The organism is Paraburkholderia sp., from assembly GCF_050742655.1.
GTDB lineage: Bacteria > Pseudomonadota > Gammaproteobacteria > Burkholderiales > Burkholderiaceae > Paraburkholderia.
Genome location: NZ_JBOIGG010000012.1, coordinates 1 through 209823, shown reverse-complemented (window position 1 = coordinate 209823; position 209823 = coordinate 1). Strand labels below are relative to the sequence as shown.

The following is a 209823-nucleotide window of genomic DNA, read 5'->3' as shown; positions in this document are numbered from 1 at the left end:
TCGACGGAGCTTGAAACTCGCAGGAGACACAAGCTGCGCCACGGCTGCCAACCGGCTTGGTGGCAAACCATTAATGGCTTGCTACCCACTGAATTCTGAATCAAAAGCAAGATATAAGGAGACAGCTTTGAATCCCGCCCCGCATCGAGGCACTGCACCGGCCCCAACCAGCCGCCCGGCCATCGACGCCGCCGCGCTGCTCGCCGGACTGCCGTCACGCATCGCCGCCATTCCGGCGCGTGCCGCAGCACAGCGGCCGCATCATCCGGCGCTGATCGAGGACGCACGCAGCCTCACCTACGCGCAACTCGTCGAAGCGATCGACGCCGCGGCCGACGTGCTGCGCGAGCAAGGCGTGCGCGGCGGCGACCGCGTGATGATCGTCGCGGAAAACAGCATCGTGCAGATCGTCCTGCTGTTCGCCGCCGCGACACTCGATGCGTGGGCGCTGGTATCGAACGCCCGGCTGTCCGCCGCCGAACTCGACGCGATCCGCGCGCACGCGCAGCCGCGCGTCGTCGCGTATGCGATCGAAGCGTCGCCCGATGCGCGGCAACATGCGGAACGCCATCGCGCGCAGCCGGCCCCGACGCTCGCGATCGATATCGGCGCGTGGGCGTACTCGGTCGATCCGAGCGTCGCCGTCGAGCCGGTCGAAGCCGCGAACGAGCGCCAGTGCGCCGCGCTGATCTACACGACCGGCACCACCGGCGCGCCGAAAGGCGTGATGCTGTCGCACCGCAACCTGCTGTTCATCGCGGCGATGTCGAACTCGCTGCGGCGGATCGGGCCGGACGACGTCGTCTACGCGGTGCTGCCAATCTCGCACGTGTACGGTCTCGCGTCGGTATGTCTCGCTAGCCTGTACGGCGGCATCACGCTGCGGCTCGCGCCACGCTTTTCGCCCGAGGCGGTGCGCCGCGCGCTCGCCGAAGAGCGGATCTCGATCTTTCAGGGTGTGCCCGCGATGCACGCGAAACTGCTCGACCATCTGCAGGCGCAGGGTCACGCGTGGTCGGCACCGCATCTGCGCTTCGCGTACTCGGGCGGCTCCCCACTCGACGCCGCGTTGAAGGCGCGTGTCGAGCGCGCGTACGGCGTACCGCTGCACAACGGCTACGGCATGACCGAAAGCAGCCCGACCGTCGCAGGGACGACACTCGACGCGCCGCGCAGCGACTGCTCGGTCGGCCAGCCGATTCCCGGCATCGAATTGCGCTTCGTGACGCTCGACGGCGTCGAGGCCGCGTCTGGCGAAATCGGCGAACTGTGGGTGCGCGGCCCGAACATCATGCTCGGCTACTACCGGGGCCTCGACCAGACGCGCGCCACCGTCACCGACGACGGCTGGCTGAAGACCGGCGACCTCGCACGCCAGGATCCGGACGGCGCGCTGCATATCGTCGGGCGCAGCAAGGAGCTGATCATCCGCTCGGGCTTCAACGTGTACCCGGCCGAAGTGGAGCACGTGCTGAACGCGCACCCGGACATCGTGCAGTCGGCGGTAATCGGGCGCGCGGTGGAAGGCAACGAGGAAGTGGTCGCGTTCGTCGAGATCGCGGCGGGCGCCAAGGTCGAAACCGATGCGCTCGACGCCTGGTGCGCCGAACGGCTCGCGCCGTACAAACGGCCTGCGGAAATCCGCGTGCTCGCGGCACTGCCGGCCGCATCGACCGGCAAGATCCTCAAGCACAAGCTGCGCGATTTTATTTGACTCGGGTTTAATTCACCCACGCGGATGATGCGTGGCGTGCAGCGATTTCAGCCGCTCGCGTGCGACGTGCGTGTAGATCTGCGTCGTCGAGATGTCGGTGTGGCCGAGCAGCAGCTGCACGACGCGCAGGTCGGCGCCGTGATTCAGTAGATGCGTCGCGAACGCGTGCCGCAGCGTATGCGGCGATAGCGGCGCGTGCACGTCGGCGGCCTTCGCGTGCCGCCTGATGATGTTCCAGAACTGCTGGCGCGTCATCCCTTCCGCGCGCGACGTGACGAACAGCGCGTCGGTCGCGCGTGCGCCGAGCAGCGCCGGCCGCGCGTCGCGCAGATAGCGCTCGATCCAGCCGTGCGCCTCTTCGCCGAACGGAATCAGCCGCTCCTTCGATCCCTTACCCATCACGCGCACCACGCCTTCGTTGAGGCCGACCTCGACAGTCTTCAGCGTGACGAGCTCCGTGACACGCAGCCCGCTCGCGTACATCAGCTCGAGCATCGTGCGGTCGCGCAGACCGAGCGGCGTCTCGACGTCGGGTGCGCCGAGCAGCGCTTCGACCTGTGCTTCGCTCAACGTCGACGGAAACCGTGGCGGCTGCTTCGCGGAACGGATACGCAGCGTCGGGTCCGCGGCCGCGCGATGCTCGCGCACCGCCCACGCGTAGTAACGGCGAAACACCGACAGACGCCGGTTCGCCGACGTCGACTTGTCCTTCTGCCGCACCGCGCTGTACGCGTTCAGGTCGGCTTCGTTCGCGGTATCGAGCGACGTATCGCGGCCCGCGAGCCATTGCGCGAACAGCTTCAGATCGCGCCGGTAAGCGTCGAGCGTGTTGCGCGACAGACCGTGCTCGAGCCACAGCGCGTCGCAGAACGCGTCGATCGACGCGGTGCTCGTAGCGAAGAGCGGTGACTCGGGGGTGGCGTCGAGGGTGGAAGCAGTCTCGCTCATGAGTCGTGCGGGTAGCCCGGGTCTGTTTATGTGTTGGCCTGACCCTGCCACAGCGGCAGCGTCTCCATGCTCTCGTGCGCGAGCAGCCAGCGCTTCACATCGCGCAGGAAGCCCTCTTCGTTGTGATGCGCGAAGCCGCCGATCCAGTTCGAGCCCACGACGCGATGGCACGGAATCACGATAGGAAAATAGTTCGAGCCGCACGCCTGACCGACTGCGCGCGGCACGCTGCTCACCTCTTTCGCCAGTTGTCCGTAGGTCAGCACGGTGCCCAGCGGAATCCTGACGAGCGCGTCCCACACGCGGCGCTGGAACGGCGTGCCGATCGGTGCGAGCGGCAGATCGAAGGTCGCCGAAGCGTGCTCGAAATAATGCTCGATCTGTTCGGCCGCGCGCTTCGCCATCGGCGTATCGGGTGCAATGCTCGCAACCGACGCGGGCAGATAGACGATTTCGCGCACCGCGTCCGCTTCGGTGCGGATGCCGACCTTGCCGAACGGTGCGTCGATCACTGCGTTGTACATCGCTTTCTCCTGCTGGCCCTGAAAATTCCGCCGCGGCTACCTGTCGCTGCTTACCGCTCCTTACCGACACCTACTTTACGCCGCTTCGAGCGCCCATTGAACATGCTCGCGCACGAGCGGCGATGCATCGTCCAGGCGCCGGCGCAATGCATCGACGATCGCCGCGCGCGCATCGGCGGGCAGCACCGCCGCGTCGCCGCGCAGCGCATTGCCCATCCCGACCGCGAGATTGCGCAGCCAGCGTTCATAGCCGATGCGGCGAATCGCGCTGCCCTGCATCCGCACGTCGAAATCGTCAGCGCTCCAGTCGAACAGATCAGTCAGCGACGCGCGGTCGAGCCCGTGCCGCACGTCGAAATCGGCGACCGGCGCGGCCTGCGCGAACTTGTTCCATGGACACACAAGCTGACAATCGTCGCAGCCGTATACGCGATTGCCGATCAGCGGACGCAGCTCGCGCGGAATGCTGCCCTTCAGTTCGATCGTCAGATACGAAATACAGCGCCGCGCATCGACCTTGTACGGCTCGACGATCGCGCCGGTCGGACATGCATCGAGACAGCGCGTGCAACTGCCGCAATGTGCGCCGGCGGTTTCGGGCGCGATTTCAGGCGTCACTGACGCATCGGTCGGCAGCGGCACGTCGACGTAAATCTCGCCGAGAAAGAACAGCGAGCCGGCGTCGCGCTGCAGCAGCAGCGTGTGTTTGCCGCGCCAGCCGATACCCGCATTCTGCGCGAAAGCGACCTCGAGCACCGGCGCCGAATCGGTGAACACGCGATAACCATACGCGCCGATTTCCGCTTCGATTCTTTCCGCCAGCTGCTGCAGCCGCTGGCGCATCACCTTGTGATAGTCGCGGCCACGTGCGTAGATCGACACGACAGCCGCGGCTGGATCGGCGAGTCGTGCGGCCTCGTGCGCGCGCCAGTCGCGCGTGTTGGCTTCGCTGCCTGCCTCTGTCGCAAGCACGTCGGCATCGAGCGTCGAGGGGGTCGATGCAGGTTGCGCGCTGCCCCTCTCATCCCCCGGCGACACGGATTGCGCAACGCTTTCGGCCGGCTTTCCGCCAAGCGTCGCAGCGGGCAAATACGCGATCCGCGCGGTGATCACGCGTCGCGTGCCGGCCACAAGCTCGGCCGGCCGCACGCGTTTCGTCCCATGTTTCGCCATATAATCCATCTCGCCGTGGTAGCCCGCTTCGAGCCACGCAGCGAGTCCCGACTCGGCATCGGGCAGGTCGGTATCGCTGATACCCACCGCACCGAAACCCAGTTCGCGGCCCCATGTCTTGATGCGCTGCGCGAGCGCGTCCAGCGCCGCTTCATCGAAACGACGCGCAGTGCGTGCGTCGTCATCGGACGCAGGCGCGGATGCAAGAGGGGACTCCGGGCTTCGGTTCATCACGCCATTTTACGAGAATGCCCGACCACCCCGACCGTCTTGTCGAACCACCCGCCTCCGTCATGCTGGAGCGTCGCTTCACGCTCGCGGACGAGGCCGCCACCACCGCGTTCGGCGCGCGTTTCGCCGAGGCGGTCGAAGCGGTACGCAACGCAGGTCGCGACCCGCACGGCGACCACGCATTCGAAGGCCTGCAGGTGCAGCTCACCGGCGATCTCGGCGCGGGCAAAACGACGCTCGTACGCGCGACCTTGCGCGCCCTCGGCCATACCGGGCGCGTACGCAGCCCGACCTACACCCTCGTCGAACCCTACGCGGTCGAACGGCCCGATGGGGAACTTGAGGTCTATCACTTCGATCTGTATCGATTCACCGATCCGGCCGAATGGGCCGATGCCGGCTTTCGCGAGTATTTCGATTCCGGGGCGATCTGCCTCGTCGAATGGCCGCAACGGGCGGGCGGCCTGCTCGGCATACCGGATCTCGTTTTCTCGCTCGACGTCGAGGGCGACGGGCGGTTGCTCGTTGCACGCGCCTACAGCGAATCAGGAAAAGCATGTCTCGAAAGATGTTGATCAAACCGTTCCGATCGATCGAATCGGCCGCCACTGCGACACATAACTGGCGGCGCCGGCAGATTCTCTGCGCGGGCGCGTCGACGCTGATACTCGGCCTCGTCGCACCGCGCCTCGCGCATGCGAGTTCCGTGCTCGGCGTGCGCGTGTGGCCCGCGCGCGACTATACGCGCGTGACGATCGAGTCGGACCAGCCGCTGCAGACCTCGCAGCAGATGCTGCAGGGACCAGACCGGCTGGTCGTCGATCTGAACGGCCTCGACCTCGATCAGGCATTGAAAGACCTTGTCTCAAAAATCACGCCGAACGATCCGCAGATCCAGGCGGTGCGCATCGGTCAGTATCAGCCGCATGTCGTGCGGATGGTGTTCGACCTGAAGGGTTCGGTGAAACCGCAGGTGTTCACGCTGCAGCCGGTGGGGACGTACAAATATCGGCTGGTGTTCGACCTGTACCCGGCCGTCGCACCCGATCCGCTGATGGATCTGCTCGCGCAGACCGAACGCAAGGAACAGCAGCTGAACGAGAACAGCGCGCCGCCCGCGACGTTGAGCGGCCCCGCCACGCCGCCGCCCGGGACGGACAACAGCGATGCGTTCTTCCAGCACTACGCGCAGAACACCGGCCCCAACGACGCGACGCAGCCGCCCATTCTCGGTACGCCGGCACCCGTGCCGCGCCCTCATTCGAAGCCGCCTGTCACCACACCGCCCACCGCAATCGCCCGCAACGACACCAGCGGCGACACGACCGACGACACCTACAAATTCACCACGCCAAAGTCCGGCAAGGGCAACACGGTGCGCCTGCTCACGGTCGCGATCGACCCGGGCCACGGCGGCGAAGATCCGGGCGCGATCGGCAGCGCAGGGACGTATGAGAAGCACATCGCACTCGACGTCGCGAAGAAGCTGCGCGCGAAGATCGATGCGCAGCCGAACATGCGCTCGATGATGACGCGCGATTCCGACTTCTTCGTGCCGCTGAACGTGCGCGTGCAGAAGGCGCGGCGCGTCGGTGCCGACCTGTTCGTGTCGATCCACGCGGACGCGTTCACGACACCTGAGGCGAGCGGCTCGTCGGTGTTCGCGCTGTCGCAACACGGTGCATCGAGCGCCGCGGCGCGCTGGATGGCGAACAAGGAGAACTCGTCGGACCAGGTCGGCGGGATCAACGTGAAGACCGCCGACGCGAGCGTGAACCGCGCGCTGTTCGACATGTCGACGACCGCGCAGATCCGCGATTCGATGCGTTACGGCGACTTCGTGCTGAACGAAATCGGCGACATCAACAAGCTGCACAAGGGCTCGGTCGAACAGGCCGGCTTCGCGGTGCTGAAAGCGCCGGACATTCCGTCGATCCTCGTCGAGACCGCGTTCATCAGCAACCCGGAAGAAGAGCGCCGCCTGAACGACGACGCGTACCGCGACAAGATGGCCAACGCGATCCTGAAGGGTATCAAGCGTTATTTCGCGGCGAATCCGCCGCTCTCGAAGAACCGGATGACGTGACGCGGCTGGCCCCGCGCACGAAGAAACGGCCGCTCGGCATGCGGCCGTTTTTCGTCTGCGCACCGTCGCTGCTGTCCGCGCGAACGCCGCGCTCGCAGATCAACGCGTCGGCACGAGCCGCTGCACGACCCATCCGCCGAACACGTTCACCACCAGCCCGAACATCACCAGCGCCGCGCCGACGATCTGCGCGCCCGTCAGATGCTCATCGAGCAGCACCGCCGCAGACGCGAGCCCGACGATCGGCACGAGCAGCGAGAACGGCGCCACCTGGCTCGCCGGATAGCGCGACAGCAGCCGGCTCCACAGACCGTAGCCGAGCAGCGTCGCGATGAACGCCAGATAGACCACCGCGAAGATCGACATCGCGCCGATCCCCGCAAGCGCCGCGGCAATCCGCTGCGGCCCCTCGAGCGCATACGACAGGGCAAGAAACGGCAGCGGCGGAATCAGACTCGCCCACACGACGAGCCCCACCAGATTCACTTTGCCGACCTTCTTCGTGACGATGTTGCCGAGCGCCCACGACACCGCCGCGCACAGCGTCAGCGCGAAGCCGGCCGCGGTCATCTCGTGGCCGCCCTGCAGCGCGATCACCGCGAGTCCCCCGGCAGCGATCAGCAGCCCCAACGCGTTCTGCGCCCGAAAGCGCTCGTGCAGGAAGAACATGGCGAAGATCAGCGTGAAGAACGCCTGCGCCTGCAACACGAGCGACGCGAGCCCTGCCGGCATGCCGACGTACATCGCGGAAAAAAGAAACGCGAACTGGCCGAACGAGATCGTCGCGCCATACGCGAACAGCCAGCGCCACGGCAACTGCGGCCGCTTGACGAAGAACACCGCCGGGAATGCGGCGAGCAGGAAGCGCAGCGCGCCGAGCAGCATCGGCGGCACGCCATGCAGGCCCACCTTGATCACGACAAAATTGATACCCCACGCAACCACGACGACCAGCGCCAGCAACAGATCCTTCGGTGACATCCGTGTCTCCACCCGTCAATTTTAGTTTGAACGCCAGAGTGTAGCGGAGCGCGCGGCGCGAAAGACCGTCTGTCGAACGCGAAGATTCGTAGTGCGCCGGGCAGTAGAATGACCGGATCTTCTTCTTTCGCGAGACCTCGATGTCCTCCTCGATCAAAGCGGTGCTCAAGCCTCATCTCCGCGATATCGGCAATCTCACCGTGCGCCGCGTGCTGCCCGCGATGGCGGCCCGTCTGATCGGCCCGTTCATCTTCTTCGATCACATGGGGCCGGCCACGCTCGCCCCCGGCATCGGCCTCGATGTGCGGCCGCATCCGCACATCGGGCTCGCCACGGTCACCTATCTGTTCGACGGTGCGATCATGCATCGCGACAGCCTCGGCTCCGAGCAGAAGATCGTCCCCGGCGACGTGAACTGGATGACCGCGGGTCGCGGCATCGTCCACTCGGAGCGCACGCCGCCCGAGGAACGCGCAACCGGCATAGCGATGCACGGCATCCAGACCTGGGTCGCACTGCCGCTCGCCGACGAGGAAACCGAACCGTCGTTCGAGCACTACGCGGGCAACACACTGCCGCAGATCGAGCGCAACGGCGTCACGCTGCGGGTGATCGCCGGCGACGCGTTCGATCTGGTGTCGCCGGTCCGGACGTTCTCCCGCACGCTGTACGTCGCCGCGCACTTCACGGCGGGCGGCGCGTTCGCGCTCGGCCCCGAGCATGACGAGCGCGGTGTGTACCTGGCGGAAGGCGATCTCGAGATCGACGATACGCCGCTCGAAGTCGGCCAGATGGCTGTGCTGACGTCCGGCGAAACGGTTACGCTCGCGAGCCGGAACGGCGCGACGGCGATGGTGCTGGGCGGCGAGAAACTCGAAGGCGAGCGGTTCATCGAATGGAATTTCGTCGCGAGCTCGCGCGAGAAGATCGAGCGCGCGAAAGCCGCGTGGACGGATCAGCAGATGGGCAAGGTGCCCGGCGAAACGGAATGGATTCCGCTGCCCGAACCGCGGCCGCAGTCGAACTGACATTGATGCATTGAATCCGCCGGCGCCGCCCCCATTTGAACGCTGACTGTTTTACTTCGACGAGGACGCAATGGAAACCACTCTGGCCACTTTCGAAAAGGACGTGATCACCGCGTCGACCCTTGCGCCCGTGCTGGTCGACTTCTGGGCGCCGTGGTGCGGCCCGTGCAAGACGCTCGGACCGATGCTGGAAAAGCTCGAAGCCGAATACGACGGCAAGTGGCGGCTCGTGAAGGTCAACGTCGACGAGAACCAGGAACTCGCCGCGCACTTCGGCGTGCGCAGCATCCCGCACGTGGTCGCGTTCGCAGACGGCCAGGCGGTCGACCAGTTTGTCGGCGTGCTGCCCGAAGGGCAACTGCGTGAGTTCCTCGACCGGCTCGTCCCGGACGGCGCGGAGGCCGCGCGTCAGCATGCGCAGGCGGCGCTCGCCGAAGGCCGGCGCGAAGATGCCTACGATGCGCTGCAGGCCGCGCTTGCGTACGATCCCGGCTACGACGACGCACGGCTCGACCTGATCGAACTGCTGCTCGAAGATAACCGGCTCGACGAAGCGCGCAACGAAGTCGATCTGCTGTCGCCGAAAACGACGCAGGGTATCGACGCGCGCTACAACGCGATCAAGACGCGTCTCGACGCGGTCGACGCGGCAGCCGACCTGCCGCCCACCGACGCGCTGGAAGCACGCGTCGCCGCCGATCCGGCTGACCTCGAAGCACGTTTCGATCTGGCAAGCGCGCTGATCGCGCGCCGCAAGTACGAAGGCGCGCTCGACCATCTGCTGGTGATCGTCCAGCGCGACCGTACGTTCCGCGACGACATCGGGCGCAAGACCATGTTGTCCGTCTTCGATCTGGCCGCGCATCAGCCGGAACTCGTGTCGCAATGGCGCCGCAAGCTGAGCGCAGCGCTGTTCTAAACCCGCGCTAACGGTGAGCCGTTAGCGCGTCACCCCTCACGCGGTGTCAGCGCGCGCAACACGTGCGCGACCGCCGCGAAACCGAAGCTCGCGGTCACGCACACGCTCGACCCGAACCCCGCGCAGTTGAGTCCTACTGGCCCGGTCTGCCCTGACTGCTCCGCAGCGTCGTCAACGTCGTATACCGCCGCGTCCGGATAGATCAGCGGCTCGTCGGAATACACGGCACTCACCTTGAACTTCGCTTTCGGTCCGCGCGGAAAGCCGTGCTGCTTGCGCAGTTGCGCGCGCACCTTCGACAACAGCGGATCCTGGATCGTCAGCGCGAGATCGTCGATGCGGATGCGCGTCGGGTCAAGCTGACCGCCCGCGCCACCCACGGTGATGAGCGGCTGTCCCTGCTGCACGCACCACGCGATCAGCGCGGTCTTCGTGCGCACGCTGTCGATCGCATCGATCACGTAGTCGAAGCCGCCGCCCAGCACCGTGGCGAAATTGTCCGGCTCGATGAAATCTTCGACGACTCTCACATCGCATGCCGGATCGATCAGCGCGATCCGCTCGGCCATCGCATCGACCTTCGGTTTGCCGTAGTTGCCGTCGAGCGCGTGGATCTGCCGGTTCGTGTTGCTCTCCGCGACGTTGTCGAGATCGATCAGCGTCAGCCGGCCGATCGCGCTGCGCGCGAGCGCTTCCGCCGCCCACGACCCCACCCCGCCGATACCGATCACCGCGACGTGCGCACGCTCGAATGCAGCAAGCGCCGCCGTACCATAAAGCCGCGCGATGCCGCCGAAGCGGCGCGCGCGGTCGGCGGATTCAGCAGTTCCAACAGGCGTGGAGCTGGTAGTAAGATCGGCAGGAGTACCGGGAATAGCGTTCGCGTGAGGCGTGGACATGATCGAAGACTCGTTGCTGGGCGGACCGGAATACCCGCTCGCCAAAGGGGGTATTGTGCCCGATCGCGCGGCCGCGGGTGTCCGCGCGGCGGACGTCGCAGCGTTGAGCGACCGCACGCAGAAAATTCGTTCCTTCGCTATACTGACCCCACTGTAGTGTTCGCATAAGAAGATGACCTCACTCGCCGAACTTCGCAAAAACTACTCGCTCGGTTCGCTCGACGAAGCCGACGTGGATCGCGATCCGATCCGGCAATTCAACGCGTGGTTTGCTCAAGCTCTGGACGCCGAACTTCCCGAACCGAACGCGATGACCCTCGCCACCGTCGACGCCGACGGCCGGCCTTCCGCGCGCATCGTGCTGATCAAGGGGGTGGACGAACGCGGCTTCGTGTTCTTCACCAACTACGAGAGCCGCAAAGGCCGCGAACTCGCGCACAACGACTACGCAAGCCTGCTGTTCCACTGGATCGAACTCGAGCGCCAGGTGCGCATCGAGGGCCGTGTCGTTAAAACGACCGTCGAAGAAAGCGATGCGTACTATGCGTCGCGTCCGCTGGGTTCGCGGATTGGCGCATGGGCCTCCGATCAAAGTCAGGTAATTGAAAGTCGCGAGCAGCTCGAAGTGAAAGAGCGCGACGTGCGCGCGCGCTATGGCGACAGCCCACCGCGGCCGCCGCACTGGGGCGGCTACCGCATCGTTCCCGACACGATCGAGTTCTGGCAGGGCCGGCCGTCGCGGCTACACGACCGGCTCCGCTATACGCGGGAAACTGCTGGTGGCGCGGGTGGCGACTGGCGAATTGCGCGTCTCGCGCCTTGATTTAATAGCGCCGGCGACGGCCGCGAAGCCCCGCACGGCGAGTCAGCAAGCTCTGGTTTGTATTTCATCGGACACGGAGAAATAACATGTTCTGGGAGAAGAAACTCGCGCAGTGGGTGGAAGAAGTCAGAAGCCAATCCAACCTGCCCGCACGTCTCGTGCTGTGGGATGGCCAGCAACACGACTTCGGCACGTTCGCCGCGCCACGGGTCACACTGAAGGTCAACAGCGCGTCGGCGCTGCCGCTCCTGCTCGAACCGAGCCTCGACAATCTCGGCGAGGCGTACGTGAAGGGCAAGATCGACATCGAAGGCAAGCTGTCGGACATCATCAACATCAGTTACTCGCTCGCGCGCAGTACCGTCACGCATGCAGGCAAGCTCGCGCGCGTGCGCCGCTACTTCAATCACTCGAAGTCGTCGGACAAGAAGGCAATCCAGTATCACTACGATGTCTCGAACGAGTTCTACAAGCTCTGGCTCGACGAGAACATGGTGTATTCGTGTGCGTACTTCGAGAACGGCGATGAAGATCTCGCCACCGCGCAGATCAAGAAGATCGATCACATCCTGACGAAGATCCAGCTGCAACCCGGCCAGCGTCTGCTCGACATCGGCTGCGGCTGGGGCGCGCTCGTGTTGCGCGCGGCGCAGAAGTTCGGCGCGCAGTGTGTCGGCGTGACGCTGTCGCAGAACCAGTTCGATCTCGCCACCGCGCGCGTGAAGGCCGCTGGTCTCGAGAACCAGATCGAGATCCGTCTGCAGGACTACCGCGACGTCGCGGGCCAGTTCGATCGCATCACGAGCGTCGGGATGTTCGAGCACGTCGGCCGCAAGAACCTGCATGGCTATTTTCAGAAGATTCGCGACCTGCTCGTCGACGACGGCATCGCGATGAATCACGGCATCACGTCGTCCGATTCGGACAGTGGCGAAACGGCGCTCGGCGGCGGCGAGTTCATCGACCGCTACGTGTTCCCGGACGGCGAACTGCCGCACATCAGCCTCGCGCTCGAAGCGATGCAGCGCGGCGGCCTCGAAGCGGTTGACGTCGAAAGTCTGCGCCGTCACTATGCGCAGACGCTCGACATCTGGGCGGAGAATTTCGAAACGCACGCGGACGTAGCAAAGACGCTCGTCGACGACGAGAAATTCCGTATCTGGCGCGTGTACCTCGCCGGCTGCGCGTACGCGTTCGAAAACGACGACGTATCGATCTACCAGGTGGTGTGTCGCAAGTCGGGCCGCAGCGCGAAAACGCTGCCATGGTCGCGACGCTATATGTACGAAAAGCCGCTGTGATGTCTTGATGTCGTGGCGCCGAAGCCTCGCGCGACGGCTCCGGCGCCCTTACCCGCTTCAGTAGAACCGATGGACGAACGCGCCCTCGCGCAAACCATGAATGCACCGTCCGACGCGAACGCCGCGCCGGACGGCAGCGTCGACGAACTGGATCAGGTCGATCTGTTCGGCATGCTGGTCGCGCCGGCTTCTCCCTCTTCTATTTCTTCCGCACAGAACGCGCCCGCGCCGCGCAACGTCGCATCGCGGCCGCCTGCTGACACCGCTTCGCTATGGGCCGACGATGACGACGCCGACGCCGATTCCGAAGAAGCAGACGCATCGACCGAACCCGACGACCCCGCCTCGTCGCGCACCGAACCACCCGCACGCAAGCGCCGCGCACGCGACGTGCTCGCCGTCGAACCGTCCGCGGACGTGACCGCCATCGCCGCCACGCTGCCGCCGAACGTGCACCTCGGCACGTCGACGTGGTCGTTTCCCGGCTGGAACGGCATCGTCTACGGCGACGACTACAGCAACAGCAAGCTGTCGCGTGACGGCCTTACCGCGTACGGCGCGCATCCGCTGCTGCGCACGGTCAGCATCGACCGGTCGTTCTACGCGGCGCTGCCGGTCACCGACTATCTGCGCTATGCGCAGCAGGTGCCGGACCATTTCCGCTTCATCGTGAAAGCGCCGGCGCTCGTCACCGACGCAACCGTGCGCGCCGAGCGCGGTGAACCCGTATCGGCAAATCCGTGTTTCCTGAATGCGCAGCTCGCGACCGACGAATTCGTGCGACCGTGCCTCGACGGCCTCGGCACGAAAGCCGGTGCACTGGTGTTTCAGTTCTCGCCGCTGCCCGACGAAATGCTTGCGGACCCGGCCGCGTTCATCGAACGCCTCGCCGCGTTTCTCGGCGCGCTGCCGCCGCTGCCTGCGGAACCAGGCGGCCCGTGCTACGCAGTCGAGATTCGCGACGGCTGTCTGCTGACGCCGCGCTTCATCCGTACGTTGAAGACAGCCGGCGTGCGCTATTGCGTCGGCGTGCATGCGCGCATGCCCGATCCGCTGCGGCAAGCCGCAGCGCTGGCACTGCTCGATGCGGATGGCGATGGTCCCGCGGGTCCGCTGATCGTGCGCTGGAGTCTGCACGGCGGCTTCCGCTACGAACAGGCGAAGGCGAAATACGAGCCGTTCGACCGGCTCGTCGACGAAGATCCGCCGACCCGCCGCGCGCTCGCCGAACTGGCCGCGCGCTATGCGATCGCGGGTCAGCCGGTGCTGATCGCGGTGAACAACAAGGCGGAGGGATCGGCGCCGCTCACGTGCATCGAACTCGCCCGGCTCATCGCCGAAGCGATCGAGCGGATGAAGAACGACGGCGCGTAATGCACGCGCCGTCGCAGTACACAGCGCTCAGGCGCCAGCCTTGATCCGGTGCGCGAACTTCTGACGGAATTTCGCGACCTTCGGCGCGACGACGAACGAGCAATAGCCCTGGTTCGGGTGCTGCACGAAATAGTTCTGATGATAGGCCTCGGCCGGCCAGTAATTGCCGTCGAGCGGCAGCACCTGCGTGACGATCTGGCCGTCGTAGATGCGGTCGGCCGTCACTTCGCGGATCGCCTGCAGCGCCGTTTCGCGCTGTGCATCCGAATGTGTGAAGATCACCGACCGGTACTGCGTGCCGACGTCGTTGCCCTGCCGGTTCAGCTGCGTCGGATCGTGGATCGCGAAGAAGATATCGAGCACCTCGCGATAGCTGATCTTTCCCGGATCGAACCCGACCTTCACGACTTCCGCGTGCCCGGTCTCGCCGTCGCAAACCTGCTCGTAGGTCGGACGCTGCGTTTGACCGCCGGCGTAGCCCGACTCTACCGAGCTCACGCCGTCGACACTCAGAAATACCGCCTCGAGACACCAGAAACACCCGCCGCCCAGGGTGGCGGTTTCGACTGACTGGCTCATGCTGCGACCTCCTCGTTGAATGCGGCACCGTGGCCGGTGAACGCGCGCGGGCTTGCAGGAGCCTCGCCGCGCGGCCGGTCTGTCCGCGATTCCGTTAAAATTGGGACAAATCGCCGGTTTTCACCACCATGACTTTCGAATCGATCCTTGCTACTGCGCGCGATTACACCGCCGCGTCGCCGACCCGGCGAACGAAGCGGACACTCCGCCGATGAAACACGCCACACCGCCTGATTTCGATGCCGCCGCGTTCAAGCGCGCGCTCGCGCAGTTCGCCACCGGCGTCACCGTCATCACGACGCGCGCACCGTCCGGCCAGCTGATCGGCATCACCGCGAGTTCATTCAATTCGGTGTCGCTCGCGCCGCCGCTCGTGCTGTGGAGTCTCGCCACACGCTCGGCGTCGATGCCGGTCTTCAGGTCGAACAGCCATTATGTCGTGAATGTGCTCGCCGCGTCGCAACTCGATCTGTGTACGCGTTTCGCGACCGTGAAGGGCAATCGCTTCGAGGGCGTATCGCATGAGGAAGGGGATAGCGGAATGCCGGTACTGAACGGCGCGCTCGCGTGGTTCGAGTGCCATAACCGTAGCCGGTACGACGAAGGCGATCACGTGATTTTCGTCGGCGAAGTGGAGCGCTGCGGCGTGCATGAAAACGCCGGCGACACGTCGCCGCTCGTGTTCCAGAACGGCGGCTTTCATGGGTTGAAGCCGGTAGATTGAGATCTGCCCTGCAGCAAAGCCACACCCGGCTGAGTTCGACCTACCCCCCCGAGCTCGCCGCCCGCCCCGCCGTCTCCACCAGCCCGACCGGCACGCCCGTATCTTCCTTGAGCGTCTGCAGCACGATGTTCGACCGGATGTCGAGCACGCCGGGCGCCTTGTACAGCCGCTCCAGCACGAAGTCCGAATAGTGTTTGAGGTTGTGCGCGAGCACGCGCAGCAGGTAATGCGTCTCGCCGGTGACGACGAACGCGCCGACCACCTCGGGCCAGTCGCGCACCGCTTCCGCGAACCGCTCATGCCAGTTCGGCTGCTCGTTGCGCATCGACACCTGCACGAACGCCTCCAGCTCGAAGCCCAGCACCTGCCGGTTCAGGCTCGCGCGGTAGCGCTCGATCACGCCCTGCTCCTCCAGCAACCGCAGCCGTCGCAGACATGCCGACGGCGACAGCGAAATACGTTCCGCCAGATCGAGGTTGCTGATGCGGCCTTCCTGCTGCAGCACCGCCAGAATGCGGCAATCGGTGGCGTCGAGCGAGATCGCGTTCATTTTCGGTCTCCCTTTCCGGTTTGGCTCAAATTATGTTCCAAGAGACCCGAAAAAACGAGATTTATTCGCAAGCATATTTTGTCGCGTCTTGCCTATCATTCGAGACATCACACCGACAAGGCATCGGAGACATGGACACACTCTGGGACATCACCCCCGCCGTCGACACCGCGACGCCCGTCTGGCCGGGCGATACGCCGGTTGGCATCGACCGCGTATGGCGCATCGAAGCCGGTTCGCCGGTCAATGTCGCGCGGCTCACGCTGTCGCCGCACACCGGCGCACACACGGATGCGCCGTTGCACTACGACGACGACGGCCTGGCGATCGGCGAAGTGCCGCTCGACGCGTACCTCGGACGCTGCCGCGTGATTCATTGCATCGGCGCCGCGCCGCGGGTCGAACCGCACCACGTCGCCGCCGCGCTCGACGACCTGCCGCCGCGCGTGCTGCTGCGCACCTACGAACGCGCGCCCACGGCTACATGGGACAGTGCGTTCTGCGCGGTCGCGCCGGACACCATCGACCTGCTGGCCGCCCACGGCGTGAAGCTGATCGGCATCGATACGCCGTCGCTGGACCCGCAGGAATCGAAGACGATGGACGCGCACCACCGCGTGCGCGCACACCGCATGGCGATCCTCGAAGGCATCGTGCTCGACGCAGTCGCACCGGGCGACTACGAACTGATCGCGCTGCCGCTCAAACTGACCACCCTCGACGCCAGCCCCGTGCGCGCCGTGCTGCGCGCGCTGCGCTGACCTTTCCCGACCTTACCGAAACCTCATGAAAAACCGTGACGAAGCACTGGCGCTCGACCGCGCCGACCCGCTCGGTGCATTGCGCGGTCAGTTCGCGCTCGCGCCGGATACGATCTACCTCGACGGCAATTCGCTCGGCGTCCCGCCAACCGCCGCCGCGCAACGCGCGCAGACCGTGATCGCCGAAGAATGGCAGCAGGGGCTGATCCGCAGCTGGAACACCGCGGGCTGGTTCGCGCTGCCGCGCCGCCTCGGTAACAAGCTCGCGCCGCTGATCGGCGCCGTCGACGACGAAGTGGTCGTCACCGACACGATCTCGATCAACCTGTTCAAGGTGCTGTCCGCCGCGCTGCGCGTGCAGAACGAACGCGACCCGCGACGTCGCGTGATCGTCTCCGAGCGGTCGAACTTCCCGACCGACCTCTACATCGCGCAAGGGCTGATCGAACAGCTGGACCGCGGCTACGAACTGCGCCTCGTCGACGATCCGGCCGAGCTGCCGGATGCGATCGGCGACGACACCGCGGTCGCGATGATCACGCACGTCAACTACCGCACCGGCCATATGCACGACATGGCCACGCTCACGCAGCTGATCCATCGCAACGGCGCGCTCGCGCTGTGGGATCTCGCGCATTCGGCAGGCGCGGTGCCGGTCGATCTGAACGGCGTCGACGCCGATTACGCGGTCGGCTGCACGTACAAGTATCTGAACGGCGGCCCGGGTTCGCCGGCGTTCGTGTGGGTGCCGAAGCGGCATCAGAATGCGTTCACGCAACCGCTGTCCGGCTGGTGGGGACATCGCGCGCCGTTCGAGATGAATCCGCAGTATCGACCCGACGACGGCGTCGGACGCTTTCTGTGCGGCACGCAGCCGATGGTGTCGATGGCACTCGTCGAATGTGGGCTCGACGTGTTCCTGCAAACCGACATGCAGGCGATTCGCCGCAAGTCGCTCGCGCTGACGGACTTGTTCATCGAACTCGTCGAGTCGCGCTGCGGAGAGTTTCCGCTACGGCTCGTCACGCCGCGCGCGCATGCGCAGCGTGGCTCGCATGCAAGCTTCGAACATCCGCACGGTTACGAGGTGATGCAGGCGCTGATCGCGCGCGGCGTGATCGGCGACTACCGCGAACCTGCGGTGCTGCGCTTCGGCTTCACGCCGCTCTATACGCGCTATGTCGACGTGTGGGACGCCGTCGAGATCCTGCGCGACGTGCTCGCCACCGAACACTGGCGGGCGACCGAATTCGCGACGCGCGGCGCGGTGACCTGAGGAGCGCACGATGACCGATCCGAAGCAGCCAGCCGCAAGCCCCGCACAGGGATGTCCGTTCGGGCACGGCGATTCGCCCTCGCCGCAAGCCATGAACGCCGCAGAAAGCCCCGGCTGGCACGACGCGCAGCTCGATTTCTCGCAGTCGATGAGCTACGGCGACTACCTGTCGCTCGATGCGATTCTCAACGCGCAGCATCCGAAGTCGCCGGACCACAACGAGATGCTGTTCATCGTCCAGCATCAGACGAGCGAGCTATGGATGAAGCTCGCGCTGTACGAACTGCGCGCCGCGCTCGGTGCCGTGCATCGCGACGAACTGCCGCCCGCGTTCAAGATGCTCGCGCGCATCTCGCGGATTCTCGAACAGCTGGTGCAGGCGTGGAGCGTGATGGCGACGATGACGCCGTCCGAGTACACCGCGATGCGGCCGTACCTCGGCCAGTCGTCCGGTTTTCAGTCGCACCAGTACCGGCAGATCGAATTCCTGCTCGGCAACAAGAACGTGCAGATGCTGAAGCCGCATGCGCATCGGCCGGAGGTACTGGCCGACGTGCGCGCGACGCTCGAAGCGCCGTCGTTCTACGACGAAGTGGTGTTCATGCTCGCACGCAAGGGCTTCGCGATCTCGCCCGAGCGGCTCGCACGCGACTGGACCCTGGCGACTGAACATGATCCGTCCGTCGAAGCCGCGTGGCTCGAGGTGTACCGCAATCCATCGCAGCACTGGGAGCTCTACGAGATGGCCGAAGAGCTCGTCGATCTCGAGGACGCGTTCCGTCAGTGGCGCTTCCGCCACGTGACGACCGTCGAGCGGATCATCGGCTTCAAGCAGGGCACCGGCGGCACGAGCGGCGCGCCGTATCTGCGCAAGATGCTTGACGTCGTGCTGTTTCCGGAGCTGTGGCACGTGCGGACGGTGCTGTAACTCAACCGTCGCTTCGTGCTTCGTAAGCGATCGACGAACGACCTCTCTCCGAGAGGATCACACTTCGCTCCATACCAACCAGCGCCTACGTACCGGGTGAAAAGGCGCTTGTATGTGGCTTGATCGCCGTCGATGACGTAGATGCCTCCATCATCGGCAATGCCGCTGGAGCTTGCCAGCCGGCCGAACAACCCGCTCGACAAAGGATCGGTCGCGAGAAGGACGACTGCGGGATTACCTGTGCTTGAACGGAATGCTGCGACACTGGCGTAGCGGGTCTGGGGCGAGGTTGTCATTGTGTTCGTCCCAAGTTTGCGTTTTGATGTTGCAGGGTGGGCGCGTCGGTCTTGAGAATTGTGCGCCTACCAGTCGTGGTTATTGACGAACCCGAACACGCACTGCGCGACGATGCGGTATCCGTCCGCTGTCAGATGGAGTCGATCGACCCTGAGCGAACGCGGGACAATGTCCGCTGTGCGGTCCGCCAGATCAGCGGCGGACGCGTTCGCATGAGCGATCAGCGCGGCACGTATATCGATGAAGTGATCGGGGAAACGCGTGGCAAGCTTCTGGTTGAGCGCTACGATCGTGCGATATCGCTGGGTACCACGGCCTTCGTCCGCCCCGTTCACGATTGACAGAACGATAAAGCGACCACGGTCCACGCGCGCGGCCATGCGCGCGATATTTTCGACGGTGTGAGCGGTCCCGTCTTCGTTGACATCGTTGCGTCCGGCCCAGATTACATTGATGTCGTCGCGATAGTCGTCGACGATGAACGGACTGTCGGCGGGAATCGCGATCTTCGCATCGACTGTCGCGTCGCGAATGAAGACATGCCGATCGTTCGCGGCGTAGGCGAGTTCTCCGGGGATGCCGTTCAGCGTGCCGTGCACGGCGCCGATTCCGGCACCCGGGATGTTCAGACGGTTGGTCACGGTGACGGGGATTACGTTGCCATCCGTCCCGCCGTCATCTGCCGTGCCGGAACGCGCGACGCTGAGCCGTGCGACGAGTGCCCCTTGCCGTGCGGCGATCGATTCGGAAGTCTGTCCGGAAACCCCGAAGTTGCGCACCGTCCGTCCACCGAGCAAGCGGGATAACTGGTAGGGCCACGTGCCGCTCAATCCGCCGATGCCTGGCGTACCGGTCGTCAGCGAGTCGCCCCATGCGTCAATGGCGAGGCCGGCCGCCGCGGATGGGGGCGACGCGAACAGCAGCAGCGACCCCGTGCATATCACCATGCCGGCGAGCCGCCGGACGAGATCAGTTCCGGGCCGCCGCATCGGTCAGTACGCGACGGACGGAACGACTTCCCGCGAGGCGGCTGCCGAGGCGGATCGCGGGACGCTCGACGAGCAGGTAGGCGAGATGGCTCACGGGAATCGTGAGTACCGCGGCGATCAACAGCGGCATCGTCGCACCGAACCGGTCACCAGCAATATGAACGACGGCAAAGAGCACGATAGCGTTGTACAGATACAGGCTGTACGAGATCCGGCCGAGGAACGGCAGCGGCACGATGGCGAAGAGCCGTTCGACGATCGGGACGGCCACAGCGCATGCAATGATCCCGCACACCGCAACGAGCACGATCCAGTCGAACAGATAGTCGCTCGCGATGATGTCCGGCATCAGCATCGACAGGGGCCGGGCCACGACGTACAGCGCGAGCGATGCCGAGAAGATCGACATTGCAGTGCCTCGGGTGCGGTAGCTGAACCATGTGCCGATTGCTCCGCGATGTTTCGCGAGCGCCGCACCAGCGACGAACATCAGCAGATAGTGAAGGGTGGGCAGCCACTCGGCTGCGATGCTGGCCTGGATGATCGCGTGACGGGTGTGAACGGCATAGGCGCAGACCGCGGCTGAAAGCAGCGCGCTTATCGTGAGCGTCTGCCAGACCGGTACACGGAACACGAGCAGCACGACCGGCATGAAGATCAACGAGATACGCATTTCGTAGACGAGCGACCAGACCACCGGGTCTAACTGGCCGGTGTCGAACGGCAGGATGAACAGCAGATGCCGTATGAGATCGCCAGCCGCAGGCGCCTGGTTCCAGTAACTGTTGAACCACGGACCTGCCCAGTCGATGGGACCGCCTGCACAGTATGCAACGCACGCGTACGCAACAGTGAGCGCGCCCGCGTATGGCAGATAGATCCGGCAGACCCGCCGCACGACGTACTCGCCGTAACGCAGGCCGCGTGAGCCTTTGACCTGCAGGGTCAGCACGAATCCGCTCAATGCGAAGAACAGGATGACCGCTTCGTGACCGCCCGAAACCAGACGCACGGGGGAGTGACGCAGGCCGAGCAGCGGGGCCAGCAGCGTGAAATGCGACAACACAACGGTCAGTGCGGCAAGTCCGCGCAACGCGTCGAGTTGCTGGTAGCGGCCGTCACGGTCCATTGTCCCTCCGTCTTCGCTCTGCCCTCCGTTCGGGCAGAACCGGTTATGACTGAGGTCGGATTATTTCTCATGCCTGCCGGGCTGCTCTGTGCTATTCCCAACCATCGCGGCTATATAACAGCGGCGAACTGGTTCACGGCGATGTCTCCTTCCCGCGCATTCGCGATCGAACGAAACACTGTTGCATCGCACATCGTTTGTGAATGCGCGGAGACTAAACCGCCCGCGATGCAAAACGCAAACTATGGGCATGGGGATCACATGCCGGAACTATGCAAAGTGCGAAGCGTCAGCGCGCCGTATACCCCCCGTCGATCGGCAACGCCACCCCGCTGATCATCGACGCCGCATCGCTCAGCAAAAAGAGAATCGGCTGCGCGACCTCGTCGGGTTCAGCGAACCGATGCAGCGGAATGCCCTGCAACGCAGGCTCGCGCTTCACAGGATCGCTCCACGCGAGCACCGCCATCGGCGTTAGCGTAACGGTCGGGTTCACGCTGTTCACGCGGATGCCGTGTGGACCCAGCTCGACGCACAGAACACGCGTGATCGCATCCATCGCAGCCTTCGACGCGCAATACCCGAGGTGATCGTCGAGCGCGACGAGTGACGCCTGGCTCGACACGTTGACGATGCTGCCCGCGATCCCCGCATCGATCATCCCGCGCGCGACGTAGCGCGCGACCAGTGCCGCGCCGCGCGCGTTGACGGCCATCACGCCGTCGAAGCTTGCGGCGGTCGTATCGAGCGCGCGTTCGAGCAACGCGACGCCCGCGCAATTCACAAGACCATCGAACGCTCCGAGCGACGCGAACGCGCAGTCGATCGAGCCAGGATCACCAACGTCAAGCACCAAAGGCTCGCAGCCGGTCTGCTGGGCGAGCCGCGCGAGTTCAGCCGCGTTGCGCGCAGCAGCCACGACACGTGCGCCGCTCGCGCACAGCCGTTCGACGGTAGTTCGACCGATACCGCTCGATGCGCCCGTCACGAGGATCGAGCGTCCGGAGAAATCGAAGTGCGCGTTCATGCGGGCTGCAACCGATGCATGATCGGCTTCAATGCCGGGTACAGATCGGCATAGACGCCGAAACGCTCCGCGTAGAGTTGTTGCCGCTGCGCATCGGGTCGCGCGCGCTCGACGAGTGTGATCCAGCCGCGCTCCGCTTCTTCGCGATCGATCAGCTGCGCGCCGACCGCAGCGAGCAGCGCGGCGCCCATCGCAGCCTCGACGTCCTGCTCGATCGTCAGCACCGGATAGCCGGTAATGTCCGCGATGATCTGCATCCACAGGTCCGAATGCGCGGCGCCGCCGACGACGATCAACCGTTCGTCGAGCGATTGTGCGCCGCGCCGGCCCGCTTCGATGTTGTGCTTCAGAGCAAACGTCACGCCTTCGAGCACCGCGCGGTACAGATGCGCGCGCGTGTGGAACAGGCTCAATCCGATGAACGCGCCGCTCGCCTTCGCGTCCCATACCGGGCTACGCTCGCCCATCAGGTACGGCAGGAACATCACGCCGTCGGCGCCGGCCGGCACCTGCGCGGCCGCTTCTTCGAGCACGCGGTGCGGATCGCCGTGCGGCGTCCCTCGCGCGGCTTCGATTTCCGCATGACAGAACTGGTCGCGAAACCACGTGACCGACGCGCCAGCCGTGATCGCGCCGCCGAACACATAGAGATCGCGCTGTCCGTTGAATACGTGCGGCATGCTGACGAGCCCATGCCGCGCATCGACACTCTGGTTCAGGTAGCCCCAGCACATGCTCGTGCCGATCATCGCGACGTGCTGGCCCGGACGCGTGACGCCCGCCGCGAACGTTGCGACCGCCGCATCGACACCGCCCGCGACGATCTTCGTGCCCGCATCGAGCCCAAGCTGTTCGCTCCATTGCGACAGCAACCCGCCCACCACCTCCGACGATTCGACAAGCCGCTCAGGCATCATCGTCGCGGGAATACCGAGCATGTCGAGCGCTTCGTCGGACCAGTCGCGTTGCGCGACGTCGTACACGCCGCCGATGTTGCCCGCCGAGCTGTGATCGACCGCGACCTCGCCGGTCAGCAGATAGATCAGGTACGCGTTCGGCGGCAGGAAGTAACGCGTCTTCGCCCACACGTTCGGTTCGTGCTCGCGCAGCCACAGTATTTTCGTGTAACCGTAGTAGCTGTCGACGCCGTTACCGGTGATCGTCTGCAAACGCTCGACGTCGACGTGCGCGCGCACCCAGTCGACCTGATCGGTTGCGCGGCGGTCCATCCAGATCAGGCACGGGTATAGCGGCCGCATCTCGTTGTCGACCGGAATGCCCGAGCCGCCGTACAGACTGCTCACGCAGACCGCCTTGATCGACGAACGATCGACACCCGCCGCCACGCCTTTCTCGACGCAGCGCGCGATGCACTCGGCGACCGCCTTCAACCAGACCGCGGGCCACTGTTCTGCCCACAGCGGCTTCGGCGTGTCGGGCTGGTAGCTGCTCGCATGCTGCGCGACGATCGCGCCGTGCCGGTCGACGAGCAGCGCCTTCGTGCTCTGCGTGCCGATGTCGACACCGATGACGTAGTCCATAGTGTCTCCGTATATACCGTGCCCGCCGCGCTAGCCGCGCGGCTTCATCAGCACCTTGATCGAATCGAGCGAGTTCGCGACGCGGATCGCTTCGTCCCATTCTTCGAGCGAGAAGTCGTGCGTGACGATGCCCTTCGACGTGACGAGACCGCGCGCGAGCAGATCGATCGCGATCGGGTAGCAGTACGGGCCGAGGTGCGCACCACGCACGTCGAGCTCCTTGCGATCGCCGATCACGGACCAGTCCATTGTAGTCTCGGCGCCGAACACCGAAAACTCGACGAAGCGTCCGAGTTTGCGGATCAGGTCCATCCCTTGCGTGACGCCTGCCGGCACGCCGGTGGTCTCGATGTACACGTCGCAGCCGTAGCCGCCGGTGAGCGACTGCACGATCGCGAGCGCATCGTCTTCCTTCGGATTGATCGTCACGTCGGCACCGTATTCACGCGCGAGTGCGAGCCGTTCCTCGACGAGATCGATCACGACGAGCTTCTTCGGTGTCTTCAGATGCGCGACCTGCGTCATCATCAGACCGAGCGGTCCTGCGCCGGCGATCACGACGACGTCGTCGAGCTGCAGGTCGCCGCGGTTCACCGTGTGGATCGCGCACGCGAGCGGCTCGATGATCGCAGCATCTTCGAGCGAGATGCCCAGCGGAATCTTGTGGACGATCGCGGTCGGCGGAATGCGCATGTACTCGGCCATGCCGCCGTCCGCGACTTCGCGCTGGAAACCGAAGATGTTGTGCACTTCGCACATCCAGTACTGACCCGAGCGGCAATAGCGGCACTTGCCGCACGGCACGATCTGCTCGGCGATCACGCGGTCTCCAGCCTGCACGCCGAAGTGTTCCGCCGCGCCTTCGCCCAGTTCCTCGACGTAGCCGAAGAACTCGTGGCCCGGAATCACCGGCGCCTTTACCCACGGGTTCGAGCCGCCCCAGAACATCTTCGCGCCGGAGTGGCACTTGCAGTCGCTCGCGCAGATGCCGCACGCGGCGATACGGATCACGAGTTCGTTCGCGCGGGCGAGTGGGCGCGTCACCTGTTCGACGCGATAGTCTTTCGGCGCGTGACAGACGATCGCCGTCATCTGTTGAGTAGGGTCCTGGGTGCTCATTGCATGGCCTTGCTTCGAGAGTGGAGAGAGAAAGGAAACCGAAGAGAAAAACGCGGCGCTCACTTCCTGCGTTCGCGGCTGATGTAAATGGCGAGCAGGATGATGCCGCCTTTGATAACGTTCTGGACGTACGGATTCACGCCGATCATGTTCAGTCCGTTGTTCAGCACGCCGAGCAGCAACGCGCCGATCAACGTCCCGATGATCGAGCCGCGACCGCCGGAAATCGACGTGCCGCCCATCACGACGGCTGCGATTGCATCGAGCTCAAAGCCGACGCCGGCGTTCGGCTGACCGCTCATCAGACGCGCGGTCAGCACGATCGCAGCGAACGCCGACGTGAGGCCCGCGATCGAATAGACGAGCAGCTTCACGCGCGCAACGCGCACACCGGACAGGCGCGTCGCCTGCTCGTTGCCGCCGATTGCATAGACGTAACGGCCGAACGGCATCCGTTCGAGCAACAGCCAGGCGAGCGCGTAGATCACCAGCATGATCAGCACCGGCGCCTGAATGCCGAGCACCTTGCCGCTGCCGAAGAAGCTGACCCAGTCGGGCAGCCCGTCGATCGGATAGCCGCCGGTGTAGATCAGTGCGAGGCCGCGCGCGATACCCATCGTCGCGAGCGTGACGATGATCGGCGGCATGCCGGCGAACGCGACGAAGAAGCCGTTCGCGACGCCGAAGCCGAGGCCGACGGCGATGCCGATCGCGAGCGCGGCCACCGCGTTCATCCCGGCCACCATCAACCCGGCGGCGAGCGTGCCGGACAGCGCCATCACCGAGCCAACCGACAGATCGATGCCGCCCGTCAGGATCACGCAGGTCATGCCGACCGCGATGATCGCGTTGATCGACACCTGACGCAGCACGTTCTCAAGATTCGCGGCCGACAGAAAACTGTCGCTCGCGAACATCATCGCGATGCACACGGCAACCAGACCAACGAACGGATAGAACAGCGTCGAGCGTCTAAGCGACGCCCAGTTAAAGCGCAGCGGCATGCCCGGTGTATCGGATGGCGCACGCGAAGTCTTGGGAGAAGAGGAATCAGGCGTGTTCATGGTGGGCTCCCTGGTTGCCTGCGGTCGCGCAGGTCATGACGGCGTTCGCGTCGATCGCGTCGCCTTCGAGCGTCGCTTCGATGCGTCCCTGACGGAACACCGCGACGCGATCGCACATGCCGACGATCTCCGGCAATTCCGACGAAATCATGATGATCGAGTAGCCGCGCGCGGTGAGTTCGCGCATCAGTAGATAGATTTCGGCTTTTGCGCCGACGTCGATGCCGCGTGTCGGTTCATCGAAGATCAGGATGTTCGCGTGATGGTTCAGCCAGCGCGCGATCACGACCTTCTGCTGATTGCCGCCGGACAGCGTGCCGACCTCTGTGTTCATCGTCGGGGCCTTCACGCCGACGCGCTTCATGATGTCGGTGGTCGCGCGCGCCTCGCTGCGCCGGTCGATGAAAAATCGCGCCGCGCGGTACTTGCCGAAGTTGTTGATCGAGATGTTCTGCTTGATCGAGAAGTCGGTGATGAGCCCCTCGGTCTTGCGGTTTTCCGGCAGGATGCCGACGCCAGCGCGTAACGCATCGGCCGGGTCCGACAGCTTCGCCGCCGCGCCGCGGATGCGGATCTCCTTCACGTGCGCGGCGTCCGCGCCGATCACCGCGAGCGCGGTCTCGGTACGCCCCGAGCCGACGAGCCCCGCGAAGCCGAGAATCTCGCCTTCGCGCAACACGAAGTGGTTCACCGGACCGTCCTTGTGCAGCTGCAACGCGTCCACTTCGAGCACGGGCTTCGCGTCGGCACGCAGCGGCGGCTTCGGCGGAAAGCTGCTTTCGATCCTGCGCCCGACCATCATCTCGACGAGCCGCCCAACGTCCGTGCTCGCAACGTCCGCCATACCGACGTAGTGACCATCGCGCAGCACGGTGATCCGGTCGCAGACTTCGAAGATCTCTTCGAGGTGATGCGAGATGAAGATCATCGCGACGCCCTGCTGCTTCAGTTCGCGCATGATCGCGAACAGATGCTCCGCTTCGGCGGGCGTGAGCGTCGCGGTCGGTTCATCGAGGATCAGGATGCGCGCGTCGAGCGACAGCGCCTTGCCGATTTCGACGAACTGCTGCTGCGCGACCGACAGCTCGCGGATCGGCACCGCGAGATCGATCGCGACGCCGAGCCGCGCGAAGATATCGGTCGCGGCACGACGCATCGCCGTGCGGTCGAGCATGCCGAAACGGCCGCGCCGCTCGCGGCCGAGAAACATGTTCTCGACGGCGTTCAGATACGGAATCAGGCTGAATTCCTGAAACACGATGCCGACGCCGGCCGAGACCGCATCGTGATAGTTCGCGAAGCGGCGCGTCTCGCCGTCGATCACGATGGTCCCCTCGTCCGGCGCGTAGATGCCGCACAGGATCTTCATCAGCGTCGACTTGCCCGCGCCGTTCTCGCCGAGCAGCGCGTGAATCTCGCCGCGCGCGATCTCGAGGTGGATGTCCTGCAGCGCCTTCACGCCGGGAAATCCCTTCGAGATGTGTTCGAGCCTGAGTATCGTGTCCATCGCTGCCCTCCAGCTCGCCGCGCACGGGTTACACCGTACGCGGCGGCGCATGCATTACCAGCTGAAACCCTTCGCGTTGTCCTTGTCGATCAGCTTCACGTCGACCGGAATCGCCTTCGGCACATTGGCACCCCACTTCTTCGCGAGTGCAATGCCGAGCGCGATGCGCACCTGGTCGCGCGGGAATTGCGCGGACGTCTCGATGAACTTCGAGTTCGGCTTCTGCAGCGCGGTAATCGCTTCGGGCGCACCGTCGACGCTCGTCAGCTTGATATCCTTACCCGACGACTCGATCGCCGACAGTGCGCCCATCGAACCGCCGTCGTTCACGCTGAACACGCCCTTCAGATTCGGATGCGCCTGAATCATGTTCTCGGTGACAGTCAGAGCGGTCGCGCGTTCCTGTTTGCCGTTCTGCGTATCGACGATCTTCACGTTGGGAAACTTCGCGAGCGCCGCCTTGCAGCCGCGCACGCGCTCGAGAATCGGAACGACCGGAATGCCGTCGAGAATCGCCACTTCGCCGCTGCTGCCGATTGCTTTCGCAAGGTACTCGCACGACATCGAGCCCGCATCGAAATTCTTCGACCCAACGAACGAATCGACCGGACCGTTCGCGTTCGCATCGACCGCGACGACGACCACGCCCGCCTTCTTGGCCGAGTTCACCGCCGACACGATGCCGGTCGAGTCGGTCGGGTTCACGAGCAGGATGTCGATCTTCTTCTGCAGCATGTCCTCGACGTCGCTCACCTGTTTGCTGACGTCGTGATGCGCATCGGTGACGAAGACCTGCGCACCGATCGACGCTGCGGCTTCGTCGAGCGCCTTCTGCATCGTCACGAAGTACGGATTGTTCAGTTCCTGGAACGTCATGCCGATCTTCAGCGGCGCGGCCTGCGCAGCGGATGCGGCAAAGAGCGAGACGCAGCATGCGAGGGTTGCGACTGTTGCAATCGCGAGCGTCGAGCGCCGCACCGGTTTTCTGACAGTGATCGAAGCGATGTGCGTCATGGTTGTCTCCGTTATTGAGTGTGAGCGTGTCCCTCGCGCCGGTCGGCACGATGAGCGTTGGAACAAGGTGAGAAGCGGGTGACCTCGGGTGACCTCTACTCGATAACAGCGGTCATTCCGCTGGTGCGGGCCGCGTCAGCTGGGCGGCCACGCGGACGGCGCCGCGCGCGCCCGTCCAGCTGTTGAAGGCACGGCGGGCACGATCGGCGGCGCGCCCGCGATGCCCTCGCCGCGGGCTGCCGCTTCTTCGGAGGCAACGCGGCTCGCGTCGTTGAGTTGCTGGTAGCGGCGGAACTGCGAAGGCGCCATGCTCTTCGCCGCGAGGAACTGCCGGTTGAAGTTCGACAGGTTGTTGAAGCCAGCCTTGAAGCAGATGTCGGTGACGCTCAGCTCGTAGTCCATCAGCAGCTGGCATACGAGGTTGATGCGCATGCGGTTCACGTACTGCACGAACGGCAGCCCTGTGTGGCGACGAAAGTAACGCGAGAACGCGCTCACGCTTTGCCCCGCGAGTTGCGCGAGATCGCCTTCGCGCAGTTCACCCGCGAGGTTCTTGCCGATGTACGCGAGCGCGTGATTGATCCGCGTCGACGCGAAACTCGACGGATCGACGCTATACGCGGGACTCGCGAGAAATTCGCGATCGGTTGCGTCGAGCAGATGCTCGAGCATCGATATGAACAGCACGATGCGCCGCAGTCCGCGCGCATCGAGCAGCTCCTTGAAAAGTGGCTGGATCGCGGCGCTTGTCTGCGCGCCGAACGACACGCCGCGCTGCGCGTCGGCGAGCAGCGCTTCGACCGAACGCCACTCCGGAAAACTCTCCGTGCAATGCGTAACGAAGTCCTGGCCAAACTGCACGACGAGATTGCGCTGCGCGATCGTCTCGCCTTCCGGCACGTCGCTGACCCAGTTGTGCGGCAGGTTCGGGCCCATCAACACGAGATTGCCCGGCGCGAAACTGCTGATGTGATCGCCGACGAACATCTTGCCGGTCGTCGCTACGATCAGATGAATTTCGAATTCCGGATGAAAGTGCCAGCGCACGGTGCGGTACGGATAGCCGTGCGACCACACCTTGAACGATTCGTCGCGCCGGACCGCCACCAGTTCGAGATCGGGTTGCGCGCTAGCCTCCGGACGACGCGCGCGTTTCATGCCGCGCACCGCGACGGGTGAGTGGGCTGATTCGCAGAGATCGGTTGGGTCATCGTGTCTTCCTCCATGGACGGTGTGAAGCGCCGTCCGTCTTTTGGCCTGTCCAGCATGTCCGGCCTGTATAGCGAAAGTTAGTCGCCGGTCGCGTTCGATACCACTAAAAATGAAACGCCCAGCCGATACTTTTTTGCATTCGGGTTAGCCCGAACGCGATCGGTGTCAAATTTGACGCAATGCAGCAGCTCGCCGCAGTGCGCCAACGAAAGCGCCGCGCCGACCTTGACTTTCGATTCGGCGGATACGATCATTCGTTCACATATAGAGCAAATGCTCGATCCTGCATCGTCATCGAATTCATTCCGGATTCAACCCATTAAAGACGCACGCGGCGACCGTGCGCGCAAGACTCTCAGGAGACGCAACATGAACAGCGTGCAAGGCAGCGGCGCGGCCGCGAACGTGATCCTGCACATCGGCGTGGGATCGTTTCACCGCGCGCATCAGGCCTGGTATCTGCATCGGCTGAACGAAGCCCGTCAGGACGGCGAGCCGCACTGGTCGCTGACGGTCGGCAATATCCGCGACGACATGCGTGCCACGCTCGACGCGCTCGCCGCGCAGCACGGCGTCTACACGCTAGAAACGGTCACGCCGCATGGCGAGCGCGCATACGAAACGATCCGTTCGATCGAGCGCGTGCTGCCGTGGTCCGCGAATCTCGACGCGCTGGTCGAAGCCGGCGCCGATCCGGCCTGCAAGATCGTGTCGTTCACAGTCACCGAAGGCGGCTATTACCTCGACGAGCACGACCGGCTCGACACCGCGAACCCCGATCTCGCCGCCGACCTCGCCGGCGCGCGCACGACCATCTACGGGGCACTCGCCGCGATCCTCGAAGCGCGGATGCAGCGCAGCAACGCCGGCCCGGTCACGCTGCAGAGCTGCGACAACCTGCGCAGCAACGGCGAGCGCTTTCACGCAGGCATGAGCGAATTCCTCGAGCGGCGCGGCGCGACCGCGCTGCGCCAGTGGTTCGACGCGCACACCACCAGCCCGAACTCGATGGTCGACCGCATCACGCCGCGTCCCACCGACGACGTCCGCGAGCGCGTGCTCGCGGCCACCGGCGTCGACGATGCGAGCCCGGTGATGGGCGAGTCGTTCATCCAGTGGGTGATCGAAGACCGCTTCTGCGCGGGCCGTCCCGCGTGGGAGCGCGTCGGCGCGGAGCTGGTCGAATCGGTGCTGCCGTACGAGGAAGCGAAGATCCGCATTCTCAACGCGAGCCACAGCTGTATCGCGTGGGCGGGCACGCTGGTCGGGCTGCAGTACATCCACGAAGGCACGCTCGACGACGACATCCGCCAGTTCGCCTTCGACTACGTGACGCAGGACGTGATCCCGTGTCTCACGCCGAGCCCGCTCGATCTCGCGCGCTATCGCGACGTCGTGCTCGAGCGCTTCAGCAATCCCCATATCCAGGACACCAATCAGCGGGTCGCTGCGGACGGTTTCTCGAAGATGCCCGGCTTCATCGCGCCGACCCTCGCCGAATGCTTCGCGCGCGGCGTCGAGCCCGCCGCGACCGCGATGCTGCCCGCGCTGTTCTTCCGCTTCCTCGACCGCTGGCAACGCGGCGTGTTGCCGTATGCGTATCAGGACGGCGTGATGGACGAGCGGACCGCGCGCGGCTTCTTCGCGAGCGCCGATCCGCTGCATGCGTTCTGCACCGACCGTCTGCTGTGGGGCGGGCTGGCGCAGAACCCCGCGCTCGAGGCCGTGGTGCGTAGCGCGCTCGCGCGCGTCGATGCATGGGTTGCCGCGCGCGGCGCGACCGCCTGAACGCCGGTCCCCGTCTCGCACACTTCCCACCACGCCGCGCGCCCGTTCGCGCGGCGCGTCAGCACGCGCCAGGTTAAAACGCCCATAGCAACCCACGCCGTGGGCGGCTAAAGTAGCGCATCCCCAACGACGACCCCTCGCGCCCATGTATCTCGGCATCGACCTCGGCACGTCCGAAGTAAAAGTCCTGCTGCTCGCATCAGACGGTCGCGTGATCGGCACGGCGGGCTCACCGTTCACCGTGTCGCGGCCGCATCAGCGCTGGTCCGAACAGAATCCCGCCGACTGGTGGGACGGCACCCGCGCGGCGCTGTTCGCGTTGCGGGCCAGGTATCCCGACGAATTCGCGCAGATTCGCGGCATCGGGCTGTCCGGTCAGATGCACGGCGCGGTACTGCTCGACGCAGAAGACCGCGTGCTGCGTCCGGCGATCCTGTGGAACGACATGCGCAGCGTCGACGAATGCGCGGAACTCACCGCGCGCGCGCCGGACCTGCATCGGATCGCCGGCAATCTGGCGATGCCGGGCTTCACCGCACCGAAGCTGCTGTGGGTCGCGCGGCACGAGCCCGAGATTTTCCGGCGCACCGCGTGCGTACTGCTGCCGAAGGATTATCTGCGGCTGATGCTGACGGGCGGCAAGGTGTCCGATCCATCCGATGCCGCGGGCACGCTGTGGCTCGACGTCGCGAAGCGCGACTGGTCCGACGCGCTGCTCGCAGCCTGCGATATGCGCCGCTCGCAGATGCCCACGCTCGCCGAAGGCAGCGCACCGTCGGGCACATTGCGCCCGGAACTCGCACGCGAACTCGGCCTGCGCGACGGCGTGATCGTCGCGGCCGGCGGCGGCGACAACGCGACGAGCGCCATCGGCATCGGCGCGACGCAGCCAGGCGACGGCTTCGTGTCGCTCGGCACGTCGGGGGTTCTGTGCGTGATCGGCGACCGCTTCCGGCCGAACCCGGCATCGGCGGTACATGCGTTCTGCCACGCGATTCCGGATCGCTGGCATCAGATGAGCGTCGTGTTGTCCGCGGCGAGCTGTCTGCGCTGGGTCTGCAAGCTCACGTCCACCGACGAGCCCACGCTGCTCGGCGAAATCGGCGCGCTCGCGCCCGATGCGCTCGCCACCGCGCCGTTGTTTCTGCCGTACCTGTCCGGCGAGCGCACGCCGCACAACGACCCCTACGCGCAGGGCGTATTCTTCGGCATGACTCACGCGACCGACCGCGCGCTGCTCGGCTATGCGGCGATCGAAGGCGTGACGCTCGCGCTGACCGACGGCCTCGACGCGCTGCGCGCGGCGGGCACCGAAGCGAACGCGCTGTCGCTGCTGGGCGGCGGCGCGCGCAGCGACTACTGGGCGCAACTGCTCGCCGACGCACTCGGCACGAGCACGCGCAAGCACGGCGGCGGCGAAACCGGCGCGGCGCTCGGTGCGGCCCGGCTCGGCTGGCTCGCGACCGGGGGCAATCCGGCGGAGGTGCTGACCAAGGCACCCGTCGAACGCGAATTCACGCCGGACCCGCAGCGGCACGCGATGCTGCGTGCGCGCCTCGATGGCTTCCGTGCGCTGTATCGTCATGTGCGGCCGCTGTTCGATCCGTCGCGAGAGCGGCTCGTGTAGCGGCTTGGCGCGGACCGCATGCTACCCGCACGCAGTCCGCAGGTGACCCGCGCAGCCCATCGGATGGCGCGGGCCGCAATCCCGAAAGCGCCGCACAGGCGCCACGCAACCCAGACGGAATCCATCGTGCCCAAGTCCACCGAAAAACTCGATCTCGCGACCCGCGCGGCATGGCTCTACTACGTCGCCGGCAACACACAGAACGAGATCGCCGAAAAGCTCCAGGTGTCGCGGCCCGTCGCGCAACGGCTCGTCGCGTTCGCGGTCGAGAAGAACCTGATCCGCGTGCGCGTCGATCATCAACTGGCCGATTGCCTGACGCTCGCCGAGCGTCTGTCGAAACGCTACGGCCTGTCGATGTGCGAGGTCGTGCCGGTCGACAGCGACACGCCCGAGGAGATCGACCGCAAGCTCGCGGTCGCCGGCGCGCAGGTCATGGAGCGCTACCTCGGCGAAGAAAAACCGATGGTGATTGCAGTGGGCAGCGGCCGGACGCTGAAGGCCGCAGTCGACCAGATCGCGCAGATCGAGCGGCCGCATCATCGACTCGTGTCGATCGTCGGCGCGATCGCGCAGGACGGGTCGTCGAACCGCTACGACGTCGCGCTGCACATCTCGGAGAAGACGGGCGGCAAGCACTTCCTGCTGCCCGCCCCGCTGATCGCCGACAACGAAGCCGAACGCGCGCAGTGGTGCAATCACCGGCTGTACCGGATCGTCGAATCGCTGTCTGCGGAGGCGGATGTCGCGTTCGTCGGCATCGGCAATCTTGGGCCGCATTGTCCGCTGCACGAGGACGGCTTCATCACGTCCGATGAAGTGGACGAGCTCACGCAGCTAGGCGCGATCGCCGAGATGCTCGGCCTGCCGATCGACGCGGCGGGCGAGCGGGTCGAATCGCCGACCGGTCGTCGCGTGACCAGCATTCACCTGATGTCGCCGCCGAAGCGGCCGACCATCGGCTTTGCCGGTGGCGAGCGCAAACGCGACGCGTTGATCGCAGTGCTCAAGGGTGGCTGGCTGTCGGGGCTCGTCACCGACGAGCGGTCCGCACGCGCGGCGCTCGACGCGTGATCTTGCGCGGAACGGGCCGCGAATAAAAAAGCGGCGCACGCGGATCGCTCCGCGTGCGCCGCCTTCACTTCGTGCTACGTGCTCAGGCCGCGAGCACTTCGACGATCTTGCGCTGGAACGCCAGGCCGTCGCTGCCGAACAGATGGCAATGCTCCGGCGTCGCGCCAAGCTTTTGCGTCTCGCCCTTCGTGTGACGGTCGAGTGGCGGAATGCGCGCGATCAGTCCGTCCGGCGCGACGCTCGACTCCGCGTACAGATACGCGGAATCGCCGAGCGATTCGATCGCCATCGTGCGCGCCGACACGCCGTACTCCGCTGCGCCGCCGACATGCAGATGTTCCGGCCGGATGCCGACGGTGACCTTGTCGCCTTCCTTCGCGCTACCCGGTTCGACCGCGACGCGCTGCGTCTCGCCGGTCTCGTAGCGGACCACGACGCCGTCGCGCGATACCGACTGCACGATGCCTTCCATGAAGTTCATCTTCGGCGAGCCGATAAAGCCCGCGACAAAGCGGTTGGCCGGCGCGTGGTAGAGCTGCGTCGGGCTGCCGACCTGCTCGACGTTGCCCGCCGACAGCACGACGATCTTGTCGGCGAGCGTCATCGCCTCGACCTGATCGTGCGTCACGTAGATCATCGTGGTCTTCAGTTCGTCGTGCAGACGTGCGAACTCGAGCCGCATCTTCACGCGCAGCGCGGCGTCGAGATTCGACAGCGGTTCGTCGAACAGGAACACCTTCGGCTTGCGCGTAATTGCGCGGCCGATCGCGACGCGTTGCCGCTGGCCGCCCGACAGCTGCTTCGGCTTGCGGTCGAGCAGGTGGTCGATGTGCAGGATCTTCGCCGCGTTGCGCACGGCCACGTCGATCTCGGGCTTCTTCGTGCCCGCGAGCTTCAGACCGAACGCCATGTTGTCGTACAGCGTCATGTGCGGATAGAGCGCATACGACTGGAACACCATCGCGATGCCGCGCTTCGCGGGCGGGACGTCGTTCATCCGCGTGCCGTCGATGTTCAGGTCGCCGCCGCTGATGTCCTCGAGGCCGGCGATCATCCGCATCAACGTGGATTTACCGCAACCGCTCGGCCCCACGAAGACGACGAACTCGCCGTCCGCGATGTCGAGGTTGATGTCGCGCATCACTTCGTTGTCTTCGTAGCGCTTGCTGATACCGCGCAGGGTCAGGCTTGCCATGATGTGTCTCCACTGTTGCCAGTACTGCGTTTAACCGGTTGTCTCAATGCGAACCCACTGCCACGCGCGACGTCCACTGCGCCGCGAGCGCCGGCAGTTGCCGCATGTCGTCGAACACGTGCTGCGCACCCGCGGCGCGCAGCGCTTCGATCTGTGTAGCACTCGCGTGCCCACCGCCGATGAAGCCGAGCACCGTCATGCCCGCCGCGGTCGCGGCCGTCGCGCCGGTCACGCTGTCCTCGACGACGAGGCAGCGCTCCGGCGTCGTGCCAAGACCGCTGGCCGCCGCGAGATAAACGTCGGGCGCGGGCTTCGGCTTCGCGACCGCGTCGGCACAGAACAGCCGCTCGCCGAAGAAGCGGTCGAGGCCCGTGCGAGCGAGCACGCTCTCGACGTAAGGCCGGTAGCTATTGCTCGCGCAGGCCTTGGTCAACGCGATCTGCGCCAGCGCGTCCTCGATGCCGGCGACGGTGGGTGCCTGCATCGCGGCCTGCTCGACCGCACCGCGGATCGCCGCGATATCGGCCGGTGCCAACGTGCGGCCGAGCTGCGAAGCGGTGCCGTCGAGCACGCGCTCGATGCGCAGTCCGAGCAGCGGCATCACGACCGGCTCGACGTCCGCGTCGGGCCAGCGCGCTTCGAGTTCGCGCACGAGCATTGCCGCGGCCACTGCCTCGCTGTCGATGAGCACGCCGTCGCAGTCGCAGATCAACGCGAGGCCGGCTGCTGTCATGCGATCGCTCATTATTTGACCGCCCCGAACGTGAGACCGCGCACCAGCTGCTTCTGCGACAGCCAGCCGACGATCAGGATCGGCGCGACCGCGAGCAGCGACGCCGCCGACAGCTTCGCCCAGAACAGTCCCTCGGGGCTCGAGTACGACGCGATGAACACCGTCAGCGGCGCCGCGTTCGAGCTCGACAGGTTGATGCTCCAGAACGCCTCGTTCCACGACAGGATCACCAGCAGCAGCGCGGTGGACGCGAGGCCCGGCAGCGCCATCGGCATCAGCAGGTATACGATTTCCTGCCAGGTCGCCGCGCCGTCGATGCGGCCCGCTTCGAGGATGTCCTTCGGAATTTCATTGAAGTAGGTGAATGCCATCCACACCGCGATCGGCAGGTTGATCAACGTGTAGACGATCACGAGCCCCCACACCGTGTCGAGCAGCCCGGCGTTTTTCCACAGCAGATAGATCGGCACGAGCACGCCGACGGACGGCATCATCTTCGTCGACAGCATCCACAGCAGCACGCTCTGCGTGCGGCGGTTCGGGAAGAACGCCATCGCATATGCGGCCGGCACGGCGAGCGCGAGGCACAGCACCGTCACGCCCACCGAGATCAGCACCGAGTTCCACGCGAACGAGAAGTAATTGCTGCGCGCGAACACCTCGCGGAAGCTGTCGAGCGTCGGCATGAAAATCAGCGACGACGAGTACGCCTGCTGCTCGGTCTTGAACGCGGTGATCGTCATCCAGAAGATCGGGAAGAACAGCAGCAGCGCGATCAGCCATGCGAGGATGCCCGGGATGCTGCGCCTCACGATAGCGAACGGCGATTTGGCGGATGAAGCCGACCGCGCCGGCGTCGTTGTTGCGGCAAGCTGGCTCATTTTTCGTACTCCCCTTTCAGGTTCTTCGCGAGCATTCTCACGAGGAAGAACGACACGATGTTCGCGAGCACCACGGCGAGAATCCCGCCGGCGGATGCGAGGCCGACGTCGAACTGCTGCAGGCCGAGCGAGTAGATCAGGTACGACAGGTTGGTGGTCGCGGTGCCGGGGCCGCCGCCGGTCGTCGTGTAGATCTCGGCGAAGATCGACAGCAGGAAGATGGTTTCCATCATCACGACGACGGCGATCGCGCGCTTCAGGTGCGGCAGCGTGATGAAGAAGAACATCGAGAACGGCCCGGCGCCGTCGATCTTCGCCGCTTCCTTCTGCTCCTGATCGAGCGACTGGATCGCGGTGAACAGGATCAGGAACGCGAACGGCAACCACTGCCACGCGACGATCATGATCACCGCGGTCAGCGGATACTGGGCAAACCAGTCGATCGGCGTGAGCCCCATCGCCCGCATACCGTCGGCGACGAGTCCGTACACCGGATGCAGGATCATGTTCTTCCAGATCAGCGCACTGACCGTCGGCATCACGAAGAACGGTGCGATCGCGAGTAGCCGCGCGATGCCCTGGCCGTAGAACTTGCGGTCGAACAGCACGGACATCAGGATGCCGCCGACCACGGTGATCACCAGCACCGCGATGATCAGCTGGAGCGTGTGCACGATCGACGGGATAAACGACGGATCAGTCGCGAGATAGCGGTAGTTGTCGAGCCCAGCAAAGCCCTTCTCGTCAGGGTTCAGCAGGTTGTAGCGCGTGAACGAGAACCAGATCGTCATCGCGAGCGGGATCGCCATCCATAGCAGCAATACGGCAACGGACGGCGAAACCAGCCAGCGTGCGGAAGACGCCTTGCGCGCTTCACGGTCCTGCTCGGTTTTGGGGCGAACTTGCATGAGAGGAAGGTGTAAATGACGCATGATCGTGACCACCTTTGGGTAGTGCGCAGGTCACCGCGAGACGGTCACCCGCTGTGCTGCCGGACCCGGCCGACGGGCGTCGGCCGGGGGTCCTTCACGTTACCGCGAGGTCCCGGACGGCGTTACTTCTGATAGCCGGCCTGACGTACCGCACGGTTCGCGGCGGCATTGCCCGCTTCGAGCGCCTGATCGACCGTCATCTGGCCGGCTACTGCGCCGGAGATGCTCTGACCGACCACCGTTCCGAACGACTGGAACTCCGGAATGCCGACGAACTGCACGCCGGTGTACGGCACCGGTTTAGCGGTCGGGTGGTTCGGATCGGCCGTTTCGATCGCCTTCAGCACGAAGCTGCCGAACGGTGCGGCCTGCTGGTACTCGGGACGCGCGTAGGTCGACTGACGCGTGCCCGGCGGCACCGATGCCCAGCCTTCGTCCTTGCCGACCATTTCAATGTACTGCTTCGACGTCGCCCACGAAATGAACTTCTTCGCAGCATCCTGCGACTTCGACGACTTCGGAATGGCCAGTGCCCACGTCCACAGCCAGTGCGAGCCGTTCGGCGTGACAGCCGTCGGTGCCGCTGCGAAGCCGATCTTGTCCGCGACCTGCGACTGCTGCTTGTTATAGAGCATGCCGGCCGCGACCGTCGCGTCGATCCACATCGCGCACTTGCCCGACGACATCAGCGTGAGGTTTTCGTTGAAGCCGTTCGAGCTCGCTCCCGGAGGGCCGTCCTTCTTCAGCAGGTCGACATAGAAAGCGACCGCCTTCTTCCATTCCGGCGACGTGAGCTGCGCCTGCCATTTTTCGTCGAACCAGCGACCGCCGTAGGTGTTCACGAGCGTCGTCACGTACGCCATGTTCTCGCCCCAGCCAGCCTTGCCGCGCAGGCAGATGCCGTAGGTGCCGCTGGCCTTGTCGGTGAGCTTGTCGGCGAACTCCTTGATCTGATCGTAGGTGGGCTGGTCGGGCATCTTCAGACCCTTCGCGGCGAACAGATCCTTGCGGTAGTACGTCATCGAGCTTTCGACGTAGAACGGCAAGCCATACAGCTGGCCGTTCACCGACAGGCCGTCGCGCGCGGTTTTCACGACGTCGTTCAGATCGTAGTCGGCGGGCAGGCCCGTGAGCGGCGACAGCCAGCCGCGCTTGCCCCACTGCGGCGTTTCGTACGCGCCGATCATCACGACGTCGAACTGGCCGCTATTGGTGGTGATGTCGGTCGTCGCGCGCTGACGCAGTACGTTTTCTTCGAGAATCACCCAGTTCAGCTTGATGTCCGGATTCGCCTTTTCGAAAGCGGGCGACAGCTTCTTCAGCTCGATCATGTCCGGGTTGTTCAACATCGCGATCGTCACGGTCGCGGCGGACGCGCCGAGCGTCGCGCATGCCAGCGCACCGGCACTGATCGCCTTGAGCGCAAATCGGTGAGTTCGTTTCATTGCTTGTCTCCTTTATCGTTAGTGACTGGCTGCGTGATCTGCTTGCGGCTACGTGATGCGGATGAGTCTACGTGGTGCGGGTGGGAAGCGGCTTTGAAGCGACTTTGAATCAGCTCATCCAGTTGCCGCCGTCGACGTTCAGCGTCTGGGCGGTGATGTAATCGGCGTCGGCGGAAGCGAGAAACAGCGCGGCGCCGGTGAGATCGTCGGGTACACCCATGCGGCCGAGCGGTACCGCTTCGCCGACGAGGCGTTTCTTCTCGCCCAGCGGCCGGTTTTCATAGCGCGCGAAGAGCGCGTCGACCTGCTCCCACATCGGCGTGTCGACGACGCCAGGCGCGATGCCATTGACGTTGATCCTGTGCGGCGCGAGCGCGAGCGCCGCCGATTGCGTGTAGCTCAGGACCGCCGCCTTCGTCGCGCAGTAGTGGGACACGAGCGCTTCGCCGCGGCGGCCGGCCTGCGACGACATATTGATGATCTTGCCGCCGTGTCCCTGCTCGACCATCTTGCGGGCCACGGCTTGCATCAGGAAGAACATGCCTTTGACGTTGACCGAGAAGAGTCTGTCGAAGATGTCCCAGGATTCGTCGAGAAGCGGGCGCATGTCGAACAGCGCGGCGTTGTTGAACAGGATATCGATCTGGCTGAAGCGGGACATGGTCTGCTCGACGATACGCTCGATGTCGTCGCGACGGGTGACGTCCGCCGACAATGCGAGCACGCGCTCGCCGGCGATGTCCTGCAGATGCTGCGCGAAACTGTCGGCGGGCTTCAGGTCGACGAGCACGCAGCGCGCACCTTCATCCAGATAACGCTTCGCGACCGCCTCGCCGATCCCGCTTGCCGCTCCTGTCAGAATCGCCACCTTGTCTTGCAGTCGTGCCGCCACCGCGTGTCTCCAAGTTTCGTTCCGGTTGTCCGACGCTGAGCGAACGCTCTGTGCGCGAACAATTGCTCTGTTTGTGATCGAATGATCGGATACGTGTCCGGTCATGTCAAGGCACGCGGCAAGATTTCGATGGTGCAGCGCGTCAGTCATCGCGAGCCTGGTTATCGGGCGTATGCAGCATCGCTCCCATCCGCTTGCGATACGTTATATCATTCCGCACTCGCGTCATTCGACGCTCACGGAATGTCCGTATGTCTGCTTCATCCGCTTCATCCGCTTCATCCACCGATCGACTCGCTGCCCAGCTAGCCGCCGCCGACGCCGTCGCAGCCCGCGAAGGGCTCTCGCTGACGCCGCTGCGCCGCCAGGTCTATGCGCTCGTCGCCGCGAGCGAACGGCCCGTCGGTGCATACGACCTGCTCCACGCACTCGCGCCACAGCGCGGCCGCGTACCGCCGACCACCGTCTACCGCGCGCTCGATTTTCTCGTCGCGCATGGCTTCGTCCACCGGATCGAATCGAAGAACGCGTTCTTCGCCTGCTGCGAGATCGGCCGGCCGCATCACGGCCAGTTCCTGATCTGCGAAGCGTGCGGCGCGACCGTCGAGATCCCCGGCGACGAACTCGCCGCGCAGCTGTCGCACAGCGCGCCGGCTCACGGTTTCGAAGTGCATCGCCAGGTCGTGGAGCTGAGCGGCCTGTGCGCCGCCTGCCAGGCCCAGCCGCATGCTCAGCGATCCGCCGGCGCATCCGTATAGCAATCCACCGACACACCGCTCTCACTCTTCACAACAGGAATCAGGACAAGCCGATGAACACCCTCACCGCTCCGTTGACCCGCCGCATGCTGGGCCTGTCGAAGTACCTCGTGGCCGGCGCCGCCGCTTTGACGCTCGCTCATACCGCGTTCGCGCAAAACGCAAAGATCCGCGTCGTAGCGGCTGAGAATTTTTACGGCGACGTCGTGCATCAACTCGGCGGCGAGCATGTCGACGTGACGAGCATCCTGAGCAATCCCGACCAGGATCCGCATCTGTTCGAAGCCAGCCCGAAGACGGCGCGCGCGCTGCAGCAGGCGAGCCTTGTCGTCTACAACGGTGCCGATTACGATCCGTGGATGACGAAGCTGCTGAACGCATCGAAGAACCCGCAGCGCACGACGATCGTCGCAGCGGATCTCGTCGGCAAGAAGAGCGGCGACAATCCGCACCTGTGGTACGACCCGGCGACGATGCCGGCCGTCGCGCGCGCGGTCACCGCGGCGCTCGACGCTGCTGACCCCGCGCACAAAGCGGCGTACGATGCGAACCTCGCAGGCTTCCTCGATTCGATGAAGCCGATCGTCGACAAGGCCGCCGCGCTGCGCGCCCGCTACGCCGGCGTGCCGGTGACAGCGACGGAGCCGGTGTTCGGCTACATGTCGGATGCGATCGGCCTCGACATGCGCAACCAGCGCTTCCAGCTGGCCGCGATGAACGATACCGAAGCGAGCGCATCGGACATCGCAGCGTTCGAGAAAGACCTGCGCGACAAGCGCGTCCATGTCCTGATCTATAACAGCCAGGCGACCGAAGCCCTGACCAAACGCATGTTGAAACTGGCCCAGCAATCGCATGTCCCGACGGTGAGCGTCACCGAGACGGAGCCCGCCGGCAAGAACTTCCAGCAATGGATGCTCGCGCAGCTGAACGCGCTCGAAACCGCGCTCGCCGTGGGCGGCCCCGGCAAAGGAACCGCGCAATGACAGCGACAGGCCGCCCGGCGAACCTGGCGAATGTGGCGAGCACGCCGGCCACCGGCGCCACGCCCGTTCTCGAACTCGAGCATGTGACGCTCGATCTCGGCGGCCGCACGATCTTGCGCGACGCGAGCTTCGTCGTGAACCAGGGTGAATTCATCGGCGTGCTCGGGCCGAACGGCGCGGGCAAGACGACGCTGATGCGCGCGGTGCTCGGCCTCGTGCCGGCCGCGCATGGCGCGATCCGCGTGCTCGGCGCAAGCGTCGAGCGCGGCAATCCGTCGATCGGCTACATGCCGCAGACGCGCAGCGCGCTCGCCGGCCGACGCGTGCGCGGCCGCGATTTCGTCGCGATGGCCGCGGACGGTCATCGCTGGGGCTGGCCGCATGCCGATGCGAAAACCCGCGCGGACGTCGAGCGCGTGCTCGAACTGGTCGACGGCACGGCGCTCGCAGGACGGCCGCTGTCCGAGTTGTCCGGCGGCGAGCGGCAGCGTCTGCTGCTCGCGCAATGCCTGCTCGGCAACCCGCGGCTGCTGCTGCTCGACGAGCCGCTGATCAGCCTCGATCCGCATCATCAGAAAGGCGTCGTCGAGCTGGTGCGGCGCGTGCAGCAGGAACTGGGCATCGCCGTGCTGTTCTCCGCGCACGAACTCAATCCGCTGCTGCACGCGCTCGATCGCGTGCTGTACCTCGGCAGCGGCGTCGCGGCGCTCGGTACCGTCGACGAAGTCATCACGAAGCCGGTGCTGTCGCGCCTCTACGGCTCGACGATCGACGTGATGCGCGTGAACGGTCGCATCTTCGTGATGTCGGGCGACGTCGAAGTCGAAAAGCACGACCACGCGCACGAGGACGACGGCCACGATCACGGCGGCCACGCTCATTCCCACGCTCACTCGAGCACACCGCGCGACGGACACACGCACGATGTTTGAATACGACTTCATGATCAACGCATTCGCGGCGTCCGGGATCGTCGCGGTGCTGGCCGGCATCGTCGGCTACTTCCTCGTGATGCGCGGACAGACCTTCGCAGGCCACGCGCTGTCGCACGTCGGCTTCACCGGCGCGACGGGTGCGGTGCTGATCGGCATCTCGCCGATCTGGGGGATGGTCGGCTTCACACTGGCCGCGGGTGTCGGGATGGGTGCGCTCGGCGAACGTCTCGCGGGACGCGACGTCGCGATCGGCATGGTCCTGTCGCTGTCGCTTGGCTTCGGGCTGCTGTTCCTGCACTTCTTCACGGCCTACGCGACGCAGGTCACCGCGCTGCTGTTCGGCAACGTGCTCGGCGTGAGCGCGCCGACGCTCGTGATCCTCGGCGCGCTCGCCGCATTGAGTCTTGTCGCGCTCGCGGCAATCATGCGGCCGCTGCTGTTCGCGTCGCTGCAGCCCGAACTCGCGGAAGCGAAGGGCGTCTCGCTGCGTGCCGTGTCGATCCTGTTCCTCGCGATCGCGGCGATCGCCGTCGCCGCGTGCACGCAGATCGTCGGCGTGCTGCTCGTGTTCACGTTGATGGTGGGACCGGCCGCGGCCGCGCAGAACCTGACCACGCGACTCTCCGCCGGCCTCGCGCTCGCCGCGCTGCTCGCGCTCGCGCAAGCGTGGATCGGCCTGACGCTTGCGTACTACACCGACTGGCCGACGAGCTTCTGGATCACCGCGCTCGCGGCACTCTTGTACAGCGGCAGTCTGCTCGGACGCCGCTGAAGTACGCGAGGCTCGAACGCAAAACAGAACGGGGCGCCGGATATTGTCCGGCGCCCCGTTTCGTTTTCACCGCCACCGCTAAAGCTTCAGCCGAGCAACACCTTCGCATGATGCGCGACGTGATCCTCGATGAAGCTCTGGATGAAGTAATACCCGTGGTCGTAGCCCGCGTGACGACGCAGCACCAGCGGCTGCCTCGCCGCACGACACGCCGCTTCGAACACGTCGGGGTTTAGCTGGGTCGCGAGAAACTGGTCGGCGAGACCCTGATCGACCAGGATCCCCTCATCGAAACGGCGCGACGCGTGCGCGACCAGTTCGCTCGCGTCGTACTGCTTCCACGCTTCGCGATCGTCACCGAGGTAACCCGAGAACGCTTTCTCGCCCCACGGGCAACGCGTCGGCGCCGCGATCGGCGCGAACGCCGACACCGAGCGGTAAATCTCCGGGTTGCGTAGCGCCAGCATCAGCGCGCCGTGTCCGCCCATCGAATGCCCAAAGATGCCGAGCCGTTCGCCGTCGACCGGCAGGTTTGCAAGCACGGTCTCGCGCAGTTCGTCGCGCACGTACGAGTACATCCGGTAGTGCCTGGACCACGGCTCACGCGTCGCGTCGACGTAGAAGCCCGCTCCGACGCCGAAGTCCCACATATCGCTTTCGCCCGCGATGCCCGCGCCACGCGGACTCGTATCGGGCGCGATCAGCGCGATGCCGTGCTGCGCAGCAAAGCGCTGCGCGCCGCCCTTGATCGGAAACGTCTCTTCAGTGCAGGTCAGCCCCGCGAGATAGAACAGCGCAGGCACGCGTCCCCGCGCGGCCTGCGGCGGCAGGTACGCGGCGAAGCGCATCGGCAGACCAATCGTCTTCGCATCGTGCCGATAGAAGCGCTGCTCGCCGCCGTAGCAGGCTTGCGATGAAACAAGTTCGAGCATCGTCATCCCCTTGCGATCAGTACAGCACGACCGAGCGGATCGACTCGCCCTTCTTCATCAGGTCGAAGCCTTCGTTGATCCGGTCGAGCGGCAGACGGTGGGTGATCAGATCGTCGATATTGATCTTGCCTTCCATGTACCAGTCGACGATCTTCGGCACATCGGTGCGGCCGCGCGCGCCGCCGAACGCCGAGCCCTTCCACTGCCGGCCGGTGACGAGCTGGAACGGCCGCGTGCTGATTTCCTCGCCGGCCGCCGCCACGCCGATGATGAACGACTGGCCCCAGCCCTTGTGCGTGCATTCGAGCGCCTGACGCATCACCTTCGTGTTGCCGATGCATTCGAACGAGTAGTCGGCACCGCCGTCGGTCAGTTGCACGATATGGTCGACGACGTTCTCGACCTCGTTCGGGTTGATGAAGTGCGTCATGCCGAACTTCTTCGCGAGTTCGACGCGACCGGGGTTGAGGTCCACACCGATGATCTTGTCAGCCCCTACCATTTTGGCGCCCTGGATCACGTTCAGCCCGATGCCGCCGAGCCCGAACACGACGACGTTCGCGCCCGCCTCGACCTTCGCCGAGTACACCACCGCGCCGACGCCCGTCGTCACGCCGCAGCCGATGTAGCAGACCTTGTCGAACGGCGCGTCCTCGCGGATCTTCGCGACCGCGATCTCCGGCACCACGATGTAGTTCGAGAACGTCGACGTGCCCATGTAGTGAAACAGCGGCTTGCCGTCGATCGAAAAGCGCGAGCTCGCATCCGGCATCAGGCCGCGGCCCTGGGTCGTGCGGATCGCCTGGCACAGGTTGGTCTTGCGCGACAGGCAGAACTTGCACTGCCGGCATTCGGGCGTATACAGCGGGATCACGTGATCGCCCTTCTTCAGCGATCCGACACCCGCACCGACGTCGACCACGATGCCCGCGCCCTCATGGCCGAGAATCGCCGGGAAGATGCCTTCCGGATCCGCGCCCGACAGCGTGTAGTAGTCGGTATGGCAGATGCCCGTCGCCTTCACCTCGATCAGCACTTCGCCCGCGCGCGGTCCTTCGAGATCGACTTCCTCGATCGTCAGCGGCGCGCCGGCCTTCCATGCGATGGCTGCTTTGGTCTTCATCGTGAATGCTCCTGGATCGGTTGATTCGAAAACTGGGTTGCGCAATACATGACCTCTGCCACTCGCGCGGCGACCGGCGTCATGATCGCAAAAAAATGTGTGTATTGCGTTGGCACGCACGCCGCCGCATTGATCGTGCGCGACATCCTCATGTGCCTGGCTTCGGCGTGTCGAACCATGTCTCGACACGCCCATACAACTCGATGAAACGCGCGTGACGCTGGGCGAGCGCCCCATCGGCGCGCGGTGCGGCGACCAGCGTCGACGCTGGTGCGAGCGCGGCGAGATCGCCCGCATGCCAGTGCCCGCACGCGAGCCCCCCGAGGATCGCTGCCCCGCGCCCGGCCGCATTCGGGCAATCGAGCGCGTGCAGTTCGACGTCGAGTGCATCGGCGAGCAGTTGGCGCCAGCGCGCATCGACGGAGCCACCGCCCGCGAGCCGCAGCGTCGACACCGGCGCGCCACTCGCGCGGATCGCATCGAGCCCCGCGCGCAATGCGAACGCGACGCCTTCGAACGCGGCGCGCATCAACGTGCCGCGCGTGTGACCGAGCGCGAGTCCGAGCCAGCCGCCGCGTGCCGACGGATTGAGCCACGGCGAACGCTCGCCGGTCAGATACGGCAGGAACGCGAGGCCGTCGTCCGGTTCGATAGCGAACGCGTCGCGATAGGCATCCGTCCATTCATACGACAGCCAGCCGCGCACCGCTTCGAGCGCCACGCCGACGTTCTGCATCGCGGCCATCCGGTACCAGTCGTCGGTGGCCGCGCGATAGCGATGCAGGCCGCGCGCGGCCGCGGGCTCGGTGGTCGAAAGCACGACGATCTGGCCGCCGGTGCCGGTCGTCAGCAGCGCATCGCCGTCGCGCGCGAGACCGCTGCCGAGCATCGCGCACGGTGTATCGGCCGCGCCGGTCGCGAGCACGATGCCCGCGCGCAGACCAAGCGCGCGCGCCGCGTCGGCGGACAGCGCGCCGCCCGCCGCATACGCGGGCTGCAACGGTGCGAAGAGATCGTGCGGCAAACCGAGCCGGTCGATCAGCGCGCGGTCCCACATGCCGGCCGGATCGGCGAGCGCGGTCGCGCATGCATCGGACGGATCGGTGACAGCCACGCCGCCGAGCGCGACGCGCAGCCAGTCCTTGGGCTGCAGCGCCCAGCGCGCGGCTTCCAGCGCGTGCGGTTCGTGTTGTGCGACCCAGCGCAGCAGCGGACCAGCCATACCCGGCGCGACAGGATTCGGCTGCGGCTCGGGCCACGCGTCGAGCAATGCGAGCGCGCGCGTGTCGGGCCACAGCATCGCAGGACGCACCGCCTGGCCGTCGGCATCGGTCAGCACGACGCCGTGCATCTGCCCCGACAGACCGATCGCCGAGACGGCCGCACGTTCGTCCGCGGGCAGACGCGCGGACGCTTCGCATAGCGCGCGCCACCACGTCGATACGGCCGTCTCGGCCCAACCCGGATGAGGCGTATCAAGCGCATACGCGACGCTCGCCGACGCGCATTCGCGACCGGCTTCGTCGACGATCGCGAGCTTCAGTGAACCGGTACCGAGATCGATGCCGAGAAAGCGCATGAGAAAGCCGAGAAAAAGAGAACAACGAGAGAAGAACGTGAAGCTTACGACAGCCGCATCGCGACAGCGTGTCACCACCGTTCGAGGGTTAACCCCGCCGCCCGCGCCACCACGTCGAAACGCCATCATGCGCAGCGCGGAATACACCTCATAGATTTTCACACATATGCTCGCGCACGGCGCCGCGGGGAACCTGCGCGCAGGCTGCCGCGTCACGGGGCCTGCGGTGTTTGCCAGCCGTGCGGGCCATTCTGCGTGCCCGCAAAACACGCGAACCCATATCGTCGCCGGGAGGTCCGGAATAGCGCGCCCTGGTCTTGTTCGCTTTTTTCATCCCGCATACCTTGGAGTGCATTCCGAAAAACAGAAGCGGAGACAGACAAGATGCAAGCGACCCAGGTTCATCCGTGCGACGAGCGACTGCCCGCAGGCCAGTTGCTGACGCTCGGCATCCAGCACGTGCTCGTGATGTACGCGGGCGCCGTGGCAGTACCGCTGATCATCGGTAGCGCGCTGAAGCTGCCGAAAGAGCAGATCGCGTTTCTGATCAGCGCCGACCTGTTCTCCTGCGGCATCGCGACGCTGATCCAGACGCTCGGCCTGTGGATCTTCGGCATCCGTCTGCCGGTCATCATGGGCTGCACCTTCGCCGCGGTCGGGCCGATGGTCGCAATCGGCACGAATCCGGGCCTGGGCATCCTCGACATCTTCGGCTCGACGATCGCCGCGGGCGTCGTCGGCATCGTGCTCGCGCCGGCGATCGGCAAGCTGCTGCGGTTCTTTCCACCGGTCGTGGTCGGCGTCGTAATCTCGGTGATCGGTCTGTCGCTGATGGAAGTCGGCATCAACTGGGCAGCGGGCGGCGTTGGCAATCCGGACTACGGCAATCCGGTCTATCTCGGACTGTCGCTCGTCGTGCTGACACTGATCCTGCTGATCAACAAGTTCGGCCGTGGCTTCGTCGCGAACATCTCGGTGCTGCTCGGCATCGTCGCCGGCTTCGTGATCGCCGCGCTGCTCGGCCGCGTGAACATGGACGGCGTGACGAGCGCGCCGTGGGTCGGCTTCGTGATGCCGTTTCACTTCGGCCTCCCGCACTTCGATCCGCTGTCGATCGCGACGATGGTCACCGTGATGTTCGTCACGTTCATCGAATCGACTGGCATGTTCCTCGCGGTCGGCGACATGGTGGACCGCCCGGTCGACCAGAAGACACTCGTGCGCGGCCTGCGCGTCGACGGGCTCGGTACGCTGATCGGCGGTATCTTCAACTCGTTCCCGCACACGTCGTTCTCGCAGAACGTCGGGCTGATCGGCGTGACGGGCGTGAAGAGCCGCTACGTCTGCGCGATGGGCGGCGTGCTTCTCGCGCTGCTCGGACTGTTTCCGAAGATGGCGCAGGTGGTCGCGTCGGTGCCCCCGTTCGTGCTCGGCGGCGCCGGCATCGTGATGTTCGGGATGGTCGCGGCGAACGGCATCAAGGTGCTGTCGAAAGTCGACTTCACGACGAGCCACCACAACCTGTTCATCGTCGCGGTGAGCATCGGCCTCGGGCTCGTGCCGGTTGTGTCGCCGCACTTCTTCGCGAAGCTGCCGCCTGCGCTGTCGCCGCTGCTGCACAGCGGGATTCTGCTCGCGTCGGTGTCGGCGGTGCTGCTGAATATCGTGTTCAACGGCGTGAAGGACGAGCGTGCCGCGCGTCGCGATATCCATCGTGCGGGGCATGACTTCGATGGTCGCGGGGCGGGCGATGAGCCTGCCACTGCGGGTGACGATCTGCTGCGCGCCGCCGACGTGCACTGACGCGCGAATCCATTGACGATCGCGTAGTGCCGGGTGCGGCAAACGAATCGGGCGCTGCCGCACCTCCAGAACACGCAAGGCCCCGCTGAATCGACGCGCCGCAAAAAAATCGACGGCCCAGGCCTCGCGTTTCTTTCATCCCCTCCCAGCCTCTCCGCCCGACAAAGCGCCCGGCGCCTATCCGTAAAAAAATTCGAACCGCCTGTAAGAACAGCGAACTTCAAACGACCAAGCCAGATTGCTGGAGCCTGGCGGCAGCCGTACAGGGCCGAACACCCTGATGTGCCTGCCGGCGATGAAGCTGTCTACAGGAGCGCGACGGTTCGACATGGATATCGATTTCGAATGCACGATGTGCGGCAAGTGCTGCCACGATCTGCGTTTGCCGTTGACGGTAACGGAGGCGCTTACGTGGCTGGAGCGCGGCAACGACGTGCAGATCATTTGCGAGGCGCTACCCTGGCCCGAAGAGCCTCCCGCGGACAATCTCCCGGTTGCGCACAAACGTCGCCGTTCGTTTGCGGCGATGAGCGGAACGTTGCCCACACGGATCATCGTCACGCTGGCGGCGACCCATGCGGGCCGATGCCCGAATCTCCAGTCCGACATGCGCTGCGGGATCTATGAGCAAAGGCCGCTGGTGTGCCGCATCTATCCGGCGGAAATCAACCCTTTCATCGCGCTAACGCCGACGCATAAGGCGTGTCCGCCGGAAGCATGGACACCCGGATTGCAACCGCTCCTGCGCGCGGGCAAACTCGTCGATGCCGACACGCAGGCGTTGATCCAGCGCTCACGCGATGCCGATGCGAACGATCTTCCCATCAGGCAGCAGGTGTGTGCCTTGCTCGGTATCGATCAGGCTGCGGTGTCGAACGAGGGCTTTGTCGCGTATGCCCCTGCTCGCGGCGATTTGCTGACCGCCCTACGCAGGGCTCGCGATGAACCTGTCGCGCCCGCGCTGCCGCCGACGTGGCATTTCGTATCGAATCGCCAGGCGACTGTCGATGTGCTTGTATCGGTGGGCGCGCTCAGTTCGCTCGTCGACGCGGGCCATAGCCGGACTGCGACGTTCGAATATCTGGGACTGCTGCCGGCCTCCCATTGAAAGCCCGCTCCCGAAGTCAGTTTTGGTCTCATCGTCAACCATTCCGTTCGTTCAAAGGCTATCTCATGATCAAGCTCTACTACCACCCTTCCCCCAACCCCGCCAAGGTCGCGTTGTTTCTCGAAGAAAGCGGATTGCCGTATGAGCTGATACCTGTCGACACCCGCAGGGGCGAGCAGCACGATCCGGCCTTCACGGCGATCAATCCGAATGCGAAAACGCCGGCACTGGTCGATGGCGACGTGACGGTCTTCGATAGCAACGCGATCCTGCTGTATCTCGCGGAGAAGACTGGCCAGTTCATTCCGGCGAACACACCCGACGCGCATGCGCAGATGTATTCATGGCTGATGTTCGTGGCCACCGGTATCGGCCCCTACTCGGGCCAGGCCGTGCATTTCAAGCACTACGCGCCGGAGCCAAAGGACTACGCCGTGAATCGCTACGACTTCGAGGCGTGGCGCCACTGGCGCATCGTCGACGCGCGGCTGGCCCAGCACCGGTACATGCTGGGCGACGAATACACGCTGGTCGATATGGCGGTATGGGGATGGGCACGCGTCGCGCCCTTCTTCCTCGGGCCCGACGCATGGGAAAAGCTGCCGCACGTCAAGCGTCTGCTTGACGAAATCAACGCCCGGCCGGCGGCGCAACGCGCCGAGGCGCTCAAGGCCCGTCACACCTACAAGACCGAGATGGACGAGGACACGCGCAAGGTGCTGTTTCCGCAGAACGCACGTCTGGGCACCTGAGCAGACGGGAGATCGGGCCGCGCAGCGCGAGCCGCGGAATAAAAAAACGCCACGGCATAACCGTGGCGTTCTGCTTTGCACGCACCTTCGCGTGCAGCGTAACGTGAGCGCTTATCCGGCCGAGGCCGCCGACGCCGCAACCGGTGCACTGGCCGCGCCGTAGTCGACCGGCGCATCGGCCGGACGCGGCTGTTCGCCGGCCCGTTCGATCCACCCGCCGCCGAGCGCCTGATACAGATCGACGAGATTCGTCAGCCGGTTCACCCGGGCGCTAACGAGCGACTGCTGCGCCGAGTACAGGGCCGTCTGCGCGGTGAGCACCGACAGATAGCTGTCCACGCCGTTCCTGTAGCGCAGGTCCGACAGGTCGAGCGCGCGCTGTTCGGCGAACGCGTTGCGCTCGAGCGCCTGGATCTCCTGGTCGTAGGTGCCGCGTGCAGCGAGACCGTCGGCCACTTCGCGGAACGCCGTCTGGATCGCCTTTTCGTACTGCGCGATCTGGATGTTCTTCTGCACGTTCGCGAGGTCGAGATTCGCCTTGTTCGCACCGCCTTCGAAGATCGGCAGCGAGATCTGCGGCGCGAACGCCCACGCGGCGGAACCCGGCTTGAACAGCCCGCCGAGCGTCGGGCTCAGCGTGCCGAAGTTGCCGGTCAGCGAGATCTTCGGGAAAAACGCCGCGCGCGCCGCACCGATGTTCGCGTTCGCGGCGAGCAGGTTCTCCTCCGCTTCGACGATGTCCGGACGACGCGTCAGCAGATCGGACGGCAGACCGGCGGGAATGTCGGTGAGCAGGTTCTGGTCGCCGAGCGCCATGCCCGCCGGCAGATCGTCCGGCATCGGCTCGCCGAGCAGCAGCACCAGCGCGTTGACCGCCTGCGCACGCAGACGCGCCTGCGCCTGCTGGTTCGCCAGTGCGGTTTCGACCACTGATTGCGCCTGACGCAGAGCGAGTTCGGTGCCGGTGCCGGTATCGAACTGCAGCTTTGTGATCCGGTACGACTCCTGCGCGCTCTTCAGCGTGTCCTCGGTGACCTTCAGCAGATCGTCTGCACCAAGCACCTGCAGATAGCCATCGGCCACCGACGCCACCAGCGAGATCTCGGCGGCCTTGCGGGCCTGCGCGGTCGACAGGTATTGCGCGAGCGCCTGATCCTTCAGGCTCTGGATCCGGCCGAAGAAGTCGAGTTCCCACGACCCGCTCAGGCCGACCGAGTACGAGTTCGAGATATTCAGGCCACTGGACGACAGGTTGGTCGGCGTGCGCGACTTGGACTGCGAACCGATCGCATCGATCGTCGGGAACAGCTGCGCCCGGGTGATCTGATACTGCGCGCGCGACGCCTCGATGTTCAGCACCGACACGCGCAGGTCGCGGTTGTTCTTCAGCGCGATCGCGATCAGCTGCTGCAGACGCGGATCGGTGAAGAAATCGCGCCAGCCGATATCGGTCGCCACCTGGCCGTTCGCGCCACGTCCGCCCGGAGCGGCGCCCGGCTGCGTGTCGTAGACGCCGCCCGTCGGAAAGCTGCCCGACACCGGCTCCGCCGGGCGCTGGTAATGCGGCGCCAGCGTGCAGCCCGCGGCGAACAGCGCCACCGCCATTGCAATCAACGAATGTTTTTGCATCTCAATGTCCTTAGCTGGCCGAGCCCTTGCCGCCCTGATCGCCGCCTGACGGATCGTGCGGGTGGTGCTCGTTATAGTGCTCGAGCGCGGCATCCGGATCTTCCTTGTCGCCGGCAAACTTCGCGCGGATCACGACGAAGAACATCGGGATCATGAAGATCGCGAGGAAGGTCGCCGTCAACATCCCGCCGATGACGCCGGTACCGATCGCGTGCTGGCTCGCCGAACCCGCACCGTTGCTGATCGCGAGCGGCAGCACGCCGAGAATGAATGCGAGCGACGTCATCAGGATCGGACGCAGCCGCAGACGCGCGGCTTCGAGCGCGGCTTCGACCGGGCCCATGCCCTGGCCCTCCTGCAGTTCGCGCGCGAACTCGACGATCAGAATCGCGTTCTTCGCCGATAGCCCCACCGTGGTCAACAGACCGACCTGGAAGAACACGTCATTCTCCAGGCCGCGCAGCGTCACGGCGAGCAGCGCGCCCAGCACACCGAGCGGCACCACCATGATCACCGCGAACGGAATCGACCAGCTCTCATACAGCGCCGCGAGACACAGGAACACGACGAGGATCGAGATGCCGTACAGGATCGGCGCCTGCGAACCGGACTGGCGTTCCTGGAACGACAGACCCGTCCATTCGTAGCCGATGCCCGCGGGCAGCTTCTTCGCGATCGATTCAATCGCCGTCATCGCCTGGCCGGTACTCTTGCCCGCGCCCGCCGCCCCCTGGATTTCCACTGCGGAAATACCGTTGTAGCGTTCGAGCTTCGGCGAGCCGTAGGTCCAGTGACCGGTCGCGAACGCGCTGAACGGCACCATCCCGCCCGCCCCGTTGCGCACGTACCAGATGTCCAGGTCGGTCGGCGTCATCCGGAACGGCGCGTCGGCCTGCACGTAAACCTTCTTGATCCGGTTGTCGACGTCGAGGAAGTTGTTCACGTACTGTGACGCCCAGCCGATCGAGAACGTCTGGTCGATCGCCGATGCCGACACGCCGAGCGCCAGCGCCTTTTCGCGGTCGATGTCGACCTTGAACTGCGGCGTGTCGTTCAGGCCGTTCGGACGCACGAGCGCGAGCGTCGGATCTTTCGCAGCCATCCCGAGCAGCTGGTTACGCGCGGCCATCAGCGCCTCGTGGCCGACACCGGCGCGGTCCTGCAGCTCGAAGTCGAAGCCCGACGCGGTACCGAGTTCCGGGATCGACGGCGGGTTGACCGGGAAGATCATCGCGTCCTTGTACGACGCGAAGTGCATGAACATCCGGCCGACCAGCGCCTGAACCTTCTGGTTCGCGTGCTGACGTTCGGCGTAGTCCTTCATCCGCACGAACACGAGCCCCGAGTTCTGGCCACGACCCGCGAAGCTGAAGCCGTTCACCGTGAACACCGACTCGACGATGCCCTTCTCGTCCTTCAGCAGATAATCCGAGACCGCCTCGAGCGAGCGAGCGGTGGTTTCCTGCGTCGAACCGGCCGGCGTCTGCACGAGCACGAACATCGTGCCCTGGTCTTCATCCGGCAGGAACGACTTCGGCAGCCGCACGAACAGCATCCCCACCGCGACGATCACCACCAGATAGATGACGAGCCAGCGGCCCGAGCGCTTGATCACGTGGTGCACGCCACTGTGGTACTTGTCGCGGCTCCTGTCGAACACCCGGTTGAACCAGCCGAAGAAACCCTTCTTCTCTTCGTGATGGCCCGCCGGAATCGGCTTCAGGATCGTCGCGCACAGCGCCGGCGTCAGAATCAACGCGACCAGCACGGACAGCACCATCGCCGCGACGATCGTCAGCGAGAACTGCCGGTAGATCGCGCCCACCGAACCACCCGAGAACGCGACCGGCACGAACACCGCCGACAGCACCAGCGCCACGCCGATCAGCGCGCCGGTGATCTGGTCCATTGCCTTGCGGGTCGCCTCCTTGGGAGATAACCCCTCTTCGGCCATCACCCGCTCGACGTTCTCGACCACCACGATCGCATCGTCCACCAGCAGGCCGATCGCGAGCACGAGACCGAACATCGACAGCACGTTGATCGAGAAGCCGACCGCCGACATGATCGCGAACGTGCCGAGCAGCACGACCGGCACCGCGATGGTCGGGATCAGCGTGGCACGCAGGTTCTGCAGGAACAGGTACATCACGAGGAACACGAGGACGATACCTTCCAGCAGCGTCTTCACCACTTCCTCGATCGACAGCCTCACGAACGGCGTCGTGTCGTACGGATACTTCACGACGAGACCGTGCGGGAAGTACTTTGACAGATCGTCGATCTTCGCGCGCACGGCCTTCGCCGTCGCGAGCGCGTTCGCGCCGGTCGCAAGCTGGATACCGAAGCCTGCCGTCGGCGCGCCGTTGTACTTCGTGTCGACGTTGTAGTTTTCGCCGCCGAGTTCGATGCGCGCCACGTCGCGGATGCGCACGCGCGAGCCGTCCTGGTTCACCTTCAGCAGCACGTTGCCGAACTGCTCGGGGGTTTGCAGCAGCGTCGCTTCGGTGATCGTCGCCTGCAGCGCCTGACCACTGACCGCCGGCGTGCCGCCCAGCTGGCCGCCCGCGACCTGAACGTTCTGCGCCTGCAGCGCGTTCACGACGTCGACCGGCGTCAGACTGTAGTTATTCAGCTTGTTCGCGTCGAGCCAGACCCGCATCGCGTACTGCGTGCCGAACAGCGTCACCGTCCCCACACCGTCGATCCGGCTGACCGGGTCTTCGACGTTCGACGCGACGTAGTTCGCCAGGTCGTACTTGCTCATGCTGCCGTCTTCGGACACGAACGCCATCACCAGCAGGAAGCTGGCGCTCGACTTCGTGACCTTCGTGCCGAGCTGCTGCACGACCTGCGGCAACAGCGGCGTCGCGAGCTGCAGCTTGTTCTGCACCTGCACCTGCGCGATGTCGGGGTTGGTGCCGGCCGCGAACGTCAGCGTGATGGTTGCCGTACCGGAGTCGTCAGAAGTCGACGACAGGTACAGCAAGTGATCGAGACCGCTCATCTGCTGCTCGATCACCTGCGTGACGGTGTTTTCCACCGTCTTCGCCGATGCGCCCGGGTACGTCGCGCTGATCTGCACCGACGGCGGCGCAATGGTCGGGTATTGCGCGATCGGCAACGTGAAGATCGACGCGATACCCGCCAGCATCAGAATAATGGCGATCACCCACGCAAAAATCGGGCGATCGATAAAGAACTTTGCCATGAAACAGGCTCCCTGTTATTACGCGCCCGATGCGGCCGAGGCGGCTTGCGCCGGTTGCGCGCCCGATGCAGCCGGCGCAGCCTGCGCGCCGCTCGCTGCTGGGACGCCCGCGGCCGCCGTGCCGGAAGCAGACGCGGCGGGCAACTGGGCAGGCACGGCCTTCGCCGGCGCGCCCGGATGGACTTTCTCGGTGCCTTGAACGATCACGCGGTCGCCCGGATTCAGGCCGCTCTCGACGATCCAGTTGGTCCCTTGCGTTGCCGACGTCACCAGCGGACGCAACTCGACCTTGTTGTCCGCGTTCACGACGAGCGCCGTCGCCTGACCCTTCTGGTCGTGCGTGACGCCGATCTGCGGAACGATGTATGCGTTGTCGTTGACGCCTTCCTCGATGCGCGCGCGCACGAACATGCCCGGCAGCAGCACGCGGTCCGGGTTCGGGAAAATCGCCCGCACCGTCACCGAGCCGGTGGTCTGGTCGACGGTCACGTCGGAGAACTGCAGCTTGCCGGGCAGCGGATACGCACGGCCGTCCTCGAGGATCAGCGTGACCTTCGCAGCGTTGGGACCGCTCGTCTTCAGACGGCCTTCCTGCACGTCGCGACGGAACTTGAGACCTTCGAGGCTCGACTGCGTGAGGTCGACGTAGACCGGATCGAGCTGCTGCACCGTCGACATCAGCGTCGCGGCACTCGCCTGCACGTACGCACCCGGCGTGACCTGCGAAATGCCGACCTGGCCGCTGATCGGCGAAATCACGTCGGTGTAGCCGAGATTGATCTGCGCGGTATCGACCGCGGCCTTGCCGGCCTGCACGTTCGCAGCGGCCTGGTCACGCGATGCGACCGCGTTGTCGTAGTCCTGCTTGCTGACCGCGTTCCCCGCGACCAGTACCTTGAAGCGGGCGGCCTGCGCGGTGGTCGTCTTGAGGTTGGCGTCTGCGTTCGCAAGCGTCGCCTTCGCGTTATTCAGCGCGGCGATGTACGGCGCCGGATCGATCTTGTACAGACGCTGGCCGGCCTTGACCTGCGAGCCTTCGGTGAATTCCCGGCGCAGCACGATGCCGTCGACCCGCGCGCGCACCTGCGCGACGAGGAATGCGTTGGTGCGGCCCGGCAGCTCGGTCGTGACCGGCACGGAGGTGGGTTGCACGGTGACGACGCCGACTTCCGGCGTTTGTTGCGGCGGTGCCGATTGTTTTGGTCCGCATGCCGCCAGCAGGATGGCAGCCGTCGCGGCAGTAATTAAGCGGAATGGAACCCGTTCGACGCGCATGGAGCGACCTCTGTCAATGACTGGGAATGAAAAAGTGCGCACGTCCCGACACCCGGGGACGACGGCGCACGCACACGTCTCGCGACGCCTGACCGGATAACCCGGATGCCCACGGGTACCGGGGACACCCGTCACGACGCGTGCTAAACCGGGGAATGCCGTACTGCGCAGCCTTGCGGACCACGAGTGTAAGCATTTTTAAAGGTAACAGTGACGCATATTAACTGCTCGTCACTGCTTGGGCTATCCGATCGATCAGGTGCTATTATAGATACATTCACGAATGCATGTAAAAGATGGTGGCTTCCCCCCATCAGGCTGTCGCAGCACGATCGTTCGTTATTCGCTTTAGAAGCGAGCGGATTGTCACGGGCCGCGCTTAAAAGCATCAGGGAAATCCCGTAGCCATCGCAGGTCAAACGACATGGTCCGACGAACCAAGGAAGAGGCACTGGAGACCCGCGCCAGCATCCTCGATGCCGCGGAACAGGTCTTCTTCGAGAAGGGCGTATCGCGCACGTCGCTCGCCGACATCGCGCAGGCGGCCGGCGTTACGCGCGGGGCGATCTACTGGCATTTCGCCAACAAGGGTGAGCTGTTCACCGAAATGTTCGACCGTGTGCTGCTGCCGCTCGACGAACTGCAAGCCGCGTCGCTCGATCCGCAGGAAGCCGATCCGCTCGGACGGCTGGTCGAAATCTGCACGATGTGTCTGCGCGACACCGCGAACGATCCGCGGCGCCGGCGCGTATTCGACATCCTGTTTCTGAAGTGCGAGTTCGTCGAGGAAATGGGCCCGGTGATGGCGCGCTATCAGAACAACATGCGCGATGCGCTCGTCAGTATCTCGGGCGGCCTGCGCAATGCGATCTCGAAGGGCCAGTTGCCGTCCGATCTGGACACGACACGCGCGGCGACGCTGCTGCATGCGTTCGTCGGCGGTTCGCTGCGCGACATGCTGATGCTGCCCGAAGCCACCGACTACGGCCGGCACGCGCAGCAACTCGTCGATGCGATGTTCGACGCGTTGCGCCTCAGCCCCGCGTTACGCACGGGTGGCGCAGCGGCGAATGAAGCGCCGCCACCACCCGCCCCGCTCCCCCGATAACGCGACGCTTTGTCGCAGGCTCATTTCGCGGCGAGTGTCGCGCGCGCCTTCTGGTTCGACGCGAAGATCGAACCGCGTTCGAGCGGCACGCCGGCCCGCAGCGCGGCGATCCATTCGTCCGTCGTCGCAACCGCCGCGAAGCGCGACTGCAGGACGACGCTGAACACGCGGTGAATATCTTCCGCGCTCGCGAACCCCGCGCTGTTTTCGTACGGCACGCTGCCGGTCGCGTCCTTCAGGAACTCGACGGTCAGGCCCGCATGCAGCGCATGGTTGATCGTCGACGCGTCGCAGTTGTGCGTCATGTAGCCAACCACGGTCAGCGTGTCGACGTGGCGTGCGGCCAGCCAGTCGGCCAGATCGGTTTCGGTCCAGGCGCTCGGCACCGTCTTCGTCACGAGGTGGTCATGCTCGCGCGACGCGACGACCGGATGCAGTTCAGCGCCGACGCTACCGCGCGCGAACAGCGGCGACGTCTCAGGCGCGAGGTTCTGCACGAGCACGACCGGCACGCCGACTGCGCGCGCCGCATCGATCGCCCGACCGATATTCGCGAGCGACGTCTGCACGTCGGGGTATTCGATCAGCAGGTTGCCGGTCACGTATTCGTTCTGCACGTCGATCACGATCAACGCGCGCTGGGGGCTGGCCATCGCAGGGATTCCTCATCGGCAGGGGTAAAGGGCGCAACGCGGCGCCACGGAATAATGAACGAATTGTTCGCGTTCCGCCCGCGCGGTAACCATAGCCGATTTGATATTCGCGGCGCGTTCGCCGCTCAGCCCTGCGCGAACCAGTGCGCCCCATACAGCAGCAGCGCGACGAAGAAGATCATCGCGGCCCACGCCCACATCGGCACGCTGTGCGGATCGTCGCGATGCGAGACGCTCTGCGACGCACGCGTGCCGAGCAGCGTGCCCGCCGCGCGCGGGCCGTGCGGCGCACCCGGTTCGCGCGACCGCGCGCGGCGCACGGCGCTGCCGAAACCGATCGGCCGCAGGAACACGTGCTGGCGACGATTCCCCGTGCCGCGCGCGCGGTTCGGCCCCTGGCCGTGCTTCGCCTGCACGACCGCGCAGAACTCGGTGAAAAAATCGTCGGCCAGTTCGTGCAGCGCGTTTTCAATCTGCCGGGGCGGCAGTTCGGCAAGCGGCCCCGTCAACGCCGCCCATACCGAGTAGTCGATCCGTGTGCCGGGCTGCTGACCGTTCGTCGCGGTCGTCCCGGTCGTCGCCTCGCCGTCCGCGCGCAGCGTCACGCCGATCTGCCCGCGCAGCGCACCGATGGCATCGGTGCGCGCCTTGAAGTTCAGCGTGCGCTGGGACACCCCGGACGACGCGGTATCGGTGCCGGCAACATGGGCGCGCACCGCGTAGCGCGCGCGCAGCGGGCCGAGCGGCACGGTCAGCGTAAGCGCGTATTCGCCGTGCGCGAGGCGCTCGAACGACTCGCAGTTGTCGAGACTCGCGCGCAGCAGCGCGAGGTCTTGCAGCGCATCGCGGACGTCGGCCAGCGCGAGTGGAATCCTCAACGCGTCGTTCAGTTCCATGACCAGCTCCCCGATGAACGCACGCCGCCGAATCAGGATGTCTGATCGATGCGGTCGACGCGCGATGCGTAAAACGCCAGATACCCCTTGATCTGCTGGACCGCCTCGAACGGGGTCTCGTAGCTCCAGACGGCGTTTTCGACGATGCCGTTCTCGGTGCGCAGATGGAAGTAGGAGGCGTCGCCTTTGTGCGGACAGTGCGACGTGTGAGCCGAACGCTCGAGCCGTGCCATGTTGACGTCGGCGCGCGGGAAATAGACCACGTCGGGCAGGCCGGTTTCGCTCACCGTCAGCGCGACCTGCGTGTCGGCGACCGTGACGCCGAAGTGGATCACGCGCACGCGCCGCCGGTTCGGCGCGATCTCGATGCGATGCCCGGCGCCCGTGCCGGCGTCGGCCCCGCACGGGCTGCCGGCGGGCGTCCCGCAGGACCGGTCGTCGGAGGTCGGGGCGTCGCTCATGAGGGTGCTCCGGGAAGCGGTTGAAAACCGGCGCCGGCCGCCGCCGCGAACGCCTCGCCGCAACAGCCTGGATAAAAAAAGCCACGGGGGTCACCCGTGGCTTCATTATCGGCGAAAGTCCTGTCGATTGCGCAGCTTTGCGCAGCCCGCCAGGACCGGTCAAACCCTCACTGTGTATGCCAGGAGAAGTCCGCCCTCGCGGTGCCCTTGGCCGGCACCGTCACCGCTCTCGTCTGGTCGTGGCCCTCGTACGCCGCATGCACCGTGTAGCGTCCCGGGCTCAGCCGGACCAGCATGTACGGCCCACGCGACGTCGCGGCGAGCACCTGGTCGTCGTGCGCATCGACGACCCGCACGCGCACGTCGGCGAGGAAATCGGAGCCGGGACCGGTGAAGCGCAGCGACAGCGGCCAGTGGCTCTGCGCACGCTGCAGCGCCTTCGATTCGTCTTGCCCGACGCCGCCGGACGTGTACGCCACGTCCCCCTGATGCTGCACCTGCGGCAGACCGCCGCCGTTCGTATTGCCGGCGCTGGTCTGATCGGAGGTCGTGCCGCCGGCGACGTCACTCGCCTGCGCATACGCGCCGCCCGCCACGCCCATACCAAGCGTCAGCAGCGCTGCCATCGCGCCTGCGGCGAGCTTGCCGCGCGTCCTGCCCCGTTGAGTGTTCTGCTGGTTCATCGCTTCGCTCCTTCTTCAGGTCGATGGGTCCGGCTTGCGTGTGAAACCCGTAAAGCCCATGAAGCCGGATCAAGGTCCGTTCGAAAACAACTGGAAACCGATGGATTGCAACCGCCGTGCCCGACGCGATGCTGCACTGCGCTTTCCGCATCCGCCGCGGCATTACCGGAAGAAACCGGTGGGCGGACCGGGCGGCACGACAGACCGTACCCATCCGGTAAGAACCGCCGCGGCCGCAGAAAATTTACCTGCCGGGCCGCGGCCTTCGTGCGTCCGGTCAGCCGAGATCGACCGGCACGAAGATCTGGGCGTCGTCGCGCTGGATCAGCAGCGCGATGCTGTTGCCCGCCTGCGAGATCATCTGCTTCAACTGATCGACGCTCGTCACCGGACGGCCGTTGACCGCGAGAATCACGTCGCCCGGCTGGATGCCGGCGTTCGCGGCCGGACCGCCGGCCTGCTGCACCAGCAGACCGTGGGACAGCGACGCGCTGCTCTTTTCCTGCGGCGTCAGCGCCCGCACCGCGACGCCGAGACGGCCTTGCATCTGCGCGGTCGGGTCGCTATCAGCCGATGCGGTCTTCTCATCCGACAGTGAACCGATCGTCACTTTCATGTCCTTCGTCGCCTTGTCGCGCCACACCTGCACGGTCGCCGTGCTACCCGGCTTCAGCCCCGCGACCTGCGACGGCAGATCCGACGAGTCGGTCACCGGCGTGCCGTTCACCGACAGGATCACGTCGCCCGGTTGCAGACCCGCCTTCGCGGCCGGACCGGATGCATCGACGGAGCTGACGAGCGCACCTTGCGGCGTCTTCATGCCGAACGAGTTCGCGAGCGTCTGGTTCATCGACTGCACGGCGACGCCAAGACGGCCGCGGCTCACGTGGCCCGTCTTCACGAGTTCGTCCTTGACCTTGATCGCCTCGTTGATCGGAATCGCGAACGACAGACCCTGGAAGCCACCCGTCTGCGAGTAGATCATCGAGTTGATGCCGATCACTTCGCCTTGCAGGTTGAACAGCGGACCGCCCGAGTTACCCGGATTCACCGGCACGTCGGTCTGGATGAACGGCGTGTAGTTCTCGTTCGGCAGCGAGCGCGATTTCGCGCTGATGATGCCCGACGTCACCGTGTTGTCGAAACCGTACGGCGAACCGATCGCGACGACCCACTGGCCGACCTTGCTCAGGCGCGGATCGCCGATCTTCACGATGGGCAGATTGGTCGCATCGATCTTCAGCACCGCGACGTCCGACTGCTTGTCGGCGCCGACCACTTTCGCGCGGTACTCGCGCTTGTCGGTGAGCTTCACGGTGACGACGTTCGCGCCGTCGACGACGTGCGCGTTGGTCAGGATGTAGCCGTCGCTGCTGACGATGAAGCCGGAGCCGAGGCTCGCGCTCGGTTGATCGGATTGATCGCCGCTGTCGCCGCCCTGCATGCCCGGCATGCTGCCGAAGAAGTGGCGGTAGAACTGATAGAACGGATCGCTCGGATCGATCGGCAATTGCTGTGCGCCGCTGCGCTGCGACACCTGCTTCACGACGTGCTTCGCGCTGATGTTGACCACTGCCGGACCATACGTTTCGACGAGGCCGGAGAAATCGGGAATGCCGGTTTTCGCCGCGGCTTCGGCGGGCATCATCGCGGCCTGCGCCGGCGAGATGACCTGCGGCGCGGGCACGTTGCGGTGGCCGGCGACATAGCCGGCGGAGAGCGCCACGGCGACCGCCACGGCAACAGCGCCACGGGACAGGGATTTCGCTTTTATCGCATTCATCGTTTGCTCCTGCAAAGGATTGCTTTTTCGATGAAGCGAAGACTACGTGGTGTCGCTTAAAGGAGTCTTAAACAGGTTACGAAGCGGAAATGAGCCTGCTTTCGAGCGTTTTCGCGTAGCTGTCGATAGGCTTGCGATGGGCGTTTGACGCGCGCTCTCTCGTTCAGAAACGCACCGCCACGAGCAGACCACCCGCAGGCGATTCGCCGAGCGTCACCGACGCGCGCTGCTGCATCGCGATGCGTCGCACGATCGCGAGGCCGAGGCCGCTGCCCGCAACGTCCGTGCGCTCCCTCGTTGCACCGGACCCGACGCGATAGAAGCGGTCGAACACGCGCTCGCGCTCGTCGACCGGAATGCCCGGTCCGCTGTCCGCGATGCGCACCACCGGATGCCCTTCCTCGACCTTCAGACTCACATCGACACGTCCGCCCCGCGGCGTGTACTTGGTTGCGTTGTCGAGCAGATTGTTGAGCATCACGCGCAGCGTCTGCGCATCGGCGATCACCGTCGCGGGCTCACTGCCTTCGATGCCGAGATCGACGTTGCGCTGCTGCGCGAGCGGCACATACGTCGTCACGCATTCGTCGAGCAGCGCATGCAGATCGACCGCTTTCGCGTTGACCGGCCCGTCCGGTTCCGCGCGCGCGAGTGCGAGCAGTTGCTCGGCGAGACGTGTCGCACGCGTGATGCCGGACTGCAGATCGACGAGCGCTTCGCTGCGCGTCACGTCGTCGCGTGCACGCGCGACCAGTTGCGACTGGATCTGCACGGCTGCGAGCGGCGTGCGCAGTTCGTGCGCGGCATCGGCGACGAAGGCCTTCTGCGTGTCGAGTGCCGTGGCGAGCCGCTCAAGCAACGCATTGAGCGCGCGCACGAGCGGTTGCACTTCGAGCGGCAGCCGCGCATCGGGCAACGGATCGAGCGCTTCGGGATGCCGCGTATCGAGCGCGCCTGCGACGCGACGCAATGGCGCAAGCCCGCGTCCGACGACACCCCACACCGCGACGCCGAGCAACGGCAGCAGCACGATCAGCGGCCACAGCGTACGCAGCGCGACGTTCGCCGCGAGCCGGTTGCGCACCGACACGGGCTGCGCGAGCTGCACGACGTTGTCGCCAACGATCGCGCCGTACACGCGCCAGTCGCCGCGCTCAGTGCGCTCGGTCGAGAAACCCAGTTCCGCGCGCGGCGCGAGCGGCGCACGCGGATGCGAGTAGTACATCAACACGCCGTTGCGATTCCAGATCTGCAGCACGATGCCCTCGTCGCCGGTATCGCGCGAACTGAGAATCTGCGAGAACGGTTCCGCGGGCAGCGCAGCTGCGATCTCCTGCAACTGGTAGTCGAACAGTTCGTTGGCTTCGGCGAGCGCCTGACGGTAGATGAGCCACCCCGCGACACCCAGACCGAACATCACAATGGCAAGCAGCCAGAACAGCAATTGACGACGAATCGAACGCATCGGCTCAGGTTTCCTTCGCGATCATGTAGCCGAGGCCGCGCACGTTGCGGATCAGATCGGCGCCGAGCTTCTTGCGCAGCGCATGGATGTAGACCTCGACGGTATTACTGCCGATCTCTTCGCCCCAGCCATACATTTTTTCTTCGAGCTGGCTCTTCGACAGCACCGCGCCCGGCCGCGCGAGCAGCGCTTCGAGCAGTGCGAATTCGCGGGCGGACAGCGCAACGGGCGCCCCGTCGAGCGTCACCTGATGGCCGGCCGGATCGAGCGTCAGCGCGCCGTAGCGGACGATCGACTCGCTGCGGCCCGACTGCCGGCGGATCAGCGCACGCATCCGCGCGCCGAGTTCGTCGAGATCAAACGGCTTGACGAGGTAGTCGTCGGCGCCGGCGTCGAGGCCCTTCACGCGATCGGCGACCGCATCGCGCGCGGTGACGATCAGCACCGGCAACGCATGGCCGCGTGCGCGCAACGTGCGCAGCACGTCGAGGCCGTCGCGCTTCGGCAGGCCGAGATCGAGCAGCAGCAGATCGTAAGGTTCGCCGGACGCGGCGCTCAACGCGGCTTCGCCGTCCTGCACCCAGTCGACCGCGAAGCCCTCGCCGCGCAGCGCCTTGCGCACGCCCTCGGCAATCATCCGGTCGTCTTCGACAAGCAGTATGCGCATGGCACGCAGGTTCCATATCGTTGCGGATGTCCGCATTCTAGCGCCCGCGCTTCGTCGTGCACGCCGCTGCGCTTTTTCAACGCAGCGCCGCGGCATGTCTCTACAATGTGCGCTTTCGCTCAATACGGGCATCGGGAAGCCGCGCACAGCACCGCTTCCCGCTTTCGGCAGCCGCCCCGCACGTCCAGGTTTTTATGACTCACGCTTTCGCTTCGCTGTCGCGCCGCTTCGGCCGGCTTCGCTCCCGCTTCCCGTTCGCCGGTGCGCCCATTCCTGCACCGCTTCACGCTGTTCGCCCCTCCGGCGTCATTCGTGCCGCCGTGCTCGCGCTGGCCTGCGCAGCGCTCGCTGCCGCCCCGCCCGCCGATGCGCGGATCAAGGCGAGGCATCCGGCCGTCAACGTCACGACGGTTCTGCCGCCTTCGGTGATGGCCGGACTGCAGCGCGCGCACGTGCCGCTGTCGGCGATCAGCGTGGTCGTCGAGAAAGTGGGTGACCCGACGCCGATCGTCGCGCTGAACGCCGGCAAGCCGATGTTGCCCGCGTCGACGATGAAGCTCGTCACGACATGGTCGGGCCTGTCGCTGCTCGGCCCCGACTATCGCTGGCGCACGAGCGCGTATGCGGACGGCACGCTCGACGCGAACGGCGTGCTGCACGGCAATCTGTACATCCAGGGCACCGGCGATCCGAAGCTCGTCCCCGAAGAGCTGATCGACCTCGTGCAGAAAATCCATCAGGCGGGCATCAAGGGAATCGACGGCGCATTGGTGCTCGACAAGCGCTACTTCGACGCGTCGACGCGCGACCTGCCGCCGTTCGACGACGACATCACCGCGCCGTACAACGTCGGCCCCGACCCGCTGCTGTACGCGTTCAAGTCGCTGTCGTTCACGCTGACGCCGGCGCCGGACGGCACCGTCGCGATCGACGTGCTGCCCGCGCTCGCGCAGTTGCAGATCGAGAACCAGCTGCGCGCGAGCGGCGGTCCGTGCCGCGGCGAAGGCCCGGCGCTCGCGCCGAGCGTGACGCCGACACAGGACGGCACGGTCGTCGCGTCGTTCGCCGGCGACTATCCGCTGCGCTGCGGCCCACGCACGATCAACGTCGCGGTGCTCGATCATTCGGCGTTCTTCGCGGGCGGCTTCCTCGCACTGTGGCAACAGACGGGCGGCACGTTCAGCGGCGCGACGCGCGAAGGCCCGGTGCCCGCCGACGCGAAGCTCGTCGCGACCCACCAGGGGCCGCCGCTCGGCGACATCGTTCGCGACATCAACAAGTTCAGCAACAACACGATGGCGCGCAACCTGTTCCTGACGATCGGCGCGGTGTCGGCGAAACCGCCCGCGACGCCCGAGAAGTCGGCTCATGCGATTGAATCGTTCCTGTCGCGCAGCGCGCTGCCGACCGACGACCTGTCGCTCGACAACGGCTCGGGCCTGTCGCGCGACGAGCACGTCACTGCGCTGCTGCTCGCCGATCTGCTGCAGGCCGCGAACGCGAGTCCGGTCGCGCAGATATTCGTCGATTCGCTGCCGGTCGTCGGCGTGGACGGCACGATGCGCAACCGGCTCACCACGCAACCGGTGGTCGGCAACGCGCACATCAAGACCGGCACGCTACGCGACGTGCGCGCGATCGCGGGCTACGTCGCGGCCGCGGACGGCGTCAGCTATGTGGTGGTGAGTCTGATCAACAGCCCGCATGCGGAAGCGGCGCGAGCCGCGCACGACTCGCTGCTCGAATGGGTCTATCAGGGCGCCTCGATGGAACTCGCGCCCGACCCCGCCGACGAGCCGCGCAGGAAGACCGGCAAGCCCAGGAAAAACCCGCATCGCCGCGGCGCGCATTGAGGCTTTCTTCTAGCGAAGCCAGGCTCGTCGCCGTGACGGAGCGTGTACGCTGTCGGGCAGTGTTCGACGGGCGGTCCGGTCTTATCTTATAAAACGCGTATCAACCGTATCAAGCGCCGCGCCACCGATCCCATCGAACGATAACGACAACGTCTGCCCATTCACCCATTGTCTGCGGCAGCCCGGGATCACGGAGGGAGACGCCCATGCGGTTCGACGCCGAATTGCTTCTGCTCGCGATGGCGCCGGTCTTTCTCGCATGCATCGGCTGGGAAGCGTGGCACCTGCATCGCACGCGACCCGACGCCAGCATGTATAGCTGGCGCGACGTGCTGTGCAACGGGACGCTCGCGCTGATGCACCAGGGCGCCGACAAGATCGCGTGGTTCTTCGTTATCCCGGTGTACGCCTATGTCTACGCGCACTGGCGCCTCTATACGTGGCACGCGGGCTGGCTGTCGTTCGCGGTGCTGTTCGTCGCGCAGGACCTGCTCTATTACGTGTTTCATCGCTGCAGCCACCGCGTGCGCTGGCTGTGGGCCGCGCACGTCGTGCATCACTCGTCGGAGCGGATGAATTTCTCCACCGCTTTCCGTCAGAGCCTGATGTATCCGATCGCGGGCATGTGGGCGTTCTGGCTGCCGCTTGCATTACTCGGCTTTCCGCCGCAGCAGATCGTCGCGATCGTGCTGATCAATCTCGGTTTCCAGTTCTTCGTGCACACGCAGGCGATCGGCAAGCTCGGCTGGCTCGAATACGTGTTCAACACGCCGTCGATCCATCGCATCCATCACGCGCGCAACGACCGCTACCTCGATCGCAACTATGCGGGCGTTCTGGTGATCTGGGATCGGATGTTCGGCAGCTACGTCGACGAGGATCCGCACGACGCACCCGTGTACGGCATCGTCGAGCCGCTCGCTTCGTACAACCCACTGAAGGCGACTTTCCACGAATGGGCGTCGATGTTCACCGACGTCGCGCGGGTGCGCGGCTGGCGCAACAAGCTGCGCGCGCTGTTCGCGCCGCCTGCGTGGGCGGTGCGCTATCACCGCGAGCGGGCCGAGGCCGTTTCGGGCGCCGGTGCCGGAACTGGAAATGAGAACCCGCAGCGTTCGGTCGGGGCCTGAAAGCACTGGAACTAGAGGGAAACGACGACACGAAGGTGTTTCAAACATCGCGCGCATCGGGGAAGATTCTGTAAGCTGTCGTCACGCCATCAAAACGGCGGACACGGCCAGCACAGATGGCCTTGGCCATACGGACATACGAGGAGATGAAGTCGACATGAAACAGAAGAAATCACACAACCGGGGTCTTGCGCGCACTGCACAAATCGCGATGGCGGTCGCCGCGCTTGGACTGCTCGCCGCATGCGGCGGCGGCGACGACAACAATTCGAACAGCAGCGCGACACCGGCGGGCGGCGTCAAGCTGCAGGTCGTGTCGTTCGGCGACAGCCTGTCCGACGTCGGCACCTATTCGCCGGTCGTGCTCGCCAATTTCGGCGGCGGCCGCTTCACGACGAACCCGGGCGAAATCTGGACGCAGAAAGTCGCCGAATATTACGGTGGCACACTGACGCCCGCGTATCTCGGCGGTTTCGGTCAACCGCTGCAGGCCTCGACGGGTCTCGGCTACGGACAGGGCGGCTCGCGCGTGACGGACCCGAACGGCATCGGTCACGCAGCGGCACCGCTGCCCGATTACGCACAGGCCACCACGGTGCCGATCGTCACGCAGATGCAGAACTATCTGTCGGCACACAGCAGCTTCAACTCGAACCAGCTGGTGCTGATCAACGGCGGCGCGAACGACATCTTCTACCAGGCAGCAGTCGTCCAGGCGACCATCGCGGCCGCTGTCGCCGCTGGCGCCGATCCGGCCACTGCACAGGCCACCGCGGTCAACACGGCCGTGCAGGCCCTCGGCCTCGCGGCGACACAGCTCGTGCAGAATGTGATCGCACCGGCCCTCACGAACGGCGCGACGCACGTGGTCGTATCGAACGTGCCGGACATCGCGCAGACGCCGCAGGGTCTGTCGGGCGGCGCCGCTGGACAGCAACTGTTTGCTGGCCTCGTGTCGGCGTTCAACCAGACGCTGATCGGCACGTTGAACGCAGCGGGTCTCGCGAGCAAGGTGATCTACGTGCAGGCCGATCAATGGCAGGACGGCGTGATGGCGAACTACCAGGCGAACGGCTTCACCGTGTCGAACACGGGCACCGCGTGCAACCTCACCGCGATGGCTGCGGCGGCACAGAAGTTCGGCATCGCGAATCCGTCGTCGTTTGCCTCGTCGCTGTTCTGCTCGCCGGATACGTACACGATCGCGAACGCGGACCAGACCTACATGTTCGCGGACACAGTGCACCCGACAACGCACCTGCATTTGCTGTTCGCGCAGCAGGTCGAAAAGCAGATCGCTGCGTCGGGTCTTGGCAAGTGATGTGATGTGTGTGCGTATGGCGTGTGCGTACTTCGCGCGCCGTACGGTTCAGACTAAAAAGCCCGGTCATTCATGGCCGGGTTTTTGTTTGCGGGTCGCGTCGCGAACCACGCGTTAGGACAACGCCTCGAACGCCGCCGCCGCTCTCCCGAGCCGGTCGTTGACCGCGATCCATTCGATCGTATCGGGCAGCTTCTCGATCAGGATCCGCGTCACGTTCGCGCGATCGAGCACGCGCAGCAGCCCGTACAGTTCACGGGCGTACGCATGCGGATCTTCCGGCGCGGCGACAAAATGCACGCCGTCCACGCTCGCCCACGCACCCGCACGCGACGCACGCGCAACGAGCGCCACGCGCTCGCCTTCAGCACGTGCAGCGAGCAGCGGCTCTAGCGCGTCGAACGGCAGCAGCGCGAGCGGCGTCTGCGGCGCGTAGTGCGCCTTCAGCGTGCCCGATGCGCGCGGCGCGGTCGCATCCGAACCATCCGGCAGACGCGGCGCTTCGCCGAGCACGTTCGCGATGTCTTGCGGCGTCACATGGCCGGGGCGCAGTAACGCGGGAAATCCGCGCGACAGATCGACGATCGTCGATTCGATCCCGACGTCGGACGGTCCGCCATCGAGCACATGAAGCGCACCGCCGAATTCGTCGCGCACATGCTGCGCCGTGGTCGGGCTCACATGGCCGAAGCGATTCGCCGACGGCGCCGCGACGCCGCCATGACCGCCGCGGCGCGCGGCAAACGCGGCGAGCAACGCCTGCGCAACCGGATGCGACGGACAGCGCAGTCCAACCGAATCCTGCCCGCCACTCACCGCCGACGGAATATGCGCCGCGCGCTTCAGGATCAGCGTCAGCGGCCCGGGCCAGAACGCGTCGATCAGCTTCAGCGCATCGGGCGGTAACTGCTCGACCCAGTAGCTCGGATCGCCGTGCGGCGCGAGATGCACGATCACCGGATGATTCGCCGGCCGCCCCTTCGCCTGATAGATCCGCGCGACCGCCTGCGGACTCTCGGCATCGCCGCCGAGGCCGTACACGGTCTCAGTCGGAAACGCGACGAGCTCGCCCGCATCGAGCAGCGCGGCCGCGTGCTCGATGTCCGCGGTACTTACGGACGGAACATCGGGCGTGTGTTTGGGATCGATCGGCATGAAGGAGCGAGTAAAAATCCGCGTGTTAGCCGACTGCAATATGCAACAGCCGCGCACAGTCGCGCGCAGCCGTGCGCGCTTCGTCGAGCGTCGCCGCGGTGAAGTTCACGTGACCCATCTTGCGACCGGGACGCGCTTCCTCCTTGCCGTACAGATGCAGCCGCGCGGCGGGCATCGCCGCGACTTCGTGCCACGGCGGCGTGACGGGCGCGCTGCCCTTTGCGCCTTTCGCAGCCTGTGCACCATTCGCCGTGTCGGGAAACCAGACGTCGCCGAGGATGTTCAGCATCACCGCCGGCGAATGCTGGCGCGTGTCGCCGAGCGGCATGCCGGTCATCGCGCGTACCTGCTGCTCGAACTGGCTCGTCGCACACGCGTCGACCGTGTAGTGACCGGAGTTGTGCGGGCGCGGCGCCATCTCGTTCGCGACCAGCGAACCGTCGTCGAGAATGAAGAACTCGACGCACAGCACGCCGACATAGCCAAGCTTCGCGGCGATCTGCAGCGCTGCCTGCTGCGCCTGCTCGACGAGCGTCGGACTCGCGTCGGGCGCCGGCACGATGGTGTGCGCGAGCACGCCGTCGCGATGCGTGTTCTGCGCGAGCGGATAAACCGCCGTCGCACCGGTCGCGCCGCGCGCGATCAGCGCCGACACTTCGAACTTCAGCGGCAGCCGCTTTTCGAGCACGCACGGCACGCCGCCAAGCGATGCATGCGCGGCACGCACTTCGCCGGCATTGGTCGCGCGGACCTGGCCCTTGCCGTCGTAGCCGAGCCGCGCCGTTTTGAGGATGCCGGGCAGCACGGCGTCGAGCGTCGCATCATCGAGCGCGGCGAGCGCATCCGACGATTCGATCACGACGTGCGGCGCCACCGGCACACCAGACGACGCGATAAAGCGCTTCTCTTCGATGCGGTCCTGCGCGATCGCGACGCAGCGGCCCGCGGGACTCACGAACGTCGTGCGCGCGAGAAAGTCGAGACTCGCGGCCGGCACGTTCTCGAATTCGGTCGACACGGCCGCGCACAATCGCGCGAGGTCGGTCAGCGCGGCTTCGTCGTCGTACGCGGCACGCAGGTGCCGGTCGGCGACGGAACCGGCCGGACTGTTTTCATCCGGGTCGAGCACCGCGACGCGGTAGCCCATCGCCTGGGCGGCGAAGCAGAACATGCGGCCGAGCTGGCCGCCGCCAACCATGCCGAGCCATGCGCCTGGCAGAATCGGGGAAACCGGGGTGTTGTCTGGGTTCATCTCAGTGGTCGGTCGCGGCTGCGCGCAACGTGAAGCATGTGAAGCGCACAGCCGGGGTCACGGGTATTGGGGGGCACGCCCGCGTCACGCTACAGCGCGGGCAGCACCATGCCATGCGCGGCCTGGTTCTGGCGCACGCGGAAGGCAGCGAGCTTGTCCGCGTAATCGGTCGACGTGCCGGACAGCAGCGACACCGCGAACAGTGCGGCATTCGCCGCGCCCGCTTCGCCGATCGCGAAGGTCGCGACCGGCACGCCCTTCGGCATCTGCACGATCGAATGCAGCGAATCGACGCCCTTCAAATACTTGCTCGCGACCGGCACGCCGAGCACCGGCACCGTCGTCTTCGCCGCGAGCATGCCGGGCAGGTGCGCCGCACCGCCCGCGCCCGCGATGATCGCGCGCAGGCCGCGCGCACGCGCGCTTTCGGCGTACGCGAACATCTCGTCGGGCATCCGGTGCGCGGACACGACCTGCGCTTCGTACGGCACGCCGAACTCCTGCAGGATCGCGACTGCGTGCTTCATCGTGTCCCAGTCGGAACTGGAGCCCATCAGCACGCCGACGAGCGGCGTGGCATGCGTGTGGACGGTCTGGACTTCGCTCATCGTGCTGGCTTCCCTGTGTTTCCTGTGCGCGGCGTGACGTGACGTGACGTTAAGCGAGCTTCTGGCCGGTGAGCCGCTCGAGCGCTTCCTGATACTTCTCGCTCGTCTTCGCGATCACGTCGTCGGGCAGCTTCGGTGCGGGCGGCGTTTTCGGCCACGGCTGGCTTTCGAGCCAGTCGCGCACGAACTGCTTGTCGAACGACGGCGGGTTCGTGCCGACCTGGTATTCGTCCGCGGGCCAGAAGCGCGACGAATCGGCCGTCAGCGCTTCGTCCATCAGATACAGCTCGCCGCGGTTGTCGAGACCAAACTCGAACTTCGTGTCCGCGATGATGATGCCGCGCGTCGCTGCGTATTCGGCCGCTGCTTCGTACAGCTTGATCGAGATGCCACGGATGGTGGCCGACAGTTCGGTGCCGATGCGGCGCTCCATCTCGTCGTAGGTGATGTTCTCGTCGTGGTGACCCAGCTCGGCCTTCGCGGCCGGCGTGAAGATCGGCTCGGGCAGCTTCTGCGCGTTCTGCAGACCCGGCGGCAACTGCACGCCGCACACCGAGCCGGTGGCCTGATAGTCCTTCCAGCCGCTGCCCGCCAGATAGCCGCGCACGACGGCTTCGACGAGGATCGGCTCGAGCCGCTTCACGACTACCGCGCGACCCTTCACCTGTTCGACCTCGTCGGGCGCGACGACCGATTCCGGCGCGATGCCCGTGGTGTGGTTCGGCACGATGTCCTTCAGACGTTCGAACCAGAAGTCGGCCATCTGGTTCAGCACGCGACCCTTGCCCGGAATCGGCTCGCCCATCACGACGTCGAATGCGGACAGCCGGTCCGTCGTGACGATCAGCAGTTTGTCGTTGCCGACCGCGTAGTTGTCGCGGACCTTGCCGCGGCCGAGCAGCGGCAGCGAGCGGAGCGTGGATTCGTAGAGGGTGGACATCGTCGTGATTCGCCTAAAGTGGGGCCCGGGGCGGGACAAAACGGCTTGAAACCGTAAAAACCGAATGTAATCAAAAAGCTAAACGCCGTTCCCCGGATCATGCGGGAACGGCGAGGCTGAGGCAACCGACTCACCGGCTGGGTCGGCGGATCGGCAAAACCGTTATTTTAGCGGACGACCTGTGCGAGCTCGCCGCTCTTGTACTTCTCGGCCATCTTGTCGAGCGCGACCGGCTTGATCTTGCCTGCCTGGCCTTCGCAGCCGAATGCAACGTAACGGTCGATACAAACCTTCTTCGCGGCGTCGCGCGCGGGCTTCATAAAATCGCGCGGATCGAACTTCTCCGGGTTCTGGGCGAAGTAGCGGCGGATCGCGCCGGTGATCGCGAGACGCAGGTCGGTGTCGATGTTGATCTTGCGCACGCCGTACTTGATGCCTTCCTGAATCTCTTCGACAGGCACGCCGTAGGTTTCCTTCATGTCGCCGCCGAACTCGCGGATTTCCGCGAGCAGTTCCTGCGGCACCGACGACGACCCGTGCATCACGAGGTGCGTGTTCGGAATGCGTGCGTGGATCTCCTTGATGCGCGAGATCGACAGGATGTCGCCGGTCGGCTTTTTCGAAAACTTGTACGCGCCGTGCGACGTGCCGATCGCGATCGCGAGCGCATCGCAGTGCGTGAGCTTGACGAAGTCGGCGGCCTGCTCGACGTCGGTGAGCAACTGCTCGCGCGTCATCGTGCCTTCGGCGCCGTGGCCGTCTTCCTTGTCGCCCTTCATCGTTTCCAGCGAGCCGAGCACACCGAGTTCCGCCTCGACCGTGACGCCGATCGAATGCGCCATCTCCACCACCTTGCGCGACACGTCGACGTTGTACTCGTACGACGCGACCGTCTTGCCGTCCGCGGTCAGCGAACCGTCCATCATCACGCTGGTGAAGCCGCTGCGGATCGCCGCCATGCACACCGCCGGCGACTGCCCGTGATCCTGGTGCATCACGACCGGAATATGCGGATACGACTCGACGGCCGCTTCGATCAGATGCCGCAGGAACGGCTCGCCCGCGTATTTGCGCGCACCCGCCGACGCCTGCATGATCACCGGCGCGCCCACCTGGTCGGCCGCCGCCATGATGGCCTGCACCTGCTCCAGATTGTTCACGTTGAAGGCCGGCAGGCCGTAGCCGTTTTCGGCGGCATGATCCAGCAACTGACGCATTGAAACGAGAGGCATGGTGATACTCCTTTGATTTGAAACGAATCCTGGTGCCGTCGGCATCTCATGGCGCAATTTTATCGCGAAGCAAACCGCACGCCGATGCGCACGCATGCCAGATGCCCCGCGCGCCTGCCTCTCGCGGGCATGCGGCGCACGCGGCGGCGCCGTGCCGGCAGCGGCACAGCGCCTGTCAAGCCCACTCAATAAGGCTCGCCGACCCGCACGATCTTCAGCGTGTTCGTTCCGCCCGCCTGGCCCATCGGCTCGCCGACGGTCAGCACGACCATGTCGCCGCGCGCCGCATAGCCCTTGCTGACGACCACTTCGAGCGCCTGCTGCAACGCGATGTCGCGATCGCTGCTGCTGTCGAGGTGCAGCGGCCGCACGTTGCGGTAGATCTGCATCGCGCGTTCGCTGGCGGTACGCGAAGTCAGCGCGAAGATCGGCACGTGGGTCCAGTGACGCGACATCCACAGCGCGGTCGAGCCCGACTCGGTCAGCGCGACGATCGCCTTCGTGCCGAGGTGGTACGCGGTGAACAGCGCGCCCATCGCGATCGACTGGTCGATCCGCGTGAACGTGCGGTCGAGGAAATCGCGGTCGAGTTCGACGTGCTCCGACTTCTCCGCCTCGAGGCAGATCGCGGCCATCGTTTCGATGGTCTGCACCGGGTACTTGCCCGCCGCCGATTCCGCCGACAGCATCACCGCGTCGGTGCCGTCGAGCACCGCGTTCGCGACATCCGACACTTCGGCGCGGGTCGGCACCGGCGCGAGGATCATCGACTCCATCATCTGCGTCGCGGTGATCACGAACTTGTTCGATTCGCGCGCCATCCGGATCATGCGCTTCTGCAGCGCCGGGACTGCGGCATTGCCCACTTCCACCGCGAGATCGCCGCGCGCGACCATGATGCCGTCCGACGCGTCGAGGATGCCCTGCAGCGCCGGAATCGCTTCCGCGCGCTCGATCTTCGCGATCATTTTCGGCTTGATGCCGTACGGTGCGCCCGCGATGTTCGCGAGCTGACGCGCCATCTCCATGTCGGTCGCGTTCTTCGGGAACGACACCGCGACAAAGTCCGCGCCGAGCGACATCGCCGTGCGGATGTCCTCCATGTCTTTCGCGGTCAGCGCGGGCGCGGTCAGACCGCCGCCCTGGCGGTTGATGCCCTTGTTGTTCGACAGATCGCCGCCGATCTTCACGACCGTGTGGATCTCGTTGCCGATCACCCGCGTGACGTTCAGCACGATCAGGCCGTCGTTCAGCAGCAGGATGTCGCCGGTCTTCAGGTCGCGTGGCAGATCCTTGTAGTCGAGCCCGACACGGTCGTCATTGCCGAGTTCGCAATCCGAGTCGAGGATGAACTCATTGCCCGGCACGAGCGTGGTCTTGCCGTTCTCGAACTTGCCGACGCGAATCTTCGGGCCTTGCAGATCGGCCATGATGCCGACCTCGCGACCCGCCTTGCGCGCCGCCTCGCGCACGTACTCGGCGCGCTGGCGGTGATCGTCGGCGGTGCCGTGCGAAAAGTTGAGCCGCACCACGTCGAGGCCGGCGTCGATCATTTGCTGCAGGATCTCGGGCGTGCTGGAAGCCGGGCCGATGGTGGCGACAATCTTGGTGGCGCGATGCATGAGTCTCCTCGTTGGAATGGGTTCGCCGGATTGGGCGGTGGGAGTCGGATGCGGAGGCTGCGCGCCGACGGGTACTGCCGGAACTGCGCCAGAGGGAGCTGGCGCCACCGAGTGAGGCGAATGAGATGAAACCTGCTGGATGGCGTGTGCGGCCGCGCTTGCAGCGGCCGCCTGCTCATCGGATGCGACCGCTGCCGGCACGCGCGGGGCAGCGCCCGGCGGCGCGGTTTTGCGCAGCACCGCGCCCGTAGCGCGTGATGCAGAACGGGACTTCACCGAAGCGCGCGAGGCCATATCAGGCTCGCGATTCGAGCACTTCGACCGCGGGCAGTTTCTTGCCCTCGAGGAATTCGAGGAACGCGCCGCCGCCAGTCGAGATGTAGCTGATCTTGTCGTGGATGCCGTACTTCGCGATCGCGGCGAGCGTATCGCCGCCGCCCGCGATCGAGAACGCCGGCGATGTCGCGATCGCTTCCGCGAGCGTCTTCGTGCCGTTGCCGAACTGGTCGAACTCGAATACGCCGACCGGACCGTTCCAGACGATCGTGCCGGCCTTCTCGAGCTGCGCGGCGAGCGCCTTCGCGGTGTCCGGGCCGATGTCGAGGATCAGGTCGTCGTCCTGCACGTCGGCGACCGCCTTGATCTCGGCCTTCGCGGTCGGCGCGAATTCCTTCGCGGTGACGACGTCGGTCGGGATCGGCACCGAGGCGCCGCGCGCCTTCGCCTGATCGATGATCGCTTTCGCATCCTCGACGAGATCGGCTTCCGCGAGCGACTTGCCGATCTTCAGGCCGGCGGCGAGCATGAACGTGTTTGCAATGCCGCCACCGACGATCAATTGATCGACCTTCTCGGCCAGCGACTTCAGGATGGTCAGCTTGGTCGACACCTTCGAGCCAGCGACGATCGCGACCAGCGGCCGCTTCGGCGCGCCGAGCGCCTTGCCGAGCGCGTCGAGTTCGGCGGCGAGCAGCGGACCCGCGCACGCGATGGGCGCGTACTTCGCGATGCCGTGGGTGGTCGCTTCCGCGCGGTGCGCGGTGCCGAACGCGTCGTTCACGTAGATGTCGCAGAGCTTCGCCATTTTCTGCGCGAGCTCGTCCGAATTCTTCTTCTCGCCCTTGTTCACACGGCAGTTTTCGAGCAGCACGACCTGACCGGGCGCAACGTTCACGCCGTTCTCAACCCAGTTCGCGATGAGCGGCACATCGCGGCCCAGCAGTTCCGCGAGCCGCTTCGCGACCGGCGCGAGCGAGTCTTCCGGCTTGAAATCGCCCTCGGTCGGGCGGCCCAGATGCGACGTGACCATCACGGCGGCGCCGGCGTCGAGCGCGTCCTGGATGGCCGGCACGGAGGCGCGGATCCGCGTGTCTTCGGTGATGTTGCCCTGGTCGTCCTGCGGCACGTTCAGATCGGCGCGGATGAACACGCGCTTGCCGGCCAGCTTGCCTTCGGCGATCAGATCGGTGAGGCGCAATACCTGCGAGACGTTCGATACCTGGTTCATGGGCGTTCGTATGCGGGTTGTGGAGTGGAAGGCGGTTGCGATTGCCGGTTGGCTTCGCGCGTGGAGCGGGCGCGAGGCGGCGCGTTTGAAACGCCAAGCCCGGCGCAGCCGCTGCCGGCGTTCCTGACGGCAGCGCGCGCAGCGATCCCGGAGCGGATTATTTTAACCGATACCCATGGCGTTCCAACCCATGTCGGAGCGAATGCCCTGTATTTGAACCGCACGCTCGTCGCACGGCTGTACAGGATGCCACGGGCCGCGTTACAGGACGAAGCGCAGGACCGTATAGACGAGCATGCCGACCACGATCGTGCCGAGCATGCTGCGGCGCCACAAATACCAGCCGAGGCCGGCGAGCGTCGCGTAGAACTCGTGATTCGACGGTGCAAACGACAGCCCGTCGGGGGTCGCGAGCACATCGGGCAGGACGACCGCGGCGAGCGCCGCGGCCGGCGCGTAGCGGAGCATCCGCTGTACGCGCTCCGGCAGCACCGTGCGCTCGCCGCCGATCAGGAACAGCGCGCGCGTGACCGCCGTGACGACGGTCATGCCGAAAATGGCGAGCCAGATCTGGGTCGCGTTCATCGGGAATCTCCGGCGCGTTGACGGATGCGGCGCAGGTCCGCGCGTTCGATCAGCAGATCGGCAACGCTGCCCGCGGCGATTGCGGTCAGCACCGCGAGCGGCAACGCGAGACGATACGGCAGGTCGAATGCGAGCAGCGCGACCACACCGGCGATGCACACCGCGACGAGCGTGGAGCGCGTCGCGATCGCCGACACCATGATCGGGATCAATGCGAGCGTGCCCGCGAGCGCGAGGCCCCAGTTGTCCGGAAAGAGGCTCGCGAGCAGGATGCCGACAATCGACGACACCTGCCACGACAGCCAGCTGGCGATCGCCATGCCCCAGAAATACGCTTCCTTGCCAGGCACGTGGCTGGTCGCAAAGCCCTTCTTCTGGAACAGCAGATAGATCACGTCGCCGTTGAAATAGCCGATCAGCAGACGGCGCCACAGCGGCAGACCGGCGAAGTGCGGCGCGAGCCCCGCGCTGAAAATCACGAAACGCGTATTCACCATTGCGGCGGTGAGCAGGATCGTCCAGATCGGCAGGTGCGCGGCGAGGAGCGGCAGCACCGCGAGCTGCGACGAGCCCGCGTAGACCAGTACCGACATGCCGAGCGCCTGCGGCACCGTCAGCACCGACTTGCTCATCGCGATGCCGGTGACGAGTCCCCACGAGAGGATCGCCATCAGCGTCGGCGAATAGTCGCGCATGCCCTGCTGGAGCGCGCGGCGGTCTTCTTCAGTGAGTTGTGCAGTGAGGCGGGCGAGCATCGGAGAAGTGACCCGGCGTGATCGGCGAAGTCGGCGCCGGGCTTGTTGAGATACCCGTTGGAATACCCACGAACACCGCTGGCGCATCCGGATTCGTATTTATGCGTGCGCCGAATTATAGCCCTTGAAAGCGCTTTGAATGCCCGTTCCGTGTGCAAAAGACGCTAAAATAGCGGACTTCGCCGCTCGCCGGATTTCCGTCACGGCCTCTCGCACAGTGTCCGCCCGCCATCGTCGGCGCGCCGCGCACGCAAGGGGCCACACGCACGCCCAGCGGTACTGTGGCACCCCGCTTATACCGATAAACCGCACCGCCTGGAGAATCGTATGTCAATGGCCGACCGCGACGGCAAGATCTGGATGGATGGCAAGCTCATCGACTGGCGCGACGCCAACATCCACGTCCTCACCCACACGCTGCACTACGGCATGGGCGTATTCGAAGGCGTGCGTGCCTACAGGACGACCGGCGGCACCGCGATTTTCCGTCTGAAGGAACACACGAAGCGCCTGCTCAACTCGGCGAAGATCTTCCAGATGAACGTGCCGTTCGATCACGAAACGCTCGCCGCCGCGCAGCTCCAGGTGGTCCGCGAAAACAAGCTCGAAACCTGCTACATCCGTCCGCTGATCTGGATCGGCTCCGAAGCGCTTGGCGTGTCGGCGAAAGGCAATACGGTTCACGTCGCGATCGCTGCGTGGCCGTGGGGCGCGTACCTCGGCGAAGACGGCCTCAACAAGGGTATCCGCGTGAAGACGTCGTCGTTCACGCGCCATCACGTGAACGTGTCGATGGTCCGCGCGAAGGCATCGGGCTGGTACGTGAACTCGATCCTCGCGAACCAGGAAGCAACCGCCGACGGCTACGACGAAGCGCTGCTGCTCGACGTCGACGGCTACGTGTCGGAAGGCTCCGGCGAAAACTTCTTCCTCGTGAACAACGGCAAGATCTATACGCCCGACCTCGCATCGTGCCTCGACGGCATCACACGCGACACCGTCATCACGCTGGCGAAGGACGCCGGCCTCGAAGTGATCGAGAAGCGCATCACGCGCGACGAGGTCTACACCGCCGACGAAGCATTCTTCACCGGCACGGCTGCCGAAGTGACGCCGATCCGCGAACTCGACAACCGGACGATCGGCAACGGCGGTCGCGGCCCGATCACCGAGAAACTGCAGTCGGCATTCTTCGATGTCGTCGCAGGCAAGAACCCGAAGTACGCCCACTGGCTGGCGAAGATCTGAACCGGGCGCGCGGCCCTTCACCCGTTGGGCCGCGCGCTCTACAAAGAGAATGTCCTCATGAGCGAAATCAAGGAAATGCCGCTGGTCGAACTGTCGGCAAAAGATCTGCCCGCGTATTGCCCGAACCCGTCGATGCCGCGCTGGAGCACCCATCCGCGCGTCTTCATCGACGTGACGCACGGCGAAGCGCGCTGCCCGTATTGCGGCACGCGCTACAAGCTGCGCGACGGCGAAGTGGTCAAGGGCCACTGAGCATCGCGCGCCCTCGTCAGGCCGGCGCCGCGGCATGTCCGCGGCCGTCGCCTGTTTCCCCGTCACCTTCCGGACGCCGCGCGCCATTGCGCGCGGCGCTTTCCGTGGTGCTCCTTTTTCATTCCGGACCTTGCCCCTGATGCGCCGTGCGCTGGTTATCGCACCGAACTGGATCGGCGACGCCCTGATGGCGCAGCCGCTGTTCGCGCGCCTCGTGAAACTGCATCCGCGTATTGCGATCGATGCAGTCGCGCCTTCATGGGTCGCGCCCGTGCTCGAACGGATGCCGGAGATTCGCGACGTCTACGCGACCGATCTCGCGCACGGCAAGCTGCAGTTGTGGCGTCGCTGGCAACTCGCGAGCGACCTGCGCGACGTCGGCTACGACGCGGCCTACATCCTGCCGAATTCGCTGAAATCCGCGCTGATTCCGTGGATGGCGAGCATCCCGCTGCGCATCGGCTATAGCGGCGAGAACCGCTTCGGCCTGTTGAACGTGCGCCACGCGAATCCACGCAAGGACGAGCGTCCACCGATGGTCGGCCATTACGCGTCGCTTGCGTATGCGCCCGGCGCGAAAGTGCCGGCCGATCTCCCCGTGCCGCGTCTCGACGCCGACCTGAACGAAGCCGCGCGCGTGTCGGCGCGCTTCAATCTCGATACGCGCGTGCCGCTGCTGGTGTTCTGTCCGGGCGCCGAATACGGTCCCGCGAAACGCTGGCCGCCCGAGCACTTCGCGGCGCTCGCGCAGATGGTCGGGCAGTCGTTTCCGTACACGCAGATCGTCGCGCTCGGTTCGCCGAAAGACGCGCCGATCGCGCAGGCCATCGCCGACCGCGCGCCGAACGTGCGCAACCTGTGCGGCCAGACCGCGCTCGGCGAAGCCTGCGCGCTGATCTCGCGCGCGAACGCGGTGGTCTGCAACGACTCGGGGCTGATGCACGTCGCCGCGGCGCTACGCCGGCCACTGGTCGCGGTGTACGGCTCGACCGATCCGCGCCACACGCCGCCCCTGTCGGACCTCGCGAAGGTACAATGGCTGCATCTCGAATGCAGTCCCTGTTTCCAGCGCGAATGTCCGCTTGGCCATCTGAACTGCCTGCGGCAACTGGGCGCCGAGCAGGTATTCGGCGATCTGCGCGGCATGCTCGTCGCGCAACGCTGAACGGCCGCTACCGCGTAGCCTCGCCCGCGGCGCCGCGCAACGTGTGCCCTTGCCTCGCGGCGTGGGCATCGCAGCGGTCCGCCGACTGCTCCGACCACTGGAACGCAACTGCGCGCCGCGCACAAGAGACCGACCCGCCATGCCACGTTTCGCCCACATCTTCGAAGCCGCCGCCGACACCCTGAACGCCTATTACCAGGCGGTCGCGGAGGTCAACATCGAGGCCTTGATGGGTCTGTGGATCGACGAGGAGTTCGTCAGCTGCATCTGCGCGGACGGCTCGCATCTGCACGGTCTCGACAGCATCCGCGCGGGGCTGTCGGTCCAGCTCGAAACGGCGCGGGTCTCGATCGAACCGCTCGACATCCGCGTGTACGACAGCCTCGGCACCGTGGTCTACGCGATTGCGGAAGCGCATCGCCCGGTCGATCCGACCGCGACGCCGGCGATGGTCTTCACCACCTACGTGATGGTTCATGAGCGCGGCGAGTGGCGCATCGCGCACATCCACGCGAGCGCAATGCCGAACGAAGCGGCCAGCCAGTTCGCCGCGAAGATGCGCCACGGCCAGGGGCCGCTGCACTAACGGCGGCCATGCCCGCGATACACGCAATACGAGCGACATAACGGTTCCGGTGCCGCGATGAGCACGACGCACGATCACCCGCCTTCCTCCGATCCGCACGATGCGCGGATCGATCCGCTCGATCGCCTGTATCGCACGCCGCTGTGGCTACCGGGCGGCCACGCGCAAACCATCGTGCCCGCGCTGTTCGGCCGCACGCCGCCCGTCGTCTACCGACGCGAGCGCTGGGATACGCCGGACGGCGACTTCATCGAACTCGACTGGACCGTGCCTGGTCCGCATCATCCGCACCAACCGGCCGCCGATGCGCCGCTCTTCGTGCTGTTCCACGGCCTCGAAGGCAGCAGCGCGTCGCACTATGCGCGCCTGCTGATGCACGGCGCGCAGTCGCGTGGCTGGCACGGCGTCGTCCCGCACTTTCGTAGCTGCAGCGGTCCGCTCAACCTGTTGCCGCGCTTCTATCATCTTGCAGACAGTAACGAAGTCGACTGGGTACTGCGCCGGCTGCGCGACCGTCATCCCGGGCCGATCGTCGCCGCGGGCGTTTCGCTCGGCGGCAACGTGCTGCTGCACTGGCTCGGCGAGCGGCGTGAAGACACCTCGTTCGTCGCGGCCGTGGCCGCGGTTTCCGCGCCGCTCGACGTACACGCCGGCGGCCGCATGCTGGCGCAGGGCTTCGGCATGGTCTATACGCGCAGCTTTCTAAAGACGCTGAAGCAGAAGGCACTGCAGAAACTCGACCAGTACCCGGGGCTGTTCGATCGCGATGCGATGCTCGCGAGCCGCACGATGTACGCATTCGACAACGTCGTCACCGCGCCGCTGCACGGTTTCCGCGATGCCGACGAATACTGGACCCGCGCAACCGTGCGTCCACTGTTGAGCGAGATCGTCACACCGACGCTCGTGCTGAACGCGCGCAACGATCCATTCCTGCCTGGCACCGCGCTGCCCGCGTCGCATGAAGTATCGACAGCGGTCGAACTCGACCAGCCCGCTCACGGCGGCCACGTCGGCTTCATGACCGGACCGTTCCCTGGCCGCACCGACTGGCTGTCGCGTCGCGTGTTCGGCTATCTCGCACCCTATCTTGCGTCATTCGCCAGCCATGGATGAGATCGTTCGTCAGGCGCTCGCCAAATGGCCCAACGTGCCGCATTGCACCGGCTGGCTGCTGCTCGACCGCCGCGGCAACTGGCGCATGCGCGACGAAGCGGCGCAGGCGCGCGGCGCGAGCGGCGAACCGATCCGTCATGCGGCGCTGCTCGGCTTCATCAACCGCAATTACGAACGCGATGAGCAGGGTCAGTGGTTTTTTCAGAATGGACCGCAACGCGTCTACGTCGAGCTGGGCTATACGCCGTGGGTCGTGCGTCTGTCGGTCGATGAAAACGGACAGCTCGCGCTGACCGATCACGCGGGTCGTGCGTTCGATCCCGCCGCCGCATGGCTCGATGATGAAGGTGGTGTGCTGTTCAGTGATACGTCGACACCTGTGCGCGTCGCGGCACTACACGACCACGATCTCGATCTGTTCGCCGAACATACGTCGCTCGACGACGACGGCCGCGGCGGCGACTTCGCGTGGCGCGACGGTATCACGCTGTCGTTGCAACCTTTGCAACGCGCCGACGTTGCGCAACGGTTCGGCTTCGTCGCGAGTCCGGCGGCAGCAGCGGCGCTGGCGGTGGCGAAAGACCCGGCAAAGCACGCATAACGTGTACTTCAGCTGTCGTCCTTCTCGTCTTCGCGCTCTTCCTTGTAGCGCGCCTCGAAGTCATGCAGGCGCGCATCGATCGTCGACAGGTCGAAGTAGCCGACCGTCTTGATGTCGCGAGCTTCCTTCAACTGCCTGATCGCCGACGGCCACGCGCCTTCGAGCGCGAACTGCTCCGCGAGTGCGCGATGCTGCGCCAGTGCATCGCCACTGCCCGCGCTCGACTGCGCGAGATAACGCCACCACGCGGGCTGCCGTGGATCGAGACGGGTTTCCTTCGCCGCGAGCGCCTGTGCCTGCACGAAGCGCTTAGCGGTGAGCAACGTCTGCAGATGCATGTCGATCGCCGCGTTCGATTGCGGCCAGCGCTTCTGTGCAAGCTCGGCGAGACGCAGCGCGTCGTCGCTACGGCCCGCGCGGCGTGCGATGTCGACCTCGAGCAGATCGAGGCTCGGCGAACTGCGGGTCGCGTCGCCCTCGCTTGCCTGCATGTCGTCGAAACGCTGACGTGCAGTGGCCAGCGACGCGGACGCATCGTCGTAGCGCTCGAGCAGCATCTGCGCACAGGCGATGCCGTACCAGTTCGCCGCGACGTTCAGCGCGGTGCGGTCCTCGATCTCCGAGCGCATCCGCGACAGTTCATCCGCGTAGTCGCTGCGCGAACGCTGCTGCAGCACGCGCACGCGCGCACGGACGAAGCCGTATTCGGGCGCCTGCCGCGGCTGCCGGTACGGCGCGCGGCGCGCGCGATCCTCCATGTCGGCGATGCGCTCGCCGGTCAGCGGATGCGTGCGCGCGTACGGCGGCACGCCCGCATCGCTCATCGACGCGCGATCGAGCCGCACGAAGAACGACGGCATCCCGTACGGATCGTAGCCCGCGCCGGCCAGCAACTGGAAGCCGATCCGGTCGGCCTCGTGCTCAGCGGAACGCGAGAAGCGCAACTGGCTGTCCACCGCATACGCCTGGCCGCCCAGAGCGATCGCGCTGCCGAGATCGCCGCTGCGCGCGATCACGCCTGCGAGCACGCCGAACAGCAGCCCCGCGAGCGCCGCGTAGCTGCTGCGCTCGCCCGCGACGATCATCCGCGCGATGTGCCGCTGCAGCACGTGCCCCATCTCGTGACCGAGTACCGACGCGAGTTCCGATTCGGTCTGCGTCGTGACGATGAGCCCCGTATTCACGCCGATGAAACCGCCGGGCATCGAGAACGCGTTGATCTGCGGATCGCGCACCGCGAACACATCGAAGTCCGGACGATAGCCGCCGATGTACTGCGCGCTCGCCGCGGCCGCGAGCTTCGCGGCGACCGAGTTCAGATAGTCGCGCACGAGCCAGTCGTCGAGATAGTCGGGGTCACGACGCACGTCGCGCATCAGACGCTCGCCGAGCTTGCGCTCGGCCTGCGGCGTGAGCGAACCGCCCGAGCCGTCGCCGAGATCGGGCAGTTGCTGGTTGACGAGCGGCGCGCGCAAACTCACGTTTGCACCTGGCTTGCCGGCGAACCGGCTCTCGGCGCCGCCGTAGGTGCCGAAGACACCGTCGGCGATCGACGGTGGCAGGATCGGCACGACGTACGAGTTCAGCGGACCGATGTCGAGCGGCGGCCCAGCGTCGGCGGATGTGTTGCCTGCAGCCGGCGCTGCACTGCGCTGCGCAAACGCGCCGGGGGGCGCCGCGAGCGCGACGGACAGACAGGCGGCGACAAACCGGCTTCGACGCATTGCGGATTCGTGTGGACGGAATGAAAACAGAGTCCGTCGCGCGATGCGCCGGATCGCCTGTTATTGTACCGAGCAAGCCGGCTGAATCAGTCGGCCGTGCGCACGCGCCCGCCTGCTGCGGAGCGTGTCGCGACGTCACGTGGCGCTGTATGATAGGCGCCCTCTGAAGGAGCCCGATCATGCCCGAACTCACGCATTTCGACGCCGCCGGACAGGCGCACATGGTGGACGTCGGCGGCAAGCAGGAAACGAAGCGCGTCGCCATCGCGCGCGGCTCGATCCGGATGCTACCCGACACGTTCGCGCTGATCCGCGACGGCCATGCGAAGAAAGGCGACGTGATCGGCGTCGCGCGGATCGCCGCGATCCAGGGCGCGAAGCGGACTGCCGATCTGATTCCGCTTTGTCATCCGCTCGCGCTGACGCGCGTCGCCGTCGACTTCACGCTCGACGACACGCTACCCGGCGTGCACTGCACGGTGCAGGTGGAGATGTTCGGTAGAACCGGCGTCGAGATGGAAGCGCTGACTGCCGTGCAGGTCGGACTGCTGACCGTGTACGACATGTGCAAGGCGGTCGATCGGGGGATGGTCATCACCGATGTGAAGATGATGGAGAAGCATGGGGGGAAGTCGGGGGATTGGGTGGCGAGCAGCTAGGTCATTGTTTTTTTAAGTCTTAATTGGACGCTTCTTCCGCATTCGGCTTTCGACGAACGCGCGAAGACCGATAAGGCGCTTGACCTTCAGGGACGCAGAAAATCGATCTTGTCCAAATTCTGTCCAAGTTGGAGACGGAAATGGCGTCGATTCGCAAGAGAAATGACAAGTGGCAAGCGCGTGTATATCGCATCGGACACCCATTGACGGCATCCGGCACGTGGCCGGATGCGAACTTGTGCAGTCAGCATTTCATTGTTATATGCGCCAAAATCGACGCGGTGACCAGCAACCTTCGATTGTCAAAAGGTACCTGACCGTGGAACGTCGTAGCCGCCGTGATCGGGTTTGGATCGTTGGACCGACGAGTACAGGTACGCCCGTCCGCAAGAGCCACGACTATGGATTTAGCACTATATCTGGCGGCGGGTCATCGTCTTTCAGGTTCAAAGCATCCTGAACAGTCCGGAATGCTTCGATATAGAGTCCCGGATTGAACGGCCTGATAGAGCACTCTTCAGAACTGAGCGTGTTCATAAAGCCGGTTATAAACAGCGCATACTCCACGTAGCCAGGCAGTTCCGGCGTGCATTTCAATCCACTCCATTTCCCGCCGCCTTGGTGAAACCAATAGCCTTTCCCCAGCACGCATAGCACGTCGCACGGCGGAGAATCATCGTCCGTGTGCTTGAGATATCTCTCCAATTCGTCGCCGATGATGTCCGAGGAAAATGCAAGCAGAACCCTTGTAGGCATCGGACCAAACGACATCTGGCCGTTAGGTCCGGCTTTCGGATATGACCGTAGTCTTCCCAGCGCGCGGAACTTCTTGTTTGCGTCTCTGATTTCCGTAGCGGTGATGGTCGATTTGACCTCAAATACATATCGCGCGCACTCTACGGGAAACAGTCCCAATTGTCCGCTGAAGAAAACTGGCGGCGCGGTCTTTTTGTGGTAGACGACGATGTCGGCTTGGTCGGACTTATTCTGTAACGAGTCGATCACCTTACCGGTCCCGCAGCGAAAACTCTGGGTCAAAAACGGTTCAATGCAATCTTTCGCCGCCAACTCGCGTATCTCTCCGGCAAGACCGTGATGATCCGTATGGGCGGCCAGTTTGTCCGCTTGCGCCTTCGCGGCTGCGATCAAGCCAGTTATAAAGTCGAAGTGTGGGGTAGTCATCTCGTCCAAAGAACGCGGTCTCGGCTCCTGAATATACCGCGTGCGCGGCAGATCGGCAGATGCATATCTGACAGAAACACGCGGATGCGGTCAATTCGTGTGGAATAAACATAGACCAAAGCAAGTCAGTCACGCGGTGTGTGCATCTGGTCCATTGAAGGGGATTCGACCGATTTTCCGACAGACGATTCGGGTTGTTCAACATCGCGACACGGCAACGACTTCACGATCCTTATCGTTTTGCAACCGCCGGTCAGCAGCGGTCAATGAGCGGGAGTCTCCTACGAATGGCACAATCAGCAGTTCAACCATATCGAGGCACCTACGTCGTCTGCTCACTTCGATGGATCGACCGTCCCTTCCTTGCCAGTGTAGGGATTCACGTTCCCTTTCGAGGACCAGTTATCGTACTTGTTGCCGTTCGGATTGGTTTGGTGATGTCCGGCCACGTAGGTGCCGTTGCTGCGCGTGTGGCCATTGACATAGTGTTCGCCGGTGCTACTTGAATGGTAGCTGCTGTGGCTACCGCCAAATCCGCTACCTCGTGCAAATGCACTGCATGAGATTAAGCAAAAACAACAGGCAGCAATTGATTTGGCATTCATGGCGGCCCCGGTGGTTATATCGGCTTTTCTCGCCAGACTTCCTACAGGCTTTATCGCTGGCGCCTTGCGATTCTATTACCGCGCTCCGAACCAATCACCTAGCGAAAACACCGATTAAGCCGTCGGCTTGATAAAGAAAACGTCACGGATCACCTAGAAAATGGAAACCGACGTTTGCCGGTGCCAACGTGTCGAAGAAACCAGCAATGCATTCCGATCAACAAGAGGCACCTTTCAGAACGGGATTTCATCGTCGAACGCGCTGGCCTTCTTTGCGCCGGTCGAATGAAAGGTGAACTTGTCTTCATTCGACTCAATCCATTGCCAGCCTTTTTCCGTAACTTGAACGCCGGGATAGTATTCATCGGTGCGTTCGTCGCTCAACTCGACCGAATCAATGAGGCCCTTTGCTTTCAGCCGACGCAGTCCTACATTGAAGCCGAGGTTGTTCAGCCCTGCCCGTTCGCAATCACTTTTCACGGTATAGAGTGATGTCGGTAGATCGTCTTGGGCAACGTTGCTAGCGGTAACGGCAAGAACGTTCAGCTCCTGTGACGAGAGCCCGTCCACGGCAGCAACATTCGTCTGCTCCGCCATCTCTTCCAGCGTTTCGCCCTGTTCAAGCATCGCCTTCAGTCGCTCGGTCAACCGTTCTTGGAATGCTTGAAAGTCCTGCGGTGCTTCTGTCTTATACGTGACGATAGCGCGGTGCTGAATATCAAACGGGAAAGGCTTCGCGGTCTTACCCCGCTGGTCGGAACACGCCATCACAACCGGTCGCCCGGCTGCATAGGCGAACCCCAGTTCGTACCAAACATTCGGATTATCTTCCGAGATGTCGGCAAGGCAAACTGCCGCTCGCTTAATATTTTTCTCTATGGCTTCCACCAGAACCACGGCAGACGAGTCTTGGTCGACCCGATAGGCCGTCATACCCGCACCTTCGATGGCTGGCCTGTAAAGGCTGTCAAACCGCTTGTTATATGTGTCGTTGAACGGTTGAATCACAAAGCACATTGGCATGGCGTTCCCCGGAGCATTCTTGGAATGATTGCCGAGATTCTACGCCTTCGACCAACAGAAATTTGCCAGTCAGGTATCTCACTGATCGGGAAGAACAGAATGGTTTTCAAATGCGGGTGGCCCCGCCGTCGTGCCGGGGATCACGACATCAAGCGAACACGGAGGCGCATGTCAAATCCAGAGGGCTAGACGCTGACGTGTACCGCCATGTCCAGTCTTTAGAAGCTAGTCGCAGCAATTGACTGGGCAGCCGGGTGAGAAATCGATCTGACCGGACGCGGCAAACTTGCCGTTGATTTTTGCATCCACCAAGGATTGAACGTAGTCGTGCATCTCCATGCCTCCCCGTGTGAGACCGAACTGGACTGCCAGATCCTTCAATACATCTGCACGGTGCGCCGCAAGCGCGACCGCAGCCTGTTCGGTCGGCGCAGCCGTTGCGCCGATAGAGGTCCAGTGCTGAACCGGGTATCGCAGCTTCATTTCGACAGCCCATGCGGCGAGGTCTGCGATCTCCTTCATGGGAAGAGTTGCCGAGTTCACCGGAAAAAACGATACGTGGGTCTGCGTCGGCTGGTCTTGTGGCCCGGAGCACGCCGACGCCGATAGCGAGAGCATGCTCATGGCAAGCACCAGCAGTTCAAACGTGTATTTCTTCGCCATAGAGCACATACAGCGCGATGCTGTCCGCGTTACGGGTTGCGAGATCCGGATTGGAGCGCGCCCAGACTTTCATGTAGGAATTGAACCCGTACATGTTGTCCGCGCTGCCGAACGTGTCTACGAAGTGGGTCGCTTCGTGAACGATCGTCGCGAGTTTCGATTCGTTGAACATGTGGACCTCCGGCATCGTGCAAAACTTCGGGGCGATGCACATCGTATGCGTGCGCGTGTCGGGAGCGCACACGTGAGCCGCTTCTTCCTGTACGTTTTTCAAATGAGGCATGCAGCCGAGGTAGCGATCGAGTTCCGGTGACGCGCGCAGAAAGTTTTTTGGGCCAAGACCTTCGAGGACTTTTTTCAGCGCCGGTAGACCAGACATCAGTCGATCGTATATCGCCGCGTCGCTCCTGCCGAACCAGTCGGTAACCCGTGCCTGTTCCGCGATGCTCCATTGACTCAATGCGGCGAGCCTCCGACCGACCACGATTGCGGCGCAGTCCCTCAAGACGAGTACTCTCTTGCGGAATTCGGCGTCGGTCATGTTTGGACAGATCGGCGGCCCATTCATCGAAAGGAAAATGTCGACATGCGAGCCTGGTGTCGTATTCGTCTCGCCCGTCCCTACCTCGACCCACATGTGTTCGTCATCGTCCGGCATATCTGGTCCCAAGTCGCCTCTGTATGGCATGGGCCATATCTTTACCGAATCGCGTTAATCCCCGTCATGGTAAGGCGTATCCGCGCTACGCCACGAAAAGAGTAAACGAAAACCATACCTTAACCATGTGCCCAGTTAGGCCATACGCGGCCTCTGCGTCGGACAATTGACGGTCGCGACCGAACAGAGCGCGTCAAAGCACCCCCCAACCTCCCCTCACTCATCATCCCCATCATCATCGTCGTTAACATCTTTCGGCGGCGTCCCATATTTCTTCACTAGCGCCGCCTTGAAACTCCCCAGCGTTTTCTGCTCGTCGCACAGGTCGTACAGATAACTCAGCTGCGACGGCCAGTCGTGCAGCTCCTCGGCGAATATCCGCAGCCGTTCGACCGTATCGAACGCGGCATCGGTCTCGCCGTTCAATGCCTGCAGCACCGCATAGCGACGCAGCACGGTCTCGCCCGGCAGCAGCGCAATGGCCTGCCGATGCATCTCGAGCTTGTACGGCAGGTTCATCGCGTTCATCGGCAGCAGCGTCGCGTAACCGTATTCGCCCCACGCGCGGAACAGGAACGCCGGATCGTCGCGATACTGCTCCGCGGGCCGCGACCCGTAGTACAGCACCTCGGCACGCGCGTAATCGCGATACACCGGATACAGCGACGCGATCCCGCCGAGCGCAATCACGGTGTACACGCCGAACGACAGCTTGCCCGGCACGAAGCGCAGCGACTTCGTCTCCAGCAGACCGAAGACGAACATCGCCGGCAGCAGGAAGAACATGTACTGCTGCGGATATTCGACGAGCGCATGCATCACGAGCACGCCAATCAGCGCGATGCCGAACACGCGTGCAGCCGTTTGCGGCGCGCGCAGCGCGCGGATCAACCACGCGACGAGTCCGAGCAGCACGACCGCGAGGCCGATCAAACCGGTCTTCGCTAGCAGGTCGATGAAAATGTCGTGCGAGTTGTTCGCGATCTCGACGCCGCCCAGTTGTCGCACGAGGTCGAACTGATAGCGCGGGAATTCGCCCCAACCGACGCCGAGCAGCGGATGCTGCCGGAACATCGTCCAGCCGTATTTCCACAGCGCGATACGCGGCGCGATCTGGCCGGCATCCTTGAAGCGATCCGCCGCCGACTGCGCGAGATCGAGCTGATAGTGGACGTTGGCCCAGCGCACCGCCGTGTTCACCGCGACGAACAGCACGGCGAGCACGACCGGGACCAGCCACGCACGGCCACTGGTCGACGACCCTTCGTTGCGGCGCGATTCGACGAACGCCATCCAGAAGCCGGCCACCACGATCACGCCCATCTGCAGCCACGGTCCGCGCGAAACAGTCAGTGCGAGGCCGGTCGCGTACACGACGGACAGCAGCAGCCAGATCGTCACGTGCAGCCGTCGTATCTGCACGAGGAACAGCGCGCCCGCCATCGCGAACGCGATATACGTGGCCAGATGGTTCGCCTGCGCCATGTTGCCGAACGGCCTGCGGTCCGTCAGCACGTTGTACGCGACGACGAACGGCGTCACCTTCACTTCGAGGTGAAACAGCTGGATCACCTGGCAGAACACCGCAAACAGCCCGCCGACGATCAGCGCGACGGCCACGACGCGCAGCACCGTCTCCGACATCTGCGCGCGCGAAAAGCCAAATCCCGCATGCGTCGTCATGAACGCCGCGAGCAGAAAGCCGGCGCCGAGCCAGTTCATCGACGGCTGCGCGACCGGCAGCGTCAGCGATTGCAGCACCAGCAGCGCGCCGAATGCGAGCGGCACGAGCGCGACGACCGGTGATGCAAACCTGATGCGCGGCCGCGCCGTCGCGAAGAGCAGCGCGACAGCCGCGCCCGTCAGCAGGTACAGCGTCAGCGCGGTGTACTCCGCATAGAACGTCGGAATCGGATACGTATGGTTGACGACCGCGTACGGCAGGATCAACGCGACAGCCAGCAGGATGAGGGACAGGGAACGCGCGAATGGGGTGGGCATGAGTAACCGGTGGCGTCAGCAACCGGCGCACTATACAAAAAAATCCCCTCGCTGTGCGCCGGATGGCCGAAATCGATCAGATTACGCCACTGTAACCCGTGCACCGTGTTCGCTTTTCACGCGCTCCCTTCGCACACGTACTACGCACGACACTCGGGTGGCGCGAGGTTCGACGGAAGCGTCGGTGCATCGGCGGGCATCGGACCCGCGCCCGGCGCGGGCAGCGACGACGCGGTCTTGCCCGCCGTGAAGCATTCCCACGTCATCGCACCGGCCGCCATCGCGCCGCGCTTCAGTCCGACGCGCGCCGTTGGTGTGTCGGCGTTGTCGGGCACCGACGGTACGAGGGTCAGCGTATTCGCGCCCGCTGCCGAGACGCGCGGCGTGAAGGTGATCGTGATCTGGCCGCTGGCGTCGTCGACATGCAACGACTCGACGTTGCGTGTGCCCGGCGGCGACGCATACCCCGCGCCGAGCGCGTTGCCGCTGGCGGCGTTCTCGGCGACTGCGAGCCTCGCGGAGGCCGCGAGCGCGAGCCCCTCGCCCACCCGGCTGCGCGCCAGATAGTCCTGATACGCGGGGATCGCGTAAGCGGCGATCACACCGACGATCGCGAGCACGATCATCAGCTCGATCAGCGTGAAGCCGATGGTTCGGGCCGATGTAGCGATACGCGCGACACGGGTGAGCCAGCGTGTCGGTGGCGCAAGCGCCGGACACTGCAAGGAAAGAGAAACGGAAACGGTCATCGGCGGGCTCCTGAAACGAAAACGCCCGCCCCGCGATTGGGGACGGGCGCTTCGATCGTAGCGAGCCTGGAGCGGCTTGCGCAGTCGGCCGGATGGCTAAGCCAGTGGCCGTACTTGCGCTACGCGGACGCAGTCAGGTTAATGTGCATCCGGCGGCACGTGCGTCGCCGCGCGCTGCGCATTGCGACGCTTCAGCAGATAACCAAGGATCACGACGAACAGCGCGCCGGCGATTTCCATCCCGTAGATCGCGGCAGGCGCATCGAGTGCAGGCCAGCGGTCGCCGGCCGGATCGTTGATGATCAGGCCGCCCGCGATCCAGCCGAGCAGCGCGGCACCGAGCGTGACGACAATCGGGAAGCGGTCGAGCAGTTTCAGCACCAGCTGGCTGCCCCAGACGATCAACGGAATACTCACGACGAGGCCGAAGATCACGAGCGCGATGCGATGTTCCGGATCGGCCTGCTCGGCTGCGCCCGCGATCGCGATCACGTTGTCGAGGCTCATCACCGCGTCGGCGACGATGATCGTCTTGATCGCGGTGACGAGTTTGTCGGCGGGCTTGACGTTCGCGTGCGCATCCTCGGCCGGCGCTATCAGACGCACGCCGATCCACAGCAGCAAGATGCCGCCGGCGAACTTCAGCAGCGGCACGTCGAGCAGCACGACCGCGAAGGAGATCAGCGCGACGCGCAGCACGATCGCGCCGACGGTGCCCCACAGGATGCCACGCGCGCGTTGCTGTGCAGGCAGGTTGCGGCAGGCCAGCGCGATGACGACCGCGTTGTCGCCACCGAGCAGGATGTCGATCACGATGATCTGGACGACTGCGCCCCAATGGAGCGTCGCGAAAAATTCGAGCATGGCCGGAGAATAAAAGGAAGCGCTGGGCGAAGCCAATAAAAAAGCGAGGGAGCAATCGCTCGCTCCCTCGCTTTAGGACTTCGCTCTCACGAAAGGGTTTCGTAAGAGTATCAAAAATCAGCCGGCGCAGCCGGCCGATTTCGATTTACAGCATCGCCTTCAGAAGACGCGCCATTTCCGACGGGTTCTTCGTGACCTTGATGCCGCAGGCGTCCATGATTTCCAGCTTCGCTTCGGCCGTATCCGCACCGCCCGAGATCAGCGCGCCGGCGTGGCCCATGCGCTTGCCCGGAGGCGCCGTGACACCGGCGATGAAACCGACCACCGGCTTCTTCATGTTGTCCTTGATCCATTCAGCAGCGTTCGCTTCGTCCGGACCGCCGATCTCGCCGATCATGATGACGGCGTCCGTTTCCGGATCGTCGTTGAACATCTTCATCACGTCGATGTGCTTCAGACCGTTGATCGGATCGCCGCCGATCCCGACCGCCGACGACTGGCCGAGGCCGATCGCGGTCAGCTGGCCGACTGCTTCATACGTCAGCGTGCCCGAACGCGACACGACGCCGATGCGGCCCTTGCGGTGGATGTGACCCGGCATGATGCCGATCTTCAGTTCGTCCGGCGTGATCGTGCCCGGGCAGTTCGGTCCGAGCAGCAGCGTCTTGCTGTTCGCGAGACGCATCTTGCTCTTGAGCTCGATCATGTCGCGAACCGGGATGCCTTCGGTGATGCAGATCGCGAGATCGAGCTCGGCCTCGACGGCTTCCCAGATCGCGGCGGCTGCACCTGCCGGCGGCACGTAGATGACCGACACGTTTGCGCCCGTTTCGGCCTTTGCTTCGGCGACGCTCGCGTAGATCGGAATGCCTTCGAAGTCTTCGCCGGCTTTCTTCGGGTTCACGCCCGCGACGTAGGCTTCGCGGCCGTTTGCATATTCACGGCAGGCGCGCGTATGGAACTGACCGGTCTTGCCGGTGATGCCCTGCGTGATGACCTTCGTGTTTTTGTTGATCAGAATCGACATGTATTGACCTCTGTTCGTTTGGCGTCGCGCGCGGCACGGCGAAGCTGCTCGCCGGCGCCGCGTTCGCACCGCCACTCGTAATCCGGTGATAGGCGCCGGGCCGGTTAAGCCTTGCCCGAAGCAGCCGCGACGACCTTCTGCGCAGCCTCTTCCATGCTGTCCGCCGCGATGATCGGCAGACCGGAATCGGCGAGCATCTTCTTGCCCAGGTCTTCGTTCGTGCCCTTCATGCGGACAACGAGCGGCACCTTCAGCGACACCGCCTTCGATGCGGCGATCACGCCTTCCGCGATCACGTCGCAGCGCATGATGCCGCCGAAGATGTTCACGAGAATCGCCGTCAGATTCGGATTCTTCAGCATGATCTTGAACGCTTCGGTGACCTTCTCTGTCGTCGCACCACCGCCGACGTCGAGGAAGTTCGCCGGTTCGCCGCCGAACAGCTTGATCGTGTCCATCGTCGCCATCGCGAGGCCTGCGCCGTTCACGAGGCAGCCGATGTTGCCGTCGAGCGAGATGTACGCGAGGTCGAACTTCGACGCTTCGACTTCAGCCGGATCTTCTTCGTCGATATCGCGATACGCGACGATTTCCGGGTGACGGAACAGCGCGTTCGCATCGAAGTTGAACTTCGCGTCGAGTGCGATCACCTTGCCGTCGCCGGTCAGGATCAGCGGGTTGATTTCGGCGAGCGATGCGTCGGTGTCCCAGAATGCCTTGTACAGGCCGTGCAGGATCGCGCGCGCTTGCGGCAGCGAAGCGGCGGGCACGCCGATCTTCGTGGCCAGCTCGTCGGCTTCGGCGTCTTTCAGACCGGTCGACGGATCGACTGCGATCTTGTGGATCAGCTCGGGCGTCTTTTCAGCGACTTCCTCGACGTCCATGCCGCCTTCGCTCGATGCCATCACGACGATCTTCTGCGACACGCGATCGATCACGAGGCCGACGTACAGTTCCTTCTTGATGTCGGCGCCTTCTTCGATCAGCAGGCGATTGACCTTCTGGCCTTCCGGACCGGTCTGGTGCGTGACGAGTTGCATGCCGAGGATCTGGTTCGAGTACTCGCGAACCTGGTCCAGCGACTTCGCGACCTTCACGCCGCCACCCTTGCCACGGCCACCCGCGTGGATCTGAGCCTTCACGACCCAGACCGGGCCGCCCAGCTCTTCAGCGGCCTTGACCGCGTCATCCACCGTGAAGACCGGCGTGCCGCGCGGTACCGCGACACCGAATTTCCGCAGGATTTCCTTACCCTGGTACTCGTGAATCTTCATGCCTGATTCCCTTCAGTCTGAGAGTTGGATTGAACTTGGTTTCCGCTGGAGTCGTCGGGCTCGCCCGCTGCGCCCGCCTTCTCGACGGAACGCGGCGCGTGGCCGTACCAGCGCGGATAAAACTGTCGAACAGCCTCTCCATTGAATCGCAGCGCGTGGCAGCGACCCAGCTGGAAAGGCGGTTGGTCGGTCCGGGGGTCGGCGTTTGCGCCTGCGCGTTGATTAGCGCTTGCGGTCGCGTCATCGGATGTGGTGCCTGCCGTTCGGCTCCCACCGGGCCCGCCGCTGCCGGTGTTCCATACGTCGCCGGCGAACGCCTGGATCGCGGCGGTCGGCAGGACGGCACACAGCTCGGTAAGATGCGTGCAGCCGCCGATGCCGCCGAGCAGGCGCGCGGTATCGCGTCGGAAGTTATTGAGCAGATTGAGGCCGATGAGGGAACGGTAGGCGGGATTGGAAGCTTCGCATTGACCGGGATACGGCACCCAGTCGGACGACGCTTCGGCGTCGACGACATTGAGCTTGCGATCGATCGTGATGCGGAGCCAGAGTTCATGGATCGGCAGGCCGTTGGGCCGGACACCCGACGCAAGCGCCACATCGCGTGGCTTCTGGTCGGTCAGGCACGCCTCGATATCCCACAGGCCATCGGTTCGCTCATAGGCTTCCGCGTGGATCGCGCGACGATGGCGCAACTGGCGGGAGACGGGCGGGGAAAGCGGCATGTGAGACGGAAGGCCGGATTGGAAAACCGCCTGATTTTAGCATACCGAGTATTTGAGACAGTCCGGAGTCAGCCATGGACGCCGCGGTGCAGCATGTGTCCGGACGCATGCCGCGCCGTGGGTTTTTCATGCTGCCGGGGCGGTCACGAATCTGTGGGCGGCGTTGTTATGGCCGGCACGATGCACGCCGCGTCTGGTCGCCGCCCTACTCGTCTTCGATACCCTTCAGTATCTTGCCGATGACTCCCTGCGAAAACCCGCGGGCCATGAGAAAGCGCGCCTGCCTCGCACGTTCGGCCTGAGTCTGCGGAAGCTCGCCGTACTTCTTGCGCCAGACCGCCTGGGCGCGGGCAAGCTCGGTCTCGCGCAGCTGCGCGCCGGTCTCTTCGATCAACGTCCGGCTGACTGCATGACGCTTCAGCTCACCGACGATCCGGCTTGTACCGAGACGCGACGCCCGCCGATGAATGAGGCTTTCGGCAAACCGCGAATCGGACAACCAGCCTTCGCGCTCGAGGGTATCCAGCAGCGCTTCGAGTGGGTTCGCTTCATCGGCGAACGGCATCAGCTTGCGGGACAGTTCGGCACGGCTGTATTCGCGACGGGAGAGATAGCCGAGTGCGCGGCCTTTCAGCGAGCGGCCGGGGCGCCTGGAACGGGAGGTGTCTTCGGTGGAGGAATCGGATTTTTCCGCGGAGGCTGATTCGTCGCGGGTGCGGCGTGAGCGGCTATAAACCGCTTCTGTCGATGCTTCCGATGAAGCGCCGTCCGGTTTGTTCGCGAACGTGCTGTCGCCGCTGCTACGAAAGGAGGACTCGCTGCGAGAAAACCGGTCGCGACTGGAAGTGATGCCGGCTGCACGATCGTGCTCGTCGAACGATTCGAATGGATCGAAGGAGTCTGCGGCATTCGTGGGGTTAGTGACCTGCTTCGGCGTCGACGAAGAATCGCCGCCGGCCGGGCCGCCCGCATCCCGTTTGACATTGGACACGGGCCGACCCTTGCGTATCACGCGGGGATTACTCCTCTTCGCCCGCGACTTCAGCGGCGCCGACCGCCGCATCGCCCGGCATTGCGTTCACGCCCATCGATTCGCGAACGCGGTTTTCGATCTCGAGCGCGATATCCGGATTTTCACGCAGGAATTCGCGCGCGTTGTCCTTGCCCTGACCGATCCGCTCGCCGTTGTAGCTGTACCAGGCACCGGCCTTGTCGACGATCTTGGCTTGCACGCCGAGGTCGATGACTTCGCCCTGACGCGAGATGCCTTCGCCGTAGAGGATGTCGAAAATCGCTTCGCGGAACGGCGGCGCGACCTTGTTCTTCACGACCTTCACGCGGGTCTCGTTGCCGATCACTTCGTCGTTCTTCTTGATCGAACCGATACGGCGGATGTCCAGACGCACCGATGCGTAGAACTTGAGCGCGTTACCGCCGGTGGTAGTTTCCGGGTTGCCGAACATCACGCCGATCTTCATCCGGATCTGGTTGATGAAGATCACGAGGCAGTTTGTCCGCTTGATCGTGCCGGTGAGCTTGCGCAGCGCCTGCGACATCAGCCGCGCCTGCAGACCCGGCAGCGAGTCGCCCATTTCACCTTCGATTTCGGCCTTCGGCACGAGTGCCGCGACCGAGTCGATCACGATCATGTCGATCGAACCCGAGCGCACCAGCGCGTCCGCGATTTCGAGCGCCTGCTCGCCGGTGTCCGGCTGCGACACGAGCAGATCCGACACGTTCACGCCGAGCTTGCCTGCGTACTGGATGTCAAGCGCATGTTCCGCGTCGATGAATGCAGCGGTGCCGCCGATCTTCTGCATTTCCGCGATGACCTGCAGCGTCAGCGTGGTCTTACCCGACGATTCCGGCCCGTAGATTTCGACCACCCGGCCGCGCGGCAAACCACCGACGCCCAGCGCGATGTCGAGACCCAGCGAACCCGTGGACACCACCTGGATGTCCTCGACCGCCTCCCCTGCTCCGAGACGCATGACCGCCCCCTTGCCGAACTGCTTTTCGATCTGCGCGAGTGCGGCGGCAAGCGCCTTGCTCTTCTCAGCAGTCAGTCCAGCCGCGCCTTTCTTGCTTTCTTCCATGAATCGTCCTTTGCTATGATGAACGGCGTCTGAGGCGGTTGAGCAGCCTATTTCATCAAGCTGCGCACCAAACGCAGGTACTGTATAAAAAAACAGTAGTTTTAGCAAGCCCGGAATGCGGGTTTCGCCATCACTACCCACAAATTTCTGGAGACCGCTGCGCGCCGGGCGAACCCGCGGTGCCGGCAATGTCAGGCTGGGCGCACCATGCGAATTCTGATTGCCGAAGACGACAGCATACTCGCGGACGGTCTCGTCCGATCACTCCGCCAATCGGCCTATGCCGTCGACCACGTGAAGAACGGCATCGACGCGGATACCGCGCTGTCGATGCAAAATTTCGACCTGCTGATCCTCGATCTGGGCCTGCCGCGCATGTCCGGGCTGGAGGTGCTGCGCCGCCTGCGCGCGCGCAACTCGACCCTGCCGGTACTGATCCTCACCGCCGCCGACGGCGTCGACGAACGCGTGAAGGGCCTCGACTTCGGCGCCGACGACTACATGGCGAAACCGTTTGCGCTCAACGAACTCGAGGCGCGCGTGCGCGCGCTGACGCGGCGCGGCGCGGGCGGCGGCCCGACCGTGGTGCGGCACGGTGCGCTGTCGTTCGATCAGGTCGGCCGCATCGCGTGCATCAACGAACAGGTGATCGACCTGTCGGCACGCGAACTCGGGCTGCTCGAAGTGCTGCTGCAGCGGATCGGCCGGCTCGTGTCGAAAGAGCAGCTCGTCGATCACCTGTGCGAGTGGGGCGAAGAGGTCAGCAACAACGCGATCGAAGTCTACGTGCACCGGCTGCGCAAGAAGCTCGAACCGGGCGGCGTGCGCATCGCGACGGTACGCGGACTCGGCTACTGCCTCGAAAAGACCTCGCCTGCAAACGATGCCGTGCGCCCACCCGCAGCGTCGGCGGCACCGGCTTCGGGCGGCATGCCCGCAAGCCACCACTACAAATAGACGGCGACGTCTCCCATGCCTGTCCGCGCTGAACCTGCCGCCAGGCCGGCTGATTTCGACGCGGCCCGCGACGCCAGCTACGAGAATCCGTTCGCCCCTCCCGACGAAACCGAAGCTGCCGCCGAAGCGCGCCCGCGCTCGCTGTTCGGTGAGATTCTCGACTGGATGCTGGCCCCGCTGCTACTGCTGTGGCCGATGAGCATCGCGGTCACGTATCTGGTCGCGAAGTCGATCGCCAACGGACCGTTCGATCGTGCGCTCGAAACCGACGCCTATGTGCTCGCCCGGCAGATCCACCCGGTGAACGGCGTCGCCGAACTGTCGCTGGCCGATTCGACGCTCGATTTCCTGCGCGCGGACAACATAGACAGCGTGTTCTTCCAGGTGCTCGGCACGCGCGGCGAACTGGTCGGCGGCGACCGCGACATGCCGCTGCCGCATGAGGAGGACCGTCCGCAGCCGGGCATCGTCGAGTTTCGCGACGACGTGCTGCGCGGCAACGACATTCGCGTCGCGTATACGACCGTCGAGTTTCCACAGACGCCCGGCGCGCAGGCCGTGCTCGTGCAGGTCGGCGAGACACTCGACAAGCGCAGCCAGCTCGCAAACGACATCATCAAAGGCGTGATCCTGCCGCAGTTCGTGATCCTGCCGCTCGCGATCCTGCTGGTGTGGTTCGGGCTGTCGCGCGGACTCGCGCCGCTGCACGCGCTGCAGTCGCACATCCGCGCGCGCCGCCCCGATGACCTGTCGCCGCTCGAAGCGCGCCGAGCGCCGCCGGAAATCGAGCCGCTCGTCACGTCGTTCAACGATCTGCTGACGCGCCTCGAGCAGAACATGGAACTGCAGAAGCGCTTCATCGCCGACGCCGCGCATCAGATGAAAACACCGCTTGCGGGGCTGCGCACCCAGGCCGAGCTGGCGCTCCGGCAGGACGCGCCCGCTGAGGTGCATCGGTCGCTCGAACAGATCGCGACGAGTTCCGAGCACGCGGCGCGGCTCGTCACGCAGCTGCTCGCGCTTGCGCGCGCGGAAAACCGGATGTCCGGGCAGATCTTCGCGCGGGTCGCGGTGAACGACGTCGCGCGGCACGCGGTGCGCGACTGGGTGCAGCCTGCGCTCGCGAAGCAGATGGATCTGGGCTACGAAGGTCCGGACGAAGCGGTCGACGTCGAAGGCAATCTCGTGATGCTGCGCGAAATGCTGTCGAACCTGATCGACAACGCGATCCGCTACACGCCGGCCGGCGGTCGCATCACGGTACGCGTGAAGCCCGAGCCCCCGGCGAGCCTGGTGCACGTGGAGGTCGAGGACACCGGCATCGGCATTCCGTCCGCGGAACGCGAGCGGGTGGTCGAGCGGTTCTACCGGATTCTCGGACGCGACGGCGACGGCAGCGGACTTGGTCTCGCGATCGTCCGGGAGATCGCGACCATGCACGGCGGCACGCTCGCGATCGAAGATCACGTGTATCAAACGTCGCCGCGCCTCGCCGGCACACTGGTGCGTGTCAGCTTGCGAACGCTGGAACCGGCACGGGACTTACCCTGATACACGACCGCCGGCGCCTTCGTCGCGCAGCGCGCCGTCGCGACATTTCGCCGGAATACCTGATGATTCATCGCCCGATCGCGAGAAATAAAAGAATTTAGCGAAGTCCGCCTATCCCGGTCACGCTTTAAATTTCGAGATAGCGCGTCAGTAGGCCGTAAGTTTCTGCTCCAATAATCCGTGCACGGACGTGCTGTCCAGGCACGCCGGCATGCATATCAAAATGGAGACGACACATGGCTACCGTTGGCGGGCAAATCGCACACGCGCCGATGACGCACGATGAGAAGCGGGTGATCTTCGCATCGTCGCTAGGCACCGTTTTCGAGTGGTACGACTTCTATCTGGCCGGCTCGCTTGCGGCCTACATCAGCAAGAGCTTTTTCTCCGGGGTCAATCCCACCGCTGCGTTCATTTTCACGCTGCTCGGCTTCGCAGCCGGCTTCGCCGTACGGCCGTTCGGCGCGATCGTGTTCGGCCGGCTCGGCGACATGGTCGGGCGCAAGTACACCTTCCTCGTCACGATCGTGATCATGGGCCTGTCGACCTTCGTGGTCGGCTTCCTGCCCGGCTACGCGACGATCGGCATTGCGTCTCCGGTGATCTTCATCGCGATGCGGCTGCTGCAGGGTCTCGCGCTCGGCGGCGAATACGGCGGCGCCGCGACCTACGTCGCCGAACACGCGCCCGCGAACCGTCGCGGCTTCTACACATCGTGGATCCAGACGACGGCGACGCTCGGTCTGTTCCTGTCGCTGCTCGTGATCCTCGGCGTGCGTAGCGCGCTCGGCGAAGATACGTTCGGTTCGTGGGGCTGGCGGATCCCGTTCATCGCATCGATCATCCTGCTGGCCGTGTCCGTGTGGATCCGGATGCAATTGAACGAATCGCCGGTGTTCGCGCGGATCAAGGCGGAAGGCAAGACGTCGAAGGCGCCGCTGACCGAAGCGTTCGGTCAATGGAAGAACCTGAAGGTCGTGATCATTGCGCTGGTCGGGCTGACCGCGGGCCAGGCCGTCGTCTGGTACACGGGCCAGTTCTATGCGCTGTTCTTCCTGACGCAAACGCTGAAGGTCGACGGCACCAGCGCGAACATCCTGATTGCACTGGGCCTGCTGATCGGCACGCCGTTTTTCGTGTTCTTCGGCTCGCTGTCGGACCGGATCGGCCGCAAGCCGATCATCATGGCTGGCTGCCTGATCGCGGCGCTCACGTACTTCCCGCTGTTCAAGGCGCTCACGCACTACGCGAACCCGGCCCTCGAGGCCGCGACGCAGAAGTCGCCGATCGTCGTGATCGCGGATCCGGCGGAGTGCTCGTTCCAGTTCAACCCGGTCGGTACGGCGAAATTCACGTCGTCGTGCGATATCGCGAAGGGCGCGCTGTCGAAGGCCGGCCTGAACTATGAGAACGTCGCGGCTCCTGCCGGCACTCTCGCGGAGATCAAGGTGGGCGATACGGTCGTCAACACCTTCGACGGCAAGGCCGCCGACGCGAAGGACCAGGTCAAGGCATTCGACAAAACGCTCAGCACGACGCTGAAAACGGCCGGCTATCCCGCGAAGGCCGACCCGGCGCAGCTGAACTGGCCAATGACCGTGGTGATCCTGACCATCCTCGTGATTTTCGTGACGATGGTGTACGGACCAATAGCCGCGATGCTGGTGGAAATGTTCCCGACGCGGATCCGCTATACGTCGATGTCGCTGCCTTATCACATCGGCAACGGCTGGTTCGGCGGCTTCCTGCCGGCGACCGCGTTCGCGATCGTCGCGGCGAAGGGCAACATCTACTCGGGGTTGTGGTATCCGGTCGTGATCGCGCTGGCGACTTTCGTGATCGGCATGTTGTTCGTGAAGGAGACCAAGGACTCCAACATCTACGCCAGCGACTGACGTCGCGGCCGTGGACGATACACGGAGTCCAGCAATGTGACGGCCAGGGGTTGACAGCCCCTGGCGTCATCTTCATAATCTGCCCTCTTTGGCGAATTAGCTCAGCCGGTTAGAGCGACGGAATCATAATCCGCAGGTCCGGGGTTCGAATCCCTGATTCGCCACCAGTCTTATCAAAGGGTTACAGGTCTCTGGCTTGTAACCCTTTGTCCGTTTACGGCTCCATGCAACTGGGTTCAATCAACCTTGGGGCCTCCCGCATCAGGAGCGAACGAAAGCCACGAGAGGCGCAATATCGCCGCGGTCGGCAGCCTGAAGTGCGGCGATGTACATGCGCCGGGTTTCCCCATCGGCGACCAGGTTTCTGCCGCTTCCCCAGGTGAACGTCTCAAGTCCGCACTGTTTCAGCAGACAGTCCGCCATCTGGCGCGAATGCCTGCCATTGCCATTGGGGAAAGGGTGAATCGAAACGATCTGGTGATGGAACCGCGTGGCAATCTCCGCAACAGGAAACGTATTCTCGTTGAGCCAGTATTGCGCATTGCCGAGGAGTTGGCGGAGCCTCATGGGCACCTGGGTCCAGTCGCAGCCGATGTTCTTGTCCGATCTCCTGAACTGACCAGCCCATTTCCAGGTGTCGCCGAACATTCTCCGATGCAGTTCCCGGCAGAAATCTTCATTCAGGACATCTCGACTGCGCTGCGTGTCCAGCCATCGCATCGCGCCCAGAATGTTTTCGGCCTCCCACTCGTCGAGTTGTCCCTGCGTCGAAATGTGCCGCGGCTTCAGACCTGCCCGCTCGTCCGGATCAAGCGGCGTCTGGCCTGTGCCATAAGCGATGTCTAGCGCCATAGACGAGACCACGGCCCTGATAGCAACGCCTGCCGGCGCTCGAAAATCTTCCGCTTAACGAACTCGCCCGGTGGCTCCTGGTCCTCCAGACTCATGGTATGCGCAACGCCCATGACCTCGCTTCGCGCTATCCATTCGGCGCGCTCCTCGACCACTTCATGTAACGGCTTGCGCGGGACTAGCGCATAGACTACTTCGCAGTCGAGGCCGGCAGCGAGTTTGCGCAACTGGGCGAGGCTGATCCGGCCGTCCACCTCGGCCGACTCGGACTTATGAAGCGTCGCACTCGTGATACCAAGCATGCCAGCCTGGACACGCAGGGAGCGTCCAAGCGACTCGCGGATCGCGCGAAGCCAACCACCCGGCGGGACCGTCCCGTTTCTCAGAATCGAGTAGGGCGCAAGCGCGCGCTCGGTCTGTTCCAATCGAAGTCGGTTTAGGCCTGGTAATCTCATTTGTATGCCTTTAGGCTAGTGCAAACGATCGATATGTCACCTTAAAGGCTATCAATTTCAAAATATCCGATAGCCTTCAGGCATACAAATAATCTCATACTGACAGTCTATAAGCTATCAAATATTCGCGATATGTATGCCTGTAAGCTATCAATATGCCGATATTTGAGTCCCTGTAGGCTTACAATTAGATGCAGTCTCGCTGGCTGTATGCGAAATTCAGGCGCGCTGACTTCGTGTCGCCCAATCGTGTGGGTGCGCAGCACTCCCGTTGCCGCGCCCACCTCTTCCCCGCTATAGTCACACGCAACATCACCACCCCCGGTCCAGCTTAAGAGGTTGTCGGCATGCAAAATGTTAGACGCCTCTACCTTCATCGAAGGGCGGCTGCTCGGCGCCGGTCTGTTTACGTCGGTCGGTCCTAAAGACGCTTTCGTCATCAAGCGCTCGCTCACGAGCCATCATCTTTTTCCCATTGCCATCGTCTGCGCAGGCAGCGACGCGCTGCTGATCGCACTCGGCGCAGGCGGCTTCGCCGCGTTCCTTGCCCGCATGCCGACGCTGTCCGCGATCGCGATGTGGGCAGGCATCGCGTATCTCGCTGGCTATGGGCTGCTCGCATTGCGTGCGGCCGTGCGCGGCACGCAACATGCGGACATCGCTCGAACAGCAACCAATCATTCGCTCGCGCACACGTTGCTCGCGACCGCGGCCGTCTCGCTGCTCAATCCGTATGCGTGGATCGATACGGTGCTCGTCGTCGGCTCACTCACGGCGAATCGAGCCGCCGGATTGCGCTGGCCATTCGCGCTGGGCGCGATCACGGCGTCGCTCGCGTGGTTCCTGTGCCTCACGTACGGTTCGCGCGCCTGCCGCGCGCTCTTTGCACGCGCGTCCGCGTGGCGCGCACTCGATGCGTTCGTCGCGATCATGATGCTCGGCGTCGCCACGCATCTGGTTGCGGAAAACCTCTAGCAGCAAGCGATTTTCAGCAGTGCCGCACGTCGTAACATCACGGCGAGAAAAAGCACCCATCGTGCATAACCTGCATTCGCGAGGGCCGAAACGCGACGCGTGCGGAGTATATTGAAGCGGTCGGAACGCGTGGCTTCTGCGTTAAAGACATCGGGTTCGAAAAGACTGTCCTGGGAGGACAACCCTGATGGATCGACGCTCGGAAATCGTCGTGAGATACACGGCGGCTGGGCTGTGCATCGGCTTCGTCGTCGCATGCACGGTCTTCGCGACAGCATCTGCTGCAGACGGTACCGTGCTCGCAGCGAAGGGACTCGGCGCGATGATTGGCGCGACGATCGCGATCGGTGTCGTCGGCTTCATCCGTTCGCGCGGCGTGCCCGCGAGCGAACCGGCGCACCGCCGGATCGGCGGCCTGACAATCGGAATCGTGACGGTCCTCGTTGCGCTCGTCGCCGGCATTCTGATTGCGCTGCTTCACACGGAACACTCGCCCCCTGCTGGTTCGATGCCGCTCGCCACCGACGATCATCCCGCCTGGCAAAGCGCGCAGGACTCGACGAACCGCGTGCCGACGCGTCCAGGCGATGCCACGGGAGACTGACGGTCTCGACACCGCACATCCGGACGCCATCATGAAACCGGTTGGGCGATAGGCGACTTCGAAGCGTGCGGGTCGACCTGATCAGCGGTGCGGATCGGATACGGTCCACGCAGTCGACTCCACATCCGCCTCAGGCCCAAGCCGCTGCACCATGAAGTCGATCACACTGCGCAGCTTCGCGCTCGGCCGGCGATCCTGCGCGTAGATCAGATACATCGGTGTGGGCTTGTACGACCACGCGGGCAACACCGGTATCAGCCGGCCTGCGGCGATGTCGTCGGCCAGCAGCGCCTCGGGTTGCAGCACGATGCCCGCACCGTGCAGCGCGGCGATCCGCAGCGCGCTGCCCTGATTCGACGTGAAGCGCCCGCTCACCTGCACTTCGCACGCGACGCCCTCGGGTCCGCTCAAATGCCAGCGGTCGTGATGCCGCCAGTAAGCGAGGCCGAGGCACATGTGCGCGCTCAACTGCTCGGGGTGCTCCGGCTGCCCATGCGTCGCGAGGTACGCAGGCGAGGCAGCGAGAATCCGCCGGTAGGGCCGCAACGGTCGCGCGACCAGGCCCGCATCGTTCACGCTGCCGATCTGGATGCCGAGTTCGTAGCCTTGGTCGAGCAGCTCAGGCACGCGATTGTCGAGCGTCAATTCGACGCTCACATCCGGATGACGCTCCAGATAATCGGTCAGCACCGGCACGACCACCTGACTGCCGAAGCTGACCGGCGCGACCAGCCGCACCTTGCCGCGCGGACTCGCCTGCAGTTCGGACGCACTCGCCTCGGCCAGCGCGACTTCAGAGAGCGCCTGCTTGCAGCGCTCGTAGTACAGGCGGCCCACTTCGGTGAGCTGCTGCCGACGGGTCGTGCGATGAAGCAGCCGCGCGCCGAGTCTTTCCTCGATCACCCGAACGTGCTTCGCCGCCATCGTCGGCGAGACATCGCTCGCCTCGGCCGCCGCGCTAAAGCTGCCGCTCTCCACCACGCGCACGAACATCGCCATGCCGGCCAGCTTATCCATCATTCGAAACCTGCAGGTTGGGAATGGGTGAAATCATCGCATGTTTATCGGCGCCGACATCCACGCGACACTGCTTGCACTGGCGCGCCGTCCGGTGCGCCGCTCACCGAGAAACCCGAGGAACTGCCATGCCTGTCCTGCAACTGCAAATGCACCCTGGCCGCACGCCGGAACAGAAGCGCGCCTTCGTACGCGAAGTGACGCGCGTCGCCGTCGAGACCCTGACATGCCCGCCGGAAAGCGTCGACGTCATCATCACCGAAGTCCCACGCGATGCGTGGGCCAAGGCGGGCAAACTGCTTGCGGATGGCTGACGTCTTTCGCTATCGACACGACGCGCGGCTTCACGCAGCGCAACACGCATCACGCCGCCCCTACGGCTAACCCCGATTGCAAATCCCCACGCGGCTTCAACCAGGTCGCGCGTGTCACTCGTGCCGGTCGGTCATGTTGCACTGCGGAGTTTCTGTTATTGCAGCGCACATGGCCGCCCCATCCTCGCCCGACGCCCATCCTGCCGATTCGATAACGCGCGACATGCTGCACAGCACATCGCGCAGTAGTGAGCGCCCATTCACGGGACCTTATGCAAACCATAAAAATGTTTGACTTTTGCAGTCCCACGAATCCCTCCACCATGCACGAGAGTCATTGCTTCAAGGCCATCGCCGCTCCTGTCGCCGGCGACACAAGACCCGTGCAGTGACCCGCGGTATGCGAAGTCATCAACGGAGACAAACTTGGGACAGCAAGACAAAGCAGCGGCCGGCGGATACACGTCGCTCAGACACAGCCGCTGGACGCAGCTCGCGATCGGTGTGATCTGCATGGGCCTCGTGGCCAATCTCCAGTACGCGTGGACCCTGTTCGTCGAACCGATGAACGCGCAGCATCATTGGGGGCTCGCCGCCATCCAGTCAGCGTTCTCCATTTTCATCGTCACCGAAACGTGGCTCGTGCCGATCGAAGGCTGGCTCGTCGACCGTTTCGGTCCGCGTCCGGTAGTGATCGGCGGCGCGATCTGCGCGGGACTCGGCTGGGTTCTCGACGCATACGCGCCGAACCTGCCTGTGCTCTACCTCGCCGCGGTGATCTCGGGCGTCGGCGCGGGCTGCGTGTACGGGACCTGTGTCGGTAACGCGCTCAAGTGGTTTCCGGACCGGCGCGGTCTCGCGGCCGGTCTGACGGCGGCCGGCTTCGGCGCGGGCGCCGCGCTAACGGTGATCCCGATCGGCAACATGATCCAGCACTCGGGCTATCAGCACGCATTCGTGTTCTTCGGCCTCTTCCAGGGGATCGTGATCCTGCTGCTCGCCACGCTGCTCGTGCGGCCGAGTCCGCCGGCCTTTGCACGGGGCATCAAACGCATCGTCGCGACGAAGCGGGACTACACGACCGGCGAGATGATCCGCTCCCCGGTGTTCTGGGTGATGTATGCGATGTTCGTCTGCGTCGCGACCGGCGGCATCATCGCGACCGCGCAGATCGGACCGATCGCGAAGGAATACGGTTTCGCATCGATGCCGGTGTCGTTCTTCGCGGCGACGCTGCCGCTGCTGACGATGACGCTCTCCGTCAACAACATCTGCAACGGCTTCACGCGTCCGATATGCGGTGCGATCTCGGATCGCATCGGCCGCGAGAACACGATGTTCATCACGTTCCTCGGTGAAGGGCTCGCGCTGCTCGGGCTGATGCACTTCGGCCATAACCCGACGCTGTTCATCGTGTTCTCGGGGCTGATCTTCCTGTTCTACGGCGACATCTTCTCGAACTTCCCGGCGACCTGCGCAGACACGTTCGGCAGCAAGTACGCGGCGGGCAACGCGGGCACGCTGTACACCGCTAAGGGCACCGCGGCGATGCTGGTACCGGTCGCGTCGCTGCTGTCGGAGCACGGCGGCTGGAACACGGTGTTCATCGCGGCAGCGTGCATCGCGATCGCGGGCAGTGTGTCCGCGAAATTCGTGCTCGCGCCGATGCGCCGTCGATGGATCGAGAACTCGGCGAAGGAGAGCGAACAGCCTGGGTTCGCCAGCGCATTCCGGCCCGCTCCGTTGGGCTCGAACGAATGATGCCGGCGAATCATGCGTCGCGTGCTTGACCCCTGACATCGGCCATCGAACGTCACCGGAATTCTGGAAGGAAGCAACCGTTTAATGTCCTCGTACCCGTCACCTTTTGCGCGCACTGTCCCGCTCACGCTGACGCTGCAGCCGCTGCACGCGGGCACGTCGCTGCGCGATCAGGCGTACACGAAGCTGCGCCAGGCGATCGCGGAAGCGGACATCTATGGCTCGCGCGAAGCGATCCGGCTCGACGAGCGCAATCTCACGGAGGCGCTCGGCGTAAGCAGAACGCCGATCCGCGAAGCGATGACGCTGCTCGAGCAGGAAGGCTTCGTGCGCAGCGTGCCGCGGCGCGGCGTGTTTATCCAGCGCAAGACGAAGCGCGAGATCGTCGAGATGATCCAGATGTGGGCGGCGCTCGAAAGCATGGCCGCGCGGCTCGCGACCTGCCACGCAACCGACGACGAAATCGCCGCGCTGCGCCGGATGTTCGACGGCTTTCACGGCGAACGCCGCACGCCAGCGACGCAGATCGACGAGTACTCGGAGGCGAACATCGTGTTTCACCAGGCGCTGGTGAGGCTGTCGAAATCGCAGGCCATCGCGCACACGATCCACAACGTCTTCGCGCACGTTCGCGCGATCCGCAAACTGACGATCTCGCAGAGCGACCGCGCGTCGCGATCGATAGCCGAGCACATGCGGATCATCGAGGCGCTCGAAGCACGCGACACCGAATGCGCGGAGCGTCTGGTACGCGAGCATTCGCTGGAACTCGCGGCGTTCGTCGACGCGTCCTGCGACTTCCTCGATTAGGTACGGAGGCGGTATGTCCGGTTAGAAAATTGCATCCTTCAAACTAATATATTACACACACAATACTTATTGATCGTGCCGCTGTGTACCCGAAATCGATCTGTGCGGTCGCTGAAAACACACGCCTTACCCTTTATATACAGGCATTTACGTGTTTTCCCGGTAACGAAATGAAATGCTGCGACGCACGACAATTTCTCTGCGAAAAGCGTTGAAAAAGTCTGGTGTGTGAAATACTGTATATCAGTGGTCGGCGTGAAGTGACTCGAAGCGACACCCGAACAGCCATCAACGAAACGGAGAGGAACGAATGTCCACTGCCGAAATCGCCCGCCCTGAACTGACGGCCGGCGAACCCCACGACGTACCCGCGACGACCGACGGTTTTCACCTCGTCATCGACGCGCTCAAGCTGAACGACATCGACACGATCTTCGGTCTGGTCGGCATCCCGATCACCGATCTCGCGCGTCTCGCGCAGGCCGAAGGCATGCGCTTCATCGGCTTCCGTCACGAACAGAACGCGGGCAATGCCGCGGCGATCTCGGGCTACATGACGAAGAAGCCAGGCATCTGCCTGACCGTCTCCGCGCCGGGCTTCCTGAACGGCCTCACCGCGCTCGCGAACGCGACGACCAACTGCTTCCCGATGATCCTCATCAGCGGATCGAGCGAACGCGAAATCGTCGATCTGCAGCAGGGCGATTACGAAGAGATGGATCAGTTGAACGCCGCGAAGCCGTACGCGAAAGCGGCCTACCGCGTGCTGCATGCGGAGGACATCGGCGTCGGTATCGCGCGGGCGATCCGCGCCGCGGTGTCGGGCCGCCCTGGCGGCGTGTACCTCGATCTGCCGGCGAAGTTGCTCGCGCAAACCCTCGACGCCGCGAAAGCGCAGCAGTCGCTGATCAAGGTGATCGACGCCGCACCGAGTCAATTGCCGTCGTCCGATTCGGTGAAGCGCGCGCTCGACGTGATCCGTCACGCGAAGCGTCCGCTGATCCTGCTCGGCAAGGGCGCGGCGTACGCGCAGGCCGATGCCGAGATTCGCGCGCTGGTCGAAAAGAGTGGCATCCCGTATCTGCCGATGTCGATGGCGAAGGGCCTGCTGCCCGACACGCATCCGCAGTCCGCCTCCGCCGCGCGTTCGTTCGTGCTGCAGGAAGCCGATTGCGTCGTGCTGATCGGCGCGCGGTTGAACTGGCTGCTCGCGCACGGCAAGGGCAAGACGTGGGGCGCCGCGCCGAAGCAGTTCGTGCAGATCGACATCTCGCCGACCGAAATCGACAGCAACGTCGCGATCGCCGCGCCGGTGATCGGCGACATCGGCTCGTGCGTATCGGCGCTCGTCGCGGGCATCGACGCGGGCTTCCCGAAGCCGCCTGCGGAATGGACCGGCGAGGTTAATGAACGCAAGAACAAGAACCTTGAAAAGATGGCGGCGACGCTCGCGAAGAATCCTTCGCCGATGAGTTTCCATAGCGCGCTGCGTGCAATCCGCGACGTGCTGAAGACGCGCCCCGACATCAACGTCGTCAACGAAGGCGCAAACACGCTGGACTACGCGCGCAGCATCGTCGACATGTACCAGCCGCGCAAACGCTTCGATTCCGGCACGTGGGGAATCATGGGCATCGGCATGGGCTTCGCGATCGGCGCGGCGGTAACGAGCGGCATCCAGGTCGTCGCGATCGAGGGCGACAGCGCCTTCGGCTTCAGCGGGATGGAAATCGAAACCATCTGCCGCTACGAGCTCCCCGTCTGCACGATCGTCTTCAACAACAACGGCGTCTATCGCGGCACCGACGTGAACCCGACCGGCGGCAAGGAAGTCGCGCCGACCGTGTTCGTGAAGAACGCGCGCTACGACAAGATGATCGAGGCCTTCGGCGGCGTCGGTTTCAACGCGACCACACCCGATGAACTCACCCATGCACTCGAAGAGGCGATCCGCTCGGGCAAACCGACGCTGATCAATGCCGTCATCGACGAAGCGGCCGGCACCGAAAGCGGCCGTCTGACGAATCTGAATCCGCAAAGCGCGGCGATGAAAAAGTAAGGCAGTCAACAAGGAGAAATACCGTGAGCAATAAACCACTCGAAGGCATCAAGATCATCGACTTCACGCACGTCCAGGCAGGCCCGGCGTGCACGCAATTGCTGGCGTGGTTCGGCGCCGACGTGATCAAGGTCGAGCGTCCCGGCTCGGGCGACGTCACGCGTACCCAGCTGCGCGACATCCCCGACGCCGATGCGCTGTACTTCACGATGCTCAACAGCAACAAGCGCTCGCTGACGCTCGACACGAAGAAGCCGGAAGGCAAGGAAGTGCTCGAAAAGCTGATCCGCGAATCGGACGTGCTGGTCGAAAACTTCGGCCCGGGCGCGCTCGACCGGATGGGCTTCTCGTGGGACGTGATCCGCGATCTGAATCCGAAGATGATCGTCGCGTCGGTGAAGGGCTTCAGCGACGGCCATCACTACGACGACCTGAAGGTCTACGAAAACGTCGCGCAATGCGCGGGCGGCGCCGCGTCGACCACGGGCTTCTGGGACGGCCCGCCGACCATCAGCGCCGCCGCGCTCGGCGACAGCAACACCGGCATGCATCTCGCGATCGGCATTCTGACCGCGATCATCGGCCGCCAGCAGACGGGTAAGGGACAGCGGGTCGCCGTGTCGATGCAGGACAGCGTGCTGAACCTGTGCCGCGTGAAGCTGCGCGACCAGCAGCGGCTCGACCGCCTCGGCTATCTCGAGGAATATCCGCAGTACCCGCACGGCACCTTCAGCGATGTCGTGCCGCGCGGCGGCAACGCGGGCGGCGGCGGCCAGCCGGGCTGGGTGCTCAAGTGCAAGGGCTGGGAAACCGATCCGAACGCGTACATCTACTTCACGATCCAGGGCCACGCGTGGGCGCCGATCTGCCGCGCGATCGGCAAGCCGGAATGGATCGAGGATCCCAAGTACAACACGGCGTCGGCGCGTCAGCCGCACATCTTCGACATCTTCGCGACGATCGAGCAGTGGCTCGCGGACAAGACCAAGTTCGAAGCGGTCGACATCCTGCGCAAGTTCGACATTCCGTGCGCACCGGTGCTGACGATGAAGGAACTCGCGAACGACGAATCGCTGCGTGCGAGCGGCACGATCGTCGAGGTGCCGCACAAGGCGCGCGGCACGTACCTGACGGTCGGCAGCCCGATCAAGTTCTCCGATCTGAAACCGGAGATCACCGGCTCGCCGCTGCTCGGCGAACACACCGACGAAGTGCTCGCGCAACTGGGTTATACCGCCGAGCAGATCGCTCGCATGCACGAGGAACAGGCGGTATAACGTACGGAAGGTACGCCTGACGTAGCCGCCCGCTCATCCGGTGGGCGGCTACGCTATTTACGGACCACCCCACCCTATGCCCACGACCATCGATTTCGAACAGCTTGTTGATGCGATCGGCGACGCCGTCGTGATCTCCGACGCGAGCGGTGCGATCACCTTGTGGAACCCCGCAGCGCAACGCATGTTCGGCTTCACGCAGGACGAAGCGCTCGGCCAGTCGCTGGATATCATCATCCCCGAACGGCTACGTGGCCGGCATTGGGACGGCTATCGCAAGACAATGGCGACCGGCGAAACGCGCTACGGCCACGACCTGCTGAAAGTGCCCGCCATCGATAAAGACGGCCGCACGATGTCCATTGCGTTCACCGTCGCGCTGCTGCATTCGTCGCAAGGCGACGTGACCGGCATCGTCGCCGTGATCCGCGACGAAACGGCCCGCTTCAACGAAGACCGCGCGCTGCGCAAGCGTATCGCCGAACTCGAAGCGAAGGCCGGCGCTTAACAACGTACGACCGAAGGACACGCCACACGAGCAAGGGTCGCGCGCACCGATTTGCTATATTGACCGCTGACTCTTCTTCCGCCCTTGCCATCATGCGCGTCGGCCGCCCTGTTCCTCCGCTGCCGCAACCTGTCTGCGACTATTGCGGCGCGAAAGCCGTTTTCATCCCCCCGGACGAGGACGGCTATCCGTATCGCGACGATCACGGCCCGCTGTGGGTCTGCACGCCGTGCGAAGCGTGGATCGGCATCTTCCCGCGCAGCACGCGCCGCGTGCCGCTCGGCCGTCTCGCGAATGCGGAACTGCGCGACTGGAAAGCGCGGCTGCACGCGGCGCTCGAACCGATGGTGCAGGGCAAGCTCCGTCGCGACGGCGGCAACGTGTTCGAAGCGCGCGCGAAAGGCTATCGCTGGCTCGCGGGCGAACTCAAAATCCCCGAAGACCAGTGCACCATCCATCTGATCGACGCCGAACAGTGCAAAGCCGCGGTCGACGTGATCGAGCGCTTCACGGCAGCCCGTCGCGGCGAGACCGAATAGCATCGTCAGCAGCGCCCCACTCACCGACACAATTTGTGCGCCGCAACGGCGGGCTGCGCAAATAGTACCAATGCGTATTGGCTTTTGAAGTAGTGAAGCACGTTTCCTGAGCACTACAGTGCAGCTCACCGGACCCTCCCATGCATGCGGGCAAGCCGGTCGACAAAAACAGATTCAGGAGACGACTGTGAACACGATTCGATCTTGGGCGGCGTGCGCCGCGATAGCCGCGTGCGCGCCGGCTACGGCCTTCGCGCAGAACTGCAACGTGCCGGTGATCCGGGTGCTGGCGCAAAAAAGCCTCGGGCTGTCGGTGATGGAGAAATCGCTGCCCGACTACGAAAAACGCAACGGCACGAAGGTCGAAATCAGCTACTTCGGCGAGAACGACCGGCGCGCGAAATCGCGGCTCGATGCCTCGACGGGTGCGGGCTCGTACCAGATCTACTACGTCGACGAAGCGAACGTCGCCGAATTCGCGTCCGCGGGCTGGGTCGTGCCGCTGCTCAAGTACTACCCGAAAGACTACGACTACGACGACTTCCTGCCGGGCCGTCGCGCGGTCGCGAGCTACCAGGGCGTCGCGTACTTCGCGCCATTGATCGGCGGCGGCGACTTCCTGTTCTATCGTCGCGACCTGCTCGAAAAAGCGCATCTGCCGGTGCCGAAAACGCTCGACGAACTCGTCGCCGACATCAAGAAACTCAACGCGCCGCCGACTATGTACGGCTGGGTCGCACGCGGCCAGCGCGGCTCGGGCATGAACGTCTGGCGCTGGGCGCCGTTCATGCTCGCCGAGGGTGGCACGTGGACCGACAAGAACGGGCAGCCGACATTCGACTCGCCGGCCGCCGTCAAGGCAACGCAGCTCTATAGCGATCTCTTCAAATACGCGCCGCCGGGCGCCGCGACCTACGACTGGAGCAACGCGCTCGAAGCGTTCCGCTCGGGCAAGGTCGCCTTCATGATCGAGTCGACACCGTTCGCCGACTGGATGGAAGACCCGACGAAATCGAGCGTCGCCGACAAGGTCGGCTACGTGCGACCGCCGGCGCCGCTGCCGTCCGCCGCGTATGGACACGGTCTCGCGATCTCGTCGGTCGGCGCGAAGGACGAATGCACGCGCCAGGCCGCGGGCAAGTTCATCGCGTGGGCGACGAGCAAGGATCAGGAGCAGGCGCGTCTGCGCGCCAACGTGTTCAGCGACTACAACCGCACCAGCACGATCCGTAGCGACTACTTCCAGAAGCACGTGAAGCCGCAGATTCTGAGCGGCCTGAACGACACCAATCCGGTAACGAAGGTGACGATCTGGTCGAGCCCGCAATGGCCCGACATCGGCGACAACCTGGGCATCGCGCTCGAAGAGATCTTCACCGGTACGCAAACCGACGTGCAGGGCACGCTGAACGACGCGGTGCAGTACGCGAAGGACGCGATGGAACACGGCGGCGCGAAGAAATAAGCAGAGCAGCGCGCTTCCACCGCATTCCCGGAGACATCGATGTTCAATCGCGGTAAAACCAGCCTGCCCTGGGTGTTCCTCGCCCCGCCGCTCGCGATCATGGCGCTGCTCGGCCTGATCCCGACCGTCGCGGCGATCAACCTCGCGTTGAAAAATCGCGTGCTGCGCTACCCGGACAGCGAGTACGTGGGGCTGCGCAATTTCGTCCGGCTGATGTCGGACCGGCGTTTCCTGAACGCGATCGAAGTGTCCGCGGTGTGGGAGATCGTCACGGTGGTCGGCGCGGTCGTGGTCGGCGTGCTGCTGGCGATCTACCTGTTCGAACAGATTCACGGCCGCGCGCGCAACGTCATCACGTTGTTGCTGATCATGCCGGTACTGCTGCCGCGCGTGTCCGCGGCGTTCATCTGGAAGTTCATGTACTCGCCGCTGAACGGTGTGCTGAGCTGGCTGCTTGGCACGATCGGCATCACCGACACCGCGTTCCTGTCCGACCCGCACGCTGCGCTGTACGCGATCGCGCTCGTCGACGTGTGGCAGTGGGGCCTGTTCTTCGCGGTCGTGGTGCTGAAGCTGCTCGAAACCCTGCCGCCCGAACCGCTCGAAGCCGCGCGGCTCGATTACGCGTCGACGTGGCAGGTATACGCATACATCGCGCTACCGATGTTGAAGGTGCCGATCATGAGCCTCGTGTTCATCAAGATGGTCGAGTCGCTGCGTTCGTTCGACCTGATCTATGTGATGACGAAAGGCGGCCCCGGAATCTCGACCGAAACCCTCGACATGTACGCGTACTCGCAGGGCATCGGCCTGTCGGGCAAGGTGTCGTACGCGTCGAGCATGGCGGTGCTGATGATGATCGCGACGACCGCGATCTTCACGTTGATCTGGAAGCGGGTGAACAAATGGGAAGACTGATTTCGCGCAGCGCGACCACGGCGGTCGGCGCCTTGATCGCGATCGTCGCCGTTTTTCCGATCCTGTGGGCGGTGCTGAATTCTCTGAAGAACCTGCTCGACATCGTCACGCCGACGCCGCGCTTCATCTTCACGCCGACACTCGACAACTACCGTCAGGTGCTGTCGAGCCCCGAGGTGCTGATCGGTCTCGGCAACAGCGTCGCGATCGTCGGGACGTCGGTGCTGCTGGGCGCGCTGCTCGGTGTGCCGGCCGCTTATGTGATCGCGCGCTTTCACGTGCCGGGCAAACGCGACATCCAGTTCTTCCTGCTGTCGCTGCGCTTTCTGCCGCCGGTCGCGATCGCGATTCCGCTGATCGCGATCTGGGTGGACCTCGGCCTGTACGACACGAAGCTGTCGATGATCGTCACGTATCTGCTCGTCACGCTGTCGACCATCACATGGCTGTCGATTCCCGTGTTCCAGCGGCTGCCGCGCGAAGTCGAGGAAGCGGCGACGCTCGACGGCTACGGTCCGTATGAAGTGTTCTGGCGCATCGCGCTGCCGATCAGTTCGAATACGCTGATGGGCGGCATCGTCTTCAGCTTCGTGCTGGTGTGGAACGAGCTGATGATCGCGCTCGCGCTCACATCGTCGCGCAGCGCGACGCTGCCCGTCGTCGCGTCCGCGTTCACGTCGCTCGGCCAGGAGGTGCCGTGGGGGGTGATCAACGCGTCGACGGTGCTGCTCGCGCTGCCGCCGCTGATTTTCGTCGGCATCCTGAGCCGGCTGCTGAACTCGATGCTCAAAGGTAAATAAGGAGAGTGTGTTGAAAGCCCTGGTACTGGAAGAAGCGCGCAGGCTCGCACTACGCGATATCGACATCCCGCTCGACGTAGGCCCGCGCGACGTGAAGATCCGCATTCACACGGTCGGCGTTTGCGGCAGCGACGTGCACTACTACACGCACGGCCGGATCGGCCCGTTCAAGGTCGAGCAGCCGATGGTGCTCGGTCACGAAGCGTCCGGTACGGTCGTCGAAACCGGCCGCGACGTCACGCATCTGCACGTCGGCGACCGCGTCTGCATGGAGCCCGGCGTGCCGCAGTTCGATTCGCCGGCGACGATGCGCGGTCTCTACAATCTCGACCCCGCGGTGCGCTTCTGGGCGACACCGCCGATCCACGGCTGCCTCACGCCGTACGTCGTGCATCCGGCCGCGTTCACGTTCCGGCTGCCGGACAACGTGTCGTTCGCGGAAGGCGCGATCGTCGAGCCGCTGTCGATCGGCCTGCAAGCCGCGAAGAAAGCGGCGATGACCCCCGGCGACGTCGCCGTCGTGATCGGTGCCGGCACGATCGGTGCGATGACCGCGCTCGCCGCGCTCGCGGGCGGCGCATCGCGCGTGATCCTCGCCGACGTGATCAAGGAAAAACTCGCGCTGTTCGCGAAGCACACGGCCGTGACGACCGTCGACGTGCGTGCGCATTCGCTCGTCGATGCGGTGCGCGACGCAACCGACGGCTGGGGCGCGGACGTCGTGTTCGAGGCGAGCGGCAATCCGAAAGTCTACGAGACGCTGATCGATCTGCTGTGCCCCGGCGGCTGCGCGGTGCTGGTCGGCATGCCGGTCGATCCGGTTGCACTCGACGTGGTCGCGCTGCAGGCGAAGGAAGCGCGCATCGAATCGGTGTTCCGCTATGCGAACATCTTTCCGCGCGCGCTCGCGCTGATCAGCTCGGGCATGATCGATGTGAACCCGTTCATCTCCCGCAAGTTTGCGTTCACCGACGGCGTGCGCGCATTCGAAGAGGCGGCGGCGGGCCATCCGCACGACGTCAAGATCCAGATCGAGATGGACTGACCATGGCACAGATCGTCTGCAAGGGACTCACGAAGCGCTACGACAGCGGCCCGCCGGTGCTGCATCCGCTCGACCTGCACATCCGCGACGGCGAGTTCGTCGTGCTGCTCGGACCGTCGGGCTGCGGCAAGTCGACGATGCTGCGGATGATCGCGGGCCTGGAAGACATCACCGGCGGCGAGCTGTCGATCGGCGACACGGTGGTCAACGCGCGGCCCGCCCGCGAGCGCAACGTCGCGATGGTGTTCCAGAACTACGCGCTGTATCCGCACATGACGGTGTACGACAACATCGCGTTCGGCCTGCGCCGGTTGAAGGTGTCGGCGGCCGAAATCGACCGTCGCGTGCGCGAAGTCGCCGCCGCGCTGAGTCTCGATGGGATGCTCGAGCGCAAGCCGCGCGCGATGTCGGGCGGCCAGCAGCAGCGGGCCGCGATCGCGCGCGCGATGATCAAGACGCCCGCGGTGTTCCTGTTCGACGAACCGCTGTCGAATCTCGACGCGAAACTGCGCGCGCAGCTGCGCGGCGACATCAAGCGGCTGCATCAACGGCTGAAGACAACCACGGTCTACGTCACGCACGACCAGCTCGAAGCGATGACGCTCGCCGACCGCGTGATCCTGATGCGCGGCGGACACATCGAGCAGTCCGGCTCGCCTTCCGACCTCTATCGCTGTCCGCACACGGTGTTCGCGGCGGGCTTCATCGGCACGCCCGCGATGAATTTCCTCGATGCGACCGTCGGCTTCGACGGCGGTGCGCCATACGTGCAGGGCTACGAGCAACGCTGGTCGCTCGCCGCACCGCGCTTCGCGGCGGCGGGCATCAAGCTGCGCGAAGGCCAGGCCGTAAAGCTCGCGATCCGGCCGAACTATCTGAAGCTCGGCGGGACCGATGAAAGCAACAGCGCCTCCGCGTTGCGCCTGGCAGGCCGCGTCGAACTCGTCGAACTGCTCGGCGCCGAAGCGCTCGTCACGTTCGATTTCGCGGGCGAACATCTCGCCGCGCTGGTGCCCGCGAACTCGGTGCCGGCACCCGGCGACATGGTAACGTTCAGGTTCGACGCCGACGATCTGCACGTGTTCGACACGCAGAGCGGACGCAACGTCACGTTGCCCGACGCGCCGCCCGACACGGCGCGGCAACCGGATGCGACCGCGGCACCGCAATGGTCGGTGTCGCACCCCTGAGCCCTGTCGGGCGCTGCGAAGGAGAGCGAGGCGATGAATCCCGATCTCGAAGTCGTGCACACGCGACGCGACGAAACGTTTCGCGCGTGGATTCACGACTACCCGCACAACGTCGCTAAGTGGCACTTCCATCCGGAGTACGAGATTCACGTGATCAGTGCGTCGACGGGCAAGTTCTTTGTCGGCGATTACATCGGGCCGTTCGCGCCGGGCAATATCGTGATCACCGGACCGAACCTGCCGCACAACTGGATCAGCGAGATCGGCGCGGACGAACGCGTGCCGTCACGCGACATGGTGCTGCAGTTCTCGCGCGATGCCGTACAGCAGATGGTCGCCGCGTTCACCGAACTGCAGCCGGTGCTGACGATGATCGACGATGCGTCGCGCGGACTGCAGTTTCCGGATCACGTCGGCCTGTCGGTCTCGCCGCTGATGTCCGAACTCGCCGACGCGCACGGCTGCCGCCGCGTCGAATTGCTGATGGCGCTGTTCGACCGGCTCGCGTCGTGTTCCGAGCGGCGACTGCTCGCCGGGCCGTCGTATCACATCGACGCGCAGCGCTACATGTCGTCGACGATCAACCAGGTGCTGTCGTACATCCAGCAGAACCTGCCCGGCACGCTGCGCGAAAGCGACGTCGCCGACCTGGTCGGCATGAGCGTCAGCACGTTCACGCGATTTTTCCGGCGCCATACGGGCTCGACGTTCGTGCAATACCTGAACCGTTTGCGGCTCAACGAGGCCTGCGAACTGCTGATGTGCTCGACGCTCTCCGTGACGGAGATCTGCTATCGCGTCGGCTTCAACAACCTGTCGAATTTCAACCGCCAGTTCCGCGCGATGAAGGCGATGCCCCCGTCGAAATTCCGCGCACTGCACCAGCTCAACGAACAGATGATCGCGGCCTGACGGCGACCCATACAGGCTCGCCGCTATCAGGCTTTTCTTCCACTTTCCGATTCGACTATCGCCGTGACCTTTCTTGGAATCGACCTCGGCACCTCCGAGGTCAAAGTTGTCCTGACCGGCGACCACGCCGCCATCCTCGCCACCGCCGGTGCGCCGCTCACCGTCGACCACCCGCATCCGCACTGGTCCGAGCAGAGCCCGCAGGCGTGGTGGCACGCGACGCTCGATGCGATCGCCGCGGTACGCAGCGCTCAGCCGTCGGCGTTCGCCGCGCTGCAAGGCATCGGCCTGTCGGGGCAGATGCACGGCGCGACGCTGCTCGACCGCAGCGGCCAGGTGCTGCGCCCCGCCATTCTGTGGAACGACACGCGCGCGTTCGCCGAATGCGTCGAACTCGAAGCGCTCGTACCCGAATCACGTGCGATCACCGGCAATCTCGCGATGCCCGGCTTCACTGCGCCGAAGCTGCTATGGCTCGCGAAATACGAGGCGTCCGTGTTCCGCGCGATCCACAAGGTGCTGCTGCCGAAGGACTACGTCGCGTGGCGGCTGACCGGCGAGTTCACGTCCGACATGTCGGATGCGTCCGGCACGTTGTGGCTCGACGTCGCAAAACGCGACTGGTCCGACCGGATGCTCGCCGCAACCGGACTCACACGCGAGCAGATGCCGCGGCTCGTCGAGGGCAGCGCGCCTGCGGCTTTGCTGCGCGATGCGCTGCGCCGCGAGTGGGGCATCGAAGGGCCGGTCACGCTGTGCGGCGGTGCCGGCGACAACGCGGCGAGCGCGATCGGCATGGGTGTCGTCGATGCGGGCAGCGCGTTTCTGTCGCTCGGCACGTCGGGTGTGCTGTTCTCCGGCACCGATCGCTTCGCGCCGAATCCCGCACAGGGCGTTCACGCGTTCTGCCATTGCCTGCCTGAGCGCTGGCATCAGATGAGCGTGATCCTGTCGGCGGCCGCGAGTCTCGGCTGGCTGTCGCAGGTCGCGCACACCGCGGTCGCGACGCTGCCCGACCTCGCCGCGCAGGCTGACCCCGCGGCCGCACCGATTTTTCTGCCCTATCTGAACGGTGAGCGCACGCCGCACAACGATGCGAACGCGCGCGGCGTGTTCTGGGGTTTGACGGCCGCGCACGGTACGGCCGACCTCGCTTACAGCGTGATGGAAGGCGTCGCGTTCGCGATGGCCGACGGCTACGCGGCGCTGCAGGGCGCGGGCACGACGCTCGAGCACGCGTCGTTCATCGGCGGCGGCTCGCGCAGTCCGTTCTGGGCGCAGCTCTGCGCGACCGCGATGGGCGTCACGATGCGTCGTCACATGAGCAGCGACGTCGGCGGTGCGCTCGGCGCCGCGCGGCTCGCACGGCTCGCCGCGACGAACGACTCGATCGCCGATGTCTGCACCATGCCGCCAGTGATCGAATCGCGTGAACCGGACCCCGTGATGCAGCCGCTGCTCGCCGAACGGCTCGCGCGTTACCGTCGGCTGTACACCGCGCTGAAGCCGGAATTCGACGCGGCCGGCTAGTTGCGGCCGGCTGAGGGACATCAGGCATCGAACCGCGTGGTCGCGGGTCGCTGTCGTATGATCGCAGGCAGTTCGCCCAAGCCCGCGAGGTACCGGATGGTTCGCAGGATCCTCATCGCCGCTGTGTTCGCGTGTGCGTCGGTAGCCGCATCGATTGCATCGATTGCATCGATTGTGACTGCCGCGCAACCGGCGACGACGGTCGGCGTGCCGATCGAACGCACGCCGGTGCCCGCCGTCGAGACGGGACGCTTCACCGTGAGCACCGCGCGCGGCGCGGGCGACATGCCGATCGAAACATCGCTCGACTGGTCCGCGCCGCAGCCCGACGTCACGCGTGCGGTCGTCGTGATTCACGGCTCGTCGCGCCGCGACATGCCGTCGGCCCGCAACGCCGCGCGCCGCGCCGGCGACGCGGCTGCGCACACGCTGATCGTCACGCCGCAATTCCTGATTCCCACCGACATCGCCGCGCACGCGCTGCCCAACAGCGTGCTGCGCTGGAGCCTCAACGACTGGTCCAACGGATACGACGCACAAGGTCCCGCGCCGATCAGCTCCTTTGATGTCCTCGACGCGATCTTCGCGCGACTCGCGGATCGGCAACGTTTTCCGCAGCTTCGCGAGGTAGTGCTCGCCGGGCATTCGGCGGGCGCGCAGCTCGTGCAGCGCTACATCGCGCTCGGCCGCGGCACGGCGGTGCTCGACCGCGAGCACGTACACGTGCGCTTCGTGATCGCGAACCCATCGTCGTATCTGTATTTCGACCGGCGCCGGCCGTCCGCGAACGGCACGTTCGCCGTCGATACGGGCACGTCGTGTCCGCACGTCGATCAGTGGAAGTTTGGTTTGAGTGGCGGGCTACCGCGCTATGCGGGGGCATCCGTCGATGCCGCGAAGATCGAACGGCGCTATCTGGCGCGCGACGTCGTCTACCTGCTCGGCACCGCCGACAACGATCCGGCGCACCCCGAACTCGACCGTTCATGCGCCGCGCGAGCGCAAGGCGCGACGCGCTATGCACGAGGGCTCGCGTACTTCGGCTACCTGCACCTGCTGGACCGGCATGTCGGGCAGCAGCTACTCGAAGTGGACGGCGTCGGGCACCACAGCTCGCAGATGTTCGCCTCGCCGCAGGGTCTCGCTGCGCTGTTCGGCTTCGACGATACCCAACCACCTGCGCGGCGATCTGCAACTCATCCCTAGCGGTCGACGATCTTGCTCAGATTGCGCCGTACCCGCTGAAGCAGCGAGATCAGCTGCTTCGCTTCGTCGTCGGTGAAGCCGTTCAGACCTTCAGCCGACACCTTGTCGCCGACCTTGCGCGCCTTGCCGAGCGAACGCTCCGCTTTCGGCGTCATCCGCACGTGCCGCGCGCGGCGGTCGTCGGGATTCGCGCTGCGTTCGATCCAGCCGCCCTCCTCCATCCGGTCGAGCATCCGCCCGGCCGAAATCGGCGCGACATCGAGTAGCCCGGCAAGCTGCGCCTGATTGACCACCTCGCCGGACTGCGCGAGGTACGCGAGCACGCGGCATTGCGCGCGACTGAGATCCAGCTGCGAGCGTGCGAGACCGTCGAAGCGCTGGCCGCACAGCCGGCCGACGTCGGTGATCAAGAAGCCGAAGCGTTCTTCGTAGAGGGGTTCCATGCGCGGATTATACGAAACCCGTCCGCGCAGCGAAGGCGCGCGACATCGCAAATCTCCCTGGTTGTCGGCATGTTTCATATCTATATAATAAGCATGCTTACTATTAAAGACCACCCATCCCATGCCCCTCGATTCGCCGCCAGGGAGCGCCGCCGCCCCGCTCAACCGGCCGATGATCACGATCTCGATCATGCTCGCCACGCTGATCCAGACGCTCGACAGCACGATCGCCAACGTGGCGCTACCGCACATGCAGGGCACGCTGTCCGCGTCGCAGGACGAGATCACGTGGGTGCTCACCTCCTACATCGTCGCAGCCGCAATCGCGACGCCGCTGACCGGCTGGCTGTCGGACCGGCTCAGCGTGAAGCGGCTGCTCGCGCTGTCGATCGCCGGCTTCACGGTTGCGTCGGCGTTGTGCGGACTGTCGGAGACGCTCACGCAGATCGTCGCGTCGCGGCTGCTACAGGGAATCTTCGGCGCATCGCTGGTGCCGCTGTCGCAGTCGATCCTGCTCGACATCAATCCGCGCGAGAAGCAGGGTCAGGCGATGGCCGTGTGGGGGATGGGCGTGATGGTCGGGCCGATCCTCGGGCCGACGCTCGGCGGCTGGCTCACCGACAGCTACAACTGGCGCTGGGTGTTCTTCATCAACGTGCCGATCGGCGCGTTCGCGCTGTTCGGCGTGTCCACCTTCCTGCCGTCGCATGCGCCACGCCGCGAGACGAAATTCGACGCGTTCGGCTTCGCGACGCTGAGTTTCGCGATCGGCGCACTGCAGGCGATGCTCGATCGCGGCGAGCAGCTCGACTGGTTCGGCTCGCACGAGATCGTCATCGAGGCGCTGATCGCGTCGATCAGTTTCGCGTTCTTTCTCGCGCACACGGCGACTGCGGGCAACCGGTCGTTCTTCAAATATGAGTTGCTGAAGGACCCGAACTTCGCGACCGGCGTGTTCTTCATCTTCGTGATCGGCGCGGTGATGTACGCGACGCGTGCGCTATTGCCGCCGATGCTGCAGACACTAATGAACTACCCTGTCGCGACGACCGGGCTAGTGACGGCGCCAAGCGGCGCGGGGACGATGATTGCGATGCTGCTCGCGGGGCGGCTGCTGAAGTGGGTCGACGCGCGGCTTCTGCTGCTCGCGGGCTTTGTGATTTCCGCGTTCGCGCTGTGGCAGATGATGCACTACACGATCGTGCTGTCCGCGTCGGACATCGTGTGGCCCGGCGTGATCCAGGGCTTCGGTCTTGGGCTCGTGTTCGTCCCGCTGAGCGCGCTGACGTTCTCGACGCTCACGCCGGAACTGCGCGCGGACGGCACCGCCACCTACAGCCTGATGCGCAACATCGGCAGCAGCATCGGCATTTCGATCGTGCAGACGCTGATGACACGCGGCACGCAGATCGCGCATTCGGACCTCGCTGCCAACGTGACGCCGTTCAATCCGGCGATGCGGTCGTGGCTCGACAGCGGTTCGATGACCGACATCGCGATACTCGACCGGACGATCACGCAGCAGGCATCGATGATCGCGTACTTGAACGACTTCAAGCTGATGTTCGTCGCGACGCTGCTGGTGATTCCGCTGCTGTTGCTGATCCGGCCGGCGAAGAACGCGCCCGACGAATCGATCGCGCACGCGGCGATGGATTGACGCGGGCCTTACCGGCTAAGCTTCGATACGCCCGCGCGTGACGCCAAGCAGCGCCGCCATTGCGCTGCGCGCGGCATCGGCGTCGCGATCGCGGATCGCAACGAACACCGCCGTGTGCTCGGCCAGCGACGCGTTGAACACGTCCGCGCGCTTCGCGTTCAGCCTTAGCTGCCCTTCGAGCGTGCGCTCGATCAGCGTGCCAAGTGGCACGAGCAACTCGTTGCTGCATGCGGCGAGCACGCTCAGGTGAAAGCGCAGATCCGCGCGCACCCATTCGTCGACGTTGCGCGCCGCGACCATCGCCGTATGAGCAGCGTCGAGCGTGGCGAACGTCGTATCGGCATGTGACGCGGCAGCAAGCGCGGCCGCATGCGGCTCGATCATCTCGCGCATCTCCTGCAGCTTCAGCGCGAACTCGACCGGCGGCGCCACCTTCGAGTACCACTCGAGCAGATCCGCATCGAGCAGATTCCACGCGGCGCGCGCCCGCACCCGCGTGCCCACCCGCGGACGCGACTCGATCAGCCCTTTCGACGTCAGCGTGCGCAGCGCTTCGCGCAGCACCGTGCGGCTGACGCCGAACGCGTCCATCAGTTCGGCTTCGCGCGGCAGGATCGATTCGGGCGCGTAGTCGCCGCGCAGGATGGCGGTCGCGAGGTCGCGCGCGACGCGACCGTGCAGATCGTGCTGGATGGCGGTTCTCCGTGGCGCCTCACGGCGCGGTCGTTGCGATGGTGGGACGATACCCGAACGGGCCCGATTATCGATCATCCAGCGGTCATCCCGACGGCGATTTCCCAATTAATACTATTAATAGTACCAAGCAGCGATTTTGTGTAGTATCTGGATTTTCCCGAGGTTCGACGAATCTGAACCCGGACCGAACCCGCAGGCCGCCAGACAAGGAGATGCCGCCATGAAAATCACCCGGATTGAAACCTTCATTGTTCCGCCGCGCTGGTGCTTCGTGAAGATCGAAACCGATGAAGGCATCGTGGGCTGGGGCGAACCGGTCGTCGAAGGCCGCGCGCATACAGTCGCGACCGCCGTCGACGAGCTGTCCGACTATCTGCTCGGCAAGGACCCGCTGCTGATCGAAGACCACTGGCAGGTGATGTACCGCGCCGGCTTCTACCGCGGCGGTCCGATCATGATGAGCGCGATCGCCGGTGTCGACCAGGCGTTGTGGGACATCAAGGGCAAGCATCATGGGGTACCGGTGCATGCGCTACTCGGCGGCCAGGTGCGCGACAAGATCAAGGTGTACTCGTGGATCGGCGGCGACCGGCCGAGCGACGTCGCGAACAACGCGCGTGCGGTGGTCGAGCGCGGCTTCAAGGCGGTGAAGATGAACGGCTCGGAAGAGCTGCAGATCATCGATACCTTCGACAAGGTCCAGGGCGTCATTAACAACGTCGCCGCGGTGCGCGAAGCGGTCGGGCCCAACATCGGCATCGGCGTGGACTTCCACGGCCGCGTGCACAAGCCGATGGCGAAGGTACTCGCGAAGGAACTCGATCCGTACAAACTGCTCTTCATCGAAGAGCCGGTGCTGTCGGAGAACGCCGAGGCGCTGCGCGACATCGTCAACCAGACCAGCACGCCCATCGCGCTCGGCGAGCGTCTGTATTCGCGCTGGGACTTCAAGCACATCCTCGCGGGCGGTTACGTCGACATCATCCAGCCGGACGCGTCGCACGCGGGCGGCATCACCGAGTGCCGCAAGATTGCATCGATGGCCGAGGCGTACGACGTCGCGCTCGCGCTGCATTGTCCGCTTGGACCCATTGCGCTCGCGACCTGCCTGCAGCTCGACGCGGTGAGCTACAACGCGTTCATCCAGGAACAGAGCCTCGGCATCCACTACAACCAGGGCAACGACCTGCTCGACTACATCCGCAACCCCGAAGTCTTCAAGTACGAGGACGGCTTCGTGTCGATTCCGCAGGGCCCGGGACTCGGCATCGAGGTCAACGAGGAGAAGGTCCGCGAGATGGCGAAGGTCGGGCATCGCTGGCGCAATCCGGTGTGGCGTCACGCCGATGGCAGCGTCGCGGAGTGGTGAAGCGCTGAAGCGCCATCGTCATCACGCGTCACGCAGAAAGAAGGAGAACGCTTCCGGTGGAGACAACCCCCATCCCCGCTCACGCGCTAACGCGCGCGACCGGCAAGCGGCATCGCCTGCTCGCGATGCTGTTCATCACCGTCGTCATCACGTACCTGGACCGCAGCAACCTGTCGATCGCCGCGACGTCGATCGGCCGCGAACTGCAGTTGTCGCCCGCGGAGCTAGGTCTGGTGTTCTCCGCGTTCGGCTGGTCGTATGCGCTGCTGCAGATTCCGGGCGGCATGCTCGTCGACCGCACGCGTCCGCGGCTGATGATGGCGGCGATCGTCGGGCTGTGGTCGCTCGCGACGATCCTGCAGGGCTTCGCGAGCGCGTTCGCGGTGCTGCTGTCGCTGCGCGTGCTGCTCGGCGTGCTCGAAGCGCCCGCGTACCCGACGCTGAACCGCGTCGTCACCACATGGTTTCCGGACAGCGAGCGGGCCCGCGCAATCGCGATCTACACGTCGGGCCAGTACGTCGGCCTCGCGTTCCTGACGCCGGCGCTCGTGCTCACGCAGGAACACTTCGGCTGGCATGGCGTGTTCGTGCTGACGGGCGCGGTGGGCCTGCTGTGGGCATTCGTCTGGTATGCGCTCTATCGCGAGCCGGGCGCTGCGCCCGGCATCAACCAGCAGGAGCTCGACACGATCCGCGCGGGCGGTGGGCTCGTCGAACTGGGTGAATCGAACGGCCCGCGGAGTAAAGGACGCCGCCGCTATACCGCCGCCGACTGGCGCGCGGTCCTCGGCAACCGCAGGCTCTGGGGCGTGTACGTCGGCCAGATCGCCGTGACGTCGACGCTATGGTTTTTTCTCACGTGGTTTCCGACCTACCTCGTCAAGTACCGCCACATGGATTTCCTGAAGGCGGGCTTCATGGCGTCGGTGCCGTTTCTCGCGGCATTCGTCGGCATTCTCTCGTCGGGGCTGCTGTCCGACTGGATGATCCGGCGTGGCGCGTCGGCGACGGTCGCACGCAAGGTGCCGATCGTCGCCGGGCTGCTGCTGTCGACGACGATCGTCGGCGCGAACTACGTGAGCACGCCGGCGATGGTGATCGTCTTCATGGCGATCGCGTTCTTCGGCAGCGGCTTTTCGTCGATCACGTGGGTGCTCGTGTCGTCGATGGCGAAGAAGGAACTGCTTGGCCTCACCGGCGGCATGTTCAACCTGATGGGCAACCTGTCGTCGATCTGCGTGCCGATCGTGATCGGGCTGCTCGTGAAGGGCGACGACTTCGCGCCGGCGCTCGTCTTCATGAGCGCGGTCGGTCTGGTGGGGGCGCTGTCGTATCTGTTTGTCGTCGGACGGATCGAGCGGATCGAGTAGTCCGCCGTGCCCCCGGCGCGCGTTACGGGCAGCGTTCCGAAGCCGCTTCGAGTTACGTAACGTCCGTTGCCAAAACGGCTTTCACGGCTGGTTTTCGGCCTTGTTTGGCCCCTCCCGTTCGCCGCAGAGCATTGTTCCACAAGGCTTTTACACAGACAACGCCAGCCCGCCCCCGCGCCTGGCCCGCTCCTTGCTGAAATGTCCTCGAACAGTCACAAATACTCGAGAGGCAGGCAATGGGCGAATTTCTTCCCGACTATCTGATCCGCGAACAGGCGGCGGTCGGCACCCTGGTGGTGTTCGCGGTGCTGCGCGTAATCGCCGCGATGGTCGCGTACGAACGCGGCTGGCGCATCGCGCTCGTCGACAAGTGCTTCATCGGCGCGGTCGCGCTGTACTGCCTGCCGCAGCTCTTCGATGTGCTGACCCATCTGTACGGCGCGCGTGTCGCGGCCGCGGAACTGGAAGGGAAAATCGTCGGTGGCGCCATCGCGCTGTTCGCTGGGCCGATCGTCGGCCACAAGCTCGGCTACGAATAGGCACTTCGACGGACCTCACGCACATGAACGCTACCTTCGACTCCGCTTACCAACCCGGCGACGTGCTGACGCTGAAATCGGGCGGCCGCCCGATGACCGCCACGTGGGTCGGTCCCGTGCTGTTCGCGCCGGGCACCTGGCTGATCTGCCAGTGGTTCGACGACGACGACGAACTGCAGCAGGAGATGTTTCCGGGAGAGACGCTGGAACGGGTGCACGACGCGCTCGTGGCATAACGGGTAGTACCGGGGGCCGGCTCCCCGCCGGGCGACCGTGTGTTTGCGCCGCATGACTACGTCATGCGGCGTATTTTTGCGTGCGCGCGGGGCGACGCTTCAGGTACTTGATCACCCCCTCGCCGACTACCGAGTCAGCCGCCCAGCACCGCAAACGCCGGCACGCTGTGCGCTAACGCCGCAGCCGCGACGAACACACCGATCATCGCAAGCGCCTCGAAGTACACGAGATTGACGAACGTGTGCGCATCCATCGTCGAAGCGGTACGGCGCAGCCGCGGTAGCGCGGACAACCGGTTCAGCGCGCCGAACAGCAACGCCAGCGCGACCAGCACGAGCTTCAGGATCAGCACGTGACCCCACGTGCTGTGCGCAATCGCGTCGAGCGAACCGCCCGAGCCACGGACCGCGTTGAACGCGCCGGTCGCCAGCACGAAGACGAAGGCCACCAGCGCGCCGCTCGACAGTTGCGTCGCCGTGCGGATCAGTATGCCGCGCGCCGTCGACGCGCCGAGCGCCGGCAGCACCGCGAGCCCGGCCGCGAGCACGAGGCCGCCCCATACGCCGGTCGCGAGAATGTGCAGCGTCTGCACGCCGATCGCCGCCGACACGACACCCGCATCGGCCGCGTGGCCGAGCGACGCCTTGCCGGCCGCGATCGCGATCACCGCGAGCCCGAGCAGCGCGTTGCGCAACGTGCTGGCCTGCGCGAGCGCGGTGAGCAGCAGCAGCACCGCACCGGCAAACGCGACGCTCCATGCATAGCCGACATGCGTCTGCCCGAGCACCGTCGGCACCACGTCGAGTGCGTCGGACAACGCATTGCCGCTCATCGATGCGCTCTGATACCAGAGCCAGCCGAGATCCGCGAGCACCAGCACGCTCGCCGCCGCGACCAGCGAACGCTGCGCGCGCTGCGCGGCCGGACGTGCCGGCGACGCCGCCGTGCGCGCGGCGCCGGCGAGCCACGCGCCGAGCAACGCGGAACCGACCGCGAACGCAAACGCGACATTCATGAGGGCCGCCATCGCGACCTGCCCGATCCACAGACCATCTAGCCTCATTTGACCGCGAACCCGTAGTCGCCGTGCGTGCGATGGCCGTCGGTGGCCACCGCATTCCAGTGAACCGTGTAGCGGCCCGCCACGAGTGGGGACGCGAGCGGCGCGTGCATCGTCTTGCGGTCGTTAGCGTCGACTGCCGACGGACCCGCGCCGACCGGCTTGCCGGCCGCGTCGTCGACGACGATCTTGCTGAACGCGGGCTCGAGCGGCTCGCTGAAGCGGATCGTCACCTGGGCGGGCGCGGCGACTTCGGTGTCCGGTGCGGGGTCGCGCGAAACGGGCAGCGCATGGGCGAAAGCGGTGGAGGCCACGGCAAGCGCGGCCGCACCGGTCGCGAGCACCCGCACGAGCGGGCGAAACGAAGTGGAAGTGGTCATGGAGAATCCGGAGAGACGAAGTTGAAAGGCGAAACGAAGGGGCACGCAGGCATGGCGGAAGACTCGCGGCCGGAAGGCCTGCCGCCGCGGAACGCAAGAGTGTACGCTTCGATGGTGGCGCGTCGCGTCGGTTCATTCGTCATGGGCGTGCCCGTGCCGGACGATGCGAGGCTGCCGTCGATCCCGACTGCCGGTCGCCTTGCGGCAGCACCTCGCGGGCCGCGCAAACACGCCGCGTCAAACTGTCGCATGGACGTTCCATGACTGAACTACGTCGGCCTGGGCAAATAGTCACCATCACCCATCGATGATAGAATGCTGCGTCGCCGCAGCGCCGGCCACCTTTCTCATCACCGAGCCGCTCGAAGTTCGGTCAGGTCCCCGTTAATGATGGAGTTACGCGTGTCTTCAAGACGCATTTTCCGCCCGCTGCTCGCCCTTCTGTTGATCGGCAGCGCAGGCGTCTATAGCGCTGCGAATGCGCAGACCCAGCCCAAGGCTCCGGACACGATGGAATCGCGCGTGCAGGCCTGCGCCGCATGCCACGGCGTGCATGGGCAGGGGACGGACAACGATTACTTCCCGCGGCTCGCGGGCAAACCGGCCGACTATCTGTACAACCAGCTCGTGAATTTCCGCGAGGGCCGCCGCAAGTACCCACCGATGAACTACCTCGTCACGTATCTCTCGGACGACTACCTGCATCAGATCGCGACGTACTTCTCGCAGCAGCGTCCGCCGTACCCGCCGCCGGCGAAACCGACCGTGTCGGAATCGGTCGTCGCGCGCGGCCGCCAGATCGTGCTGAACGGCGACGTGTCGAAGCAGATCCCCGCGTGCGCCGCATGCCACGGCAAGGCACTGACCGGCATGCAGCCGGCCATTCCGGGCCTGGTCGGACTGCACTCCGACTACATCAGCGCGCAGCTCGGCGCATGGCGTTCGGGCTCGCGTCACGCGATCGCCCCGGATTGCATGCACGAAATCGCCACGCGCCTCACCGACGACGACGTGAACGCCGTCGCCTCGTGGCTGTCGTCGCAGTCGGCTCCGCAAAACCCCGTGCCGGCACCGGCCCGCTCGATGAAGACTCCGCTTGCCTGCGGCAGCGAACCGCAATAAGGCACCGGGAGAGATACTCAAATGAAACGCAAGTCCCTGTTCGCCCTCTCGGCTGTCATAGTCGCTGCAGCCGCCGCGCTCGTTCCCGTCCTGTGGTCGGGCGGCGACAACCTGCACAACGGCTCGGCCGTTGCAGCCACGCCCGCCGACCAGGCGGCACTGATCAAGAAGGGCGAGTACCTCGCCCGCGCCGGCGACTGTATCGCCTGCCACACGGTACGCGGCGGCAAGGAATTCGCCGGCGGCCTGCCGATGGCAACGCCGTTCGGCACGATGTTCACGCCGAACATCACGCCGGACGATGAAGACGGCATCGGCAAGTGGAGTCAGGACGACTTCTACCGTGCGCTGCACACGGGCCGTTCGAAGGACGGCAGCCTGCTCTATCCGGGCTTCCCGTTCACCAGCTACACGAAGGTCACGCGCGCCGATTCGGACGCGATCTACGCGTACCTGCGTTCGGTTCCGCCGGTTTCGGTGCCGAGCCGTCCGCATGAACTGAAGTTCCCGTTCAACAACCGCAACCTGCTGATCGGCTGGCGTACGCTGTTCTTCCGTGAAGGCGAGTACAAGCCGGACCCGACGAAGTCGGTCGAATGGAATCGCGGTGCGTATCTGGTCGACGGTCTCGGTCACTGCAGCATGTGCCACACGTCGATCAACATGATGGGCGGCCCGGTCAGCTCGGCGGCATTTGCCGGTGGCCTGATCCCGCTGCAGAACTGGTACGCGCCCTCGCTGACGTCGAACAAGGAAGCGGGCCTCGGCGACTGGGACCTGAAGGACATCTCCGATCTGCTGAAGACCGGCGTCTCGCAACGCGGCGCAGTGTTCGGCCCGATGGCCGAAGTCGTGCACAACAGCTTGCAGTATCTGTCGGACGACGACATCCAGGCGATGGCAACGTACCTGAAGACGATCCCGCAGAAAAGCGAAGCGCCCGAAACGATGCAGCTGCAAACGTCGCCGCAGTTCGGCAGCGAGCTGTCGCAGCAAGGCAAGAAGATCTATCTGGACAACTGCGCGAAGTGCCACGCGGCGAACGGCCTCGGTATGCCGCCGAACTTCCCGCCGCTTGCGAACAACCCGTCCATCCAGATGCCTTCGGCGGTGAATCCGATCCGCATGGTGCTGAACGGCGGCTATCCGCCGAGCACGGGCGGCAATCCGAAGCCGTATGGCATGCCGCCGTTCGCGCAGGCGCTGTCGAACCAGGAAGTTGCAGCGGTCGTGACGTACATCCGTCAGACGTGGGGTAACCACGGCACGGCGGTATCGCCGCAGCAGGTGAGCGACCTGCGTTCGGCGCCGCTCGACTAGTCGAAGGCAGATGCCACCGGGGCGCGGCCTGCGACCATCGCGGCCGCGCCCTTCGTTTTTTTGCAGGACCGCGGTTGTAGCCGTCGATACGAGGCTCACCGCGGGCAGCACAACATGGAGCTAGAAGCGTGCACGCTGGAGAGCGTCTGAACAGTATTACCCACCTCGTCGGCGCGGTGCTGTCGGTGGCGGGACTGGCGACGCTCGTCACGATGGGCGCGCTCGACGGCGACGCATACAAGGTCGTCAGCTTCGCTGTGTACGGGGCGATGCTGCTCGCGCTGTACGCTATTTCCACGCTCTATCACAGCGTCCGCAATCCGCGTCTGAAGGCGGTCCTGCAGAAGTGCGATCACTCGGCGATCTACCTGCTGATCGCTGGCAGCTACACGCCGTTCACGCTCGTCACGTTGCGCGGACCGTGGGGCTGGTCGCTGTTCGGTGTCAGCTGGGGGCTTGCCGCTCTCGGCATCGTGCAGGAACTCACGCTCGGCCGCCGTACCCGCAGCGTGTCGATGGTGTTGTACGTGTTGATGGGATGGCTCGCGCTCGTCGCCGTCCGCCCGCTGGTCGAAGCATTGCCGGCCGCGGGAACCGCATGGCTCGTCGCCGGCGGCGTCATCTACAGCGCCGGCATTTACTTCTTCATCAACGATGAGCGCATCCGGCACGGCCATGGCATCTGGCACCTGTTCGTGCTGGCCGGCAGTCTGTGTCAATTCGTCACCGTCGCGCGCTATGTCGCGTGACGCCCACCGCGGCGAATGCAACTTAACGCCAGTCGACGTGTCTGCATAGCGCGTCGATGCATCCGGCACGCCGACCCGCGTGCCGCCGATTTTCCCGCGACCGGCCCACAGCCGAAGCCTTGCGTGTCGTCAACCGGAACGCACTTCCCGGCCATGTCGATGCCGGTCGCCCAATTGCATTGCAAAGAGTCCCCTATATGTCTTTCGATTCCCTCGGCTTGTCCGAACCGCTAGTCCGCGCTGTACACGAGCTCGGCTACACCACCCCTACTCCGATCCAGCTGCAGGCGATCCCGGCCGTGCTGAACGGCGGCGATCTGCTTGCCGGCGCGCAGACCGGTACCGGCAAGACGGCCGGCTTCACGCTGCCGATCCTGCAGCGCCTCACGACGATGCCCGCGCACCCGTCCGGCAAACGTGTCGTGCGCGCGCTGATCCTCACGCCTACCCGTGAACTCGCCGCGCAGGTCGAGGAAAGCGTGCGTGCTTACGGCAAGTATCTGAAGCTGAAGTCGACCGTGATGTTCGGCGGCGTCGGCATCAATCCGCAGATCGGCGCGCTGCGCAGCGGCGTCGATATCGTCGTCGCAACGCCGGGCCGTCTGCTCGATCACATGCAGCAGAAAACCATCGACCTGTCGCAGCTCGAGATCCTCGTCCTCGACGAGGCTGACCGCATGCTCGACATGGGCTTCATTCACGACATCAAGCGCGTGCTCGCGAAGCTGCCTCCGAAGCGCCAGAACCTGCTGTTCTCCGCGACGTTCTCGGATGAGATCAAGACGCTCGCCGACAACCTGCTCGATTCGCCGGCACTGATCGAAGTCGCACGACGCAACACGACGGCCGAACTGGTCGCGCAGAAGATCCATCCGGTCGACCGCGACAAGAAGCGTGAGCTGCTCACACATCTGATCAAGCAGCACAACTGGTTCCAGGTGCTCGTGTTCACGCGCACCAAGCACGGCGCGAACCGGCTCGCCGAACAGCTGACGAAGGATGGCATCAGCGCGCTCGCGATCCACGGCAACAAGAGCCAGTCGGCGCGCACGCGCGCGCTGTCCGAGTTCAAGGACGCCACGCTGCAGGTGCTGGTCGCGACCGACATCGCGGCGCGCGGCATCGACATCGACCAGTTGCCGCACGTCGTCAACTACGATCTGCCGAACGTCCCCGAAGACTACGTGCACCGGATCGGCCGCACGGGCCGCGCAGGCGCGACCGGTGAAGCGATCTCGCTCGTCTGCGTCGACGAACTGCAGTTGCTGAAGGACATCGAGAAGCTGATCAAGCGCACGGTGCCGCAGGAAGTGATCGCGGGCTTCGAGCCGGACCCGACCGCGAAGCCGGAACCGATCCTGCGTCGTGGCCAGGGCGGTGGTGCGCGTGAAGCGCGTCCGCCGCGCCAGGGCACGCCGAAGCGCGACGGTGCGGCGAAATCGTCGAAGCCTGCGAAGTCTTCGAAGCCCGCTACGCAGGGCGGTCAGCGGCCGGCTGCTGGTGCGAAGCCCGCACATGCGCCGAAGTCGCCGTCGCAAGGCCGTGGCGACAAGCCGCGCGCCGCACACGAGACGAGCGGCGCCGCACACGCGCCGCGCAAACCGGGCAAACCGGCTGGTGGCCCCGGTGCGCTGCTCGGCGGTCGTTCGCACGGCAACGCGCCTGCTGCGCCGCGTGGTACGGCTACGCGCAGCGGGCAGCGCGGGCGGTAACCGGTAACGATGTGCTGCCGGACGGCGCTACGCTCGGCCGGCAGCACGCTTCAGCCAGTCGATCTGCGTCTGCCAGCGCGCGAGCACCGCATCGCGGTCTGCGCCGAGTTCGAACGTGATGCCGCTCGTCAGATGCGCATAGCCGACGCGCTGCAGCTCACCCTGTTCGAGCGTCCCCGCGAAACACGCGAGCATCGATCCAGTCACTGCCAGCAACGGCACCATCCGCAACTGAAGCTGATAGAAAGCGCCGTCGAACACGAAGCTTAGCGACGCGCGGCCGCCCGTGTCTTTGCATTGAGCGAAGGTTCGCGCCGCACGCGACTGCGGCCACAACGCAACGTACAGCGTGCGCACATCGTCCGCATATAGCTCGCCCGGCCCGAGCAGCGAAGTCCGGATATCGCCGTTCGCATCGACGAACACGAGCGATGCGGTGAACCCCACCTTCAGCGTCAACGACGTCCCATCGAACAGCGCACGCAGCGATGGTGGCCATGCATCGAAGGTCTGCCGGTCGAGCGAGCGTTCGCGGTCGGTAGCGTCGGACATCGTCGGCTCCTTTCGATCGGTTTGAGATCAGCACGAGAATCAGCACGATCTCGTGCACAAAACGGAATGGCCCGCACTGCGGGCCATTCATCGTTGCGCGGCATACCGGCCTTCGAGCCGGCATCGACATACCTAGCGGAAGAACACGTGCTGCGTGATCTTCGCGAGCGGATAGTGAACGCCGGGCTGAATCTTCGCGGGCAGATCGAGCGGCTTCAGCAGCATCTTCACGCACATGTCCGCGGACAGATTGCGGCGCACGAGCGCATTGACACGCGCGGCGCGTTCGCGGTTATACGCGGAGTCGTTCACTCGCTCCGGATAGCGGATCGCAAACACGTGGCGCAGCGCGATCTCGGAGTCCTCATTCTTGATCTCCATCACGCGGCGCATCAATGCGCCGAGCACTGCGAAGCGACCGTTACCTTCGATCTTGTTGTACTTCTTGAAGTACTTGAAAAAGTGCTTGTAGTGACGGACTTCGTCGGTGCGGATGTTGTCGGTGATTTCCTTCAGCACCGGCTCATTCGAGCACTCGCCGATCGCGCGATAGAGCGTGGCCGTACCGGTCTCGACGACGCAGCGCGCGACCATCTCGAGCGCACGCGATTTTTCGAAGCCTTCGACCGAGCAGGTCTTCGAATACTCGTCGAAGAAGTTGTGGAACGCCGTGTCCCAGTCGAATTCGGGCCACACGTAGGCGATGTAGGTTTTCAGCGCGCGGCCATGCTGGAGTTCTTCCTGCTCCCACTCGTTGTTGAGCCACGCCGACACTTCGGGGTCGCCGTTGAAGTACGTGCTGAGGTTGCTGGTGTAGAGGTCCGAGCCGCTTTCGATGAACGACGCCGCGCAGAGCAGCAGCAGCAGGTCTTCGTTTGCCACTGCCCGCTGCCGGTCGATGCGGGTCAGGTCGATGTCTTCGATGCGCCAGGGCATCACGTGTATGGGTCTGGTTTGCATTATCTGGTGCTCCCAAAACTGTATCGGCTCATGGAGCATGCCTGAACGCCTCGTTTCGCCCGGCCGCCCCACCGTGTCAGATACAGCGCCTTGAAATCGTTAACCCGTTCGTATCTTGCATCTTAGCCGGTGTTACGCAAATGTGCAGATCACTCAGCACAGACCGTGCCGCCTCCCGGCAGTTCCAGGTGCCCCTTGCCAAAATATTTCGGCGCAAGACAGCAGACGGGCGGCCCATAAAAAAGAAGCGGCCCGATGACGGGCCGCCTGCGGATTCTACCGGCATCGCGCGTGCCGCGCGCAAGCCCGGCGGATCAGGTCCGGCGGCGCATGCGCCACGCGACGATGGTGAGCGACACGCCCGACAGCACCGCCGCAGTCAGCACGTAGTAGCTCGGCGCGAGCTTGTCGCCGGTCAAGTGGATGAAAGTCTCTACGATGGTCGGCGCAAAGCCGCCGAAGATCGTGACACCGATGCTGTAAGCGATCGAAAGCCCGGTCGAACGGACCCGGGTCGGGAAGATTTCGGACATCAGCGCGGGCATCGGCCCGGAGTAAGCGGCCTTGAAGATGCCGGCCATGCCCTGCAGCAGCAACAGCCAGCCGATGGTCGGATGGCGTTCCAGCAACGCGAACATCGGGTAGATCAGCACGCCCATCAGCACCGACGTGGTCAGCATGATGCGGATCCGGCCGATACGGTCGGACAGTGCACCCATCACCGGCGACAGCAGAAACTGCAGCCCGCCGTTCAGCACCACGACGCCGAACGACGCGGCGGCGGCCATGTGCAACTGCTTCACGGCGTACAGCGGCATGTATAGCTGCAGCACGTACACACCGACCGTCGACTGCGCGACGATGCCGATCGCGAGGATCAGGTTCACCCACTGGTTGCTGAACGAAACACCCTTTTGCTCATCCTTGCCGTCAGCCTTCGCGGCAGCCGCGCGCTCGCGCTGCGCTGCAACGAACTCGGGTGTCTCGTCCAGATGCGAGCGGATGTAGTAGCCGACCGGCCCAACCAGCAGACCGAATACGAACGGCACGCGCCACCCCCAGCTGCTCAGCTGCTCGGGCGGCATCCACGCGGTCAGCAGCGAACCGAACGCCGCGGCGGTGATGGCCGCGAGGCCCTGGCTCGCGAACTGCCAGCTCGCGTAGTAGCCGCGCCGCGTCGCGCTGTGCTCGACCATGAACGCAGTCGCGCTACCGAACTCGCCGCCCACCGCGAAGCCCTGCACGAGCCGCGCAAGCAGCACCAGCACCGGCGCAGCCAGGCCAATCACCGCATACGAAGGCATCACCGCCATCGTGAACGTGCCGACCATCATCAGCGCGATCGCGAGCGTGAGCGCCGCCTTGCGCCCCTTCCGGTCGCCGTAGACGCCGAGCACCACCGCGCCGAGCGGGCGCATCAGGAACGAGATGCTGAAGGTGGCGATCGCGAGCAGCGTCGAAAGCCACTCGTCGTGAGTCGGGAAGAACTGCTTCGCGATGATCGCAGCGAAATAGCCGTAGACGAGGAAGTCGAACCATTCGAGCGCATTGCCGACGGACGACGAAAACACGATGCGCCGGATCGTCCCGCGCGACAGCGGCGCTGCGCTGGGACAGGCGTCGGCCGGCATGGACGGCGGCGTGGAAACGGTCATGCGAGGTCTCCTCCCCGCTTGGGAACAAGCGGGGTCGATAGGGATACGAAGTTGTGTGGCGCGCCGGCGGACGTTGCGAAGGTGGTCCGCCCGTGCAGTGGAATCAGAACCCGGCGGCAAGCCCGTCGCGGCGGCTGTCGCTCGCGGCGACGTAGCCGCGCTCCGGTTCGTTGCGGTCGAGCTTCCAGATGTACTGGCCCGAACCGAAGTCCATGTACGGGTCGTCGACCGATTTGATCGTGTGGCCGAGTGCTTCGAGCGCGCGGGCGGTGTCGGCATCGAGCGTCGACTCGACGTCGATCGTGAAGTCGCGGTTGACCTTCCAGCGCGGCGCATCGCAGGCCGCCTGCGGCTGCTGGCCGTAGTCGAGCATCCGCACGATCGACTGCAGATGCCCTTGCGGCTGCATGTCGCCACCCATCACGCCGAAGCTCATCACCGCTTCCTGACGGCCGTCGACCTGCTGTGTGAGGAACGCCGGAATGATCGTGTGGAACGGCCGCTTGCCGCCCTCGACGACATTCGGCGACTTCGGGTCCATCGAGAAACCGCAGCCGCGGTTCTGCAGCGAGATGCCGCTGTCCGGCACGACGACGCCCGAGCCGAAGCCCATGTAGTTCGACTGGATGAAGCTCACCATCATGCCGCGCTCGTCGGCCACGGACATGTAGATCGTGCCACCCGCCTGCGGCATCCCGAAGCCGAAATGCGTCGCGCGCTTCGGATCAATCAGCTTCGCGCGCGACTTCAGATACGCGTCGTCGAGCATCTGCTCGGGCGTGACGTCCATCGAACGCGGATCGGCGACATAGCGGTAGACGTCGGCGAACGCGAGCTTCATCGCCTCGATCTGCAGATGCTGCGACTCGATGTTGTCGATGGCCAGCGCGCTTACGTCGAACTGCTCGAGGATACCGAGCGCGATCAGCGCGGCAATGCCCTGGCCGTTCGGCGGAATCTCATGCACAGTGTAGCCGCGATACGCCTTGCCGATCGGCTCGACCCAGTCGGCGCGGTAGTTGCGCAGATCGTCGAGCGTCATCGCGCCACCGCCCTCGCGCGCGAACGCGGCGATCCGCTCGGCGATCTCGCCTTCGTAGTAGGCACGCGGACCCTGCTCGGCGAGCCGGCGCAGCGTCTTCGCGTGACCCGGAAAGCGCACCAGTTCACTGACTTCCGGCGCACGGCCGCGCGGCATGAAAGTCTGCGCGAAGCCGGGCTGGTCCTTCAGTTCGGGCACCGCTGCCGCCCACTTGTACGCGACGATGCTCGCCACCGCGTGACCGCGCTCGGCGATCTCGATCGCCGGCTCCATCAGATCCGCAAACGGCAGCGAGCCGAACTTGCTGTGCAGCGCCTCCCAGCCGGCGATCACGCCGGGCACCGTCACCGTGTCCCAGCCGCGCTTCGGCTGGGTCGCGAGGCCGCCCTGCTCGCCGTACTTGCGCTTGAAGTAGTCGACGTTCCATGCCGCCGGCGACACGCCCGACGCGTTCAACCCGTGCAGCTTCGCGCCATCCCACACCAGCGCGAACGCGTCGCCGCCCAGACCGCAAGACACCGGCTCGACGACGGTGATCGCCGCGGCCGCCGCGATCGCCGCGTCGACGGCATTGCCGCCCTTCCATAGCATGCGGAGCCCCGCCTGCGCCGCAAGCGGATGCGAGGTCGAAACGATGTTGCGCGCGAACACGGGGAGACGCGGAGTCGGATACGGGTTGTGCCAGTTGAAGGAGGTCATGTCGAATGCTCTCGAAAAGCGGATGGCGGCGACTGGCGCCGTCGGGTGGGGCCGAAGCGGGGGAATCCGGCATTGCAGCGCGGACAGCAATCAAAAACAAATTCATTTATTAAATGAATAAATGAGCCGGGGGTCTGAATAAGTCGCGAAAGGGGTGCGCGACGTCGCGCGAGTCGGCAAACAACCCGGGGGAAGGTCTTACAATACCCGCACTTCGCACAACCTCGCTTCGTGCGCGGCGCGGCACCGCGCCGGACGCGACGATACCTGGAACGTCATGACCCGAGACCCTCGCCTGACCCTCAACGCACGTCAACAGGAACTGCTCGAGTGGGTGCAACGCGACGGCTTCGTCACCGTGGAAGATCTCGCGGCCCACTTCGACGTGACGCCGCAGACCATCCGGCGCGACGTGAACTGGCTCGCGGACATGAATCTGCTGCGCCGTTATCACGGCGGCGCGAGCCTGCCGACCAGCTCGGAAAACGTGTCGTACACCGCGCGGCAGCGCATGTTCCACGAAGAAAAGCGCCGCATCGCCGCGTTGGTGGCCACTCACATTCCCGATCAGGCGTCCCTCTTCATCAACCTCGGCACGACGACCGAAGAGGTCGCGCGGGCGCTAAACCGGCACCGCGGGCTGCGCGTGATCACCAACAACCTGAACGTCGCGAGCATGATGAGCGGCTATCCGGATTGCGAGGTGCTGGTGACGGGTGGGATCGTGCGTCCGTGGGACAAGGGAATCGTCGGAGAGCTGGCGATCGATTTCATCCGGCAGTTCAAGGTCGATTTCGCGATCATCGGCACGTCGAGTATCGAGCCCGACGGCACGCTGCGCGACTTCGACACGCGCGAAGTGCGCGTGGCCGAAGCGATCATCGAGCACGCGCGCACCGCTTTCCTCGCCGCCGATCACTCGAAATTCGGCCGCCCGGCGCTCGTCCGGCAAGGCCACCTCAACCAGATCGACGCGCTTTTCACCGACGCCGCGCCGCCCACCGAGATGGACGAAACGCTCGCGGCCGCCGGTATCCAAGTCTACGTCGCCGGGTAGGACGAGCGGCTGCGGCGCATGCTGCATCGCACGCAAAACTTCGAGTGAAATCAAGGATTTGACGGGAGACCCGGACCGCCTCTCAACCGGGTAATTGTCAAACGGAAAATTTTACGGGGAAGGTTTGTCGTTCGCCGTGCGGTTGACTACACTCCAGTTCCCCGACGCGCGTCCGCCTGCCGCGTCGTCGTACACGCTTTTCCTCGCGCATGGCCCGTCCTTGAAGCCGCGCCGGTCCGCCAAACCGGGCGTCTGTCGATCGGGGCGTGGCTAACATGGAGAAAACGATGCTGAGTCCGCATGAATTCGCCACGTTGTTGCTCGTGAAGGACGCCCCGAACCAGGTCGACATGGAACGGGAAGAACTTGATGCACTGCTGGAACGGCAACTGGTCCAGCTCGAAAAACTCGCCTCCGGTCTGCGCCAGTGGAGCATCACCGAAACCGGCGATACGGCATTGCGGGCCATCAAGCGGCTCTCGTAATACGCCTCGAACCATAAAGCTGCCTGCGCGGCCCGGCCGGTAGACGCTGCACAGGATGGCTGGCGCACGCGCGCCGCGCCGATCGTAGAAATGGCCGGAGAGACATTCGTCTCTCCGGCCATTTCGTTTGCGTCACCGCGTTTTTTTAGCCGCTGCGCAGCGTCGGATCGACAGCTGCACGCCAGCTCAACGCTTTCACCCTCTGATCGAGAAAAAACGCCGTCCAGCGGTTGCGCGTGGCCGGATCGCCGGTCGCGCCAAGCGCCGTGTACTGCTGCGCGAGCGTCGTCTGGAACGAACAGAAGCCCTCTTTGGACAACCCGCCGTGGCGGCTCGCCACGTACGCGTCGAATAGCGTTGTGTAGACAGGCTGCGCGTCACCGCCGTAATCCACACTCTGCGACCCGCACATCTGCTGAAGCGCCGACAGCGACGGCGCACCCCAACCGCCGGCCAGATCCGTCGGCGTCCCCACGCAACCCGCGACGAGCGTCGCGGCACCGATCACCCACACTGCACGCATGTCTCACCTCGAAAAGACCGTTGCCGTGAGTATCGTCCGCGGCCGCGGGTTGCGCCAGCAGCGCCGCACGGTCGACCTGCAAGCGAACTTTACTTTTTCGAATTTGTTCATTAAAGTTCGAAAACGAACACTATCAGTTCGATAGATTTTCTTTCAAGGTCGCAGAGGAGACATTCGGTGACGCAAGGCTCGTGGTATGACCTGCTCGTCGTGGGCGGCGGAATCAACGGCGCGGGCATCGCGCGCGATGCCGCGGGGCGCGGTCTGTCCGTCCTGCTCTGCGAACAGGACGATCTCGCCGCGCACACGTCGTCGGCCAGCACCAAGCTGATCCACGGCGGCCTGCGCTATCTCGAGTACCGGGAATTCGGACTCGTGCGCAAGGCGCTGCAGGAACGCGAGACGCTGCTGCGCGCGGCGCCGCACATCATGTGGCCGCTGCGCTTCGCGATGCCGCACATGCCCGACCTGCGTCCCGCCTGGCTGATTCGCGCCGGCCTCTTCCTCTACGATCACCTCGCCCGCCGCGAACTGCTGCCGGGTTCCCGCGGCATCGACATGCGCAAGCATCCGGCCGGCAAACCGCTCGTCGAGACGATCAAGCGCGGCTTCGTCTATTCCGACGGCTGGGTCGACGATGCACGGCTCGTCGTGCTGAACGCGCTCGACGCACGCGAACACGGCGCGACCGTGCTCACCCGCACGAAGCTCACCGGCGCGGTGCGGGCCGGCGGCGAATGGCACGCGCAGCTGCGCCAGGCGGACGGCACGACACTCGACGTACGCGCGGGCGCGATCGCGAACGCCGCCGGACCGTGGGTCGGCGAACTGCTGCATGGTGCACTCGGCCGCGACGCGAATCACAGCGTGCGGCTCGTGAAGGGCAGCCACATCGTCGTACGGCGCCTGTTCGAACACGACCACGCGTACATCTTCCAGAACCCGGACAAGCGGATCGTCTTCGCGATCCCCTACGAGCACGACTACACGCTGATCGGTACCACCGACATCGAGTATCACGGCGACCCGGCACAGGTCGCGATCACGCCGGACGAAACGCAGTACCTGTGCGATTCGATCAACCGCTACTTCCGTCAACCCATCGCGCCGCACGACGTCTGCTGGACCTATTCGGGCGTGCGTCCGCTGCTCGAAGACGAGAACGCCGACAACCCGTCGGCCGTCACGCGCGATTACCAGCTCGAACTCGACGCACCCGCCGGCGAGGCACCGCTGCTGTCGGTGTTCGGCGGCAAGATCACGACGTTCCGCAAGCTCGCGGAAGATGCCGTCAACGAACTCACGCGCGTGCTGCAGATCGACGCCCCGTCGTGGACCGCCGGTGCGTCCCTGCCCGGCGGCGACATCGCAGGCGCTGATTTCAACCGCTTCGCCACGCAGTTCCAGCAGCAGTTTCCGTGGCTGCCGGCCGCGCTCGCGCGCCGCTATGCCCGCGCGTACGGCACACGTGCCAAGGTGCTGATCGGTGGCGCGCGCTCGATCGCCGATCTCGGCACGGCGTTCGCGCCGGATCTCTACGACGCGGAGTTGCGCTATCTGCGCGACACCGAATGGGCACGCAGCGCAAAGGACGTGCTGTGGCGCCGCTCGAAGCTCGGCCTGCACGTCGAGCCCGGCACGCTCGAGCGGGTCAGCAGCGAAATCGACGCATGGTTCGCTCGCGAACCGGTCAGCCAGCACGCGTAATCGAAGTCCGGCGGCACGCATCGTCGCGCCGCCGCCCGCCGTTCGTCGAACGGCAAGCACCCACTACGGCGGTTGCTGCATCACCACAACAACAAGCCGTCCCGAGGCGCCGAACGTCGTCCGGCGCGTCATACAAACACATGGAGAAGAGACAATGCAGGATCAATACGTGCTCGCCCTCGACCAGGGCACTACCAGTTCCCGTGCAATGCTGTTCGATCGCCAGGGCAATATCGTGTCGGTCGCGCAGAAAGAGTTCCAGCAGATCTATCCCCGTCCGGGCTGGGTCGAACACGACCCGCAGGAAATCTGGTCGACCCAGGCCGGCGTCGCGGCCGAGGCCGTCACACGGGCCGGGCTCAACGGTACATCGATCGCCGCAATCGGCATCACGAACCAGCGCGAAACCACCATCGTGTGGGACCGCGAGACCGGACAGCCCGTCTACAACGCGATCGTCTGGCAGGACCGCCGCACCGCCGATTTCTGCGATCAACTGAAAGCGGACGGACTCGAAGCGAAGGTGCGCGCGAAGACCGGTCTGCCGATCGATTCATATTTTTCCGCGACCAAGATCCGCTGGATTCTCGACAACGTCGCAGGCGCACGCGAAAAGGCGAAGCAGGGCAAGCTCGCGTTCGGCACCGTGGACAGCTGGCTCGTGTGGAATTTTACGAAGCACGGGCTGCACGTCACCGACGTCACCAACGCATCGCGCACGATGTTGTTCAACATCCATACGCTGCAATGGGACGACGAACTGCTCGAAGCGCTCGACATTCCGCGCAGCATGCTGCCCGAGGTCCGCTCGTCGTCCGAGGTGTACGGACAGACCGTGACCACCGTATTCGCCTCGAAGATTCCGCTCGCGGGCATCGCCGGCGACCAGCACGCGGCGCTCTTCGGCCAGATGTGCACGCAGTCCGGCATGGTGAAGAACACCTACGGCACCGGCTGCTTCCTCGTGATGAACACCGGCAACAAGCCGATCGAATCGAAGAACAACCTCGTCACGACGATTGCCTGGCAGATCGGCGATCAGATCAACTACGCGCTCGAAGGCAGTATCTTCATCGCGGGCGCGGTCGTGCAATGGCTACGCGACGGGCTCGGCATCATCAAGACCGCGGGCGAGATCGAGAAGCTCGCCGGCAGCGTGCCGCATAGCGACGGCGTCTATCTGGTGCCGGCCTTCGCCGGGCTCGGTGCGCCACACTGGAACGCCCGCGCGCGCGGCACATTGTTCGGCGTGACACGCGGCACCGATGCCGCACACATCGCGCGCGCCGCGCTCGATTCAATCGCCTATCAGTCGCTCGACGTGTTGAAGGCGATGGAAGCCGACTCGGGTATCCGCATCGAGGAACTGCGCGTCGACGGTGGCGCATGCGCGAACAATCTGCTGATGCAGTTCCAGGCGGATCTTCTGGGCGTCGATGCGGTACGTCCGCAGATCAGCGAAACGACGGCTCTCGGCGCCGCCTATCTCGCGGGTCTCGCGGTGGGTTACTGGAAGGACGTGGACGAACTGAAAAGCCAGTGGAAGCTCGATCGTCGCTTCAAGGCATCGCTGGACCCAGCGGACGTCAAGCGCCATGTGCACGGCTGGCAGCGCGCAGTGAATGCCGCGAAGGCGTGGGCCGACGCGGACTGACGTAAATTGACGCGAGTTGACGTGATGCGCGCCCTCGCGCGCGCATAGCAGGGCCATTCAAACAATTCAGGAGCGATTTCAATGTCTAGCATAACTAAACAAATATCGAGACGGCAGTTCGTCGGCGAACTGATTTCCGAGGCAATCGCCGTGTTGATCATCATCGCTTTCGGCGATTCGGTCGCGTGCATGTACACGCTTTACGATCCCAGTCCCTATGTGAACGCCTATTGGGGCGTCTGCATGGCATGGGGGCTGGCGGTCACGCTGGCGATCTATATCACCGGCTCGATCTCGGGCACGCATGCGAATCCGGCGGTCACCCTTGCATTGGCGCTGTTTCGCGGTTTCTCATGGCGCAAGGTGGTGCCGTACTGGGTCGCGCAGGTAATCGGCGGCGTGCTCGGCGCGATCCTCGTCTATACGCTGTTCGGGCCGGTGATCGACCACTTCAACACGGTGCATCATCTGACGCGCGCGGACGGCGGCGCAGCCGGCGTGTTCTTCACGCATCCGGGCCTCGCGATCACACCGATGCACGCGTTCTCGGACGAAGTGATCCTGACCGCGCTGCTGCTGTTCGGCATCTTTGCGATCACCGAGCAGTTCAACGAAATGGCCCCCAAGGCAAATACCGGCGCGCTGATGATCGGCTTTCTCGTGGCCACATTGGGTGCTTCGATGGGGTATCTCGAAGCATGGGCGATGAATCCGGCTCGCGACTTCGGGCCGCGCCTCTTCGCGTACTTTGCCGGCTGGGGTTCGTCGGCGCTGCCGTCGCCGGACAACTTCTGGTGGATTCCGGTGGTTGCGCCGTTGATCGGCGGCGTAATCGGCGGCGGCGCGTATCAGTTGCTCATTCATCCGTTCCTTCCGGCACGTGTGCGGGAGCTGCAGGGTGAACGGATCAAGGAACGCGCGGAACAGATGTAGGTCGTGCAAGGGGCCGTGCCGTCACGGCCCCGCCCATACTCGCCCGATTAGAGTGACGCGGCACACCGGCACAGGACGGCGGCCCACGCAAAGCACGTATGATGACGTCTTTACGCGTCGCGCGGATACTCCGCCCGCCTCTCCTGTTTCCGCATGATCGACCACCTCATTTGTGATTGCGACGGCGTGCTCGTCGACAGCGAAGTCATCGCCGACCGCGTGATGTTCGATACGCTCACGACACTGTTCCCGGGCCTCGATTTCGAACCCGTCGTCAAAACGGCCTTCGGCCAGCAGACTTCGCGCTTCCTCGCGGGCGTCGAAGCGTCGTTCGACATCAAGCTGCCCGCCGACTTTCCCGTCACCGTCGAGCGTAACGTCGAAGTCGCGCTCGCCGCTTCGCTGAGTCCGATCAATGGGGTGCGCGACGCGCTGCATCGCGTGACGTTGCCGGCCGCCGTCGTGTCGAACAGCCGCATGGCACGCGTGGTCGCCTCCGTGCGGCGCGCGGGCTTAAGTGAAATCTTCGGGTCGCGCGTGTTCAGCGCCGAGCAGGTCGCGCGGCCGAAACCCTACCCCGATGTCTACCTGTTCGCCGCGCAGCAGCTCGGTGTTGCGGCGGACCGCTGCGTGGTCGTCGAAGACAGCATCGCCGGGCTGAACGCGGCGCGTGCGGCGGGTATGAAAACCATCGCGTTCGTCGGCGCGAGCCACATTCCGTCGGGCTACGCGGACGTGCTGCGCAAGATGGGCATGACGCGCATCATCGAACGGATGGACGAACTCCCCGCGCTCGTCGAAGCCGGCATGCGCGGAGAGTTCGGCGACGTGCAGTCGTAGGGCGCCACCCATACGCCCTCGCCTGCTGCCGCTAACCGCCGCCGCTAACCGCGCTTACGCACAATCCTCGCAGTACTCGCGCGCCGCGGCGAGCGCCGCACGAAACTCGACCAGTTCCGCGATCGTCAGCATCGGCAGGTTGTGCTTCGCCGCGAAACGCTCGACATCCGCGCCGCGCGTCATCGTACCGTCTTCGTTCATCAACTCACACAGCACGCCGGCCGGCTGCAGGCCCGCGAGAATCGCGAGATCGACGGTGCCCTCGGTATGGCCGCGCCGCGCGAGCACGCCGCCCGGCATCGCGCGCAACGGAAACACGTGGCCTGGCCGCACGATGTCGGCGGGCTTCGCATCCGCTGCGATCGCGGCGCGAATCGTCGTCACGCGATCGGCCGCCGATACGCCGGTCGTCACGCCTTCGCGCGCCTCGATCGATACCGTGAACGCCGTGCCGTGCCGGCTCTCGTTGTTGACTGCCATCGGCGGCAGTTCGAGTGCGCGGATCCTGTCGTCGGGTAGACACAGGCACACGATGCCGCTGCATTCGCGGATCAGCAGCGCCATCGTTTCGACGGTCAGACGTTCGGCCGACACGATCAGATCGGCTTCGTTCTCGCGATCGTGATCGTCCTGCAGGACGACCGCGCGACCATCGCGCATCGCCTGCAATGCGGCGGCAATACGCGGCGGTACGGGTTCGGTGGCGAGCAGAGGGAGATCGGCGAACGCGTCGGCGGCGATCGTCGTGGGTGCCGGGAAAGCCGGGACAACAGCAGGAACAGCAGAGATAAAAGACATGTGAAACGCTCCTCGCGGAAGTTGGGCGAAAAACGTTTCAGGGCATTGCAAACAGGCAGAACGCATCCCGCCGGACGCTCCACGAACGGAACGACCGGTCGCCGCCTGGAACGACTGGCGGCGTCGAAACGCACATGACTATCTGCACATCTTCTTCCATCCGGACTATGACCGTCGGCTCTGGCATCGCACCAGATCTGCTGACCCCGCTTCGCCGGCCTGAATCAACAACGGCCGACAGCAACGACACGGGCGCTCGCGGGCTCGTCGGCTCATGCAGCGATGGCTGCGCGGCCGGCTTACCGCCGGTGGGGAATTTCACCCCGCCCTGAAGACGCACTGATTGCCGGACGAAAATCCGGCCGGCAAAGGATACAACACCCGCGCACGACATGCAGCGCGGTTCGACTCAAACTAGAGACTGCAATCGGTAGGGCCGCCATGGCGCATGGTGGCTCCACCGTTTCATCGATTCATTGTGCAGGTTCGGCGACGCGTTCCGGCGTCGCGACATGCCGCGCCGTGTCCGACGGCACGTCCCAGCGCGGTGGCGTTTCCGCATTCAACGTCACGCGGAACGCGCGCGCCTCGGTGTCACCGGGATTACGCAAACTGTATGGCTGGTCGGCATCGAAGACGATCGCATCGCCGGTCGCGAGCAGTTGCCGCTGGTCGTGCACGCTCACTTCGAGCGTGCCCTCGCTGACCACCAGATTCACCGTCGTACCCGGCGCACGGCGCGTGCCGGGCTCCGTATGCAACGGCGCGATGCGCAGCTCATGGAATTCGGCGGCGGCCGGTTCGGCGTCCGGGTACAGTGAGCGGGCTGAGTAACGACCGTCCGAACTGACGACGCGCGTCGCGCGGTCTGCGGGAAGATGTTCGAAACCGTTCAGCGCATGTCGGCGCAGGAAGGCGGACACCGACACCTTGAGCGCCGCGGCGACCTTGCACAGCACCTTGATCGACGGCACGCTGCGCGCCGATTCGATCTGCGCGAGCATCGCGCGGGACACACCGGACGCGCGGGCCAGCGCATCGAGCGACAGTTGCCGCTCCGCGCGCAGCCGCGCGAGATTGATGCCGACGAGATGCTCGAGCGCGTCGAACGACTCGGCGCCACGCAGCGTGTCGTGTGCGGCCGCATCGCGGGCATGGTGTGCATCGAGCGCGCGATGGGTGCCGGTCAAGGCGGCATCAGCCGCGGGATCGCGAACGAGCGCAAGCGGGGAATGCATGGTTGCCTCCAGGAGCGCCGCCGGAAGGCGGGCGAGCGTTAGTGGAGGCAAGACTAGCACCCGGATTCGCTGCGCCCAACGAAGTTATCTTCACACTGTTATCGCAGGCGCTCTCTTAGGTTCTCACAGAAGCCCGTAAACAACGGGCTTCCGGGAAATCGTTCTCCGAGGGTCTCCTGCGGTCTCACGCCGATTGCTGGCAAGGTGTTGGAAAAAATCGCTACCATCAACTCTTGCACTCAACTGCAAAAGCATCCTGCAGTAACACCATAGAGACTGCCCCGCCAAGGATACGTGCAGGGTTACCGGGGTCCCCTTGAAAAATACAAACGATCCAAGTTCGAATCTTTATAAAATTATCTAAATCGGCCTATCTGTTCTAGCAGGGTATGCGGATCTTCGATTTCGTGACAACAATCGACTCCTGTATTCTGGCGAGCGACTTTCTCTACCGGGGAACACGTATGCCAAACTGGAACATATACGCGGCTGTAGCCCACCTGCGCGACAATGCTGAAGCAGGAAGCACCGCCAACTGCGCGAAGTATGTCCGCAGAGCAATAGAAGCTGGTGGCATTACGCTTACTCATACCGCGTCTGCTCGTAACTACGGCGGCCCACTGACCGCGGCCGGATTCCATGAGGTTTTATCAGGAGCGCCGTGGAAAGGCGATGTAGTTGTAATCCAACCCATAACCGGGCACCCTGACGGCCACATGGCGATGTACGACGGACAAATCTGGATTTCTGATTTCAAACAGTATCACGGCTTTTATCCGAGTCAGGCGTACCGCAATATCCATCCCCCGTACAAAATCTATCGCCGCAACTGAGCGAAGCCATGAAGAAATATTTCGCCCTGTTTATAGCCACTTTGCTCCTTACCCTCTCAGCCTTCTTTCAGTCGCCGGCGGTCGCACAGAGTGACCAGAGCACACCAGAGGCAAGCGTAAAAGCGTTCTACACGTGGTACTTCAAGCGTGACGAGAAAGGTTACCCGTTGCTGGATAACGCGATACTCCACTACATGGCGAAGGATACGGTAACCCGCCTGCGATACGAGTATCACCATAACAGCCTGCCGGACGGGCACGACTACTTTACGAAGGTGCAGGACTATGACGAGAAGGATTGGGCCGCGAACATCGCGCCGCAATCGGCGATCATGTTTGATGATGTCGCTCTCGTACCTGTTGTCCTCGGTGTGGACAAAGACGGCAAGAAACTGAACCTGGTGTTTTTGCGCAAAGAGGGCAACGCCTGGAAGATCACCAAGATAGACGACACTCAAGACTACAAATGAGGTTTCAACAAAAGTAGGGGCTGGTCATCACGGGCCGGCCTGCACAACGATGCGCCGAACCGTGCCCAGTTTGAATACCGTGACGCAGGTCACGCGCGCTGCGCCCTGTCGAGTAAGCGCGCAAGCATGCTTAGAAAACTCAGGTACTCGACGGCACGTTCCGGGTGATCGTTGGTTATTCCGCCGTGTGCCCGTGGATTCCGCAACGCCAGCCAGAGGGCGATTCTGATAATGCTTGTGCCGATTCTTCATAACGCCGGGGCGTGCTGCACGCTACGCGAAACGTCACGCCCGTTGCACCACCGCCGCAGGCGCATCCATCCTCGCAGCAATCCACGTCAGCAGCAAAGCCGCAACCGTAACCGCTGCAGCCACCCACGGCAACGCATCGAGCCCATACCCGTGGCCAATCGCAAGACCGCCGAGCCACGCGCCGCCCGCATTGCCGACGTTGAACGCGCCGATGTTCAGCGTCGACGCGAGGTTCGGCGCGGCCGCAGCCTTCTCGACGACGCGCATCTGCAACGGCGGCACCGTCGCGAATGCCGCGATGCCCCAGACGAAAATCGTCACCGCCGCGGCGATCTGCGAATGGCTGGTGCGCGCGAAGATCGCCATCACGATCGCGAGCGCGACCAGGATGCCCATCAGCGACGGCATCAACGCGCGGTCCGCGAGCTTGCCGCCGACGGTATTGCCAATCGTCAGACCGATGCCGAACAACACCAGGATCAGCGTCACGCCGCGCGGCGAGAAGCCGCTTACCTGCTCGAGGATCGGCGCGATGTACGTGAACACGACGAACACGCCGCCGAACCCAAGCACGGTCATCAGCAACGCGATCCACACCTGCGGGTCCTTCAGCACGCGCACCTCGTGGCCGAGTCCAGCCGGACCAGTATCGTGCCGGTTCGGCACGAGCGCCGTGACACCCGCGAGCGACGCGACGCCGAGCGCGGCCACGATCCAGAATGCCATCCGCCAGCCGAATTCCTGGCCGATGAACGTACCGAACGGCACGCCGAGCACGTTCGCGAGCGTGAGGCCCGTGAACATCAGCGCGATCGCGCTGGCGCGCTTTTCCTGCGGCACGAGCGACGCAGCAACCACCGCGCCGATGCCGAAGAACGACCCGTGCGCGAACGACGTGACGACGCGCGCGACCATCAGCAGCGAATAGCCCGACGCGACCGCGCACAGCACGTTGCCGACGATGAACACGCCCATCAGCAACTGCAATGCGAACTTGCGCGGCATCTTGCTGGTAATCGCCGCGAGCAATGGCGCACCGACCGCGACACCGAGCGCGTAGCCGCTGACGAGCAGCCCCGCCGACGGTAGCGACACGGCAAGATCGCGGGCGACGTCGGGCAGCAGACCCATGATGACGAATTCGGTCGTGCCGATCGCAAACGCGCTGATCGCGAGCGCGATTAAAGGAATGGGCATGGAAGCTCTCCGTTGTTTCAGTGATGCGCGTGGCGCCTGGCCGTCACGAACTCGATGACGACGCCCGGCGCGAGCGCGACGAACAGTTGCAATTCATCCGCGAGCGGCACTTCGGCAAGCTGGTAGACGGTCTGCGCGGCGTCGAGCCGCGCGAGCAGCGCCTGCCATTCGTCGAGACCGTCGATCCGGAACGCGATGTGATCGATACGCGGCGCCGGGCGGCCCGCTGAAGAACCGGGCACCGTCGCGTTCACCAGATGGATCACCGGCCGGCCACCGGCGTACAGCCAGTAGCCACCGATCCCGAACGGCGGTCGCGCGCCCTCGGCGAGCCCCACGACGTCGACGAAGAAGCGTCGCGCGCGTTCGAGATCGGGAGTAACGACGGTCGCGTGATCGAGATGCATGGCGGCTGGCCCGCAGAAAGACTGCAGAAAGACGTTTGGATGCGCGCATTGTCGCCGCGGCGCGTCAATTGGAGAATTGGCGTAGCATTTGAATCATTTTCAAATTATTTGGAATAATCGATGGACAATCTTGGCGACATCCGCCTGTTCGTCGAGGCGGCGAAGCTGGGTGGCCTGTCGGCAGCGGGTCGCAAGCTCGGGCTCACGCCAGCCGCCGCGAGCGCACGGCTCGCGAAACTGGAAGCCCAGCTAAAGGTGCGGCTCTTCGAGCGCACTACCCGTCAGCTGCGGCTCACCGACGAAGGCCGTCTGTACCTGAGCTGCTGCCAGCAGGCGCTGCAGGCGCTCGACGACGCCGAAGCCGCGCTACAGGCCGGCCAGAACGTCGTGCGCGGCAAGGTGCGGATTTCGGCGACATCCGATTTCGGCCGCAACCTGCTGATGCACTGGCTCGACGAATTCAACGAGCACTATCCGGAAGTAACGTTCGCGCTGATGCTGTCCGACTCGCTGTCGAACCTCGTGCAGGAAGACATCGACCTCGCGATCCGCTTCGGCGTGCCGCCGGACAGTTCACTCGTCGCGAAGCGGCTCGCGCCGAACCGGCGCGTACTGTGCGCGTCGCCGGACTACGTCGCGCGGCATGGCGAGCCGAAAGATCCGTTCGATCTCGCGCGCTTTGACTGCATCGTGCTCGCCACCGCCTCGGGGACGGCCAACGAATGGCGCTTCACGCGCGGCGACGAAGTGCAGCACTACACGGTGCCGCTCGATACCGCTCGCGAAACCAACGACGGTGCGATCGCCCGCGAATGGGCGCTGCGCGGCTACGGGATCGTGATCAAGTCGATGTGGGACGTCGAAGCGGACCTGCGCGCCGACGGGTTGCGGGTGCTGCTGCCGGACTGGCGCTATCCGGACGCGCCGCTGCACGCGCTTTATCACCGCAACCGTTTCATGGCGCCGCGCGTGCGCGTGCTGCTCGACTTTCTCGGCGAGCGTTTCGCGCAGGTCGCGGGCGAGCTGGATGCGCTGCTCGGCCCCGATCCGGCGGCCCCCACGCCATCAGGCGGCCGTGCTGAGCGGCTATAATGCGAGATTCAGCGAGGGCTGCCGCGCCGCCAGGCCGACCCTGTTACTTGCCCTTCTTCCACCCAGTTTTAATTGCAGACGCCCCCAGGTTAACCACTGCGAACGGCGAATCTCGATGACCAAGAAAGTTTATGTAAAGACCTTTGGCTGCCAGATGAACGAGTACGACTCCGACAAGATGGTCGACGTACTCGGCGCCGCTGAAGGCCTCGTCAAGACCGACTCCCCGGAAGACGCGGACGTCATTCTGTTCAACACCTGCTCGGTGCGCGAAAAGGCGCAGGAAAAGGTCTTCTCCGACCTCGGCCGCGTGCGCGAGCTGAAGGAAGCGAACCCGAACCTGATCATCGGCGTCGGTGGCTGCGTCGCGAGCCAGGAAGGTGCGGCGATCGTCGCGCGCGCGCCATACGTCGACCTCGTGTTCGGTCCGCAGACGCTGCACCGCCTGCCGCAGATGATCGACCAGCGCCGCGCAAGCGGCCGTCCGCAGGTCGACATCTCGTTCCCCGAGATCGAGAAGTTCGACCATCTGCCCCCCGCGCGCGTCGATGGTCCGAGCGCGTTCGTGTCGATCATGGAAGGCTGCAGCAAGTATTGCAGCTACTGCGTCGTGCCGTACACGCGCGGCGAAGAAGTGTCGCGCCCGCTCGACGACGTACTCACCGAGATCGCCGGCCTCGCCGATCAGGGCGTGCGTGAAGTCACGCTGCTCGGCCAGAACGTGAACGCGTACCGCGGCGCCTTGACGCAACACTCGCACGACATTGCCGATTTCGCGACGCTGATCGAATACGTCGCCGATATTCCGGGCATCGAGCGCATCCGCTACACCACGTCGCATCCGAAGGAATTCACGCAGCGCCTGATCGACACCTACGCGAAGGTGCCGAAGCTCGTGAACCATCTGCATCTGCCGGTGCAGCACGGCTCCGACCACATCCTGATGGCGATGAAGCGCGGCTACACGGTGCTCGAGTACAAGTCGGTGATCCGCCGGCTGCGCGCGATCCGCCCGGACCTGTCGCTGTCGACGGACATGATCGTCGGCTTCCCCGGCGAGACCGAAGAAGACTTCGACAAGATGATGGCGCTGATCCACGAGATGAGCTACGACACCAGCTTCTCGTTCATCTACAGCCCGCGTCCCGGCACGCCGGCCGCGAACCTGCACGACGACACGCCTCGCGAGGTGAAGTTGAAGCGTCTGCAGCATCTGCAGGCGACCATCGAAGAGAACGTCGCGCGCATCAGCCAGTCGATGGTCGGCAAGATCGAGCGCATTCTGGTCGAAGGGCCGTCGCGCAAAGACCCGACCGAGCTCGCCGGCCGCACCGAGAACAACCGCGTGGTGAATTTCCCGGCGCCGGTCGCGGCGCACGCGCGGCTGATCGGCCAGATGGTCGACGTGAAGATCAATCTCGCATACCCGCACTCGCTGCGCGGCGAACTCGTGCTGCTGCACGACGCCGCGACCGCGAGCACCCACTAGGCACAGGAGCGACTCCCCGCCTTGAAGACCATCCAGCATCTGGAATTCACCGCACCGCGCGACGACAACGCGCGGCTCGCCAATCTCTGCGGACCGCTCGACGAGAACCTGCGGCAGATCGAGCAGGCGCTCGACGTGACGATCCAGCGTCGCGGCCACCGGATGACCATCCGCGGCCGGGGCGCGAAAGTCGCGCTGACAGCACTCGAAGACTTCTACAGCAACGCGCACAAACCGCTGTCGATCGACGACATCCAGCTCGCGCTGGTCGAAGCGCGCCATCCGACGAGCCATGGGCCGGCACACCGCGTGGCCGCCGCGCGCAACGGCGTCGATGCCGATCCGCGCGGCCCGCGCGATCCACGTTTCCCCGTTGACCCCGATCATCCGTTCGACGAACCGGCCCGCAGCGGCGACGACGCGGACGGCGACGAACTCGGTCCGAAGCTCTACACGCGACGCGCCGATCTGCGCGGCCGCACGCCGGCGCAGCGCGAATATCTGAAGCAGATCGTGTCGCACGACGTGACGTTCGGCGTCGGTCCCGCGGGCACGGGCAAGACCTATCTCGCGGTCGCGTGCGCGGTCGATTCGCTCGAGCGCGATCAGGTGAAGCGCATCGTGCTGACACGACCGGCGGTCGAAGCAGGCGAACGGCTCGGCTTCCTGCCGGGCGATCTCGCGCAGAAGGTCGATCCGTACCTGCGGCCGCTGTACGACGCGCTGTACGACCTGCTCGGCTTCGACAAGACCGCGAAGATGTTCGAGCGGCAGATGATCGAAATCGCGCCGCTGGCATACATGCGCGGACGCACGCTGAACCACGCGTTCATCATCCTCGACGAGGCGCAGAACACCACGCCCGAACAGATGAAGATGTTCCTCACGCGGATCGGCTTCGGCTCGAAAGCGGTCGTCACCGGCGACACCACGCAGATCGATCTGCCGCGCGGCCACAAGAGCGGGCTCATCGAGGCGCAGCAGGTGCTGTCGGACGTGCGCGGCATCGCGCTCACGCGCTTTACGAGCGTGGACGTGGTGCGGCATCCGCTCGTCGCGCGGATCGTCGAGGCCTACGACGCGCACTCGCAGAAAAACACCGCCGCGGATGCGCGCTAACCCCGAGCCTTCGAACCTCGAGTTTCTCTCATGACCGCCCGCGCGCCGAAGCTGAAGCTGACCCTGCAGTTCCCCGCCGCGAAGGCGTGGCCGGCTCACAAGCAGATCCTGCCGCGCGCGACCGTCGCCGCGTGGCTGAAGCCCGCGCTGTTCGCGGACGCGGAACTGACCGTGCGCTTCGTCGACGCCGACGAGGGCCGCACGCTGAACCGCACGTATCGCGGCAAGGACTACGCGACCAACGTGCTGACGTTCGCGTACGCGGAATCGGAAGACGATCCGGTGACGGGCGACCTGATCCTGTGCTGCCCGGTGGTCGAGCACGAAGCCGCCGAGCAGAAGAAGCCGCTCGCCGCGCACTACGCGCACCTGATCGTGCACGGCGCGCTGCATGCGCAGGGCTACGATCACGAGGTCGACGAAGAGGCGCAGGAAATGGAAGCGATCGAAACCGACATTCTCGCGCAGCTCGGCTTTCCGGATCCTTACCGCTGATATCGATGCGGTCCGCCGATCCACCGATCCACCGATCCACCGATCCACGTTACTCTGCATCGTTTTCCGCTACCCGATTACCTGCTTACCCACCGCCCGCGCCGTGAACGCCCGCACCCCTCCTCCCGCCGCTCCCGACCGCCCGAACCCGCCGGCGGGTCCGTGCTATCCGCCATCGCTCGGCGAATCGCGGCTGCTGACGGACGCGGAGCTACGCGCGTCGCTAGATCACGCGCTGCGCGACTGGGACCGCACGAGCGATCTCTGGCTGTTCGGCTATGGGTCGCTGATCTGGAATCCCGGCCTGCCGACCGCCGAAGCGATGCGCTCGCGGGTGCATGGCTATCATCGCGGGCTCTATCTGTGGTCGCGCGTGAACCGCGGCACGCCCGAGCAGCCGGGCCTCGTGCTCGCGCTGGATCGCGGCGGTTCGTGCAGCGGCATCGCGTTCCGGCTCGCCGCGCAGGGCGCGATGCCGCATCTGGATGCGCTGTGGCGCCGCGAAATGGCCATGGGTTCGTACCGGCCCGCATGGCTGCCGTGCGTGCTCGCCGACGGTCGGCGCGTCCCCGCGCTTGCGTTCGTGATGCGCCGCGACGTCGCGAGCTATACCGGCAAACTGACCGACGACGTCGTGCGGACCGTGCTCGGCTGTGCGCGCGGCCGCTACGGCACGACGCTCGACTACGTCAGCCGGACCGTCGCAGCGCTGCGCGAAAGCGATATGCCGGACCGGGCGCTGGAAGGGCTGCTCGCGCGCTGCCGATAGGCCGGTTCGACGTCCACCCCAGCCACGGGCCTGGTATTTTTCTCTACTGCACGTTTTTCGTGTCGATCAGTTAGGATGACCGTAGCCGCCCGGTACACGGTGCCGCCATATCGGCGATGTTATCCTTAGTGCTCTGAAACAGCGCGCCCAGTCTGGCCGGGCGCTTCACCATGAACGACACCTATCCCAGTCGACGCTCCATCGACAAACCTCCGGAAAAGCGCTCCCTGCTCGAGCGTCTGACCGATTTCATCTCGCCCGAACCCGACTCTCGCGGCGAACTCCTCGAAATCCTGCAGGATGCGCATGAGCGCAACCTGATCGACGCGGACTCGCTGTCGATGATCGAGGGCGTCTTCCAGGTGTCCGAGCTGTGCGCGCGCGACATCATGATTCCCCGCGCGCAGATGGACGCGATCAACATCGCCGAAACCCCCGACGAATTCATTCCCTACGTGCTCGACAAGGCGCACTCGCGCTATCCGGTCTACGAAGGCAATCGCGACAACGTGATCGGCGTGCTGCTCGCGAAAGATCTGCTGCGCTACTACGCCGAAGAGGAATTCGATGTGCGCGGCATGCTGCGCCCCGCGGTGTTCATTCCCGAATCGAAGCGCCTGAACGTGCTGCTGCACGACTTCCGCGTGAACCATAATCACATCGCCATCGTCGTCGACGAATACGGCGGCGTCGCGGGCCTCATCACGATCGAGGACGTGCTCGAACAGATCGTCGGCGACATCGAAGACGAATACGATTTCGACGAGGAAAGCGGCAACATCATCGCATCGCCGGACGGCCGTTTCCGCGTGCGCGCGCTGACCGAGATCGAGCAGTTCAACGACGCGTTCGGCACACACTATCCCGACGAGGAAGTCGACACGATCGGCGGCCTCGTCACGCATCATTTCGGCCGGGTGCCGCATCGCGGCGAGAAAGTCCGGCTCGACGATCTGATCTTCGAAATCCTGCGCGGCGACGCGCGTCAGATTCACGTGCTGCTGGTGCGCCGCGACCCGCTGGCAGGCCAGCGCGAACGCGACGCGCAGCACGTGCAGACCTGAGCGCGCCACCCACGTCGCGCTTCCCCAGGCAAGCCCCCTTTCACCTCCCGCCGACCGCGTAACGATGGCCGACCCGATCTCCTCCCGTCTGCGCTCCGGCGCGACACCCGTTGCAGCCGCCGCAGCCGCCAGCACCCGCACGCGCCGCGTGCTGCCCCGCTGGCACTATCTCGCGGCCTTTGTCGCAGGCGCGGCGAACACGTTGTCGTTTGCACCGACGCCGCACGGCGGCTGGCTCGAACTCGTGCTGTTCGCGTTCCTGTTCGCGTGGCTCACGCGCACGACCGGCTGGAAGAGTGCCGCGCTGACAGGCGGCGCATTCGGCTTCGGCAACTTCGTGACCGGTGTGTGGTGGCTGTACGTCAGCATGCACGTGTACGGCGGAATGTCGGCGCCGCTCGCGGCTGCGGCGGTCGCGCTGTTCTCGCTGTATCTCGCCGTCTATCCGGCGTTCGCTGCAGGCATCTGGTCGCTCTGCGCAGGGCATGCGCGCAACGGCGCACTCGACGACCAGCCGTTCTCCCCCACATGGCACGGCGCGTTCGCATTCGCGAGCGCATGGGCCCTCGGCGAATGGTTGCGCGGCACCGTGTTCACCGGCTTCCCGTGGCTCGCGAGCGGCTATGCGCAGGTCGACGGGCCGCTCGCCGGCTTTGCGCCGATCGCCGGCGTGTACGGTGTCGGCTGGGTGCTCGCGCTCGTCGCCGCGCTGCTCGTGCAGACGTGGGTGCGTGCACGCGAGTCGCGCAACGGCGGTGCTGTCATGGCCACGACCGGCCGGTCGCGCGCGGTCGTACCCGCCGCGGTCGTGATCGCGCTGATCGCGGCCGGCGTGCTGCTGCGGTTCGTCGCGTGGACGACGCCCGCCGACGCGCCGCTCACGGTGCGCCTCCTGCAAGGCAACGTGAAGCAGGAGATGAAGTACGACAAGGCCAGCATCCTCTCCGAGATCGACGACTACCAGCGGATGATCACCGCGAAACCGGCCGACCTCGTCGTCACGCCGGAAACCGCGATTCCCGTGTTCGCGCAGGAAGTGCCGGAGCGCTTCGGCCTCGCGGTGCGCGACTTCGCCGATTCGACGAAGACGTCGATCCTGTTCGGCGCGTTCGGCGGCACCGTCACGAAGGACGGCCGCCTCACCGACTTCACGAACAGCCTGTTCGGCATCACGCCAGGCGTGAGTCAGATCTACCGCTACGACAAGCATCACCTCGTGCCGTTCGGTGAATTCGTGCCGTACGGCTTCCACTGGTTCGTGCAGATGATGAACATTCCGCTCGGCGATCTCGCGCGCGGTCAGCCGGTACAAAAGCCGTTCATGGTTCACAACCAGCCGATCGCAGTCGACGTCTGCTACGAGGATATTTTCGGCGAGGAGATCGCGCGCTCGATCCGCGAAAACGCGACGTCGGCCGGCGTGCTCGTGAATTCGACGAATCTCGGCTGGTTCGGCGACACGATCGCACTCGACCAGCATCTGCAGATCGCACGGATGCGCACGCTCGAAACCGGCCGGCCGATGCTGCGCGCGACGAACACCGGCACGACCGCCGCGATCGACGCGCGCGGCAACGTCACCGGCAGGCTCGCGCCGTTCACGGTCGGCACGCTTGAAACGACCGTACAGGGCATGTCCGGCAACACGCCGTACGTGACGAGCGGCAACAACACGGTGCTCGCCGTGTCGCTGTTGCTGCTGGCATTCGGCTTCGCGTTCGGTCCCGGGCGTAAGAGCGGCAAACCAGGTCCGCGCGCCGCTGCGAACCCCTCTACCGACGACGACCGCAGCGCCTGAGTTACGCCACCTCGTTACGCCACCTCTCGCGAAAGTCTCAACCCACCGTCAATCCGGTAAAATTCAACGTTTTAGCACCTGGGCCGCGCAACCGGCCGGCAGCCGCTGGCCCACGCCACGCGGCTACCGCGCCACGTGCCGCGTCCTGCCTGAAAGGCACTTCATGCTCACGTTTCAGCAAATCATCCTGACGCTGCAATCCTATTGGGACAAGCAGGGTTGTGCGCTTCTGCAGCCGATCGACATGGAAGTCGGCGCGGGCACATCCCACGTCCACACGTTCCTGCGCGCGATCGGCCCCGAGCCGTGGCGAGCAGCGTACGTGCAACCGTCGCGGCGTCCGAAGGACGGCCGCTACGGCGAAAACCCGAACCGCCTGCAGCACTACTACCAGTACCAGGTCGTGCTGAAGCCGGCGCCGGAAAACATCCTCGACCTGTACCTCGGCTCGCTCGAAGCACTCGGCTTCGATCTGCAGCAGAACGACGTGCGCTTCGTGGAAGACGACTGGGAAAACCCCACACTCGGCGCATGGGGCCTCGGCTGGGAAGTCTGGCTAAACGGCATGGAAGTGACGCAGTTCACGTACTTCCAGCAGGTCGGCGGAATCAACTGCAAACCGGTGCTCGGCGAAATCACCTACGGGCTCGAACGTCTCGCGATGTATCTGCAGAAGGTCGACAACGTGTACGACCTCACATGGACCGAGTGGGAAGAGCAAGGCCCGAATGGCCCAGAACTGCGCCGCCTGTCGTATGGCGACGTGTATCACCAGAACGAAGTCGAGCAGTCCACGTACAACTTCGAACACGCGAACGTCGATCTGCTGTTCACGTTCTTCAACAGCTACGAAGCGGAAGCAAAGCGGATGATCGACACGCAGCTCGCGCTGCCCGCGTACGAACTCGTGCTGAAGGCCGGCCACACGTTCAACCTGCTCGATGCGCGCGGCGCGATTTCCGTGACCGAGCGGGCCGCGTACATTGGCCGCATCCGTGCGCTGTCGCGTCTCGTCGCACAGGCGTACTACGACTCGCGCGAAAAGCTCGGCTTCCCGATGCTCGGCAATCCGGTGCACGGCGTGCCTGGACTCACCACCGACGAACAGGACGCCGCGATGCCCGCGTGGGCGCCGCCGCTGAAGGTCGAACGCAAGATCGATCCGGACTGACGAGACCTCGAAGAAATGACTCAAGCCCAACACGCCACCCTGCTCGTCGAACTGCTGACCGAAGAACTGCCGCCGAAGGCGCTCGCGATGCTCGGCAACGCTTTCGCCGAAGGCATCGCGCAGCGTCTCGCCGCACAAGACCTGATCGACGGTACGCCGTCGTTCGACAGCTACGCGACGCCGCGTCGTCTCGCGGTAACGATCCGCAACGTGCGCGCCGTCGCCCCCGAAAAACACGTGCGCGAAAAAGTGCTGCCGGTATCGGTCGCGCTCGACGCCGACGGCAAGCCCACCGCCCCGCTCGCGAAAAAGCTCGCGGCGCTCGGCTTTCCCGATTTCTCGGTGAACGATCTCGAACGCGCATCGGACGGCAAGGCCGATGTGTTCTTCCTGCGCTATGCGGCGCCCGGCGCGACGCTCACCGACGGTCTGCAGGCCGCGCTCGACGAAACGCTGGCGAAGTTTCCGATCCAGAAGCCCATGACGTACCAGCGCCCGGACGGCACCGACATCAAGTTCGTGCGGCCCGCGCAACGGCTCACCGTGCTGCACGGCGAACACGTCGTGCCGGTCAGCGCGCTCGGCATCGACGCATCCGATACGACGCTCGGCCACCGTTTCCTGTCTGAAGGGCTGGTTGCGATCCAGCATGCGGATGCGTACGCGCACACGCTGCTCGACAAGGGTCGCGTCGTCGCGAGCTTCAACGACCGCAAGGAAACCATCCGCACGCATCTGCTCGCTCAGGCAAACGGCGATCAGGTAGTGATGCCCGAAGCGCTGCTCGACGAAGTGACGTCGCTGGTCGAATGGCCGGTCGTGTACACGTGCCGCTTCGAGGACGAATTCCTGCAGGTGCCACAGGAATGCCTGATCCTCACGATGCAGACGAACCAGAAATACTTCGCGCTCACCGATGCCGCCGGCAAGCTGCGCTCGCGCTTCCTGATCGTGTCGAACATCGAGACGAAGACGCCGGGCGACATCGTCGAAGGCAACGAGCGCGTCGTGCGTCCGCGCCTCGCCGATGCGAAGTTCTTCTTCGAGCAGGACAAGAAGAAGCCGCTCGCCGACCGCGTGCCGCTGCTCGCGAACGTCGTCTATCACAACAAGCTTGGTTCGGCGCTGCAACGCGTGGAACGCGTCGAAGCGCTCGCGGGTGAGATCGCCGCGCTGACGGGCGTCGACGTCGCGCTCGCGAAGCGCGCGGCGCATCTCGCGAAGGCGGATCTGCTGACCGATATGGTCGGCGAATTCCCCGAGCTGCAGGGCACGATGGGCACGTACTACGCGCGCCACGACGGCGAACCCGAAGAAGTCGCGCTCGCGTGTTCGGAGCACTATCAGCCGCGCTTTTCCGGCGATGCGCTGCCGGCTACGTCGACCGGCACCGTGGTTGCGCTCGCCGACAAGCTCGAAACGCTCGTAGGCATCTGGGGCATCGGCCTGCAACCGACCGGCGAAAAAGACCCGTTCGCGCTGCGTCGTCATGCACTCGGCGTGCTGCGCATTCTGGTCGAGAAGCAGTTGCCGGTCGATCTCGTCGCGCTGCTGCGCGCCGCGCACGCGCAGTTCGCGTCGGTGCCGGCCGTCGCCGATGCGACCGTCGCGATCTACGAATTCTGTCTGGATCGTCTGCGCGGTCTGCTGCGCGAACGCGGCTATGCCGCCGGTGAAATCGACGCGGTGCTCGCGCTGAATCCGACGCGCCTCGACGATGTGATCGCTCGACTCGACGCGGTGCGCGAATTCGCAGCGCTACCCGAAGCGAGCGCGCTCGCCGCCGCGAACAAGCGCATCTCGAACATCCTGAAGAAGTCCGAAGGCGCGGCGCCGGCCGGCGTGCAGAGCGCGCTCTTCGTCGAAGCCGCCGAGAAGGCGCTGCATGCGCAGCTCGAGCAGGTCGCGCCGAGCGTCCAGTCTCAACTCGCGCAACGCCAGTACACCGGCGCGCTGTCCGCACTCGCCGCGCTGCGCGAACCGGTCGACGCGTTCTTCAACGACGTGATGGTCAACGCGGAAGATCCGGCGCTGCGCGCGAACCGGCTTGCGCTGCTCGGCGCACTGCATCAGCAGATGAACTGCGTCGCCGACATTTCGCGGCTCGCCGCCTGAGCGCCCGCCATGCCGACCTCTACACGAAAAATCGTCGTGCTCGACCGGGACGGTGTGATCAACGCCGATTCGGATGCGTTCATCAAGTCGCCCGATGAATGGGTCGCGCTGCCTGGCAGTCTCGAGGCGATCGCGCGGCTGAACCAGGCCGGCTACCGCGTCGCGGTCGCGACGAACCAGTCGGGCATCGGCCGCGGTCTGTTCGACATGGCCGCGCTCAACGCGATGCACATGAAGATGCACAAGATGGCCGCTGCGGTCGGCGGCCGGATCGACGCGGTGTTCTTCTGTCCGCACACCGCGCAGGATCACTGCGAATGCCGCAAGCCGAAGCCCGGCATGCTGAAGATGATCGCCGAGCGCTTCGAACTGGATCCGGCGCACACGCCTTGCGTCGGCGATGCGCTGCGCGATCTGCAGGCCGCCGCGGCGATGGGCTTCGAGCCGCATCTCGTGCTGACCGGCAAGGGCCGCAAGGCGCTCGCGGCCGGCGGTCTGCCCGAAGGCACGCAGGTGCACGACGACCTGCGCGCGTTCGCACTAGACTTTCTTTCCGAAGAACATGAGTAACCTGAGCAATCCGAGTCATGCGGCGGCTGCCGCCGCGCGTCACTCCCACTGAGTCACCACGCCGATGCGCTTCATCCGTTCGCTGCTGCTGCTGGTCTTCCTTGTCGCCTACACGGTGCCGTATGCGACCATGTGCTTCATTTCGTTTCCGTTCCTGCACGCCGACAGGCGCTACTGGATGATCACAGGCTGGTGCCGCTCGATACTCTTCGCGGTGCGCTGGCTGAACGGCATCCGCTACCGGATCGAAGGTTTCGAGAATCTGCCCGACGGTCCTGCCGTACTGCTGTCGAAGCATCAGTCCGCGTGGGAGACACTCGCGTTCCCCGCGCTGATGCCGCGGCCGCTGTGCTACGTGTTCAAGCGCGAGCTGCTGTACGTGCCGTTCTTCGGCTGGACGCTCGGCCTGCTGAAGATGGTTCACATCGACCGCAAGGCAGGCAAGAACGCGTTCGATTCGGTCACGCGGCAAGGCAAGGCGCGGATGGAGGAAGGTGCGTGGGTAATCATGTTTCCGGAAGGCACGCGCACGCCGACCGGCAGGCAGGGCAAGTACAAGACCGGCGGTTCGCGCTTCGCGATCGCGACCGGCGCGCCGGTCGTACCGATCGCGCACAATGCGGGACGCGTGTGGCCACGCAACTCGTTTTTAAAATATCCGGGTATAGTCACGGTGTCGATTGGCAAGCCGATCGACACTGCGGGGCTCACGCCCGACGAAGTTAACACGCGCGTCGAAACGTGGATCGAAACCGAAATGCGCCGTATCGATCCCGAAGCGTACCGCGCTGCGGACAACACGCCCGCCGCCGCCCAAATCTGACGCGCCCACGCCCTGAGCGGGCGTTTTTGCGCGAAACCGGATCCGATGCAGAAGTCCTCACCGCCGCAGCCCGCTGCGGCGCTCGACAGCCGGCAACTCGATCTGCCGCTCTTCGACGAGCCCGGCATCGCGCCGCCGTCCGCGCCGCAAAAGCCCGCCGTGCCGCGTGCGCCCGACGGCACGAAACTGCGTCGTCTGACGCTCGGCACACAGCCGCTCTACTACCTGCTGAAACGCTCGTCGCGCCGCTCGATCGGTTTCGCGATCGACGGCACGGGCCTGACCATCACCGCACCACGCTGGGTCACGATCGCGGACATCGAAACCGCGATCGCCGAGAAGCAGCGCTGGATTTTTGCGAAGCTGACCGAATGGCAAACGCGCGTCGAGCAGCGTGCGCTGCCGCGCGTCGACTGGAAGGACGGTGCCGAAGTGCCGTACCTCGGGCATCCCGTGCGCGTCGCGCTCGGCGCGGCGAATCTCGCATTCGACCAGCAGTCCGCGACGCTCGGGTTGCCGTTGTCGTCGCTGGCGGAACAGCAGCAGATCAAGGACCGCGTGCAGGGCTGGCTGCAGGGCGAAGCGAAACGCGTGTTCGGCGAGCGCCTCGCGATCTATGCAGGCAAGCTCGGTGTGCACTATCGCGCGTATGCGCTGTCGTCGGCGGCGACGCGTTGGGGCAGTTGCTCGAGCGACGGCAAGATCCGCCTGAACTGGCGGCTCATTCACTTCCCGCTGTCGATCATCGACTACGTCGTCGCACACGAACTCGCGCATCTGCGCGAGATGAATCACAGTCCGCGCTTCTGGCAGACCGTCGAATCGATTTTTCCGGAATTCCGCGAAGCGCGGCAGACGTTGAAACATCACCCGCCAGAACTGCTGCCGACGTTGTGAATGTTTTGAACGCGGTGTGCCGCTACGTCGTCGTGAACGTTTCGTGCAGACGACGCCAGCGCACGTTGCGAGCCGCGTCGACGTCGAACACCGCGGTCGAGCGGCGCACGTTGGTCGCCGCTTCGCTCGACTGATGCTCGGTGAAACCGAGCACCGCGCCGCCCGGCCACGCCGCGATCACCGCGATATCCCGAATGACGATCGTGCAGCCGCGCCGCGCACCATACGCCTGCGCGAACAGCTGCGTGAGCGCCGCGCGATCGAGCGCCGCACCGGCCGTCGACACCAGTGTGAAGTCGGACGCGAAGCGCGACATGATCGCGTCGAGCGCATCCGGTTTCGCGGAGCCGTCGAACCATGCGGCAATCTCGACGTGGATCGATTCGAGCTCGGCGATGCAAGCAGCAGCGTCATCGGTCACTTGCTGCGCGCCGGTCATTTTTTCTTCTGGATGAATTCGATCTTGTAGCCGTCCGGATCGGCAACGAACGCAATCACGGTGGTGCCGTGCTTCATCGGGCCTGCTTCGCGAACTACGGTGCCGCCCTGCGCCTTGATCTGCTCGCAGGCCGCGTAAGCATCGTCGACCTCAACGGCAAGGTGGCCGAAGCCGCTGCCCAGGTCGTACGATTCCGTGTCCCAGTTGTGCGTGAGTTCGAGTACCGTGCCGTCGCGCTCGTCGGTATAGCCGACGAACGCGAGCGTGAACTTGCCTTCCGGGTAGTCGTGGCGGCGCAGCAGTTTCATGCCGAGCAGCTCGGTGTAGAACTTGATCGAGCGGTCGAGGTTACCGACGCGGAGCATCGTGTGAAGGAGTCGCATGGGGGGTTCCTTGTTGCGGGGCATCGAGAACGTAAATGTACCGAAAAATGCGCACCGTCGCTCGCAGGCGGGCACATCGCGTCTCGATAACAACAACCCACGCTTCGTTCAGAACAGATGCCGGATGCCACCCATGACGCCGAGTTGCGAGCCCTTCTGCGCGAGGCCGACGCCATTCACACCCTGCAGCTGCGCACCGATCAGATCGCCGCGATACAGCGAGTAATCGGCCTCGACGTAGACGTCGGTGCGTTTCGACAGGCTGTAGTCCGCGACCGCCTGATACTGCCAGGCCGAGCCGTCCTTCGCGTGCGTCTTGCCGTCCTGCAGCGTGCGCCACACGTTCGCGGCAAAATGCCACGCCGCGCCGATCTGCTGCGTGATGCCGCCGAGTATCATCCGGCGCCGCGAAAAGTCCGTGTATTTCAGCGCCGCGAGCGCGGGCGCCGTGAACGGACCATTCGCGAAATTGCTGAAGCCCGCATCGTTCTGGTTGACGATGTAGCCGATCGCGAAACGCGTCTTCTGCCACGTGTACGATCCGCCGACGCTCCATGCCTTCGCGGAGCTGCCGTTCACCGAGTCCTTCGAGTTCTGGTACGCGCCGCCGACGGTGACCGGAATGTCCTTCGGCGTCCACGCGGCCGCGGCGCCGACCTGCGTGCCGTACGACGGGTTGCCCGCGACGCCGCCGAACGCATAACCCAACGCGAACATCACGTCGTGAACCCGCGCCTGATACTGCACCTGGTTACTGGTCCAGATGCCGCCGGACATCGTCACTTCCGGCTGGAAGCTGAAGTCGTACGGAATCCACGGATTGCTGCCGTAGCCGCCGACAGTAATGCCTTCGATCATCACGTTGAACTGACGGCCGAAGATCAGCTTGCCGTACGAATTCGACTGCACGCCGACCTGCGCTTCGTTGAAGAACGGCAGCGTCGGATCGCTCTGTCCGTTGTTGATGGTGATGCGATTCTCGAGCTTGAAGAACGTGGACCATCCATCGCCCAGATCCTCGACGCCCTTCAACCCCCAGCGGCTTTGCGACATCCCGCCGGCGCCGAGCCCGACCGACGAATCGCCGGCGCGGTTCGCGTGGGTCATGTAGCGGATGCTTTCGTCGACGATGCCGTAGAGCGTGACGCTCGATTGCGCGTGCGCGCCGTGACAGGCCAGCGCGGCCGGCAACACGGCATAACGCCAGCTGCGGAGCTTCTTCATACCTTCTCCTGTTCGTGATTGACGTCTTGATCGGATAGGGTCTTGCTCGCCAGGACATCGACGGTCGTGTTCGCTGTTCGCGGTCCGCGCGTCGTGCTGTCTCGTGTCGTCCCGTGCGTGGTCGTGCCGCCGGTCGACGCCCGGATTATCGCGTGTCGGCCATCGTGCGTCACGTGAATATAAAAGCACGCAGTGCAGCATCGCAAGCATGGGTCGCTGCCTGAGCAGGCGTGCCGCGGCAACGATTAACCTGGCGGGCGCAGGCTCGCCGAAGCACCCGTGCGCGGTGGGGTCATCGCGGCCATTGCGAAGCCGGTTTGATATCGTGTCGGCGGGCCGGGGCCTTCACTGGAGACGAATGCGTACGGGACACCCCTGCCCGCCGGCACGCCGCGCCATGATCGCCCTGTACGCCACCGACCGATGACCACCTGTCTTCTTCCCACCGCGGTGACGCGATGAGCACTGCCACGCTATCCGCGCGCCGCGCGCCCGACGGCTTCGCCATTCTGCTGATGATCATGCTGTGCGCGATCTGGGGCCTGCAGCAGGTTGCGATCAAGAGCACGAACGTCGCGCTTGCACCGGTGTTCCAGGCCGGCCTGCGCTCCGCAATCGCGACGCTGCTGGTCTGGGGCTGGGCTCGCTCCCGCGGCACACCGCTGTTCAACAACGACGGCACGCTCGGCGCGGGGCTGATCGCCGGTGTGCTGTTCGCCGCCGAGTTCGTGTGCATCTTCATCGGGCTCTCACTGACGAGTGCCTCGCGGATGGCCGTGTTCCTCTATACCGCGCCGTGTTTCACCGCGCTTGGGCTGCATCTGTTCGCCGACGGCGAACGGATGCGGCGCATGCAGTGGATCGGCATTGCGATCGCATTCGCGGGCATCGCACTCGCGTTCGCCGACGGCTTCGCGCGGCCCGCGAATCATGGCTCGACGCTCGCGGGTCTGGCCGGCGATGCGCTCGGCGTGCTCGGCGGCATCGCGTGGGCCGCGACGACCGTCGTGATCCGCTCGACGCGGCTCGCGCAGTCGAGTGCGAGTAAAACGCTGCTGTATCAACTGGCGGTATCGGCGGTCGTGCTGCTGATGCTCGCGGCAATGCTCGGCGAAGCACGCGTCGATACAGTGACGCCGCTCGCGGTCGCGAGTCTCGCGTACCAGGCGGTGATCGTCGCGTTCGTCAGCTATCTGGTGTGGTTCTGGCTGCTGACGCGCTATATCGCATCGAGGCTGTCGGTGTTCTCGTTTCTGACGCCGCTCTTCGGCGTCACGTTCGGCGTGCTGCTGCTCGGCGAATCGTTCAGCGGACGCTTTCTCGCGGCGGCGGTGCTGGTGCTGGTGGGTATCGCGTTCGTCAATGCGCCGGTGCGGCGTACACGACGAAACGACGCATAGCCGCCCTCAACGCGCAGCAGCCACGTCCCGCGCAAGCCGCACATATTCATCGACCGGCACGTCTTCCGCACGCCGCGCGAGATCGAACCCGAGCGCGTCGAAGTCGATCTTGTCCCGATACGCGGCGAGCGTGTTGCGCAGCATCTTGCGACGCTGCGAAAACGCGGCCGTGACCACTTCACCCAGCACGCCAACATCGACGGGCGTCAGTTCACGCGGCGCGTACGGGATCATTCGCACGATCGCGGAATTGACTTTCGGCGGCGGCTGGAACGATTCGGGCGGCACGTCGAGCAGCTTGTCGATCACATAACGGTACTGCAGCATCACCGACAGCCGGCTGAACGCCTTGCTGCCCGGCTCCGCGACCATTCGCTCGACCACCTCGTTCTGCAGCATGAAGTGCTGATCGATCACGCACGGCGCGAACGACGTCAGATGAAACAGCAGCGGGCTCGAGATGTTGTACGGCAGATTGCCGACGATGCGCAGCGTCGGCTTCGCGCCCGCATCCTGATCGGTGAGCGCGGCGAAGTCGAATGCCAGCGCATCGCCCGCATGCAGTTCGAGCAGTGCGCCGAACTGCTTCTGCAGCCGACCGATCAGATCGCGGTCCAGTTCGACCGCGTGCAGCGGCGCATCGGGGGTGGCGAGCCGCTCGATCAGCGGGCCGGTTAGCGCACCGAGACCCGGTCCGATCTCGACCATGCGCTCGCCGCGCTTCGGACGAATCAGTTCGACGATCGAATCGATCACGCCAGTATCGACCAGAAAGTTCTGCCCGAAACGCTTGCGCGCGAAGTGGCCTTGATGCTGTCGGCTGGTGGACATCGAAGAAACGCCAGAAAAAGGTGGAATGCGGATAAGACCGCGGGTCAGAGTGCGCGGCGATGACGCGCCATCGAAACGGCGGTATCGATCGCAGCGATCAGGCTGCCCGCATCGGCGCGGCCGGTGCCGGCGAGATCGAGCGCGGTGCCGTGATCGACGGACGTGCGGATGATCGGCAGACCAAGCGTCACGTTGATGCCTTCGCCGAACGTCGCGTACTTGAGCACCGGCAGGCCCTGGTCGTGGAACATCGCGAGCACGCAGTCGGCGTCCTTCAGATAGCGCGGCTGGAACAGCGTGTCGGCCGGGTACGGGCCGCGTGCGTCGATGCCTTCGTCGTTCGCGCGTTTGAGCGCGGGCGCGATCACGTCGATCTCTTCGTGGCCCAGGTAGCCGTTCTCGCCCGCATGCGGGTTCAGGCCGGTCACGAGGATACGCGGCGTGGGCACACCGATGTGCCGGCGCAGATCGCCGTCGATAATGCGCAGCGTGCCGAGCAGACCCTCGACGGTGAGCGCCGCGGAGACGTCCTTCAGCGGCAGATGCGTGGTGGCGAGCGCGACGCGCAGCGGCCGCTGGCCGGTGCCCGCGAGCATCATCACGACCTGCGGCGTATGCGTGCGCTCCGCGAGATATTCGGTGTGGCCGGTGAACGGCACGCCGGCATCGTTGATCGTGCTCTTTTGCAGAGGTGCGGTGACGATCGCGTCGAACGTGCCCGCGAGCGCGCCGTCGATCGCGTCGTCGAGCAGCCCGAGCACGTAGCGGCCGTTCGCCGCATCGAGCTTGCCCGGCAGCGACGGCACGCCGAGCGACCGGTGCGCGACGCTCACACGAGCGGCCGGCAACGCCGCCCAGTCGACCCGCACGGCCCTCGCGCGCTGCGCGAGCAGTGCGGCATCGCCGAACACGGTGAAATGCGTGTCGGGCCAGTGCGCTGCCGTGGCCGCCAGCGCCTGCGCGGTCAGCTCGGGACCGACGCCGGCGGGTTCGCCGGTCGTGATCGCGATCCGCAGCGGCGGGGAGGACGGCGAGGCGGCGTGCGTCATGATGACGATAACGTTATTGCGCCGGCGTACCGGTGACCGAGCCGACCTTGTAGTCGACGTACGCGGTGTCGCGCAACTGGCGCAACCAGTCGGCGTATGCCTGCTCGGCCTTGCGCTGGCCGATCGCCTGACGCGCGAGATCCATCTGCTGCGCGACCGAACCTTCGGCATCGCGGCGGCCCAGCACCTGGATCAAGTGGTAGCCGTATTCGCTGCGCACCGGGTCGCTGATCTGGCCGTCCTGCAGGTTGTTCATCGCGCGCTCGAATTCGGGCACCGTCTCGCCGGGGCTGACCCAGCCGAGATCGCCGCCCTGCGACGCCGAACCGTCCTGCGAATAGGTGCGGGCGAACTTCGCGAAGTCGCCGCCTTCGGCGATTTCACGCTTGATTTCGAGCAGCTTCTGGCGTGCCGCCGGTTCCGACATCCCGTCGCCGACGCGCAGCAGGATGTGGCGCACGTGCGTCTGCACGAGCTTCGGCGCATCCGACGACGTGCCCTGGCCCGACCGGCGATCGACGAGCCGCACGATCTCGAAACCGTCGTTCGTGCGGATCACGTCGGGGTTCACCTGTCCCGGACGCAGCGACGACGCGGCCTTCACGAAATCGGCAGGCAGTTGCGACGGCGGCTGGAAGCCCGTGTCGCCGCCCTTCGATGCATCCGGTGCCTGCGAGTTGGCCTTCGCGAGTTTTTCGAAGTTCGCGCCGCCGGCGGCTTCCTTCAACAATGCCTGCGCCTTCTGCTGCGCGGCTTCGATGTCGGTCTCCGATGCGTTCAGCGGCGCCTTCAGCAGGATGTGCTCGAGGCGCAGGTCGCTCGTGAGCCCCACGTTCGGTCCGCGCTGGCTTGCGATGTAGTTCGCGACTTCCGCGTCCGACACGGTGACCTTGCTGTCCACTTCCTTCTCGCGCAACCGCTGCAGGACCAGTTCAGTGCGCGCGTCGTTGGTGAACGTCGACCAGGGCACGCCCTGAGCCTCGATGCGCGAGCGGTAGATGTCGAGCGTCATGTTGTTGGCCTGCGCGAGCCGTTCGAGCGTGCGCTGCACGGCGGCGTCGTCGACGTTGATGCCGTCTTCGCGCGCCTTCTGCAACTGGACGCGCTCGAGCACCATCTGGTTCAGCACCTGCTGAAGCATCTGATCGGCGGGCGGCACCGGCGCGTTCTGCTGGTTGAGCCGGCGCGTGATCAGGCTCACGCGCTGATCGAGCTCGCGCTGCGTGATCACGCCGTCGTTGACGACCGCGGCGATCGTATCGACGGTCTGGCCGTTATCCGCCGCGCTCAGCGCTTGCGCCAGCGCCGGCGCGGCCGGCAGAAAAGACACGACGGCGACGAGACCCGCCGCGAGCGTTGCCATGCGAAGCTTTTTCATGATTCCCACAGATACTCCAATGATGCCGGGCGCGCCCCCGCCCGTCTTTGCACATTTTATAAATGATCGGGCGACCGTCATTCGTAGTTGCTGAAACGCGCCTCGGGCGGAGGCGGCGGCGGCAACGGCGTGTAACCCTGCACGCTCGCGCGGAACGCCGTCACCAGCCCGTTGTCGACGCTCGACAGGCCCTTGAACGTTAGCTGCGCCAGAAAGCGCGTGCTAGACGTATTCTGGTTCGACGTGTTCACGCCGTTTGCGTAACGCTGTATCCCGACACCGAGCGTCCAGCAGTCCGCGTCGTACTGCACCCCGAGCAGACCGTCGACGATCCGGTGACCCTGCATGTCGTAATTGATCCGCCCCACCCCGTACAACCGGTGCGTGATCGGCCACTGACCCGACAGCAGGATCTGGTTGATCGGCTGGTTGTCGAGCGTCGTGTTCGCCCGCGTGTACCGATACGCCAGATTGATCACCTTGCCCGTTTCCGGGCTGAACCCGAAACCGATGCTGGTCTTCACCAGCTGGTTGTTGTCGGCATTATATTGGAACGCAGTTTCCGAAGCGAAACCGGCCCCGAGCTTCAGCGACGCGCCCGCGATCAGGTCCGAGTGGCGTGCCTGCGCCGCCCCCTGATTCGGAATCAGCGTGACGCGCTGATCCTGGAAGTAGTACTGCTGCGCGATCACGAAGCGCGCGCGCTCGTCGCCGGTGGCGGGGTTCAGGAAGCGCGTGGTGATCGCCGCGGTCAGCCGGTTCGCGTCGGCGATCCGGTCGTTGCCGACGAACGTGTTCGGCGTGAAGATTTCCGCGAGGCCGAAGTCGGAATCCGCCGTGTCGAACAGCGGCGCGAAGTCCTGGTTGCGGTACGGTGTGTAGACGTAATAGAGCCGTGGCTCCAGCGTCTGAATGAAATCCTCGCCGAACAGACGCACCGAGCGATCGAAGATCAGCCCCGTGTCGAACGAAAAGGTCGGCACGGATTCGGTGAAGTTCTTCGGCTGGCCAGCCACCGGCGGGGTCCCCACCAGTGAATTGCCAATGTTGCTGAGGTCGTACGACGCGAAGTGCCACTGCACCTTCGGCGTGACGAAGTAGCCAGGACCTACGACCGAATACGACAGGTACGGGTTGAACATCACCCGGTCGCCTTGGGTCGTGTCCGCCGTCGTGATGCGGAAGCGCGTGTAGTCGGCCTCCGCACCGAAGTCGAAACCGCCGACGTTGTACTTCGCGTACTTCACGTTCAACTGCGGCTCACGGCCGTACGGCGGCGCGGACGGCGTCAGCGTCTGCCAGTGCTGTTCGCGCGCGAGCACCGACCACGGCCCGCTGTTGTATGTGACGCCCGCTTCCTGCTGGTACAGCAGCTGCGTGCCGTTCAGGAACTGGTTCGTCGTCGACGAAAGGTCTTCCGGATAGGTGTTGTCCGAGACCTTGTTGTAGTTGATGTAGCCAGCGAACCCGTTGCCGAAGTTCTGGTTGTGCTGGATGTACAGCGCGTAGCGGTTGGTCTTCGTGATCCTGTCGTCCGGCAGGAATTCGCCAGTGATCGTGCCGGAATAAGTGGGCGACAGATAACGGAAGCTGGCCTGGGTCTGCAGCCCGCGCTTCGACAGGTAGCGCGGGGTCAGCGTCAGATCGCGGTTCGGTGCGATGTTGAAGTAGTACGGAACCGTGATTTCGAAGCCGTTGTTCGAACTCAGCGAGGCGATCGGCGGCAGCACGCCGCTGCGCCGTTCGCCCGACAGCGGGAACGACAGCCACGGGCTCGCGAAAACCGGCACGCCCTGGAAGAACAGGATGCCGTTGTGCGCGACGCCTTCGTCGGCGCCGGTGTCGAAATCGAACTCCGAGCCCTTGATGTACCACGCAGGATTCGTTTCGCACTGGCACGCGGTGTAGGTGCCGCTCGTGAACACGGAGCGCTCGTTGTCGAGCATGTCGACGCGTTGCGCGCTCCCCGAGCCGCCCGTCGCGTTGAAGTGGTACTTCGGCGCGGGCATGTAACCCTCGCCCGATTCCACCTTCATATGCGCTTCGGGTCCGACGAAGGTCGCGCCGTTGCTCAGCACGTGGACATGGCCGTACGCGTCGGCGAGGTCGGTGTCCTGGTCGTAATGCAGCGCGTCGGCCTTGATCACCGCGGTAGTGCGACGTACTTCGGCCGCACCCTTCGCGGCCATATCCTGTTCGGAGGTGCCGGTGGTGGTGTCGCCCAGCACGAACGTCGCCGGTTTCTGGCCGTCGCGCAGCGGATGCTCCTCGAGCTGGGGCGCGAGCCGCAGGCCCCATGGCGCGTCGATCGGCTGCGGCTGCGCGGCGTCGCCAGCCAGCTGCGCGTGCGCCAGCGCCGGCACGAGGCCCGGCACGGCGATCAACGCAGCGACCAGTCGCCGTCTGCGCGGCAGGCCGTCAGCAGTAGGAGTCGTTGAAGAAAGCTGTCTAGGCGGCATGTATGGTTTGGCGAATCGGTCCGGCCGTCGATGTCTGCAGTCACGATTTGCCGCCTGCGCAATCGAACCGTGACAGTCGGAAAGCACACAAAAAATTACACGCTCACGCGTGAGGGGGCGGGCAGTGGAACGGACCTGCGAGACTGGCGCGAGCCGCGTCAAAAAAGTCGTGGGGTATTATATGGCAAGACGTAGCCACCCTGATCCAGCCCCCGGTTTTCATGACGCAGAACGCTGTCCCGCCCCGTCCGTCCGCCTCCGACGCCCGTCTCGACCAGCTGGGCACCTGGCTTCGCCGCTACGACAGCCGTTATGGTCTCGATCTCGCCACCCTCGCCCCCGCATCCGCCGACGCCAGCTTTCGCCGCTACTTCCGCCTGACCGGACGCGTAGACACGGCGGACACCCGCGCGAACGCGTCGACGCTGATCGCGGTCGATGCCCCGCCGCCCGAAAAATGCCGTGAATTCGTCCAGGTCGCCGGACTGCTCGCCGACGCGGGCGTCCATGTGCCGCGCGTGCTCGAAGCGGACTTCGATGCGGGTTTCATGCTCGTCACCGATCTCGGCACCGAGTCGTATCTGCACGCACTGCGTGATGGTGGCGATGGGGTTAACGGCAATGCACGCACGCTGATGCGCGATGCGCTCGACACACTCATCCGCTGGCAACTCTCATCGCGGGAAGACGTGCTGCCGCCGTTCGACGAAGCCTTCCTGCGCCGCGAAATGGAGCTGATGCCCGAGTGGTTCGTCGGTCGGCATCTGAACCGTGAAGTCGACGATACGATGCGCGGCGTGCTCGACCGCACGTTCGCGCTGCTGATCGCAAGCGCGCGGGCACAGCCGCAGGTGTTCATGCTGCGCGACTTCATGCCGCGCAACCTGATGGTCGCGAGCCCGAACCCCGGCGTGCTCGACTTCCAGGACGCGGTGGTCGGCCCGATCACCTACGACGTTGCGTCGCTGTTGCGCGACGCGTTCCTGAGCTGGGACGAAGCGTTCGAGCTCGACTGCTTCGCGTACTACTGGGAGCACGCGAAGAAGGCCGGCCTGCCGGTCGATGCGGATTTCGGCGAGTTCTACCGGCAGCTCGAATGGATGGGCCTGCAACGGCACATCAAGGTGCTCGGGCTCTTTTGCCGGATCAATTATCGCGATCACAAGCCGCACTATCTGCCGGATCTGCCGCGTTTCATCGGCTATGCGCGCAAGGTCGCCGAACGCTATCGGCCGCTCGTGCCGTTCGCGAAGCTGCTCGACGAACTCGAAGGGCGTGCGGCCGAAACCGGCTACACGTTCTGACGCGCCGCCCGATGTCCTCCACGCTCACCACCGCGATGATCTTCGCCGCCGGACGCGGCGAACGGATGCGCCCGCTCACCGATACCCGGCCGAAGCCGCTGCTCGAAGCGGGCGGCAAGCCGCTGATCGTCTGGCAGATCGAACGGCTCGCGCAGGCGGGCTTCGAAACGATCGTGATCAATCACGCATGGCTCGGCGAACAGATCGAAGCGGCGCTTGGCGACGGTTCGCGCTGGGGCGTGATGCTGCGCTATTCAGCCGAGCAGACGGCGCTCGAAACCGCGGGCGGCATTGCATACGCGCTGCCGCTGCTCGCGCCGTCGTCGGAGCGGGTGTTCGTCGGTGTGAGCGGCGACGTGTATGCGGATTTCGATTACGCGTCGCTGCGTGAGCCGGCCGCGCGACTTGCGGCGCTGCCCGAGCCCGGCATGCATCTGGTGATGGTGCCGAATCCGCCGTTCCATCCGGCCGGCGATTTCGCGCTCGACGGCGGCATGCTGTTACTCGACGGTGCGATACGCCATACGTTCGGCAACATCGGCCTGTACGACACGCGGATGTTCCGCGATCTCGCGCCCGGCACGCGCTGCGCGCTCAGGCCGTATTACCGCGAGACGATCGCGCGGCAACGCGCGAGCGGCGAGCTGTACGAAGGCTGCTGGGAAAACGTCGGCACACCGGCGCAACTGGATGCGCTCGACCGGCAGCTACGCGGCGCGAGTTGATCGGGCTGATGGGTTATTAAACAGTCAGCGTCCGTCGACGTCATGCGCGGCCGCTTCGTCCGCTTCACTGCCGTCCACACCCTCCGCCGCATCAACTTCTTCCGCACGCTGCTGCTGCAGCGCCCACATCTGCGCGAACAGCCCGTCCGCGCGCAGCAGTTCCGCGTGCGTGCCACGCTCGACGATCCGTCCGCGATCCATCACGATGATCTGGTCCGCGTGCACGACCGTCGACAGCCGGTGCGCGATGATCAGCGTGGTCCGCTCGCGGGCGATCTGGTCGAGTTCGTGCTGGATCGCGCGCTCGGAACGTGAATCGAGCGCCGACGTCGCTTCGTCGAACAGCAGGATCGGCGGGTTTTTCAGCAGCGTGCGCGCGATCGCGACGCGCTGTTTCTCGCCGCCCGACAGCTTCAATCCACGCTCGCCGACCGGCGTGTCGTAGCCGGCCGGCAGACTCTCGATGAAGTCGTGAATGTGCGCCGCACGCGCCGCTGCGATCGCTTCGTCGCGTGACGCTGTGGGCTGGCCGTATGCGATGTTGTAGTAAATCGTGTCGTTGAACAGCACGGTGTCCTGTGGCACGATGCCGATCGACGCGCGCAACGAATCCTGCGTCACCGCGCGGATGTCCTGGCCGTCGATCGTGATCGCGCCGCCCGTCGTGCGATCGAGATCGTAGAAGCGGAACATCAGCCGCGCGAGCGTCGACTTGCCCGAGCCGCTATGGCCGACCACCGCGGTCGTCGTGCCCGCGGCGATCGTGAAGCTCACGTCGTGCAGGATCTGCCGCGACGGCTCATAGCCGAAGTTCACGTGCTCGAAGCGCACTTCGGCGCCGCGCACCGCGAGCGGTGGCGCATCCGGTGCATCCGGGATTTCGCGTGCGGCGCCGAGCAGCGAGAACATCCGGTCCATGTCGGTCAGGCTCTGTTTCAGCTCGCGATAGATCACGCCGAGAAAGTTGAGCGGAATGTACAACTGCAGCATGAACGTGTTGATCAGCACCAGATCGCCGAGCGTGAGCCGGCCCGCCATCACACCCTCCGTCGCGCGCCACAGGATGAACACAAGCCCGGTGCCGATGATTATCTGCTGGCCGAAGTTCAGCGCCGACAGCGAGTTCTGCGACTTGATCGCTGCCGCGCGATAGCGCTTCAGGTTCTCGTCGTAGCGCTTCGCCTCCCACTCCTCGTTGCCGAAGTACTTCACCGTTTCGTAGTTCAGCAGCGAATCGATCGCGCGCGAATTGGCCCGCGAATCGAGCTCGTTCATCGTGCGACGATAGTGCGTACGCCACTCGGTCACCTTCACCGTGAACACGATGTACACGGCCAGCGCGATGAACGTGACGATCGCGTAGTACGCCTCGTACTTGACGACGAGAAAGCCGAGCACGAGGCCGACTTCGACGAGCGTCGGCAGGATGCTGTACAGCGAATACGAAATGAGCTGCGTGATGCCGCGCGTGCCGCGTTCGATGTCACGCGACATGCCGCCTGTCTGCCGCTCGAGATGAAACCGCAGCGACAGCGCATGCAGATGCCGGAACACTTTCAGCGCAAGCTGGCGCACCGCGCTTTCGGTGACTTTCGAAAAGAGGATCTCGCGCAGTTCGGTGAAGAGCGACGTCGACAGCCGCACGACTGCATACGCGACCACCAGCAACCCGACGCCGCCGAGCAGCACGATACCCGGCGCGTGATCCGCGCGGCCGAGCGCAGTGAGATGCTGGACCGATGCGAGACTGTCGACGATCCGCTTCATCACGATCGGCACACCGAGGTTCGCGACCTTCGCGCCGATCAGGCAACTGAGCGCAATCGTGACGCGCCACTTGTAGGTCGCGAGGTAGGGCAGCAGCGAGAGGATGGTCTGCCAGTCGTTACGTGGCAGATTCGATATCGGCGGCGCCGGCGTGGAATCGGGGGAAGCGGCGAAACGGCGCATGAACTCGGCCTGAAACAGACGAATGGTGGGGAGCGGGAAATGCGGCGCCGGCGCCATGCCGGTTTTTTGGCCGGTCCGCCCGGCCTACCGCTTTCCCGTACAATTTGTGATCTTTCTTATTGTCTCAGAAGCTGGCGGGCGCCGCTCCCTGTGGGTTGCGGGAGGTGGCCAACCGCATTGCCGCGAAGCCGCGCCGGCCGCACAGCGTAACCATCCCCAAGGGTACCCGATGACCATTCCCCCGAACCTGCCCCAGCTTCCGCAAAAGTCGTGCGCGCTGCGCGTCGTTCCCCAGCCTTCGGATGCGAACGTGCACGGCGACGTGTTCGGCGGCTGGATCATGGCGCAGGTCGACATCGCCGGTTCGATTCCCGCGAGCCGCCGCGCGAATGGCCGCGTCGCGACGATCGCGGTGAATTCGTTCGTGTTCAAGCAGCCGGTGTTCGTCGGCGATCTGCTGAGCTTTTACGCGGACATCGTGAAGACCGGCAAGACGTCGATCACGATCGAAGTCGAGGTCTACGCGCAACGGATGAGCCTCGCGCAGGAAGTCGTCAAGGTCACCGAGGCAACGCTGACCTACGTCGCAACCGACAGCGACCGCAAGCCGCGCACGCTGCCCGCGCTCGACTGAAGCTATCTGCCCTGGTTGCCGCTCACAGTGCTTCAGCAGGCTCACTGGCCGGGCCGCGCAGCAGCAGTGCGGCGATCGCATCGTTCGGCAGCGGTTTCGCGAAATAGAACCCCTGCATCTCGTCGCACGCGCGCTCGCGCAGGAAATCGAGTTGCGCAAGCGTTTCGACGCCCTCTGCGATCACCTGCAACTGCAGCGAGTGCGCGAGCGCGATGATCGCCGACGTGATCGTTTCGTCGTCGCCCGACACGCCGATGTCAGACACGAACGAGCGATCGATCTTCAGCCGGTCCACCGGAAAACGCTTCAGATAGCTGAGGCTCGAATAGCCGGTCCCGAAGTCGTCGATCGCGAGCCCGATGCCGAGCGCGTGCAGCTCCGTCAGCATCGATACCGCCTCCTCCGCGTTGCGCATGATCGCGCTCTCGGTCAGTTCGAGTTCGAGATACTGCGGCGCTAGACCGGTTTCCGCGAGCACGTCGGTGACGAGCCGCGCAATGTCGCGCTGCTGGAACACACGCGCCGACAGGTTCACCGACACGCGCGCCGGCGGCAGCCCTTCGTCCTGCCACGCGCGGTTCTGCCGGCACGCTTCGCGCAGCACCCATTCGGACAGCGGCCCGATCAGCCCGCACTCCTCCGCGACCGGAATGAACACCGACGGTGCGACCAGCCCGACTTCCGGATCGCGCCAGCGCACGAGCGCCTCCATCCCGACGATGCGTCCGCTGCCGATGTCGACCTGCGGCTGGTAGTGCAGCAGAAACTCATTGTCGCGCAGCGCGCGGCGCAGCCGGCGTTCGAGATTGAGCCGCGTGCCGGCGCTCGCGTTCATCTCCGGCTGGAAGAACTGGAACGTGTTGCGCCCCATGTCCTTCGCGCGGTACATCGCGAGATCGGCCTTCTTCATCAGCGTCTCGGCATCCTCGCCGTCCTGCGGAAACAGGCTCGCGCCCATGCTGCAGCCCACATACAGCTCGGTACCGTCGAGCCACACCGGCTCGGAAATCGACGCGCGCAGGCGCTCCATCCACGCGATCAGCGACTGCTCGTCGATCGTGTCGGTCATCACGATCACGAACTCGTCGCCGCCGTGCCGCGCGACCGTATCGCTGGCCCGCGCCGCACGTGCAAGCCGGTCCGCGACGACCGTGAGCAGCCGGTCGCCGACGCTGTGGCCGAGACTGTCGTTGACGTTCTTGAAGCCGTCGAGATCGATGAACACCACCGCGACACCGCGATGCTGCCGCTGCGCGACGACGAGCGCGTGCTGCAACCGGTCACGCAGCAGATTGCGATTGGGCAGCCGCGTCAGGCTGTCGTAGTTCGCCTGGTATTCGAGCTGCTCCTGATAGCGCATCAGGTCGGTCACGTCGTTGATCACGCCGATGTGGTGCGTGGTCTCGCCGTCCGGATTCGGCACCGGCGCGATGAACAACTGATTCCAGAACAGCGCGCCGTCCTTGCGATAGTTGCGCAGCACCGCGCTCACCTCGCGGTTCGCCGCAAGCGCTTCACGGATCGCCGCGACGCCCTCCTGATTGCGATCGTCGCGTTGCAATAGCCGGCAGTCCTGGCCCATCACCTCGGCCGGATCGTAGCCGGTGATGCGCTTGAACGCCGGGTTCACGTATTCGATCAGATTCCCGCCGACGGTCGGCGCGGTGATCAGGATCGCGTTGACGCTCGCGTCGAGCGCGCGGCTCTGTAGTCGCAGTGCGAGATCCGCGCGCTTGCGCTCGGTGATGTCGCTGTACGAACCGAGCACGCCGATCACGTTACCGTCGCCATCGGTGAACGGCAGCTTGCTCGTGATCGTCGTGCGATGCACACCGTCGACCGTCAGGTCGAGTTCGAAGCCCATCTTCGGCATGCCCGAGTCGATCACCTCGCGATCGTGCGCGCGCACCGTGTCCGCGTACGCACGCCACAGCAGGTCGTCGTCGGTCTTGCCGACCACCTGCTCCGGGTACGCGAGCCCCGCGTCACGCGCGAACGCCATGTTGCAGCCGAGATAGCGCGAGTCGCGATCCTTCCAGAAGATGCGCTGCGGAATGTTGTCGATCACTGTTTCGAGCATCTGGTTCGAACGCCGCGCTTCGGCTTCGGCGTCGATCTGCTCGGTGACGTCGTCGGCGAGCACGAACACCGCCGTGCGGCCCATGAACGTCAGCACGTGGTACGAGATGTCCGCACTGATCAGCGTGCCGTCCTTGCGCCGGTGATGCCAGATGCCCGCCATCGTGCGGTTGCTGCCGGGCTCGGCGTCGCTGCGCGCGAGATGCGACTCGAGCCTCACGATCTCGACGTTGGGACGGATCGCGCGAATCGTCATCGTGTGGAATTCGGCCTCGGAGTAACCGTACTGCTGGGTCGCGGCCGTATTCACCGCGAGGAAGCGCAGCGTCTCGCGATCGTAGATGTACATCGGCACCGGATGCGCGTCGAATAACCCGCGAAACCGCTCGTCGTTGCTGCGCAGCGCATACGCGATGCGGATCCTTTCGCGCGCCGCGTTCTCGCGCGCGCCGAACAGGTAGATCAGCAGCGCGCCGCCGGCCAGCATCGTGACGATGAGCAGCAGCGTCGCGCGCTGCGAGTCGCGTGCCGATTCCGCGAGCGACGCCTCCAGCACGCGGTCCTCGTGCTGCCGCAGCGCGGCGAGGCCCGCCTCGATCCGGTTCGCGTCCATGCCGAGGCGCACGTACTCGGTCGCGGCCCATTGCGGCGACGCATCCGCTCCGCCGGCCGCGGCACGCGCGAGCGCTGCGCGTAGCGCATCGGCGAGATCGCCGGTGTCGGCGATCAACGGATCGAGCGCGCTGACCGCCTGCGCGTCGTCGGCGAGCTGGCTGCGCAGCGCAGTGCCAAGCGGCAGGAGGGAGGCGGGATCGATGGTGCGAGTGGCGGACGGAGGCGCGGGCGTCGTGCCGTCCGCCGGCACCGCGTAGTGGCTCAGTTGCGCGAGCGCGCTGTCGAGCGCGGTGCCATACGCGTCGAGACTATGGCGGATCGCGGTCGAATGCATCGTGCGCGCGTTGGCCTCGCGCTGGCCGCGGATCTGCGTGTACGCGACGAACGCATTCGCGCCGACCGCCACGGCGACGACTGCCAGATTGATCAGCAGCCGCTTCGATGAAAATGGAGTCATGGGTTCCGAACGTCGTTCGTCCTGCGCGCGCTGCGCCTCGCGCGTGCGGCGCTGTGCGGCCGCCGGTTTTTTTGCGGGCAGCGTACCCCGGGCTACGTGCCAACTTCTGGATAACGGCCGGTGACGGAACGGATTGAGGGTTGCACTGAAAAACGGGCGAAAAAACGCGGAGAATCAGGCTGCGAGGCCAAATTCCCTCATCGCGGGCACGAAATCGTGATTGCCTTCCGGCTTGCGCGACAGTTTGGCGAGCACATAGCGCTTGAACGGAGCGAGTTCCGCCCATTGACCGGCACTCGGCGTGGGCAGGCCGGCGAGCGCGGCCTGCGCGAGCACGCCGTCAGGGATCGCGTCGGTGCGGCGCCATGCGGGCGCTTCGTCGGGGCTGAACCATTCGGGCTCGACGTTCGCGTGCGTGCGCAGCATTTCGAACAGCGCGTGATCGAAGTTCGGTTCGATCGCGATGTCGTCGTCGACCGGGAAGCGCGCCAGCAGCTTGCGGTCCTCGTGCGGCAGCATCTGCCATTGCGCGAGCGAGATCCGCAGCCCGAAGCGGTCGAGATTGAACCGCACGGCCATTGGAATGAAGGTGAGATTCTCCGACGATTTCGTTTCGAAATCGAATAGAAGCGGCGCTTCGCTGATTCCCATGGCGGGGTCCTCGCAGTGTCCTCGTTGGCCGCGGGCGACACGCGATGCCCGCTTGAGGTATTTTAGAACCTTATTCACGCAGCAACGCCGCGCCGCAACACAAAGCACCGCGACGACGCGCAAGAATGCCAGGAGTCAGCTTGTGAACCCACTCGAAACCGCCAACCAGCCCGGTGCCGTCGCTCAGCAGGTGCGCCGGCAGCGCGGCGATACGACCGAGGCGTTGACCGATCAGGTCGGCCAGGAATGGCCGGTAGCGCTCGTGTACAACGGCATCTCGCATGCCGTGATGATGTGCACGCCGCGCGATCTCGAAGCGTTCGCGGTCGGCTTCTCCATATCGGAGGGGATCGTCGCGCGCAGCAGCGACATTCAGGACATCGAGGTGGAATTGCACGACGGCGAGCTGCCGCATGCCGAGATCCAGTTGACCGTCGTGCAGCAGGCGTTCGCCGCATTGAAGGAGCGGCGCCGCGCGCTCGCGGGGCGCACCGGTTGCGGTGTGTGTGGAGTCGAGAGCATCGATCTGCTCGATCTGCAGCCCGAACGCGTGCCCGATACCGGTTTCCTGCAGCGACTCGCATCGGATGCGATCGCGCGGGCCGCGCGCGAACTGCCGTCGCACCAGGCGCTTACGCGTTTGACGGGTGGACTGCATGCGGCCGCGTGGTGCGATGCGAACGGCGCGATCCGCTACGCGTTCGAGGATGTCGGTCGCCACAATGCGCTCGACAAACTGATCGGCCAGATGATCCTCGACCGCGGCGATCCGCACGACGGCTTCGTCTTCCTGTCGAGTCGCGCGAGCTACGAGTTGGTGCGCAAGGCCGCGCGCGTCGGCATTCCGATGGTCGCGACAATCTCGGCGCCGTCGTCGCTCGCGATCACGATCGCGCAGCGCGCGGGGCTGCGTCTCGTGAGCTTTTGTCGCGAGACGAGCTATGTGGATTACGGCACCGTTTGACGATCGCGTGCCGCGCGGGGTGCAGTCGAATTTTCAGTCGAACTGACGGAAGTCCGGCTTGCGCTTTTCGAAGAATGCCTTGAACGCTTCGCGCGCTTCCGGCGCGAGCAGCATCTTGCCGAACTGCATGCCTTCTTCAGACATCTGTGTGTGCAGCTCATGCAGACTCGCACGCTTCATCAGCGATTTCGTCACGCGCAGCGACGACGCGGGCAGTGCCGCGAGCTTCTCGGCTTGCGCGAGGGCGAATGCATCGACTTCGGCGGCCGGTAGCAGACGATTGACGAAGCCCATCCTGTGCGCCTCGCGTGCATCGAACGGCTCGCCGAGCAGCAGCTTTTCCGCTGCACCCTGATAGCCGGCGATACGCGGCAGCAGCAGCGACGATGCTGCTTCCGGGCACAGACCGAGTTGTGCGAACGGCAGCGTGAAAGTCGCTGAGTCCGCGGCGTAGACGAGGTCGCAGTGAAGCAGCAGCGTCGTGCCGATACCGATCGCCGCGCCCGCCACCGAAGCGACGACGGGTTTTTCCGCGGAGCTGATGGCGCGCAGGAACTGGAACACGGGCGCGTCCTCGCCGACGGGGGGCGCCTTCATGAAGTCTTCGAGATCGTTGCCTGCGCTGAAGATGCCGATGCTGCCGCGGATCAGGATGGCGCGGACCGCTTTGTCGGATTGTGCGTTGACTAGCGCGTCGGCCATCGTTTGGTACATCGCCGAGGTGATGGCGTTTTTCTTTTCCGGACGATTGAAGGCGATTGTTAGCACGTTATTGATGTGCTCGGTCTGGATGTCCATTTGAATCTCCTTTTAGCTTTTTGCCTGTGCAGGCCGCTGTGGTTGTTGCTTGCCTCGCGGCGCGGGCGGTGCTTGAGCTTTTTGCTGTTTCTGCTGCTTTGGCCTTGCAGGCGGGTGCTTACTGGCGCCTCGCGGCGCAGGCGTTGCCCCTGTGCGGGGCAGCACCTACTTTCTTTGCCGCGGCAAAGAAAGTAGGCAAAGAAAGCCGCTCGACACGAAGCTTCTCGTTTCCGAAGGCTTGCCCAGGTGGCACTCGCCTAAGTGGGCACCTCGTTCACACTGAGCAGTGGTCCGAGACGAGACCCGCCCTCGCACCACACACGTTAGTGACACAGCAGTCATCCGTTCCGGCGGGCTTCGCCGCCGATGGGCATAACACCCCTCGGTCACTGCCTCTGCACACTGCCTCTGCTCAGCGCAGTCGCTCATGTGACCACTTAAAGCGATCGTTGTTCAGCGCTGCGTCTTCATTCTTCCGCGATGGTTTCCCATGCAGACCCAGCCGCGCGCACGCCAGTGCGCCGCGGGGTGGGTGGGCCCCTTGTCACTCCGATTTGCGGCGCGAGGGACGATCTCGTCTCGGACCACTACCGTGTCTGTGCGAGGACGACACTTAGGTGCGGGCCATCTCTGGCTACGCGCGGAAAGGACCTGGTAACGTCTCGAGCGGCTTTCTTTGCCTACTTTCTTTGCCGCGGCAAAGAAAGTAGGTGCCGCCCCGCACAGGGGCGACGCCTGCGCCGCGAGGCGCCAATAAGCACCGACCTGCAAGGGCAAGACAACACAAACTAAAACCCAGGCAGCCTGCACAGGCAAAACAACAACAAAACCAAACCCAGAGCCCGCGCAGCAAAAAAATCAGAGACGTTCAATAATCCCAGCCGCCCCCATCCCCGTCCCAACACACATCGTCACCATCCCATACTTCAAATTGCGACGACGCAATCCATGCACAACGGTAGAAGCCCGAATCGCACCCGTCGCGCCAAGCGGGTGCCCCAACGCAATAGCACCGCCCAGCGGATTCACCTTCGACGGATCAAGACCCAGGTCCCCAATCACCGCAAGTGCCTGCGCCGCGAATGCTTCGTTCAGCTCGATCCAGTCGATGTCGTCCTGCTTCAGACCCGCCGCCTTCAGCGCGGCAGGAATCGCTTCCTTCGGACCAATCCCCATGATCTCCGGCGGCACACCCCGCACCGCGAAGCTCACGAAACGCGCGAGCGGCGTCAGGTTGAACTGCTTGAGAATCTTCTCCGACACGACGATCAACGCACCCGCACCATCCGACGTCTGCGAGCTATTGCCCGCCGTCACCGAGCCCTTGTTCGCGAATACCGGCCGCAGCTTCGCCAGACCTTCGAGCGATGTGTCCTGACGCGGACCTTCGTCGAGCGCGATCTCGCGTGTCTTCACCTTCACTTCGCCGCTGGCGAGATCGGGGAAGCGCTCGCTCAGCATGTACGCGGCGATCTCGTCGTTGAATTCGCCCGACTGCTGCGCGGCCAGCGCCTTGCGATGCGACTCGACGGAGAACTGGTCCTGCGCCTCGCGGCTCACTTTCCAGCGTTCGGCCACGCGTTCGGCGGTGAGGCCCATGCCGTAGGCGATGCCGACGTTCTCGTCGCGCTCGAAAATGTGCGGCGACAGCGACGGCTTGTTGCCCATCATCGGCACCATGCTCATCGACTCGCAGCCACCCGCGATCATCACATCCGACTCACCAACGCGAATCCGGTCCGCTGCCATCGCGAGCGCCGTGATGCCCGACGCGCAGAAGCGGTTCACCGTCACGCCGCCGACGGTGTTCGGCAGGCCGGCCAGCAGTGCGCCGATCCGCGCGACGTTCAGCCCTTGCTCGCCTTCGGGAATCGCGCATCCGATGATCGCGTCTTCGATCAGCTTCGTGTCGAGGCCCGGCACCTGTGCCACCGCCGACTTGATCGCGTGGACCAGCAGTTCGTCGGGGCGCGTGTTCTTGAACATGCCACGCGGCGCCTTGCCGATCGGCGTGCGACTGGCGGCGACGATGTATGCATCCTGCAATTGCTTGGTACTCATGTCAGCTCCTTTGTCGAATCGGATCAGTTACGAACCGGTTTCCCGGTCTGCAGCATCCCCATGATCCGTTCCTGCGTCTTCGGCGTGCCAAGCAGTTCGACGAACGCGCGTCGTTCCAACGTCAGCAGCCATTCCTCATCGACGAGGCTGCCCGCTTCGACGTCGCCGCCGCACACCGCTTCCGCGATGCGGCTCGCGATCAGGAAATCGTGATCGCTGATGAAGCGGCCGTCGCGCATGTTGACGAGCGATGCCTTGATCGTCGAGATCGCCGAGCGCCCCGCGACCGGCACCTGCGTCACGCGCAGCGGCGGACGGTAACCCGACGCGGCAAGCGCGCGCGCTTCCTTCTTCGCGGTGTCGAGCAGTTCGAACACGTTGAAGACGATCGTGTCGGACGGCTTCAGGTAGCCCATCGCACGCGCGTCGAGCGCGGAGGCGGAGACCTTCGCCATCGCTGCGTTCTCGAACGACTTCTGCACGAACTTCAGCAGATCGTTCGTCGCGCCGACCGCGTTCGCCGCATCGGCCGCGCGCAGCGCCGCTTCCTTCAGACCGCCGCCGGCCGGCACGAGGCCGACGCCGACTTCGACGAGGCCGATGTAGCTCTCGATGTGCGCAACGCGCTTCGCGCTGTGCAGCACGAGTTCGCAGCCGCCGCCAAGCGCGATACCCGACACGGCCGAGACGACCGGCACGTTCGCGTACTTCACGCGCAGCATGCCCTGCTGGAATTTCTTCACGAACGGGTCGATACCCTTCGCGCCGCCCATCATGAACGCGGGCATCGCTTCCTCGAGGTTCGCACCGGCCGAGAACGGACCGCCCGGTGTGCCGAGTTTCAGCGACGTCGGCTGCCACACGACCACCGCCTTGTACTCCTTCTCCGCGAGTTCGATCGCCTGCACGAGGCCGTCGATCACGCCCGGGCCGATCGTGTTCAGCTTGCTCTTGAACGACACGATCACGACGTCGTTCTCACCCGCACGGTCGTCGAGCCACGCACGCACGTGATCGGTTTCGAACAGCGTCTTGCCGTAGGTCTTCGGATCGGCGCCGGTTTCGCCGACGAGCGGCGCACGGAACACCTGACGGTCGTAGACGGACAGCGACGAGCGCGGCACGAACGATTTCGAAGCCGGTGACCACGAGCCTTCAGCCGTGTGTACGCCGCCCTTCTCCGCGACCGCGCCTTCGAGCACCCATGCGGGCAGCGGCACGTTCGCGAGCGCCTTGCCGGCGGCGATGTCTTCCTGCACCCACTCGGCGACCTGTTTCCAGCCGGCTGTCTGCCAGCCTTCGAACGGGCCTTCGTTCCAGCCGAAACCCCAGCGGATCGCGAGGTCGACGTCGCGCGCGTTGTCGGCGATCGACTCGAGATGCACGGCGATGTAGTGGTACACGTCGCGGAAGATCGACCACAGGAACTGGGCCTGTGGGTGCTCCGATTCGCGCAGCAGCTTCAGGCGTTCCGCCGGCGGGCGCTTCAGGATTCGGCCGACCAGTTCGTCCGCCTTCGCGCCGCCGTCGACGTAGCTGCCCGTCTTCGGATCGAGCACCTTGATCGCCTTGCCTTCTTTCTTGTAGAAACCGCCGCCGGTCTTCTGGCCGAGCGCGCCCTTCTTCACGAGTTCGGCCAGCACGGCGGGCGTTTCGTAGACCGGGAAGAACGGATCGTCGGCGAGGTTGTCCTGCATCGTCTTGATCACGTGCGCCATCGTGTCGAGGCCGACGACGTCCGCGGTACGGAACGTCGCGGACTTCGCGCGGCCGAGGCGGCTGCCGGTCAGATCGTCGACTTCGTCGAAGCGCAGGCCGAACTTCGCGGCCTCGGTGATCACCGCGAGGATCGAGAAGATGCCGACGCGGTTCGCGATGAAGTTCGGTGTATCTTTCGCGCGCACCGCCCCCTTGCCGACCACGCTGGTCAGGAAGGTTTCGAGCTGGTCGAGAATCTCGGGCCGCGTTTGCGACGTCGGGATCAGTTCGACCAGATGCATGTAGCGCGGCGGATTGAAGAAGTGCACGCCGCAGAAGCGCCCCTTCAGCTCGTCGGAGAAGCCTTGCGACAGTTCGGTGATCGACAGGCCCGACGTGTTCGTCGCGAAGATCGCGTTCGGCGCGAGATGCGGCGACACCTTCTTGTACAGGTCGTGCTTCCAGTCCATCCGTTCAGCGATCGCTTCGATCACGAGATCGCATTCGGCAAGCTTCGCGATATCGTCTTCGTAGTTCGCGGGCTGGATGTACTGCGCGTCTTCCTTCACGCCGAACGGCGCCGGCGACAGCTTCTTCAGGTTCTCGATCGCCTTCAGCGCGATCGCGTTCTTCGGACCTTCTTTGGCGGGCAGATCGAAAAGGAGCACCGGCACCTTGGCGTTGATTAGGTGCGCAGCGATCTGCGCGCCCATCACACCGGCGCCGAGCACGGCTACCTTGCGAATGATCAGATTGCTCACGTCGTTCCTCCAGCGGAATATCAAATGGAGCGGATTGGATGGTCGGGTCGGTGGGCGGTGAACGGTTGTCGCGCTTCGCGGATGCACCGGCTTGCGACCGGTGCGCCGCGCGAATCCACACGCGGCGCACGTCCGTCAGATTCAGAACAGCGCTTCGTCGACTTCCATCAGCGTCTTCGAACCGGCACGCGCCGCGCGGATCGTCGCTGCCGTTTCGGGCAGCAGCCTCGCGAAATAGAAGCGCGCGGTCGCGAGCTTAGCCTTGTAGAACGGATCGCCCGACGCCTCTTTGTCGAGCGCGATGCGCGCCATCCGCGCCCAGAAATACGAGAACACCAGATGGCCGACCGTGCGCAGGTACGGCACCGAAGCCGCACCGACTTCGTCCGGGTTCTGCATCGCCTTCATGCCGATTTCCATCGTCAGCTTCTGGACCTTGTCGCCGATGTCCGCGAGCGGATTGACGAACTCCTGCATCTCCGGCTTCACGCCTTCAGCCTCGACGAAATCCGTCACCAGCTTGCCGAATTTTTTCAGCTTCGCGCCCATGTCGCCGAGCACCTTGCGGCCCAGCAGATCGAGCGACTGGATCGAGTTCGTGCCTTCGTAGATCATGTTGATCCGCGCGTCGCGCACGTACTGCTCCATGCCCCATTCGGTAATGAAGCCGTGGCCACCGTAGATCTGCATCGCGTGATTCGTGCCTTCGAACGCGTTGTCCGACAGGAACGCTTTCAGGATCGGCGTGAGCAGCGCGACGAGATCGGCGGCTTCCTTGCGGACCGCTTCGTCCTCGTGTGAAAACTCCTTGTCGATGTGCAGCGCCGACCAGTACGAGAACGCGCGCGCGCCTTCCGCGTAGGCCTTCTGCGTGAGCAGCATGCGGCGCACGTCCGGATGCACGATGATCGGATCGGCGGCCTTGTCAGGCGCCTTCGGGCCGGTCAGCGAGCGCATCTGCAGACGTTCTTTCGCATAGACGAGCGAGTTCTGATACGCAATCTCGGTGAGGCCGAGACTCTGCATGCCGACGCCGAGACGCGCGGCATTCATCATCACGAACATCGCGTTGAGGCCTTTGTTCGGCTCGCCGACGAGCCAGCCCTTCGCGTTGTCGAGATTGATCACGCAGGTCGCGTTCGCGTGAATGCCCATCTTGTGTTCGATCGAGCCGCACTTCACGCCGTTGCGTTCGCCCGGCGCGCCGCTTGCATCCGGCACGAACTTCGGCACGACGAAGAGCGAGATGCCCTTCGTGCCCGGGGGCGCATCGGGCAACCGTGCGAGCACGAGGTGGACGATGTTCTCAGCGAGGTCGTGTTCGCCGCTGGAGATGAAAATCTTGGTGCCGCTGATCGAGTACGAGCCATCGCTGTTCGGCTCGGCCTTCGAGCGCAGGATGCCGAGGTCGGTGCCGCAGTGCGGCTCGGTCAGGCACATCGTGCCGGTCCAGACACCCGACACGAGCTTCGGCAGATAGGTCTGTTGCTGCTCCGGCGTGCCGTGCGCATGCAGGCATTCGTACGCTCCGTGCGACAGGCCCGGGTACATCGCCCACGCCTGGCTCGCCGAGTTCAGCATTTCATACAGCGCGTTGTTGACGAACGCGGGCAGCCCCTGGCCGCCGTACTCGGGATCGCAGCCCAGTGCGGGCCAGCCCGCCTCGACGAACTGTTTATACGCTTCCTTGAAGCCCTTCGGCGTGGTGACGACGCCGTCGCCTACATACGTGCAGCCTTCGCGGTCGCCGCTCTGGTTCAGCGGAAACAGCACCTCGGAGCAGAACTTGCCGGCCTCCTCGAGCACCTGGTTGATCGTGTCCGCGTCGAGATCGGCGTGCTCCGGCATCTGTTTGATCTCGGCTTCGACGTTAAGCAGTTCGTGCAACACAAACTGCATGTCGCGCAGCGGCGCGGCGTACTGTCCCATGACTCTCTCCAAAGGTGTTATCTGGTGCTCGGCCGTCGGCGAGATCCCTTGCGGGAAACTTCAGGCGCCATCGAACCCGATGGATCGTGCCGCCTGCGCTAACGACTTTCGCTTTGATACGAAACGATCAGTTTTTCCAGCGCGGCCCACGTGAGACGCACCGCATCCGGCAGATGCAGAAAACGCGCGTCGTGATGCAGACCGAGCGTGAAGCTATACAGTTCGAAGAGCATCAACTGCGGATCGGTGTCCTTGCGCAGATGCCCTTCTTCCATCGACTGCGAAATCGCGCGCATCAACGCGGCGCGCCACGTCGTGACGCTCGACACCAGCTGCTCGCGCACCTGGCTGTCCGCGCGGTCGTCATACTCGACCGCACCGCTGATGTAGATGCAGCCCGTCGTGACTTCCTGGATGCGCTTCTCGATCCAGCGCGAGATCATCGCGCGCAAACGCGGCAGGCCGCGCGGTTCGCGCAGGCTCGGGAAGAACACCTCGTCTTCGAAACGACGGTGATATTCGCGAACCACTTCAACCTGAAGATCTTCACGCGACCCGAAATGCGCGAACACGCCGCTCTTGCTCATCTGCATCCGCTCGGCCAGCAAGCCAATCGTCAGACCTTCCAGTCCGTCGCGACTTGCCAGATCGAGTGCTGCATCGAGAATCGCTACTCGCGTTTGTTCGCCTTTTCGCATAGCTCTTTTTACCGTTCCAATGTGACCGAAATAAAATCGAACGGCCGTACTATTATTGGGTCCGGCCGCCCGCGAAACAAGGACTTTATTAGAAACCGGTTTCTAACCGCGCTCCAATTCTGCGGCATCCATGCGCCCGAAGCGGAGCGATTTTTTAGAGCCGTTTGCCTTCTTCGCCGGCAAGGCGCCGGCGGAAAGTGGACGCCGCTAGTCGTAGCCGCCCACTGTGAGCAGTTTCATCGCGGCCCGATACGCGGTGTAGGCGAGCCAGTTGACGAAGCGTTCGCCCGCGGGACGGGCCTCGTAGTGCGCGAGATCGATGCGGCGGGAGTCGTTGAAGGCAGCGAGAATCGCATCGCGCAATACGTCGATCTCCCTATGTTGCACGAGCATCACATTGGCTTCGTTGTTCAGCACGAGGCTCAGCGCGTCGAGATTCGACGAGCCGACTGTCGCCCAGTTCGAATCGACCACGGCGACCTTGCCGTGCAGCATCGTCTTCTCGTACTCGGCGACCTTGACGCCCGCCTTGAGCAGCGAGCGGTACAGGAACGGCACCGCGTAGTCGAGCGCCGCGAACTCCTTGCGGCCGATGACGAGCCGCACGTCGATGCCGCGCCGCGCCGCGAACACCAGCGCACGCCGCAGCTTGCGGCCCGGCATGAAGTACGGATTGGCGAGCAGCACCTCCGAGCGCGCCTGGCCGATCGCCTTCAGGTACGCCTTCTCGATTGCGCGGCGGTTGATCAGGTTGTCGCGTGCGATGAACGCGACGCTTGGCTCGCCGTTCGCACGCTCCTCGCCGCGACGCGGACTACGGTTCCCCCGGAGCAAACCATCGCGTGTGCCGTCCTGCGATGCGAGATCGGGACGCAGCGCGTCGACGCTGCGATGGCCCACGCGAATCCGGCGCCACTGCTGTTCGAGCGCATCGCGCACGTCGGCGACCACAGGACCGTGCAGCTCGACCGCGAAGTCCCAGCGCGGGTGCGGCAGCCGCGTGCCGTTCTGGTCGAAGTCGTCGACGATGTTGATGCCGCCGCAAAACGCGTACGCGTCGTCCACCACGGCAAGCTTGCGATGCGTGCGCGAAAAACCGAAGCGGCCGAACAGGTGCGGGTTGTAGATGCGATGCTGGATGCCGGCCTGCGGCCATTCGTCGAACATCGGCAGGCGCTCGGTGCCGATGCCGTCGGTGATGACCCGCACGCACACGCTGCGCGCGGCCGCCCGCTTCAACGCGTCCGATACGGCGAGGCCTGCGCTGTCGTCAGAGAAGATATAGGTTTCGAGCGCGACGTCCAGAGTCGCCGCATCGATGCGTGCGATCAGCGCTTCGAAAAAGGCGTCGCCGGAACTGAACAGCCGGATGTCGTTGCCGGCGGTAAAGCGATATTTCGACCAGTAGCGCCGGCCGAACAGATCGCCGCGAAGTCGCGCGAAGCGTTGCGAGCCGCCGCTCATCGCGGACGTCCGTTGTGCTGCGCGTCGAGCCGCGCGGGCAGTTGCAGGATCGCTTCACGGTTCGACGACGAGAAGCAGCGCGCCGCGGCTTCTTCCAGCGGTAGCCACGCATAGGCGATGTGCTCGCGCGGCGCGAGGGTCACGTCGACGCGACGCGGTACCTGCAGGCTGAACCAGTGCTCGGTATTGCGCGTGACACCCTCCGCATAGCGATGGCGCCACACCGGGTAGATCTCGTATTCGATCTGGTGGCCCCAGTCGAGCAACGCGTCGTACGGCACGTCGACGCTACCGACCGCGATACCAGTCTCTTCAGCGACTTCGCGGGCCGCGGTCAACGCGAGCGGTTCGTCGAGATGGTCCTTCGAGCCAGTCACCGACTGCCAGAAGCCTGGCCGGTCGGCGCGCTCGATGATCAGGACGTCGAGTTCGGGCGTGTGGATGACGACGAGAACGGATTCCGGAATCTTCGGCGGTTTCGGCATGGTGATCGGACGGAACACGTGGGGCACGCGAGGCGGGCGGTCGACAGACCCGACGACTGTAACGCAAAAAGCAGAAAAGGCGCATAACGCGCCTTTTCCGTTCGATACGACGAGCCGCGAGGCAACCCACCGTTACAGCAGGCTCCCTCGACGTGAAGCTCAGGAAACCTTCGGTTCCGGCTGGCGCAAGCGGATATGCAGCTCGCGCAGCTGGCGCTCGTCGACTTCGCTCGGCGCCTGCGTGAGCAGATCTTGCGCACGCTGCGTCTTCGGGAACGCGATCACGTCGCGGATCGAATCGGCACCGGCCATCATCGTGACGATACGATCGAGACCGAACGCGATACCGCCATGCGGCGGCGCGCCGTACTGCAGCGCGTCGAGCAGGAAGCCGAACTTCGCACGCGCTTCCTCGGCGTTGATCTTCAGCGCGCGGAACACCTGGCTCTGCACTTCCTCGCGGTGGATACGCACCGAGCCGCCACCGATTTCCCAGCCGTTGAGCACGATGTCGTAGGCCTTCGCGAGGCAGCGGGCCGGATCGGTCTCGAGATACTCTAGATGCTCGTCCTTCGGGCTCGTGAACGGATGGTGCGCGGCGACGTAGCGGTTTTCCTCTTCGTCGTACTCGAACATCGGGAAGTCGATCACCCACAGCGGCTTCCAGCCGGTTTCGACGAGGCCGTTTGCCTTGCCGAATTCCGAATGGCCGATCTTCAGACGCAGTGCGCCGAGGCTGTCGTTGACGACCTTCGCGCGGTCGGCCGCGAAGAAAATGATGTCGCCGTCCTGAGCGGCGGTGCGCTCGAGGATCGCCGCGATCGACGCGTCGTGCAGGTTCTTCACGATCGGGCTCTGCAGCCCGTCGCGGCCCTTCGCGACTTCGTTGACCTTGACCCACGCCAGACCCTTCGCGCCGTAGATCCGCACGAATTCGGTGTAGCTGTCGATATCGCCGCGCGACAGCTCGCCGCCCTTCGGCACGCGCAGCGCCGCGACGCGGCCGTCCTTCGTGTTGGCCGGCGTGCTGAATACCTTGAAGTCGACATCCTTCATCACGTCGGTCAGGTCGGTGAATTCGAGCTTCACGCGCAGATCCGGCTTGTCCGAACCAAAGCGCTGCATCGCTTCCGAGTACTTCATCACCGGGAAGGTCGCCGCAAGTTCGACGCCGATCGTTTCCTTGAACACGTGACGCGTCATGTCCTCGAACAGGTCGCGGATTTCCTGCTCGCCCAGGAACGACGTTTCACAGTCGATCTGCGTGAATTCCGGCTGGCGATCCGCGCGCAGGTCCTCGTCGCGGAAGCACTTGACGATCTGGTAGTAACGATCGAAGTTCGCGACCATCAGCAGTTGCTTGAACAGCTGCGGCGACTGCGGCAGTGCGAAGAACTGGCCCGGGTTCGTACGCGACGGCACGAGGTAGTCGCGCGCGCCTTCCGGCGTGCTCTTCGTGAGCATCGGCGTTTCGATGTCGACGAAGCCGAGCGCATCGAGGTACTTGCGCACTTCCATCGTGACGCGATAGCGCAGCCGCAGGTTGTGCTGCATCTGCGGACGACGCAGGTCGAGTACCCGATGGGTCAGGCGCGTCGTCTCGGACAGGTTGTCGTCGTCGAGCTGGAACGGCGGCGTGACCGACGGGTTCAGCACCGTCAGTTCCTGGCACAGCACTTCGATCTTGCCGCTCTTCAGGCCCGCGTTGACGGTGCCTTCCGGACGGTTGCGCACGAGGCCTTGCACCCGCACGCAGAACTCGTTGCGCACGTCTTCGGCGGTCTTGAACATCTCGGCACGGTCCGGATCGCACACGACCTGGACGAGGCCCTCGCGATCGCGCAGGTCGATGAAAATGACGCCGCCATGATCGCGCCGGCGTTGCACCCAGCCGCACAGCGACACGGTTTGGCCCAGCAGGTGTTCGGTCACCAGACCGCAGTATTCAGATCTCATCGACATGATGTTCGTCTTTCGTTTTGCATTGGTTGATCGGCGCGCGTCCGCGGACACGCGCCGGCATTACAGCGGAGGCCCGACAGTGCTGCGACGCGCCGGCGCGGGCTGCTGCGGCGCGGACGGTGCCACGACACCCATCGAAACGATGTACTTGAGCGCCGCGTCGACCGTCATGTCGAGCTCGACGACTTCGCTACGCGGCACCATCAGGAAAAAGCCGGACGTCGGGTTCGGCGTGGTCGGCACATACACGCTGACGTGCTCTTCCTTCAGGTGATTGACAACGTCGCCGCCGGGGATGCCGGTCAGAAACGCGATCGTGTACGAGCCCTTGCGCGGGTATTCGATCAGCAGTGCCTTGCGGAATGCGTTGCCGCTACTCGACAGCAGCGTGTCGGATACCTGCTTGACGCTCGTGTAGATCGGCCCGACAACGGGGATGCGACCCACCACCAGCTCCCACCACTTGACGAGCTTCTGGCCGATGAAGTTCTGCGTGAGCAGCCCGACGATGAAGATGAACGCCAGCGTCAGCACCGCACCGAGGCCCGGCAGACGGAAGCCGAGCGCGCGCTCCGGTTGCCATGAGGTCGGCAGCAGCAGCAGCGTCTGGTCCATCGTACCGATGATGAGGCCGAGCACCCACAGTGTGATGGCAAGAGGCACCAGCACCAGCAGGCCAGTCAGGAACACCGATTTGAGCGTCGTTTTCTTCGTCGTCGTCATGTGTACCGCCAGAGAACCGTCCCGGCGACGCCGGGTTCGGTATGTATGCCGCCCGCAGGCAGCAATGCTTCAGGTGCCGCCGGCACCTGATGAGGCAGGCGCCGGCGTTGCGGCGGGTGTAGCGGCCGGTGCATCGGTGCTGCCGGAGGCGGATGAAGCGCCTGCGTCGGGCTTGCTGCCCGTGCTTTCCTTGCCTTCGGTGCCAGGCGTCGCCGCGGCATCCTTGGCCGGCGTCGCATCCGCGTCGCTCGCGCTATTCGGTGCTTTCGCTCCGCTACCGCTGCGGAAATCCGTGACGTACCAGCCGGAGCCCTTCAGCTGGAAGCCGGCGGCGGTCACCTGTTTGCGGAATGTGGACTTGCCGCATTCGGGGCAGTCGGTCAGCAGCGCGTCGCTCATCTTCTGGAGGACATCCTTCCCGAAGCCGCATGACTCACAACGATAAGCGTAGATCGGCATATTTCTTTTCCCTGCGGAAATCCTGGAAACGCTTGCAAAGCCTTGAATTATAGCCGCAAACGGCTTGCTCCCCGTGGTTTTCAGGGACTGGTGGCCAGCCCGGCCGTTGCCGGCTTAAATGAGGGCGACGGCACGGCGTTTCAAGTTTCAGCGCGATTCGCGGCGGCGCCATGTCAACCAGCGCTCCCGTCCTTCGAAGATCGGGATCGAACCGCTTACGGGCTCGTCTTCGATCAGCTCGAAGGAAGACCCGAGCAGGCGCTCGAGTTCCGCGCGTTCGATGCCGAACGGCGGCCCCTTCGGCGTCTCGGCGAAGAAAAAGAAACCGGCCAGCAGTGCACCCGGCGCCGCGAGCTCGGCCATCCGCTGCGCGTAAGCGGCGCGCATGGCGAGTGGCAGCGCGCACAGGAACGCTCGCTCGTAGATCCAGCCTGGCTCGAACGGCGGCCGGTACGCGAAGAAGTCGGCCTGCTCGACCGTATCGGCGTGCGCGCCGAGCACGGAGCGCGCGGCATCGACGGCCGCGGGCGAGAAGTCGATCGCGCGCACCTGGCGACCGCGGCTCGCGAGCCACAGCGCTTCCCACGCGCTGCCACAGCCAGGAATCAGTACGGCCGCATCCGCATGCCGTTCCGCGAACGCCTGGAATGACGCGGGCACGCCAGCTTGATCCCACGGCATGTAGCCCCGCTCGAAACGCTCGCTCCAGAACTCGGGGGCGCCCGGGTCGCGAGCGGTGAAAGCCGGCGGCGGACTGGATGCGTCTGGCGTGCCCGGCTCAGATGGATCGCTCATGAATCGGCTCCTTCGAATGCGGCGGCCGGTTCAGCCGCGTTTAGCTACTCTTCAACCACCCGTTCAACCACCATACGCCAGCGCGAGCCACGCACGCGCGAGCACCGCACCTACCCCGACCGCGATGCCGAAAACCAGCAGCCCCTGCAGCAACCGGTTCGTGCGCCTCTGCTCGAGCAGGATCTGGCGGACCACGTCGTCGTTCGGACCGCGCTGCGCGTCGTGCCGTTCGGCCAGCAGGTGATGGATCAGACGCGGCAGTTGCGGCAGCGTCTTGCTCCACTGCGGCGCCTCGATCTTGAGCCGCTCGTACCAGCCGCGCAAACCGATCTGCTCGTTCATCCAGCGTTCGAGATACGGCTTCGCGGTCTTCCACAGATCGAGTTCAGGGTCGAGCGAACGGCCTAGCCCTTCGACGTTCAGCATCGTTTTCTGCAGCAGCACGAGTTGCGGCTGGATCTCGACGTTGAACCGGCGTGACGTGGAGAACAGCCGCATCAGCACCTGGCCGAGCGAGATGTCTTTCAGCGCGCGGTCGAAGTACGGCTCGCAGACCGCGCGGATCGCGCTTTCCAGTTCCTCGACGCGCGTGGTAGCCGGCACCCAGCCCGACTCGAGGTGAAGCGTCGCGACCCGGTGATAGTCGCGTTTGAAAAACGCGAGGAAGTTCTGCGCGAGGTAGTTCTTGTCGAAGTCCGACAGCGCACCGATGATCCCGAAGTCGAGCGCGATATAGCGACCGAAATGCGCGGGATCGAGACTTACCTGGATGTTGCCGGGGTGCATGTCCGCGTGAAAGAAGCCGTCGCGAAACACCTGCGTGAAAAAGATCTCGACGCCTTCGCGCGCGAGCTTCGGGATATCGACGCCCGCCGCGCGCAACGTCTCCACCTGACTGATCGGCACACCGACCATCCGTTCCATCACCAGCACGGTCGGCGTGCAGAACTCCCAGTACATCTCCGGCACGAGCAGCAGATCGAGCCCGGCGAAGTTGCGGCGCAGCTGGCTGCCGTTCGCCGCTTCGCGCATCAGGTCGAGTTCGTCGTGCAGGTATTTATCAAACTCGGCGACCACTTCGCGCGGCTTGAGCCGCTTGCCGTCGGCCCACAAACGCTCCGCCCATACCGCGATGTCGCGCAGCAGCGCGAGATCAGAGTCGATCACCGGAAGCATGTTCGGCCGCAACACCTTCACCGCCACCGGCTTGCCCGCGTGCTGGCCCGCTTTCACCTTCGCGAAATGCACCTGCGCAATCGATGCGCTCGCCACCGGCACCCGCTCGAAATCGTCGAACAGCACATCGACCGGTGCGCCGAGCGACTTCTCGATCAGCCCGATTGCGACGTCAGAATCGAACGGCGGCACCTGGTCCTGCAGCTTCGCGAGTTCGTTCGCGATATCGACCGGCAGCAGATCGCGCCGCGTCGACAGCACCTGCCCGAATTTCACGAAGATCGGCCCGAGGCTTTCGAGCGCGAGCCTCAGCCGCACGCCCGGCGGCGCGTCGAAGCGCCGGCCGATCGTGGTCACGCGCAACAGCAGACGCACACGCCGGTCGTTGATGCGGCTCAGCATCATCTCGTCGAGACCGAAGCGGATAACCGTAAAGAAAATCTTGAGGAAACGCAGAAAACGCATGGTAGTGCCCGATGACTAGCGCGTGCCGCGCGACGTGGCGGCGCCGCCCGGCGCAGATGGGCCTCGGGCTTCGACCTTCTGTTGCAGGCGCTCGACGCGCTTTTCGACACGCGCGAGCGCGTCGCGGGTGCGGGCCAGCTCGTCGTTGAATTCGTCGAGCGCCGCGCGCCGGACGAGTTGCGGATCTTCGTCGAGCAGGTACTCGGCCACCGAATCGAGCAGGTTGCGTCCCGTGCGACGCGCGTGCTCGCTAACCGAGCGCGCGGCTGTCGCCACGCGCCATGCGGGACCGTCGCCGATCAGCCGCGCCAGATCTTCTTCCGGCTCCCAGCGCAGATGCTCGGCGAGCTTCGCGATCACGGTCGCGAACTCGGCGTCGCCTTCGATCTTCACGTGCTTCATCACTGCGGCCTGACCGCCCTGCACGAACGCCGGCAACGCATCCGAGGCCACCGCGACCGTCACGTCGAACTGCTGTGCATCGCTCTCGTCGACAGCCGCGAGATAGCCGTCGGGCTGCACCAGCAAAATCATCGAGACGGGAGGACAGGAGAGCCGGGCGATCTTGCCGGCATAAGGAGCGAGGCGCTCGCGGGCCCACGATTCGCGGGCGAGCAGGTGATTGACGGCGGCAGCGAAGGGCTTGGCGGCGAGGGTCATCGGCAATGGAAAGAAAAACCCGCGCGGGCGAGGTGCCCGCGCGGGTTCCTATTGTAACGTCCGTTCGCTTTCGGACTGGGCTGTGCCGAACGGCCAGCCCACGCGGATGTCAGTGCTGCACGACCTGCTGGATACCCGCGAGCAGCCAGCCTTCGCCGTTGCGCGACGACTTCGACAGGTTCCACACTTCGACGAACGGCTCGGCCGCGGCACCCGCCGTCTCGCGGATCAGACCGGAGAAGCGCACGCTCGCGAGATACTCGCTGCCGCGATCTTCGGCGGCGAGCAGGTCGGCGTTCAACTGCACCACGTCGGTCTGGTTAGACTGCGCGCCGCGCGAATCCAGGTCGACCTTTACCTCGGCAAACATCTCAGGCGTGGTGAACTCGCGGATGTCGTCCATGTTGCCCGCGTCCCATGCGGCCTGGAGTCGCACGAAGTAGACCTTCGCGTTGCGCAGGAACGCTTCCGAATCGAAATTCGCGGGCACGGCCGGCGCGGCTTCGATAGCCGGGGTGGGCAGCGAACTACCCTGCGGCGCGGTGTAGCTCGGCTCCTGTCCATAACGGCCGCCCAGATTCAGCGACGGTGCGCCGCCCGCGTAAGCCGGCGTGGATGCATCGCGCTTGCGGTTCATGAAACGGCGGATCAGCCAGATGGCCAGCATCGCGATCGCGGCGATCACGAGGAAATTCGCCATCGCGCCGGCGAACGCCTCACCGAGCCCGAAGTGCGACAGCAACGCGGCGATACCCAGACCGGCCGCGAGACCGGCGATCGGTCCGAGCCAGCGTGAACGGTTGGGTGCGGCGGCCGGCGTCGGAGCGGGCTGCGCGCCGCGCTGCGCCTGAGCCGCCTGGCCCTGCTGCTGCATCGGCTGGCCGGGTTGGGCCGGCGGTGTGGCCTGGCGCTGCGTAACGGTCGACGACTGGCGGCCGATGCTGCGGCTGCCGCCCATGCGACGCGCCTCCGCATCGAGCGAAGCAAACGTGCCCGCGACGATCAGACCGACCATCGCGAACGTGCCGATTCGCTTCGCCCACGACGACGAAAGCTTTCTGGAAGGTGACGAACGCGCTTCGGACATAGCGAAAATCCTTTCAAAGACAATGGGTTGGGGTGCTAATACTTTGTCCCCACGTGTAAGGCTACCACGCCAGCTGACAAATTGTAATATTTGACGCCGTCGAGGCCAGCTTGTTCCATCATCGTCTTCAAAGTTTCCTGGTCCGGGTGCATCCGGATCGATTCCGCGAGGTAGCGGTAGCTCTCGGCGTCCTTCGCGAAGCGCCCGCCGAGCCATGGCAGCACCTTGAACGAATAGACGTCGTAGGCTTTTTTCAGCGGGTCCCACACTTTCGAGAATTCCAGCACCAGCAACTTGCCGGCGGGCTTCAGCACGCGGCGCATCTCCGCAAGCGCGGCGTCCTTGTGGGTCATGTTGCGCAGACCGAACGCGACGGTCACCACGTCGAAGTAGTTGTCCGAAAAGGGGATTTTCTCCGCGTCGCACAACAGCGCGGGCGTGACCACGCCCTTGTCGAGCAGCCGGTCGCGGCCGACGCGCAGCATCGATTCGTTGATGTCGGTCAGCCAGACCTCGCCGGTCGGGCCCGCCTGCTTTGCGAACGCCTTCGACAGATCGCCGGTACCGCCCGCGATGTCGAGCACCCGGAAGCCCGGCCGCACGGCCGCCTGCGCGACCGTGAACGCCTTCCACGCGCGGTGCATCCCGCCCGACATCAGGTCGTTCATCAGGTCGTAGTTCGACGCGACAGAGTGGAACACGCCCGCCACCTTCTGCGCCTTTTCCTGTTCGTCGACTGTCTGGAAGCCGAAGTGGGTTTTGCTCATCGCGCTCGTTCCTTTCGCGTATTCTGGAATGCTGGATTGTTGCGCCGCATCGTCGCGGCGGTCTGGCTGGATCGTATCAGTGACGATGCCCGTGGGGGAGGCTCGCCGCGGCCATCGGTGCGTCGCGATCGACGCCGGCTGCTTCCAGTTTGGCGAGGTATCCGGCCCAGAGTTCATCCTGACGAACTGCAAGGTCGTGCAGCAGATCCCACGAATAGATGCCGGTGGAATGTCCGTCGGAGAATGTCGGCTGCAGCGCGTAGTTGCCGACGCCTTCGAGCGACGTGATCGTCACGTCGCGCTTGCCGGTTTGCAGCGTTTCCTGGCCCGGGCCGTGGCCGCGCACTTCGGCCGAGGGCGAATACACGCGCAGCAGTTCGAACGGCAAGCGATACACCGCGCCGTCCGCATACTGCAGTTCGAGCACGCGCGACAGCGCATGCACGACGACGCCGGTCGGCACCGGCGTGTCGGGAGTCAATCCACTCATGTCAGAACCTCAGGCGAGAGCCAGTTCGATTTCGGCGCGCACCGCGTCGCGCAGCAAGGTGGCCTGCGCGCGGCGCGACGCCAGCAGCGCCTCCGACACCGTGCGCTGGCGCGGCGCCCAGATCGGCAGCGGAAAATGGGGGTCGTTGGAAAAACGCGGAATCACGTGCCAGTGCACGTGCGGCACCTGGTTGCCGAGGCTCGCGAGATTCACCTTGACCGGCTGCAGCACGCGCCGGATCGCGCGTTCGACAGCGTAGACCGCGCGCATGATGCGGTCACGGTCCTGCTCCGGCAGATCGGAAAACTCGGCGACGTGCTCGCCCCAGATCACCCGGCAGAAGCCCGGGTAGTCGTGCTCATCGGCAAGGACGACACGCAGCGTGTCGTCCTTCCACAGCAGATCGCCGCCATCTTCGCGGCAAAATACGCAGTCCATCATCGCCCCCGGCAGATACGTGATGCGTGCAATTAGACCAGCACGCGCTCGATTCCGCCATTGTTGGCCCGCTGGACATAGTCAGCCATCCAGTTTTCGCCCAGCACATGGCGCGCGATCTCGACGACGATGTAATCCGCCTCGATGTTCGCGTCCTCGTTGTAGCGCGACAGGCCCTGCAGGCAGGAAGGGCAGCTCGTCAGGATTTTCACGTCGGTCTTGCCGGCCGCGGCTGGCACGGGACCGTCGGACGCACCCGCCGCGCCGGCCGATGCGTTGGCCAGCACCGGAATGTCGCGCAGCTTTGCGGCCCCCTTACGAATCTCTTCTTCCTTGCGGAAGCGCACCTGCGTCGACACGTCCGGCCGCGTCACCGCGAGCGTGCCGGACTCACCGCAGCAGCGGTCGTTCTTCTCGATCCGGTAGCCGTCCTTCTCGGCGCCCATCAATTCGTTGACGAGCTTGACCGGGTCCATCGTCTTGATCGGCGTGTGGCACGGGTCGTGATACATGTAGCGCATGCCGCTCACACCGTCGAGCCTGATGCCCTTCTCGAGCAGGAACTCGTGGATGTCGATGATCCGGCAACCCGGAAAGATCTTCTCGAATTCGTAGCCCGACAGCTGGTCGTAGCACGTGCCGCACGACACCACGACCGTCTTGATGTCGAGGTAGTTCAGCGTGTTCGCGACGCGATGGAACAGCACGCGGTTATCGGTGACGATCTTCTCGGCCTTGTCGAACTGGCCCGAGCCGCGCTGCGGATAGCCGCAGCACAGGTAGCCCGGTGGCAGCACGGTCTGCACGCCCGCTTCCCATAACATCGCCTGCGTGGCGAGGCCGACCTGCGAGAACAGTCGCTCGGAACCGCAGCCGGGGAAATAGAACACCGCTTCCGAATCGACGGTCGTCGACTTCGGATTGCGGATGATCGGCACGATCTTGTTGTCTTCGATGTCAAGCAGCGCGCGCGCCGTTTTCTTCGGAAGGTTGCCCGGCATCTTCTTGTTCATGAAGTGAATGACCTGCTGCGTGACCGGCGGTTTGCCGACCGTCGCCGGCGGGTGCGCCGTCTGCTTCTTCGCGAACTTCTTCAGCACGTCGTTGCCGAGCCGCTGCGCCTTGTAGCCGATTCCCATCATCGCGGTGCGCGCGAGGTTGATGGTCTGCGGATTGGTCGCGTTCAGGAAGAACATTCCAGCCGCGTTGCCCGCATTGAATTTCTTCTTGCCCATCTTGCGCAGCAGGTTGCGCATGTTCATCGTGACGTCGCCGAAGTCGATCTTGACCGGGCATGGCGTCACGCACTTGTGGCACACGGTGCAGTGATCGGCGACGTCGTTGAACTCGTCCCAGTGCTTGATCGACACGCCACGACGCGTCTGCTCTTCATACAGGAACGCCTCGATCAGCAGCGATGTCGCGAGGATCTTGTTGCGCGGGCTATAGAGCAGGTTCGCGCGCGGCACGTGCGTCGCGCAGACCGGTTTGCACTTGCCGCAGCGCAGGCAGTTCTTCACCGAATCGGCGATCGCGCCGATGTCGGACTGCTGCATGATCAGCGATTCGTAACCCATCAGCCCGAAGCTCGGCGTGTACGCGTTGCGCAGGTCCGCACCTTCGAGCAGCTTGCCCGCATTGAAGCGTCCGTGCGGATCGACGCGCTGCTTGTATGCGCGGAATTCGCCGATCTCGCTCTCGGTCAGAAACTCGAGCTTCGTGATGCCAATGCCGTGCTCGCCGGAAATCACGCCGTCGAGCGAACGCGCGAGCTTCATGATGCGCGCGACCGCCTTGTGCGCATCCTGCAGCATCTCGTAGTTGTCGGAGTTGACCGGCAGATTCGTGTGCACGTTGCCGTCGCCGGCGTGCATGTGCAGCGCGACGAACACGCGGCCGCGCAGCACCTGCTTGTGGATCGCCTGCGCTTCGTCGAGGATCGGCTTGAACTCGCCGCCGTTGAAGATCTGCCGCAGTTCCGCGCGGATCTCCTGCTTCCACGACACGCGGACCGTGCGGTCCTGCGTGATGTGGAACACGTTGACGCCAGGCTGCGCATCGGCGCGCTCGGCGAACTTCTCAGCCAGCGCCTCGTAGCCCAGCTGCACCATGTAGTGCTGCGCTTCGCGCAACGGCATATCTAGCCGGTCGCGCAGAAACTCCCAGCGCGCGCGCACCGCCGTCAGCAGATCGAGCGCCTGCTGCACGCGGTCTTCGAGCAGTTCGGCGCTCGGAATCTCGTTCGCGTCGTCGCTCTTGCCGAGCGGCAGCTTGCCGGACTTGAAGAACGCTTCGAGCCCATCCAGCAGTTGCAGCTTGTTCTTGATCGACAACTCGATGTTGATCCGCTCGATGCCGTCGGTGTACTCGCCCATCCGGTTCAGCGGGATCACGACGTCTTCGTTGATCTTGAACGCGTTGGTGTGCTTCGCGATCGCGGCCGTACGGCTGCGATCGAGCCAGAAGCGCTTGCGAGCCTCCGCGCTCACCGCGACGAAGCCTTCGCCGCTCTTGCCGTTCGCCATCCGCACGACCTCGGAGGTCGCCGCGGCCACCGTGTCCGCATCGTCGCCGACGATGTCGCCGATCAGCACCATCTTCGGAAACGCGCTGCGCTTGCTCTTCGTCGCATAGCCGACCGCGCGCAGATAGCGCTCGTCCAGATGCTCGAGGCCCGCGAGAATCGCGCCGCCCTGCTTCGACGTTTCGAACAGGTAGTCCTTGATCTCGACGATGCTCGGGATCGCGTCGTGCGCCTGGCCGAAGAACTCGAGGCACACCGTGCGCGTATGTGCGGGCATCTTGTGCAGCACCCAGCGCGCCGACGTGATGAGCCCGTCGCAACCTTCTTTCTGCACGCCCGGCAGACCAGCGAGGAACTTGTCGGTCACGTCCTTGCCGAGCCCTTCCTTGCGGAACCGGCGGCCTTCGATCTCGAGCGCCTCGGTACGCAACAGTTTCTCGCCCGGCGCGTATTCGCCGTCGAACCACTTCAGCTCGAAACGCGCGACCGGAATGTCGTGGATCTTGCCAAGGTTGTGATCGAGCCGGGTGACTTCGAGCCAGTTGCCTTCCGGATCGACCATCCGCCACCACGCGAGATTGTCGAGTGCCGTACCCCACAGCACGGCCTTCTTGCCACCCGCATTCATCGCGACGTTGCCGCCGATACACGATGCGTCGAGCGAGGTGGGGTCGACCGCGAATACATAGCCCGCGTGCTCGGCCGCCTCGGTGACGCGACGCGTGACGACGCCCGCGCCCGAATAGATGGTCGGCACCTTGCGCGCGACGCCCGGCAGATCCGTCAGTTCGACGGCGCCCAGTTGCTCGAGCTTCTCAGTGTTGATGACGGCGGAGAACGGCGTAAGCGGTATCGCGCCGCCCGTGTAGCCGGTGCCGCCGCCACGCGGAATCACCGTGAGCCCAAGCTCGAAGCAGGCTTTGATGAGCCCGGCGATCTCGGCTTCGCTGTCCGGCGTCAGCACGACGAACGGGTACTCGACGCGCCAGTCGGTCGCATCGGTGACGTGCGACACACGCGACAGCCCGTCGAACTTGATGTTGTCCTTCTCCGTCCGGCGACCGAGCGCTTTGGTCGCACGGCGGCGCAGTTCGGCCATCTTGTCGAACTCGCCGGCGAATGCATCGATCGCGCGGCGGGCAGCCAGCACGAGCGTTTCGACGCGTGCCGCGCGGCCGACACCGGCTTCGTCGGCGTGCTCGGTGAGATCGGCGCGGCGGCGCTTTTCGATTTCGGCGAGACGGTGATGCAGTGCTTCGATCAGCAACGCGCGGCGCTTCGGATTGTCGAGCAGGTCGTCCTGCAGATACGGATTACGGCGCACGACCCAGATGTCGCCGAGCACTTCGTAGAGCATCCGCGCCGAGCGACCGGTGCGGCGTTCGGCACGCAGTTCGGCGAGCGCGGCCCATGCATCGTCGCCCAGCAGGCGGATGACGATTTCGCGATCGGAAAACGACGTGTAGTTGTAGGGAATTTCGCGCAGGCGCGGTTCGGGATCGGCGACCACCGCAGCGGCAGCTCCGTGCGGATCGAAAACTTGAGGTGCGTTCATGTTCGGACGACTCGGTGGGTCAGCGCGCGCGCTCGATGGAACGCCGGCTGACGGTGCGCGTGGGGCGCAATGCTGGAAATCTTCTTCTCTGGAGAGCGAAGCCCCTGCCGGCGGACAACTCACGCCGGCCGCTTCGCGGCGCTCAGATGACGCTACACGATCGTCCGTGCCGCACGTGCCGCTGCGCCGCGGGACGAGACTCACGCGGTGCGGGCATCAAATGGGCGACCCGAGGCTGCCAGTGCATCTTCCGATCCTTGTTCTAAAAATGGATTCTACCGCAGGATCGACGGCGACGCCGGGGCTCGCATCGCACTGCAGCAGGCGTTTGCGGCCTGCGGGAAGGCGGTCGGCTCGTGAATTCTTCGACCGGACGGTTGGCTGGGGAGATCGACTTGGCGTGCCGTGAAGCTGTACCGCGCATGCGTTCAATCTGCTGCTGACGCATCGCCTGAAAACCCATCCGTAGCACGCCTGCGCCGTCCGCCCATCGCTCAGCGCGTGACCCGTTGGCGCTATCATTGGCCCTTTCCCGCCTTTTCGAGCGCTCTCCGCGCGACCTGCATGGCCTCTCTCGACTACCTGAAAAAAATCCTCACCGCGAAGGTCTACGACGTGGCGCGCGAGACGGAGCTCGAACCGGCGCGTGCGCTATCGGAACGACTGGGCAACACGGTCTACCTGAAGCGCGAGGACAACCAGCCGGTGTTCTCGTTCAAGCTGCGCGGCGCGTACAACCGGATGGCCCACATCGCGCCTGATGCGCTCGCACGCGGCGTGATCACCGCATCGGCGGGTAACCACGCACAGGGCGTCGCGCTGTCGGCGGCGCGCATGGGCGTGAAGGCCGTGATCGTGGTGCCGGTCACGACTCCACAGGTCAAGGTCGACGCGGTGCGCACCCACGGCGGCCCGACTGTTGAAGTCGTGCAGGTGGGCGAGTCGTACAGCGACGCTTACGCGCACGCACTGCAATTGCAGCAGGCCCGCGGCCTGACCTTCGTGCATCCGTTCGACGACCCCGACGTGATCGCCGGCCAGGGGACGGTCGCGATGGAAATCCTGAGCCAGCACCAGGGACCGATCCACGCGATCTTCGTGCCGATCGGCGGTGGCGGGCTGGCCGCGGGAATCGCCGCGTACGTGAAGGCCGTGCGTCCGGAGATCCGCGTGATCGGCGTGCAGACCGAGGACTCCTGCGCGATGGCGCAGTCGCTGAAGGCGGGCGAGCGCGTGACGCTCG

General features: G+C 64.8%; 193 protein-coding genes, 1 tRNA gene and 1 riboswitch. Of the genes, 90 read left to right on the top strand and 104 right to left on the bottom strand.

Annotated elements, in window-relative coordinates:
• Positions 1-73: 73 nt before the first annotated feature.
• Positions 74-1714: a class I adenylate-forming enzyme family protein gene (locus tag ACREXZ_RS18695; RefSeq protein ID WP_431765603.1), complete on the top strand. Its 1641-nt coding sequence runs from the start codon at positions 74-76 to the stop codon at positions 1712-1714.
• A gap of 12 nt (positions 1715-1726) precedes the next feature.
• Here the strand turns inward: ACREXZ_RS18695 and xerD are convergent, their stop codons facing one another.
• The 3 genes from xerD to queG form a co-directional block, all read right to left on the bottom strand.
• On the bottom strand, positions 1727-2662 hold the full coding sequence (xerD, locus tag ACREXZ_RS18690) for a site-specific tyrosine recombinase XerD (RefSeq protein ID WP_431765594.1): 936 nt from the start codon (positions 2660-2662) through the stop codon (positions 1727-1729).
• Between the two features lie 26 nt (positions 2663-2688).
• Complete coding sequence (locus ACREXZ_RS18685) at positions 2689-3186, bottom strand: methylated-DNA--[protein]-cysteine S-methyltransferase (RefSeq protein WP_431765593.1); 498 nt, start codon at positions 3184-3186, stop codon at positions 2689-2691.
• A 75-nt stretch (positions 3187-3261) separates the two neighbouring features.
• Entirely contained in the window at positions 3262-4590 is a 1329-nt protein-coding gene (gene queG, locus ACREXZ_RS18680; protein WP_431765592.1) for a tRNA epoxyqueuosine(34) reductase QueG, read from the bottom strand.
• 17 nt (positions 4591-4607) lie between these two features.
• Here queG and tsaE point away from each other — a divergent pair, with 17 nt between their 5' ends.
• Both tsaE and ACREXZ_RS18670 read left to right on the top strand, forming a co-directional pair.
• Positions 4608-5165, top strand: coding sequence for a tRNA (adenosine(37)-N6)-threonylcarbamoyltransferase complex ATPase subunit type 1 TsaE (gene tsaE / locus ACREXZ_RS18675; protein WP_431765591.1), 558 nt, complete (start codon positions 4608-4610; stop codon positions 5163-5165).
• Positions 5147-6676 carry an N-acetylmuramoyl-L-alanine amidase gene (locus ACREXZ_RS18670; protein ID WP_431765590.1) on the top strand — a complete coding sequence of 510 codons (1530 nt, stop codon included), beginning with the start codon at positions 5147-5149 and terminating at the stop codon, positions 6674-6676. Before tsaE ends, ACREXZ_RS18670 begins: the two co-directional genes overlap by 19 nt.
• Before the next feature lie 99 nt (positions 6677-6775).
• Here ACREXZ_RS18670 and ACREXZ_RS18665 read toward each other — a convergent pair whose 3' ends face one another.
• Complete coding sequence (locus tag ACREXZ_RS18665; protein WP_431765589.1) at positions 6776-7657, bottom strand: EamA family transporter; 882 nt, start codon at positions 7655-7657, stop codon at positions 6776-6778.
• A 140-nt stretch (positions 7658-7797) separates the two neighbouring features.
• Between ACREXZ_RS18665 and ACREXZ_RS18660 the strand changes: the two genes are divergently transcribed.
• Together ACREXZ_RS18660 and trxA are read left to right on the top strand one after the other, a co-directional pair.
• Positions 7798-8685, top strand: coding sequence for a pirin family protein (locus ACREXZ_RS18660; protein ID WP_431765588.1), 888 nt, complete (start codon positions 7798-7800; stop codon positions 8683-8685).
• 70 nt (positions 8686-8755) lie between these two features.
• The gene (gene trxA, locus ACREXZ_RS18655) at positions 8756-9604 is read left to right on the top strand and encodes a thioredoxin (RefSeq protein WP_431765587.1); all 849 of its coding nucleotides are present in this window, start codon (positions 8756-8758) and stop codon (positions 9602-9604) included.
• 29 nt (positions 9605-9633) lie between these two features.
• On the opposite strand, the gene tcdA is transcribed toward trxA, so the two are convergent.
• Entirely contained in the window at positions 9634-10503 is an 870-nt protein-coding gene (tcdA, locus tag ACREXZ_RS18650) for a tRNA cyclic N6-threonylcarbamoyladenosine(37) synthase TcdA (RefSeq protein WP_431765586.1), read from the bottom strand.
• On the opposite strand from tcdA, the gene ACREXZ_RS18645 reads away from it, so the two are divergent.
• From ACREXZ_RS18645 to ACREXZ_RS18630, 4 genes are all read left to right on the top strand, one after another.
• On the top strand, positions 10502-10660 hold the full coding sequence (locus ACREXZ_RS18645; protein WP_431765585.1) for a hypothetical protein: 159 nt from the start codon (positions 10502-10504) through the stop codon (positions 10658-10660). The genes tcdA and ACREXZ_RS18645 overlap by 2 nt on opposite strands.
• A gap of 15 nt (positions 10661-10675) precedes the next feature.
• Entirely contained in the window at positions 10676-11326 is a 651-nt protein-coding gene (gene pdxH, locus ACREXZ_RS18640) for a pyridoxamine 5'-phosphate oxidase (RefSeq protein ID WP_431765584.1), read from the top strand.
• A gap of 86 nt (positions 11327-11412) precedes the next feature.
• Positions 11413-12627 carry a class I SAM-dependent methyltransferase gene (locus tag ACREXZ_RS18635; protein ID WP_431765583.1) on the top strand — a complete coding sequence of 405 codons (1215 nt, stop codon included), beginning with the start codon at positions 11413-11415 and terminating at the stop codon, positions 12625-12627.
• Positions 12628-12696: 69 nt separating this feature from the next.
• Positions 12697-14001, top strand: coding sequence for a DUF72 domain-containing protein (locus ACREXZ_RS18630; protein ID WP_431765582.1), 1305 nt, complete (start codon positions 12697-12699; stop codon positions 13999-14001).
• Positions 14002-14028: 27 nt separating this feature from the next.
• Here the strand turns inward: ACREXZ_RS18630 and msrA are convergent, their stop codons facing one another.
• Entirely contained in the window at positions 14029-14580 is a 552-nt protein-coding gene (gene msrA, locus ACREXZ_RS18625) for a peptide-methionine (S)-S-oxide reductase MsrA (protein ID WP_431765581.1), read from the bottom strand.
• A 211-nt stretch (positions 14581-14791) separates the two neighbouring features.
• On the opposite strand from msrA, the gene ACREXZ_RS18620 reads away from it, so the two are divergent.
• Positions 14792-15304 (top strand): flavin reductase family protein, encoded by a 513-nt coding sequence (locus ACREXZ_RS18620; protein WP_431765580.1) that lies wholly within the window; start codon positions 14792-14794, stop codon positions 15302-15304.
• Positions 15305-15344: 40 nt separating this feature from the next.
• Here the strand turns inward: ACREXZ_RS18620 and ACREXZ_RS18615 are convergent, their stop codons facing one another.
• On the bottom strand, positions 15345-15854 hold the full coding sequence (locus ACREXZ_RS18615; protein WP_431765579.1) for an Lrp/AsnC family transcriptional regulator: 510 nt from the start codon (positions 15852-15854) through the stop codon (positions 15345-15347).
• 131 nt (positions 15855-15985) lie between these two features.
• Between ACREXZ_RS18615 and kynB the strand changes: the two genes are divergently transcribed.
• From kynB to kynA, 3 genes are read left to right on the top strand one after another with little or no spacing between them, the layout of a single operon-like run.
• On the top strand, positions 15986-16615 hold the full coding sequence (gene kynB / locus ACREXZ_RS18610) for an arylformamidase (RefSeq protein ID WP_431765578.1): 630 nt from the start codon (positions 15986-15988) through the stop codon (positions 16613-16615).
• A gap of 25 nt (positions 16616-16640) precedes the next feature.
• Positions 16641-17891 (top strand): kynureninase, encoded by a 1251-nt coding sequence (kynU, locus tag ACREXZ_RS18605; protein ID WP_431765577.1) that lies wholly within the window; start codon positions 16641-16643, stop codon positions 17889-17891.
• A gap of 10 nt (positions 17892-17901) precedes the next feature.
• Entirely contained in the window at positions 17902-18819 is a 918-nt protein-coding gene (gene kynA / locus ACREXZ_RS18600) for a tryptophan 2,3-dioxygenase (protein WP_431765576.1), read from the top strand.
• 362 nt (positions 18820-19181) lie between these two features.
• Here kynA and ACREXZ_RS18595 read toward each other — a convergent pair whose 3' ends face one another.
• The 10 genes from ACREXZ_RS18595 to ACREXZ_RS18550 form a co-directional block, all read right to left on the bottom strand.
• Complete coding sequence (locus ACREXZ_RS18595) at positions 19182-20063, bottom strand: SGNH/GDSL hydrolase family protein (RefSeq protein WP_431765575.1); 882 nt, start codon at positions 20061-20063, stop codon at positions 19182-19184.
• Between the two features lie 22 nt (positions 20064-20085).
• Positions 20086-21234 (bottom strand): acyltransferase family protein, encoded by a 1149-nt coding sequence (locus ACREXZ_RS18590; RefSeq protein WP_431765574.1) that lies wholly within the window; start codon positions 21232-21234, stop codon positions 20086-20088.
• Positions 21235-21523: 289 nt separating this feature from the next.
• Positions 21524-22261 (bottom strand): SDR family oxidoreductase, encoded by a 738-nt coding sequence (locus ACREXZ_RS18585; protein WP_431765573.1) that lies wholly within the window; start codon positions 22259-22261, stop codon positions 21524-21526.
• Positions 22258-23802: an FGGY-family carbohydrate kinase gene (locus tag ACREXZ_RS18580; protein ID WP_431765572.1), complete on the bottom strand. Its 1545-nt coding sequence runs from the start codon at positions 23800-23802 to the stop codon at positions 22258-22260. The genes ACREXZ_RS18585 and ACREXZ_RS18580 overlap by 4 nt, the downstream gene beginning before the upstream one ends.
• Before the next feature lie 30 nt (positions 23803-23832).
• Entirely contained in the window at positions 23833-24921 is a 1089-nt protein-coding gene (locus ACREXZ_RS18575) for an alcohol dehydrogenase catalytic domain-containing protein (RefSeq protein ID WP_431765571.1), read from the bottom strand.
• A gap of 59 nt (positions 24922-24980) precedes the next feature.
• Positions 24981-25985, bottom strand: a complete 1005-nt coding sequence (locus ACREXZ_RS18570; protein ID WP_431765570.1) for an ABC transporter permease — start codon at positions 25983-25985, stop codon at positions 24981-24983.
• On the bottom strand, positions 25972-27492 hold the full coding sequence (locus tag ACREXZ_RS18565) for a sugar ABC transporter ATP-binding protein (RefSeq protein WP_431765569.1): 1521 nt from the start codon (positions 27490-27492) through the stop codon (positions 25972-25974). Before ACREXZ_RS18565 ends, ACREXZ_RS18570 begins: the two co-directional genes overlap by 14 nt.
• Positions 27493-27546: 54 nt before the next feature.
• Positions 27547-28506 carry an ABC transporter substrate-binding protein gene (locus ACREXZ_RS18560; protein WP_431765568.1) on the bottom strand — a complete coding sequence of 320 codons (960 nt, stop codon included), beginning with the start codon at positions 28504-28506 and terminating at the stop codon, positions 27547-27549.
• Between the two features lie 135 nt (positions 28507-28641).
• Positions 28642-29664: an AraC family transcriptional regulator gene (locus ACREXZ_RS18555; protein ID WP_431765567.1), complete on the bottom strand. Its 1023-nt coding sequence runs from the start codon at positions 29662-29664 to the stop codon at positions 28642-28644.
• Positions 29665-29795: 131 nt separating this feature from the next.
• Positions 29796-29972, bottom strand: coding sequence for a hypothetical protein (locus tag ACREXZ_RS18550; RefSeq protein WP_431765566.1), 177 nt, complete (start codon positions 29970-29972; stop codon positions 29796-29798).
• 115 nt (positions 29973-30087) lie between these two features.
• On the opposite strand from ACREXZ_RS18550, the gene dalD reads away from it, so the two are divergent.
• From dalD to ACREXZ_RS18535, 3 genes are all read left to right on the top strand, one after another.
• Positions 30088-31506, top strand: coding sequence for a D-arabinitol 4-dehydrogenase (gene dalD, locus ACREXZ_RS18545; protein WP_431765565.1), 1419 nt, complete (start codon positions 30088-30090; stop codon positions 31504-31506).
• A gap of 145 nt (positions 31507-31651) precedes the next feature.
• A complete protein-coding gene (gene xylB, locus ACREXZ_RS18540; protein WP_431765564.1) occupies positions 31652-33133 on the top strand; it encodes a xylulokinase in 1482 nt (493 codons plus the stop codon).
• A 126-nt stretch (positions 33134-33259) separates the two neighbouring features.
• Entirely contained in the window at positions 33260-34207 is a 948-nt protein-coding gene (locus tag ACREXZ_RS18535) for a sugar-binding transcriptional regulator (protein WP_431765563.1), read from the top strand.
• An 82-nt stretch (positions 34208-34289) separates the two neighbouring features.
• On the opposite strand, the gene ACREXZ_RS18530 is transcribed toward ACREXZ_RS18535, so the two are convergent.
• The 6 genes from ACREXZ_RS18530 to ACREXZ_RS18505 all read right to left on the bottom strand — a co-directional run bounded on the left by ACREXZ_RS18530 (position 34290) and on the right by ACREXZ_RS18505 (position 40285).
• A complete protein-coding gene (locus ACREXZ_RS18530) occupies positions 34290-35402 on the bottom strand; it encodes an ABC transporter ATP-binding protein (RefSeq protein ID WP_431765562.1) in 1113 nt (370 codons plus the stop codon).
• Positions 35403-35445: 43 nt separating this feature from the next.
• On the bottom strand, positions 35446-36135 hold the full coding sequence (locus ACREXZ_RS18525) for an HAD family hydrolase (protein WP_431765561.1): 690 nt from the start codon (positions 36133-36135) through the stop codon (positions 35446-35448).
• Positions 36136-36146: 11 nt separating this feature from the next.
• On the bottom strand, positions 36147-37016 hold the full coding sequence (locus tag ACREXZ_RS18520) for a carbohydrate ABC transporter permease (RefSeq protein WP_431765560.1): 870 nt from the start codon (positions 37014-37016) through the stop codon (positions 36147-36149).
• Positions 37013-37948 carry a carbohydrate ABC transporter permease gene (locus tag ACREXZ_RS18515; RefSeq protein ID WP_431765559.1) on the bottom strand — a complete coding sequence of 312 codons (936 nt, stop codon included), beginning with the start codon at positions 37946-37948 and terminating at the stop codon, positions 37013-37015. Before ACREXZ_RS18515 ends, ACREXZ_RS18520 begins: the two co-directional genes overlap by 4 nt.
• Positions 37949-38070: 122 nt before the next feature.
• Positions 38071-39393: an ABC transporter substrate-binding protein gene (locus ACREXZ_RS18510; protein WP_431765558.1), complete on the bottom strand. Its 1323-nt coding sequence runs from the start codon at positions 39391-39393 to the stop codon at positions 38071-38073.
• Positions 39394-39502: 109 nt separating this feature from the next.
• The gene (locus ACREXZ_RS18505; RefSeq protein ID WP_431765557.1) at positions 39503-40285 is read right to left on the bottom strand and encodes an L-iditol 2-dehydrogenase; all 783 of its coding nucleotides are present in this window, start codon (positions 40283-40285) and stop codon (positions 39503-39505) included.
• A 251-nt stretch (positions 40286-40536) separates the two neighbouring features.
• Here ACREXZ_RS18505 and ACREXZ_RS18500 point away from each other — a divergent pair, with 251 nt between their 5' ends.
• The 4 genes from ACREXZ_RS18500 (at position 40537) to ACREXZ_RS18485 (ending at position 43736) form a co-directional block, all read left to right on the top strand.
• The gene (locus ACREXZ_RS18500) at positions 40537-41043 is read left to right on the top strand and encodes a Fur family transcriptional regulator (protein ID WP_431765556.1); all 507 of its coding nucleotides are present in this window, start codon (positions 40537-40539) and stop codon (positions 41041-41043) included.
• 86 nt (positions 41044-41129) lie between these two features.
• Positions 41130-42029, top strand: coding sequence for a metal ABC transporter solute-binding protein (locus tag ACREXZ_RS18495; protein WP_431765602.1), 900 nt, complete (start codon positions 41130-41132; stop codon positions 42027-42029).
• A complete protein-coding gene (locus ACREXZ_RS18490; protein WP_431765555.1) occupies positions 42026-42961 on the top strand; it encodes an ABC transporter ATP-binding protein in 936 nt (311 codons plus the stop codon). Before ACREXZ_RS18495 ends, ACREXZ_RS18490 begins: the two co-directional genes overlap by 4 nt.
• A complete protein-coding gene (locus ACREXZ_RS18485; RefSeq protein WP_431765554.1) occupies positions 42954-43736 on the top strand; it encodes a metal ABC transporter permease in 783 nt (260 codons plus the stop codon). The genes ACREXZ_RS18490 and ACREXZ_RS18485 overlap by 8 nt, the downstream gene beginning before the upstream one ends.
• An 86-nt stretch (positions 43737-43822) precedes the next feature.
• Here the strand turns inward: ACREXZ_RS18485 and fghA are convergent, their stop codons facing one another.
• From fghA to ACREXZ_RS18470, 3 genes are all read right to left on the bottom strand, one after another.
• Positions 43823-44668: an S-formylglutathione hydrolase gene (fghA, locus tag ACREXZ_RS18480; RefSeq protein ID WP_431765553.1), complete on the bottom strand. Its 846-nt coding sequence runs from the start codon at positions 44666-44668 to the stop codon at positions 43823-43825.
• Positions 44669-44684: 16 nt separating this feature from the next.
• A complete protein-coding gene (locus ACREXZ_RS18475) occupies positions 44685-45791 on the bottom strand; it encodes an S-(hydroxymethyl)glutathione dehydrogenase/class III alcohol dehydrogenase (RefSeq protein WP_431765552.1) in 1107 nt (368 codons plus the stop codon).
• A gap of 148 nt (positions 45792-45939) precedes the next feature.
• Positions 45940-47370, bottom strand: coding sequence for a xylulokinase (locus ACREXZ_RS18470; protein WP_431765551.1), 1431 nt, complete (start codon positions 47368-47370; stop codon positions 45940-45942).
• Positions 47371-47754: 384 nt separating this feature from the next.
• Between ACREXZ_RS18470 and ACREXZ_RS18465 the strand changes: the two genes are divergently transcribed.
• The 3 genes from ACREXZ_RS18465 to ACREXZ_RS18455 all read left to right on the top strand — a co-directional run bounded on the left by ACREXZ_RS18465 (position 47755) and on the right by ACREXZ_RS18455 (position 51033).
• Positions 47755-49173 (top strand): nucleobase:cation symporter-2 family protein, encoded by a 1419-nt coding sequence (locus tag ACREXZ_RS18465; RefSeq protein WP_431765550.1) that lies wholly within the window; start codon positions 47755-47757, stop codon positions 49171-49173.
• A 328-nt stretch (positions 49174-49501) separates the two neighbouring features.
• On the top strand, positions 49502-50281 hold the full coding sequence (locus ACREXZ_RS18460) for a YkgJ family cysteine cluster protein (protein ID WP_431765549.1): 780 nt from the start codon (positions 49502-49504) through the stop codon (positions 50279-50281).
• A 65-nt stretch (positions 50282-50346) separates the two neighbouring features.
• Positions 50347-51033 (top strand): glutathione S-transferase family protein, encoded by a 687-nt coding sequence (locus ACREXZ_RS18455; protein WP_431765548.1) that lies wholly within the window; start codon positions 50347-50349, stop codon positions 51031-51033.
• A gap of 111 nt (positions 51034-51144) precedes the next feature.
• On the opposite strand, the gene ACREXZ_RS18450 is transcribed toward ACREXZ_RS18455, so the two are convergent.
• The 3 genes from ACREXZ_RS18450 to ACREXZ_RS18440 are packed head-to-tail and all read right to left on the bottom strand — an operon-like array spanning position 51145 to position 57148.
• The gene (locus tag ACREXZ_RS18450) at positions 51145-52662 is read right to left on the bottom strand and encodes an efflux transporter outer membrane subunit (RefSeq protein WP_431765547.1); all 1518 of its coding nucleotides are present in this window, start codon (positions 52660-52662) and stop codon (positions 51145-51147) included.
• 10 nt (positions 52663-52672) lie between these two features.
• The gene (locus tag ACREXZ_RS18445) at positions 52673-55873 is read right to left on the bottom strand and encodes an efflux RND transporter permease subunit (RefSeq protein WP_431765546.1); all 3201 of its coding nucleotides are present in this window, start codon (positions 55871-55873) and stop codon (positions 52673-52675) included.
• 18 nt (positions 55874-55891) lie between these two features.
• Positions 55892-57148 (bottom strand): efflux RND transporter periplasmic adaptor subunit, encoded by a 1257-nt coding sequence (locus ACREXZ_RS18440; RefSeq protein WP_431765545.1) that lies wholly within the window; start codon positions 57146-57148, stop codon positions 55892-55894.
• A 424-nt stretch (positions 57149-57572) separates the two neighbouring features.
• Here ACREXZ_RS18440 and ACREXZ_RS18435 point away from each other — a divergent pair, with 424 nt between their 5' ends.
• A complete protein-coding gene (locus tag ACREXZ_RS18435) occupies positions 57573-58256 on the top strand; it encodes a TetR family transcriptional regulator (RefSeq protein WP_431765544.1) in 684 nt (227 codons plus the stop codon).
• Between the two features lie 20 nt (positions 58257-58276).
• Here the strand turns inward: ACREXZ_RS18435 and ACREXZ_RS18430 are convergent, their stop codons facing one another.
• From ACREXZ_RS18430 to ACREXZ_RS18400, 7 genes are all read right to left on the bottom strand, one after another.
• A complete protein-coding gene (locus ACREXZ_RS18430; protein ID WP_431765543.1) occupies positions 58277-58909 on the bottom strand; it encodes a cysteine hydrolase family protein in 633 nt (210 codons plus the stop codon).
• 125 nt (positions 58910-59034) lie between these two features.
• Positions 59035-59805 carry a CoxG family protein gene (locus ACREXZ_RS18425; protein WP_431765542.1) on the bottom strand — a complete coding sequence of 257 codons (771 nt, stop codon included), beginning with the start codon at positions 59803-59805 and terminating at the stop codon, positions 59035-59037.
• Between the two features lie 32 nt (positions 59806-59837).
• On the bottom strand, positions 59838-60266 hold the full coding sequence (locus ACREXZ_RS18420) for a DUF427 domain-containing protein (RefSeq protein ID WP_431765541.1): 429 nt from the start codon (positions 60264-60266) through the stop codon (positions 59838-59840).
• Positions 60267-60433: 167 nt separating this feature from the next.
• Positions 60434-60949, bottom strand: coding sequence for a carboxypeptidase-like regulatory domain-containing protein (locus tag ACREXZ_RS18415; protein ID WP_431765540.1), 516 nt, complete (start codon positions 60947-60949; stop codon positions 60434-60436).
• 277 nt (positions 60950-61226) lie between these two features.
• Positions 61227-62723 carry a DegQ family serine endoprotease gene (locus ACREXZ_RS18410; protein WP_431765601.1) on the bottom strand — a complete coding sequence of 499 codons (1497 nt, stop codon included), beginning with the start codon at positions 62721-62723 and terminating at the stop codon, positions 61227-61229.
• A gap of 172 nt (positions 62724-62895) precedes the next feature.
• On the bottom strand, positions 62896-64197 hold the full coding sequence (locus tag ACREXZ_RS18405) for an ATP-binding protein (protein WP_431765539.1): 1302 nt from the start codon (positions 64195-64197) through the stop codon (positions 62896-62898).
• Between the two features lie 4 nt (positions 64198-64201).
• Positions 64202-64864, bottom strand: a complete 663-nt coding sequence (locus tag ACREXZ_RS18400) for a response regulator (RefSeq protein ID WP_431765538.1) — start codon at positions 64862-64864, stop codon at positions 64202-64204.
• A 194-nt stretch (positions 64865-65058) separates the two neighbouring features.
• On the opposite strand from ACREXZ_RS18400, the gene dacB reads away from it, so the two are divergent.
• From dacB to ACREXZ_RS18385, 3 genes are all read left to right on the top strand, one after another.
• Positions 65059-66717, top strand: a complete 1659-nt coding sequence (dacB, locus tag ACREXZ_RS18395) for a D-alanyl-D-alanine carboxypeptidase/D-alanyl-D-alanine endopeptidase (RefSeq protein WP_431765537.1) — start codon at positions 65059-65061, stop codon at positions 66715-66717.
• Positions 66718-66923: 206 nt separating this feature from the next.
• Entirely contained in the window at positions 66924-67847 is a 924-nt protein-coding gene (locus tag ACREXZ_RS18390) for a sterol desaturase family protein (RefSeq protein ID WP_431765536.1), read from the top strand.
• A gap of 157 nt (positions 67848-68004) precedes the next feature.
• The gene (locus ACREXZ_RS18385; protein ID WP_431765535.1) at positions 68005-69168 is read left to right on the top strand and encodes an SGNH/GDSL hydrolase family protein; all 1164 of its coding nucleotides are present in this window, start codon (positions 68005-68007) and stop codon (positions 69166-69168) included.
• Between the two features lie 114 nt (positions 69169-69282).
• Here the strand turns inward: ACREXZ_RS18385 and ACREXZ_RS18380 are convergent, their stop codons facing one another.
• The 9 genes from ACREXZ_RS18380 to ACREXZ_RS18340 form a co-directional block, all read right to left on the bottom strand.
• On the bottom strand, positions 69283-70323 hold the full coding sequence (locus ACREXZ_RS18380; RefSeq protein ID WP_431765534.1) for an L-threonylcarbamoyladenylate synthase: 1041 nt from the start codon (positions 70321-70323) through the stop codon (positions 69283-69285).
• A 25-nt stretch (positions 70324-70348) separates the two neighbouring features.
• Complete coding sequence (locus ACREXZ_RS18375) at positions 70349-71575, bottom strand: 5-(carboxyamino)imidazole ribonucleotide synthase (protein ID WP_431765533.1); 1227 nt, start codon at positions 71573-71575, stop codon at positions 70349-70351.
• Positions 71576-71664: 89 nt separating this feature from the next.
• Positions 71665-72183 carry a 5-(carboxyamino)imidazole ribonucleotide mutase gene (gene purE / locus ACREXZ_RS18370; protein ID WP_431765532.1) on the bottom strand — a complete coding sequence of 173 codons (519 nt, stop codon included), beginning with the start codon at positions 72181-72183 and terminating at the stop codon, positions 71665-71667.
• Positions 72184-72232: 49 nt separating this feature from the next.
• Positions 72233-73123, bottom strand: a complete 891-nt coding sequence (locus tag ACREXZ_RS18365; RefSeq protein WP_431765531.1) for a phosphoribosylaminoimidazolesuccinocarboxamide synthase — start codon at positions 73121-73123, stop codon at positions 72233-72235.
• A gap of 167 nt (positions 73124-73290) precedes the next feature.
• Positions 73291-74355 carry a class II fructose-bisphosphate aldolase gene (gene fba, locus ACREXZ_RS18360; RefSeq protein WP_431765530.1) on the bottom strand — a complete coding sequence of 355 codons (1065 nt, stop codon included), beginning with the start codon at positions 74353-74355 and terminating at the stop codon, positions 73291-73293.
• Between the two features lie 185 nt (positions 74356-74540).
• Entirely contained in the window at positions 74541-75977 is a 1437-nt protein-coding gene (gene pyk / locus ACREXZ_RS18355; RefSeq protein ID WP_431765529.1) for a pyruvate kinase, read from the bottom strand.
• A gap of 295 nt (positions 75978-76272) precedes the next feature.
• A complete protein-coding gene (locus ACREXZ_RS18350; protein ID WP_431765528.1) occupies positions 76273-77484 on the bottom strand; it encodes a phosphoglycerate kinase in 1212 nt (403 codons plus the stop codon).
• Between the two features lie 261 nt (positions 77485-77745).
• A complete protein-coding gene (locus ACREXZ_RS18345; RefSeq protein WP_431765527.1) occupies positions 77746-78069 on the bottom strand; it encodes an AzlD domain-containing protein in 324 nt (107 codons plus the stop codon).
• Entirely contained in the window at positions 78066-78824 is a 759-nt protein-coding gene (locus tag ACREXZ_RS18340; RefSeq protein ID WP_431765526.1) for an AzlC family ABC transporter permease, read from the bottom strand. The genes ACREXZ_RS18345 and ACREXZ_RS18340 overlap by 4 nt, the downstream gene beginning before the upstream one ends.
• A 327-nt stretch (positions 78825-79151) precedes the next feature.
• Here ACREXZ_RS18340 and ACREXZ_RS18335 point away from each other — a divergent pair, with 327 nt between their 5' ends.
• From ACREXZ_RS18335 to ACREXZ_RS18310, 6 genes are all read left to right on the top strand, one after another.
• Positions 79152-80072, top strand: a complete 921-nt coding sequence (locus ACREXZ_RS18335; protein WP_431765525.1) for a branched-chain amino acid transaminase — start codon at positions 79152-79154, stop codon at positions 80070-80072.
• A gap of 57 nt (positions 80073-80129) precedes the next feature.
• Complete coding sequence (locus ACREXZ_RS18330) at positions 80130-80324, top strand: zinc-finger domain-containing protein (RefSeq protein WP_017772808.1); 195 nt, start codon at positions 80130-80132, stop codon at positions 80322-80324.
• A gap of 139 nt (positions 80325-80463) precedes the next feature.
• The gene (gene waaF, locus ACREXZ_RS18325) at positions 80464-81489 is read left to right on the top strand and encodes a lipopolysaccharide heptosyltransferase II (protein WP_431765524.1); all 1026 of its coding nucleotides are present in this window, start codon (positions 80464-80466) and stop codon (positions 81487-81489) included.
• A 139-nt stretch (positions 81490-81628) separates the two neighbouring features.
• On the top strand, positions 81629-82075 hold the full coding sequence (locus ACREXZ_RS18320) for a nuclear transport factor 2 family protein (RefSeq protein WP_431765523.1): 447 nt from the start codon (positions 81629-81631) through the stop codon (positions 82073-82075).
• A 57-nt stretch (positions 82076-82132) separates the two neighbouring features.
• A complete protein-coding gene (locus tag ACREXZ_RS18315; RefSeq protein ID WP_431765522.1) occupies positions 82133-83191 on the top strand; it encodes a YheT family hydrolase in 1059 nt (352 codons plus the stop codon).
• Positions 83184-83792, top strand: a complete 609-nt coding sequence (locus ACREXZ_RS18310; RefSeq protein ID WP_431765521.1) for a DUF2946 family protein — start codon at positions 83184-83186, stop codon at positions 83790-83792. Before ACREXZ_RS18315 ends, ACREXZ_RS18310 begins: the two co-directional genes overlap by 8 nt.
• Before the next feature lie 8 nt (positions 83793-83800).
• Here the strand turns inward: ACREXZ_RS18310 and ACREXZ_RS18305 are convergent, their stop codons facing one another.
• Positions 83801-85516, bottom strand: coding sequence for a M48 family metalloprotease (locus tag ACREXZ_RS18305; RefSeq protein WP_431765520.1), 1716 nt, complete (start codon positions 85514-85516; stop codon positions 83801-83803).
• Positions 85517-85695: 179 nt separating this feature from the next.
• Between ACREXZ_RS18305 and moaC the strand changes: the two genes are divergently transcribed.
• Positions 85696-86175, top strand: coding sequence for a cyclic pyranopterin monophosphate synthase MoaC (gene moaC / locus ACREXZ_RS18300; RefSeq protein WP_431765519.1), 480 nt, complete (start codon positions 85696-85698; stop codon positions 86173-86175).
• 399 nt (positions 86176-86574) lie between these two features.
• Here moaC and ACREXZ_RS18295 read toward each other — a convergent pair whose 3' ends face one another.
• The 13 genes from ACREXZ_RS18295 to recA all read right to left on the bottom strand — a co-directional run bounded on the left by ACREXZ_RS18295 (position 86575) and on the right by recA (position 99042).
• Positions 86575-87357, bottom strand: a complete 783-nt coding sequence (locus tag ACREXZ_RS18295; RefSeq protein ID WP_431765518.1) for a DUF6602 domain-containing protein — start codon at positions 87355-87357, stop codon at positions 86575-86577.
• Positions 87358-87692: 335 nt separating this feature from the next.
• Positions 87693-87962 (bottom strand): hypothetical protein, encoded by a 270-nt coding sequence (locus ACREXZ_RS18290; protein ID WP_431765517.1) that lies wholly within the window; start codon positions 87960-87962, stop codon positions 87693-87695.
• A gap of 234 nt (positions 87963-88196) precedes the next feature.
• Positions 88197-88970, bottom strand: coding sequence for a hypothetical protein (locus ACREXZ_RS18285; protein WP_431765516.1), 774 nt, complete (start codon positions 88968-88970; stop codon positions 88197-88199).
• 240 nt (positions 88971-89210) lie between these two features.
• Positions 89211-89648 carry a hypothetical protein gene (locus ACREXZ_RS18280; protein ID WP_431765515.1) on the bottom strand — a complete coding sequence of 146 codons (438 nt, stop codon included), beginning with the start codon at positions 89646-89648 and terminating at the stop codon, positions 89211-89213.
• Complete coding sequence (locus tag ACREXZ_RS18275; protein WP_431765514.1) at positions 89626-90306, bottom strand: M35 family metallo-endopeptidase; 681 nt, start codon at positions 90304-90306, stop codon at positions 89626-89628. The genes ACREXZ_RS18280 and ACREXZ_RS18275 overlap by 23 nt, the downstream gene beginning before the upstream one ends.
• A gap of 216 nt (positions 90307-90522) precedes the next feature.
• Positions 90523-92307, bottom strand: coding sequence for a PglL family O-oligosaccharyltransferase (locus tag ACREXZ_RS18270; protein WP_431765513.1), 1785 nt, complete (start codon positions 92305-92307; stop codon positions 90523-90525).
• 140 nt (positions 92308-92447) lie between these two features.
• Entirely contained in the window at positions 92448-93056 is a 609-nt protein-coding gene (locus ACREXZ_RS18265) for a pilin (RefSeq protein ID WP_431765512.1), read from the bottom strand.
• A gap of 138 nt (positions 93057-93194) precedes the next feature.
• Complete coding sequence (locus ACREXZ_RS18260) at positions 93195-93920, bottom strand: TerC family protein (RefSeq protein WP_431765511.1); 726 nt, start codon at positions 93918-93920, stop codon at positions 93195-93197.
• Between the two features lie 145 nt (positions 93921-94065).
• Positions 94066-94947, bottom strand: coding sequence for a succinate--CoA ligase subunit alpha (gene sucD / locus ACREXZ_RS18255; protein WP_431765510.1), 882 nt, complete (start codon positions 94945-94947; stop codon positions 94066-94068).
• Between the two features lie 104 nt (positions 94948-95051).
• A complete protein-coding gene (sucC, locus tag ACREXZ_RS18250; protein WP_431765509.1) occupies positions 95052-96221 on the bottom strand; it encodes an ADP-forming succinate--CoA ligase subunit beta in 1170 nt (389 codons plus the stop codon).
• Positions 96218-96946, bottom strand: a complete 729-nt coding sequence (locus ACREXZ_RS18245) for a DUF2889 domain-containing protein (RefSeq protein WP_431765508.1) — start codon at positions 96944-96946, stop codon at positions 96218-96220. Before ACREXZ_RS18245 ends, sucC begins: the two co-directional genes overlap by 4 nt.
• A 205-nt stretch (positions 96947-97151) precedes the next feature.
• Complete coding sequence (recX, locus tag ACREXZ_RS18240; RefSeq protein ID WP_431765507.1) at positions 97152-98009, bottom strand: recombination regulator RecX; 858 nt, start codon at positions 98007-98009, stop codon at positions 97152-97154.
• Positions 97966-99042 carry a recombinase RecA gene (gene recA / locus ACREXZ_RS18235; protein ID WP_431765506.1) on the bottom strand — a complete coding sequence of 359 codons (1077 nt, stop codon included), beginning with the start codon at positions 99040-99042 and terminating at the stop codon, positions 97966-97968. The genes recX and recA overlap by 44 nt, the downstream gene beginning before the upstream one ends.
• 207 nt (positions 99043-99249) lie before the next feature.
• On the opposite strand from recA, the gene ACREXZ_RS18230 reads away from it, so the two are divergent.
• The 4 genes from ACREXZ_RS18230 (at position 99250) to ACREXZ_RS18215 (ending at position 103612) form a co-directional block, all read left to right on the top strand.
• A complete protein-coding gene (locus ACREXZ_RS18230) occupies positions 99250-99999 on the top strand; it encodes a response regulator (protein WP_431765505.1) in 750 nt (249 codons plus the stop codon).
• Positions 100000-100014: 15 nt separating this feature from the next.
• Positions 100015-101550, top strand: coding sequence for a sensor histidine kinase N-terminal domain-containing protein (locus ACREXZ_RS18225; protein ID WP_431765504.1), 1536 nt, complete (start codon positions 100015-100017; stop codon positions 101548-101550).
• 236 nt (positions 101551-101786) lie between these two features.
• Entirely contained in the window at positions 101787-103445 is a 1659-nt protein-coding gene (locus tag ACREXZ_RS18220; RefSeq protein ID WP_431765503.1) for an MFS transporter, read from the top strand.
• Positions 103446-103535: 90 nt separating this feature from the next.
• Positions 103536-103612, top strand: a tRNA-Met gene (locus tag ACREXZ_RS18215).
• Between the two features lie 94 nt (positions 103613-103706).
• Here ACREXZ_RS18215 and ACREXZ_RS18210 read toward each other — a convergent pair.
• Positions 103707-104297, bottom strand: coding sequence for a mobile mystery protein B (locus ACREXZ_RS18210; RefSeq protein WP_431765502.1), 591 nt, complete (start codon positions 104295-104297; stop codon positions 103707-103709).
• A complete protein-coding gene (locus tag ACREXZ_RS18205; protein WP_431765501.1) occupies positions 104288-104722 on the bottom strand; it encodes a transcriptional regulator in 435 nt (144 codons plus the stop codon). The genes ACREXZ_RS18210 and ACREXZ_RS18205 overlap by 10 nt, the downstream gene beginning before the upstream one ends.
• Before the next feature lie 384 nt (positions 104723-105106).
• On the opposite strand from ACREXZ_RS18205, the gene ACREXZ_RS18200 reads away from it, so the two are divergent.
• Together ACREXZ_RS18200 and ACREXZ_RS18195 are read left to right on the top strand one after the other, a co-directional pair.
• Complete coding sequence (locus ACREXZ_RS18200) at positions 105107-105727, top strand: LysE/ArgO family amino acid transporter (RefSeq protein WP_431765500.1); 621 nt, start codon at positions 105107-105109, stop codon at positions 105725-105727.
• A 187-nt stretch (positions 105728-105914) separates the two neighbouring features.
• Positions 105915-106331, top strand: a complete 417-nt coding sequence (locus ACREXZ_RS18195) for a hypothetical protein (protein WP_431765499.1) — start codon at positions 105915-105917, stop codon at positions 106329-106331.
• 81 nt (positions 106332-106412) lie between these two features.
• Here the strand turns inward: ACREXZ_RS18195 and ACREXZ_RS18190 are convergent, their stop codons facing one another.
• Positions 106413-107351 carry a LysR family transcriptional regulator gene (locus tag ACREXZ_RS18190; RefSeq protein WP_431765498.1) on the bottom strand — a complete coding sequence of 313 codons (939 nt, stop codon included), beginning with the start codon at positions 107349-107351 and terminating at the stop codon, positions 106413-106415.
• Positions 107352-107371: 20 nt separating this feature from the next.
• Between ACREXZ_RS18190 and ACREXZ_RS18185 the strand changes: the two genes are divergently transcribed.
• The 15 genes from ACREXZ_RS18185 to ACREXZ_RS18115 all read left to right on the top strand — a co-directional run bounded on the left by ACREXZ_RS18185 (position 107372) and on the right by ACREXZ_RS18115 (position 123682).
• Positions 107372-107662, top strand: coding sequence for a 4-oxalocrotonate tautomerase (locus ACREXZ_RS18185; protein ID WP_431765497.1), 291 nt, complete (start codon positions 107372-107374; stop codon positions 107660-107662).
• A gap of 426 nt (positions 107663-108088) precedes the next feature.
• Complete coding sequence (oxlT, locus tag ACREXZ_RS18180; RefSeq protein ID WP_431765496.1) at positions 108089-109423, top strand: oxalate/formate MFS antiporter; 1335 nt, start codon at positions 108089-108091, stop codon at positions 109421-109423.
• An 84-nt stretch (positions 109424-109507) separates the two neighbouring features.
• Positions 109508-110233: a GntR family transcriptional regulator gene (locus ACREXZ_RS18175; RefSeq protein ID WP_431765495.1), complete on the top strand. Its 726-nt coding sequence runs from the start codon at positions 109508-109510 to the stop codon at positions 110231-110233.
• 310 nt (positions 110234-110543) lie between these two features.
• Positions 110544-112292 (top strand): oxalyl-CoA decarboxylase, encoded by a 1749-nt coding sequence (gene oxc, locus ACREXZ_RS18170; protein ID WP_431765494.1) that lies wholly within the window; start codon positions 110544-110546, stop codon positions 112290-112292.
• A gap of 23 nt (positions 112293-112315) precedes the next feature.
• A complete protein-coding gene (gene frc, locus ACREXZ_RS18165) occupies positions 112316-113569 on the top strand; it encodes a formyl-CoA transferase (protein ID WP_431765493.1) in 1254 nt (417 codons plus the stop codon).
• Between the two features lie 76 nt (positions 113570-113645).
• Positions 113646-114077: a PAS domain-containing protein gene (locus ACREXZ_RS18160; protein ID WP_431765492.1), complete on the top strand. Its 432-nt coding sequence runs from the start codon at positions 113646-113648 to the stop codon at positions 114075-114077.
• 92 nt (positions 114078-114169) lie between these two features.
• Positions 114170-114616 carry a zinc-finger-containing protein gene (locus tag ACREXZ_RS18155; RefSeq protein ID WP_431765600.1) on the top strand — a complete coding sequence of 149 codons (447 nt, stop codon included), beginning with the start codon at positions 114170-114172 and terminating at the stop codon, positions 114614-114616.
• Positions 114617-114812: 196 nt separating this feature from the next.
• A complete protein-coding gene (locus ACREXZ_RS18150) occupies positions 114813-116081 on the top strand; it encodes an ABC transporter substrate-binding protein (protein WP_431765599.1) in 1269 nt (422 codons plus the stop codon).
• Positions 116082-116120: 39 nt separating this feature from the next.
• Positions 116121-116999: a carbohydrate ABC transporter permease gene (locus ACREXZ_RS18145; protein WP_431765491.1), complete on the top strand. Its 879-nt coding sequence runs from the start codon at positions 116121-116123 to the stop codon at positions 116997-116999.
• On the top strand, positions 116987-117799 hold the full coding sequence (locus tag ACREXZ_RS18140; protein ID WP_431765490.1) for a carbohydrate ABC transporter permease: 813 nt from the start codon (positions 116987-116989) through the stop codon (positions 117797-117799). The genes ACREXZ_RS18145 and ACREXZ_RS18140 overlap by 13 nt, the downstream gene beginning before the upstream one ends.
• 10 nt (positions 117800-117809) lie before the next feature.
• Positions 117810-118844 carry an NAD(P)-dependent alcohol dehydrogenase gene (locus ACREXZ_RS18135; protein ID WP_431765489.1) on the top strand — a complete coding sequence of 345 codons (1035 nt, stop codon included), beginning with the start codon at positions 117810-117812 and terminating at the stop codon, positions 118842-118844.
• Between the two features lie 2 nt (positions 118845-118846).
• Entirely contained in the window at positions 118847-120034 is a 1188-nt protein-coding gene (locus ACREXZ_RS18130; RefSeq protein WP_431765488.1) for an ABC transporter ATP-binding protein, read from the top strand.
• Between the two features lie 33 nt (positions 120035-120067).
• Positions 120068-120946 (top strand): AraC family transcriptional regulator, encoded by an 879-nt coding sequence (locus ACREXZ_RS18125; protein ID WP_431765487.1) that lies wholly within the window; start codon positions 120068-120070, stop codon positions 120944-120946.
• A gap of 63 nt (positions 120947-121009) precedes the next feature.
• A complete protein-coding gene (xylB, locus tag ACREXZ_RS18120; RefSeq protein WP_431765486.1) occupies positions 121010-122476 on the top strand; it encodes a xylulokinase in 1467 nt (488 codons plus the stop codon).
• Between the two features lie 96 nt (positions 122477-122572).
• Positions 122573-123682, top strand: coding sequence for an alpha/beta hydrolase (locus ACREXZ_RS18115; RefSeq protein ID WP_431765485.1), 1110 nt, complete (start codon positions 122573-122575; stop codon positions 123680-123682).
• On the opposite strand, the gene ACREXZ_RS18110 is transcribed toward ACREXZ_RS18115, so the two are convergent.
• Entirely contained in the window at positions 123679-124125 is a 447-nt protein-coding gene (locus tag ACREXZ_RS18110) for a MarR family winged helix-turn-helix transcriptional regulator (protein WP_431765484.1), read from the bottom strand. The two genes, ACREXZ_RS18115 and ACREXZ_RS18110, sit on opposite strands and share 4 nt — an antisense overlap.
• Before the next feature lie 121 nt (positions 124126-124246).
• Here ACREXZ_RS18110 and ACREXZ_RS18105 point away from each other — a divergent pair, with 121 nt between their 5' ends.
• The gene (locus ACREXZ_RS18105) at positions 124247-125785 is read left to right on the top strand and encodes a DHA2 family efflux MFS transporter permease subunit (RefSeq protein WP_431765483.1); all 1539 of its coding nucleotides are present in this window, start codon (positions 124247-124249) and stop codon (positions 125783-125785) included.
• 15 nt (positions 125786-125800) lie between these two features.
• Here the strand turns inward: ACREXZ_RS18105 and ACREXZ_RS18100 are convergent, their stop codons facing one another.
• Complete coding sequence (locus tag ACREXZ_RS18100; RefSeq protein WP_431765482.1) at positions 125801-126556, bottom strand: FadR/GntR family transcriptional regulator; 756 nt, start codon at positions 126554-126556, stop codon at positions 125801-125803.
• A gap of 145 nt (positions 126557-126701) precedes the next feature.
• Here ACREXZ_RS18100 and dgoD point away from each other — a divergent pair, with 145 nt between their 5' ends.
• The 4 genes from dgoD to ACREXZ_RS18080 all read left to right on the top strand — a co-directional run bounded on the left by dgoD (position 126702) and on the right by ACREXZ_RS18080 (position 129995).
• Positions 126702-127850: a galactonate dehydratase gene (dgoD, locus tag ACREXZ_RS18095; protein WP_431765481.1), complete on the top strand. Its 1149-nt coding sequence runs from the start codon at positions 126702-126704 to the stop codon at positions 127848-127850.
• Positions 127851-127906: 56 nt separating this feature from the next.
• Complete coding sequence (locus ACREXZ_RS18090; RefSeq protein WP_431765480.1) at positions 127907-129220, top strand: MFS transporter; 1314 nt, start codon at positions 127907-127909, stop codon at positions 129218-129220.
• Positions 129221-129456: 236 nt separating this feature from the next.
• A complete protein-coding gene (locus ACREXZ_RS18085; protein ID WP_431765479.1) occupies positions 129457-129759 on the top strand; it encodes a hypothetical protein in 303 nt (100 codons plus the stop codon).
• A gap of 23 nt (positions 129760-129782) precedes the next feature.
• Positions 129783-129995: a YodC family protein gene (locus ACREXZ_RS18080; RefSeq protein ID WP_431765478.1), complete on the top strand. Its 213-nt coding sequence runs from the start codon at positions 129783-129785 to the stop codon at positions 129993-129995.
• A gap of 134 nt (positions 129996-130129) precedes the next feature.
• On the opposite strand, the gene ACREXZ_RS18075 is transcribed toward ACREXZ_RS18080, so the two are convergent.
• Both ACREXZ_RS18075 and copC read right to left on the bottom strand, forming a co-directional pair.
• Entirely contained in the window at positions 130130-131059 is a 930-nt protein-coding gene (locus ACREXZ_RS18075) for a CopD family protein (protein ID WP_431765477.1), read from the bottom strand.
• Complete coding sequence (copC, locus tag ACREXZ_RS18070) at positions 131056-131436, bottom strand: copper homeostasis periplasmic binding protein CopC (protein WP_431765476.1); 381 nt, start codon at positions 131434-131436, stop codon at positions 131056-131058. The genes ACREXZ_RS18075 and copC overlap by 4 nt, the downstream gene beginning before the upstream one ends.
• A 390-nt stretch (positions 131437-131826) precedes the next feature.
• Between copC and ACREXZ_RS18065 the strand changes: the two genes are divergently transcribed.
• The 4 genes from ACREXZ_RS18065 (at position 131827) to ACREXZ_RS18050 (ending at position 136339) form a co-directional block, all read left to right on the top strand.
• Complete coding sequence (locus tag ACREXZ_RS18065) at positions 131827-132558, top strand: c-type cytochrome (protein ID WP_431765598.1); 732 nt, start codon at positions 131827-131829, stop codon at positions 132556-132558.
• A 21-nt stretch (positions 132559-132579) separates the two neighbouring features.
• Positions 132580-133878, top strand: coding sequence for a c-type cytochrome (locus tag ACREXZ_RS18060; protein WP_431765475.1), 1299 nt, complete (start codon positions 132580-132582; stop codon positions 133876-133878).
• A gap of 128 nt (positions 133879-134006) precedes the next feature.
• A complete protein-coding gene (gene trhA / locus ACREXZ_RS18055; protein WP_431765474.1) occupies positions 134007-134627 on the top strand; it encodes a PAQR family membrane homeostasis protein TrhA in 621 nt (206 codons plus the stop codon).
• Between the two features lie 197 nt (positions 134628-134824).
• On the top strand, positions 134825-136339 hold the full coding sequence (locus tag ACREXZ_RS18050; RefSeq protein WP_431765473.1) for a DEAD/DEAH box helicase: 1515 nt from the start codon (positions 134825-134827) through the stop codon (positions 136337-136339).
• Between the two features lie 27 nt (positions 136340-136366).
• Here ACREXZ_RS18050 and ACREXZ_RS18045 read toward each other — a convergent pair whose 3' ends face one another.
• From ACREXZ_RS18045 to ACREXZ_RS18030, 4 genes are all read right to left on the bottom strand, one after another.
• Positions 136367-136891, bottom strand: coding sequence for a hypothetical protein (locus ACREXZ_RS18045; protein ID WP_431765472.1), 525 nt, complete (start codon positions 136889-136891; stop codon positions 136367-136369).
• Positions 136892-137023: 132 nt separating this feature from the next.
• Complete coding sequence (locus ACREXZ_RS18040) at positions 137024-137851, bottom strand: ferritin-like domain-containing protein (RefSeq protein ID WP_431765471.1); 828 nt, start codon at positions 137849-137851, stop codon at positions 137024-137026.
• 314 nt (positions 137852-138165) lie between these two features.
• Positions 138166-139506 (bottom strand): MFS transporter, encoded by a 1341-nt coding sequence (locus ACREXZ_RS18035; RefSeq protein WP_431765470.1) that lies wholly within the window; start codon positions 139504-139506, stop codon positions 138166-138168.
• A 103-nt stretch (positions 139507-139609) separates the two neighbouring features.
• On the bottom strand, positions 139610-141247 hold the full coding sequence (locus ACREXZ_RS18030) for a gamma-glutamyltransferase family protein (protein ID WP_431765469.1): 1638 nt from the start codon (positions 141245-141247) through the stop codon (positions 139610-139612).
• 277 nt (positions 141248-141524) lie between these two features.
• Here ACREXZ_RS18030 and ACREXZ_RS18025 point away from each other — a divergent pair, with 277 nt between their 5' ends.
• Positions 141525-142304, top strand: coding sequence for a DeoR/GlpR family DNA-binding transcription regulator (locus tag ACREXZ_RS18025; protein ID WP_431765597.1), 780 nt, complete (start codon positions 141525-141527; stop codon positions 142302-142304).
• 287 nt (positions 142305-142591) lie between these two features.
• A complete protein-coding gene (locus tag ACREXZ_RS18020) occupies positions 142592-142789 on the top strand; it encodes a hypothetical protein (RefSeq protein ID WP_431765468.1) in 198 nt (65 codons plus the stop codon).
• Positions 142790-142934: 145 nt separating this feature from the next.
• On the opposite strand, the gene ACREXZ_RS18015 is transcribed toward ACREXZ_RS18020, so the two are convergent.
• Positions 142935-143312 carry a hypothetical protein gene (locus tag ACREXZ_RS18015; protein ID WP_431765467.1) on the bottom strand — a complete coding sequence of 126 codons (378 nt, stop codon included), beginning with the start codon at positions 143310-143312 and terminating at the stop codon, positions 142935-142937.
• 177 nt (positions 143313-143489) lie between these two features.
• Between ACREXZ_RS18015 and glpD the strand changes: the two genes are divergently transcribed.
• The 4 genes from glpD to ACREXZ_RS17995 all read left to right on the top strand — a co-directional run bounded on the left by glpD (position 143490) and on the right by ACREXZ_RS17995 (position 148446).
• Entirely contained in the window at positions 143490-145019 is a 1530-nt protein-coding gene (gene glpD / locus ACREXZ_RS18010; protein WP_431765466.1) for a glycerol-3-phosphate dehydrogenase, read from the top strand.
• A 154-nt stretch (positions 145020-145173) separates the two neighbouring features.
• The gene (gene glpK / locus ACREXZ_RS18005; RefSeq protein ID WP_431765465.1) at positions 145174-146673 is read left to right on the top strand and encodes a glycerol kinase GlpK; all 1500 of its coding nucleotides are present in this window, start codon (positions 145174-145176) and stop codon (positions 146671-146673) included.
• 81 nt (positions 146674-146754) lie between these two features.
• On the top strand, positions 146755-147606 hold the full coding sequence (locus ACREXZ_RS18000) for an MIP/aquaporin family protein (RefSeq protein WP_431765464.1): 852 nt from the start codon (positions 146755-146757) through the stop codon (positions 147604-147606).
• A 153-nt stretch (positions 147607-147759) separates the two neighbouring features.
• Complete coding sequence (locus ACREXZ_RS17995; protein ID WP_431765463.1) at positions 147760-148446, top strand: HAD family hydrolase; 687 nt, start codon at positions 147760-147762, stop codon at positions 148444-148446.
• Positions 148447-148500: 54 nt separating this feature from the next.
• Here the strand turns inward: ACREXZ_RS17995 and ribB are convergent, their stop codons facing one another.
• Positions 148501-149244, bottom strand: coding sequence for a 3,4-dihydroxy-2-butanone-4-phosphate synthase (gene ribB, locus ACREXZ_RS17990; RefSeq protein WP_431765462.1), 744 nt, complete (start codon positions 149242-149244; stop codon positions 148501-148503).
• Between the two features lie 144 nt (positions 149245-149388).
• Positions 149389-149584: riboswitch (FMN riboswitch) on the bottom strand.
• Between the two features lie 133 nt (positions 149585-149717).
• The gene (locus ACREXZ_RS17985) at positions 149718-150482 is read right to left on the bottom strand and encodes a helix-turn-helix domain-containing protein (protein WP_431765461.1); all 765 of its coding nucleotides are present in this window, start codon (positions 150480-150482) and stop codon (positions 149718-149720) included.
• A gap of 407 nt (positions 150483-150889) precedes the next feature.
• Here ACREXZ_RS17985 and ACREXZ_RS17980 point away from each other — a divergent pair, with 407 nt between their 5' ends.
• Together ACREXZ_RS17980 and ACREXZ_RS17975 are read left to right on the top strand one after the other, a co-directional pair.
• On the top strand, positions 150890-151315 hold the full coding sequence (locus tag ACREXZ_RS17980; protein ID WP_431765460.1) for a CHAP domain-containing protein: 426 nt from the start codon (positions 150890-150892) through the stop codon (positions 151313-151315).
• 8 nt (positions 151316-151323) lie between these two features.
• The gene (locus ACREXZ_RS17975; protein ID WP_431765459.1) at positions 151324-151785 is read left to right on the top strand and encodes a DUF3828 domain-containing protein; all 462 of its coding nucleotides are present in this window, start codon (positions 151324-151326) and stop codon (positions 151783-151785) included.
• A gap of 89 nt (positions 151786-151874) precedes the next feature.
• Here the strand turns inward: ACREXZ_RS17975 and ACREXZ_RS17970 are convergent, their stop codons facing one another.
• From ACREXZ_RS17970 to ACREXZ_RS17960, 3 genes are all read right to left on the bottom strand, one after another.
• Positions 151875-152009: a TIGR02391 family protein gene (locus tag ACREXZ_RS17970; RefSeq protein ID WP_431765596.1), complete on the bottom strand. Its 135-nt coding sequence runs from the start codon at positions 152007-152009 to the stop codon at positions 151875-151877.
• A 61-nt stretch (positions 152010-152070) separates the two neighbouring features.
• Entirely contained in the window at positions 152071-153234 is a 1164-nt protein-coding gene (locus ACREXZ_RS17965; RefSeq protein ID WP_431765458.1) for an MFS transporter, read from the bottom strand.
• A 17-nt stretch (positions 153235-153251) separates the two neighbouring features.
• Entirely contained in the window at positions 153252-153641 is a 390-nt protein-coding gene (locus ACREXZ_RS17960) for a VOC family protein (protein WP_431765457.1), read from the bottom strand.
• Positions 153642-153761: 120 nt separating this feature from the next.
• On the opposite strand from ACREXZ_RS17960, the gene ACREXZ_RS17955 reads away from it, so the two are divergent.
• The 12 genes from ACREXZ_RS17955 (at position 153762) to ACREXZ_RS17900 (ending at position 167043) form a co-directional block, all read left to right on the top strand.
• Complete coding sequence (locus tag ACREXZ_RS17955; protein ID WP_431765456.1) at positions 153762-154733, top strand: LysR family transcriptional regulator; 972 nt, start codon at positions 153762-153764, stop codon at positions 154731-154733.
• 115 nt (positions 154734-154848) lie between these two features.
• Positions 154849-156222, top strand: coding sequence for a tRNA (N6-isopentenyl adenosine(37)-C2)-methylthiotransferase MiaB (miaB, locus tag ACREXZ_RS17950; protein ID WP_431765455.1), 1374 nt, complete (start codon positions 154849-154851; stop codon positions 156220-156222).
• A 21-nt stretch (positions 156223-156243) separates the two neighbouring features.
• On the top strand, positions 156244-157341 hold the full coding sequence (locus ACREXZ_RS17945) for a PhoH family protein (protein ID WP_431765454.1): 1098 nt from the start codon (positions 156244-156246) through the stop codon (positions 157339-157341).
• A gap of 30 nt (positions 157342-157371) precedes the next feature.
• Positions 157372-157836: an rRNA maturation RNase YbeY gene (gene ybeY / locus ACREXZ_RS17940; protein ID WP_431765453.1), complete on the top strand. Its 465-nt coding sequence runs from the start codon at positions 157372-157374 to the stop codon at positions 157834-157836.
• 103 nt (positions 157837-157939) lie between these two features.
• On the top strand, positions 157940-158605 hold the full coding sequence (locus tag ACREXZ_RS17935; RefSeq protein WP_431765452.1) for a gamma-glutamylcyclotransferase: 666 nt from the start codon (positions 157940-157942) through the stop codon (positions 158603-158605).
• 170 nt (positions 158606-158775) lie between these two features.
• Positions 158776-159669 carry an HlyC/CorC family transporter gene (locus tag ACREXZ_RS17930; protein WP_431765451.1) on the top strand — a complete coding sequence of 298 codons (894 nt, stop codon included), beginning with the start codon at positions 158776-158778 and terminating at the stop codon, positions 159667-159669.
• Positions 159670-159733: 64 nt separating this feature from the next.
• Entirely contained in the window at positions 159734-161467 is a 1734-nt protein-coding gene (gene lnt, locus ACREXZ_RS17925; protein ID WP_431765450.1) for an apolipoprotein N-acyltransferase, read from the top strand.
• Between the two features lie 163 nt (positions 161468-161630).
• On the top strand, positions 161631-162638 hold the full coding sequence (glyQ, locus tag ACREXZ_RS17920) for a glycine--tRNA ligase subunit alpha (protein WP_431765449.1): 1008 nt from the start codon (positions 161631-161633) through the stop codon (positions 162636-162638).
• Positions 162639-162653: 15 nt separating this feature from the next.
• On the top strand, positions 162654-164753 hold the full coding sequence (glyS, locus tag ACREXZ_RS17915) for a glycine--tRNA ligase subunit beta (protein WP_431765448.1): 2100 nt from the start codon (positions 162654-162656) through the stop codon (positions 164751-164753).
• A 9-nt stretch (positions 164754-164762) separates the two neighbouring features.
• Positions 164763-165323, top strand: coding sequence for a D-glycero-beta-D-manno-heptose 1,7-bisphosphate 7-phosphatase (gene gmhB, locus ACREXZ_RS17910; RefSeq protein ID WP_431765447.1), 561 nt, complete (start codon positions 164763-164765; stop codon positions 165321-165323).
• 64 nt (positions 165324-165387) lie between these two features.
• Positions 165388-166146, top strand: coding sequence for a lysophospholipid acyltransferase family protein (locus ACREXZ_RS17905; protein ID WP_431765446.1), 759 nt, complete (start codon positions 165388-165390; stop codon positions 166144-166146).
• A 45-nt stretch (positions 166147-166191) separates the two neighbouring features.
• Positions 166192-167043 (top strand): M48 family metallopeptidase, encoded by an 852-nt coding sequence (locus tag ACREXZ_RS17900; protein ID WP_431765445.1) that lies wholly within the window; start codon positions 166192-166194, stop codon positions 167041-167043.
• A gap of 22 nt (positions 167044-167065) precedes the next feature.
• Here ACREXZ_RS17900 and ACREXZ_RS17895 read toward each other — a convergent pair whose 3' ends face one another.
• From ACREXZ_RS17895 to ACREXZ_RS17885, 3 genes are all read right to left on the bottom strand, one after another.
• Positions 167066-167464, bottom strand: a complete 399-nt coding sequence (locus ACREXZ_RS17895; RefSeq protein ID WP_431765444.1) for a hypothetical protein — start codon at positions 167462-167464, stop codon at positions 167066-167068.
• A 14-nt stretch (positions 167465-167478) separates the two neighbouring features.
• Positions 167479-167865, bottom strand: a complete 387-nt coding sequence (gene gloA, locus ACREXZ_RS17890) for a lactoylglutathione lyase (RefSeq protein ID WP_431765443.1) — start codon at positions 167863-167865, stop codon at positions 167479-167481.
• Between the two features lie 108 nt (positions 167866-167973).
• A complete protein-coding gene (locus ACREXZ_RS17885) occupies positions 167974-169089 on the bottom strand; it encodes a porin (protein ID WP_431765442.1) in 1116 nt (371 codons plus the stop codon).
• Positions 169090-169547: 458 nt separating this feature from the next.
• Between ACREXZ_RS17885 and ACREXZ_RS17880 the strand changes: the two genes are divergently transcribed.
• A complete protein-coding gene (locus ACREXZ_RS17880) occupies positions 169548-170489 on the top strand; it encodes a DMT family transporter (protein ID WP_431765441.1) in 942 nt (313 codons plus the stop codon).
• A 6-nt stretch (positions 170490-170495) separates the two neighbouring features.
• Here the strand turns inward: ACREXZ_RS17880 and rsmA are convergent, their stop codons facing one another.
• From rsmA to ACREXZ_RS17860, 4 genes are all read right to left on the bottom strand, one after another.
• Positions 170496-171320, bottom strand: a complete 825-nt coding sequence (rsmA, locus tag ACREXZ_RS17875; protein WP_431765440.1) for a 16S rRNA (adenine(1518)-N(6)/adenine(1519)-N(6))-dimethyltransferase RsmA — start codon at positions 171318-171320, stop codon at positions 170496-170498.
• A gap of 44 nt (positions 171321-171364) precedes the next feature.
• Positions 171365-172369: a 4-hydroxythreonine-4-phosphate dehydrogenase PdxA gene (gene pdxA / locus ACREXZ_RS17870; RefSeq protein WP_431765439.1), complete on the bottom strand. Its 1005-nt coding sequence runs from the start codon at positions 172367-172369 to the stop codon at positions 171365-171367.
• Positions 172370-172382: 13 nt separating this feature from the next.
• Complete coding sequence (locus ACREXZ_RS17865; RefSeq protein WP_431765438.1) at positions 172383-173756, bottom strand: peptidylprolyl isomerase; 1374 nt, start codon at positions 173754-173756, stop codon at positions 172383-172385.
• A 68-nt stretch (positions 173757-173824) separates the two neighbouring features.
• Entirely contained in the window at positions 173825-176206 is a 2382-nt protein-coding gene (locus tag ACREXZ_RS17860) for an LPS-assembly protein LptD (protein WP_431765437.1), read from the bottom strand.
• 221 nt (positions 176207-176427) lie between these two features.
• Between ACREXZ_RS17860 and ACREXZ_RS17855 the strand changes: the two genes are divergently transcribed.
• Positions 176428-177510 carry an aminoglycoside phosphotransferase family protein gene (locus ACREXZ_RS17855; protein WP_431765436.1) on the top strand — a complete coding sequence of 361 codons (1083 nt, stop codon included), beginning with the start codon at positions 176428-176430 and terminating at the stop codon, positions 177508-177510.
• An 11-nt stretch (positions 177511-177521) separates the two neighbouring features.
• Positions 177522-178235, top strand: coding sequence for an N-acetylmuramate alpha-1-phosphate uridylyltransferase MurU (gene murU / locus ACREXZ_RS17850; protein WP_431765435.1), 714 nt, complete (start codon positions 177522-177524; stop codon positions 178233-178235).
• A 24-nt stretch (positions 178236-178259) separates the two neighbouring features.
• Here the strand turns inward: murU and ACREXZ_RS17845 are convergent, their stop codons facing one another.
• The gene (locus tag ACREXZ_RS17845) at positions 178260-180185 is read right to left on the bottom strand and encodes an ABCB family ABC transporter ATP-binding protein/permease (protein ID WP_431765434.1); all 1926 of its coding nucleotides are present in this window, start codon (positions 180183-180185) and stop codon (positions 178260-178262) included.
• A 229-nt stretch (positions 180186-180414) separates the two neighbouring features.
• On the opposite strand from ACREXZ_RS17845, the gene ACREXZ_RS17840 reads away from it, so the two are divergent.
• Positions 180415-180819: an acyl-CoA thioesterase gene (locus ACREXZ_RS17840; protein ID WP_431765433.1), complete on the top strand. Its 405-nt coding sequence runs from the start codon at positions 180415-180417 to the stop codon at positions 180817-180819.
• A 22-nt stretch (positions 180820-180841) separates the two neighbouring features.
• On the opposite strand, the gene ACREXZ_RS17835 is transcribed toward ACREXZ_RS17840, so the two are convergent.
• Both ACREXZ_RS17835 and ACREXZ_RS17830 read right to left on the bottom strand, forming a co-directional pair.
• Positions 180842-183970 (bottom strand): sensor domain-containing protein, encoded by a 3129-nt coding sequence (locus ACREXZ_RS17835; RefSeq protein ID WP_431765432.1) that lies wholly within the window; start codon positions 183968-183970, stop codon positions 180842-180844.
• A gap of 174 nt (positions 183971-184144) precedes the next feature.
• Complete coding sequence (locus ACREXZ_RS17830; RefSeq protein WP_431765431.1) at positions 184145-184621, bottom strand: nitrate reductase associated protein; 477 nt, start codon at positions 184619-184621, stop codon at positions 184145-184147.
• Between the two features lie 142 nt (positions 184622-184763).
• Between ACREXZ_RS17830 and fdhD the strand changes: the two genes are divergently transcribed.
• On the top strand, positions 184764-185585 hold the full coding sequence (gene fdhD / locus ACREXZ_RS17825; protein ID WP_431765430.1) for a formate dehydrogenase accessory sulfurtransferase FdhD: 822 nt from the start codon (positions 184764-184766) through the stop codon (positions 185583-185585).
• Positions 185586-185618: 33 nt separating this feature from the next.
• Here fdhD and ACREXZ_RS17820 read toward each other — a convergent pair whose 3' ends face one another.
• The 18 genes from ACREXZ_RS17820 to ACREXZ_RS17735 all read right to left on the bottom strand — a co-directional run bounded on the left by ACREXZ_RS17820 (position 185619) and on the right by ACREXZ_RS17735 (position 208580).
• Positions 185619-186383 (bottom strand): enoyl-CoA hydratase, encoded by a 765-nt coding sequence (locus ACREXZ_RS17820; protein ID WP_431765429.1) that lies wholly within the window; start codon positions 186381-186383, stop codon positions 185619-185621.
• An 858-nt stretch (positions 186384-187241) separates the two neighbouring features.
• Positions 187242-188444, bottom strand: coding sequence for an acetyl-CoA C-acyltransferase (locus ACREXZ_RS17815; protein ID WP_431765428.1), 1203 nt, complete (start codon positions 188442-188444; stop codon positions 187242-187244).
• A gap of 23 nt (positions 188445-188467) precedes the next feature.
• On the bottom strand, positions 188468-190903 hold the full coding sequence (locus ACREXZ_RS17810; protein ID WP_431765427.1) for a 3-hydroxyacyl-CoA dehydrogenase/enoyl-CoA hydratase family protein: 2436 nt from the start codon (positions 190901-190903) through the stop codon (positions 188468-188470).
• Between the two features lie 141 nt (positions 190904-191044).
• Positions 191045-192832, bottom strand: coding sequence for an acyl-CoA dehydrogenase C-terminal domain-containing protein (locus ACREXZ_RS17805; RefSeq protein WP_431765426.1), 1788 nt, complete (start codon positions 192830-192832; stop codon positions 191045-191047).
• 98 nt (positions 192833-192930) lie between these two features.
• Positions 192931-193530, bottom strand: coding sequence for a TetR/AcrR family transcriptional regulator (locus tag ACREXZ_RS17800; protein ID WP_431765425.1), 600 nt, complete (start codon positions 193528-193530; stop codon positions 192931-192933).
• 207 nt (positions 193531-193737) lie between these two features.
• A complete protein-coding gene (locus tag ACREXZ_RS17795; RefSeq protein WP_431765424.1) occupies positions 193738-194994 on the bottom strand; it encodes a phospholipase D-like domain-containing protein in 1257 nt (418 codons plus the stop codon).
• Positions 194991-195479 carry a dihydroneopterin triphosphate diphosphatase gene (gene nudB, locus ACREXZ_RS17790; RefSeq protein WP_431765423.1) on the bottom strand — a complete coding sequence of 163 codons (489 nt, stop codon included), beginning with the start codon at positions 195477-195479 and terminating at the stop codon, positions 194991-194993. Before nudB ends, ACREXZ_RS17795 begins: the two co-directional genes overlap by 4 nt.
• Before the next feature lie 159 nt (positions 195480-195638).
• The gene (gene aspS / locus ACREXZ_RS17785; protein ID WP_431765422.1) at positions 195639-197441 is read right to left on the bottom strand and encodes an aspartate--tRNA ligase; all 1803 of its coding nucleotides are present in this window, start codon (positions 197439-197441) and stop codon (positions 195639-195641) included.
• 60 nt (positions 197442-197501) lie between these two features.
• The gene (locus ACREXZ_RS17780; protein WP_431765421.1) at positions 197502-198164 is read right to left on the bottom strand and encodes a DUF502 domain-containing protein; all 663 of its coding nucleotides are present in this window, start codon (positions 198162-198164) and stop codon (positions 197502-197504) included.
• A 69-nt stretch (positions 198165-198233) separates the two neighbouring features.
• Positions 198234-198623 carry an FmdB family zinc ribbon protein gene (locus tag ACREXZ_RS17775; RefSeq protein WP_431765420.1) on the bottom strand — a complete coding sequence of 130 codons (390 nt, stop codon included), beginning with the start codon at positions 198621-198623 and terminating at the stop codon, positions 198234-198236.
• 147 nt (positions 198624-198770) lie between these two features.
• Positions 198771-199418, bottom strand: a complete 648-nt coding sequence (locus ACREXZ_RS17770; protein ID WP_431765419.1) for a methyltransferase domain-containing protein — start codon at positions 199416-199418, stop codon at positions 198771-198773.
• Positions 199419-199481: 63 nt separating this feature from the next.
• Positions 199482-201059, bottom strand: coding sequence for a ubiquinone biosynthesis regulatory protein kinase UbiB (ubiB, locus tag ACREXZ_RS17765; protein ID WP_431765418.1), 1578 nt, complete (start codon positions 201057-201059; stop codon positions 199482-199484).
• 15 nt (positions 201060-201074) lie between these two features.
• Positions 201075-201719: a ubiquinone biosynthesis accessory factor UbiJ gene (locus tag ACREXZ_RS17760; RefSeq protein ID WP_431765417.1), complete on the bottom strand. Its 645-nt coding sequence runs from the start codon at positions 201717-201719 to the stop codon at positions 201075-201077.
• 109 nt (positions 201720-201828) lie between these two features.
• Positions 201829-202806: a Tim44 domain-containing protein gene (locus ACREXZ_RS17755; protein ID WP_431765416.1), complete on the bottom strand. Its 978-nt coding sequence runs from the start codon at positions 202804-202806 to the stop codon at positions 201829-201831.
• A 35-nt stretch (positions 202807-202841) separates the two neighbouring features.
• On the bottom strand, positions 202842-203573 hold the full coding sequence (ubiE, locus tag ACREXZ_RS17750; RefSeq protein ID WP_431765415.1) for a bifunctional demethylmenaquinone methyltransferase/2-methoxy-6-polyprenyl-1,4-benzoquinol methylase UbiE: 732 nt from the start codon (positions 203571-203573) through the stop codon (positions 202842-202844).
• Between the two features lie 76 nt (positions 203574-203649).
• Positions 203650-204063 carry a gamma-butyrobetaine hydroxylase-like domain-containing protein gene (locus ACREXZ_RS17745; RefSeq protein ID WP_431765414.1) on the bottom strand — a complete coding sequence of 138 codons (414 nt, stop codon included), beginning with the start codon at positions 204061-204063 and terminating at the stop codon, positions 203650-203652.
• A 9-nt stretch (positions 204064-204072) separates the two neighbouring features.
• Positions 204073-204501 carry an HIT family protein gene (locus ACREXZ_RS17740; RefSeq protein ID WP_431765595.1) on the bottom strand — a complete coding sequence of 143 codons (429 nt, stop codon included), beginning with the start codon at positions 204499-204501 and terminating at the stop codon, positions 204073-204075.
• 32 nt (positions 204502-204533) lie between these two features.
• Positions 204534-208580, bottom strand: a complete 4047-nt coding sequence (locus ACREXZ_RS17735; RefSeq protein ID WP_431765413.1) for a DUF3683 domain-containing protein — start codon at positions 208578-208580, stop codon at positions 204534-204536.
• A 564-nt stretch (positions 208581-209144) separates the two neighbouring features.
• Here ACREXZ_RS17735 and ACREXZ_RS17730 point away from each other — a divergent pair.
• A partial coding sequence (locus ACREXZ_RS17730) for a pyridoxal-phosphate dependent enzyme (protein WP_431765412.1) occupies positions 209145-209823 on the top strand: 679 nt, incomplete at its 3' end.

Excerpts from the sequence above, each read along its gene's own strand:
- ACREXZ_RS17995 (WP_431765463.1), top strand. The coding sequence starts at position 147,760 with ATGATCGACCACCTCATTTGTGATTGCGACGGCGTGCTCGTCGACAGC.
- ACREXZ_RS18265 (WP_431765512.1), bottom strand. The coding sequence starts at position 93,056 with ATGACCGTTTCCGTTTCTCTTTCCTTGCAGTGTCCGGCGCTTGCGCCA.
- ACREXZ_RS18595 (WP_431765575.1), bottom strand. The coding sequence starts at position 20,063 with ATGGTGATATGCACGGGGTCGCTGCTGCTGTTCGCGTCGCCCCCATCC.
- ACREXZ_RS18580 (WP_431765572.1), bottom strand. The coding sequence starts at position 23,802 with ATGGACTACGTCATCGGTGTCGACATCGGCACGCAGAGCACGAAGGCG.
- ribB (WP_431765462.1), bottom strand. The coding sequence starts at position 149,244 with ATGTCTTTTATCTCTGCTGTTCCTGCTGTTGTCCCGGCTTTCCCGGCA.
- ACREXZ_RS18190 (WP_431765498.1), bottom strand. The coding sequence starts at position 107,351 with ATGATGGATAAGCTGGCCGGCATGGCGATGTTCGTGCGCGTGGTGGAG.
- ACREXZ_RS17740 (WP_431765595.1), bottom strand. The coding sequence starts at position 204,501 with ATGGACTGCGTATTTTGCCGCGAAGATGGCGGCGATCTGCTGTGGAAG.
- ACREXZ_RS18030 (WP_431765469.1), bottom strand. The coding sequence starts at position 141,247 with ATGACCTCCTTCAACTGGCACAACCCGTATCCGACTCCGCGTCTCCCC.
- ACREXZ_RS18340 (WP_431765526.1), bottom strand. The coding sequence starts at position 78,824 with ATGCTCGCCCGCCTCACTGCACAACTCACTGAAGAAGACCGCCGCGCG.
- kynB (WP_431765578.1), top strand. The coding sequence starts at position 15,986 with ATGGACACACTCTGGGACATCACCCCCGCCGTCGACACCGCGACGCCC.
- sucC (WP_431765509.1), bottom strand. The coding sequence starts at position 96,221 with ATGAAGATTCACGAGTACCAGGGTAAGGAAATCCTGCGGAAATTCGGT.
- ACREXZ_RS18565 (WP_431765569.1), bottom strand. The coding sequence starts at position 27,492 with ATGGACACGATACTCAGGCTCGAACACATCTCGAAGGGATTTCCCGGC.
- ACREXZ_RS17885 (WP_431765442.1), bottom strand. The coding sequence starts at position 169,089 with ATGAAGAAGCTCCGCAGCTGGCGTTATGCCGTGTTGCCGGCCGCGCTG.
- ACREXZ_RS18115 (WP_431765485.1), top strand. The coding sequence starts at position 122,573 with ATGGTTCGCAGGATCCTCATCGCCGCTGTGTTCGCGTGTGCGTCGGTA.
- queG (WP_431765592.1), bottom strand. The coding sequence starts at position 4,590 with ATGAACCGAAGCCCGGAGTCCCCTCTTGCATCCGCGCCTGCGTCCGAT.
- pdxA (WP_431765439.1), bottom strand. The coding sequence starts at position 172,369 with ATGACGCACGCCGCCTCGCCGTCCTCCCCGCCGCTGCGGATCGCGATC.
- oxc (WP_431765494.1), top strand. The coding sequence starts at position 110,544 with ATGTCCACTGCCGAAATCGCCCGCCCTGAACTGACGGCCGGCGAACCC.
- ACREXZ_RS18450 (WP_431765547.1), bottom strand. The coding sequence starts at position 52,662 with ATGCAAAAACATTCGTTGATTGCAATGGCGGTGGCGCTGTTCGCCGCG.
- ACREXZ_RS18175 (WP_431765495.1), top strand. The coding sequence starts at position 109,508 with ATGTCCTCGTACCCGTCACCTTTTGCGCGCACTGTCCCGCTCACGCTG.
- ACREXZ_RS18525 (WP_431765561.1), bottom strand. The coding sequence starts at position 36,135 with ATGACAGCAGCCGGCCTCGCGTTGATCTGCGACTGCGACGGCGTGCTC.
- purE (WP_431765532.1), bottom strand. The coding sequence starts at position 72,183 with ATGAGCGAAGTCCAGACCGTCCACACGCATGCCACGCCGCTCGTCGGC.
- ACREXZ_RS18665 (WP_431765589.1), bottom strand. The coding sequence starts at position 7,657 with ATGTCACCGAAGGATCTGTTGCTGGCGCTGGTCGTCGTGGTTGCGTGG.
- glyS (WP_431765448.1), top strand. The coding sequence starts at position 162,654 with ATGACTCAAGCCCAACACGCCACCCTGCTCGTCGAACTGCTGACCGAA.
- ACREXZ_RS17830 (WP_431765431.1), bottom strand. The coding sequence starts at position 184,621 with ATGGGAATCAGCGAAGCGCCGCTTCTATTCGATTTCGAAACGAAATCG.
- aspS (WP_431765422.1), bottom strand. The coding sequence starts at position 197,441 with ATGTCGATGAGATCTGAATACTGCGGTCTGGTGACCGAACACCTGCTG.
- ACREXZ_RS17805 (WP_431765426.1), bottom strand. The coding sequence starts at position 192,832 with ATGGGACAGTACGCCGCGCCGCTGCGCGACATGCAGTTTGTGTTGCAC.
- ACREXZ_RS18080 (WP_431765478.1), top strand. The coding sequence starts at position 129,783 with ATGAACGCTACCTTCGACTCCGCTTACCAACCCGGCGACGTGCTGACG.
- ACREXZ_RS18310 (WP_431765521.1), top strand. The coding sequence starts at position 83,184 with ATGGATGAGATCGTTCGTCAGGCGCTCGCCAAATGGCCCAACGTGCCG.
- ACREXZ_RS18155 (WP_431765600.1), top strand. The coding sequence starts at position 114,170 with ATGCGCGTCGGCCGCCCTGTTCCTCCGCTGCCGCAACCTGTCTGCGAC.
- ACREXZ_RS18685 (WP_431765593.1), bottom strand. The coding sequence starts at position 3,186 with ATGTACAACGCAGTGATCGACGCACCGTTCGGCAAGGTCGGCATCCGC.
- tsaE (WP_431765591.1), top strand. The coding sequence starts at position 4,608 with ATGCCCGACCACCCCGACCGTCTTGTCGAACCACCCGCCTCCGTCATG.
- ACREXZ_RS18145 (WP_431765491.1), top strand. The coding sequence starts at position 116,121 with ATGTTCAATCGCGGTAAAACCAGCCTGCCCTGGGTGTTCCTCGCCCCG.
- ACREXZ_RS18290 (WP_431765517.1), bottom strand. The coding sequence starts at position 87,962 with ATGAATGCCAAATCAATTGCTGCCTGTTGTTTTTGCTTAATCTCATGC.
- ACREXZ_RS17770 (WP_431765419.1), bottom strand. The coding sequence starts at position 199,418 with ATGAGCGATCCATCTGAGCCGGGCACGCCAGACGCATCCAGTCCGCCG.
- ACREXZ_RS18615 (WP_431765579.1), bottom strand. The coding sequence starts at position 15,854 with ATGAACGCGATCTCGCTCGACGCCACCGATTGCCGCATTCTGGCGGTG.
- ybeY (WP_431765453.1), top strand. The coding sequence starts at position 157,372 with ATGACCGCCCGCGCGCCGAAGCTGAAGCTGACCCTGCAGTTCCCCGCC.
- ACREXZ_RS18200 (WP_431765500.1), top strand. The coding sequence starts at position 105,107 with ATGTTAGACGCCTCTACCTTCATCGAAGGGCGGCTGCTCGGCGCCGGT.
- ACREXZ_RS18630 (WP_431765582.1), top strand. The coding sequence starts at position 12,697 with ATGGACGAACGCGCCCTCGCGCAAACCATGAATGCACCGTCCGACGCG.
- xylB (WP_431765564.1), top strand. The coding sequence starts at position 31,652 with ATGTATCTCGGCATCGACCTCGGCACGTCCGAAGTAAAAGTCCTGCTG.
- ACREXZ_RS17905 (WP_431765446.1), top strand. The coding sequence starts at position 165,388 with ATGCGCTTCATCCGTTCGCTGCTGCTGCTGGTCTTCCTTGTCGCCTAC.
- ACREXZ_RS18495 (WP_431765602.1), top strand. The coding sequence starts at position 41,130 with ATGCTGGGCCTGTCGAAGTACCTCGTGGCCGGCGCCGCCGCTTTGACG.
- ACREXZ_RS17845 (WP_431765434.1), bottom strand. The coding sequence starts at position 180,185 with ATGCGCCGTTTCGCCGCTTCCCCCGATTCCACGCCGGCGCCGCCGATA.
- ACREXZ_RS18500 (WP_431765556.1), top strand. The coding sequence starts at position 40,537 with ATGTCTGCTTCATCCGCTTCATCCGCTTCATCCACCGATCGACTCGCT.
- ACREXZ_RS18315 (WP_431765522.1), top strand. The coding sequence starts at position 82,133 with ATGAGCACGACGCACGATCACCCGCCTTCCTCCGATCCGCACGATGCG.
- pyk (WP_431765529.1), bottom strand. The coding sequence starts at position 75,977 with ATGCATCGCGCCACCAAGATTGTCGCCACCATCGGCCCGGCTTCCAGC.
- ACREXZ_RS18620 (WP_431765580.1), top strand. The coding sequence starts at position 14,792 with ATGAAACACGCCACACCGCCTGATTTCGATGCCGCCGCGTTCAAGCGC.
- ACREXZ_RS18260 (WP_431765511.1), bottom strand. The coding sequence starts at position 93,920 with ATGCTCGAATTTTTCGCGACGCTCCATTGGGGCGCAGTCGTCCAGATC.
- ACREXZ_RS18100 (WP_431765482.1), bottom strand. The coding sequence starts at position 126,556 with ATGATCGATAATCGGGCCCGTTCGGGTATCGTCCCACCATCGCAACGA.
- ACREXZ_RS18475 (WP_431765552.1), bottom strand. The coding sequence starts at position 45,791 with ATGAAGACCAAAGCAGCCATCGCATGGAAGGCCGGCGCGCCGCTGACG.
- ACREXZ_RS18230 (WP_431765505.1), top strand. The coding sequence starts at position 99,250 with ATGCGAATTCTGATTGCCGAAGACGACAGCATACTCGCGGACGGTCTC.
- ACREXZ_RS18465 (WP_431765550.1), top strand. The coding sequence starts at position 47,755 with ATGCAAGCGACCCAGGTTCATCCGTGCGACGAGCGACTGCCCGCAGGC.
- trxA (WP_431765587.1), top strand. The coding sequence starts at position 8,756 with ATGGAAACCACTCTGGCCACTTTCGAAAAGGACGTGATCACCGCGTCG.
- ACREXZ_RS18645 (WP_431765585.1), top strand. The coding sequence starts at position 10,502 with ATGATCGAAGACTCGTTGCTGGGCGGACCGGAATACCCGCTCGCCAAA.
- ACREXZ_RS18585 (WP_431765573.1), bottom strand. The coding sequence starts at position 22,261 with ATGAACGCGCACTTCGATTTCTCCGGACGCTCGATCCTCGTGACGGGC.
- ACREXZ_RS18110 (WP_431765484.1), bottom strand. The coding sequence starts at position 124,125 with ATGGAACCCCTCTACGAAGAACGCTTCGGCTTCTTGATCACCGACGTC.
- ACREXZ_RS17900 (WP_431765445.1), top strand. The coding sequence starts at position 166,192 with ATGCAGAAGTCCTCACCGCCGCAGCCCGCTGCGGCGCTCGACAGCCGG.
- ACREXZ_RS17745 (WP_431765414.1), bottom strand. The coding sequence starts at position 204,063 with ATGAGTGGATTGACTCCCGACACGCCGGTGCCGACCGGCGTCGTCGTG.
- ACREXZ_RS18335 (WP_431765525.1), top strand. The coding sequence starts at position 79,152 with ATGTCAATGGCCGACCGCGACGGCAAGATCTGGATGGATGGCAAGCTC.
- ACREXZ_RS18560 (WP_431765568.1), bottom strand. The coding sequence starts at position 28,506 with ATGACGCACATCGCTTCGATCACTGTCAGAAAACCGGTGCGGCGCTCG.
- fba (WP_431765530.1), bottom strand. The coding sequence starts at position 74,355 with ATGCCTCTCGTTTCAATGCGTCAGTTGCTGGATCATGCCGCCGAAAAC.
- ACREXZ_RS18445 (WP_431765546.1), bottom strand. The coding sequence starts at position 55,873 with ATGGCAAAGTTCTTTATCGATCGCCCGATTTTTGCGTGGGTGATCGCC.
- ACREXZ_RS18400 (WP_431765538.1), bottom strand. The coding sequence starts at position 64,864 with ATGCGCATACTGCTTGTCGAAGACGACCGGATGATTGCCGAGGGCGTG.
- ACREXZ_RS18520 (WP_431765560.1), bottom strand. The coding sequence starts at position 37,016 with ATGAGCCAGCTTGCCGCAACAACGACGCCGGCGCGGTCGGCTTCATCC.
- ACREXZ_RS18375 (WP_431765533.1), bottom strand. The coding sequence starts at position 71,575 with ATGAACCCAGACAACACCCCGGTTTCCCCGATTCTGCCAGGCGCATGG.
- ACREXZ_RS18510 (WP_431765558.1), bottom strand. The coding sequence starts at position 39,393 with ATGAAACGAACTCACCGATTTGCGCTCAAGGCGATCAGTGCCGGTGCG.
- ACREXZ_RS17775 (WP_431765420.1), bottom strand. The coding sequence starts at position 198,623 with ATGCCGATCTACGCTTATCGTTGTGAGTCATGCGGCTTCGGGAAGGAT.
- gloA (WP_431765443.1), bottom strand. The coding sequence starts at position 167,865 with ATGCGACTCCTTCACACGATGCTCCGCGTCGGTAACCTCGACCGCTCG.
- ACREXZ_RS18380 (WP_431765534.1), bottom strand. The coding sequence starts at position 70,323 with ATGCCGATCGATCCCAAACACACGCCCGATGTTCCGTCCGTAAGTACC.
- ACREXZ_RS17960 (WP_431765457.1), bottom strand. The coding sequence starts at position 153,641 with ATGCATCTCGATCACGCGACCGTCGTTACTCCCGATCTCGAACGCGCG.
- ACREXZ_RS17840 (WP_431765433.1), top strand. The coding sequence starts at position 180,415 with ATGACCATTCCCCCGAACCTGCCCCAGCTTCCGCAAAAGTCGTGCGCG.
- ACREXZ_RS18385 (WP_431765535.1), top strand. The coding sequence starts at position 68,005 with ATGAAACAGAAGAAATCACACAACCGGGGTCTTGCGCGCACTGCACAA.
- ubiB (WP_431765418.1), bottom strand. The coding sequence starts at position 201,059 with ATGCGTTTTCTGCGTTTCCTCAAGATTTTCTTTACGGTTATCCGCTTC.
- ACREXZ_RS18460 (WP_431765549.1), top strand. The coding sequence starts at position 49,502 with ATGGATATCGATTTCGAATGCACGATGTGCGGCAAGTGCTGCCACGAT.
- ACREXZ_RS18670 (WP_431765590.1), top strand. The coding sequence starts at position 5,147 with ATGTCTCGAAAGATGTTGATCAAACCGTTCCGATCGATCGAATCGGCC.
- ACREXZ_RS18420 (WP_431765541.1), bottom strand. The coding sequence starts at position 60,266 with ATGAGCGACGCCCCGACCTCCGACGACCGGTCCTGCGGGACGCCCGCC.
- msrA (WP_431765581.1), bottom strand. The coding sequence starts at position 14,580 with ATGAGCCAGTCAGTCGAAACCGCCACCCTGGGCGGCGGGTGTTTCTGG.
- lnt (WP_431765450.1), top strand. The coding sequence starts at position 159,734 with ATGGCCGACCCGATCTCCTCCCGTCTGCGCTCCGGCGCGACACCCGTT.
- ACREXZ_RS17860 (WP_431765437.1), bottom strand. The coding sequence starts at position 176,206 with ATGCCGCCTAGACAGCTTTCTTCAACGACTCCTACTGCTGACGGCCTG.
- ACREXZ_RS17780 (WP_431765421.1), bottom strand. The coding sequence starts at position 198,164 with ATGACGACGACGAAGAAAACGACGCTCAAATCGGTGTTCCTGACTGGC.
- ACREXZ_RS18695 (WP_431765603.1), top strand. The coding sequence starts at position 74 with ATGGCTTGCTACCCACTGAATTCTGAATCAAAAGCAAGATATAAGGAG.
- ACREXZ_RS18000 (WP_431765464.1), top strand. The coding sequence starts at position 146,755 with ATGTCTAGCATAACTAAACAAATATCGAGACGGCAGTTCGTCGGCGAA.
- ACREXZ_RS18015 (WP_431765467.1), bottom strand. The coding sequence starts at position 143,312 with ATGCGTGCAGTGTGGGTGATCGGTGCCGCGACGCTCGTCGCGGGTTGC.
- ACREXZ_RS17955 (WP_431765456.1), top strand. The coding sequence starts at position 153,762 with ATGGACAATCTTGGCGACATCCGCCTGTTCGTCGAGGCGGCGAAGCTG.
- ACREXZ_RS18575 (WP_431765571.1), bottom strand. The coding sequence starts at position 24,921 with ATGAGCACCCAGGACCCTACTCAACAGATGACGGCGATCGTCTGTCAC.
- kynA (WP_431765576.1), top strand. The coding sequence starts at position 17,902 with ATGACCGATCCGAAGCAGCCAGCCGCAAGCCCCGCACAGGGATGTCCG.
- dalD (WP_431765565.1), top strand. The coding sequence starts at position 30,088 with ATGAACAGCGTGCAAGGCAGCGGCGCGGCCGCGAACGTGATCCTGCAC.
- gmhB (WP_431765447.1), top strand. The coding sequence starts at position 164,763 with ATGCCGACCTCTACACGAAAAATCGTCGTGCTCGACCGGGACGGTGTG.
- ACREXZ_RS18140 (WP_431765490.1), top strand. The coding sequence starts at position 116,987 with ATGGGAAGACTGATTTCGCGCAGCGCGACCACGGCGGTCGGCGCCTTG.
- ACREXZ_RS18045 (WP_431765472.1), bottom strand. The coding sequence starts at position 136,891 with ATGTCCGACGCTACCGACCGCGAACGCTCGCTCGACCGGCAGACCTTC.
- ACREXZ_RS18425 (WP_431765542.1), bottom strand. The coding sequence starts at position 59,805 with ATGGAACTGAACGACGCGTTGAGGATTCCACTCGCGCTGGCCGACGTC.
- waaF (WP_431765524.1), top strand. The coding sequence starts at position 80,464 with ATGCGCCGTGCGCTGGTTATCGCACCGAACTGGATCGGCGACGCCCTG.
- ACREXZ_RS17735 (WP_431765413.1), bottom strand. The coding sequence starts at position 208,580 with ATGAACGCACCTCAAGTTTTCGATCCGCACGGAGCTGCCGCTGCGGTG.
- glpK (WP_431765465.1), top strand. The coding sequence starts at position 145,174 with ATGCAGGATCAATACGTGCTCGCCCTCGACCAGGGCACTACCAGTTCC.
- ACREXZ_RS17800 (WP_431765425.1), bottom strand. The coding sequence starts at position 193,530 with ATGCGAAAAGGCGAACAAACGCGAGTAGCGATTCTCGATGCAGCACTC.
- ACREXZ_RS18555 (WP_431765567.1), bottom strand. The coding sequence starts at position 29,664 with ATGAAACGCGCGCGTCGTCCGGAGGCTAGCGCGCAACCCGATCTCGAA.
- ACREXZ_RS18065 (WP_431765598.1), top strand. The coding sequence starts at position 131,827 with ATGGAGTTACGCGTGTCTTCAAGACGCATTTTCCGCCCGCTGCTCGCC.
- ACREXZ_RS18490 (WP_431765555.1), top strand. The coding sequence starts at position 42,026 with ATGACAGCGACAGGCCGCCCGGCGAACCTGGCGAATGTGGCGAGCACG.
- ACREXZ_RS18415 (WP_431765540.1), bottom strand. The coding sequence starts at position 60,949 with ATGAACCAGCAGAACACTCAACGGGGCAGGACGCGCGGCAAGCTCGCC.
- ACREXZ_RS18550 (WP_431765566.1), bottom strand. The coding sequence starts at position 29,972 with ATGATCGTATCCGCCGAATCGAAAGTCAAGGTCGGCGCGGCGCTTTCG.
- ACREXZ_RS18320 (WP_431765523.1), top strand. The coding sequence starts at position 81,629 with ATGCCACGTTTCGCCCACATCTTCGAAGCCGCCGCCGACACCCTGAAC.
- dgoD (WP_431765481.1), top strand. The coding sequence starts at position 126,702 with ATGAAAATCACCCGGATTGAAACCTTCATTGTTCCGCCGCGCTGGTGC.
- ACREXZ_RS18225 (WP_431765504.1), top strand. The coding sequence starts at position 100,015 with ATGCCTGTCCGCGCTGAACCTGCCGCCAGGCCGGCTGATTTCGACGCG.
- ACREXZ_RS18125 (WP_431765487.1), top strand. The coding sequence starts at position 120,068 with ATGAATCCCGATCTCGAAGTCGTGCACACGCGACGCGACGAAACGTTT.
- ACREXZ_RS18210 (WP_431765502.1), bottom strand. The coding sequence starts at position 104,297 with ATGGCGCTAGACATCGCTTATGGCACAGGCCAGACGCCGCTTGATCCG.
- copC (WP_431765476.1), bottom strand. The coding sequence starts at position 131,436 with ATGACCACTTCCACTTCGTTTCGCCCGCTCGTGCGGGTGCTCGCGACC.
- fghA (WP_431765553.1), bottom strand. The coding sequence starts at position 44,668 with ATGCTCGAACTTGTTTCATCGCAAGCCTGCTACGGCGGCGAGCAGCGC.
- ACREXZ_RS18050 (WP_431765473.1), top strand. The coding sequence starts at position 134,825 with ATGTCTTTCGATTCCCTCGGCTTGTCCGAACCGCTAGTCCGCGCTGTA.
- ACREXZ_RS18245 (WP_431765508.1), bottom strand. The coding sequence starts at position 96,946 with ATGCCGCTTTCCCCGCCCGTCTCCCGCCAGTTGCGCCATCGTCGCGCG.
- moaC (WP_431765519.1), top strand. The coding sequence starts at position 85,696 with ATGCCCGAACTCACGCATTTCGACGCCGCCGGACAGGCGCACATGGTG.
- rsmA (WP_431765440.1), bottom strand. The coding sequence starts at position 171,320 with ATGTCCACCAGCCGACAGCATCAAGGCCACTTCGCGCGCAAGCGTTTC.
- ACREXZ_RS17965 (WP_431765458.1), bottom strand. The coding sequence starts at position 153,234 with ATGCCCATTCCTTTAATCGCGCTCGCGATCAGCGCGTTTGCGATCGGC.
- xerD (WP_431765594.1), bottom strand. The coding sequence starts at position 2,662 with ATGAGCGAGACTGCTTCCACCCTCGACGCCACCCCCGAGTCACCGCTC.
- ACREXZ_RS18485 (WP_431765554.1), top strand. The coding sequence starts at position 42,954 with ATGTTTGAATACGACTTCATGATCAACGCATTCGCGGCGTCCGGGATC.
- ACREXZ_RS18365 (WP_431765531.1), bottom strand. The coding sequence starts at position 73,123 with ATGTCCACCCTCTACGAATCCACGCTCCGCTCGCTGCCGCTGCTCGGC.
- ACREXZ_RS18295 (WP_431765518.1), bottom strand. The coding sequence starts at position 87,357 with ATGACTACCCCACACTTCGACTTTATAACTGGCTTGATCGCAGCCGCG.
- ACREXZ_RS18515 (WP_431765559.1), bottom strand. The coding sequence starts at position 37,948 with ATGCGTCATTTACACCTTCCTCTCATGCAAGTTCGCCCCAAAACCGAG.
- ACREXZ_RS18035 (WP_431765470.1), bottom strand. The coding sequence starts at position 139,506 with ATGACCGTTTCCACGCCGCCGTCCATGCCGGCCGACGCCTGTCCCAGC.
- ACREXZ_RS18085 (WP_431765479.1), top strand. The coding sequence starts at position 129,457 with ATGGGCGAATTTCTTCCCGACTATCTGATCCGCGAACAGGCGGCGGTC.
- ACREXZ_RS18390 (WP_431765536.1), top strand. The coding sequence starts at position 66,924 with ATGCGGTTCGACGCCGAATTGCTTCTGCTCGCGATGGCGCCGGTCTTT.
- ACREXZ_RS17760 (WP_431765417.1), bottom strand. The coding sequence starts at position 201,719 with ATGACCCTCGCCGCCAAGCCCTTCGCTGCCGCCGTCAATCACCTGCTC.
- ACREXZ_RS17975 (WP_431765459.1), top strand. The coding sequence starts at position 151,324 with ATGAAGAAATATTTCGCCCTGTTTATAGCCACTTTGCTCCTTACCCTC.
- ACREXZ_RS18040 (WP_431765471.1), bottom strand. The coding sequence starts at position 137,851 with ATGCAAACCAGACCCATACACGTGATGCCCTGGCGCATCGAAGACATC.
- ACREXZ_RS18220 (WP_431765503.1), top strand. The coding sequence starts at position 101,787 with ATGGCTACCGTTGGCGGGCAAATCGCACACGCGCCGATGACGCACGAT.
- ACREXZ_RS18430 (WP_431765543.1), bottom strand. The coding sequence starts at position 58,909 with ATGGCCAGCCCCCAGCGCGCGTTGATCGTGATCGACGTGCAGAACGAA.
- kynU (WP_431765577.1), top strand. The coding sequence starts at position 16,641 with ATGAAAAACCGTGACGAAGCACTGGCGCTCGACCGCGCCGACCCGCTC.
- ACREXZ_RS18440 (WP_431765545.1), bottom strand. The coding sequence starts at position 57,148 with ATGCGCGTCGAACGGGTTCCATTCCGCTTAATTACTGCCGCGACGGCT.
- ACREXZ_RS18075 (WP_431765477.1), bottom strand. The coding sequence starts at position 131,059 with ATGAGGCTAGATGGTCTGTGGATCGGGCAGGTCGCGATGGCGGCCCTC.
- ACREXZ_RS18275 (WP_431765514.1), bottom strand. The coding sequence starts at position 90,306 with ATGCCGGACGATGACGAACACATGTGGGTCGAGGTAGGGACGGGCGAG.
- ACREXZ_RS18195 (WP_431765499.1), top strand. The coding sequence starts at position 105,915 with ATGGATCGACGCTCGGAAATCGTCGTGAGATACACGGCGGCTGGGCTG.
- ACREXZ_RS18660 (WP_431765588.1), top strand. The coding sequence starts at position 7,798 with ATGTCCTCCTCGATCAAAGCGGTGCTCAAGCCTCATCTCCGCGATATC.
- miaB (WP_431765455.1), top strand. The coding sequence starts at position 154,849 with ATGACCAAGAAAGTTTATGTAAAGACCTTTGGCTGCCAGATGAACGAG.
- tcdA (WP_431765586.1), bottom strand. The coding sequence starts at position 10,503 with ATGTCCACGCCTCACGCGAACGCTATTCCCGGTACTCCTGCCGATCTT.
- ACREXZ_RS18405 (WP_431765539.1), bottom strand. The coding sequence starts at position 64,197 with ATGCGTTCGATTCGTCGTCAATTGCTGTTCTGGCTGCTTGCCATTGTG.
- ACREXZ_RS18020 (WP_431765468.1), top strand. The coding sequence starts at position 142,592 with ATGCTGAGTCCGCATGAATTCGCCACGTTGTTGCTCGTGAAGGACGCC.
- ACREXZ_RS17930 (WP_431765451.1), top strand. The coding sequence starts at position 158,776 with ATGAACGACACCTATCCCAGTCGACGCTCCATCGACAAACCTCCGGAA.
- ACREXZ_RS18330 (WP_017772808.1), top strand. The coding sequence starts at position 80,130 with ATGAGCGAAATCAAGGAAATGCCGCTGGTCGAACTGTCGGCAAAAGAT.
- ACREXZ_RS18185 (WP_431765497.1), top strand. The coding sequence starts at position 107,372 with ATGGGTGAAATCATCGCATGTTTATCGGCGCCGACATCCACGCGACAC.
- ACREXZ_RS17835 (WP_431765432.1), bottom strand. The coding sequence starts at position 183,970 with ATGACTCCATTTTCATCGAAGCGGCTGCTGATCAATCTGGCAGTCGTC.
- ACREXZ_RS18470 (WP_431765551.1), bottom strand. The coding sequence starts at position 47,370 with ATGCGCTTTCTCGGCATCGATCTCGGTACCGGTTCACTGAAGCTCGCG.
- ACREXZ_RS17880 (WP_431765441.1), top strand. The coding sequence starts at position 169,548 with ATGAGCACTGCCACGCTATCCGCGCGCCGCGCGCCCGACGGCTTCGCC.
- nudB (WP_431765423.1), bottom strand. The coding sequence starts at position 195,479 with ATGCCGAAACCGCCGAAGATTCCGGAATCCGTTCTCGTCGTCATCCAC.
- glyQ (WP_431765449.1), top strand. The coding sequence starts at position 161,631 with ATGCTCACGTTTCAGCAAATCATCCTGACGCTGCAATCCTATTGGGAC.
- ACREXZ_RS17855 (WP_431765436.1), top strand. The coding sequence starts at position 176,428 with ATGACGCAGAACGCTGTCCCGCCCCGTCCGTCCGCCTCCGACGCCCGT.
- ACREXZ_RS18270 (WP_431765513.1), bottom strand. The coding sequence starts at position 92,307 with ATGCCCACCCCATTCGCGCGTTCCCTGTCCCTCATCCTGCTGGCTGTC.
- ACREXZ_RS18590 (WP_431765574.1), bottom strand. The coding sequence starts at position 21,234 with ATGGACCGTGACGGCCGCTACCAGCAACTCGACGCGTTGCGCGGACTT.
- ubiE (WP_431765415.1), bottom strand. The coding sequence starts at position 203,573 with ATGAGCAAAACCCACTTCGGCTTCCAGACAGTCGACGAACAGGAAAAG.
- dacB (WP_431765537.1), top strand. The coding sequence starts at position 65,059 with ATGACTCACGCTTTCGCTTCGCTGTCGCGCCGCTTCGGCCGGCTTCGC.
- recX (WP_431765507.1), bottom strand. The coding sequence starts at position 98,009 with ATGCGGCGGTCGGCGCCGCTGAAGTCGCGGGCGAAGAGGAGTAATCCC.
- murU (WP_431765435.1), top strand. The coding sequence starts at position 177,522 with ATGTCCTCCACGCTCACCACCGCGATGATCTTCGCCGCCGGACGCGGC.
- ACREXZ_RS18530 (WP_431765562.1), bottom strand. The coding sequence starts at position 35,402 with ATGGCAAGCCTGACCCTGCGCGGTATCAGCAAGCGCTACGAAGACAAC.
- ACREXZ_RS18350 (WP_431765528.1), bottom strand. The coding sequence starts at position 77,484 with ATGAACCAGGTATCGAACGTCTCGCAGGTATTGCGCCTCACCGATCTG.
- ACREXZ_RS17755 (WP_431765416.1), bottom strand. The coding sequence starts at position 202,806 with ATGTCCGAAGCGCGTTCGTCACCTTCCAGAAAGCTTTCGTCGTCGTGG.
- ACREXZ_RS18435 (WP_431765544.1), top strand. The coding sequence starts at position 57,573 with ATGGTCCGACGAACCAAGGAAGAGGCACTGGAGACCCGCGCCAGCATC.
- recA (WP_431765506.1), bottom strand. The coding sequence starts at position 99,042 with ATGGAAGAAAGCAAGAAAGGCGCGGCTGGACTGACTGCTGAGAAGAGC.
- ACREXZ_RS18025 (WP_431765597.1), top strand. The coding sequence starts at position 141,525 with ATGACCCGAGACCCTCGCCTGACCCTCAACGCACGTCAACAGGAACTG.
- ACREXZ_RS18105 (WP_431765483.1), top strand. The coding sequence starts at position 124,247 with ATGCCCCTCGATTCGCCGCCAGGGAGCGCCGCCGCCCCGCTCAACCGG.
- ACREXZ_RS18060 (WP_431765475.1), top strand. The coding sequence starts at position 132,580 with ATGAAACGCAAGTCCCTGTTCGCCCTCTCGGCTGTCATAGTCGCTGCA.
- ACREXZ_RS17985 (WP_431765461.1), bottom strand. The coding sequence starts at position 150,482 with ATGCATTCCCCGCTTGCGCTCGTTCGCGATCCCGCGGCTGATGCCGCC.
- pdxH (WP_431765584.1), top strand. The coding sequence starts at position 10,676 with ATGACCTCACTCGCCGAACTTCGCAAAAACTACTCGCTCGGTTCGCTC.
- sucD (WP_431765510.1), bottom strand. The coding sequence starts at position 94,947 with ATGTCGATTCTGATCAACAAAAACACGAAGGTCATCACGCAGGGCATC.
- ACREXZ_RS18280 (WP_431765515.1), bottom strand. The coding sequence starts at position 89,648 with ATGGCGAAGAAATACACGTTTGAACTGCTGGTGCTTGCCATGAGCATG.
- ACREXZ_RS18130 (WP_431765488.1), top strand. The coding sequence starts at position 118,847 with ATGGCACAGATCGTCTGCAAGGGACTCACGAAGCGCTACGACAGCGGC.
- ACREXZ_RS18570 (WP_431765570.1), bottom strand. The coding sequence starts at position 25,985 with ATGAACACGCCTGATTCCTCTTCTCCCAAGACTTCGCGTGCGCCATCC.
- ACREXZ_RS18455 (WP_431765548.1), top strand. The coding sequence starts at position 50,347 with ATGATCAAGCTCTACTACCACCCTTCCCCCAACCCCGCCAAGGTCGCG.
- ACREXZ_RS17795 (WP_431765424.1), bottom strand. The coding sequence starts at position 194,994 with ATGAGCGGCGGCTCGCAACGCTTCGCGCGACTTCGCGGCGATCTGTTC.
- ACREXZ_RS18635 (WP_431765583.1), top strand. The coding sequence starts at position 11,413 with ATGTTCTGGGAGAAGAAACTCGCGCAGTGGGTGGAAGAAGTCAGAAGC.
- ACREXZ_RS17820 (WP_431765429.1), bottom strand. The coding sequence starts at position 186,383 with ATGGACATCCAGACCGAGCACATCAATAACGTGCTAACAATCGCCTTC.
- ACREXZ_RS18305 (WP_431765520.1), bottom strand. The coding sequence starts at position 85,516 with ATGCGTCGAAGCCGGTTTGTCGCCGCCTGTCTGTCCGTCGCGCTCGCG.
- ACREXZ_RS17815 (WP_431765428.1), bottom strand. The coding sequence starts at position 188,444 with ATGAGTACCAAGCAATTGCAGGATGCATACATCGTCGCCGCCAGTCGC.
- ACREXZ_RS18160 (WP_431765492.1), top strand. The coding sequence starts at position 113,646 with ATGCCCACGACCATCGATTTCGAACAGCTTGTTGATGCGATCGGCGAC.
- ACREXZ_RS18345 (WP_431765527.1), bottom strand. The coding sequence starts at position 78,069 with ATGAACGCGACCCAGATCTGGCTCGCCATTTTCGGCATGACCGTCGTC.